Source organism: Cedecea sp. VD22, from assembly GCF_037150195.1.
Classification (GTDB): domain Bacteria; phylum Pseudomonadota; class Gammaproteobacteria; order Enterobacterales; family Enterobacteriaceae; genus Cedecea.
Genome location: NZ_JBBCPX010000005.1, coordinates 1 through 230686, shown reverse-complemented (window position 1 = coordinate 230686; position 230686 = coordinate 1). Strand labels below are relative to the sequence as shown.

Below are 230686 nucleotides of genomic sequence, written 5' to 3'. Positions count from 1 at the left end.
CCAGGTGGCAAATAATTTCGCATAAGCTTGTGCTTTCTGTAAACCGCTTATACTTATCTCATACCCGCCTTGTCAGAAATTTCTGGATCTCCTTCACAATCAATGAAACCGGTTGCAGTAACCGGTTGCAGTAATAAATTCCGCGAGGAATACTGAATCCTGTAACCCCCCCTGTACCTAATAATAAGAGTCGTCTATGAAACGTATCCTTTTATGCTGTGCCGCTGGTATGTCTACCAGTATGGTCGTGAACAGGATGAAACAGGCCGCCCAGGATCAACAGATTGAGGTTGAGATCAAGGCGGTGGGTATCGAAGAGTTCACGGATGTTATGCCTGAATTTGATTGCTGTTTACTCGGTCCGCAGATCAAATACCGTCTGGAAGATTTTAAGGCTCAGGCCGCGCCCAAACGGATCCCGGTCACGGTCATTAACTCTATGGATTACGGAATGATGCGCGGCGACAGAATTCTCGCCGACGCACTCGCGTTGATAGCCTGACAGGAGAGCCACTATGTCTTCCAACCATGCTGCTTTTAATTTAATTTTTCGGTTTGTTGAGAACTACGTTAGCCCGATAGCTGGCCGCATTTCTTCCCAGCGTCACGTGATGGCCATTCGCGACGGCTTTATTTCTGCGATGCCATTTATGATTGTCGGCTCGTTCCTGCTGGTTTTTGCTTATCCCCCGTTTTCGCCCACCACGACATGGGGCTTTGCTCGCGCCTGGCTCGACCTGGCGAAGCAGTTTGAAGGGCAGATTTTAACGCCGTTTGATATGACGATGGGCATCATGTCTATCTACATTTGTGCGGCGATCGCCTACAACCTGGGTAAACACTACGTTAAATCGCACGGGCTCGATCCTTTCATGTGCGCCATGCTGTCGCTGATGGCTTTCCTGGTGGTTGCGGCCCCGAAAACCAAAGGCACGCTGCCGGTGGACAGCCTTGGCGGCACCGGGATCTTCACCGCAATCCTGGTGGCGATTTACTGCGTAGAGATGATGCGTTTCCTGAAGGCGCATAACATCGGCATCAAGCTGCCGGACCAGGTGCCGCCGATGATCAAAAACTCCTTTGATCTGCTGATCCCGGTGCTGGTTGTGGTGCTGACGCTGTATCCGCTGAGCCTGTTTATTCAGTCCCAGTTCGATATGCTGATCCCTCAGGCCATTATGGCGCTGTTCAAACCGCTGGTGTCCGCGGCGGATTCTCTGCCGGCGATTCTCCTTGCCGTACTGATTGCTCACCTGTTGTGGTTTGCGGGTATCCACGGGGCGGCGATTGTCTCCGGGATGCTGCAGATGTTCTGGCTGACCAACCTGGGCCTTAACCAGGGCGCGCTGGCTGCCGGTGCGCCTCTGCCGCATATCTTTATGGAAGCGTTCTGGACCTTCTTCATCGTGGTCGGCGGTTCCGGGGCAACGATGGGATTGGTTATCTGCTACCTGCGCAGTAAATCTGCCCACCTGCGTTCCATTGGCCGCCTGAGCATCGTGCCAACCTGCTTTAACATTAACGAACCGGTGATCTTCGGGACGCCGATTGTGATGAACCCAGTATTCTTTATTCCTTTCCTGCTGGCGCCAATGGTCAACGCCGTGCTGGCCTGGGGCGCGATGAAGCTGGATCTGATTGGTCGCGTGATTTCCGTGGTACCGTGGACCGCGCCTGCGCCAATCGGTGCCGCCTGGGCGCTGGGCTGGGACTTCCGTGCCGCAATTCTGGTGATTCTGCTGGCCTGCGTGTCGTCCATCATCTACTTCCCGTTCTTCAAAGTGTACGAGAATCAGCTGCTGGAGCAGGAGAAAGAAGAAGCTCAGAGAGCGAGCGAGGAAGGGAGCCAACAGCTGGCTTAATGGTTTAGCGGAATGAAGAACGGCGGGGAAACCCGCCGTTTGCTATTTCCCCGCCTCTTGCTATTTCAGAGTGCAGTCGCCGCAGCGCTGGACGTCAGGCAGCTTATAGCGCTGGCAGCAGGTGCGTCTGACCAGAATGCCTTCACGCGAAATGACCGTGCGGTAGAGTGGATTCTCCCGGCCACATGAAAGCTGTTTTTCAAAGAAACAGGTCTGCACCAGCGCCGCCAGGCTCTGTTCATCCAGAAGTGGTTTTAGCTCGCCGAAGAACCAGTTCACCAGGTAGCCGGTGTTGCTCCAGATAAGTCGGGCGTTGATCTCTTCGCTGGCTTCCAGCGCCGCTACGACCGGCATCAAACCTTCAACGATAAACTGCTCTAGCCGCAGATGGAGCGGCAGCTCGCTTGCCCGGCAATCTTCAGTCACGTCAATCCAGAAGCATTTTGCCCGGCCCGTTTCGTGGAACTCGGCCCGCACATGCTGGGGGGCAATATTCAGCGCTTTAGGCTGAGTCAGCAGCGCCATCATCATCGGTGGCACCAGCAGGCCGATGTACCATTGCGCCCACAAAGACTTCAGCGGTTTGTGCTCGCGGGTAAGTTCAGGCTGGTGACGATAGATATGGTCGCCGTAGGCCGCCATTAGGGAGGTTAGCGTGGTGGGACGCTGCCACTCGCTTAGCGTCATTGCTGTGGCGGGAGCCTGTTCGTTTAATTTGATGATGTCGTTGAAGTACGGGCGGTGCGCGGCAAAATACTCCCGCAGCGAATCTGCCTGCGGGCCTGTCGCTGGGGACCAGGGAAGAACAAAGCAACCGCTGTCATCGCTGAGCTGGAGGGAGTGAAGCGCCATACTTTCGTCAGGGAGTAATCTAAATGATAATGATTAGCAATAATAACGGTGAGCGAAATCTCTGGCAAGGTGAATTCACCGCCACCGCTCAGTGATGGCTGTTTTTGCGATCTGGCGCGTCTCGCCGGGTTAATTCACGGCGAGCATTTCGTTGGTCAGGATGCTGTTTCTTCCTCGGTTTTTGGCCTGATAAAGCGCTTTATCCGCGAGGCTCAGGGCATCATCTATGCTGCCTTCAGTGAATGGCGCAAGCCCGATACTGACGGTAACGTTGGTCGCGACCTGGGTATTAAACATATGCGGGATGTCCAAATCGAAAACGCGCTGGCGGATCCTTTCCGCCGACTGCATCGCACGTTCCGCGTCGATGTTGGTGAGCATAATCATGAACTCTTCCCCGCCGTAGCGCGTGACAAGATCCCTTGAACGCACGGCATCGCGAATCGCTGCCGAGACCCGGATCAACGCCTGGTCGCCCATCGCATGGCCGTAGTGGTCGTTGTACGACTTGAAGTGGTCGATATCCAGCAGCAAAACGAAGTGGCTGCCGCTACCGGAGGCCTGAATGTGCTCGAGGCGGTTTTGAAAGCCGCGGCGGTTGTACAGGCCGGTTAAAGGATCGAGCATGCTGAGATCGGTCAGTGTCTCTTTTTCTTCAAGCAGTTTATTCATCAGCCGCTGGGTGAAACGGTCATTACGTTTCTGAATAATATGCTGAATAGCGATCCCGATAGCGGGCAGCGCAATGGAATAAATTACCCTCAGCCATTGGTCAACATTACCCAGCCAAAGTACGACCAGCGCCACGGGCAGGCTGTGCAGCAGGAAAGCCACAATATTATTAATAAATGCAATAGCGCCAATAAAAAGCACCGACATCAGGCTAATCATCAGAAATGAGGTGTCCAGGTCCGCGATGGCCGCGTTTTTAATGAAAATATGCACCGCCCATAATAACCCGAAAAATAACGAGATAATATTCAGGTTAATCAGCTGCTTATTATTCCACATCTGCCAGGCAAGCAAGGCCAGGCTCATCAGCAGAATGGCGACAACGGGCGGCGTTATGCGCACTGTCGAATAGAGCGGAAAGAGAATAGAAAAAGCGGCTGCCAGGGCGTTGAGCAGCAAAAATAAACGTAAAGAAAGCAGCTGCTTTGCTTTGAGTAAGGCTCGCCAGGTTTGGGCTGTCATAGAACGATTGTGTCTTGGGTAAGCGCGTCAGGTGTTGTGTGTGTCGTATTAATGAAAAGCGAGTTATCGACTTTTCTGGCAACTATTGGAATTTTTATAAGGCAAACTAAAGCCGGCGCTCAATCTATCACCTTACTGAAAATCTGTCATTAAATGACACGTCAACCCTGGCTATTTCAGCCATAGGTCGCGCACGTTTTTACGCTGACAGTTGAGAAAATTTATCATATGATATTGGTTATCATTATCATGATGGGGCGTGAAAATGCTGCAACGACGACTCGAAAGTGGCTGGAGTGTAATGGTGGCGGGGCTTGCCGTGGCGCTGCTTGCCTGCCTGGATCTCAGTTTCAGTCAGTGGCGCGTGCTGGTGGTTATCGGGCTGCTTGCCACGGCATTGATGCTCTATCATAAAACGTTAAGACACTTTGTTTTACTGCCATCGTGCGTAGCATTTGCCAGCGGATTGCTGTTGATTGTGATGAATTTGGGATCGATGAGATAAACAAGCTGGGGGAGATAAAGAGGGTCACTTCATAAGAAGTGGTGCGAAGAGAGGGACTTGAACCCTCACGTCCGTAAGGACACTAACACCTGAAGCTAGCGCGTCTACCAATTCCGCCACCTTCGCACAGTTTTCAGATTTGCATCTGAAGAGTTTTGATATCGCCTTCGCATTGGTGCGAAGAGAGGGACTTGAACCCTCACGTCCGTAAGAACACTAACACCTGAAGCTAGCGCGTCTACCAATTCCGCCACCTTCGCGCAGTGCGAACGATATCTTTCGTGGTTGTGTTGGTGCGAAGAGAGGGACTTGAACCCTCACGTCCGTAAGAACACTAACACCTGAAGCTAGCGCGTCTACCAATTCCGCCACCTTCGCATACCTGTAATACCGAAGTATCACAACCACGGAGGCGCATTCTAGATGTTTTCTGAGCTTCGTCAACACTTAATTTGATGCCGCTTTTCCGACTGATGCAAAAAGCGGCACCTTAACGCGTTTAGCGCTTTTTACCCGCCCGGGTCAGCACGGCGCGGTAAACTTTGAAGCGGCCGGTTTGAGCAATAACTTCATGACTACCAAATACTTCGTCCAGCACGTTCGGGTAGGCAAGGAAGGCGTTCGCCACGATGCGCAATTCGCCACCCATATTCAGATGGCGAGCTGCACCGCGAATAAGCTGGTGCGCTGCATCGAGGCTGGTTTGCATCCCGTCGTGGAATGGCGGGTTGGAGATGATCATGTCGAAACGGCCGTTGATTTCCGAGTAGACGTTACTGGCGATCACTTCCCCTTCAAAGCCGTTAGCGGCAAGCGTTGCGCGGCTGGCGGCGACCGCCGGTGCGCTAACGTCGCTAAGCGTGAGGCGAACTTTTGGCGAGTGGCTGGCGAGAGTAATCGCCAGGACGCCCGCGCCGCAGCCAACATCCAGCACTTTGCCTTTGGTGTGCGGCGTCAGCGTGGAAAGCAGCAGTTTGCTGCCGGTATCCAGACCGTCGCGGCTAAAGACGCCCGGCAGGGTTTTCACGGTCATCCCTTCATGAGGGTATTCACCCCACCAGCTGTTTTCATCAAACGCAGGTTGCTGCTCAAGGCGGCCATGATACAGACCGCAGCGGCGCGCGCTGTCGATTTTTGTCAGCGGGCAAATTTCAGCCAGCATTTGCTCTGCGCTACGCACGCCAGAGCGGTTTTCGCCGACGACAAAAACATCGGTGCCAGCCGGCATCAGCGACAGAATATTCATCAGCTGGAACTGAGCTTCTGGCTTGTTTTTCGGCCAGTAGTAGATAAGCGTATTGCTGTCGGCAATGTCATCCGCACTGACCACCAGGCCATATTGTGCGTTCTCACCCATCTGCGCGCTTAATACCTGCCAGTGGTGGAATTGCTGGGTGTGGGCGCGGCTGGCGGCGGTGTCGAAACGCGCCGGCAGGTCGTCTTGCATGTCACCGGCAAACAACACACGGCTCTCGGTAAAATCATCGCTGTGGCGCAGCAGTACTTCACTCGCCGGGGTAAACGCACTCATCAAATAGCTCCTGGAAAATCAGAGCGTGGATTATAGAGCTTTAATGGCGTGGATTCGATGAATTTGCTATATTTGCCGCCCGAATTACGCTCTCAACAGGTTTCGCTATGACTTCCCCTTCCCGACGCGACTGGCAGTTACAGCAACTGGGTATTACCCAGTGGGTGCTGCGCCGTCCGACGGCTTTACAGGGCGAAATTGCGGTTTCTTTGCCCGCGGGCGTGCGTTTAGTGATGGTGGCTGAGACGCTACCAGCCTTGAGCGATCCGCTGGTGAAGGACATTTTACGCAGCATAGCGTTAAGCCCCGACCAAGTAATGCAACTGACGCCGGAGCGCGCGGCAATGATGCCGCCTGACAGCCGCTGCAATAGCTGGCGCCTGGGCGTTGAGCAGCCGCTGACGCTCAGCGGCGCGCAGCTTGCGTCCCCTGCGCTTGACGAGCTTTATCACAATGGCAACGCGCGACAGGCGCTGTGGCAACAGATTTGCGAACATGAACACGATTTCTTCCCTGACGCCGAATGATTTGGCGGACGCGTATGCCATTGAGCTGCGCAGTCATGCTTTTCCCTGGAGTGAAAAAACCTTTGCCAGCAATCAGGGCGAACGCTATTTCAATTTGCGGCTGGACGTTGACGGCAAACTTGCCGCTTTTGCGGTGACGCAGGTCATTCTCGATGAAGCCACGCTGTTCAACATTGCGGTTGATCCAGCGTATCAGCGGCAAGGGCTTGGGAAAGCGCTGCTTGAGCATCTTATTGCCGAGCTTGAAAAACGGGATGTCTTTACGCTGTGGCTGGAGGTGCGTGCCTCTAACGTTGCGGCGAGAACCTTGTACGAAAGCCTGGGCTTTAACGAAGCGACGGTGCGTCGCAATTATTATCCTGCAAAAGAAGGTCGGGAAGACGCGATCGTGATGGCGCTCCCCCTTGGTTAATTTTTAAAAGGTGTGTGGATGAACTGGGACTGGATTTTATTCGATGCGGACGAAACGCTGTTTACCTTTGACGCGTTCGGCGGTTTGCAGCGCATGTTTCTCGATTACAGCGTGACCTTTACCGCAGATGATTTCCAGGAGTACCAGGCGGTAAACAAGCCGCTGTGGGTCGACTACCAGAACGGGGCGATTACCGCGCTGCAGCTGCAGCTCAGGCGTTTTGAGGACTGGGCAGGGCGGCTGAATGTGCCGTCAGCAGAGCTGAACGATGCGTTTTTATCCGCCATGGCTGAAATTTGCGCCCCGCTGCCCGGTGCGATTTCTCTCCTGAATGCGCTGAAGGGCAAGGCTAAACTTGGCATTATTACCAACGGCTTTACCGCGCTGCAGCAGACTCGCCTCGAGCGCACCGGCCTGCGTGACTATTTCGACCTGCTGGTGATTTCCGAGCAGGTAGGGGTAGCCAAACCCGATCGCCGTATTTTCGACTATACCTTCGAGCAGATGAACCAGCCGCCGCGCGACCGCGTTTTGATGGTCGGCGACACGGCAGAATCTGACATTCTGGGCGGTATCAACGCCGGGATAGCAACCTGCTGGCTTAACGCCCACGGGCGCACCGCGCCGCAAGGGATTGAACCGACCTGGCAGGTCACCTCGCTAAGTGAACTGGAGCAACTGCTGTGTAAGCCATGATTGTTGATTGTTAAACCCGCAATGATGGGTAAAATAGCCGCCAAATAACGTTCACTCGCCGCGTGGCTCAAGGCCGCGCGCACTTACAGAAGATGTAATTATGACTTTGTCTCCTTATCTGCAAGAGGTGGCTAAACGCCGCACTTTTGCCATTATTTCTCACCCGGATGCCGGTAAAACGACCATCACCGAAAAGGTGCTGCTGTTCGGACAGGCTATCCAGACCGCCGGGACGGTAAAAGGCCGTGGCTCAAGCCAGCACGCCAAATCCGACTGGATGGAGATGGAAAAACAGCGTGGGATCTCGATCACCACCTCGGTGATGCAGTTCCCGTATCGCGACAGCCTGGTCAACCTGCTGGATACTCCGGGGCACGAAGACTTCTCCGAAGATACCTACCGTACCCTGACCGCGGTTGACTGCTGCCTGATGGTTATCGATGCCGCAAAAGGCGTAGAAGATCGTACCCGTAAGCTGATGGAAGTTACCCGTCTGCGCGATACGCCGATCATCACCTTCATGAACAAACTGGATCGTGACATTCGCGATCCAATGGAAGTGCTGGATGAAGTTGAGCGCGAGCTGAAGATTGGCTGCGCGCCAATCACCTGGCCAATCGGCTGCGGCAAGCTGTTCAAAGGGGTTTACCATCTTTATAAAGATGAAACCTACCTCTACCAGACCGGTAAAGGCCACACGATCCAGGAAGTGCGTATCGTGAAAGGGTTGAGCAACCCAGAACTCGACGCAGCCGTCGGGGAAGATCTTGCTCTGCAACTGCGTGAGGAGCTGGAGCTGGTGCAGGGGGCTTCCAACGAATTCGACCATGAACTGTTCCTGGCCGGTGAAATCACCCCGGTATTCTTCGGCACCGCGCTGGGCAACTTCGGCGTCGACCACATGCTGGATGGTCTGGTTGAGTGGGCGCCGGCTCCGATGCCGCGTAAAACCGACACGCGTCTGGTGGATGCGGCGGACGAGAAGTTCACCGGTTTTGTCTTTAAGATCCAGGCCAACATGGACCCGAAACACCGTGACCGCGTCGCCTTTATGCGCGTGGTGTCCGGTAAGTATGAAAAAGGCATGAAGCTGCGCCAGGTGCGTATCGGGAAAGACGTGATTATTTCTGACGCGCTGACCTTTATGGCCGGGGATCGTTCTCACGTGGAAGAAGCCTATCCGGGCGATATTATCGGCCTGCACAACCACGGCACGATTCAGATCGGCGACACCTTTACCCAGGGCGAAATGATGAAGTTCACCGGTATCCCGAACTTCGCCCCGGAACTGTTCCGCCGTATTCGCCTGCGCGATCCGCTTAAGCAGAAGCAGTTGCTTAAAGGCCTGGTGCAGCTGTCTGAAGAAGGCGCGGTACAGGTGTTCCGTCCTATTGCCAACAACGACCTTATTGTTGGTGCGGTTGGGGTTCTGCAGTTCGATGTGGTCGTTGCTCGCCTGAAAAGCGAGTACAACGTGGAAGCGATTTACGAATCGGTCAACGTGGCGACGGCGCGTTGGGTTGAAGGGAATGACGTTAAGAAGTTTGAAGAATTCAAACGTAAAAACGAAGTTCAGTTAGCGCTGGATGGCGGCGACAACCTGACCTATATTGCCCCAACGATGGTAAATCTGAACATTACCCAGGAACGTTACCCTGACGTGACCTTCCGTAAAACGCGCGAGCACTAATTATCAGCCAGAGCGCGGCGTTCGCCGCGCTCTTCACACTTTCCCTGTCTTTTTAATCCCTTGCAGAATCCTCTTAATTTCCCGCGAATCCTGCGTCATTGCTGATTTTTCCATCAACACGTCATGCACTTTTATGATTGTGATCTATATTTAACAAAGTGATGACAATTTTATTGGATGAAAGCTCCGGGAATTAATCATTTTCTGGTGTCTTGTTGGCGTTTCTCATGTCATCTCAATATTAATAGCTGATTTTTTTCAGCTTACGGGAAGCGAGAAAGCTCAAATGATGAGCAAACCTACAGGAATTAATCGATGACTACGACTAAGATTTCAAAAACTCTGCTGGCGGTTGTGTTGGGTTCTGTACTGGCAAGCACCAGCGCCTTTGCGGAAGACACTCTGCTTAATAAAACGGAATCTACCGCCGATAGTGCAGGGAAAAAAATCGATAGCTCCATGACGAAAGTCGGTAATTTCATGGACGACAGCGGCATCACAGCGAAAGTCAAAGCAGCCCTGGTTGACGATAAAAATATCAAAAGTACCGATATTTCGGTCAAAACCGACAATAAAGTGGTCACCCTGAGCGGTTTTGTTGAGAGCCAGGCTCAGGCCGAGCAGGCCGTCGCCACGGCGAAAAAAGTGGAAGGCGTAACCTCGGTGAGCGACAAACTTCACGTTCGCGATGTGAAAACACAGTCGGTGAAAGGCTATGCCGGTGATGCGGCCACGACCAGTGAGATCAAAGCGAAATTGTTGGCCGACAGCATTGTGCCGTCGCGCCATATCAAAGTAGAAACCACTGACGGCGTGGTTCAGCTGTCCGGCGAGGTGAAATCCGCCGCTCAGTCTGAGAAGGCTGAAAGTATTGCCAAAGCTGTTGAAGGCGTGAAAAGCGTTAAAAACGATCTGAAAGTGAAGTAAAGCAGCACCCGAAATGGCTTTCTGGACGCGTGCCGGGAAGCCATAAGCACCACCCTTACACATTATCGCCTGCGGGTTAGCCATTCGGCGCCCGTGAAGAAGCGATAAGATTCACTATGGTTAAGGAGAGTCTATGTTTCGTTGGGGCATTATTTTTCTGGTAATAGCGTTGATCGCTGCGGCCCTGGGCTTCGGTGGTCTGGCGGGTACCGCAGCAGGTGCTGCAAAAATTGTCTTTATCGTCGGGATCATTCTGTTCCTGGTCAGCCTGTTTATGGGGCGCAGACGTCCTTAGCAACGCTCATTGAGTAACATGCCGATACAAAAGAAAAGCCAGTCCTCGTGACTGGCTTTATAGTGTCGACAAACCGCTGTCGACAGAAAAGAACGACCAGACGGCTCGTTAAAAAAAACAGGAAAATCAATTCATTGATTTTCGGCTGCTCACCACAAAGAGGGAAAAACCACGCCTTTTCCCGCTTTGTCAGCAACCTTAAGCCAGTCCTCGTGACTGGCTTTCGCCGTTTTACTTAGCGCGCTATGGGTATAGGGTAGAAATTCACAACAACAGCAATTCAGGAAAGCAGGTGGGAAATCGTATACCCGTAACGCTCGGCAATATTGCGCCGCTGGCGACTAAACCTTTTCGTCCTGGAAAACTCGCTCTGATTTGTGAAGGGGGCGGGCAGCGCGGGATCTTTACGGCTGGGGTTCTGGACGAGTTTATGCGCGCGGAATTCAACCCTTTTGATCTGTTCCTTGGTACTTCTGCCGGGGCGCAGAATCTTTCCGCTTACGTTTGTAACCAGCCGGGATACGCGCGTCGCGTCATCACGCGCTTTACGACGACGAGGGATTTCTTCAATCCGCTCCGCTTTGCGCGCGGAGGGCATCTGATCGATCTCGACTGGCTGATTGAGTCGACCGCCGCCAGACTGCCGCTGTCGATGTCCAGTGCCGACCCGCTGTTTGAACAGGGAAAAGAGTTCTTTATGTGCGCCTGCCGCAGTGATGACTATGCGGCGAATTACTTTTCGCCGACCACGGATACCTGGCTAAATTTGCTGAAAGCCTCCAGCGCCATTCCCGGTTTTTACCGCTCAGGCGTGGATATTGACGGCGTCAGCTATCAGGACGGCGGCATCAGCGATGCGGTGCCGGTGCGGGAAGCGGTTAATCGCGGGGCAGATACGCTGGTGGTCATTCGCACCGTACCTTCACAGATGTACTACACGCCGCAGTGGTTCAAACATATGGAACGCTGGTTGGGCGACAGCAGCCTGCAGCCGCTGTTGAATCTGGTGCAGCACCACGAGGAAAGCTACCGTGAAATCCAAAGCTTCATTGAGAAGCCGCCCGGTAAACTGCGAATCTTTGAGATTTACCCCCCGAAAGCGCTATTAAGCAGCGCGCTCGGCAGCCGCCTGCCTTCATTGACGGCGGATTATCAAACGGGGCGCTTGTGCGGGCGCTATTTCCTGGCCACCATTGGCAAACTGCTGGTGGCTAAACCGCCGTTAAGGCGTCATTTGCCGCGCATTAATACGCCCGGCCCGTTGGTCATTCCTCCTGCTGCGGCGGCAAACGAATCGCTGGTCAAGCCGATTAGCTCTGGCCTGCAGGCGAATGATGCGGCGTTTGATAATGAGGATCTTGCGTGAGTTTTACGTTCTACGACACCCATTGCCACTTTGATTTTCCCCCCTTCACCGGGGATGAAGAGCACAGCCTCGCGCTGGCCGCTGAGGCCGGGGTTCGTAAAATCATTGTGCCAGCAATAGAAGCGGGGCGTTTCAATCGCGTGCTCGCGCTGGCGCAGAATTATCCGGCGCTTTATGCCGCCCTGGGTATGCATCCGATTGTGATTGAAAAGCATGATGATACGGGGCTGGCCGCGCTGGAGGATCTTTTGCGGCAAAGGCCGGAGAAGCTGATCGCCATCGGCGAGATTGGGCTGGATCTTTATCGCGAAGATCCGCAGCTCGACAGGCAGGAGTTTATCCTCAGCGAGCAGCTGAAGCTGGCAAAGCGTTACGATCTGCCGGTGCTGCTTCACTCCCGCCGTACCCACGACAAGCTGGCGCTGCACCTGAAGCGCCACAGCCTGCCCAGAACCGGCGTGGTGCATGGTTTTGCCGGCAGCTTACAGCAGGCGGAACGGTTTATTGCAATGGGCTATCGCATTGGCGTCGGTGGCACCATCACCTATCCGCGAGCCAGCAAAACCCGGGATGTGATGGCCCGTTTGCCGCTTTCATCGCTGTTGCTGGAAACCGATGCGCCGGATATGCCGCTGAACGGCTGGCAGGGGCAGCCCAACCGGCCGGAACGTGCCGCCAGGGTCTTCGATGCGCTGTGTGAATTACGCCCGGAGCCCGCAGAAATCATTGCTAATGCCTTGAAAAAAAACGCAGACGAATTATTCGCCTTCTAATGAGTCGCCCTCAAAGTGTGATATTCATCACCTTGCTATGTAAATGTTTCTATACATTTCGCCCTACACGTGATTGCTCCGGCACTTTTCTCGCCCCTGTGGTTATAATCCGCGCGCTAAAAAGGGGCTGCTAAAGCCCGAATCTTTCCAGTTGATACACAGGGATACTGTATGCAAATACTCATGGGATTGATCGGCATGGTGGCATTGCTGCTGATCGCCGTTTTACTTTCCAGCAACCGCAAAGCGATCAACCTGCGCACCGTCATTGGCGCGTGGCTTATCCAGATCGGTATCGGGGCGCTGATCCTTTACGTTCCGGTCGGGCGTAAAGTCCTGCTCGCGATGTCTGAAGGGGTGGCTAATGTCATCGCCTACGGCAATTCAGGGATTTCTTTCCTGTTTGGCGGGCTGGTATCTGACAAAATGTTTGAAGTCTTTGGCGGCGGCGGCTTTATCTTTGCGCTGCGCGTCCTGCCGATCATCGTCTTCTTCTCCTCGCTTATTGCCGTGCTTTACTACCTCGGCGTGATGCAGTTAGTGATCCGTATTCTCGGCGGCGGCCTGCGTAAGGTATTGAAAACCTCGCGCACTGAATCCTTGTCGGCGACGGCGAATATTTTCGTTGGCCAAACCGAAGCGCCGCTTGTGGTTCGCCCTTACATCTCGACCATGACTCGCTCTGAGCTGTTTGCCGTGATGTGCGGTGGTCTTGCCTCCGTGGCGGGCTCCGTGCTGGCGGGCTACGCGCAGATGGGCGTGCCGCTGGAATACCTGATTGCCGCATCCTTTATGGCCGCACCGGGCGGGCTGCTGTTTGCCAAGATAATGCTGCCTGAAACGGAAACCCCGAACGACACGCCGGAGCTGGAGTCGATGAAAAACGACCCAGATCGCCCGGCTAACGTGCTGGATGCGGCGGCCTCGGGCGCAGCCTCCGGGATGCAGCTGGCGCTGAACGTCGGGGCGATGCTGCTGGCGTTTGTGGCGCTGATTGCCCTGCTGAACGGGATGCTTTCCGGTATCGGCGGCTGGTTCAACTATCCGCAGCTTTCGCTGGAGCTGATGCTGGGCTGGGTGTTCTCCCCGGTAGCCTGGCTGATTGGCGTGCCGTGGAGCGAGGCGATGGTGGCCGGATCGTTTATCGGCCAGAAGCTGATCATCAACGAGTTCGTTGCTTACCTGAACTTCGGCGCTTACCTGAAGGATGATGCCGAAGTGGCTGCGGCGGGCCTGCAGGTGCTGTCCGGCCATACCAAAGCAATTATCTCCTTCGCGCTGTGCGGATTTGCTAACCTTTCTTCTATCGCCATTCTGATCGGTGGCCTGGGCAGCATGGCGCCAAACCGTCGGCACGATGTGGCTCAGCTGGGCATGAAGGCCGTGGCGGCGGGGACGCTATCTAACCTGATGAGCGCCACCATCGCCGGGCTTTTCCTGGCGCTGTAGCCTGCAATATAAATGTTATAATAATAACATTAAGCGGTAACCGATGGCTGGTGCCCTGCCAGCCATTTTCTTGTGTCCTGGCGCAATTTAGCGCGTTATTTTGTTCCTTTAATCACATATACTCTATGAAAGCTTGCAATTCACGCTTTGGCTTTTGTGAGGCGAGACACAAAATTGCATCGGTGGTGGGTGTTAGAATTCTAACATTGCAACCGGCAATGTGCGGTGAGAAGGATCTCAACGTGAGGGTGACTCAGGTGACCACTCTTCTTCAAGGAACCAAGTCCGCTCCAACGTGTTGAGTTTCCAGGCCGGAGACTTATTTCCCTTTTGTTGGAGAGCGTTATGACCGATTTAACCCAAAGCAGCCTGCGTGCGCTGAAACTGATGGATCTGACTACCCTGAACGACGATGACACTAACGAGAAAGTCATCGCTCTGTGCCATCAGGCAAAAACCCCAGTCGGCAACACCGCTGCGATTTGTATCTATCCGCGTTTCATCCCAATCGCCCGTAAAACCCTGAAAGAGCAGGGCACCCCGGACATCCGCATTGCGACCGTGACCAACTTCCCACACGGTAACGACGATATCGACATCGCGCTGGCAGAAACCCGCGCCGCTATCGCTTACGGTGCAGACGAAGTGGACGTGGTGTTCCCATACCGGGCGCTGATTGCCGGTAACGAGCAGGTAGGCTTCGACCTGGTGAAAGCGTGTAAAGACGCCTGCGCCAGCGCTAACGTACTGCTGAAAGTGATCATCGAAACCGGCGAGCTGAAGACCGAAGAGCTGATTCGCAAAGCGTCTACTATCGCGATTAAAGCCGGTGCCGACTTTATCAAAACCTCGACCGGTAAAGTGCCGGTTAACGCCACGCCGGAAAGCGCTCGCATCATGATGGAAGTGATCCGCGATATGGGCGTGGAAAAAACTGTAGGCTTCAAACCAGCCGGTGGCGTTCGCTCCGCTGAAGATGCTGCGCAGTTCCTGGCTATCGCGGACGATCTGTTCGGCGCCGACTGGGCCGACTCCCGTCATTACCGCTTCGGGGCGTCCAGCCTGTTAGCCAGCCTGCTGAAAGCGCTGGGCCATGGGGACGGTAAAAGCGCCAGCAGCTACTAATTACTCGTCATACTTCAAGCCGCAGGGGCGTTAGCTGCACTCCCTCACCGCAGTCACTTACTTCAGTAAGCTCCTGGGGATGAGCTCTTTTGCCTTCTGCCTGCGACTCGAATTATCCAGAGTAATCTTTAATTGCGGCGGGTTTTCCGCCGCTCTTTACCCGCATTTCCCAGGGGGTTGCCGTGTTTCTCGCACAAGAAATTATTCGTAAAAAACGTGATGGCCTGGTACTGAGCGACGAAGAGATTCGCTTCTTTATCAACGGTATTCGCGACAACACCGTCTCTGAAGGGCAAATTGCTGCTCTGGCGATGACCATTTTCTTCCACGACATGACAATGCCGGAAAGGGTGTCGCTGACAATGGCGATGCGGGATTCCGGCACCGTGCTGGACTGGAAAAGCCTTAACCTCAACGGCCCGATTGTGGATAAACATTCCACCGGCGGCGTGGGGGATGTCACTTCGCTGATGCTTGGCCCAATGGTGGCGGCCTGCGGTGGCTATGTGCCGATGATTTCAGGCCGTGGCCTGGGGCACACCGGCGGGACGCTGGACAAGCTCGAGGCGATTCCGGGCTTCGATATCTTCCCGGACGATAACCGCTTCCGCGACATTATTAAGGACGTCGGCGTGGCCATCATCGGCCAGACCAGCTCGCTGGCACCGGCGGACAAACGTTTTTATGCCACCCGCGACATTACCGCGACGGTGGATTCTATCCCGCTTATCACCGCTTCCATTCTGGCGAAAAAACTGGCCGAAGGGCTGGACGCGCTGGTGATGGACGTGAAAGTAGGCAGCGGCGCATTTATGCCGACTTACGAGCTGTCAGCCCAGTTGGCAGAGGCTATCGTTGGCGTTTCCAACGGCGCAGGCGTGAAGACCACCGCGCTGCTGACGGACATGAACCAGGTGCTGGCTTCCAGCGCGGGTAACGCCGTGGAAGTCCGTGAAGCGGTACAGTTCCTCACGGGGGAATACCGCAACCCGCGTCTGTTCGATGTGACAATGGCGCTGTGCGTGGAAATGCTGATTTCCGGCAAGCTTGCCAAAGACGAAATTGAAGCACGCGCGAAGCTTCAGGCGGTGCTGGACAACGGCAAAGCAGCCGAAGTGTTTGGCCGCATGGTTGCTGCGCAGAAAGGCCCGAGTGACTTCGTTGAAAATTATGCGAAGTACCTGCCGACCGCAATGCTGAGCAAGGCAGTATATGCCGAAGCGTCCGGGTTTGTTTCGGCGATGGACACTCGCGCGCTGGGCATGGCGGTGGTGTCGATGGGCGGCGGTCGCCGTCAGGCTTCCGACACCATTGATTACAGCGTCGGTTTTACCGACATGGCGCGTCTGGGAGAATCTATCGACGGCGAACGTCCGCTGGCGGTGATCCACGCCAAAGACGAAGCCAGCTGGCAGGAGGCCGCGAAGGCGGTGAAAGCGGCAATCAGCATTGACGAAAAAGCACCGCAGGAAACACCAACGGTCTATCGCCGAATCACCGAATAACGGTATACTGATCTGATCCCTATTTTATAGAGCACAAGGTACGGAGAATAATATGAAACGTGCGTTTATTATGGTGCTGGACTCGTTCGGCATCGGTGCTACCGAAGACGCAGAGCGCTTCGGAGATGTCGGCTCTGATACCCTCGGTCACATCGCGGAGGCTTGCGCTAAAGGCGAAGCTGACAAAGGCCGTAAAGGCCCCCTGAACCTGCCTAACCTGACTCGTCTTGGGCTGGTAAAAGCTCATGAAGGCTCCACCGGCAAAGTGGCAGCAGGCATGGACGGTAACGTAGAAGTTATCGGCGCTTACGGCTGGGCACACGAGCTTTCTTCCGGCAAAGACACCCCGTCTGGCCACTGGGAAATCGCCGGCGTGCCGGTTCTGTTTGACTGGGGCTATTTCAGCGACCACGACAACAGTTTCCCGCAGGAGCTGCTGGACAAACTGGTCAAGCGTGCCAACCTGCCGGGCTACCTCGGCAACTGCCACTCTTCCGGGACCGTGATCCTGGACGAGCTGGGTGAAGAGCACATGAAAACCGGGAAACCGATTTTCTATACCTCCGCTGACTCCGTGTTCCAGATTGCCTGCCATGAAGAAACCTACGGCCTGGATAAGCTTTATGAGCTGTGTGAAATCGCGCGCGAAGAGCTGACCGAAGGCGGCTACAACATTGGCCGCGTTATCGCGCGTCCGTTTGTTGGCGATAAAGCGGGTAACTTCCAGCGTACCGGCAACCGTCACGACTTAGCGGTCGAGCCACCTGCCGCCACCGTGCTGCAGAAGCTGGTTGATGAGAAGCAGGGCCAGGTTGTTTCCGTGGGTAAAATTGCGGACATCTACGCCAACTGCGGCATCACTAAAAAAGTGAAGGCAACCGGTCTGGATGCGCTGTTCGACGCCACCATCAAAGAGATGAAAGAAGCCGGCGACGACACCATCGTGTTCACCAACTTCGTCGACTTTGACTCCTCCTGGGGCCACCGTCGCGACGTAGCCGGCTACGCGGGCGGCCTTGAACTGTTCGACCGTCGCCTGCCAGAGCTGATGGCGCTGCTGAAAGAGGACGATATTCTGATCCTTACCGCGGACCACGGCTGTGACCCAACCTGGCAGGGTACCGACCATACTCGCGAGCACATTCCGGTGCTGATCTACGGCCCGAAAGTGAAAGCCGGTTCTCTTGGCCACCGCGAAACCTTCGCGGATATCGGCCAGACGGTAGCGAAGTACTTCGGTCTTTCCGACATGGACTACGGCAAAAACATGCTGTGATCCCTTTGGGCGGGCGGTTGCCCGCCTGATTGCTAACTTTTAAAATCAAGGAATACACAATGGCTACGCCACACATTAACGCAGAAATGGGCGATTTCGCTGACGTAGTACTGATGCCGGGTGACCCGCTGCGCGCCAAGCACATCGCGGAAACCTTCCTGGAAGACGTGCGTGAAGTGAACAACGTGCGCGGCATGCTCGGATTCACCGGGACTTACAAAGGCCGTAAGATCTCCGTTATGGGCCATGGTATGGGCATCCCATCCTGCTCCATCTACGCGAAAGAGCTAATCACCGACTTCGGCGTGAAGAAAATCATTCGCGTGGGTTCCTGCGGCGCGGTTCGTGCAGACGTTAAGCTACGCGACGTGGTGATCGGTATGGGCGCGTGTACTGACTCTAAAGTTAACCGCCTGCGCTTCAAGGATCACGACTTCGCGGCTATCGCGGACTTCGATATGGTTCGTAACGCGGTTGATGCGGCAAAAGCGCTGGGCGTTGACGCTCGCGTGGGCAACATCTTCTCTGCCGACCTGTTCTACACGCCGGATCCGTCCATGTTCGACGTGATGGAAAAATACGGCATTCTGGGTGTGGAAATGGAAGCGGCCGGGATCTACGGCGTAGCGGCTGAGTTCGGTGCAAAAGCGCTGACCATCTGCACCGTGTCTGACCACATCCGTACTCACGAGCAGACCACCGCCGCTGAGCGTCAGACTACCTTCAACGACATGATCAAAATTGCTCTGGAATCCGTCCTGCTGGGCGACAAAGAGTAAGTTTTTTTCTCGTTTAAAGGGCGCCTTAGGGCGCCTTTTTTATGCCATTTATCTATTCATTTTATTTCTTATTTTGGGTTAATCCTCTTTATCTATCTGGCATTCAAGACTATAAATCAATTCAAGTATCTATTCATTAATCTATTCACATGAGCGAACTAGCGGACCTTCTTCTTACCGGGCCTCTTCCAGCCAGAACGCTGGCCCAACGGCTGGGTATCAGCCAGGCGACTTTCTCTCGCCGGGTAGCGCTTGAGCCTGACGTTATCAAATTCGGTTCAGCTCGTGCGACGCTGTACGGATTAAAACACCCGGTAAGGCAGCACCGCGAATTTCAGCTCTGGCAGATTGACGACGTCGGTAAAGCGTGGGTATTTGGTGTGCTTTATCCCGTGTGGCCGAAAGGCAGTTGCCTCGTTGTGCATCACAACGGCGACAGCCGCTGGTTTGACGGGTTGCCCTGGTACCTGACCGATCTCCGGCCTCAGGGGTTTTTGGGGCGGGCCTGGGGGCGTGAGTTAGCTAAAGACAGCGATTTGCCGGAAGATATTCGGCTATGGCGAGAAGAGGATGTGCTCCTGGCGCTCTCTGTGCAGCGGCAGGAAAATCTGGGTGGCTGGCTGGTGGGCGAAGAGAGTTATCGCCTGTGGACAGAGAAAGACGTTCCCGAAGCCATTCCTCATAATGAACGCCTGAAGGTTTACGCTGAGCTTGCTCACAGGGCGATAGACGGTGAAATTGTCAGCTCATCCGCCGGAGGCGAGCAGCTTAAATTCACCTGCTACAGTGAAACGCTTCGCGGGCCACGACATGCTCTTGTGAAGTTCACCCCGGCTATGCGGAACGATAACCAGCGTCGATGGGCGGATCTACTGGCCGCTGAGGCCAGTGCTTTAACGCTGCTAAATGATGTAGGGATTGCTGCCGCACGGTGTGATCTACTTTCGACGGTTAGCGGGCAGGTCTTTCTCGAAGTTGAGCGCTTTGACTGCGTGGGCGTTTTCGGGCGGCGCAGTATTGTCTCTCTTGAAAGCGTGCAAAGTGAATATGCGGCGGGCGTGCTTAGCTGGCCTAAAGCCGTGATGCGTCTAAAAGAAGAGGGGATGGTTGAGGCCGCCACGCTTCGGCAGGTGCAGCGCATTTGGGCATTTGGCCGACTGATTGGTAACAGCGATATGCATGCCGGGAACCTCTCTTTCTTTCTCTCTGACCGTCCGCTTGAGCTCACACCGGTCTACGATATGCTGCCTATGGCCTGGGCTCCCGGCAGTTCAGGCAATATGCGAACAGGCTGCATTGAGATTAATATTGATGCCGACGTCCCCGGCGAAGTGTGGCTCGAGATGCAGCCTTGGGCGCAGCGCTACTGGCAGGAGCTTAGCCTGAATGTGATGCTGAGCGAGCCATTCCGGCAAATTGCGGCGGGAATGGCTGAGCAAGTCGAGCGGTTAAGCGAGCGGCTTCGGCGGCTCGCTTAACGAACCGCCTGAGCAATCCAGGCTGAAAGTTCTCTCAGTTCGGCTTCCTGTTTCGGGAAGCTGTAAATCAGCGTTTCGCACTCCTGCTGCAGCAAAATACTGCGGTACAGGCAGCCTTTTAACCGGGTGGCCAGCGCTTCAAGCGGGGCAGGGTTCAGGCTATCGGTGAACACCTGGGCGCGGGTGATATGCCCTTTTTCGACGTCAAAATGTAGCTCAACGCCCCCCCAGGTAAAGCGGTTGTCCAGCAGGTGCGTAAAGGCCGGAGCCTGGCCAAAATTCCACTCCCAGCTGCTCTGGCGGGCAAAAGTCTCGGCAAACCCTGGCAGATTGGGGAGCGCTTCCGGGGAGATATGCTCGGCTTCCACACGCTCGCCGTAGTGGGCGAAAAACGCAGCCGTAATCGCGTCGGCTATCTGCTCGTGGGTCAGGCCTGGCTTGATGTCGCTGAGGTTGGCGACCCGGCTTCTTACGGATGTAATGCCTTTGGCCTGGAGCTTTTTCGGATCGGGATTGAGGTAGTTTGCCAGGCGGCTCAGATCGGCATTCAGCAGCAAAGTGCCGTGATGAAACCCACGATCCAGAGTTTCCCGGTAGGCGGAACCTGAAATCTTGCGCGTACCTTCGGCGGTTTCGACCTCAAGGTCGTTGCGCCCGGATGCGGTGGCTTCCAGCCCAAGGCTCGCCAGGGCGTTCAGTACGATAGCCGTGGAAATACTCTTGTCGTATTCGGGTTTGCCGGCCATAAAAGTGAAGCAGGTGTTGCCCAGGTCGTGGAACACCGCGCCACCGCCGCTGCTGCGCCTTGCCAGCCGAACGTTATCTTGTTCCATGCGCCCGGTATTGCACTCTTTCCAGGGGTTCTGGGCGCGGCCAATCACCACCGTATCTGCATTACGCCATAGAAACAGAACCCGCTGAGTGGCGGGCATCTGCCGAAAAATAGTCTCTTCAACGGCCAGGTTAAACCACGGGTCGTAAGAGTCAGAGATTAGCAAACGCAAAGTCGACATAACAAAGATCCTTTTCCCAGAAGAATGGCGTCATCTTAGCATGACGCTATCTCGGCGAATTTACTGAGGGAGCTTTACTTAGGCTCGTCTTCCTCTTTTACTTTCGTATTGGCGGTAAGCAGGAACGGTGATTGCTGCCAGCGGGTGCGCTTGCCGTGCAGCAGCGTGCGGGTCAGCACAATACCGATCGCGACGGCGAGCAGCAGCATCAGGCGCAGAATATTGGTGGTGTTGTCCACTTGCTTAGCTTCGGTGGCAAGCGTGTGGGTATCCAGGGTAATGCGCAGGTAGCCGATAGGCCCGCTTTTATCGGTGATAGGTTCGACGATTTGCTGGTTGAAGTAGCTGCCAGCTTTTTGGCCGTCCAGCGCCAGGCGATCGCGAACCTCAATGTTTTCCCCCGCGCGCGCAATTTGGTCACCTTCGCTGTCGTACACGGCGGCATCCAGAATACGGCTATCCTTAGTCAAAAGGTTAAGCACGGTGGAGATGCGTTTTTCATCCGGATTCTCAGTTTTCATGACGGGAACCAGATTAAACGCGACCTGACGGGAGAGGGTACGGGCCAGCTCTTCTAACTGAACGTTTCGCGCCTGCTGGCTGCCCCGGCTGAACCAGGACGCGCCCTGCATTAGCGCCACCAAAAGTGCGAGGCAGGACAGCACAATCACTGCGCGGTGGAGCCGAAATTTAAATTTTACCCGAACCATGATGCACCTTTGGAAAATTGCTTACTTTAATGTTGCCAGAAGCAAGGCGGACAAGGTAGCCTCATGCGTTGTTTTTACCCGGATACCCTGCATTCTTCAAAGGGCAGAAGCTCAGGCTTTACGCCAGCGCGAGGAGAAAAATCCCTTGCCATCAGCCCGCAATCCGACTGCAAAAGGGTATGTTTACTTGATTCTGGAGCCGCAATGCCAAACAGTTTGACCTGGTGCGATTTGCCTAACGATGTTTCACTTTGGCCTGGGTTGCCGCTTTCCCTGAGCGGCGACGAAGTGATGCCGCTGGACTACCGCGCTGGCCGCAGTGGCTGGCTCCTGTACGGGCGTAATCTGGACAAGCAGTGTCTGACCAAATACCAGCGCAAGCTGGGGGCGGCGATGGTGATTGTGACCGCCTGGTGCGTGGAAGATTATCAGGTTATTCGCCTGGCCGGCTCTTTAACGCCGCGCGCGACCAAGCTTGCGCATGAAGCCGGGCTGGACGTGGCGCCGCTGGGCAAAATCCCACATTTGAAAACGCCTGGTCTGCTGGTCATGGACATGGACTCCACCGCCATTCAGATCGAGTGTATCGACGAGATCGCCAAACTGGCGGGAACGGGTGAAATGGTGGCTGAAGTCACCGAACGCGCAATGCGCGGCGAGCTGGACTTTACCGCCAGCCTTCGCCAGCGTGTGGCGACCCTGAAGGGCGCGGATGCTAATATTTTACGCCAGGTTCGCGACGAGCTACCGCTGATGCCGGGGCTAAAATCTCTGGTACAAAATCTCGATACGCTGGGTTGGAAAGTGGCGATTGCCTCTGGCGGGTTTACCTTCTTCGCCGAATACCTGCGCGACACATTAAACCTGACGGCGGTGGTCGCCAACGAACTTGAAATTTGCGACGGCAAGCTGACCGGCGAAGTGCTGGGGCAGATTGTGGACGCGAAGTTCAAAGCGGTCACTTTGAAGCGCCTGGCCGAAAAATATGAAATCCCCGCCGCGCAAACCGTTGCGATTGGCGACGGGGCCAATGATTTACCGATGATCCACGCCGCTGGCCTGGGGATTGCCTATCACGCTAAGCCGAAGGTGAACGAGAAGAGCGAAGTCAGTATCCGTCATGCGGATCTGATGGGCGTGTTCTGCATCCTTTCCGGCAGCCTGATTCAGGAAGAACGTTAACAAGAGGTATAAAGGTGGCGAAAGCTCCAAAACGCGCATTTGTTTGTAACGAGTGTGGTGCGGATTACCCGCGCTGGCAGGGGCAGTGCAGCGCCTGTCACGCGTGGAATACCATTACCGAAGTGCGCATCGCCGCTTCTCCGCAGGTTGCCCGCAACGAGCGCCTCTCCGGCTATGCCGGGAGCGCGGGCGTCAGCCGCGTACAAAAGCTTTCGGACATCAGCCTGGAAGAACTGCCGCGCTTCTCCACCGGTTTTAAAGAATTTGACCGGGTGCTGGGCGGCGGCGTAGTGCCGGGCAGCGCCATTCTGATCGGCGGTAACCCTGGCGCAGGGAAGTCAACGCTGCTGCTGCAAACGCTCTGCAAGCTGAGCGAGCAAATGAAAACCCTGTACGTCACTGGCGAAGAGTCGCTTCAGCAGGTGGCGATGCGCGCGCATCGGTTAGGCCTGCCGACGCAAAACCTCAATATGCTGTCGGAAACCAGCATCGAACAGATCTGTATGATCGCTGAGGAAGAGCAGCCGAAGCTGATGGTGATCGACTCGATCCAGGTCATGCACATGGCGGACGTGCAGTCTTCGCCGGGCAGCGTGGCCCAGGTGCGTGAAACTGCGGCCTACCTGACGCGTTTTGCGAAGACGAAAGGCGTGGCGATCGTGATGGTCGGGCATGTCACGAAAGACGGTTCTCTTGCGGGGCCAAAAGTCCTCGAACACTGTATAGACTGTTCAGTCATGTTAGATGGCGACGCCGATTCCCGCTTTCGAACCCTGCGCAGCCATAAAAACCGCTTTGGGGCGGTGAACGAGCTGGGCGTGTTCGCGATGACCGAGCAGGGACTGCGTGAAGTCAGCAACCCGTCGGCCATTTTCCTTAGCCGGGGCGATGAAGTGACGCCGGGCAGTTCGGTGATGGTGGTTTGGGAAGGAACTCGTCCGCTGCTGGTTGAGATTCAGGCGCTGGTGGATCAGTCGATGATGTCCAACCCTCGCCGCGTAGCCGTTGGCCTGGAGCAAAACCGCCTGGCGATTCTGCTGGCCGTACTCCACCGTCACGGCGGCCTGCAAATGGCCGATCAGGACGTGTTTGTGAACGTGGTGGGCGGCGTAAAGGTTACCGAAACCAGCGCCGACCTGGCGCTGCTGCTGGCGATGGTTTCCAGCCTGCGTGACAGAGCCTTGCCGCAGGATTTAGTCGTGTTTGGGGAAGTCGGGCTGGCGGGTGAAATCCGCCCGGTACCCAGCGGCCAGGAGCGTATTTCCGAAGCGGCGAAACACGGCTTTAAGCGCGCAATTGTGCCCCAGGCCAACGTACCGAAAAAAATTCCTGAAGGGATGCAGGTCTTCGGCGTGAAAAAACTTGCTGATGCGCTTTCTGTATTCGACGACTTATAATTGAGTAACTTGCGGGAACCGTTCCCGCTCCGGCAGGAGGCAGCGCGTGTCGTCATTCGACTATATTAAAACGGCTATTCGTCAGCAGGGCTGTACTTTACAGCAGGTGGCGGATGCCAGCGGCATGACTAAAGGCTACCTGAGCCAGTTACTGAACGCGAAAATCAAAAGCCCCAGCGCGCAAAAACTGGAGGCGTTGCACCGCTTCCTTGGGCTGGAATTCCCGCGTCGCGAAAAGAAAGTCGGCGTGGTGTTCGGTAAGTTTTATCCGCTACATACCGGGCATATCTACTTGATCCAGCGCGCCTGTAGCCAGGTGGACGAGCTGCATATCATCATGGGCTATGATGAGCCCCGCGACCGAGCGCTGTTTGACGATAGCGCGATGTCCCAGCAGCCAACCACCGGTGACCGCCTGCGCTGGCTGCTGCAAACTTTTAAATATCAGAAGAATATCCGCATTCACTCCTTTAACGAGGAGGGGATGGAGCCTTATCCCCACGGCTGGGACGTCTGGAGCCGGGGGATTAAAGCGTTTATGGACAGCAAAGGTATTTCGCCAGACCGGATCTATACCTCGGAAGAAGGGGACGCCGCGAAGTTTACCGAACACCTCGGGATCGAAACGGTGGTGGTCGATCCAAAGCGAACCTTTATGAACATCAGCGGCACACAAATCCGTGAAAACCCGTTCCGCTACTGGGAATACATTCCTACTGAAGTAAAACCGTTCTTTGTGCGCACGGTGGCGATACTTGGCGGCGAGTCGAGCGGGAAGTCGTGGATGGTGAACAAGCTTGCCAACATCTTCAATACCACCAGCGCCTGGGAATACGGGCGGGATTACGTTTTCTCGCACCTGGGCGGTGACGAAATGGCGCTGCAATATTCCGACTACGACAAAATTGCCATCGGCCATGCGCAGTACGTCGATTTTGCGGTGAAGTACGCCAATAAAGTGGCGTTTATCGACACCGACTTTGTGACCACTCAGGCCTTCTGCAAGAAGTATGAAGGCCGCGAGCACCCGTTTGTACAGGCGCTGATCGATGAGTACCGCTTTGATCTGGTTATTCTGCTGGAAAACAATACGCCGTGGGTGGCTGACGGTTTACGCAGCCTCGGCAGCGATGTGGACAGAAAATCGTTCCAGAACCTGCTGGTGGAGATGCTCAAAGAGAACAACATCGAGTTTATTCACGTCGAAGAGTCCGACTATGACTCGCGCTTCCTGCGCTGCGTGGATCTGGTGAAAGAGATGATGGGCGAGCAGCGGGAATAATATTTCCAAAGGTTTCTTATTTAATTCATGATAATTGCGAGAGAGTTTTCTCGCAATTATTAAGTGATTAATGATGTAGTTTTTATTTAAAATTAAATCAATTATTTCTTGTTGTTTCTTATTGTTTTTTTAAGCTCATTTTTATTCGCATGCGTGGGTTAACGTTTTATATTCCCTATATAGAGTAATGTTCTCTTTCATCCATAGTCGTTCAATGTTTATATGAAGGAGAAAATATGTCTGGACGTCGTGCTCAAGAGTTGGATTTAGCTTGTATTAAAACATTGTCAAAGAGCGAGCTCGTTGATCAGAAAGAATTTAATGGTGTTATTGCATTAAAGAATATTTTCGGAGCTGATAAAAGAGAACTAACGGCTTGTTTTTCAATCAGAGGCAGCGATGTTAAGGCTGATGTTGATGTGACGTGGTATGAAGCACGCGCAAGTAATGAATCTCGCTCTGAGTTTCGTTTCTACTACGAGCCCAATCACATAATGAATAATGCACAACCTGGAGATAACATTGTTATAGGTTTTAATCGTTCAGGGAAGTTACAGTGCATTTTATTTAAAAATGGAAGTGAGGAGCATCAGGGAGAATATTTGTCCTGGGCAACCTATTAAACTTAGGGCCGCAATTGCGGCCCTATATTTTTACTTGGTTACGCGCTTGTACTTGATGCGTTTTGGCTCCAGGGCATCTGAGCCGAGGGTACGCTTCTTGTACTCTTCGTATTCGGTGAAGTTCCCTTCGAAGAATTCGACTTTACCTTCATCCTGGTAATCCAGAATGTGGGTAGCGATGCGGTCCAGGAACCAGCGGTCGTGCGAGATAACCATCGCGCAGCCCGGGAACTCCAGCAGGGCGTTTTCCAGCGCTCGCAGGGTTTCGATATCCAGGTCGTTGGTTGGTTCATCGAGCAGCAGAACGTTACCGCCAACCTGAAGCAGCTTCGCCAGGTGCAGACGACCGCGCTCACCGCCGGACAGCTCGCCCACGCGTTTGCCCTGGTCGACGCCTTTGAAGTTAAAGCGGCCAACGTAGGCGCGGCTTGGCATCTCGGTGTTGCCGATACGCATAATATCCTGGCCGCCGGAGACTTCTTCCCAGACGGTTTTGCTGTTGTCCATGGCGTCACGGAACTGGTCAACGGAAGCCAGTTTCACGGTCTCACCGAGGGTGATAGAGCCGCTGTCAGGCTGTTCCTGACCGGACATCATGCGGAACAGGGTAGATTTACCCGCGCCGTTCGGACCGATGATGCCGACGATGGCGCCTTTCGGTACGGAGAAGCTCAGATCGTCAATCAGCAGGCGGTCGCCGTAAGATTTACGCAGGTTGTTAACTTCCACCACTTTATCCCCCAGACGTGCGCCAGGTGGAATAAACAGTTCGTTGGTTTCGTTACGTTTCTGGTATTCGGTGTTGTTCAGCTCTTCGAAGCGTGCCAGACGGGCTTTGCCCTTAGACTGACGGCCTTTAGCGCCCTGACGAACCCACTCCAGCTCTTTCTCAATGGATTTACGGCGAGCCGCTTCCGTTGAGGCTTCCTGCGCCAGGCGCTGATCTTTCTGCTCCAGCCAGGAGGAGTAGTTACCTTCCCATGGAATACCTTCCCCACGGTCAAGCTCGAGGATCCAGCCGGCGACGTTGTCGAGGAAGTAACGGTCGTGGGTGATCGCCACCACGGTGCCCTCGAAGTCGTGCAGGAAGCGTTCCAGCCATGCCACGGATTCTGCATCCAGGTGGTTGGTTGGTTCGTCGAGCAACAGCATGTCTGGTTTTTCCAGCAGCAGGCGGCAAAGCGCAACGCGGCGGCGCTCACCCCCGGACAGCTTCTCGATTTTTGCATCCCAGTCCGGCAGGCGCAGGGCATCGGCGGCGCGCTCCAGCTGCACGTTCAGGTTATGACCGTCGTGCGCCTGGATGATTTCTTCATACTTGCCTTGCTGCGCGGCCAGCTTATCGAAGTCCGCGTCCGGCTCGGCGTATTTGGCGTAGACTTCGTCCAGGCCTTTCAGCGCGTTAACCACTTCGGAAACCGCTTCTTCTACGGACTCACGTACGGTGTGTTCCGGGTTCAGCTTTGGTTCCTGCGGCAGGTAGCCGATCTTGATGCCTGGCTGTGGACGGGCTTCGCCTTCGATATCGGTATCGATGCCGGCCATGATGCGCAGCAGGGTGGATTTACCGGCACCGTTCAGACCCAGTACGCCGATTTTGGCGCCAGGAAAGAAGCTGAGCGAAATATTTTTCAGAATATGTCGTTTCGGCGGGACAACTTTGCCGACACGATGCATGGTATAAACGAATTGAGCCACAGTGCGACTTTGCCTCTTTTATCGTGATGTAAGATGGTACTTAACAAAGGCGAAGTGTAGCCGTTTTCACGGTCTAATCCCAGCGGGGTATCGTGCTTCTGCCGCGCAGGACGCCTTTATACGCTTCATGACCAAAATATCCCTTCCGGACGTGGCGTATTGCGTCTCCCCTGGTTAGCATGAATGCATTCGCTTATTGCAGCGCAGGCATGATGCCGTCAGGAAAATAATGAGGAGAAGGTGTGGTAAAAGCCAAACAAGTCGTATGGCAGTTGCTTGCCGCGGGCGTTAGCCTGGTGATGTTAAACGGTGCGGTACGTGCAGATTCTCTCGATGAGCAGCGCAACCGCTACGCGCAAATTAAACAGGCCTGGGATAACAAGCAAATGGACGTGGTGCAGCAGCTCATGCCCACGCTGCAGACCTATCCCCTTTATCCTTATCTTGAATACCGCCAGCTCACCGATGACCTGATGAATGAGCCGACCGTGGCGGTGGCCCAATTTATCCAGGCGAACCCAACTTTGCCTCCGGCGCGAACCTTAAGCTCCCGCTTTGTTAACGAGCTGGCAAGGCGGCAGGACTGGCAAGGTTTGCTGGCCTTTAGCCCCGAGCCGCCTGCCACTAACGAAGCAAAATGTAATTACTACTTTGCCAAATGGAATACCGGGCAAGCGGATGCCGCCTGGGCCGGTGCGAAAGAACTTTGGCTGACGGGAAAGAGCCAGCCATCAAGCTGTGATGCGCTGTTTTCGGCGTGGCGAGCTTCCGGCACGCAGGATCCGCTGGCTTACCTTGAGCGAATTCGTCTGGCGATGAAAGAGGGGAATACCTCGCTGGTGAACGCGCTGGCGAACCAGATGCCAGCGGAATATCAGACCATCTCCAGCGCCCTGGTTAGCCTGCAAAATAATCCTGGCACGGTGCTGACCTTCGCTAATACGGTGGGGGCGACGGATTTCACTCGTCAGGCGGCCGCTATCGCCTTTGCAAGCGTTGCCCGTCAGGATGTAGAGAATGCTCGCCTGATGATCCCGTCCCTGGCTCAGGCACAGAAATTGACCGAGGAGCAGGTGCAGGAATTGCGTGACGTTGTGGCCTGGCGATTGATGGGCAGCGACGTAACGGATGAACAGGCTCGCTGGCGGGATGACGCCATTATGCGTTCCCAGTCCACCTCGTTGATTGAGCGGCGCGTGCGCATGGCGCTGGGTGCGGGCGATCGCACAGGCCTGAATACCTGGCTGGCGCGTTTGCCAATGGAAGCCAAAGAGAAAGACGAATGGCGCTACTGGCAGGCTGATTTACTGCTGGAGCGGGGACGTGAAGACGAAGCGAAAGGTATTCTTCGTGCCCTGATGCAGCAGCGTGGTTTCTACCCGATGGTTGCCGCCCAGCGGCTTGGGGAGGAATACCCCCTGCGCGTGGATAAAGCCGAGCCTGTTAATCCTGCGCTGGTGCAGGGGCCTGAAATGGCCCGCGTCCGCGAGCTGATGTACTGGAATATGGACAACACCGCGCGGAGCGAATGGGCAAATCTGGTCACCAGCCGCAGCAAGCAGGAGCAGGCCGGGCTGGCGCGCTATGCTTTTGAGCAGGACTGGTGGGATCTCAGCGTGCAGGCAACCATTGCCGGCAAGCTATGGGACAACCTCGAAGAGCGCTTCCCGCTGGCTTATAAAGACACCTTTGCCCGCTACGTTAGCGGCAAAACTGTGCCACAAAGTTATGCCATGGCGATTGCCCGCCAGGAAAGTGCCTGGAACCCGAAAGTGCGTTCCCCGGTGGGGGCAAGCGGCCTGATGCAGATCATGCCGGGCACCGCCACCCATACGGTGAAGATGTTCAGTATTCCAGGCTACAGCAGCCCGGTGCAGCTTCTGGATCCTGACACCAACATCAATATTGGCACTAGCTACCTGCAGTATGTGTTCCAGCAGTTTGAGAACAACCGTATCTTTGCTTCCGCCGCCTATAACGCAGGGCCGGGGCGCGTGCGGACCTGGCTGGGTAACAGCGCAGGGCGGATTGACGCCATCGCATTCGTGGAAAGCATTCCGTTCTCTGAGACGCGTGGCTATGTGAAAAACGTGCTGGCCTACGATGCCTATTACCGCCATTTCATGGGGCAGCCGGACAAGATTCTGTCTGACAGCGAGTGGCAGCGACGTTACTGATTGCGCAGAGAGTATGTTATGCTGCCGTACTAGTTAAAGAGTATGGTGGCCTGACATGACTCAGCTCTCTCAGTATTCGGCGGAACAGGCCGAGCAAAGTAATAAAGAGTGGCTCCGCTTTGTGGGGCTGTTACAGCAAGCTTTTGGGCAGGAGCTTCACATGCCTCTGCTGACGCTGCTGTTGACGCCGGATGAGCGTACGGCGTTAGGCACGCGAGTACGCATCATCGAAGAGTTGTTGCGCGGTGAGCTTAGCCAGCGTGAGCTGAAGAATGAACTGGGCGCGGGGATTGCAACCATCACCCGCGGCTCTAACAGCCTGAAAGCTGCGCCGACGGAGCTACGGGCGTGGCTGGAAAAAGAGCTGCTGCAGGGTGGCAGCTCAAACCGCTAAATATTTTCCCGGCAGTAAATTTCGTTATGAAATGGACTTAGCGCCAGAATCACCGCCTGATGGTAAACGCTACTACGCGTGAGCTTTCCGGCGGTGAACACCCCAATCGCTCCCTCTTTACGCCCAATCTCATTGATACCCGTATAGTCGGACATCACCGGCCCCAGAGCGTGGCCTGCGCTGACTTTTTTCAGAATGATGTCTGGCAGCGGCAGGGTCGCCGAACGGGCTTCGCCGCGCTGCTGCCGATTCTCGATCACCACCCAACTGAAGGTACTCCCTTCGTCGATACCGGCCTCAATAGCGACCCAAAAGTCGGCATCTGGTCTGATCTCCCGGGCATTCGCTGCTCTGCATCGTGCGCCAGTTCGCGTTTCCTGACTACCAAAGGGCTGCTCCGGCACGCCACTATCGACGACCACGGGCTCAATATGGCAGGATCCTTCGCCATAAATCTCGCTAAACGCCTGCAGAATCGCCTGAATTTTGGCGGGATTGGTTGTTGCAGCTACGACATGGTTCATAATAAGTCAGAACTCTCGATATTTCGTGACCGGAGTATAACGGAAAAAACGCATGTTACAGGTATACCTTGTTCGTCATGGCGAAACGCAGTGGAATGCTGAGCGCCGCATTCAGGGGCAGTCAGACAGCGCGCTGACTGAAAACGGAGAACGTCAGGCCTGGCAAGTGGCCGAACGAGCCAGAGCCCTTGGCATCACCCACATTATCAGCAGCGATTTAGGCCGTACTCGCCGCACCGCAGAGATCATCGCCGAAGCCTGCGGCTGCGAGATTATCCTGGATTCCCGCCTGCGTGAGCTCAATATGGGCGTGCTTGAACGCCGCAAAATGGACTCGCTAACCGAAGAGGAAGAGGGCTGGCGGCGGCGCTTAGTTGACGGCACGCCGGACGGGCGTATTCCCGAAGGCGAAAGCATGCTGGAACTGAGTAACCGCATGCACGAAGCCCTGAACGCCTGCCGGGAGCTGCCGGCCGGAAGCCGGCCGCTGCTGGTGAGTCACGGTATGGCGCTGGGCGGACTGGTGAGTACGATTCTTGGCTTACCGGCATGGGCGGAACGTCGACTGCGTCTGCGCAACTGCTCGATTTCCCGCGTGGATTATCAGCACAGCCCGTGGCTGGCGTCTGGATGGGTGGTTGAAACAGCAGGAGACATCTCGCACCTTGATGCCCCTGCTCTGGATGAAATCCAGCGTTAACGGCGAACCGGGATCAGGTATTCACAGCGGATATGCATCGGCACATCCTGATCCCGCGTTTCATCCTGAGGATAGAAACGTTCGATGTCCTGACCTTTACGGCGCGTCAGGTTGAGTGATGGCATGCAGGTGCCATAAACCGTCAGGATAAAGTCCTGCAGCCCGGTGCCCAGCCCTTCGTAGTTAAATTGAACATAATCCCCCCCTTCCAGCACCACCGGATGTGAATCCGGCAGGAAACCATTCGCCAGCTCAGGCGTGAGCGCCGTGGTGTAGAAGACTTCCTGCTCGTCGTCTTTTTCCGAGCTTGGGCGAGGCTCATGCAGGCCGTATAACACCCGCGGGATGGTCGGTGAGTTGCCGAGGAACTGCGTCCAGAACTGGATGCGCATCTCATTACGGAAGTCGGAGATTTGCTCCAGCGTGCAGCTGTAGCTTTGCGTGACCCCAACCAGATGCGTTTCCGGCATCGTGATGAAGTGGGCCTGCGGCGGCGTAAACTCGCCGAGACGCAGCGGCGGGCGCATACCGAAGGCGCTCCAGTCAGGAGAACGACGGTAGAGTGCCGGCGTTTGAGCAAACTGCTTTTTAAAGGCACGAGTAAACGTCTGCTGCGAGTCAAAGCGGTACTGAAGCGCAATATCGAGAATAGGGCGCGCAGTCAGGCGCAGAGCAACGGCGGATTTGGAGAGTCGGCGGGCGCGAATATAGGCACCAATAGCGTGCCCGGTAACCTCTTTAAACATCCGTTGTAAATGCCACTTGGAATAACCTGCTTTTGCCGCCACATTATCAAGGGCGAGAGGCTGGTCGAGGTGGCCCTCCAGCCAGCTAAGAAGATCGCGAATGATCCCAGCCTGATCCATAAAATATCCTCATCCATACAAGCGAATGCCTGTTTACTAAGGTAGCGGATAATAGCATTTTTGTAGTTTATGCATTCACCGTTTTTATTTAACAAGTTGTGCCAAATTTGCCGATTATGGAGGCAGGTTTTGCTAATAATGTGATATTCAACGGTTTTTTGTCCAATTGTTGAATAGTCCCGTAGGGTAATTTTTATACAATGGTAACAATATGAAATATAAAGCTTTAGCACTTTGCAGTGCGCTTCTGGCCGTAAGCTACGGTGCGAGCGCGGAGCAGATCGGATCGGTGGACACCGTGTTTAAAGTCTTTGGTCCCGACCACAAGATTGTCGTCGAGGCGTTTGACGATCCTGATGTGAAGAATGTGACCTGTTATATCAGCCGCGCAAAAACCGGGGGTATCAAGGGCGGCCTCGGATTAGCTGAAGACACGTCTGATGCGGCCATTTCCTGCCAGCAGGTAGGCCCGGTTGAGCTCAGCGATAAGATAAAAGCGGGTAAAGCGCAGGGCGATGTAGTGTTCCAGAAGCGAACTTCGCTGGTGTTTAAAAAGCTGCAGGTGGTGCGTTTCTATGATGCGAAGCGCAATGCGCTGGCCTACCTTGCCTACTCTGATCGGGTCGTAGAAGGCTCTCCTAAGAACGCCATCAGCGCGGTACCGATTATTCCGTGGAGTAAATAATCTGTGCACTGGCGCTGAGCGGATGCATTCACGCATGGCCGCATGAGAAGCCTGATGTATTTCTAATGCATCAGGCTTGTCAGTTCTTACCTTCCTTATTAGTGTGTTATGACCGTGCCGTTGCCTTCTAAGGCTTCTTTGATGCAGATCGAGCCTCTACCGCCCCTGAATACCCTTATCGCCTTCGAATGCGTGGCCCGCTATGGCAACATTTCTCGTGCGGCGGAGGAGTTAAACCTGACGCAAAGCGCGACCAGCCGGCAAATTCTGCAGCTGGAAGAGATGCTCGGCTGCAAGCTCTTTACCCGAACCCAGCGGCGAGTGCTGCTCACGCCACGCGGTGAAGCTTATGCCGAGCGGGTCAGGCAGCAGCTGGCGGCGCTGTCGCATGCCACGGCAGAAGTGATGGGCTGGACCGGGTTGCCACAGGTCACTATCGCCTGTACCAGCGCTATGAGTTCGCTGTGGCTGTCATCCCGGCTTTCTGCCCTGCATCGTGAGCTGCCAGATTTGCAGATTCGCATGAAAATTACCGACAACTTCTCGGAGCTGCGCTCATCGGAATTTGATTTGGCTATTTTTTACCTGCGAAGCGTGCCCGTCGGTTTTCACGCCACGCCGCTCTTCGATGAAGTCTGTTACCCCATGTGCTCCCCGGCTTTTCTGTCCCGCATTGGTTCAGACGCACCGGCGGAAGCGCTGCTGCAGCACACGCTGCTGATTCAGGACGATCCCCAGCGGGAGTGGACCGGGTGGAGCGACTGGTTTGCTTCGCAAAATGTTTTGAGCTTTGTGCCAGGGCAAACCTGGCGAGCCAATAACTATCCGTTTTTGGTGGAGACGGCGGTGCGCGGCGACGGGATATTACTCGGCTGGGAAGGGCTGGTGCAGGATTATCTTAACCGGGGCGAGCTTGTCGCGGCGCACCCTGGCAAGCTGGCCGCCGCCAGTAAATGTTTCCTGCTTATCCCCCAGGATCGCTACATGAAGCCGATTGTTCGCCATGTGATGAGCTGGCTGCAGCGCCAACCTTTGGCGGAATAAGCAGAAAATAGATGTAAATCACAAAAGACGATTATTTTAATATTTTGGTCATCAATAAATTATCTGCTTATTTTATTAGCCATAACGTTTTCTTATACAATACGACGGGAAATAAGTGATGAATCACATTTAATCCTTTGGTTTATTTATCGTCTCTAAATCCAAAGGCACTATTTTATTTTTCATCTCTGCGCGTCGACGATAAGAAGTATGCATACCTACAAGTGTGAAAACCAGCCACATCGACTGCGATATTACCGACGCTAAATTAAAATCATGGCTAAGAGAATACAGCCCGCCCACGCAGCCTGCGATGTTGAGTACAGCATAACCATTTGAATCTATTGATAGTCTTCGTATTTGGACCAGGGCGTATGCCAGCAGGTAACAAAACACGCCAATTAAACCTACAAGGGTATGCAGTTCCACTTTTTCTTTCCTGATGTGACTCCGTGAACGGGAAATTATCTTTTTTGCCGTGGTTCTGCCGTGCATTTTTTTCATAGTCTGATACGAAAAACTCATGCCTCAGTGTTTAGCTGTTTTGATATAAATCATAAATAGATGTGCTATGGCATCTGGCCGGTGGTCAGACAAACAAATAATAACGGAGAAAAATAAATGAAAGACGATCGTTCAGACGAAAAAAAATACCTGCAAGGCGTGAGCATGAGCCGCCGTTCATTTATCAATACGGCGGCGCTGATTGGTATGGGCAGTGCGTTATCGCTGTCGCCGCTGGCGGGTTTTGCTGCCGAAGCGACGCCTAAAAAAGGGGGCGTGCTGAAGCTGGGCATGTCGGGCGGCAATACCAGCGATTCTCTGGATCCCACGCTCTTTAGCGACTGGGTGCCGCTTAACCAGGCATACATGCTGATGAACGGTCTGGTGGAAATTGATGAGAATAACCAGGCCACGCCGGAGCTACTGGAAAGCTGGGAAGCGAAGCCGGGCGCGCAGGAGTGGACCTTTAAAGTGCGTCAGGGCGTGACCTTCCACAACGGCAAGGCGCTTACCGTGGAAGACATCCTTTACTCGATTAACCTCCACCGTGGCGATCAGTCTCGCAGCGCCATTAAAACGCAGCTGGCGGCCATCAAAGATCTGAAGAAGAGCGGTGAGAACGAAATTACCCTGACGCTGGACAGCGGCAACGCCGACTTGCCGTTCCTGCTGGCGGACTACCACCTCGTTGTGGTGCCGGACGGTTTTACCGACTGGAAACACCCGATTGGCACCGGCGGCTTCGTCTTTGATCAGTACCAGCCGGGCGTGCGTTCCTATTTCAAACGTAATCCCAATTACTGGAAGCCAAACCGCGCGTTTGTGGACGCCGTTGAAGTGCTGGTGATCAACGATGCGACCGCGCGTACCAACGCCCTTATTTCCGGCCAGGTCCACGCCATCAACCGCGTGGACTTTAAGACCGTCGATTTCCTGAAGCGCAGCCCGGCGCTGAACATCGTGCGGGCGGCCGGCGGGCAGCATTTCACCTTCCTGATGGACTGCCGCGTAGCACCGTTCAACAACAATGACGTTCGGACGGCGATTAAATACGGCATCGATCGCGAGAAATTACTGGCCACCGTGCTGCGGGGTTACGGCACGCTGGGCAACGATCATCCGATCCCGAAAACCGATCGCTTCTTCAATAAAAGCCTGGAACAGCGCGCCTACGATCCTGACAAGGCTAAGTTCTTCCTGAAAAAAGCCGGGCTAAGCGCGCTGCCGCTTGAGCTGTCGTCCTCTGATGCTGCCTTTGCCGGGGCATTGGATGCCGCCGCATTGTTCCAGGGGGAAGCCGCTGCAGCGGGGATTCAGGTCAGCATCAAACGCCAGCCGGCAGACAGCTACTGGGATGACGTCTGGATGAAAGCGCCGTTTAGCATGGGCTACTGGGGCGGGCGTCCAACGGCGGATCAGATGTTCTCCACCGCCTGGCAATCCACCGCCAAATGGAACGATACCCACTGGAAGAATGACAAGTTCGACAGCCTGCTGATTCAGGCGCGATCGCTGCTTGATGACCAAAAGCGGGCAGAGATCTACGGGGAGCTGCAAAGCATTGCCCGGGATGACGGCGGCGCGATGATCCCGCTGTTTGGCGACTATCTGGACGCCACCAGCAAAAAAGTCGGCGGTGTGAAACCTCATCCGCTCTTCAACTTTATGGGTGGCCGCCTGGCTGAACGCGTCTGGCTGGAGTCGTAATGAAAAAACAGATCCTTCATCGTTTATTGCTGGGCGTGCTGACGCTGTGGCTGGTTTCGGTTCTGATCTTCGTCGGCACCGAGCTGTTGCCCGGCGACGTGGCGAGCGCCATCCTCGGCCAAAACGGCACGCCGGAAACCATCGCCGCGCTGCGTCTCCAGCTTGGGCTGGATCAGCCGGCGGTTTATCGCTATCTGCATTGGCTGTCCGGCGTCTTGCACGGTGATTTAGGCACTTCGCTTGCCAACAACCAGCCTATTGGCGCCGAGCTGCTGCCTCGCCTGGCGAACACGCTGTTTCTTGCGCTATATGCCGCGCTGATCGCGATTCCGTTGGCGGTCGTATTGGGGATTGCTTCTGCGGTGTGGCGCGGTTCCTGGTTTGACCGCCTGGCGAACACGCTGACGCTGATGAGCATTTCGGTGCCGGAGTTTTTTGTCGGCTACGTGCTGGTGATCTTCTTTGCGATTCGCCTGGCCTGGTTCCCCAGCCTCGCGCTGGTCGACCCGGATGCCAGCCTGCTCGACAGGCTCTATGCCTGTACGTTGCCGATGCTGACGCTGGTGCTGGTGGTGCTGGCGCACATGCTGCGCATGACGCGGGCTTCCGTCGGCGCGGTGATGTCCAGCAGCTATATCGAAACGGCGCTGCTAAAAGGACTTTCTCGCTGGCGCATTGTGCTCAGCCACGCGCTGCCCAACGCGCTCGCGCCAATTATCAACGTGATTGCTTTTAACCTGGCCTATCTGGTGGTGGGCGTCATCCTGGTTGAGGTGGTCTTTGTTTATCCGGGCATCGGGCAACTGATGGTGGATGCGGTGACAAAACGAGATTTGCCGGTGGTGCAGGCCTGCGGGCTGCTTTTTGGCGGGACTTATATCCTGCTGAATACGGCGCCAGATCTGCTGGCCATTTGGTGTAACCCACGACTGCGGCATGCGAGGTAGGCCATGAAAAATATCAAAATTCGCACGGTGCCGCTGTCGGCAATATTGGGGTTGACCATCATCGCCGTCAATTTGATTGCCGCGCTTTTTGCGCCCTGGCTGGCGCCGCACAGCGAAACGGCTCAGGTGGGTGACATCTGGATGCTGCCGTCGAGTTCGATGCCGTTCGGCACCGACAGTCTGGGGCGTGACATGCTGTCGCGTATTCTGTTTGGCGCCCGAACCACCATTGCGATTGCGCTGGCGATCACCGCTATTTCGTTTGTGGTGGGCATTATTACCGGTTTTACCGCCGCGATTTACGGGCGCTGGGTGGACGTCGTGCTCACCCGCATCGTCGATACGCTGATGTCGATCCCGGTGCTGATCCTGGCGCTGATCGTCCTGTCCGTGCTGGGGACCTCTATTCCGGTGCTGGTCGGAACCATTGCGCTGTTAGACGCGACTCGCGTTTTCCGTCTTGCTCGTCTGGTGGCGCAGGGGATCGTCTGCCTTGAATATGTTGAGGCGGCACGCTTGCGTGGGGAAGGGCTGTGGTGGATCGTCCGTAAAGAGTTTCTGCCTAACGCAATGCCGCCGCTGCTGGCGGAATTCGGCATGCGCTTCTGCTTTACCTTCCTGTTTATTGCCGGGCTGAGTTTCCTTGGGCTGGGCATTCAGCCACCGTGGGCGGACTGGGGCAGCATGGTGCGTGACAACGCGCAGGCCATCAATTTTGGCCAGTTTGCTCCGCTGTACCCCGCTGCGGCGATTGCCCTGCTGACGATCGGCGTCAACCTGGTGGTCGACTGGCTGCTGGTGCGTAACAACCTTTCGCTGGGAGAAGAGGGATGACACAACCGATTTTACAGATGCGTGATTTACGCATTGAAACCGAGCAGGGGCTGCCGCTGGTGAAAGGCGTCTCTCTCAGCCTGATGCCTGGCGAAGTTCTGGGGCTGATTGGCGAGTCCGGCGCGGGGAAATCAACTATCGGTCTTGCGGCCCTGGGCTATGCCCGACCTGGCTGCCGGATTGCGGGCGGTGAAGTGCTGGTGGGCGGGCAAAATATTGTGGCGCTATCCAGCAAAGAGAAACGTGAGTTTCGCGGTAAGCGCGTGGCCTATGTGGCGCAGAGCGCCGCCGCCGCGTTCAACCCGGCGCTGACCATCGGCAAGCAGGTTTGTGAAGGGCCGCTTCGCCATGGCCTGATGAGTCCGGAAGAAGCCCAGGCCTGGGCCGTGACGCTGTTTAAAGCGCTTGATCTCCCGGAGCCTGAAGCTATCGGCCAGCGCTATCCACATCAGCTCTCGGGCGGGCAACTGCAGCGGGCGATGGCGGCGATGGCGATGTCCTGCAAGCCTGATGTCCTGGTCCTTGATGAACCAACCACCGCGCTGGATGTGACGACGCAAATCGAAGTGCTGGTGATGCTGCGCAAACTGGTCAGAGAGTTTAATACCGCCGCGCTGTATATCACTCACGATCTGGCGGTTGTCGCACAGATTGCCGACCGCATTATGGTGCTGCGACAGGGGAGCGAAGTGGAGTGCGGCAGCACCGTCGATATTCTGCAGAATCCAACAGAAAGCTACACGCAGCGGCTGGTGTCCGAACGCGCCCACGCTTTAACGCCGGTGCATGCCGGAAGTAAACCTGAAGGGCAACTACTGGCGTTGAATAATCTCTCTACGGGCTACAACGGTAAAACGGTCGTCCACAACGTTTCCCTCAGCATTGCCAAAGGAGAAACGATGGCCATTATCGGCGAGTCCGGGAGCGGGAAGAGTACGCTGGCCCGGGCGCTCTGCGGCCTGCTGACTGACACGAAAGGCAGCGTTACCTTTGTTGGCAAGGTGCTGGCCAACCGTTACCCGCAGCGTGATAAAGAGACGCTGCGCCGTATCCAGATGATCTATCAGTTGCCCGATGTGGCGCTTAACCCAAGGCAAACCGTGCTGGAGGCGATTGGCCGCCCGGTAGCGTTCTATTTTGGCCTTGATAAACAGCAGGTTCGCGCGCGGGTTCTGGAACTCCTGAAACTGACTGAACTCCCTGATTATCTGATTGATCGCTATCCTGGCTCGCTTTCCGGGGGGCAGAAGCAGCGCGTGTGTATTGCACGAGCGCTGGCCGCGAAGCCCGATCTTATCATCTGCGATGAAGCAACCTCCGCCCTTGACCCGCTGGTGGCGGAAGAAGTGTTGAAATTGCTGAGAAACCTGCAGGAACAGCTGGGGCTGTCTTATCTGTTTATCACCCACGACCTGAGCACGGTAAAACGCATTGCTCAGCAGGTTGCCGTGATGTATCAGGGCAACGTCGTCGCACAGGGCCCAACCGCGCAGGTATTCAGCGCACCAATGCACAGTTACACCGAAAAACTGCTGACTTCCGTGCCGGAAATGCGCCCTTCCTGGCTGGATGAGGTGCTGGGTCAGCGTCAGTTAAACGCGATGGCAGGAGCTTCATGAAAACTCTTATTACGCAATTCCCTCACAGCGTGAGCGTGACGGAACATTTGTGGATTGTTTTGAAAGACGGAACTCGGCTGGCGGCGCGTATGTGGCTACCTTTATCGGCTTCGCAGCAGCCGGTGCCCGCCATTCTGGAGTACATTCCCTACCGCAAGCGCGACGGAACGCGTACCCGGGATGAGCCGATGCACGGCTATTTTGCCGGGAATGGCTATGCAGTGCTGCGGGTAGACATGCGCGGCAGCGGGGATTCTGATGGGCTGATGGCCGATGAATATCTTTTGCAGGAGCAAGAAGATGCGCTGGAGGTGATCGACTGGATCAGCCGCCAGGGCTGGTGCAACGGCGCCGTGGGCATGATGGGTAAATCCTGGGGCGGCTTTAACTGCCTGCAGCTGGCGGCTCGCCGCCCTCCGGCACTGAAAGCCATTATCACCGTTTGCTCGACGGACGATCGTTACAACGACGATATCCACTATAAAGGCGGCTGCCTGCTGAATGACAATTTGTGGTGGGGCGGCATTATGCTGGCCTACCAAAGCCGCCCGCAGGATCCGGAGCTGGTCGGGGAGGGCTGGTATCAGGCCTGGCTGAATCGCCTTGAAAATATGCCTTTCTTCCCGGCGCTGTGGATGGAGCATCCGCTGAAAGATGATTACTGGAAGCACGGCTCCGTGGGGGAAGACTGGCAGGCCATTACCTGCCCGGTGATGGCGGTGGGCGGCTGGGCGGATTCCTACAGCAACGCGGTCTTCCGCCTGATGGATAATCTTAACGTCCCGCGCAAGGCGATCCTCGGCCCGTGGGCGCATATTTATCCTCAGGATGGCTCGCCTACGCCGGCCATCGGTTTTCTGCAGGAGGCTGTGAGCTGGTGGGACCGCTGGTTGAAACAGATCGATAACGACGTGCTGGATGGCCCGCGCGTCCAGGCCTGGCTCAACGACAGCCAGCGACCTGATTCGCAGCGGCCGCAGGCCTTTGGGGAGTGGATTGCCATTGAGAACGATACCGACGCTGAAACCTTCCCTCAGCGCTGGCATCTGCAGCCTGGCCGGCTGGTGACATCGCCTTTAGTCGATGAATACCGGCAGGACATCCGTAGCGTGCAGAATCACGGGTTGTTCGCCGGAGAGTGGATGGGCGCGGGTGTGCTGGGGGAAAGCCCAAGCGATCAGCGAATGGATGACGGACTGGCCGAAAGTTTCGACAGCGCCCCGCTGAGCGAAAGCCTGGCGATTTACGGTTTCCCGCAGTTTAACGTCACGCTTTCCAGCGATAAACCTGCGACCATGCTGTATGTCCGCCTGTCAGACATTGCACCTGACGGAGCATCAACCCGCGTCAGCCACGGCTGGGTGAATCTGAGTCACTTGCAGGGGCAGGAGCAGAACGTGGCGCTGGTGCCGGGCGAAAGGGTCAATGTTACCGTGCAGCTGGACGGCATCGCCTGGCGCTTTGCTGCCGGGCACCGGCTGCGGGTTTCTCTCGCGACTACCTTCTGGCCGATGATCTGGCCGATGGCTGAAAATGCGACGCTTAGTGTTGATCTGGCCAGCGCTCAACTGCAATTGCCGGTTTGCCGGGAAGTGAAGCCGATTGCTGGCCCGAATCCGCATCCTGAAACGGCAGCCAATACGCCGCTGACAATCCTCTCTCCAGGGCGGGTCGATCGCGAACTGCGCTATGACGTGGTGAAAGACAGCTGGCAGAGCATCACTCAGGGCGTGGGCGGTGTTTTTGGCGAGGGCGTGTATCGGTTTGATGATATCAATACCACCGTCGATCATAGCCTTAGGCGCCAGTTGACTGTGCAAAACAGCGATCCTCTCTCGGCGCATTACCTGCTGACTCAGAACATGAAAATCGGCCGGGAAGGCTGGTGGACGGACACAGATATTGTGCTGGAGATGCGCAGTGACCTGACGCATTTTATCGTCAGTGGAAAGATGACGGTTCAACACAATGGGGACGTGGTCTTTACCCGGGACTGGAATGAACGCATTTCCCGCTGAAAGACAGGCATAAAAAAGGGCTGACAGAAGTCAGCCCTTTTCGTTATTTCTCGCCGCTTATTCCTGCAGATCGCCGCAGAAACGGTAGCCTTCGCCGTGGATGGTGGCGATAATTTCAGGCGTATCCGGCGTGGATTCGAAATGTTTACGAATGCGGCGAATGGTCACATCGACGGTACGGTCATGCGGCTTCAGCTCGCGACCGGTCATTTTTTTCAGCAGCTCGGCACGAGACTGAATTTTGCCCGGGTTTTCACAGAAGTGCAGCATCGCACGGAATTCACTGCGCGGCAGCTTATACTGTTCACCGTTCGGGCTAACCAGAGAGCGGCTGTTGATGTCCAGCTCCCAGCCGTTGAATTTGTAACTTTCAACGGAACGACGTTCTTCGCTGATGGCCCCTAAATTCATGGTGCGGGAGAGCAGGTTACGTGCACGAATAGTCAATTCACGCGGGTTGAAAGGTTTGGTGATGTAGTCATCCGCACCGATTTCAAGACCGAGAATCTTGTCTACTTCGTTGTCACGACCCGTCAGGAACATCAGCGCCACGTTAGCCTGCTCGCGCAATTCACGCGCCAGCAGCAGGCCGTTTTTACCCGGCAGGTTGATGTCCATAATGACGAGGTTAATGTCATTATCGGCAAGGATTTGATGCATCTCTGCGCCATCGGTCGCTTCAAAAACATCATAGCCTTCCGCTTCAAAAATGCTTTTAAGCGTGTTGCGTGTTACTAATTCGTCTTCGACGATAAGAATGTGCGGGGTCTGCATGTTTGCTACCTAAAATTGCCAACTAAATCGAAACAGGAAGTACAAAAGTCCCTGACCTGCCTGTTACATGCCATAAATTAACATGCCGGGCTTAACATGACTAAAGTACGTAATTGCGTTCTTGATGCACTTTCCATCAACGTCAACAACATCATTAGCTTGGTCGTGGGTGCATTCCCTTTGGACCCGACGGTGTCAAAAACGGCTGTTATCCTAACCATTTTAACAGCAACATAACAGGCTGACGCGCTTTAGACACCTGATAAAACTACGCTTCGTTGACATATATCAATTTCAATTGTAGCACGTTAACAGTTTCAATAAATCATCGTAGCTCAATGCTAGCTTTTGTCACAACTTTTTAATAATCAAGATCGTAAAGCGTCAAATAAAGTACGCTGAATCTGGCCTGCAGCTGTGTTTCTCTTGTGGGGAAATAAACCATGATAAACAAGTGGATATAACCCGTGTTTCCCCCATTTTCATGGTATATAATCACGTAAAAGCATAAGCTTAAGTTATAAGTCCATCAGAAGTTATAGCCACAATATATGTTGCAACAAAGTAAATTTGCGATGCGTATTATCCAAATTTGTGCATCACTTCGCACGTTTTAACGAATTTTAGAAGAGAGTTCCAATGCGTTTGCCAATTATCCTGGTTTCACCGGCCAGAGCAGAGAACGTCGGGGCCGCTGCCCGGGCGATGAAGACCATGGGGTTTACGGAGATGAGGATCGTAGCCAGTGATGCGCATCTCCAGCCCGCTGCGCGCTGGGTAGCGCACGGCGCGGGCGATATTCTTGATGGAATTCGCCACTTTGATACGCTCGCGGATGCCCTGAGTGACGTGGATTTTTCCATCGCCACAACGGCCCGCAGCCGGGCGAAATTTCATTACTACGCGACACCGCAACAGCTGGTGCCAATGCTTGAAGAGAAACGCCAGTGGGTAGGATGCACGGGGCTGGTTTTTGGCCGTGAAGATTCCGGGCTGACCAACGAAGAGCTGGAGTTGGCGGATGTGCTAACCGGCGTGCCGATGGTCGCGGATTATCCGTCGCTTAACCTGGGGCAGGCCGTGATGGTTTATTGCTACCAGCTTTCCGCTTTGATGCAGCAACCGCCTGTGGAAAACGTGGCCGGTGACGGGCAGCAGTTGAATGCGCTGCGTCTGCGAATGGAAGCGCTTTTGCATCGCCTTGAGGTTGCGGGCGACCAAAAAATGGTCGATTGGGTCCAGCAGCGTTTGGGGCTACTGGAGCAGAGAGACACGGCAATGCTTCACCGTTTGCTTCATGACATCGAAAAAAAATTACCAGAATGAAATGTTTTTGAATGACTCTTTTTGAGACGTTAATCTAACTTATTGCGCTATTTACGCGCTTTTACTCCCATTTTTGGTGGGTTTTTCAGCTCGACCGGGCAAGGCGATTTTTTGTGACAGAACTAAAAAAAATTGACTTGGTAAAGGGATTGCTTTAACCAATAGAGCTATTACAAATTTAGAGCACACAACATCCATGTTTCGCTTCAGCCTGATTACCACAATTATCACAACCACCATTACCACAGGTAACGGTGCGGGCTGACGCATACAGGTAAAAATGAAAAAAGCCCGCACCTAAACAGTGCGGGCTTTTTTTTCGGGAAAAAATCAAGGGGTCACAACAATGCGAGTGTTGAAATTCGGTGGTACTTCGGTGGCAAATGCGGAGCGTTTCCTTCGCGTTGCCGATATCCTGGAAAGTAATGCCAAACAGGGGCAGGTGGCGACCGTGTTGTCTGCTCCGGCAAAAATTACTAACCACCTTGTGGCGATGATTGAGAAAACCATCGGGGGCCAGGACGCTGTGCCGAATATCAGCGACGCAGAGCGTATTTTTGCTGAACTGCTGAATGGTCTGGCAGAGGCGCAGCCGGGCTTTCCGCTGGCTGAACTGAAAGGGTTAGTGAATCAGGAGTTTGCTCAGCTTAAACATGTTCTGCACGGGATCAGCCTGCTGGGCCAGTGCCCGGACAGCATCAATGCGGCGATCATTTGCCGGGGCGAGAAGCTGTCTATCGCTATTATGTCGGGCGTGCTGCAGGCTCGTGGCTACCAGGTGACCGTGATCGATCCGGTCGAGAAGCTGCTGGCGGTGGGGCATTACCTGGATTCCAGCGTGGATATCGCAGAGTCAACTCGCCGCATTGCCGCCAGCCGCATTCCTGACGATCACATGATTCTGATGGCTGGGTTTACCGCCGGGAACGACAAAGGCGAGCTGGTTGTTCTGGGCCGCAACGGTTCCGACTATTCTGCCGCCGTGCTGGCTGCCTGTCTGCGAGCCGACTGTTGTGAAATCTGGACTGACGTCGACGGCGTTTATACCTGCGACCCACGCCAGGTGCCTGATGCCCGACTGCTGAAGTCGATGTCTTACCAGGAAGCGATGGAGCTTTCCTACTTCGGCGCCAAAGTACTTCACCCTCGCACCATCACCCCGATTGCCCAGTTCCAGATCCCCTGCCTGATTAAAAATACCGGAAACCCGCAGGCGCCAGGTACGCTCATTGGCGACAAGAGCGATGACGAAGGGCTGCCGGTGAAAGGCATCACTAACCTGAATAACATGGCGATGTTTAGCGTTTCAGGCCCGGGCATGAAAGGCATGGTCGGCATGGCTGCACGCGTGTTTGCCGCGATGTCCCGTGCCGGGATCTCCGTGGTGCTGATCACCCAGTCCTCCTCCGAGTACAGCATCAGCTTCTGCGTTCCACAGGCCGATTGCGGCCGCGCTCGCAAGGCGATGGAAGACGAATTCTATCTCGAACTGAAAGAGGAGCTGCTGGAGCCGCTGGCGGTCACCGAACGCCTGGCGGTTATCTCCGTCGTGGGCGACGGCATGAAAACGCTGCGTGGTATCTCCGCCAAGTTCTTTGCTGCCCTGGCCCGCGCGAATATCAACATTATCGCTATCGCACAGGGTTCTTCCGAGCGCTCTATCTCCGTTGTGGTCAATAACGACGATGCCGTGACCGGCGTACGTGTGACTCACCAGATGCTGTTTAACACCGATCAGGTTATTGAGCTGTTCCTGGTGGGCGTTGGCGGCGTGGGCGCGGCTCTGCTGGAGCAGGTTAAACGCCAGCAGGCGTGGTTGAAGGAGAAGCATATCGACCTGCGCGTTTGCGGCGTGGCGAATTCTAAAGCCCTGCTGACTAACGTGCATGGCCTGGATCTCGAAAACTGGCAGCAGGCGCTGGAGCAGGCCAAAGAGCCGTTCAATCTTGGCCGCCTGATCCGCCTGGTGAAAGAGTATCATCTGCTGAATCCGGTGATTGTGGACTGTACTTCCAGCCAGGCCGTGGCGGATCAGTACGCTGATTTCCTGAGCGAAGGTTTCCACGTGGTGACGCCAAACAAAAAGGCCAACACCTCGAGCATGAATTATTACCACCAGTTGCGTAATGCCGCGGAGAGTTCTCGCCGGAAGTTCCTCTACGACACCAACGTGGGGGCAGGCTTGCCGGTTATCGAAAACCTGCAAAACCTGCTGAATGCGGGCGATGAGCTGCAGCGTTTCTCGGGCATTCTTTCCGGATCGCTTTCTTACATCTTCGGGAAGCTGGATGAGGGAATGAGCTTCTCGCTGGCGACCAGCACTGCGCGTGAAATGGGATATACCGAACCGGATCCGCGTGACGATCTTTCCGGTATGGACGTGGCGCGTAAGCTGTTGATCCTGGCACGTGAGACCGGGAGCAGTCTGGAACTTTCGGATATCGAGATCGAATCCGTACTTCCGGAAAATTTTGATGCAAGCGGAGACGTCGAGTCTTTTATGGCACGCCTTCCTCAGTTGGATGATGAGTTTACGGCTCGTGTGAGGAAGGCGCGTGACGATGGGAAAGTGCTACGTTACGTCGGCATTATTGAAGAAGACGGCAGCTGCAAAGTGAAAATCGACGCCGTAGACGGCAACGATCCGCTGTATAAGGTGAAGAACGGCGAAAATGCCCTGGCCTTCTACAGCCACTATTATCAACCGCTGCCGCTGGTACTGCGTGGCTACGGGGCAGGTAACGACGTTACCGCCGCCGGTGTCTTCGCGGATCTGCTTCGCACCCTGTCATGGAAGTTAGGAGTTTAAGATGGTTAAAGTATATGCCCCGGCTTCCAGCGCCAATATGAGCGTCGGTTTTGATGTGCTGGGTGCGGCGGTGTCGCCGGTTGATGGCTCACATTTGGGTGATTACGTCACGGTTGAAGCGGCAGACAGCTTCAGCCTGACCAACCTTGGGCGGTTCGCCAGCAAGCTGCCGGATGAACCGCGCGAGAACATTGTTTATCAGTGCTGGGAGCGTTTCTGCCAGGAAATTGGCAAGACTATTCCCGTGGCGATGACGCTTGAGAAAAACATGCCCATCGGCTCCGGGCTGGGATCCAGCGCCTGTTCAGTGGTGGCTGGCCTGATGGCGATGAATGAATTTTGCGGTAAGCCTTTGAGCGACACACGCTTGCTGGCGCTGATGGGCGAGCTGGAAGGGCGTATTTCAGGCAGCATTCATTACGATAACGTCGCGCCTTGTTTCCTCGGCGGCATGCAGCTAATGATCGAAGAAAACGGCATCATCAGCCAGCAGGTGCCAGGCTTTGATGAGTGGCTTTGGGTGCTGGCGTACCCTGGGATTAAGGTTTCAACCGCCGAAGCACGTGCGATTTTACCCGCCCAGTATCGCCGTCAGGACTGCATCAGCCACGGTCGCCATCTGGCCGGTTTTATTCATGCCTGTCATACCCGCCAGCCTGCACTCGCGGCGAAGCTGATGAAGGATGTGATTGCTGAACCTTACCGCGCCAAACTGCTGCCGAAGTTTGATGAGTCCCGTAAAGCCGTGGCGGATATCGGCGCCCTGGCGAGCGGGATTTCGGGTTCTGGCCCGACCTTATTTGCACTGTGCGATAACACCGATACCGCGCAGCGCGTGGCTGACTGGCTCAGCCAACATTATTTGCAGAACCAGGAAGGTTTTGTACATATTTGCCGTCTGGATACGGCTGGCGCACGAGTTTTGGGATAAGACATGAAACTGTACAACCTTAAAGATCACAACGAGCAGGTCTCCTTTGCACAGGCGGTTACTCAGGGCCTGGGCAAACAGCAGGGGCTGTTTTTCCCGCATGACCTGCCTGAGTTTGAACTGACTGAAATCGACGCCATGCTGGAGATGGATTTTGTCAGCCGTAGCAGCAAAATTTTGTCCGCATTTATCGGGGATGAGATCCCGCAGGAGATTCTGGAAGAGCGCGTGCGTGCGGCCTTCGCGTTTCCTGCACCGGTGAATATGGTTGAGCCGGACGTGGGCTGCCTGGAACTGTTCCACGGCCCGACGCTGGCGTTTAAAGACTTTGGCGGGCGCTTTATGGCGCAGATGCTGACCCACATCAGCGGCGACAAGCCTGTAACCATTCTGACCGCAACATCCGGCGATACCGGTGCGGCGGTGGCCCATGCGTTCTACGGCCTTAAGAATGTGCGCGTCGTTATTCTTTATCCGCGTGGGAAAATCAGCCCGCTGCAGGAAAAACTGTTCTGTACCCTCGGTGGAAATATCGAAACCGTGGCGATTGACGGCGATTTTGATGCCTGCCAGGCGCTGGTGAAACAGGCATTTGATGATGAAGAATTGAAGGTGGCGCTGGGGTTAAACTCGGCAAACTCCATCAACATTAGCCGCCTGCTGGCGCAGATCTGCTATTACTTCGAAGCGGTAGCCCAGCTGCCGCAGGAAGCCCGTAATCAGCTTGTGGTCTCCGTGCCGAGCGGTAACTTTGGCGATCTGACGGCTGGCCTGTTGGCAAAATCCCTCGGCCTGCCGATTAAGCGCTTTATTGCGGCGACTAATGCCAACGACACCGTTCCGCGTTTCCTGGCTGAAGGCCAGTGGGCGCCTAAAGCGACCGTGGCCACGCTGTCCAACGCCATGGATGTTAGCCAGCCGAACAACTGGCCGCGTGTGGAAGAGCTTTTCCGTCGCAAAATTTGGCGTCTGACCGACCTTGGGTATGCTGCCGTGACCGACGCAACCACCAAAGACACGATGCGCGAGCTGAAGGCGATTGGCTACGTTTCTGAACCACACGCGGCGATTGCTTACCGTGCTCTGCGCGACCAGCTGCAGCCAGGTGAGTTTGGGCTGTTCCTGGGGACCGCGCATCCGGCGAAGTTTAAAGAGAGCGTAGAAGAGATTCTGGGCGAAGCGCTGCCGCTGCCGGAGGAGCTGGCCTCCCGCGCCGATCTGCCGCTGCTGTCCCACAACCTCCCAGCTGATTTTGCCGAACTGCGTAACTTTATGATGGTTAAAGCGTAATTCTGAAGCCCCATTTTGCTTGTCAGACTGGGGCGTTTCTCCCTGTAAATCAGGGAGAAAATAAGCAGGCATTTAGCAGGAAAAAAGGAGAAATTCCCATAAAATGCGGATGCTTAGAGATTAGGATTGCGGAGAATAACGCGGGTGTGATTTCCGACATAAGCTCATCTTAACGGGCCCACTGGGCCGGCTTAAGAAGTAAGGAGCAAATTATGTTGAAATCCATTTTTCTGGCGTTGTCCCTGCTGGTGGTGACGCCGCTGGCGGTACAGGCGGGAGAAATCACGCTGGTGCCTGCCGTGACGCTGCACTTCGGCGATCAGGATAACCACGGGCGCTACTGGGACGGCCATTACTGGCGAGACCACGACTGGTGGGTAAGACACTATGAGTGGCGTGAACATCGTTGGCAGCGCCACGCAAGGTTTGATGGCCCGCCACGGGAACATCATGATAATCGCTGGGACAGGTAACCGGCGCGAGTTCAAAGTAAAACGCCAGCTTAACGCTGGCGTTTTTTTATTGCTCGTGGCGCTTAAACACCAGTTCGTTTTTCTGGGACGCTTCTTCATCAAAGAAATAGCCGTCGGTATTAAACGCTTTGAGTTGTTCTGGCTTCGTCAGGCGATTCTCAATGATGTAGCGGCTCATCAGCCCGCGCGCTTTTTTCGCGTAGAAGCTGATGACTTTAAACTTGCCGTTCTTCTCATCGAGGAAGACGGGCTTGACGATCTCCGCGTTCAGCTTCTTCGGCTTCACCGCTTTAAAGTATTCATCAGACGCCAGATTGACGACGATATTGTCGCCCTGGGTGGCCAGCACCTGATTGAGCTTCTCGGTGATCGTATCGCCCCAGAAGTGATACAGATCTTTGCCTTTTGGGTTTTCCAGGTGAATGCCCATTTCCAGCCGGTAAGGCTGCATTAAATCCAGCGGGCGCAGCACGCCGTACAGCCCGGAAAGCATACGCAGATGCTGTTGGGCGAAATCAAAGTCGGCTTCACTAAACTCTTCGGCCTGCAGGCCGGTATACACATCGCCTTTAAAGGCGAGAATAGCCGGGCGCGCGTTTTGTGGCGTAAATGCCGGATGCCACTCGTGGAAACGGGTTTCGTTAAGAGAAGCCAGCTTATCGCTGATGCTCATCAGGGAGGCAATTTGCGGTGCGCTAAGCTTGCGGGCAACGCTGATTAACTGCTGTGAATATTCCAACAGTTCCGGCTGTGTATAGCGGTCCGTCGGCAGCTCGCTTTGGTAATCCAGCGTTTTGGCAGGTGAGATAAGAATTAGCATGTCCACTCCTTGCATAGTTAGGCCGTTACTTTAGCAAATTTCCTGCCTGTCGCGGCCTATGGCTGCAATCAGCTAAGGTTTTTTTTCCACGTCTCTGTCCCAAACGCCGGGGGCAAGCTGGGTCTTAATCTCCGGGAAACGGTTGGGGTTAAAAATAGGCGATATGCCCAGCTTTTGCTGGCGCAGATAATCTGCCGCTATTGTTTTCACCACCGGAGAAAGCAGCAGGATCGCCGTGATATTGGTTAACGCCATAATAGCCATCGCCACGTCTGCCAACTGCCAGACCAGTGGCAGCGCAGCCTGCGTACCGAACATCACCATAGTGAGCACCATAAAGCGCAGTAAAAATTTCAGTGCGCGGCTGTCCTGGTTCAGGAACAGCAAATTGTTCTCTGCGTAGGTGTAATTCGCCATGATAGACGTGAAGGCGAACAGGAAAACGATAACCACGATAAAACCGCTGCCCCAACTGCCTACGGCTGAGCTGAGCGCTTGCTGAACCAGAATAATGCCGCTGCGTGACGTTTCTGTGCCATCCATCATGCCGGACATCAGCACAATGGCGGCAGTCGCGGTGCAAATGATCACCGTATCAATTAATACCCCAAACATTTGCACCACGCCCTGAGTGGCCGGGTGTGGGGGCCATGCGGCCGCCGCTGCGGCTGCGTTAGGCGTGGAGCCCATGCCAGCTTCGTTAGAAAACATCCCGCGCTGGAAGCCATTGGTGATGGCCTGGCTGACGGTATAACCCAGCGCGCCCGAAGCGGCTTCGTGCCAGCCGAAGGCGTGGCTGAAAATCAGCCGGATGACTTCGGGGAAACGTTCAATGTGCAGCCCCACAACATACAGGCTCATGCATACCCAGAGTAATGCCATTAGCGGCACCAGCCACTGGGAGAGGCGAGCAATGGTCCGCATTCCTCGCCAGATGACCAGCGCGGTAACCGTAACCAGGAATAGGCCTACCCAGATTTTTGGCACGTCAAACGCGTAGTGAGTGGCAATCGCGATGGAGTTGGCCTGTACGGCGTTGAACACCATGCCGAAGGCAACGATCAAAAAGACGGAAAACAGCACCCCCATCCAGCGCATGCCAAGCCCACGCTCCATATACCAGGCCGGGCCGCCGCGGTAGTTTCCTTCTTTATCGCGAGTTTTATAGAGTTGGGCGAGGGAGCACTCTGCGAAGGCAGTGGCCATGCTGAGCACGGCGGCAACCCACATCCAGAACACCGAACCGGGGCCTCCTGCTGAGATGGCCAGCGCAATGCCCGCAAGGTTACCGCTGCCGACGCGCGCGGCAAGGCTGGTGCAAAGTGCCTGGAATGAGGATATTCCGGAAGGATCCGGCGAGTCGCTGTTGCGCAGGAAAAGGCGCAGCCGGGTAAAGTAACGGAACTGGACGAAGCCGCTGCGGAAGGTGAACCAGATGCCCGCGCCAATAAGCAGCCAAAGTAGGACCGAACCCCAAAGTACCTCATTGATAAAAAATAAAAAATCTGTCATTAACGTCCCTCTTGTTAATGCGTGATGGCGGCGAGGTTGACGGGCCCGGGCCATGCAATCCATTACGTTACAGATAAAATGGCGGTCGAGTTTAGCATATTCTCGTCCACTGGACGGACAGCACTTGTCGCGGTTGCACCTGATGGGCGGCGTGATATCATCAAGCCAGACCGGTTACATCTCCCTAACAAGCTACACCTGAAGAGAAATACTCATTATGACGGATAAATTGACTTCTTTGCGTCAACTGACCACCGTGGTTGCTGACACCGGAGATATCGCGGCGATGAAGCTGTACCAGCCGCAAGATGCTACTACCAACCCTTCTCTGATCCTTAACGCTGCGCAGATCCCTGAGTACCGTAAACTGATCGACGAAGCGATTACCTGGGCTCGTAGCCAGAGCAACGATCGCGCTCAGCAGGTGGTTGACGCTTCCGACAAGCTGGCGGTAAACATCGGCCTGGAAATTCTGAAGCTGATCCCTGGCCGTATCTCGACCGAAGTGGATGCTCGCCTTTCCTATGACACCGAAGCCAGCATCGCGAAAGCCAAACACCTGATCAAGCTCTACAACGACGCGGGCATCAGCAACGATCGCATCCTGATTAAACTGGCTTCTACCTGGCAGGGCATCCGCGCTGCAGAGCAGCTGGAAAAAGAAGGCATCAACTGTAACCTGACCCTGCTGTTCTCCTTCGCTCAGGCTCGTGCCTGTGCTGAAGCTGGCGTGTTCCTGATTTCTCCGTTCGTTGGCCGTATCCTTGACTGGTACAAAGCTAACACCGACAAGAAAGAGTACGCGCCGCAGGAAGATCCAGGTGTGGTTTCCGTGACCGAAATCTACCAGTACTACAAGCAGCACGGTTACGAAACCGTGGTGATGGGTGCAAGCTTCCGTAACGTCGGTGAAATCGTCGAGCTGGCTGGCTGTGACCGCCTGACCATCGCACCTGCCCTGCTGAAAGAGCTGGCAGAAAGCGAAGGCACAATCGAGCGTAAGCTGAGCTACACCGGGGAAGTGAAAGCGCGTCCTGAGCGTATCACCGAGTCCCAGTTCCTGTGGCAGCACAACCAGGATCCAATGGCCGTAGACAAACTGGCGGACGGTATCCGTAAGTTTGCTATCGACCAGGAAAAATTGGAAAAAATGATCGGCGACCTGCTGTAATCATTCTCGTGGCCGGCTTCCGTCGGCCACGCTTTTCACCGCTTTCCCTGTCTGCAACGCCTTTCCCCGTGTATCATTCCTCTCAGACTTGCTGATTTCCGGGATTGATATGAATACCTTACGCATTGGACTCGTGTCCATTTCAGACCGCGCTTCTAGCGGCGTTTATCAGGATAAAGGCATCCCTGCGCTGCAAGAGTGGCTTGAGCAGACGTTGACGACGCCGTTTAAAATAGAAACCCGTCTGATCCCTGACGAGCAATCCCTCATTGAACAAGCACTTTGCGAGCTGGTGGATGAGATGGCCTGCCATTTGGTGCTGACCACCGGCGGAACCGGGCCGGCGCGTCGTGACGTAACGCCGGACGCTACGCTCGCCGTCGCCGATCGGTTAATGCCCGGCTTTGGCGAACAGATGCGTCAGATCAGCCTGCATTTTGTCCCGACAGCGATCCTCTCGCGTCAGGTGGGCGTCATTCGCAAACAGGCCTTGATCCTCAACCTTCCGGGGCAGCCAAAATCTATTCAGGAAACGCTGGAAGGCGTGAAAGATGAAACCGGCAAGGTTGTGGTGCCGGGAATTTTTGCGAGTGTACCGTATTGTATACAGCTGCTGGATGGGCCTTATGTTGAAACGCATGACCATGTGGTAGCAGCTTTCCGCCCTAAAAGCGCTCGGCGCGAGACAAAACCCTGAATAATTAGCTTTTGTGACATAAGATCGAATTGGTATGGAGTGTGAACATTTTATCGTTATAGTAACTCTGGCTTTACAGCTAAACGGAAAAAATAATTAACACTCCTCTTTACAAGCGGTCCCCTATGTCAAAACAGCACGCCAGACCTCTTAACCGGCAGGATTACAAAACCCTGACGCTTGCAGCCCTCGGTGGCGCCCTCGAATTCTACGACTTCATTATCTTCGTCTTCTTTGCGGCGGTGCTGGGAGAGCTCTTCTTCCCAGCCGATATCCCGGAGTGGCTGCGCCAGGTGCAGACATTCGCTATTTTCGCGGCCGGTTATCTTGTGCGCCCGCTGGGCGGGGTTGTGATGGCGCACTTTGGCGATCTGGTCGGCCGCAAAAAGATGTTTACCCTCAGTATTCTGCTGATGGCGGTACCGACACTGGCCATAGGTTTGTTGCCAACGTACGCTTCATTAGGCATTGCGGCTCCGCTGTTGCTGCTGCTGATGCGTATTTTGCAGGGGGCGGCCATCGGCGGCGAAGTGCCGGGCGCCTGGGTGTTTGTCTCTGAGCATGTGCCGGATAAGCGGATTGGTATTGCCTGCGGCATTTTGACGATGGGGCTGACCGTCGGGATTCTGTTGGGCTCCGTGGTGGCAACCATTATTAATACTTCCATGACCCAGCAGGCGATTCATGACGGCGGCTGGCGCATTCCTTTCTTCCTTGGCGGGATTTTTGGTCTGGTGGCGATGTACCTTCGCCGCTGGCTGCGTGAAACGCCGATCTTCCTCGAAATGCAGCAGCGTAAAGCGCTGGCCGAGGAGATGCCGCTTAAGTCAGTCGTGGTTGGGCATAAAAAAGCGGTGGTGGTTTCTATGCTGCTGACCTGGCTGCTCTCCGCCTGCATCGTGGTGGTGATATTGATGTCGCCGATCTGGCTGCAAAAACAGCATGGGATCGCGCCTGCCTTAACGTTGCAGGCAAACAGTATCGCCACGATTATGCTGTGCGTGGGCTGCCTGCTGGCAGGGCTGTCGGCTGACCGCTATGGCTCAGGGAAAACCTTTGCCGTCGGCAGCATCTTGCTCGCCATCTGTAGCTGGATGTTTTATCACCTGAGTGGGACGCATCCAGAACATCTCTTCTTGCTGTATGGCCTGGTCGGGCTGAGCGTGGGCGTGGTTGGCGCGGTGCCATTTGTTATGGTGCGAGCCTTCCCGGCGCAGGTACGATTCACCGGCATTTCTTTTTCTTACAATCTTTCCTATGCCATTTTTGGCGGCCTGACGCCGATTGCGGTCACCATGTTAATGGGCGTTTCGCCGATGGCTCCGGCCTGGTACGTGCTGGCGCTTGCCATTGTGGGTTTGGTGATGGGGATTTGGCTAAGAAAGGATATTCATCATCAGGACAAGATAGAGGAAAGGGCGCTGACGCCTTCCTGAATAAAAAAACGCGGAGCAGGGCTCCGCGTTTTGTTTTCCGCTAAAGGAAGATTAGTGCTTTTCGCCGATCGGCAGCACGGTGCGGCCAAACTGCTCGTTCAGCACTTCACCCATCGCCAGGTAGATAGCGCTGGCGCCACACACCAGGCCAATCCAGCCCGCGATTTTCACCATACCTTCGTTATCTGCCAGGTGGCCAATCGCCAGCAGGGCAAACAGCACGGTCAGGCTGGCAAACACGAACTGCAGCATACGTGGGGACTTCAGGGTGCCGAAGAACATGAACAGGGTGAAGACACCCCACAGACCCAGGTACGCGCCAAGGAAGTGGCCGTTGGCCGCATCGCTGAGGCCCATTTTAGGCATCAGCAGAATCGCCACCAGCGTCAGCCAGAAAGAGCCGTAGGAGGTGAAGGCGGTTAAACCGAAAGTGTTCCCTTTTTTAAACTCCAGCAGGCCCGCGAAGATTTGCGCGATACCGCCGTAGAAAATCCCCATCGCGAGGATAGTAACGTCAAAACCAAAAATACCTGCGTTATGCAGGTTGAGCAAAATGGTGGTCATGCCGAAGCCCATTAAGCCCAGGGGAGCTGGATTAGCCAACTTAGTGTTGCCCATAGTTCCTCTGAAAAATTCATCTGAAATGTAGTGTTAATTAAGGCCCCGCAGCCGGGAGTCCGGTTGCGGGCGCGGCATAATAATCAGGCAGCACGTCGGCGTCTATGATCTGAGCGGGGGGAAAGCAGAAAATTTTTTTTCACCTGCCCCTTGATGGCAAGCGTTGCGACCCCATCTTGTATGCAACCGCAGTTGGCGGACCTGAAAAAAAACGCTTCGGGCAGTTGAAACAGACGCTTTTGCCCGCATAACAGGTTCACAACCACATGATGACGAATTTTTAGTGGAGACGTTTAGATGGGTAAAATTATTGGTATCGACCTGGGGACTACTAACTCTTGTGTCGCGATTATGGATGGTACAACTGCTCGTGTGCTGGAGAACGCCGAGGGCGACCGCACCACGCCTTCTATCATTGCTTACACGCAGGACGGCGAAATCCTGGTAGGTCAGCCGGCTAAACGTCAGGCAGTGACTAACCCGCAAAACACTCTGTTTGCGATTAAACGCCTGATTGGCCGTCGCTTCCAGGACGAAGAAGTGCAGCGTGATGAAGCCATCATGCCTTACAAAATCATCGGCGCTGACAACGGCGACGCATGGATTGACGTAAAAGGTCAGAAAATGGCACCGCCGCAGATCTCTGCTGAAGTGCTGAAGAAAATGAAGAAAACCGCTGAAGATTACCTGGGTGAGCCGGTAACCGAAGCTGTTATCACCGTACCTGCATACTTTAACGATGCTCAGCGTCAGGCAACCAAAGACGCTGGCCGTATCGCAGGTCTGGAAGTGAAACGTATCATCAACGAACCAACCGCTGCCGCTCTGGCTTACGGCCTGGATAAAGAAGTCGGCAACCGTACTATCGCGGTTTACGACCTCGGTGGTGGTACTTTCGATATCTCTATTATCGAAATCGACGAAGTTGACGGCGAGAAAACCTTCGAAGTTCTGGCAACCAATGGTGATACCCATCTGGGTGGTGAAGACTTCGACAGCCGCATGATCAACTACCTCGTTGACGAGTTTAAGAAAGATCAGGGCATTGACCTGCGTAACGATCCGCTGGCAATGCAGCGCCTGAAAGAAGCGGCAGAAAAAGCCAAAATCGAGCTTTCTTCTGCACAGCAGACCGACGTAAACCTGCCGTACATCACTGCAGACGCGACCGGTCCAAAGCATATGAACATCAAAGTGACTCGTGCGAAACTGGAATCCCTGGTCGAAGACCTGGTCAACCGTTCTATCGAGCCGCTGAAAGTTGCCCTGCAGGATGCTGGCCTGTCCGTTTCCGATATCCAGGACGTTATCCTGGTCGGCGGTCAGACTCGTATGCCAATGGTGCAGAAAAAAGTTGCTGAGTTCTTCGGTAAAGAGCCGCGTAAAGACGTTAACCCGGACGAAGCTGTTGCTATCGGTGCAGCGGTTCAGGGCGGCGTGCTGACCGGTGATGTAAAAGACGTGCTGTTGCTGGACGTTACCCCACTGTCTCTGGGTATCGAAACTATGGGTGGCGTGATGACTGCGCTCATCAGCAAAAACACCACCATCCCAACCAAGCACAGCCAGGTGTTCTCTACTGCGGAAGACAACCAGTCTGCGGTAACCATCCACGTGATTCAGGGTGAGCGTAAACGCGCATCCGATAACAAATCACTGGGTCAGTTCAACCTGGATGGTATCAGCCCGGCACCGCGCGGTATGCCACAGATCGAAGTCACCTTCGACATCGATGCTGACGGTATTCTGCACGTCTCCGCGAAAGACAAAAACAGCGGCAAAGAGCAGAAGATCACCATCAAAGCATCTTCTGGCCTGAACGAAGACGAAATCCAGAAAATGGTTCGTGATGCAGAAGCTAACGCCGAAGCTGACCGTAAGTTCGAAGAGCTGGTTCAGACCCGTAACCAGGGTGACCATCTGCTGCACAGCACCCGTAAGCAGGTTGAAGAAGCAGGCGACAAACTGCCGGCTAACGACAAAACTGCTATCGAGTCTGCGCTGACCGCGCTGGAAGCGTCCCTGAAGGGCGAAGACAAAGCGGACATCGAAGCTAAAATCCAGGCTCTGGCTGAAGTTTCCCAGAAGCTGATGGAACTGGCTCAGCAGCAGCACGCTGAGCAGCAGGCTGGCAATGCCGCAGATGCAGGCCACGCCAACGCCGGCAAAGACGACGATGTTGTTGATGCCGAGTTCGAAGAAGTTAAAGATAAAAAATAATCGCCCTGATGCAGGGTAATTAACCGGCACGGGCGCGGAGTTTACTCCACGCCCGTGCTCGTATGTTAAGGGCAGAAAAAAGAGATGGCGAAGAGAGACTATTACGAGGTTTTAGGCGTTCCGAAGTCAGCGGAAGAGCGTGAAATCAAAAAGGCTTACAAGCGCCTGGCGATGAAGTTCCATCCGGACCGTAACCAGGGCGATAAAGAGGCCGAGGCGAAGTTCAAAGAGATCAAAGAAGCCTACGAAATCCTGACCGATGACCAAAAACGTGCGGCCTACGATCAGTACGGTCACGCTGCGTTTGAACAAGGTGGTATGGGCGGCGGCGGCGGCTTTGGTGGCGGCGGTGCCGACTTCAGCGATATCTTTGGCGACGTATTCGGCGACATTTTTGGTGGCGGACGCCGCCAGCGTGCGTCCCGCGGTGCAGACCTGCGCTACAACATGGACTTAACGCTTGAGGAAGCGGTTCGTGGCGTCACCAAAGAGATCCGTATCCCGACGCTCGAAGAGTGCGAAGTTTGCCACGGCAGCGGCGCGAAGAAAGGATCTTCCCCGCAGACCTGTCCAACCTGTCACGGCCAGGGCCAGGTGCAGATGCGCCAGGGCTTCTTTACCGTACAGCAAAGCTGCCCGCACTGTCAGGGCCGCGGCACTATCATTAAAGATCCGTGCAACAGCTGCCACGGTCACGGCCGCGTAGAGAAAACCAAAACGCTGTCGGTGAAAATCCCGGCAGGCGTGGATACCGGAGACCGTATTCGTCTGTCTGGCGAAGGCGAAGCGGGCGAACACGGCGCGCCATCAGGCGATCTGTACGTTCAGGTTCAGGTGAAACAGCACCCAATCTTCGAACGCGAAGGCAATAACCTCTACTGCGAAGTGCCGATCAACTTTGCGATGGCTGCGCTGGGTGGAGAAATTGAAGTTCCAACCCTGGACGGTCGAGTTAACCTGAAGGTTCCGGGTGAGACGCAAACCGGCAAGCTGTTCAGAATGCGCGGTAAAGGCGTGAAGTCCGTACGCGGCGGTGCGCAGGGCGATCTGCTGTGCCGTGTCGTTGTAGAGACGCCAGTTAGTCTGAACGAAAAACAGAAAAAGCTGCTGCGTGATTTAGAAGAGAGCTTCGGCGGCCCTACCGGGGCGAATAACAGCCCGCGTTCGAAGAGCTTCTTCGACGGGGTGAAGAAATTCTTTGATGATTTAACTCGGTAATTTCTTCCTGTTGGTATGCTTCAAAAAACCTGAACTGCTTCATTCGGTTCAGGTTTTTTTATGCTTTTTGATATGGGGCGGTTTTTCCGATCTTTTTTTGCCATATAAGCTGTTTTTAACGATGTGTCATTGTCGCTATTCTGGCTACCCTATTAGTGTTCAGGATGAATACGCTACTTAGAGAGTTGGGTGAAATAATGACTAAAAATCTGCAACGTTTCTTTCAGAATGATGCCGCTGGCGGTATTTTTTTGATTGTTGCTGCGGCACTGGCAATGCTACTGGCAAATATGGGATCGACCAGCGCTGGCTATGAGGCTTTTCTTGCCACACCTGTTGAATTGAGAATTGGGCCGCTGGATATCAGTAAAAATCTGCTGCTGTGGGTGAATGATGCCTTGATGGCGATTTTCTTCCTGATGATTGGCCTTGAGGTAAAGAGGGAAATGGTTATCGGGTCACTGGCCGATCGCCGTCAGGCTTCATTCCCGGTCATTGCCGCCCTGGGTGGGATGGTGGTACCGGCTCTGCTTTATCTGGTTTTTAACTATGCTGATCCTGTAACCCGTGAAGGCTGGGCGATACCTGCGGCAACCGACATTGCCTTTGCTTTAGGGATCCTTGCGCTTCTAGGCAACCGTGTCCCGCTGGCGCTGAAGGTTTTCCTGATGGCGCTGGCAATTATTGATGATCTTGGCGCAATTGTGATTATCGCGCTGTTTTATACCAGCGATCTTTCGGTGATGTCGCTAGGTGTCGCTGCCGTGGCCATTGTGGCACTGGCATTGCTGAACCTGTTTAACGTGCGTCGTACCGGAGTCTACATTCTGGTGGGCGTAATATTGTGGACTGCGGTACTGAAATCAGGCGTGCATGCCACGCTTGCAGGCGTGATTATTGGCTTCTTCATTCCACTGAAAGAAGAAAAGGGACGCTCGCCAGCTCAGGACCTGGAGCATGTGCTGCATCCGTGGGTCGCCTTCCTGATCCTGCCGCTGTTTGCTTTTGCTAATGCAGGGGTTTCCCTCAGCGGAGTGACCATGCAGGGGCTAACGTCGCTTCTGCCGCTGGGTATTATGGCCGGGTTGTTCATCGGTAAGCCGCTGGGTATCAGCCTGTTTTGCTGGCTGGCGCTGAAGTTTAAGCTTGCCTCACTGCCAGAGGGAACAAGCTTCAGGGATATTATGGCGGTAGGCGTGCTGTGTGGCATAGGGTTTACGATGTCCATCTTCATCGCTTCACTGGCCTTTGGCGACGTTGACGCGGAGCTGATTACCTGGGCAAAACTGGGCATTTTGCTGGGGTCGTTACTCTCTGCTGTCGTCGGCTTCATGATGCTAAAAGTACGATTGCCTAAGGCGACTTCATGACGTTACTGGCTGCCGGGTCATCGCCAGATGACCCGATAATGGATTAATTCTCAGGGAGTGAAGGGTATGTCCCATATCAATTACAATCATCTTTATTATTTCTGGCACGTTTGCAAAGAAGGGTCGGTTGTCGGTGCGGCTGAGGCATTGTTCCTGACCCCACAAACGATCACCGGGCAAATCAAAGCGCTTGAAGAGCGCCTGCAGGGCAAACTATTCCGCCGTCAGGGCAGGGGACTTGTCCCTTCGGAGCTGGGGCAACTGGTGTTCCGCTACGCCGACAGAATGTTTACCCTGAGCCAGGAAATGCTGGATATCGTTAACTACCGTAAAGAAGCTAACATTTTATTTGATGTTGGCGTGGCGGATGCGTTATCCAAGCGTCTGGTTAGCGGCGTGCTGGATGCGGCCGTGGTCGAGGATGAGCAGATCCACCTGCGCTGTTTTGAATCAACCCATGAAATGCTGCTGGAGCAGCTTAGCCAGCATAAGCTGGATATGATCATCTCGGACTGCCCGATTGATTCTACTCAGCAGGAAGGGCTGTTCTCGGTGAAGCTCGGTGAATGCGGTATCAGTTTCTGGTGCCAGGGACCGAAGCCTGAACTGCCTTTCCCCGCCTGTCTGGAAACCAGACGTCTGCTTATTCCCGGGCGTCGCTCAATGCTGGGCCGCAAACTGCTTAACTGGATTAACATCCAGGGACTGAAGATTGAGATTCTGGGCGAGTTTGATGATGCCGCGCTGATGAAGGCGTTTGGCGCCGCACATAACGCTATCTTTGTGGCACCGACGCTGTATGCGCAGGATATCTATAGCGATGACGATATCGTCGAGATAGGCAGAATGGATAACGTGCTGGAGGAGTACCATGCCATTTTTGCCGAACGCATGATTCAGCATCCTGCGGTGCAGCGCATCTGCAGCAAGGATTACTCCGCGCTGTTTAAAGTTGACTGAATGACAGGCATAAAAAAACCGGCGTTAGCCGGTTTTTTTATCAAAGCTCACAGCAAAAAGGCGATTAAGCCAGTTTGTTGATTTGCGCAGTCAGGTTTGCTTTATGACGCGCAGCTTTGTTTTTGTGGATCAGACCTTTAGCAGCCTGACGGTCCACGATTGGTTGCATTTCGTTAAATGCTTTCTGTGCAGCAGCTTTATCGCCAGTTTCAATCGCTGCGTATACTTTCTTGATGAAAGTACGCATCATAGAGCGACGGCTTGCGTTGTGCTTACGAGCCTTTTCAGACTGTACGGCACGTTTCTTAGCTGATTTGATATTAGCCAAGGTCCAACTCCCAAATATGATCTATGTGGACAATTCAAAGGCCGAGGAATATGCCCCGTTAGCCTTCTTTTGTCAATGGATTTGTGCAAATAAGCGTCGTTAAATTTCCGACACCTCTTACGTGTGATGGCGCGGATTCTACCAGCATCAGGCTTCGGAATACAGTCTTTCGCATCAAAATTCGTCAAGACAAATGCGAAGTCTGCGCAAAGCCCTTCCCAGTACAATGAATTCATTCAAGCTTTACGTTAAAGGCGCTAATCGCCGGTTAACCTTAATCGCGGTAGTTGGTATAATCCGCCAATTTCCACTGTTTTGAGCCAGCCATGAAGCTGATACGCGGTATACATAATCTGCGCCGGGAGCACCACGGGTGTGTACTCACCATTGGTAATTTCGACGGCGTGCATCGTGGCCACCAGGCGCTATTAAAGGGTCTGTGCGAAGAGGGGCGTGCGCGCAACCTTCCGGTAATGGTCATGATTTTTGAGCCTCAACCGCTCGAATTGTTTGCACCGGAAAAAGCCCCTGCCCGGTTGACTCGCCTGCGAGAAAAGCTGCGCTACCTGGCCGAGTGTGGCGTGGACTTCGTGCTGTGCGTGCGCTTTGATCGCCGCTTCGCCGCGCTGAGCGCACAAAACTTTGTGAGCGACCTTCTGGTTGACCGGCTCGGGGTGCAATTCCTCGCGGTGGGGGATGATTTCCGCTTTGGCGCTGGTCGCCAGGGGGATTTCTTGTTATTACAGAAGGCTGGCCGCGAATACGGGTTTGATATCACCAGCACCCAAACGTTTTGTGACGATGGGGTGCGTATCAGCAGTACCGCGGTGCGCCAGGCGCTGGCCGATGATGACCTGCAGCAGGCAGAAAACCTGTTAGGGCATCCGTTTATGATCTCCGGCCGCGTTGTGCATGGGGATGAACTGGGCCGTACTATTGGCTTCCCGACGGCAAACCTGCCGCTGCGTCGCCACGTTTCCCCGGTAAAAGGGGTTTATGCGGTGGAAGTCTCAGGCCTTGGTGAAAAGCCGATTGCCGGCGTGGCAAACATCGGTACTCGCCCTACGGTGGCGGGAATACGCCAGCAGCTTGAAGTCCATTTACTGGACGTTGTAATGGACCTTTATGGTCGCCATATAGAAGTAGTGCTGCGTAAAAAGATACGTAATGAGCAGCGATTTGCTTCACTCGATGAGCTGAAGGCGCAAATCGCCAGAGATGTGGTGTCAGCCCGAGAATTTTTTGAGTCAAATGCCTGAAAGGCTAACCGAAATACGGAACCGAGAATCTAATGAGTGACTTTAAATCTACCCTAAATTTGCCTGAAACAGGGTTCCCGATGCGCGGCGACTTAGCCAAGCGCGAACCGGGTATGCTGGCGCGTTGGAATGATGACGATCTGTACGGCATCATCCGTAATGCGAAAAAAGGCAAAAAAACCTTTATTTTGCATGATGGCCCTCCTTATGCGAACGGTAGCATTCACATTGGTCACTCAGTTAACAAGATTCTGAAAGATATTATTATCAAATCTAAAGGGCTTTCCGGCTTCGACTCGCCGTACGTGCCGGGCTGGGACTGTCACGGTCTGCCAATCGAGCTTAAGGTTGAGCAGGAATTTGGCAAGCCGGGCGAGAAATTCACCGCAGCAGAATTCCGTGCAAAATGCCGCGAATACGCCGCTAATCAGGTTAACGGTCAGCGCGAAGACTTCATCCGTCTGGGCGTGCTGGGCGACTGGTCGCGTCCTTATCTGACCATGGACTTCAATACTGAAGCCAACATCATTCGTGCGCTGGGCAAAATCATCGGCAATGGCCACCTGCACAAAGGTGCTAAGCCGGTTCACTGGTGCGTGGACTGCCGTTCTGCGCTGGCGGAGGCCGAAGTTGAGTATTACGACAAAACATCCCCGTCCATTGACGTAACGTTCAATGCCGTGGATGCCGATGCGGTGAAAGCTAAGTTTGGTGCTTCTGCCGTTAATGGCCCGGTCTCTCTGCTTATCTGGACCACAACGCCGTGGACGCTGCCAGCTAACCGCGCTATCTCTCTGGGCGCCGAGTTCGATTACGTGCTGGTGCAGATTGAAGGCCAGGCGCTGATCGTGGCGAAAGACCTGCTGGAAAACGTGCTGAAGCGTGCTGGCGTAACTGATTACCAGGTTCTCGGTACCGTGAAAGGCGCTGAGCTTGAGCTGCTGCGCTTTAAGCACCCGTTCATGGGCTTTGACGTCCCGGCTATTCTGGGCGATCACGTTACCCTGGACGCGGGTACCGGTGCGGTTCACACCGCCGGTGGTCACGGCCCGGACGACTACACCATCAGCCAGAAATACGGCCTGGAAATCGCGAACCCGGTTGGCCCGGACGGGAGCTATCTGCCAGGGACCTATGAAGGTCTGGACGGTGTTCAGGTGTTCAAAGCGAACGACCTGATCGTTAACATCCTGCGTGACAAAGGCGCTCTGCTGCACGTTGAAAAACTGCTGCACAGCTACCCACACTGCTGGCGCCACAAAACGCCGATCATCTTCCGTGCAACGCCACAGTGGTTTATCAGCATGGATCAGAAAGGCCTGCGCGCGCAGTCCCTGAAAGAGATCAAAGGCGTGCAGTGGATCCCTGACTGGGGCCAGGCGCGTATCGAATCCATGGTGGCAAATCGCCCTGACTGGTGTATCTCGCGTCAGCGTACCTGGGGCGTGCCGATGTCACTGTTCGTGCACAAAGATACCGAAGAACTGCACCCACGTTCGCTCGAGCTGATGGAAGAAGTCGCTAAGCGCGTTGAGCAAGATGGCATCCAGGCGTGGTGGGATCTCGATCCGCGCGACATCATGGGGGATGACGCAGACAACTACGTTAAAGTGCCGGATACCCTGGACGTTTGGTTCGATTCAGGATCTACTCACTCTTCCGTTGTTGACGTGCGTCCAGAATTCCACGGCCACGCGGCGGATATGTACCTGGAAGGCTCGGATCAGCATCGCGGCTGGTTCATGTCCTCCCTGATGATTTCCACGGCGATGAAAGGCAAAGCGCCTTACCGTCAGGTACTGACCCACGGCTTTACCGTGGATGGTCAGGGCCGCAAGATGTCCAAATCTATCGGCAACACCGTTAGCCCACAGGACGTGATGAACAAACTCGGCGCGGACATTCTGCGTCTGTGGGTGGCATCTACCGATTACACTGGCGAAATGGCCGTTTCCGACGAGATCCTGAAACGCTCCGCTGACGCTTACCGCCGTATCCGTAACACCGCCCGCTTCCTGTTGGCCAACCTGAACGGCTTCAATCCGGAAACCGATATGGTGAAACCGGAAGAAATGGTGGTGCTGGATCGCTGGGCCGTTGGCTGTGCGCAAGAAGCTCAGGCGGATATCATCGCCTCTTACGAAAACTACGATTTCCACGAAGTTGTGCAGCGCCTGATGCGCTTCTGCTCCGTGGAGATGGGCTCGTTCTACCTCGACATCATCAAAGACCGCCAGTACACCGCGAAAGCGGACAGCGTGGCGCGTCGCAGCTGCCAGACCGCGCTGTACCACATTGCTGAAGCGCTGGTCCGCTGGATGGCGCCGATCATGTCCTTCACCGCCGATGAAATCTGGGGCTACCTGCCAGGTTCTCGCGAGAAGTATGTGTTCACCGGTGAATGGTACGAAGGTCTGTTTGGCCTGGCGGAAAGCGAAGCGATGAACGGTGAGTTCTGGGACACGCTGCTGACCGTTCGTGGTGAAGTGAACAAGGTTATCGAGCAGGCTCGTGCTGATAAGCGCATCGGTGGTTCTCTGGAAGCGGCAGTGACGCTGTACGCTGACGCAGAGCTGGCGGCCAGGCTGAACAGCCTGAGCGACGAATTACGATTTGTCCTGTTGACCTCCGGGGCTGCGGTTGCCGATTATGCGCAGGCGAGTGAAGACGCTCAGCAGAGCGAAATCCTCAAAGGGCTGAAAGTGGCTCTGCGTAAAGCCGACGGTGAGAAGTGCCCGCGCTGCTGGCATTACACCACCGATATCGGTCAGGTAGCGGAACACGCAGAAATCTGCGGCCGCTGTGTCAGCAACGTAGCCGGTGACGGCGAACAACGTAAGTTTGCTTGATGAAACCCATTTTCTCTACCGGATTGCGCTGGCTGTGGCTGGTGGTGGTAGTGCTGATTGTGGACCTGGGCAGTAAATATCTGATCCTCCAGCATTTCATGCTGGGGGATACGGTATCCCTGTTCCCGTCCCTGAATTTGCACTATGCGCGTAACTATGGCGCGGCGTTTAGCTTCCTGGCCGACAAAGGCGGCTGGCAGCGCTGGTTCTTCGCGGGTATCGCTATCGGTATCTGTGTGGCATTGGTGTGGATGATGTATCGCGCTAAAGCCAGCCAGAAACTGAATAACATCGCCTATGCGTTAATCATTGGCGGTGCGCTCGGGAATCTGTTCGATCGCCTGTGGCACGGTTTTGTCGTCGACATGATCGATTTCTACGTTGGCGACTGGCATTTTGCCACCTTCAATCTGGCCGATACCGCAATTTGTATCGGTGCGGCGCTGATTGTGCTGGAGGGATTCTTTGTTTCCTCCGACAAGCCCGCGAAGCAAAAAGGGTAATCCATGGCTGAGTCCGTACAAACCAACAGCGCGGTGCTGGTGCACTTTACGCTTAAGCTTGAGGATGGCTCCACCGCGGAGTCAACCCGCGCTAACGGTAAGCCTGCGCTATTTCGCCTTGGGGATGAAACATTGTCGCCGGGCCTGGAAGACCAACTGGTTGGCCTGAAAGCTGGCGACAAAAAAGCGTTCTCGCTGGCGCCAGAAGCAGCTTTTGGCATTCCAAGCCCGGATATGATCCAGTACTTCTCGCGCCGTGAGTTTGTCGAAGCGGGCGAACCGGAGCCGGGCGCTATCATGCTCTTTACCGCAATGGATGGCAGCGAAATGCCGGGCGTGGTGCGTGAAGTTAACGGTGATTCTATCACCGTAGACTTTAACCATCCGCTGGCCGGGCAGACTATCCATTTTGATATTGAAGTGCTGGAAGTTGATCCGGTCCTGGAGGCGTTGAATGCAGATCCTGTTGGCTAATCCCAGAGGCTTTTGCGCTGGGGTCGACCGCGCTATCAGCATTGTGGAAAATGCGCTGCAGATTTACGGCGCGCCTATCTACGTTCGTCATGAAGTGGTGCATAACCGCTATGTGGTGGACAGCCTGCGCGAGCGCGGAGCGATTTTTATCGAGCAAATTAGCGAAGTGCCGGACGGCGCTATCCTGATTTTCTCCGCGCACGGTGTTTCTCAGGCGGTGCGTAACGAAGCGAAGAGCCGTGAGCTGACAGTTTTCGATGCCACCTGTCCGTTAGTGACTAAAGTGCATATGGAAGTGGCTCGTGCCAGCCGCCGTGGTGAAGAGTCTATTCTGATTGGCCATGCTGGCCACCCGGAAGTGGAAGGTACCATGGGCCAGTACAGCAACCCGAAAGGGGGCATGTACCTGGTGGAGTCACCGGACGATGTCTGGACGCTTGAAGTCAAAGACGAAAGCAATCTGTCGTTTATGACCCAAACTACGCTTTCCGTCGACGATACCTCGGATGTGATTGACGCCCTGCGTCAGCGTTTCCCGAAAATTATCGGCCCGCGTAAAGACGACATTTGTTATGCCACGACCAACCGTCAGGAAGCGGTTCGGGCGCTGGCCACGGAAGCTGATGTTGTGCTGGTGGTAGGCTCCAAAAACTCCTCGAACTCCAACCGTCTTGCCGAACTGGCGCAGCGGATGGGGAAAGCCGCCTGGCTTATTGATGATGCTTCTGATATTCAGGAGTCCTGGCTAAAAGACGTGAATTGCGTCGGTGTTACCGCCGGGGCCTCTGCGCCTGATGTATTGGTGCAAAACGTCATTGCTCGCCTGCGCGAACTTGGCGGGAGCGAAGCTAAGGAGCTGACAGGGCGCGAAGAGAATATCGTCTTTGAAGTGCCGCGTGAACTGCGCGTGGACATCCGTGAAGTGGATTAACGTCGCAGGTTTCCGTTTATGAGAAGATGCCAGCTGGTGTATGCCCGCTGGCATTTTTTATGGAGAACAGCATGACCAGAACCCCGATTATTCTTGATACTGACCCCGGTATCGACGATGCGGTTGCCCTTGCCGCGGCTTTATTTGCACCCCAGCTAGATTTGAAACTCATCACCACCGTGGCTGGAAATGTCTCGGTGGACAAAACCACGCGTAATGCCCTTCAACTGCTGGAGTTTTGGCAGAAAGAGACGCCCGTGGCGAAAGGGGCTTCTGTCCCGCTGCTGCGCCCGCTGCGGGATGCAGCTTACGTGCACGGCGAGTCGGGGATGGAAGGGTATGTCTTCACCGAAACATCTCGTCGTGAACTGCCAATTCCCGCATTCCAGGCCATGTACGATTGTCTGAAAAGCAGCGATGAGCCGGTGACTCTGGTTACCATTGGTCCACTGACTAACGTTGCCATGCTGCTGACGCAGTACCCTGAATGTAAGACGCGTATTAAACGCGTGGTCATGATGGGGGGCTCTGCGGGGCGGGGCAACTTTACGCCGACGGCTGAATTTAATATGGCCATTGATCCCGAGGCGGCAGCACGCGTCTTTGACAGCGGGCTGGATATCGTCATGTGTGGGCTGGATGTGACAAATCGTGCAATGCTTGCGCCTGAATTTCTGGCTCAGCTGCCAGCCTTAAATCGCACCGGGAAGATGCTGCATGCGCTATTCAGTCATTACCGCAGCGGCAGCATGGATACCGGGCTGCGAATGCATGATTTGACCGCCATTGCGTGGCTGGTGAAGCCCGAGCTGTTCCACACATTCCCCTGCTTTGTCGCGGTAGAAACGCACGGTACTTATACCAGCGGAACGACAGTGGTGGATCTCGAACATCGTCTCGAACGTCCGGCCAATGCACAGGTTGCGCTGGATATTGATATCCCAGGTTTTCAGGCGTGGGTTGCTGAAGTTCTGGCGTTGGCACCGTGAATAATTATCCCATTAAAAGCAGGGGAATTATCTGCGTTATTGATAACTGCCGGGCCATGACAGTAAATTCTAATTATGGGTGTTTTCGGCTGGCGGCCTGCTAGAGGGCTGGTTAACCTGATAACGTTTTTACGAATTATTTAACCAAAGAGTAATGATATGCATGATGCACAGATTCGCGTAGCCATCGCGGGCGCGGGCGGCCGTATGGGGCGCCAGTTAATTCAGGCGGCTTTACAACTGGATGGCGTTCAGCTCGGGGCGGCGCTTGAGCGTCCGGGTTCTTCCCTGGTCGGTAGCGATGCGGGTGAGCTGGCCGGCGTGGCAAAAACAGGGGTACTGGTAAGCGATAACCTGGATGCTGTCGCTAACGATTTCGACGTTTTTATTGATTTTACTCGCCCTGAGGGAACGCTGGCTCACCTGGCATTTTGCCTCAAGCATGGCAAAGGCATGGTCATCGGCACGACGGGTTTTGATGAGGCCGGCAAGCAGGCCATTAACGATGCGGCGCGTGAGATCCCGATTGTTTTCGCGGCAAACTTTAGCGTGGGCGTGAATGTCATGCTGAAGCTGCTGGAGAAAGCGGCAAAAGTCATGGGCGATTACACCGATATCGAAATCATCGAAGCGCACCACCGCTACAAGGTGGATGCCCCGTCAGGCACCGCGTTGGCGATGGGTGAAGCGATTGCTCAGGCGATGGACAAAGATCTTAAAGATTGTGCAGTTTATACCCGCGAAGGCCATACCGGTGAACGTGTGCCTGGCACTATCGGTTTTGCCACCGTGCGTGCGGGCGATATCGTCGGGGAGCATACCGCGATGTTTGCAGATATTGGCGAGCGGGTTGAGATTACCCACAAGGCTTCCAGCCGTATGACGTTTGCTAATGGGGCAGTTCGTTCAGCTTCATGGCTTAAAGGTAAAAAGAACGGTATTTTTGATATGCGAGATGTGCTAGATCTCAATAATTTGTAGTTAAGTGTATCCTTATAAATGTGGTTTTATGTTTTCAATTGATTGATTTTAGGGTGATTAATTTCACCCTTTTGTTTTTTTTAAATGTTTGATATTAATTTATCTATGTAATCCATTAAATTGGTTCCTATCCTCTGTTTTTGTGTTGTTGTAATGTTAATTTTGACCACTTGGTCCACTTTTTCACTGCTCTCTCTCCACTTTCCCAGTATTCATGGTCAGCAACCGATTACTTTCCCCAGGTTAGTTGGCTATTTTGACCTTCAAATCAGATATTTTTACTCTGAGCGGCAAAAGAGACATAAAAACTTCGCCTTGAGGTAGACTTTTACCCGGCTTGTCTCTAGAATGCCGCCGTTTGCCAAAAATCCGTAGGGCAGACGCTTTTTGCATTTGATTCAGGCGTTAGTTTTGAATTAATATGCGAATAAATTGAATGTTTATTCCCTGGAGGACGTTTTGATTAAGTCAGCGCTGTTGGTTCTGGAAGACGGAACCCAATTCCACGGTCGGGCCATTGGGGCATCGGGTACGGCAGTGGGTGAAGTCGTTTTCAATACCTCATTGACCGGTTATCAAGAAATCCTCACTGATCCTTCCTACTCCCGCCAGATCGTCACTCTTACTTATCCTCATATCGGTAATGTCGGCACCAATGAAGCCGACGAAGAATCCTCCCAGGTTCATGCGCAAGGCCTCGTCATTCGTGACCTGCCGCTGATTGCCAGCAACTTCAGAAGTCAGGAAGACCTTTCTTCTTACCTTAAGCGCCATAACATCGTGGCGATTGCCGATATTGATACCCGTAAGCTGACCCGCCTGCTGCGTGAAAAAGGTGCCCAGAACGGCTGCATCATCGCGGGCGATAACGTAGACGCGGCCCTGGCGCTGGAAAAAGCGAAAGCATTCCCTGGCCTGAACGGCATGGATCTCGCTAAAGAAGTCACCACGAAAGAAGCTTACACCTGGCAGCAGGGGAGCTGGACGCTGGAAGGCGACCTGCCAGAAGCGGCAAAAACCGAAGAGTTACCTTTCCACGTAGTGGCTTATGACTACGGCGCGAAACGCAACATTCTGCGTATGTTGGTGGACAGAGGCTGCCGCCTGACGGTGGTGCCTGCTCAAACGCCAGCGGAAGAGGTGCTGAAGATGAACCCGGATGGCATCTTCCTTTCTAACGGCCCTGGCGACCCGGCACCTTGCGACTACGCCATCAGCGCAATCAAATCCTTCCTGGAGACAGACATTCCTGTCTTTGGCATCTGCCTTGGTCACCAGCTGTTGGCGCTGGCCAGCGGTGCCAACACCGTAAAAATGAAGTTTGGTCACCACGGCGGCAACCACCCGGTAAAAGACCTGGATAAAGACTGCGTGATGATCACCGCGCAGAACCACGGTTTCGCGGTTGATGAGGCCACGCTGCCTGCTAACCTGCGCGTAACCCATAAATCACTGTTCGATGGCACCCTGCAGGGGATTCATCGTACCGATAAAGCCGCGTTCAGCTTCCAGGGGCACCCTGAGGCGAGCCCGGGGCCGCACGACGCTGCACCGCTGTTTGACCACTTTATCGATTTGATTAAGCAATACCGTTCTACCGCTAAATAATCAGGAGCCGAGAAGACCATGCCAAAACGTACAGATATAAAAAGCATCCTGATCCTCGGTGCGGGCCCGATTGTTATCGGCCAGGCCTGTGAGTTTGACTACTCTGGCGCGCAGGCTTGTAAAGCGCTGCGTGAAGAGGGTTACCGCGTTATTCTGGTGAACTCCAACCCGGCCACCATCATGACCGACCCGGAAATGGCGGATGCAACCTACATCGAACCAATTCACTGGGAAGTGGTACGCAAAATCATCGAAAAAGAGCGTCCGGATGCGGTGCTGCCAACCATGGGCGGCCAGACCGCGCTGAACTGCGCGCTGGAGCTTGAGCGTCAGGGCGTACTGGAAGAGTTCGGCGTCACCATGATCGGCGCTACCGCCGATGCTATCGACAAGGCTGAAGACCGTCGTCGCTTCGACATTGCGATGAAAAAAATCGGTCTCGACACCGCTCGTTCCGGTATCGCGCACAATATGGAAGAAGCGCTGGCGGTTGCGGCAGACGTGGGTTATCCGTGCATCATTCGTCCATCCTTTACCATGGGCGGCACCGGCGGCGGCATCGCCTATAACCGCGAAGAGTTTGAAGAGATTTGCGAGCGCGGCCTGGATCTTTCCCCAACCAAAGAGCTGCTGATTGATGAGTCGCTGATTGGCTGGAAAGAGTACGAGATGGAAGTGGTGCGTGATAAGAACGACAACTGCATCATCGTCTGCTCTATCGAAAACTTCGACCCGATGGGGATTCATACCGGGGACTCCATCACCGTGGCACCAGCGCAAACGCTGACCGATAAAGAATACCAAATCATGCGTAACGCCTCGATGGCGGTACTGCGTGAAATCGGCGTGGAAACCGGCGGCTCAAACGTTCAGTTCTCCGTGAACCCAAAAACGGGCCGCCTGATTATTATCGAGATGAACCCGCGTGTGTCCCGTTCTTCAGCGCTGGCGTCTAAAGCTACGGGCTTCCCGATTGCTAAAGTTGCCGCGAAGCTGGCAGTCGGTTACACCCTTGATGAGCTGATGAACGACATCACAGGTGGCCGTACTCCGGCATCCTTCGAACCGTCCATCGACTATGTTGTGACGAAAATTCCTCGCTTTAACTTCGAGAAATTTGCTGGCGCAAATGACCGTCTGACCACCCAGATGAAATCCGTGGGTGAAGTCATGGCTATCGGTCGTACTCAGCAGGAATCACTGCAGAAAGCGCTGCGTGGCCTGGAAGTGGGCGCTACCGGCTTTGACCCGAAAGTCAGCCTGGATGACCCGGAAGCGCTGACCAAAATCCGCCGCGAGCTGAAAGACGCTGGCGCAGAGCGTATTTGGTATGTGGCTGACGCATTCCGCGCGGGCCTGTCCGTAGATGGCGTGTTCAATCTGACCAACATCGACCGCTGGTTCCTGGTGCAGATTGAAGAGCTGGTGCGTCTGGAAGAGCAGGTGGCTGAAGTGGGCATCACCGGCCTGAACCATGACTTCCTGCGTATGCTGAAGCGCAAAGGTTTTGCGGATGCACGCCTGGCTAAACTGGCTGGCGTGCGTGAAGCTGAAATTCGCAAACTGCGCGAGCAATATAACCTGCACCCTGTCTACAAACGCGTAGACACCTGTGCGGCAGAATTCGCTACCGACACCGCTTATATGTACTCCACGTATGAAGAAGAGTGTGAAGCGAACCCGAACCATGACCGTGACAAAATCATGGTGCTGGGCGGCGGACCAAACCGTATCGGTCAGGGCATCGAGTTCGACTATTGCTGCGTACACGCCTCGCTGGCGCTGCGTGAAGATGGTTACGAAACCATTATGGTTAACTGTAACCCGGAAACCGTGTCTACCGACTACGACACCTCCGACCGCCTCTACTTTGAGCCTGTCACCTTTGAAGACGTGCTGGAAATCGTCCGCGTTGAGAAACCAAAAGGTGTCATCGTACAGTACGGCGGCCAGACTCCGCTGAAACTGGCTCGTGCGCTGGAAGCGGCTGGTGTGCCGGTTATCGGTACCAGCCCGGATGCTATCGACCGTGCAGAAGACCGTGAGCGTTTCCAGCACGCCGTTGAGCGCCTGAAGCTGAAACAGCCTGCTAACGCCACCGTAACGGCTATCGAGCAGGCGGTAGAGAAAGCCGTCCAGATTGGTTATCCGCTGGTGGTTCGCCCTTCCTATGTGCTGGGCGGCCGCGCGATGGAAATCGTCTACGACGAAGCAGACCTTCGCCGTTACTTCCAGACCGCGGTTAGCGTTTCCAACGACGCGCCGGTGCTGCTTGACCGCTTCCTTGACGATGCGGTCGAAGTGGACGTGGATGCCATTTGCGACGGTGAAACCGTGCTGATTGGCGGCATCATGGAACACATCGAGCAGGCGGGCGTTCACTCCGGTGACTCGGCATGTTCTCTGCCGGCTTACACTTTGAGCCAGGAAATTCAGGATGTGATGCGCCAGCAGGTGCAGAAACTGGCCTTTGAGCTCCAGGTGCGTGGCCTGATGAACGTGCAGTTTGCGGTGAAGGACAACGAAGTTTACCTGATTGAAGTGAACCCACGTGCCGCGCGTACCGTGCCGTTCGTTTCTAAAGCGACGGGCGTGCCGCTGGCAAAAGTTGCCGCTCGCGTTATGGCAGGCAAAACGCTGGTTGAGCAGGGCGTCACCAAAGAAATCATCCCGCCTTATTACTCGGTGAAAGAAGTGGTGCTGCCGTTCAACAAATTCCCGGGCGTTGACCCGCTGTTAGGGCCAGAAATGCGCTCTACCGGGGAAGTGATGGGCGTGGGGCGTACTTTCGCAGAAGCTTTCTCTAAAGCGATGCTGGGCAGCCAGTCCACCATGCGTAAGCCAGGCCGCGCGCTTCTCTCCGTGCGTGAAGGTGACAAAGAGCGCGTAGTTGACCTGGCCGCGAAGCTGCTGAAACAGGGCTTCGAGCTGGATGCGACCCACGGTACAGCGATTGTGCTGGGCGAAGCGGGTATTAACCCACGCCTGGTGAACAAGGTGCATGAAGGGCGTCCGCACATTCAGGACCGTATCAAGAATGGCGAATACACCTACATTATCAACACCACCGCGGGCCGCCAGGCGATTGAAGACTCCAAGCTGATTCGCCGCAGCGCACTGCAGTACAAAGTGCATTATGACACCACGCTGAACGGGGGTTTCGCCACGGCGATGGCGCTGAATGCCGATGCTACCGAGAAGGTGATTTCGGTGCAGGAAATGCATGCCCAAATTAAGGGTTAAGCTTTCTTGTCCTGAAAGAATGTTCCGAAAATAACGGCAACGGCCTCTGAAAAGAGGCCGTTTTACTTTATACCCAGCGAGATAGTCTACAGTTAACCAGCACACAACTGAAAATGACTAAACACGCTGGGAGAACACCATGCAGAAACGAACTTTACTTGCTTCCCTCTTCACTGCCGCAGCGCTGCTGATCGTGGCGGGCTGCTCGTCCAATCAGGCAGTTAAAACCAGTGATGGCAAAACGATCGTGACCGACGGCAAACCGCAGGTTGATAAAGACACGGGCCTGGTGTCATACAAAAATGCCGAAACGGGTAAAACCGAGCAGATCAACCGCGATCAGGTGAAAGAGATGAGCGAGCTGGATAACTAGTTAAGAAATATCCAACAACACGCTCAGCAATATTGACTGTTAGCCTGTCGATTAACTGACTAAACTCACTGTCATTACAGACAGTAGTGAAGACAGGCTTAACAATGATTCTTATAATCTATGCGCATCCCTATCCCCAGCATTCCCATGCCAACCGGCAAATGCTCGAGCGAGCCAAAGCGCTTCCGGGGGTAGAGATTCGCTCCCTCTATGAACTTTATCCCGACTTTAATATCGACATTGCCGCTGAGCAGCAGGCGTTAAGCCGCGCTGATTTGGTTATCTGGCAGCATCCCATGCAGTGGTACAGCGTGCCGCCGCTGATGAAATTGTGGATAGACAAAGTGCTTTCGCACGGCTGGGCATACGGCAAAGGTGGGAATGCCCTGCACGGCAAAGAGGTGATGTGGGCCGTGACAACCGGCGGCAGCGAAAAACATTTTGAACTGGGCGATCACCCTGGATTTGACGTTCTCGCCCAGCCTCTGCAGGCCACGGCGCTCTACTGCGGAATGCAGTGGCTTCCGGCCTTCGCGATTCATTTCACCTTTGTTTGCGATGAATTGACGCTTGCCCGCCAGGCGGATGACTATAAGCAACGCTTGATTGACTGGCAGGAGGCTCATCGTGGATAGCCACAGCTTAATTCAGGCATTAATTTACCTCGGTTCTGCCGCGCTGATCGTGCCTATCGCCGTGCGGCTCGGATTAGGTTCCGTGCTGGGCTACCTGATTGCCGGCTGCATTATTGGGCCATGGGGGCTGGGGCTGGTTACCGACGCCGAAACTATTCTGCACTTTGCTGAAATTGGCGTGGTGCTGATGCTCTTTGTTATCGGGCTTGAGCTTGATCCTCAGCGGCTATGGACGCTTCGCGCCTCGGTGTTTGGCGGCGGTTTTCTGCAAATGGCGGCCTGCGGGCTGGCGCTCGGCGCATTTTGTATCGTGATGGGGCTCAACTGGAAGATCGCCTTGCTTATTGGCCTGACGCTGGCGCTCTCATCCACCGCGATTGCTATGCAGGCGATGAACGAACGCAACCTGACCGTCACGCCGATGGGGCGAGGCGCGTTTGCCGTACTGTTGTTCCAGGATATCGCGGCGATCCCTCTGGTGGCAATGATCCCGCTGCTGGCGAGCAGCGGCGGGACGATGACCTTTGCGACGTTTTTAATTTCCGCGCTTAAGGTAGCGGCGGCGCTGGCTCTGGTTGTACTGCTTGGGCGCTATGTCACCCGGCCAGTGCTGCGATTTGTGGCGCGCTCGGGGTTACGTGAAGTGTTCAGCGCCGTGGCGCTATTCCTGGTGTTTGGCTTTGGCCTGCTGCTTGAAGAGGCCGGGCTTTCGATGGCGATGGGGGCGTTTCTTGCCGGGGTGCTGTTAGCCAGCTCCGAATATCGTCACGCGCTGGAAAGCGATATTGAGCCGTTCAAGGGCCTGCTGCTGGGGCTGTTCTTTATCGGGGTTGGGATGTCTATCGACTTCGGGACTTTGCTCGACAACCCGCTGCGTATTCTCGTCCTGCTGGTCGGTTTCCTGGTCATCAAAACGCTGGTGCTCTGGCTGGTCGCTAAGCCTTTAAAAGTGCCGCGTAAGCAGCGACGCTGGTTTGCCGTTTTGCTGGGGCAGGGAAGTGAATTTGCTTTTGTTATCTTCGGCGCGGCTCATATGGCTCAGGTGCTGGACGACGACTGGTCGAAGTCGCTGACGCTTGCCGTGGCGCTATCCATGGCGGCCACGCCTCTGTTGCTGGTGCTGCTGAACAGGCTCGAGAAAACGGGCAGCGAGCAGGCCGGAGAGGCCGACGAAATTGATGAAGAGCAGCCCCGGGTTATCATCGCGGGCTTCGGACGCTTTGGGCAGATTGCCGGTCGTCTGTTACTGAGCAGCGGAGTGAACGTGGTTATTCTGGATCACGATCCTGACCATATAGAGACGCTGCGAAAATTTGGCACCAAGGTCTTTTATGGGGACGCCACCCGCGTTGACCTGCTTGAGTCAGCCGGGGCCGCAGGCGCTGAAGTGCTGATTAACGCCATTGACGATCCTGAAGCCAGCATGCAGCTCACTGAACTGGCGAAGGAGCACTTCCCGCATCTGCAGATCCTTGCCCGCGCGCGCGATATTAATCACTACATCCGCCTGCGTCAGGCGGGGGTCGAGATGCCGGAACGTGAAACGTTCGAAAGCTCGCTGAAGATTGGCCGTCGTGCGCTGGAGGGATTGGGCGTCGGCAAATACGAAGCGCGCGAGCGGGCCGACCACTTCCGCCGTTTTAACCTGCAAATGCTTGAAGAAATGGTGCCGACTGATGATAAGACCGCCGAGCGCGCGGATGTCTTTAAGCGCAACAGCGCGATGTTGACAGAGGTTATTAACGAGGATCGTGCGCACCTGCACGTTATCCAACGTGATGGCTGGCAGGGAACAAAAGAGGGTCTTCACAGCGGTAAACTTTCCGATGAACCCCCGGTCAGGCCAGCAGAGTGAACTTGCTGAAAAATATTTACTTTTCCTTATAGTGAGCGGGGGTTAACGCTAACCCCTTGTTCCATATCCCGCAGTTGAAAATCAGGGCGCGATGGCCGCAGCAGAATAAAAAAAATTCTCGTTACGCCCATCGCCTGCTGTCGACGAAAGATTGCGCTTTCCGTATAGTGGCGGCAATTTTTTTCATCATCCTTAGGTTATATAAATGATCAGTCTGATTGCTGCTTTGGCGGTGGATCGCGTTATCGGCATGGAAAACGCCATGCCATGGGATTTGCCTGCCGACCTGGCCTGGTTCAAGCGCAATACGCTCAATAAACCTGTTGTTATGGGGCGTCTGACCTGGGAGTCTATTGGCCGCCCGCTGCCGGGACGTAAAAACATCGTTATTAGCAGCCAGGCCGGAAATGACGATCGCGTTGAGTGGGTGAAATCGGTGGAAGAGGCTATTAAAGCCTGCGGTGATGCCGAAGAAATCATGGTGATTGGCGGGGGACGCGTATACGAGCAGTTCCTGCCCAAGGCGCAGCGTCTTTACCTGACCCATATTGATGCGGAAGTGGAAGGGGACACGCATTTCCCGGATTACGATCCGGATGAGTGGCAGTCAACCTTCAGTGAATTCCACGATGCCGACGAGAATAACTCCCACGGTTATTGCTTCGAAATTCTGGAGCGTCGTTAAGTTTTACCTCTCTCTCGACAGAGAGAGGGGTAACTTCTAAGAGGCGGCAGCGGTTTGATCTTCGCCGCTATCCTGCTGACGATTTGAAGGCTGTACGAACCAGGCTTTATCTTCCCAGCGCAGGCAGGTTAGTTCTCCCCCCCAGCAGCAACCCGTATCCAGCGCATAGATCCCTTCCGGCGTGCCTTTCCCTTCCAGCGATGCCCAGTGACCAAAAGCCACAGAATATTCGGCGGTAACGGGGCCAGGAATCGCAAACCAGGGCTTCAGCGGCGAAGGCGCTTTTTCCGGCGTGTCTTTGCAGTACATATCCAACTGGCCGTTAGGGAAGCAATAGCGCATGCGGGTGAGCGAGTTAGTGATGAAACGCAGGCGTGCCAGCCCGGAGAGATCGCTGGACCAGTTGTTGGGCATATCGCCATACATTGCATCCAGGAAAAGCGGGTAGCTGTCGCTGGAGAGAACGGCTTCGACATCACGCGCGCAGGCCAGCGCGGTATTGATATCCCACTGAGGCGTGATCCCCGCATGAGACATAACAAGCTTTTTCTCTTCATCCACCTGAATGAGCGGCTGACGACGAAGCCAATTGAGAAGCTCGTCGGCATCAGGCGCTTCCAGCAGTGGCGTAACGCGGTCTTTAGGTTTGTTGCGGCTGATGCCCGCAAAGACGGCTAAAAGATGCAGGTCATGGTTACCGAGTACCACTCGTACGCTGTCACCGAGACTGCGAACATAGCGCAGCACCTCCAGAGAAGCTGGCCCACGAGCCACCAGATCGCCCGTCAGCCACAGTGTATCTTCTTCAGGGTTGAAATTAACCTGCTGCAGCAACGCGATCAGTTCATCGTAGCAGCCGTGAACATCGCCAATCAGATATGTAGACATGGTATCAGTGAATAAAAGTTGGAATGGCCAGACGGAAAACGGGGATCTCGACCCTGAAGGCCTCTCCCTGCGCATCGACCATTTCATAATGGCCCTGCATGGTGCCGAGCGGCGTTTCGATAACCGCTCCGCTGGTGTACTGGTAGTCGTTGCCCGGTTCAATATGCGGCTGTTCGCCGACGACACCTTCGCCCTGAACCTCGGTTTCGCGGCCGTTGCCGTTGGTAATTAGCCAGTAACGGCCAAGTAGCTGAACTGCTGTTCGCCCCAGATTGCGAATAGTGACTGTGTACGCAAATACGAAACGCTCATCCTCAGGCGAGGACTGCGACTCAATATAAAAGCTTTGTACCTGCACGCATACGCGGGGCGAATCAAGCATAGTTTAGCTCTCCGACGGCTGTTGTGGGTTGTCAGCCAGATAGTTTGCAAGCTTACAGTACTGCTCAACGGAAATGTTTTCCGCACGCAGCGTCGCATCGACGCCCAGCTCCGCCAGCACGTCGGCACTGAACAGATGACCAAGGCTGTTACGGATAGTTTTACGACGCTTGTTAAAGGCTTCCGTGGTGATACGGCTCAGCACGCGCAGATCTTTCACCGGGTGCGGTAAAGTCGCGTGTGGTACCAGACGCACAACGGCAGAGTCCACTTTTGGTGCAGGCGTAAACGCCGTTGGCGGGACTTCAAGCACAGGAATAACGTTACAGTAGTACTGCGCCATCACCGACAGGCGGCCATAGGCTTTACTGTTTGGCCCGGCGACTAAGCGGTTAACCACCTCTTTTTGCAGCATGAAGTGCATGTCTGCAATGGCATCAGTATAGCTAAAGAGATGGAACATCAGCGGCGTAGAGATGTTATACGGCAGGTTACCGAAGACGCGCAACGGCTGGCCGATTTTCTGCGAAAGATCGCCGAAATCCATGGTCATGGCATCCTGCTGATAAATTGTCAGCTTGGGGGCCAGGAACGGGTGCGTTTGCAAACGTGCGGCAAGATCGCGGTCCAGTTCGATAACGGTCATTTTATCCATACGTTCACCCACAGGCTCGGTCAGTGCACCAAGGCCTGGACCAATTTCGACCATTGCCTGGCCTGGCTGTGGGTTAATTGCGGAGACAATACTGTCGATAACGAACTGGTCATTAAGGAAGTTTTGTCCAAAACGTTTGCGGGCAAGGTGGCCCTGGTGGACTCGAGTATTCATTGACTATTTACAATCATTTTAATGGCGAGATTAAGCGCCGTAATAAAACTGCCGACGTCGGCTTTTCCCTGGCCTGCCAGCTCAAGAGCCGTGCCGTGGTCAACCGAGGTACGGATAAAAGGTAACCCCAACGTGATATTTACCGCGCGGCCGAAGCCCTGATATTTCAACACGGGCAGACCCTGATCGTGATACATCGCCAGTACGGCGTCAGCACTATCGAGGTATTTAGGCTGGAATAGCGTATCTGCCGGTAACGGGCCAGAAAGGTGCATCCCCAGAGCGCGCATCTCATTTAACACCGGGATAATAGTGTCTATCTCTTCGGTGCCCATATGGCCACCTTCCCCGGCGTGTGGATTGAGACCGCAAACCAGTACATGCGGCTGCGGGATACCAAATTTGGTTTGCAGGTCATGATACAGGATGGTGACAATCTGGCGTAGTAAATCCGGCGTAATGGCGTCAGAAATTGCTTTCAGCGGCAGATGCGTTGTGGCCAGCGCAACGCGCAGCTCTTCCGTGGCCAGCATCATCACCACTTTTTCGCTGTGTGAGCGCTCTTCGAAGAACTCGGTGTGACCAATAAACGGAATCCCGGCATCGTTGATAATGCCTTTGTGTACCGGCCCGGTAATCAGCGCGGCGAATTCTCCGTTCAGGCAGCCATCGCATGCCCGAGCGAGCGTCTCGACGACGTAAGCACTGTTACGCACATCCAGTTGCCCTGGAATGACCGGCGCACGTAGCTCAACGGGCAGCACGGTTAACGTACCTGCAGCCTGTGGTTTTGCCGGTTGATTTGCCTCGAAAGGCTGGAGCGTCAGGGGGAGACCGAGCAGAGAGGCTCTGGCAAGTAGCAATTCTGGAGAAGCGCAGACGACCAGTTCAACGGGCCAGTCGCGTTGCGCTAACGCGACGACCAGGTCGGGACCAATCCCGGCGGGTTCGCCGGGAGTGATGGTCACACGAAAAATGTTAGCCATTGCTGCCTATGATTTTCACGTAAGCGCTGGCGCGCTGTTCCTGCATCCAGGTTTGCGCTTCTTCGGAGAACTTGCGGTTGAACAGCATGCGGTAGGCACGGTCTTTTTGCGCCGCATCGGTTCTGTCGACTTTACGCGTGTCCAGCAGTTCGATCAGGTGCCAGCCGAAGGAAGAGTGCACCGGGGCGCTCATCTGGCCTTTGTTCAGCTTCTGCAGTGCATCGCGGAAAGCAGGATCATAAATATCCGTTGCCGCCCAGCCCAGATCGCCACCCTGGTTCGCTGAACCTGGATCGTCCGAGAAGGATTTCGCTGCTGCGGCAAAGGTGGTTTTCCCGCTCTTAATGTCAGCGGCAATTTGCTCCAGTTTCTGGCGCGCCTGAGTATCGTTCATGATAGGCGACGTTTTCAGCAGAATGTGGCGGGCGTGAACTTCGGTCACAGAAATATTCTGGTTCTGACCGCGCATATCGTTAACTTTCAGGATGTGGAAACCAACGCCTGAACGAATAGGCCCGATAATGTCGCCCTTCTTCGCCGTGCTCAATGCCTGGGCAAAAATAGAAGGCAGTTCCTGGATGCGACCCCAACCCATTTGGCCGCCTTTCAGCGCCTGCTGGTCGGCAGAATAGCTGATCGCGAGCTTGCCGAAGTCTGCCCCGTTGCGTGCCTGATCGACAACGTTACGTGCCTGTTTTTCTGCGTCATCAACCTGAGCAGAGCTTGGGTTTTCTGGCAGGGCAATCAGGATGTGGCTCAGGTTCAGTTCGGTACTGCTGTCGTTCTGATTGCCTACCTGTTGTGCAAGGGCATCAACTTCCTGCGGCAGGATTGAGACGCGACGACGAACTTCATTGTTACGCACTTCCGAAATCGTCATCTCTTTACGGATCTGACTGCGGTAGGTGTTGTAGTTCACGCCATCATAGGCCAGACGGCTGCGCATCTGATCCATGGTCATGTTGTTCTGTTTTGCAATGTTGGCGATGGCCTGATCGAGTTCATCGTCGGTGATCTTCACGCCCATCTTCTGGCCCATCTGCAGGATGATTTGATCCATGATCAGACGTTCAATGATTTGATGGCGAAGCGTCGCGTCGTCAGGAAGCTGTTGCCCCGCGTCGCGTGAGTTCATTTTGACGGACTGCATTAAGCCGTCAACATCGCTTTCAAGGACTACGCCGTTATTGACTACGGCAGCTACTTTGTCGACAACCTGCGGGGCTGCAAAAGTTGTGTTCGCTACAAGTGCGACACCAAGAAGCAGCGTTCTCCAGTTCTTCATACTTTTTCCATTTTACTTAGCCGCAAAGCGGATTATTTAGAGAATTCGTCAAAGTGAATTACATCGAACTTTGGTATGGCAGAATGTTAGTACGCAGCATCTGCGGAATACCCAGGCCATAGTTGGAACTCAGGCCACGTAACTCGATGTTAAAGCCGATTACGTTATCGTATTTACTCATGTTATTTTCCCACCCGTTGATCTTACGCTCGACGCCAACACGAATGGCATAACAGCAAGAGCTGTACTGCACGGCGAACATAGAGTCAGCGGACTGTCGGGCATTGGTATCGTAGTAGTAGGCCCCGACAACGGACCAGCGATCCACGATTGGCCAACTGGCGACCATACCGACCTGCGAGATCCCTTCTCTATACTGATCGGCGGTAGAGTAAACTGTCGGCAGCGTAGCCTGAATATACTCCGGGCTGGCATAACGATAGGTCAACTGTGCCATACGATCGGCATCGCGACGGTACTCAATGGCGCCGCTGCCGTTCGCTACGCTACCCAGGCGAGCATCATACTGTACCCCGCCGCGCAGGCCCCAGCGATCTGTCATACGCCAGTAGGTGTCACCGGCCCAGACCATGGAGCCCGTTTTCTTATCTTTCTCCCAGTTAATGTTGTCATCCCCGGTACGGGACTGGGTGAAATAGTAGATTTGACCCGCGGATACGTTAAAACGTTCAACCGATGCGTCATCATAAACCCGGGAAGTTAAGCCCGTCGTGACCTGGTTTGCGGAAGCAATGCGGTCCAGGCCACCATAGGTGCGGTCGCGGAACAGGCCGCTGTAGTCGGACTGCAGCAGCGATGAGTCGTAGTTGTTGATAGCACTTTGGTTGCGATACGGCACGTACAGGTACTGAGCGCGTGGCTCAAGCGTCTGTGTCCAGCCGGCAACGGAGTCCATATCACGGTCAAAGATCAGCTTGCCGTCCATTTTAAACTGCGGCAGCGTGCGGTTGACGGTGTTTTCTAATGTGCTGTTGGCGTTAATCTTCTGCTTATATTCATCAAGATTACCTTGCTGATAATGGGTCATCATCAGCTTGGCTTCGGTGTTCAGGCTTGCCCAGCCGTTGGAGACAGGCAGGTTGATCACCGGTTCAAGGTGCAGACGCGTTGCATCAGGCATGTTGTCATTCACGTTAGTGAATTTCACCGCCTGGCCATAAATTCGGGTATCAAACGGGCCCACGTCATTCTGGTAGAAGTTGACGTCCAGCTGCGGCTCTGCACGGTAAGAGCTGGTGAATGTACCCAGCTGGTTGGCAAAGACCTGGAATTGTTTAGCGGACAGCGTCGCGTCAAAGTTCTGATTAGCGTAGCCGACGCTAAATTTTTGCGTGGCGTAGCCGTCGGTACTGTTACCATAGGGTGAGCTGAAGTCGTTGAAGTAGCGCGAGTCGCTGACCTTGGTGTAATCGACGTTGAAACGCCACACCTGGTCCATGACCCCGCTGTGGTTCCAGTAGAACAGCCAGCGGCGATCTTTTTCGCCCGGCGCAACGCCCTGCTCGTTTTTGTATTCGTCATCCGACGGGAGATAGTCAAACTCCATCAAGCCTGAACCTGCCTGGGTCAGGTAGCGGAATTCGTTCTGCCACTGGATACCGCCACGCTTATCAATATAGTGAGGCGTGATAGTGGCATCGAAGTTTGGCGCAATGTTCCAGTAATAGGGCAGCGCGAACTCAATGCCGCTGTTGGTGCTGTATTTAGCGCTGGGGATCAGGAAGCCCGAACGGCGTTTATCGCCAATAGGCAGCTGCAGGTAAGGGCTGTAGAACACCGGTACCGGGCCCAGTTTAAAGCGGGCGTTCCAAATCTCCGCCACTTCTTCCTGCCTGTCCTGAATCACTTCAGTACCAACCACGCTCCAGGTGTTGGAACCCGGCAGGCAGGAGGTGAACGTCCCGTTTTCGAGAATCGTGTAGCGGTTGTCGCCGCGCTGTTTCATGAGGTCTGCGGTACCGCGACCCTGGCGGCCAACCATCTGGTAATTACCGTCCCAGACGTTAGTATCTTTGGTGTTTAAATTTGACCAGGCTTTAGGACCTTTCAGGATGACCTGATTGTCGTCGTAATGCACATTACCTAAGGCATCTACGGTGCGGACGGGATCCGTTTGACCTTCGACCAGCTTCTGGTGAAGCTGAACTTCGTCTGACTGCAGGCGGCTGTTACCCTGCTGAACGTCAACATTCCCGGTAAAAACGGCATTATCCGGGTAGTCACCTTTGGCGTGATCGGCCTGGATTGTTACCGGCTGGCTATTGCCGTCGTCCTTAACCAATGGACGATTGTAGCTTGGGATACCCAGCATACACTGCGAGGCAAGGTCGGCAGCCATACCTTGTTGGCTATAAAGGGCTGAACCAATCAGTGTGGCCAGCAAGGTGGGAATACGTTTTTTCATACGTGTTATTTGTTGTTCCGTCATCAGGGTATAGCGAAGGCAAACGGTCAGAGACTAACGTACTCATCACCACAGCGCTAGTGTTAATCCAGCCCATTAGCAGTATGCCGTTAGGCAGCGCTATCAATGGCGGGTATGATAAAGCAAATTCTAGACGACAGCATGATGATTTGGGGAGTATATGCAGTATTGGGGAAAAGTACTCGGTGTTGCTTTGGGGTTAATCTCAGGCGGCGGCTTTTGGGGTGTGGTGATAGGTTTTCTTATCGGCCATATGTTTGATAAGGCACGCAGCCGTCGCGGGGCCTGGTTTGCTAACCAACAGCAGCGTCAGGCGATCTTTTTTTCTACCACTTTTGAAGTGATGGGGCACCTCACCAAATCGAAAGGTCGGGTAACGGAAGCTGATATTCAAATAGCGTCTTTATTGATGGACCGAATGCAGCTTCATGGTGAGGCGCGCGCCGCCGCTCAGCGAGCATTTCGCGCGGGGAAAGAAAATAACTATCCGCTCAGAGAAAAGATGGGGCAGATGCGAAGCGTCTGTTTTGGCCGTTCTGACTTAATTCGGATGTTTCTGGAAATACAAATCCAGGCTGCGTTTGCGGATGGCTCGCTGCACCCAAATGAGCGTCAGGTGCTGTATGTGATTGCCGAAGAACTGGGGATCTCACGTGCCCAGTTCGACCAGTTCTTGCGCATGATGGAAGGCGGCCAGCAGTTCGGTGGTGGCCAGTACCAATACCAGCAATCGCAAGGCGGCTTCGCGCAGCAGCAAAGAGGCCCGACGCTGGAAGATGCCTGCAAGGTGCTTGGGGTAAAAAGCAGCGATGAGCCAACGGTTATCAAGCGCGCGTACCGTAAGTTAATGAGTGAGCACCATCCTGACAAGCTGGTGGCAAAAGGCCTGCCGCCGGAAATGATGCAGATGGCGAAGCAAAAGGCCCAGGAGATTCAGGGCGCTTACGATCTGATTAAAACCGCAAAAGGGTTTAAGTAGAAAAAGGCCTCTCAGTTGAGAGGCCTTTTTTAGAAGTCCGCCGGCGCTTTAAACGTCATTGGCGTACCGTAGCTCGGGTGCGTGATGGTGAGCATCTCGGCATGGAGCTGAAGACGCGGCGCCATGGCAAGCGCTTCTGGCGTCGCGTAGAAGCGGTCCCCGAGAATCGGGTGCCCCAGCGCCTGCATATGCACGCGAAGCTGGTGCGAACGCCCGGTAATCGGCATGAGCTGTACACGAGCGGTATTGTCCGCCGCGTATTCCAGCACCTGATATCCAGTCTGCGCAGATTTCCCTGTCTCGTAGCATACCTTCTGCTTTGGTCTGTTAGGCCAGTCGCAAATCAGCGGTAGATCCACCAAACCTTCTTCCGGCTGTGGATGGCCCCAAACGCGAGCCACATACTGCTTTTTCGGCTCGCGTTCACGGAACTGGCGCTTTAGCTCGCGCTCTGCCGCTTTGGTCAGCGCCACCACGATCACGCCGCTGGTTGCCATATCAAGTCGATGGACCGATTCCGCCAGCGGAAAGTCGCGCTGAATGCGCGTCATCACGCTGTCTTTGTGCTCGTCAAGACGTCCCGGAACGGACAGCAGGCCGCTGGGCTTGTTAACCACCATGATGTGCTCATCCTGGTACAGGATAACCAGCCAGGGATCGAGAGGCGGATTGTAGGGTTCCATCAGCATTTACTCTGCATCCTTCAAGCTGCAGCCGCGTTGGCTGCTCTCACTTATCCCAGTCACTGACTTTAGTCAGCTCCTGGGAATTCTCTCTTTTGCCGCCTTGCTGCAACTCGAATGATTTGAGTAAAGCGACGCATATTTACTGGTGCGTCACAACGATCAAACGCAGGGCATCAAGACGCCAGTTAGCCTGGCTCAACGCTTCCATCACCTGCTGGCGATTGGTTTCGATAGCTGCAAGCTCGTCGTCACGAATGTTTGGGTTAACGGCTTTCAATGCTTCCAGACGGGACAGCTCAGCGCTCAGCTTCTCATCGGCTTCTTCACGAGCTGCGTCGATCAGCGCCTGTGCCGCATCGGCAACTTTTTCTTCCGCCACCTGCAGAATAGCGTGCACGTCGGACTGCACCGCATTCACCAGTTTGCTGCCGGTATGGCGGTTAACCGCGCTGAGCTGGCGGTTGAAGCTTTCAAACTCCACCTGCGCCGCGAGGTTGGTGCCGTTCTTATCCACCAGCATGCGCACCGGCGTCGGCGGCAGGAAGCGGTTGAGCTGCAGCTGTTTAGGCGCTTTGGCCTCAACAACGTAAACCAGCTCCAGCAGCAGCGTGCCCACCGGCAGCGCTTTATTTTTCAGCAGAGACAGGGCACAGCTACCGGTATCGCCTGACAGGATCAAATCCAGGCCGTTGCGGATGATCGGGTGTTCCCAGGTCACAAACTGCGCGTCTTCGCGGGACAAGGCGACGTCACGCTCGAAGGTGATTGTGCAGCCGTCTTCCGGCAGGCCCGGGAAGTCAGGGACCAGCATATGGTCGGACGGAGTAATGACGACCATGTTGTCGCCGCGATCGTCCTGGTTAATGCCGACGATATCAAACAGGTTCATGGCAAAGCTAACGAGGTTAGTGTCGTTATCTTGCTCGGAAATGGCTTCTGCCAGCGCCTGCGCTTTTTCACCGCCGTTGGAATGAATTTCCAGCAGACGGTCGCGGCCCTGCTCAAGCTGCTGCTTCAGGGCATCGTGCTGCTCGCGGCACTGCTTGATCAGCGCGTCAAAGCCTTCGGTATTTTCCGGTGCCGCGAGATATTCGATCAACTGCGGGTAGACGCTGTCATAAATGGTGCGGCCGGTCGGGCAGGTGTGTTCGAAGGCATCCAGGCCAGCATGGTACCAGTCCACCAGGACCGACTGAGCGGTTTTTTCCAGGTACGGAACGTGGATCTGGATGTCGTGCGCCTGGCCAATACGGTCGAGACGGCCAATACGCTGCTCCAGCAGGTCCGGGTTAAACGGCAGGTCAAACATCACCAGCTGACTGGCGAACTGGAAGTTACGGCCTTCTGAGCCAATCTCTGAGCACAGCAGGACCTGAGCGCCGGTATCTTCTTCCGCAAACCAGGCTGCAGCGCGGTCTCGTTCGATGATGGACATGCCTTCATGGAAGACGGCTGCGCGGATGCCTTCGCGCTCACGCAGAACCTGCTCAAGCTGGAGTGCCGTCGCGGCCTTGGCGCAGATCACCAGCACTTTCTGCGAACGGTGACTGGTCAGGTAGCCCATCAGCCATTCAACGCGTGGGTCGAAGTTCCACCAGGTGCCGGTGTCGCCTTCGAACTCCTGATAAATCTGCTCCGGATACAGCATATCCCGGGCGCGATCCTCCACGGACTTACGCGCGGCCATAATACCGGAGACTTTAATCGCCGTCTGGTACTGGGTTGGCAGCGGCAGGCGAATGGTGTGCAGTTCGCGTTTCGGGAAACCTTTCACGCCGTTACGGGTGTTACGGAACAGCACGCGGCTGGTGCCGTGTCTGTCCATCAGCATGGAAACCAACTCCTGGCGCGCGGCTTCACTGCCTTCGCGATCGCTGTTGGCGGTTTGCAGCAGTGGCTCGATATCCTGCTCGCCAATCAGCTCACCCATGGTATTCAGCTGCTCATCGGTCAAGCGATCTCCTGCCAGCAGCAAGGCGACGGCGTCTGCAACCGGGCGGTAATTCTGCTGCTCGTCGACGAACATGGCGAAATCATGGAAGCGATTTGGGTCCAGCAGGCGTAAGCGCGCGAAGTGGCTTTCCATGCCCAGCTGTTCAGGCGTGGCGGTCAGCAACAGGACGCCAGGAACATGTTCGGCCAGCTGTTCAATGGCCTGGTATTCACGGCTGGGCGCATCTTCGCTCCACACCAGATGGTGAGCTTCATCGACAACCAGCAGATCCCACTCCGCTTCGCAGAGGTTTTCCAGGCGCTGTTTATTGCGGCGCACGAAGTCCAGCGAGCAAATGACCAATTGTTCGGTGTCAAACGGGTTGCTGCTGTCGTGCTGGGCTTCCGCGTAACGTTCATCGTCAAACAGCGCGAAGCGCAGGTTAAAGCGGCGCAGCATTTCGACCAGCCACTGATGCTGCAGTGTTTCCGGCACCACAATCAGCACGCGCTCGGCGCTACCGGCCAGCAGCTGCTGGTGGATGATCATCCCGGCTTCAATGGTTTTACCCAGGCCAACCTCATCCGCGAGCAATACGCGCGGAGCATGGCGGTGGCCAACATCATGAGCGATGTTTAGCTGGTGAGGGATCAGGCTGGTGCGCATCCCGCGCAGGCCGCTCCAAATCTGGCGCGACTGTTCGCTCTGATATTTGCGGGCGCGGAAACGCAGCGCAAAGCGGTCCATACGGTCGATTTGCCCGGCGAACAGGCGATCCTGTGGTTTGCTGAAGACCAATTTGCTGTCGAGAAACACTTCGCGCAGCAGGACGTCAGACTCTTCGGTATCGAGACGGGTGCCGAGGTAGGCGAGTAAACCCTTTTCTTCCTTAACTTCATCAACTTTCAGCTGCCAGCCTTCATGGCTGGTAATCACATCGCCTGGGTTAAACATCACGCGGGTGATCGGGGAGTCATTTCTGGCGTACAGACGATTTTCACCCGTTGCCGGGAAGAGCAGGGTAACCATACGCGCATCCAGCGCCACCACGGTTCCCAGTCCCAGTTCGCTTTCGGTATCGCTGATCCAACGTTGACCAAGTGTAAAAGGCATAAGTTTTCGGCTCTATTTCAGTGACTTAAATTTGCAGGCAATAGCATGGCAACCGCGCACAGGCGGCGCAGTTGTTTAAAATTGGGTCTAAGGATTCGAAGAAAGGGCGCTATGGTACTGGATGGCAACGGATTCGTCACGCACTCGTCATGCTTCAAATTACGGCGGCGCTGGCTGCGTGCTCTTAGCGCCTTGCCGTAAGCTGAGTTATGTTGAGGGTTTTTAAAATAGCCCCATCTGCCCCGTCATCAGTGTAGCAAAGTCGTCCTCAAGGAAGGGCAAAATCCCCTCGGCGACGGGCTGCAACTGGCGAGTCAGGTAGTGGTCATAATCCAGCGGAGATTGCTGATAATCAACCGGCTCCGGGCCGCTCAGGGTCATGACATATTTTATCGTGCCACGATTCTGGTATTGCGCCGGCCTGCCCAGACGTTGGTTATATTCATCGGCAAGCCTGGCCGCACGAACGTGAGGCGGCACGTTTTTCTGGTACTCGCTTAACGGGCGACGCAGGCGTTTGCGATAGATCAGCTGTGAATCCAGCTCACCCGACATCAGGCTGGCAATGGTCTCACGGATGTAGTCCTGATAGGGCTCGCCGCGGAAAATTCGCCAATAGAGCGTTTGCTGGAACTGTTGGGCGAGGGGCGTCCAGTCGGTGCGCACTGTTTCAAGCCCTTTAAATACCATGCGCTGTTCGTCGCCCTCCTGAATAAGCCCGGCGTAGCGCTTTTTGCTGCCCTGGTCCGTCCCCCGAATGGTAGGCATCAGGAAGCGGCAGAAGTGCGTTTCGTACTCCAGCTCCAGGGCGCATTCCAGGTTCTGCGTCGTTTTCAGGTGTTCGCGCCACCAGCCGTTTACGTGTTCAACCAGCTTCCTGCCAATTTGTGCGGCGTCCTTTTCGCTGTGGGCCTGTTTCAGCCAGACAAAGGTTGAATCCGTATCGCCGTAGATAACGTCATAGCCCTGGGATTCAATCAGCGCTTTTGTCTGGCGCATGATCTCGTGACCGCGCATGGTGATCGACGAAGCAAGGCGGGGATCGAAAAAGCGACAGGCACTGGTACCCAGTACGCCGTAAAACGCATTCATGATGATCTTGAGCGCCTGGGAGAGCGGCTTGTTGCCGTGGCGTTTTGCCTCGTCCCGGCCATGCCAGATCTGGCTCACGATCTCGGGCAGGCAGTGTTTGTCGCGGGAGAACCAGCCGCCAATAAACCCTTCAACGGAGTGCGTCACGTCCGGCTGGGCTGTACCTTCGACGAGGCCGACCGGATCGATTAAGAAGGTACGGATAATTGACGGATACAGGCTTTTATAATCGAGCACCAGCACCGAGTCATAGAGTCCAGGACTGGAATCCATCACATAGCCGCCGGGGCTTGCCTGCGGCGGAACCTCGCCCAGATTGGGGGCGACATAGCCTGCACGATGCATACGCGGGAAATAAAGGTGGCTGAAAGCCGCTACCGAGCCGCCGTGTTTATCCAGCGGGAGCCCGTTGACCGTCGCCCGCTCCAGCAGGAAAGGCATCAGCTCAGTCTTGTGGAAAATACGCGTGACCAGCTCGCAGTCTTTGAGGTTATAGGTAGCCAGCGCGGGTTTGTCTTCGGCAAAGCGGCGGTCGATCTCATCCATACGATCCCAGGGATTATCAATCGACTTCCCTTCACCCAGAAGTTCACGGGAGACCGTTTCCAGCGAAAACGAAGAGAAATTCCAGAACGCCGATTTTAGCGCTTCGATGCCGTCGATAATCACCCGGCCCGCAAGTTGGGCAAAGAAAACGCCCTGCTTAAAGCCGTGCTCACGCCATTCTAGCGTGCTGTTGCCGCGGCCCAGACGGAGCGGAACCTGGTAGCGTTCGGCCATTTTTTGCAGCACGCGCAGGTCAAACTGCACGACGTTCCAGCCGATCAGGACGTCGGGATCGTGCTCGGCAAACCAGCTATTCAGCTTCTCCAGCAGCAAAGGGCGGCTGGCGACATATTCCAGCGTAAAGTCCAGGCCCGCAGCATCGCCGTTTTCAGGCCCCAGCATATAGACGTGACGCTGCCCGCAGCCTTCAAGGCCGATGCAGTACAGCTCCCCGTGTCGATTCGTTTCGATATCCAGCGAGACCCATTTCAACGGCGGGCGGTATTCCGGGGCGGGCTTCAGGCGGGTATCCAGCAGCACTTCGCCCTGAGGATGGCCGCTAAACCAGACCGGCGCGGTAATAAAGCGTTCCATCAGGAAGCGCTCCGGAGGACGAATATCCGCCTCATAGACCATCACGCCGCCGTCGCGGAGCAGTTTCTCCAGCCGCATTAACTGGCGGTGCTGCTGGCAATACAGGCCCGCTACCGGCTGGTGATGAAAGTCTTTGAGTTCAAGCGGCGTAAGGCGGAATTGGTTTTCACCGGCTAGCAAACGCTGCGCCTGGGCTAACTGCGCCTGGGGAATAAAAGCGACGGATTCCTGCGGCGGCAGGCGCACCTTAAGCGGGCCATCGTCCGTGGCCAGCCAGAAATCGACTTCGGTACCGCGCGGGGTGTCTCGCCAGTGCCTGGTCAGCAGAAACCCCTGACGAGCTTGAGACACGCTGCATTCTCTCTCAGGAAAAGTGTTTCGATTATAGCGCAAACAACCGTTACTTACTGCATTTATATACAGTATTGTTGGCCGGGTGTGCGAATTGTCCGGAACTTTACCGTCTATTCTTTATTCATAGAAATGAGACCTTGACGCCTGTCACGTTAATTCTGGAGAATCGCCCGCTCGCTCATCGACGGAAAGCTTATGGAAGCCTTACTGGAACACTTTATTACACAGTCAGTTGCATATTCGCTTATCGCGGTGATGCTGGTGGCCTTTTTTGAGTCGCTGGCGCTGGTGGGACTGATCCTGCCGGGCACGGTAATGATGGCCGGACTGGGGGCGCTGATCGGCAGTGGCCAGGTGAATTTCTATTATGCCTGGGGCGCCGGGATCGTCGGCTGTCTGCTGGGGGACTGGATCTCGTTCTGGCTTGGGCAGCGTTTCAAAGGGCCGCTGCACCGCTGGTCATTTATGAAGAAGAATAAAGCTCTGCTGGATAAAACCGAACACGCGCTGCATCAGCACAGCATGTTTACGATCCTGGTGGGGCGCTTTGTTGGCCCTACGCGCCCGCTGGTGCCGATGGTTGCTGGGATGCTGGATTTACCGCTGGCGAAGTTTTTGCTGCCGAATATCATCGGCTGCCTGCTCTGGCCGCCGCTCTATTTTCTGCCGGGGATCCTTGCCGGAGCGGCCATAGATATTCCTGCGGACATGAAAAGCGCCAGCTTCAAGTGGCTGCTTTTGGCGGTGGCTTTACTGCTTTGGCTGGCTGCCTGGCTGTGCTGGCGTTGGTATCGCAGCGGTAAGCGTGGCTCAGAACGCCTGGCCAGCTATCTACCGCAGGCCCGGCTCAACTGGCTGGCTCCGTTGATGCTGGTGGCGGGCATTGGCAGTTTTGCCGCCTTGCTGCAGCATCCCTTGATGCCGGTTTACTGGGATATCCTGCGGAAGGTGCTGTCGCACTAAGTGCAGATTCCCAACAGCGCGGAGGCGCTTGCCTCGCCGCTGAGCAACCTGCCCGTTTCGCCGTCCCATGCAATGCGCCCGTCTTTTATCACGATGCTACGGCTGGCGATGCGGGCGGCATCTTCAATACTGTGAGAGACCATCAGCAGCGCCAGCCGTTGCTCCCGGCACAGCTCGTCGAGCAGCTGTAGCATCTCTTTGCGCAGCGCCGGATCAAGCGCCGAGAAAGGTTCGTCCAGCAGTAAAACGGGCTGCTGACGAACCAGGCAGCGGGCCAGGGCGACGCGCTGCCGCTGGCCGCCGGAAAGCTGAGACGGCAGACGGTCCAGCATGTCAGTTAACCCCACGCGTTCCGTTATTTCCTGCAACCGCAGCTTCTGGGCTTCATTAAGTTTCATTCCCGGATGCATGCCCAGGGCGATATTTTGCCGGACGGTCAAATGGCTAAACAGATTATTTTCCTGGAAAAGCATGGAAACCGGGCGAGCTGAAGGCGGTGTCCGGGTGTGATCCACGCCGTCGATGACGATGTTGCCGCTGGCAGGCTGCAGGAACCCGGCGACCAGGCTCAGTAACGTACTTTTCCCCGCCCCGCTTGGCCCCAGGATGGCGATTCGTTCCCCCGCCGCAACCTTCAGGGAAAAGCGCATGGGTAAGTGCTGATACAGCCAGGTTACATCAGTCAGAGTTAGCATCTTGCCCCGGAAGTTTTTCAATCAAGGTAAACAGCATAAAACAAAGCAGCAGTAGAAGTAGCGCTGTGACAGCGCCTTCCTGGCTGCGGTAAGAGCCGATCTGCTGATACAGCCAGAAGGGCAGCGTGCGGAAATCTTCATTGCCGAACAGCGCCACCACGCCGAAATCGCCAATCGACAGGACGCAGGCAAAGGCCAGTGCCTGGGCTATCGGGCGTTTCAGCGCTTTTAGCTCAATAAATCGCAGGCGATTAAAGCCGCTGATATTCAGCGACTGGCAAAGCTGAGTGTAGCGTTCTGCCACGTCTCGCATGGGGTTTTCGAGCACCTTTAAGGCGTAAGGAATCGCCATCAGCGCATTGGTAAAAATAACAATAGCGTCGGCGGATTGCGGCAGGCCCACGGTATTGTTTAGCAGCAAGAAGAAGCCGGTGGCGAGGACGATGCCCGGCATCGCCAGAATCAACATGCCGCTAAGTTCAATGGCCTGCCCGGCGAAGCGTTGGTTACGCAGCCGAAGTTCACGCGAACTCCAGAGCAGCATCAGCGTCAGCGTCACGCTGACAAGCCCGGCGGCAATGGCAATTCTCAGTGAAGTGCAGAGCGCGTTCCAGAGCGCTGGCTGCCGCAGCACGCTGCCCATGCTGCCGTTAATCCCATCGACCATCACCGCTAGCAGCGGTGGGAGAAGCAGCAGCAGGGCGAGCACAATAAGCAGGCCATCACTAAGTTTTCGGCGCAGAGAATCCTGTGGATCGCGCCAGCCCTGAAGCTGGCTGACGCCGACGGGAATCGCCTTGCTTAACTTCTGACTCAATAACACCAGGCCAAGGCAGCACGCCATTTGCAGCAGAGCCAGCAATGCCGCTTTGGCGGGATCGTAGTCGTAGCTTAATGCCTGAAAAATGGCCAGCTCGATGGTGGTTGCCTGCGGGCCGCCGCCCAGAGAAAGCACGGTGGCGAAGCTGGCGAAGCAAAGCATAAAAATCAGGGCGCCAACCGGGAGTAGCTGGCGGCGCAGCCAGGGCCACTCGACGAAACGGAAGAAATGCCAGCCCTGCATCCCCAGCTGTGCCGCCAGCTGACGCTGTTCCGAAGGGATATTGTTCAGCGCCTGCAGCAGAAGACGGGTCGCCATCGGCATATTAAAGAAGACGTGCGCCAGCAGAATGCCCTGCAGGCCATAAGGGGAAAAGTGCCATTCAACGCCCAGCCAGCCGCAGAGCGTGGCCAGCCAGCCTTCTCGCCCATAAACGGAAAGAATACCGAAAACGGCGACCAGCACCGGCAGCACCAGCGTCATGGCGCACAGCCTCAGCAGCGCCAGTCGGCCAGGAAAGCGGCGGCGGTAGAGCGCGCGGGCTAAAAAGATGGCCGGGAAAACGGAAAGTGCGGCGGAAAGAAAGGCCTGCCAGAAGGAAAAGCGCAGGACGTGCCAAAGATAGTCGTCCCGCAATATGGCAAAGACATCCGTCTGCGGAGCGTTAAGCCACAGCGCCAGAAAAGCCGCCAGGGCTACCGCCACGACCAGCGTTGCGGCAAAGAGCCCTGGATACAGCCAGCCTGGTATTAGCGGCTGACGGCGCGTTGCCATTCATTGATCCATTCTGCGCGCTGGGTGGCCACCTGCTGAGGGAGAAATTCCAGTGTGGTTTGCGGCTTCACCAGGCTGTCGAAGCCCGCAGGTAATGCCACGTTGGTCACCGGATACATCCAGTTGCCGGTAGCAATGGTGTTCTGGAAACCTGGCGTGGTGATGAATTTGATAAATTTCTCGGCGAGTTCAGGCTGCTTGCTGTTCGCCAGTCGGCCCGCAACTTCAACCTGCAGGTAATGCCCTTCGCTAAAGTTCGCGGCGGCGTAGTTGTCTTTCTTCTCTTCGATGATGTGGTAGGCCGGGGAGGTGGTGTAGCTCAGTACCAGGTCGGCTTCCCCTTTCAGGAACAAGCCGTAAGCTTCGCTCCAGCCTTTGGTGACGGTGACGGTTTTTTTCGCCAGCTTTTGCCAGGCTTCCGGGGCTTTATTGCCGTACACTTTTTGCATCCACAGCAGCAGGCCAAGCCCTGGAGTGCTGGTGCGCGGATCTTCGTAAATGACCTTCCATTTTTGATCGCTTTCAACCAGCTCTTTCAGGCTTTTTGGCGGGTTTTTTAGCTTGTTCTTGTCGTATACGAAAGCAAAGTAGCCGTAATCGTAAGGCACGAAGGTGCTGTTCTTCCAGCCGCCTGGCACCTGAAGGACGCCGCTTTCTATATTAGAAGGCGCAAACAGTTTGGTTTGCGTGGCGGCCTCTACCAGGTTGTTGTCCAGCCCCAGCACGACATCCGCTTTGCTGTTCTTGCCTTCCATGCGCACGCGGTTCAGCAGAGAAACGCCGTCTTCCAGCGCCACAAATTTCAGCTCGCAGTTACAGTCGGCCTCAAAGGCTTTTTTCACCGCCGGGCCAGGGCCCCAGTCGGCGGCGAACGAGTCGTAGGTGTAAACGGTTAATACAGGTTTAGCGAAAACGGGCATGGCGGCCAGCGCCAGCAGCGGCAGAAATTTTTTGAACACTTTGCACCTCAGTAAAAGGGGGCAAAGGAATTGAGTTGAGTGTCTCAAATCCCTTCGCCGGCGTTATCCGGATCAGGTTCGACGGGTATTATCTCAGCGCGGACAAACTGTCCTGGCACCCCGTTGAGCAGGGAGGATTCTACTGATTTCCTTTGGGTTACGGAAGTCATGTTACGAAAGCGTTATGGGCCCGGTGGGGCAAACCAGGCAGATTTGAAATCAAACCAGCCTAGCGTGTTCATCCTCACCCCGCGCATACTGCGCTGGCCTTCAATGCGCAACCAGTGGTGAATCAATGGGATAACGTCATTGCGCTCCAGCATTTGCTTGCACCACTCAGGCAGGGCCAGCGTTTTGCTGTGCCAGCGACGGGCATCGCCCTGCCAGTCGCCAGGGATGCATTTTTGAATCAGCGGGACTTCGTAAAGCTGGGCAAACAGAGAGTATTCCAGCGGCATGGTGAAGTTCACGCTGTTCAGCCAGATGTCGCTTTCGGCCTCGCCCTGATGCCACTCAGCATAGTCTATCTCCTGCACAACCAGCTTCACGCCCTGCTCTGCCAGTAATTCGGTCATGATGCTACTGATCACCCGGTGCTCTACGTGGTCGCGGTAGTAGGTGAGCGTTATGCTCTCCAGGCCGGCAGGTTTAGGGAGCAACGGCCCGGGCCTCGAATGGTGCCAGCGGGGGAGCAAACCATAAGCCGGGAACCAGTACTGCTGATACTGCTCTGTAGCGCGGTAGATAAGGTTAACCGGGGAGAGAATATGCCCAATCCACTGGCGCACGCTTTCGTCAACGCCAAGGCTGGATCGGCTGTCGAACAGCAGATAGTAGCAACCTTCTTCCGGGCGGCTTTCCACGGCTTTTTCGCTGTCCGGCATGCCCTGGAGCTGCACGCCGCAGCTGGACTCCTCGCCAACTTCCGGCAGTACCCAAAAGTTGACCTCGTCAATGAGCGCCCGGAAGCCAAAGTAATCATCAAAGGCGTGGATCTTCAGCTGGTTGCGGTTGTTCCGAGCCACGGAATAGGGGCCCGTGCCGATGGGCTGGCTGGCGAAATTTGTCATCGTTGTCCATTCGCGCGGCAGGATCATGGCGTTCACGCTGCCCAACAGCCACGGCAGCCAGTCATCAGGCTGACTAAGGTGGATATCCAGTGTCCAGATAGTCGGCGAGGTGATTTGCGTGATATGGGCAAAAAGCGGCAGAGCGTTGATGCGCTGCAGGGAAGAGATGATATCGAGCATGTCCAGCTCGCGACCGTGATGGAAATGGATGCCTGGGCGCAGGAAGAAGCGCCAGCGTAAAGGGGAAATTTGCTGCCAGTGGTGAGCAATGTCCGCTTCGAGTTCCCCATTTTCCTCATTTATTCGCGTCAGGCCGCTAAAAATCTGGCGGGCGATGTGGGTTTCTGAGCGACGCAGCGCCGAGCCGGGCAGCAGATTTAGCAGCGGGCGATAGTAAAGGACACGCAGAATATGTCGACCCTGGCGAAAGCTGCGGCCAAGATGAGAAATCAGCATCTGGCGGACAGCGGCTTTGTCGCCGACGATTTGAACCAGCTGATCGATGCGATCCTGCTCCAGCAGATCTTCCGCCCGCTGCTGCTGAAGGGCCAGCCCGGTATAGAGGAAAGTGAGCTGCGAACGCTTGCCTCGTCCGGCTTCCGCCTGCCAGCTAAGCCAGCCTTTTTCCTGCATCGCATTAAGCAGCGTACGCATATGGCGGCGGGAACAGCTCAGCAAATCTGCTAAATCATTGAGCGTGGTTTCCTGAGGTTTGCCTTCGCAGCATTGCCACAGGCGGATGAATTGTTGTTGCAGGCGTGACGAAGACATAAAAGAGGAACTCCTGGCGGAAACTCATCAATTTAACTCTCCCTATATTACGTCAATAATGATTCCCGATGAAGCGAGGAGGTGTTTATGAAGCGGTCATCACCTGCGAAGTTTTTCCAACAGTACTTTGCCGCAACACAGTTTGTTTGCTCTGGATGGCTGGCTCGCCTGACGGTGGAGCAAAGACTAAGGATGCTCGAAGACTTGATGCAGTGGGAGGTTACAACCCCGATGCCCGAGAACGCCAACGCGCCGACTCATGTGTGACTGAGTATTGGTGCTTTTCACCGGCCAGCAGCTGTTTACTGCTGGCTTTTTTCGTTTAATCTTTATGCATTTAACAAATACCTCTGACGACATCTCCTTTTAAGGACATTCCATGCTCTGGTTTTTGACCCGCGCACGCCGTTTTAACCCTGTTTACGCTGCCTTCATGGCCGTCTCTTTTATGATTGGCGTGGCCGGGGCGTTGCAGGCACCGACGCTTAGCCTGTTTTTAACTCGAGAAGTCGAAGTGAGGCCGTTTTGGGTCGGCCTGTTTTACACCGTTAACGCGATTGCCGGGATTGGCGTCAGTTTGCTGTTGGCCAAAAGGTCGGACAGTCGGGGCGACCGGCGAAAACTGATTATGGTTTGCTGCGCGATGGCGGTGGCAAACTGCGTTCTGTTTGCCTTTAATCGTCATTATCTGACGCTGATTACGCTTGGCGTGATGTTTGCCTCAATAGCCAATACCGCCATGCCGCAGATTTTTGCCCTGGCGCGTGAGTACGCCGACCGTTCTGCCCGCGAAGTGGTGATGTTCAGCTCGATCATGCGGGCGCAGCTTTCTCTGGCGTGGGTTATCGGGCCGCCACTCTCTTTTATGCTGGCGCTGAAATATGGCTTTACCACGATGTTTCTTATCGCTGCCGGGATATTCGTTATTTCACTGGCGCTGATTATTTTCGCGCTGCCGTCCGTGCCGAGAGTTGAGCAGCCCGCAGAGGTGGCAATAACGCAGGTCAGCGGCTGGAAAGACAGTAACGTGCGGATGCTCTTTATCGCTTCGATGCTGATGTGGACTTGCAACACCATGTACATCATCGATATGCCGCTGTGGATAAGCCAGGATCTTGGGCTGCCGGATGAGCTGGCGGGGTTATTAATGGGCACGGCTGCAGGGATTGAGATCCCCGCGATGATCCTCGCCGGCTACTACGTGAAACGCTTTGGAAAACGTAACATGATGGTGGCGGCGGTTGTTGCTGGCATCCTGTTTTATGTTGGGCTGATTCTGTTCCACTCTAAAACGGCATTGGTGATCTTACAGTTGTTTAATGCGGTGTTTATCGGGATTATTGCGGGGATAGGCATGCTGTGGTTCCAGGATTTGATGCCGGGAAGGCCGGGATCTGCAACGACGCTATTCACCAACAGTATTTCAACGGGCGTGATTCTGGCTGGGATACTGCAGGGCGCGTTGGCGGAAGGTTTTGGTCACTATTCTGTTTACTGGCTGATGGCGGCGCTGGCGGTGGTCGCGCTGTTCCTGACTAGCCGGGTTAAGAACGTTTGATTTGAGCCGCTATTGAAGCGGCTTATCAAGTAAAAGCAAAAAGGAAAACGATATTGCATTGTTTAAGCCGTGCAAAATTATTGGCACAATCAGGCTGCCGGAGTAAACACGGGCCAGGCAAAGAATCACCGAAAAGATAAACAGGCTAATAAAAGTCGTTGCGTTCTGATATTGCGAGTGGCTGAAGGCAAAAAGAACGGATGCCATCAACATAGCGGCGTTTTTACCCACCTTGCCATACCCTTCACCTGCATTTAATAAAAAACCTCTAAAAATAACTTCTTCTACAATGGGAGCCAGTAAAGTGCCTGTGAGTGCTACCAGCACTAAACTGCGCGCAGGTAGCTGCTCTATGCTTTGCATCCAGGGTTCAGGGGAGCCGGTAAATTGTTGAATAATAACCAACATAAATAATGCAATTGCCGGAAGTATCAGTCCAGAGGGGGTGACTTTCCCTAAAGGCAACGTCCCATAATGATTTTGATAGCGTCGCCAGATAATCAGGGTATACGGTAACCAAAAACAGATGATCAGCGCGGGTATCGCCATACCTGACCGGAATAGACCTGTAAATCCAGGCAGCATTGTGGCGAAAATGGATAATGCATACCAGCCAATCCAGGCTCCGATACAGATGAGTAAGTGAAGTAGCCTGTCCTGATTTTTAAGCATAAATCCGTCATTGTGGCTGTAAGTGATAAAGAGAACAGACAGCATTTCTTGCTGGCCCATCCGTGGCTTATTAAAGACGTGTCGTTATAAATAACGCTTTAGCATTATGCATTTAGTGCGGGGAAAGTGAATATCTGGCGGGTGTTAATACTGAAATAAAAGGGGCGCTGAGAAGACGCCCCTTTTTGTATTACCGCATAAACGCTGGCAGTTTTTGCTCGTAGCCAGAAATAGCGGCTTCGTGCTGCAGCGTCAGGCCGATGCTGTCCAGGCCGTTCAACATGCAGTGGCGGCGGAAGCTATCCAGCTCGAACGAATAGCTTTTCTCACCCGCCTGAACCGTCTGTGCTTCAAGGTCGACGACAAACTTAATGCCGGGCTGGGCATCGACCAGCTTGAACAGCTCATCAACCTGCTCATCGCTCAAGATAACCGGCAACAGCTGGTTGTTAAACGAGTTGCCATAGAAGATGTCCGCGAAGCTTGGCGCAATGACCACTTTGAAACCGTAGTCGGTTAATGCCCACGGGGCGTGCTCGCGCGAAGAGCCGCAGCCGAAGTTTTCACGCGCCAGCAAAATAGAGGCGCCTTTAAATTCCGGGTAGTTCAGCACGAACTCCGGGTTAGGCACTTGCCCGGCATCGTCCAGAAAACGCCAGTCGTTAAACAGGTGGGCGCCAAAACCGGTGCGGGTGACCTTCTGCAAAAACTGCTTCGGGATAATGGCATCGGTATCGACGTTCGCCGCGTCCAGCGGAACGACCAGGCCGGTATGTTGGATAAATTTCTCTGCCATGGTAGTTCCCCTTATTTCAGTGTACGAATATCGGCAAAATGACCGGAAACAGCGGCGGCGGCTGCCATCGCCGGGCTGACCAGATGAGTACGCCCGCCACGGCCCTGACGACCTTCGAAGTTACGGTTGCTGGTGGAGGCGCAACGCTCGCCTGGATTCAGGCGGTCATTGTTCATGGCCAGGCACATGGAACACCCAGGCAAACGCCACTCGAAACCGGCTTCAATGAAGATCTTATCCAGCCCTTCAGACTCGGCCTGAGCTTTAACCGGACCTGAGCCTGGCACAACCATGGCCAAAACGCCTGGTGCGACTTTGCGACCTTTGGCGACTTCAGCTGCTGCGCGCAGGTCTTCGATACGCGAGTTGGTGCAGGAACCGATAAAGACTTTATCGATAGCCACTTCGGTCAGGGGAATACCCGGTTGCAGGCCCATATAGGCCAGCGCTTTTTCTGCCGAGGCACGTTCTACCGGATCGCTGAAAGACTCCGGAGCAGGAATATTATCTGTGACGGAAATCACCTGGCCTGGGTTGGTTCCCCAGGTCACTTGCGGAGCAATGTCGGCGGCGTCTAAGGTGACGATGGTGTCAAATTTAGCGCCATCGTCGGTGCTGAAGGTTTTCCAGTACTCGACGGCTTCATCCCAGTCCGCACCTTTAGGGGCGTGCAGACGACCTTTCACATAGCTGAAGGTGGTTTCATCCGGCGCAACAATCCCGGCTTTGGCCCCCATTTCGATAGCCATGTTGCACAGCGTCATGCGGCCTTCCATGCTCAGGGCACGAATAGCGTCGCCGCAGAATTCAACCACGTGACCGGTGCCGCCGGCGCTGCCGGTTTTGCCGATGATAGCCAGCACGATATCTTTGGCCGTGATCCCCGGAGCCGCTTTGCCCTGGACTTCAATTTTCATGGTTTTCGCACGACCCTGTTTCAGAGTCTGCGTTGCCAGGACATGCTCAACTTCGGAAGTCCCAATCCCAAAAGCCAGTGCGCCGAATGCGCCGTGAGTGGCAGTATGGGAGTCGCCGCACACGATGGTCATGCCCGGCAGGGTGATCCCTTGTTCTGGCCCCATAACGTGAACGATGCCCTGATAAGGGTGGTTCAGATCGTACAGCTCAACGCCAAACTCTTTGCAGTTCTTCATCAGTTCCTGCATCTGAATACGGGCCATCTCGCCGGAGGCATTGATGTCCTTAGTTTGGGTCGACACGTTGTGGTCCATTGTGGCGAAGGTTTTCCCCGGCTGACGAACCGGGCGGCTATGGGCGCGCAATCCGTCAAAGGCCTGCGGGGAAGTCACTTCATGCACCAGGTGGCGATCGATATACAGCAGCGGTGTCTCTTCCGGGGCTTCATACACGACGTGGGCGTCGTACAACTTCTGATATAAGGTCCTGGCCATGATTATTTCCCCTGAGCGATGTAGCGGGCAATGATATCGCCCATTTCGTCGGTGCTGACTGCGTGACCATCGCGGGCTAAATCCCCGGTACGGTGGCCTTCTTCTAACGCGCGATTAATGGCGCTTTCGATAGCCTGCGCGGCTTCCTCAGCATCCAGGCTATAGCGCAACAGCAGCGCCAGCGACAGGATCTGCGCGATAGGGTTGGCAATGTTCTTCCCGGCGATATCCGGTGCTGAACCACCCGCAGGTTCGTATAAGCCAAAGCCTTGTTCGTTGAGGCTGGCAGAAGGCAGCATGCCCATAGATCCGGTGATCATGGCGCACTCGTCGGACAGGATGTCTCCGAACAAGTTGGAGCACAGCAGAACGTCGAACTGCGATGGATCTTTAATTAACTGCATGGTGGCGTTGTCGATATACATGTGGGACAGCGACACATCCGGGTATTCTTTAGCGATTTCGTTGACGATTTCACGCCACAACAGTGAGGTTTGCAGCACGTTTGCTTTATCAATAGAGGTCACTTTGCTGCGGCGTTTGCGGGCAGATTCAAAGGCGATGCGTGCAATGCGCTCGATCTCAAAGCGGTGGTAAACCTCGGTATCGAAGGCTTTCTCGTGCATACCGCTACCTTCACGGCCTTTCGGCTGGCCGAAGTAAATCCCGCCGGTCAGTTCGCGAACGCACAGAATGTCGAAGCCGTTAGCTGCGATGTCGGCGCGCAGCGGGCAAAACTCTTCCAGCCCCTGATACAGACGCGCAGGACGCAGGTTGCTGAAGAGTTTAAAATGTTTACGCAACGGCAGCAGGGCACCGCGTTCAGGCTGTTCTGCTGGCGGCAGATGTTCCCATTTCGGGCCACCTACAGAGCCGAACAGAATCGCATCGGCCTGCTCACAACCTTCGACTGTGGCCTGCGGCAGCGGGCTGCCGTGGCGATCAATCGCGGCACCACCGACGTCATAGGAGCTGGTGCTAATGCGGATATCAAAGCGATTGCGAACTGCATCCAGTACTTTCAGGGCCTGAGCCATCACTTCCGGGCCAATACCGTCACCCGGCAAAACTGCAATATGGTAATTTTTCGACATTACACGGTTTCCTGATTTTGTTCTTTATTCTGATGTTGAGCTTTGCGTTGCAATTCTTTTTCGACTTCACCGGCACGCCAGATGTTGTTCAGCACGTGGACCATGGCTTTGGCTGATGATTCGACGATGTCGGTTGTCAGCCCTACGCCGTGGAAGCGGCGGCCGTTGTAATCCACCACGATATCTACCTGGCCCAGGGCGTCTTTGCCTTGCCCTTTGGCGGTTAAGCTGTATTTCACCAGCTCAATGTTGTAATCGGTGATGCGGTTAATTGCCTGATAGACCGCATCCACCGGGCCGTTACCGTTTGCTGCTTCAGCTTTGACCTCTTCGCCGCAAACCAGCTTCACGGATGCCGTCGCGATACCGTTAGAACCCGACTGCACGCTGAAATAATCCAGGCTGAAGTGCTCAGGCTCTTCCTGCTGCTTGTTGATGAAGGCCAATGCTTCCAGGTCGTAGTCAAATACCTGGCCTTTTTTATCTGCCAGTTTCAGGAAGGCGTCGTACAGGTTATCCAGATTGTAATCAGCCTCTTTGTAACCCATCTCGTCCATGCGGTGCTTCACCGCGGCCCGGCCGGAGCGTGAGGTCAGGTTCAGCTGTACCTGATTCAGGCCGATGGATTCTGGCGTCATGATTTCGTAGTTTTCGCGATTTTTCAGCACGCCGTCCTGGTGAATACCGGAGGAGTGGGCGAAGGCGCCGGTGCCAACGATAGCTTTGTTGGCCGGAATTGGCATGTTGCAGATTTGGCTAACCATCTGGCTGGTGCGCCAGATTTCCTGATGATTGATATTGGTGTGCAGGTTCATGATGTCCTTGCGCACCTTGATAGCCATGATGACTTCTTCCAGTGAGCAGTTACCCGCGCGTTCACCGATACCGTTCATTGCGCCTTCCACCTGGCGAGCACCCGCGTGAACTGCCGCCATGGCATTACCTACGGCCAGCCCCAAATCGTCGTGGGTGTGCACGGAAATAATCGCTTTATCAATGTTCGGCACGCGCTCATACAAACCGGTGATGATGTTGGAGAACTCAAACGGCATGGTGTAGCCGACGGTATCCGGGATGTTAATGGTGGTTGCGCCTGCGTTGATCGCGGCTTCGACTACGCGAGCCAGGTCGGCAATCGGCGTGCGGCCAGCATCTTCACAGGAAAATTCTACGTCATCGGTGTAGTTACGGGCGCGTTTCACCATATAAATAGCACGTTCAATAACTTCATCCAGCGTACTGCGCAGCTTGGTGGCGATGTGCATTGGAGAGGTGGCGATGAAAGTATGAATACGGAAGGCTTCAGCGACTTTTAAGGATTCAGCGGCAACATCTATGTCTTTTTCAACGCAGCGAGCGAGGCCACAAACGCGGCTGTTTTTGATATTGCGGGCAATAGTCTGTACGGATTCGAAATCACCGGGGGAAGAGACAGGGAAGCCGACTTCCATGACGTCGACGCCCATACGTTCCAGCGCCATAGCGATCTGCAATTTCTCTTTTACGCTCAGGCTTGCCTGTAAAGCCTGTTCGCCGTCGCGCAATGTGGTATCAAAAATAATGACTTGCTGGCTCATGGTTCGGTCCTTTATCTCTTTGGGTGCCTTCGCGACGAGCATAAAAAAACCCGCGCATTGGCGCGGGTTTTTTCTGTCTGAAGGCTTGAATCAACGCTGATTGTCGCCCACCAGTCTACCGCGCAAATAAGATGCGTTTAGTAGTAGACCAAGTAGGCGGACGGTGCGATTCATGTTTCAAGCCCTGTGCAATTTCGTGATGTATTTATTGGTACTTGATCTCAACGCAGGTGTCAACCTTTAGGCCGGTTGTGGGATCGCTGGGCCGATGCGTTCGTCGTGTTTGCTCAGTGAAAGATACCGAGAAAATGTCTTTTCTTAATATATTAATTAAGATTAAAAGGCGTAATATCGTCTGAGAACAGACTGAATTTAAATAATTCATCTTATGAATATGATAGAACTGATGTATTGTTCACGGGCTGACAGATTTCTTATTACCCATCCGGTGATTTACTGGTTTTTATTGAGTGGTTTTATTGCTTCAGTAATAACTGTTCTGGTTAATTGAGTCGTTATAAATTCTTGTCAGAAAGATATTAAAATGAAATTTCCAACTTATGCATTGTGGAATGGCACTCTATTTATTACTGGAGTAAAAATGGATTCTAAAATACATAAGAGTCGGGAGACTCTGGATGCAATAAGACCTCTGTTACGTAATGTAGACTTAAACCTGCTGACTGTTTTTGACACGGTAATGAGGGCACAAAGTATTACCGGTGCAGCCAGGCTGTTGGGGATGTCTCAGCCAGCCGTCAGCAACGCCGTGTCCCGGTTGAAAACCACCTTCAAGGATGAGTTATTTGTTCGCAATGGGCGGACGATACAAGCAACAGCCAGAGCTTTTCAGCTTTATGACGTGATTCGTGACGCCTTACAGATGGTCCAGAATGAGCTACCGGAAGGGGACTTTGATCCTCTAAGGAGCAAGCGGCAGTTTACGCTTTGCGTTGCCAGTCCTTTAGACAGTAAAATAATGTCACGTATTTTAGATACGATGAAATATAAGGCACCAAACGTTCAATTAATTTTTAAATCTTCTTTTAATGAAGATATTGAGCGGCAGCTACGCTATCAGGAAGTTGATTTTTTGATTTGTTATGATCAAATCTCTCGGCCTGAGTTTAAAAGAATCCCACTGTTTGAGGATGAAATCGTTTTAGTCACTGGCCAGGAGCACCCTGGTTTTTGTTCTCCGCTAACGACGCGTGATTTCTATAATCAGCAGCATGCGGTGGCTTCTCCAGAATGTTATGGCTCCTTCAGTTCACCGTGGTATGACACGTTGAATAAGCAAAATGCGATTGCCTATCAGGGAATGGCAATGACCTGTGTATTAAATGTGGTTTCACAAACACGGCTTGTGGCACTTGCACCACGCTGGTTGGTTGATAGTGTTCCTAATGAATTGAATCTAAGAGTGTTTCCTGTGCCTTTTATCAAAAGAAAGCGTACTTGTTATTTATCCTGGTATGGCTCAGTCGGGCAAGACAAGGGGCATTTGTGGATGAAAAATCAGATAGCAAAAAGCTTATGTCAATAACGTTACCAGTATTATGGATGCTCGGGCCTGAACAGCCCGTTTCCACTTTTTTATGTTAGAAAGGCAGTATTTTGTACTTTAGCATTTTCTGGTGGCCTCTTCCTCACAGCTTAATAATGCTAAATTAATACATAACGCACTGTGATTCCCCGCATCTTTGGCATATTCGTCATTAGTCACCCTCTCTATTTAGTCGATCGCTCCGCTATGCCTGATTTTTATAGAGGTGAGTGCAATTTCTTCTCTTCAGGTTGCTCTGGCGGGTAATTGCCTGACGGATCTTGAGCGGTTATGTTAATGGGCTAAACCTATAAAAATGATACAGGCAGAGACACAACCTGTCGCAGCGACGGTGCGGAAATGACTTCTGCATGCCGTCAAAAACGTGAGCCTGGAGGCAAAACCATGGAGATGTTGTCAGGAGCCGAGATGGTCGTCCGGTCGTTAATCGATCAGGGCGTAAAACAAGTATTCGGCTATCCGGGAGGCGCAGTACTCGATATTTACGATGCGCTTCATACTATGGGTGGGATCGATCATGTGCTGGTACGCCATGAACAGGCTGCAGTGCATATGGCCGACGGCCTGGCGCGTGCTACGGGAGAAACCGGCGTTGTGCTGGTGACTTCAGGGCCTGGCGCTACAAATGCTATTACCGGCATTGCAACCGCCTACATGGACTCCATTCCGATGGTTGTGTTGTCCGGGCAGGTCGCAACTTCATTGATTGGTTACGACGCCTTTCAGGAATGTGACATGGTCGGTATCTCCCGACCAGTCGTTAAACATAGCTTCCTGGTAAAACAGGTCGAGGACATACCTGGGATCATCAAAAAGGCATTCTGGCTTGCGTCCAGCGGCCGCCCAGGGACGGTGGTCGTTGATTTACCCAAAGACATCATGAGTCCGCTGAATAAGCTGCCGTATGCCTGGCCAGACGCCGTTAGTATGCGCTCTTACAACCCAACGACGCAGGGCCACAAAGGGCAGATCAAGCGCGCCCTGCAGACGCTGATTGCGGCTAAAAAACCGGTGATGTACGTAGGCGGTGGGGCGATCAATTCAGCCTGCGAGGCAGAATTGTTGACGATTGCCGAAAAGCTCAATATTCCGGTTGTCTCATCGCTGATGGGGCTAGGTGCATTCCCGGCTACACATCGCCAGTCGCTGGGTATGCTGGGCATGCACGGCACCTACGAAGCCAACATGACGATGCATCATTCGGACGTTATCTTTGCCGTTGGCGTTCGCTTTGATGACCGAACCACTAACAATCTCGCTAAATACTGCCCGAATGCGACAGTGCTGCATATTGATATCGACCCTACGTCTATCTCCAAAACAGTTGCGGCGGATATCCCAATTGTGGGGGACGCGCGTCAAGCTCTGACGCAAATGCTGGACTTGCTTGCTCAGGAAGACGTTCAGCAATCCGGGGATGATATTCGGGACTGGTGGCAACAGATTGAACAGTGGCGCGCTCGTCACTGCCTTGAGTTCGATCGCCATAGCCAGGCTATCAAGCCGCAGGCTGTTATTGAAACCGCTTATCGCCTGACGAACGGTGATGCTTATGTCACCTCCGATGTGGGCCAGCACCAAATGTTTGCCGCGCTCTATTATCCGTTCGATAAGCCACGTCGTTGGATAAATTCCGGTGGTTTAGGCACGATGGGCTTTGGTCTTCCTGCCGCGCTTGGCGTGAAGATGGCGTTGCCGGATGAAACGGTCATTTGCGTCACCGGCGATGGCAGTATCCAGATGAATATCCAGGAGCTTTCTACCGCGCTGCAGTACGGCTTGTCGGTTCTGGTTTTGAACCTTAACAACCGTTACCTCGGCATGGTGAAACAGTGGCAGGACATGATTTATTCAGGCCGCCACTCTCAGTCTTATATGGAGTCGCTCCCGGACTTTGTTCGCCTGGCTGAAGCTTATGGCCATGTGGGGATTAGTATCACTAAGCCAGAAGAACTGGAAAGCAAACTTGCCGAAGCGCTGGAAACCGTGCGCGGCGGGCGACTTGTGTTTGTCGATGTCACAGTTGACGGTACTGAACACGTTTATCCGATGCAGATTCGCGGTGGCGGTATGGATGAAATGTGGCTAAGCAAAACGGAGAGAACCTGATTATGCGCCGGATATTATCTGTATTACTGGAAAATGAATCAGGTGCGCTGTCCCGGGTCATTGGTCTGTTTTCCCAGCGTGGTTACAACATTGAAAGCCTTACCGTAGCGCCTACGGACGATCCCACGCTTTCCCGTATGACAATCCAAACCGTGGGTGACGAGAAGGTACTTGAACAGATTGAGAAACAGCTGCACAAGCTAGTGGATGTGTTACGCGTCAGTGAGCTGGGGCAGGGGGCCTACGTTGAGCGTGAAATCATGCTGGTGAAGGTACAGGCCAGCGGATACGGGCGGGAAGAGGTGAAGCGCAGCACGGAAATTTTCCGTGGGCAAATCATTGATGTGACGCCAACGCTTTACACCGTCCAGCTTGCCGGGACCAGCGATAAACTCAATGCGTTCCTTGATACGATCCGTGATGTTGCGAAAATCGTCGAAGTGGCCCGTTCGGGTATTGTTGGCGTTTCGCGTGGCGATAAGATCATGCGTTAGTCCCGAATGTGATCTAATTCACATGCCCGGTAATCACTGCCGGGCTTTTTTTTGCAAATAAGAAAACAAGCGCCTGCAAAAGCGGTTGCCGGAGTTATTATTCTGCGCTTAGATGTGAATGTCGTTAACCATAACCAGTGCATGGGTATGGATCACCTGGAGAGTAAGGGGCTACAGTGAAATTGGATGAAATCGCGCGTCTGGCTGGCGTGTCGCGCACCACGGCAAGCTATGTTATCAACGGAAAAGCAAAACAGTATCGCGTCAGCGATAAAACCGTTGAGAAAGTCATGGCGGTGGTACGCGAGCATAATTACCACCCTAATGCGGTAGCCGCTGGGCTACGTGCAGGACGCACGCGTTCTATTGGGCTGGTGATCCCAGACCTGGAAAACACCAGCTACACCCGTATAGCAAATTACCTTGAGCGTCAGGCTCGCCAGCGCGGCTATCAGTTGCTGATCGCTTGCTCTGAGGATCAACCCGACAACGAAATGCGCTGTATTGAACATCTTCTGCAGCGGCAGGTTGATGCCATTATAGTGTCTACCTCGTTGCCGCCGGAGCATCCTTTTTATCAGCGTTGGGCAAACGATTCGTTCCCGATTATTGCGCTCGACCGTGCGTTAGACCGTGAACACTTCACCAGCGTTGTCGGTGCCGATCAGGACGATGCAGAAATGCTGGCTGAAGAGCTGCGGAAATTCCCTGGTGAAAATATCCTTTACCTTGGTGCATTACCTGAACTGTCCGTGAGTTTCCTGCGTGAGCAAGGGTTCCGTACTGCCTGGAAAGACGATCCTCGTACTGTCAATTATCTCTACGCTAACAGCTATGAGCGTGAGGCTGCCGCTCAGCTTTTTGAAAAGTGGCTGGAAACTCACGAGATGCCTGATGCGCTGTACACAACGTCCTTCGCACTGCTGCAGGGCGTGATGGATGTCACGCTGCGCCGTCAGGGGCGGCTGCCTTCGGAGTTGGCGATCGCCACCTTCGGCGATCATGAGCTGCTGGATTTCCTGCAGTGTCCGGTATTGGCGGTCGCACAGCGTCACCGCGATGTTGCCGAACGCGTACTGGAACTGGTGCTGGCAAGCCTTGATGAGCCACGTAAGCCGAAGCCTGGGTTGACCCGAATTCGCCGCAATCTTTATCGTCGGGGTAGCTTAAGTCGTTACTGATAAAGAGATCATTATCAGCCACTTAAAGTTAATTAAGATTTTTCCCGTATATTTACCCTTATTTTTTAGGGCAATTAATTAGGCGGGAAAAATCGGGTAAAAAAATCTCCATCGAGAAATAAATCTCTTCTTTGTATTATTTTGTTACACACCAGCAGCTAAGAAATGTTGGATTATTAATCATTAGCAACCTCTCTTTACTTCTGTCTCGCGCCGAGCCAGCGCCAGACGGGCATCTGGCGCTGTTCACTCGCTTTGAAATACCTTAAAATGCCGCCCGCGTCGCAAACTGAGTACTTAATATTTCTCCAGACAAGTATTCGGTCGTTTTAACGCTGTTGATGTTTATTGGTCTTTTTCTTTCAAATATTCATAACGTTAATTTTGCCTCGCTATTGCGGGCTTTTTCACGCCAGCCATTTATCAATCGCTTAGGCGCGGGAATTTATTCCCGTAAGCGGCCTGGCTGGCTTGACAAGGTTTTCCTCCCCTCCGTAAACTCCTTTGTGTGGGAATTTGTGGGTTAAAGTGGTGAAATGGGTCATTAAAGGGTGAGGCTGGCATGTTCCGTGGGGCAACGTTAGTCAATCTCGACAGCAAGGGGCGGCTCGCCGTGCCTACCCGTTATAGGGAAAAGCTGATCGAAACCTCAGAAGGTCAGATGGTTTGTACCATCGACATCCATCACCCCTGCCTGCTGCTTTATACCGTTCCTGAGTGGGAAATCATTGAACAAAAGCTTGCCCGTCTGTCGAGCATGAACCCCGCAGAACGCCGCGTACAGCGTCTGTTATTGGGGCATGCCAGTGAATGTCAGATGGATAACGCCGGGCGATTGCTGTTGGCGCCCGTTTTACGGCAGCACGCCGGGCTTACCAAAGAAGTCATGCTGGTCGGCCAGTTCAATAAGTTTGAGCTGTGGGATGAAGCGACCTGGCATCAACAGGTCAAGGAAGATATCGACGCTGAGCAGGGTTCGACAAACACCTTGTCGGATCGTCTGCAGGACTTGTCACTTTAGAAATGATGGAAAATTTTAAACACACTACGGTGCTGCTGGACGAGGCCGTGAACGGCCTGAATATTCGTCCCGACGGCATCTACATTGATGGCACTTTTGGTCGCGGTGGCCATTCACGCCTGATTCTGTCCCAGCTCGGTGAGCAAGGACGGCTGCTGGCGATCGACCGCGATCCGCAGGCGATTGCTGCGGCTGCCGCTATCGATGACCCACGCTTCTCCATCATTCATGGCCCATTCTCTGCGCTTGCAGATTACGCACGTGAGCGCGAACTGGACGGCAAGATCGACGGCATTTTGCTGGATCTCGGCGTCTCTTCTCCTCAACTGGATGATGCAGAACGCGGTTTCTCGTTTATGCGTGATGGGCCGCTGGATATGCGTATGGACCCAACGCGAGGTCAATCCGCTGCCCAATGGTTGATGACGGCGGAAGAGGCTGATATTGCCTGGGTTATTAAAACCTTTGGTGAAGAACGTTTTGGTAAGCGCATTGCACGCGCCATCGTTGAGCGTAACCGGGAAGAGCCGATGACGCGTACCAAAGAGCTGGCGGCCGTCGTCTCTGCCGCTATGCCGGTTAAAGATAAGTTTAAGCACCCGGCTACCCGAACATTTCAGGCTATCCGGATCTGGATCAACAGCGAGCTGGATGAAATTGAAAAAGCGCTGAATGGCTCGCTGGAGGCGTTATCTCCCGGTGGCCGTTTATCGATCATCAGCTTCCATTCTCTGGAAGATCGCATTGTTAAACGCTTCATGCGTGAAAACAGCCGTGGGCCACAGGTCCCAGCCGGTTTACCGATGACGGAAGCACAGCTGAATAAGCTGGGTGGCCGCCAGTTGAAAGCGCTAGGTAAGCTGATGCCAGGTGAAGAAGAGGTGGCGGAAAATCCACGCGCCCGTAGTTCTGTTTTGCGGATTGCGGAGAGGACTAACGCATGATCAATCGGGTGACAGAAACCCTCAGCAGAGTGACGCAGCTCGGCAGCAACGAGCGTCATGCGCTGCCTGCCGTGATTGGTGGCGATCTTCTGCGCCATGGGAAACTGGCACTTTGCTTGTTCGTTGCCATTATTGTGACCGCGGTTTCCGTGGTCACGACGGCGCACCATACTCGTCTGCTCACTGCACAGCGCGAGCAGATGGTACTCGAACGTGATGCGCTGGATATTGAATGGCGCAACCTGATTCTTGAAGAAAATGCGCTCGGCGATCATAGCCGGGTAGAACGGATCGCGACGGAAAAGCTGCAGCTGCAGCATGTCGATCCTTCACAGGAAAACATCGTAGTTCAGCAATAAGGAACAGTGCGGCAGATGAGAGCAGCGGCAAAAACGCTTAAACCAAAACGTCAGGAAGAACAGGCCAACTTTGTGAGTTGGCGTTTTGCGTTGCTCTGCGGTTGCATTCTGTTGGCGCTGGCTTTCCTTCTGGGCCGTGTTGCCTGGCTGCAGATAATCAACCCGGACATGCTGGTACGTCAGGGTGACATGCGTTCATTGCGCGTGCAGGAAGTGTCTACTTCCCGAGGGATGATAAGCGATCGCGCGGGACGCCCTCTTGCGGTTAGCGTACCGGTAAATGCCGTCTGGGCCGACCCGAAAGAATTGCATGACGCTGGCGGAGTCACGCTGGACAACCGCTGGAAAGCGCTAGCCGATGCACTAAAAATGCCTCTCGACCAGCTTTCATCTCGCGTGAACAGCAACCCCAATGGGCGGTTTATTTATCTTGCGCGTCAGGTTAACCCGGATATTGGCGACTACATCAAAAAGCTTAAGCTTCCGGGAATTCACCTTCGCCAGGAATCTCGTCGCTACTACCCATCCGGCGAAGTGACTGCTCACCTCATCGGCTTCACCAACGTGGACAGCGAAGGGATCGAGGGGGTGGAAAAAAGCTTTGATAAATGGCTCACCGGTCAGCCTGGCGAGCGCATTGTGCGTAAAGACCGCTACGGGCGCGTTATCGAAGACATTTCCTCTACCGACAGCCAGGCCGCCCATAACCTGGCTTTGAGCATTGATGAACGCCTACAGGCGCTGGTTTATCGTGAACTGAATAACGCCGTTGCCTTCAACAAAGCCGAATCGGGCAGTGCCGTTTTGGTTGATGTTAATACTGGTGAAGTTCTGGCGATGGCGAACAGCCCGTCCTACAACCCGAACAATCTAACCGGCACGGCAAAAGACGTAATGCGTAACCGCACCATCACCGACGTCTTCGAGCCGGGTTCCACCGTTAAGCCGATGGTGGTAATGACCGCGTTGCAGCGTGGTGTGGTGAATGAAAATAGCGTACTGAATACGATTCCGTACCGCATTAATGGTCATGAGATCAAAGATGTGGCGCGGTACAGCGAATTGACCCTTACCGGGGTATTACAGAAGTCGAGTAACGTCGGTGTTTCTAAGCTGGCGTTAGCGATGCCCTCCTCAGCGTTAGTAGATACTTACTCACGTTTTGGACTGGGAAAAGCGACCAATTTGGGGTTGGTCGGGGAACGCAGTGGCTTATATCCTCAAAAACAACGGTGGTCTGACATAGAGAGGGCCACCTTCTCTTTCGGCTATGGGCTAATGGTAACCCCGTTACAGTTAGCGCGAGTCTACGCAACGATTGGCAGCTACGGCATTTATCGCCCGCTGTCGATAACCAAAGTTGACCCGCCGGTTCCCGGCGAGCGTATCTTTGCTGAATCAACCGTCCGCACCGTGGTGCACATGATGGAAAGCGTGGCGCTTCCCGGCGGCGGCGGCGTGAAGGCGGCCATTAAGGGCTACCGTATTGCGATTAAAACCGGTACTGCGAAAAAAGTCGGGCCGGACGGTAAATACATAAACAAATACATTGCTTACACCGCAGGCGTTGCGCCAGCCAGCCAGCCGCGATTTGCGCTGGTGGTGGTTATCAATGACCCGCAGGGCGGTAAGTATTACGGCGGTGCCGTATCTGCACCTGTGTTCGGTGCCATCATGGGCGGCGTACTGCGCACCATGAACATCGAGCCGGATGCGCTGGCAACCGGTGAGAAAAGCGAATTTGTAATTAATCAGAAAGAGGCATCAGGTGGCAGATCGTAATTTGAGCGACCTTCTTGCTCCGTGGGTAGCCGGGCTACCTGCGAGAGCGCTGCGAGAGATGACACTCGACAGCCGCGTGGCGGCTGCGGGCGATCTTTTTGTGGCCGTGGTCGGTCATCAGGCGGACGGGCGTCGTTATATCCCGCAGGCGATAGCACAGGGTGTGGCTGCCGTGATCGCAGAAGCGGACGGTGAAGCGGCGGATGGCGAAGTTCGCGAGATGCACGGCGTACCGGTCATTTACCTGAGCCAGTTGCATCAGCGCCTGTCTGCATTGGCTGGCCGTTTCTATCATCAACCTTCTGAATCCTTACGTCTGGTTGGTGTCACCGGCACCAACGGCAAAACGACAACGACTCAACTGTTGGCGCAGTGGGCGCAGCTGCTGGGTGAAACCGGCGCAGTGATGGGGACCGTAGGCAATGGCCTGCTCGGGCAGGTTGTGCCGACAGAAAATACCACGGGTTCTGCGGTAGACGTGCAGCACGTGCTGGCGAGCCTGAAGGCTCAAGGTGCAACCTTTGGTGCCATGGAAGTTTCATCCCATGGTCTGGTTCAGCATCGCGTGGCGGCGCTGAAGTTTGCTGCGTCAGTGTTTACCAATTTAAGCCGCGATCACCTTGATTATCACGGTGATATGGCGAATTACGAAGCCGCTAAGTGGCTGTTGTTTTCCGAGCATGACTGCGGTCAGGCGATCATCAACGCCGATGACGAAGTGGGTCACCGCTGGTTGGCGCGCCTGCCGGATGCCGTGGCGGTCACAATGGAAAATAACCTTGAGCCGGGGGCGCATGGGCGCTGGCTGAAGGCGGATGAAGTGGTTTATCACGATGGTGGAGCGACGATTCACTTCAGTTCATCGTGGGGTAATGGCGAAATTGAAAGCCGCCTGATGGGCGCGTTTAACGTCAGTAACCTGCTGTTGGCTTTAGCCACGCTGCTGGCGCTGGGTTATCCGCTCGAAGCATTAATTGCCACAGGTCCGCGTCTGCAACCTGTTTGTGGGCGAATGGAAGTGTTCAGCACTACCGGCAAACCTACCGTGGTAGTGGATTATGCCCACACGCCGGATGCGTTGGAAAAAGCGCTACAGGCAGCTCGTCTGCACTGTTCCGGCAAACTGTGGTGTGTATTCGGCTGTGGTGGCGATCGCGATAAAGGTAAACGGCCAATTATGGGCTGTATTGCCGAACAATATGCCGATGTGGTGGTGGTGACCGATGACAACCCACGCACCGAAGAACCGAAGGCCATCGTCGACGATATTCTGACCGGTATGCTGGATGCAGGCCGTGCGCACGTAGTGCTGGGCCGCGCAGAAGCGGTGACTAACGCGATTATGCAGGCCAAAGAAAATGATGTGGTTCTGCTGGCGGGCAAAGGCCACGAGGACTATCAGATTGTTGGCAACCGTCGTCTGGATTACTCCGACCGCGTTACCGCAGCGCGCCTGCTGGGGGTTGTGGCATGATTCGCGTCTCCCTGAAGCAACTGGCATCCATTCTTAATGGGCAGCTACATGGCGCAGACGCCGACATTATTGATGTCACAACGGATACCCGTAAGCTGACAGCTGGCTGTCTGTTTGTTGCGCTGAAAGGCGAGCGTTTTGATGCCCATGACTTTGCCGCCGATGCGGTGAAAGGCGGGGCAGGCGCATTATTGGTTAACCGTAAGCTGGATATTGATGTTCCCCAACTGGTTGTGGCCGATACCCGCCTTGCATTTGGCGAACTAGGTGCGTGGGTTCGCCAGCAGGTGCCTACTCGCGTTGTGGCGCTAACCGGCTCTTCCGGCAAAACCTCCGTGAAGGAAATGGCGGCATCTATTCTGCGCCAGTGCGGCAACACGCTTTATACAGCTGGCAACCTGAATAACGATATTGGCGTGCCGATGACGCTGCTGCGCCTGACGCCGGAATACGATTATGCCGTTATTGAGCTGGGTGCAAACCACCAGGGGGAAATCGCCTGGACCGTAGGGTTAACCCGCCCGGAAGCGGCTCTGGTAAACAACCTGGCGGCTGCGCATCTTGAAGGGTTTGGTTCCCTGGCGGGCGTGGCAAAAGCCAAAGGCGAGATCTTTACCGGCCTCGCGGCAAACGGTACGGCGATCCTTAACGCAGATAACAACGACTGGCTGAACTGGCAGGCGATCATTGGCGATCGTAAAACCTGGCGCTTCTCACCGAACGCTGCCGGAAGCGATTTCACCGCAACGAATATCCATATCACCTCCCACGGTACCGAATTTACTCTGCATACGCCGCAGGGCGATGTTGATGTCATTCTGCCGCTGCCGGGTCGTCACAATATTTCTAACTCGCTGGCGGCTACCGCGCTGGCAATGGCCGTTGGCGCGACGCTCGAAGCAGTAAAAGCAGGGCTTGCTGAGCTTAAAGCCGTGCCGGGCCGCCTGTTCCCTATCCAGCTTGCAGAGAATCAACTGCTGCTGGACGACAGCTACAACGCTAACGTGGGTTCAATGACCGCGGCGGCACAGGTTCTGTCAGAAATGCCGGGTTACCGTGTGATGGTAGTTGGCGATATGGGCGAGCTGGGTGAGGAAGCCGAAGCTTGCCATCGTCAGGTTGGCGAAGCGACAAAAGCCGCAGGTATTGACCGTGTTTTGAGCGTTGGCGTGTTAAGTAAAACGCTGAGTGACGCATCAGAAGTTGGTGAACATTTTGCCGATAAACAGGCCGTGGTGGCGCGTTTGAAAGCGCTTATCGCGGAACATTCAATTTTAACCATTTTGGTGAAAGGTTCACGTAGTGCGGCCATGGAAGAGGTGGTTCGCGCATTACAGGAGAAACAAGCATGCTAGTTTGGCTGGCCGAACATTTGGTCAAATATTATTCCGGCTTTAACGTCTTTTCCTATCTGACGTTTCGCGCCATCGTCAGCCTGCTGACCGCTCTGTTTATCTCCCTGTGGATGGGACCGCGGATGATCGCGCGTTTACAGCAACTCTCCTTCGGGCAGGTTGTACGTAACGATGGTCCAGAGTCGCACTTTAGCAAGAAAGGAACGCCAACCATGGGCGGGATCATGATCCTGACCGCCATTGTGGTGTCCGTGCTGATGTGGGCTTATCCCTCGAACCCTTACGTCTGGTGCGTGCTGTTCGTACTGATCGGCTTCGGGATTGTTGGCTTTGTCGATGACTACCGCAAAGTGGTTCGTAAGGATACCAAAGGTCTGATTGCTCGCTGGAAATACTTCTGGATGTCGGTGATTGCACTGGTCGTTGCTTTCACAATGTATGCAGCCGGGAAAGGGACGCCAGCAACTGAACTTGTTGTGCCGTTCTTCAAAGACGTGATGCCGCAGCTTGGTTTGTTCTATGTACTGCTGGCGTATTTTGTAATTGTTGGTACCGGTAATGCGGTAAACCTGACGGATGGTCTTGATGGCCTGGCGATTATGCCTACCGTGTTTGTCGCTGCAGGTTTTGCGCTGGTGGCATGGGCTACGGGGAACATGAATTTTGCGGGCTACCTGCACATTCCTTACCTGCGCCATGCGGGTGAACTGGTTATCGTCTGTACGGCGATTGTCGGCGCAGGCCTGGGCTTCCTGTGGTTCAACACATACCCGGCTCAGGTCTTCATGGGCGATGTAGGCTCGTTGGCTCTTGGCGGGGCGCTGGGGACTATCGCGGTACTGCTGCGTCAGGAGTTCCTGCTGGTGATTATGGGTGGCGTGTTCGTCGTTGAAACGCTTTCGGTGATCCTGCAGGTGGGCTCGTTCAAGCTCCGAGGGCAGCGTATCTTCCGTATGGCGCCCATTCACCATCACTATGAATTGAAGGGCTGGCCGGAGCCACGCGTGATTGTGCGCTTCTGGATTATTTCGCTGATGCTGGTGCTTATTGGCCTGGCTACGCTGAAGGTTCGCTAAATATGGCAGATTACCAGGGTAAAAATGTTGTCATCATTGGATTGGGCCTTACGGGCCTGTCCTGCGTGGATTTCTTTATTGCGCGCGGCATTATGCCACGGGTAATGGATTCCCGTATCTCCCCTCCTGGTCTTGATAAGCTGCCTGAGAACGTTGATCGTCATACCGGTTCGCTGAATGAGGACTGGTTGCTGGCGGCGGATTTGATTATTGCCAGCCCTGGCGTGGCGCTGGCAACTCCAGCCTTGAGTGCGGCGGTGGATGCCGGGGTCGAGGTTATTGGTGATATAGAGCTGTTTTGCCGAGAGGCCCAGGCGCCGATTGTCGCGATTACCGGCTCCAACGGTAAAAGTACCGTCACCACCCTGGTGGGAGAGATGGCGAAAGCCGCGGGTGTGAACGTGGGCGTTGGCGGAAATATTGGTCTGCCGGCGTTGATGCTGCTGGACAAAGGCTGTGAGCTTTATGTTCTTGAGCTATCAAGCTTCCAGTTGGAAACCACCCATAGCCTGAAGGCTGCGGCGGCGACCGTTCTGAACGTGACGGAAGATCATATGGATCGCTATCCGTTCGGGATGCAGCAATATCGTGCGGCAAAACTGAGCATCTATGAAAATGCCAAAGTTTGCGTGGTCAACGCAGATGACGCATTAACGATGCCGGTACGCGGCGCGGACGAGCGCTGTATCAGCTTCGGTGTGGACGTCGGCGATTATCATCTTAATCGTCAGCAGGGTGACACCTGGCTGCGGGTGAAAGGGGAGAAAATCCTCAACACCAAAGAAATGAAACTGGTTGGGCAGCATAACTACACTAACGCGCTGGCAGCGCTGGCGCTGGCGGATGCGGTGAATCTGCCTCGTTCCAGTAGCCTGAAAGCGTTGACCACCTATACTGGCCTGGCTCATCGCTTCCAACTGGCCTGGGAACGGAATGGCGTTCGCTGGATTAATGACTCTAAAGCCACCAACGTCGGCAGTACTGAAGCCGCGTTAAACGGTCTGCACGTTGAAGGAACACTGCATCTTTTGTTAGGCGGTGACGGCAAGTCTGCCGACTTCTCACCTTTAGCTCGCTACCTGCAGGGTGATCGCGTACGCCTTTACTGCTTTGGTCGTGACGGTGCTGAACTGGCTGAGTTACGCCCGGATATTGCCGAGCGTACAGAAACCATGGAGCAGGCGATGAAGCTTGCCGCTGCCCGTGTGGAATCTGGCGATATGGTGCTGCTCTCTCCAGCCTGCGCGAGTCTCGATCAGTTTAAAAACTTTGAACAACGCGGCGACATGTTTACTCAATTAGCGAAGGAGCTAGGCTGATGCGTTTATCTCTCCCTCGCCTTCGCGTCCCCCGTATTCCAGGGTTTGGTATCCTGGCCTGGGTCGCTTCGGCGTTAAAAGGGTGGGTAATGGGCTCCCGTGAGGCCGACGCCAACAGCATGGTGCTGTATGACCGCACGCTGCTTTGGCTGACCTTAGGCCTTGCTGCGATCGGTTTTATTATGGTGACCTCGGCGTCGATGCCGGTAGGCCAGCGCCTGGCAAACGATCCATTCCTGTTTGCCAAACGCGACGGGCTCTACATCATCGTCGCGTTTGTGCTGGCGATGGTGACGCTGCGCTTGCCGATGGATTTCTGGCAGCGTCACAGCACGGCCATGCTGCTGGCTTCGATCGTGATGCTGCTAATTGTACTGGTCGTCGGTAGCTCGGTTAATGGGGCATCGCGCTGGATTGCTTTCGGCCCGCTGCGTATTCAGCCCGCAGAGTTTTCCAAGCTGTCACTGTTCTGTTATCTCGCCAACTATCTTGTGCGCAAGGTGGATGAAGTTCGAAATAACCTGCGCGGCTTCCTGAAGCCAATGGGCGTGATTCTGGTGATGGCCGTTCTGCTGCTAGCCCAGCCTGACCTTGGTACCGTAGTTGTGCTGTTTGTCACTACGCTGGCGATGTTGTTCCTCGCAGGAGCAAAGCTGTGGCAGTTTATCGCGATCATCGGGATGGGGATCTCGGCAGTTATCCTGCTGATCCTCGCCGAACCTTACCGTATTCGCCGCGTAACGTCGTTCTGGAACCCGTGGGAAGATCCATTCGGCAGCGGCTACCAGTTAACGCAATCACTGATGGCTTTTGGGCGCGGTGAATTGTGGGGACAAGGGCTTGGGAACTCGGTTCAGAAGCTGGAATATCTGCCTGAAGCGCACACTGACTTTATCTTCTCGATCATTGGCGAGGAGCTGGGATATATCGGTGTGGTGCTTGCACTTTTGATGGTATTCTTCGTCGCTTTTCGCGCGATGTCCATCGGCAAGCGCGCGCTGGAATTGGATCAGCGTTTCTCCGGTTTCCTGGCGTGTTCTATCGGGGTCTGGTTTAGCTTCCAGGCGCTGGTTAACGTTGGCGCTGCGGCGGGGATGTTGCCCACGAAAGGCCTGACGCTGCCGCTTATTAGTTACGGCGGTTCCAGCCTGTTGATTATGTCCACGGCAATCATGCTGTTGTTGAGAATAGATTATGAAACGCGTCTGGCTAAGGCTCAGGCGTTTACACGGAGTGCCAAATGACGGGCAAAGCGAAGCGATTGATGGTGATGGCGGGTGGTACAGGTGGGCATGTTTTCCCAGGCCTGGCCGTTGCCCATCACCTTCGGGCGGAAGGATGGGATATTCGCTGGCTTGGTACTGCAGACCGTATGGAAGCAGATCTGGTGCCGAAAAACCGGATTGAGATCGACTTTATTCGCATTTCTGGCCTGCGCGGCAAAGGCGTAAAGGCCTTGTTGATGGCTCCTGTACGTATTTTTAACGCGTGGCGCCAGGCTCGCGCCATCATGAAAGCTTGGAAGCCGGATGTTGTGCTGGGCATGGGCGGGTATGTTTCCGGACCCGGTGGTCTGGCTGCCTGGTCTCTTGGCATTCCGGTTGTCTTGCATGAACAGAACGGCATTGCCGGTCTGACGAATAAATGGTTGGCAAAGATCGCCACCAAGGTAATGCAGGCCTTTCCCGGTGCATTCCCTGAAGCGGACGTTGTTGGCAATCCGGTGCGGACAGATGTGCTTGCTTTACCGCTGCCGCAAGAGCGTTTTGCCGGAAGAGAAGGTCCGGTTCGCGTGCTGGTTGTCGGCGGTTCTCAGGGCGCTCGAGTGTTGAACCAAACCATGCCGCAGGTCGCGGGGCGTTTAGGTGAATCCGTGACTGTCTGGCACCAAACCGGAAAGGGTGGTCAGGCGGTTGTGCAGCAGGCTTACGCTGAAGCAGGGCAGCCTCAGCACAAGGTCACCGAGTTTATTGATGATATGGCAGCAGCCTACGAATGGGCTGATGTTGTGGTTTGTCGCTCCGGGGCGTTAACCGTGAGTGAAATCGCGGCTGCAGGGTTACCAGCCTTGTTCGTTCCTTTCCAGCACAAAGATCGACAGCAGTACTGGAATGCGCTGCCGCTGGAAAAAGCGGGCGCCGCGAAAATACTGGAGCAACCGCAGTTTACCGTGGATGCCGTTACCCGTACCCTGGCCGGATGGGACAGAGCAACGCTGCTGGCAATGGCCGAGCGCGCGCGCGCTGCCTCCATTCCTGATGCAACTGAACGTGTAGCAAACGAAGTCAGCGCCGCAGCGCGCGCGTAATACTTGTGGGTGGCAAATTGTCGCCCGTAAATTTGATGTAATGGCGGCATGCCGCTTGCAGGTTTAGAGAATGAATACACAACAACTGGCGAAACTGCGTTCAATTGTGCCTGAGATGCGTCGCGTCCGGCACATTCACTTTGTTGGCATCGGCGGCGCCGGTATGGGCGGTATTGCTGAAGTATTGGCTAACGAAGGTTACCAGATCAGCGGTTCCGATTTGGCGCCGAACCCGGTCACGCAGCAGTTGTCGGCACTGGGTGCCACGATTTATTTCAACCATCGCCCTGAAAATGTGCGCGAGGCAAGCGTGGTTGTTGTTTCTACGGCAATTTCTGCGGATAACCCAGAAATTGTTGCTGCCCACGAAGCGCGTATTCCGGTCATCCGTCGTGCTGAAATGCTGGCTGAACTGATGCGTTTCCGTCACGGCATTGCGATTGCGGGGACGCATGGCAAAACCACGACAACGGCGATGGTATCGAGCATTTATGCCGAAGCGGGCCTGGATCCAACGTTTGTAAATGGTGGTCTGGTGAAAGCCGCAGGTGTCCATGCCCGCCTGGGCAACAGTCGCTACCTGATTGCAGAGGCTGACGAAAGCGATGCTTCGTTCCTGCACCTGCAGCCGATGGTCTCTATTGTGACCAATATCGAAGCCGATCATATGGATACTTACCAGGGCGACTTCGAAAATTTAAAGCAGACGTTTATTAATTTCCTGCACAACTTGCCGTTTTATGGACGTGCGGTGATGTGCGTAGACGATCCGGTGATTCGTGAGCTTCTGCCGCGCGTGGGTCGTCAAATCACCACATATGGCTTTAGCGACGACGCGGATGTGCGCGTTGAAAATTATCAGCAAAAGGGCGCTCAGGGCTTTTTCACCATTGTGCGTCAGGACAAGCCTGAGATGCATGTGGTGCTGAATGCGCCAGGCCGGCATAACGCGCTGAATGCGGCTGCCGCGGTTGCCGTGGCGACGGAAGAGGGCATCGAAGACGACGCTATTTTGCGTGCGCTCGAAAGCTTCCAGGGGACGGGGCGCCGTTTCGATTTCCTGGGCGAATATCCGCTGGCACCGGTAAACGGCAAAGCGGGTACCGCTATGCTGGTGGACGACTATGGCCACCACCCGACGGAAGTGGATGCCACCATTAAGGCGGCGCGTGCAGGCTGGCCGGATAAAAATCTGGTGATGATTTTCCAGCCACACCGCTATACGCGTACGCGTGATTTGTATGATGACTTTGCTGGGGTGCTGTCCCAGGTTGACTCCCTGGTGATGCTGGAAGTTTATCCTGCAGGTGAAGCACCCATTCCTGGTGCGGATAGCCGTTCTTTATGCCGCACCATTCGCGGCCGTGGCAAAGTTGACCCTATTTTAGTTTCCGATCATGCGGAAGTGGCGGAAATTTTAGCTCCTGTGTTGACGGGAAATGATTTGATCCTCGTTCAAGGTGCCGGGAATATCGGCAAAATCGCCCGAAACCTGGCTGAAATCAAATTGCAGCCTCAAACTAAAGAGGAAGGGCGTCATGGCTGATAAGATCGCCGTTCTTCTGGGAGGAACCTCTGCCGAGCGCGAGGTCTCTCTGCAATCCGGCAGCGCGGTGCTGGCGGGATTAAAAGAAGCGGGTATTGATGCACATGCTTTTGATCCACAAAGCGAGTCTGTACTTGAGCTGAAGGCTCAGGGGTTTGACAAGGTTTTTATCGCGCTGCACGGTCGCGGTGGTGAAGACGGGACTTTGCAAGGGCTGTTGGAGTTCCTTCAACTGCCTTATACCGGCAGCGGCGTTATGGCTTCGGCGATAACGATGGATAAGCTGCGCAGCAAACTGCTGTGGCAGGGGGCAGGTTTACCCGTTGCACCATGGGTTGCCGTCAACCGTCAGGATTTTGCAGCAGGCCTGAGCGCAGCGCTGGTTGAGCGTGTTACTGCATTAGGTTTACCGGTTATCGTCAAGCCGAGCCGTGAAGGTTCCAGCGTAGGTATGTCTAAGGTGGACAGCGTAGATGTGCTGCCAGCCGCGCTTGAGCTGGCCTTCGAGCATGACGAAGAAGTGCTGATTGAAAAATGGTTGAGTGGCCCGGAATATACGGTTGCGATTTTAGGCGAGGAAATTTTACCGTCTATTCGCATCCAACCCGCTGGAACCTTCTATGATTATGAAGCGAAGTATCTCTCTGATGAAACTCAATATTTCTGCCCCGGTGGATTAATTGAACAAAGAGAGCAGGAATTGCAGGCATTAGTTCTGCAGGCCTGGCAGATTCTCGGCTGTAGCGGCTGGGGCCGGGTCGATGTGATGCTGGATAGCGATGGTCAGTTTTACCTGTTAGAAGTGAACACTTCTCCGGGGATGACCAGCCACAGCCTGGTGCCGATGGCGGCTCGCCAGGCGGGAATGAGCTTCTCACAATTGGTTGTACGTATTTTGGAACTGGCGGACTGATATGTCGCAGGCTGCACTGAATGCGCGTAATCGTGCCGAGGAAAATGCCAGCGCTCGGCGCAGCAACGGCTCCCGTCTGGCAGGGATGATTTTCCTGTGTGCGGTACTGTTGAGCGTGTTTATCGGCGGTTGGATTGTGGTGGGCTGGATGGAAGATGCCCAGCGTTTACCACTCTCCAGGCTGGTGGTAACCGGGGAGCGGCACTACACACGTAATGATGATATACGCCAGTCTATTCTGGCCCTGGGGCCTCCGGGTACTTTTATGACCCAGGATGTGAATATCATCCAACAGCAGATAGAACGCTTGCCCTGGATTAAGCAGGCAAGCGTTAGAAAGCAGTGGCCGGACGAATTGAAGATTCATCTGGTTGAATATGTGCCGATAGCACGTTGGAATGACCAGCATATGGTTGACGCAGAGGGAAATTCCTTCAGCGTACCAGCAGAACGCACCAGCAAGCAGACTTTGCCGATGCTTTCCGGCCCGGAAGGCAGCGAAAATGAAGTTCTGCAAGGTTACCGTGACATGGGCGTGGTGCTGGCAAAGGATAAATTTACGTTGAAACAAGCGGCTATGACCGCTCGTCGCTCCTGGCAGTTGACGCTGAATAACGGAATTAAGCTCAACCTTGGTCGGGGCGACACGATGAAACGTCTGGATCGTTTTGTAGAACTGTACCCGGTTCTGCAGCAGCAGGCGCAGGCTGATAACAAACGGATCAGTTATGTCGACCTGCGATACGATTCAGGCGCCGCGGTAGGTTGGGAGGCACTTCCTCCTCCGGTACCTAATCCGAATCAGCAACAGAATCAGGCACAGGCAGAACAACGATGATCAAGGCGACGGACAGAAAACTGGTAGTTGGACTGGAGATTGGCACCGCGAAGGTTGCCGCTTTAGTAGGGGAAGTTCTGCCCGACGGTATGGTCAATATTATTGGCGTGGGCAGCTGCCCTTCGCGTGGTATGGACAAAGGCGGAGTAAACGACCTTGAGTCGGTGGTTAAATGCGTTCAACGGGCGATTGACCAGGCTGAATTGATGGCAGACTGCCAGATATCTTCAGTTTACCTGGCGCTGTCCGGCAAGCATATCAGCTGCCAAAACGAGATAGGCATGGTGCCGATTTCGGAAGAGGAAGTGACGCAAGAAGATGTTGAAAATGTGGTGCATACGGCAAAATCAGTGCGTGTTCGCGATGAACACCGCGTTCTGCATGTGATTCCGCAGGAATACGCTATTGATTACCAGGAAGGGATCAAAAATCCGGTAGGCCTGTCCGGCGTCCGTATGCAGGCGAAAGTGCATCTGATTACCTGCCATAACGATATGGCAAAAAACATCGTTAAAGCGGTTGAACGTTGTGGTTTGAAAGTTGACCAATTAATTTTCGCCGGTCTGGCCGCAAGCTACGCGGTACTGACCGAAGATGAACGCGAGCTGGGTGTCTGTGTTGTGGACATCGGCGGTGGTACCATGGATATGGCGGTGTATACCGGCGGTGCGCTGCGTCACACCAAAGTTATCCCTTATGCAGGGAACGTGGTTACCAGTGATATCGCCTATGCGTTCGGAACGCCACCGAGCGATGCTGAGGCGATTAAAGTTCGCCATGGTTGTGCCCTGGGATCTATCGTCGGCAAAGACGAGAACGTTGAGGTTCCGAGCGTGGGTGGACGCCCACCACGCAGTCTTCAGCGTCAGACGCTGGCTGAAGTGATTGAGCCTCGTTACACCGAGCTGCTCAACCTGGTCAATGAAGAGATTTTGCAGTTACAGGAACAGCTTCGCCAGCAGGGTGTGAAACATCATCTGGCGGCGGGGATTGTGTTAACCGGCGGCGCGGCACAAATTGAAGGCCTGGCAGCCTGTGCTCAGCGTGTGTTCCATACGCAGGTGCGTATCGGTCAGCCGTTGAATATTACTGGCCTTACTGATTATGCCCAGGAGTCGTATTACTCGACCGCAGTAGGGTTGCTGCACTACGGGAAAGAGTCACATCTCAGTGGTGAAGCAGAAGTGGAAAAAAGGACCTCTGTTGGCTCATGGTTTAAGCGACTGAACAGCTGGCTGAGAAAAGAATTTTAATTTTTATAAGAGACCGGAGACAATTAGCGGTCTCAGGCGACAGGCACAAAACGGAGAGAAACTATGTTTGAACCTATGGAACTGACCAACGACGCGGTGATTAAAGTCATCGGCGTCGGTGGTGGCGGCGGTAACGCCGTTGAACACATGGTGCGTGAACGCATCGAAGGCGTTGAATTCTTTGCGGTGAACACTGACGCTCAGGCACTGCGTAAAACCGCTGTCGGCCAGACGATCCAGATCGGTAATGGGATCACTAAAGGTCTGGGCGCAGGCGCAAATCCAGAAGTGGGTCGTAACGCTGCGGAAGAAGACCGCGAAGCTTTACGCGCTGCGCTGGACGGGGCAGACATGGTGTTCATCGCTGCTGGTATGGGCGGTGGTACCGGTACGGGTGCTGCTCCTGTTGTTGCCGAAGTAGCTAAAGATTTGGGTATCCTGACTGTTGCCGTCGTGACTAAGCCTTTCAACTTTGAAGGCAAGAAGCGTATGGCTTTCGCGGAGCAGGGTATCGCCGAGCTGTCTAAGCACGTTGACTCCTTGATCACTATCCCGAATGACAAGCTGCTGAAAGTGCTGGGACGCGGCATTTCTCTGCTTGACGCATTTGGTGCGGCAAACGACGTACTGAAAGGCGCCGTGCAGGGTATTGCCGAGCTGATTACTCGTCCGGGCCTGATGAACGTTGACTTCGCGGACGTGCGTACGGTTATGTCCGAAATGGGCTACGCCATGATGGGCTCCGGCGTTGCCAGCGGCGAAGACCGCGCTGAAGAAGCAGCAGAAATGGCTATCTCCAGCCCACTGCTGGAAGATATCGACCTGTCTGGCGCTCGTGGCGTGTTGGTTAACATCACCGCTGGCTTCGACCTGCGTCTGGATGAGTTCGAAACCGTGGGTAACACCATTCGTGCGTTCGCATCTGACAACGCAACTGTGGTTATCGGTACTTCTCTGGATCCAGAGATGAACGACGAACTGCGCGTAACTGTTGTTGCTACTGGGATCGGCATGGACAAACGTCCTGAGATTACCCTGGTGACTAACAAGCAGGTACAGCAGCCAGTGATGGATCGCTACCAGCAGCACGGTATGGCTCCGCTGACGCAAGAGCAAAAGCCGGCCGCTAAAGTGGTGAACGACAACACACCGCAGACGGCGAAAGAGCCTGATTATCTGGATATTCCAGCGTTCCTGCGTAAGCAAGCTGATTAAGAATAAACCGGAAGTTGGGAATATTCGCTCTTTGTGCTAAACTGGCCTGCCGTTAGTGATATACACTCTCGGCTAGCTTAGTAATTTGGCGGGATTATACGATGATCAAACAAAGGACACTTAAACGTATCGTTCAGGCGACTGGCGTCGGTTTACATACCGGCAAGAAAGTCACACTGACGCTGCGCCCTGCGCCGGCAAATACCGGGGTCATCTATCGTCGCACCGACTTGAATCCTCCGGTAGATTTTCCGGCTGATGCCAAATCCGTGCGGGATACCATGCTCTGTACTTGTCTGGTCAACGAGCATGATGTACGGATTTCTACCGTAGAGCACCTCAACGCTGCCCTGGCAGGGCTGGGTATCGACAACATCATTGTTGAAGTCGATGCGCCAGAAATTCCTATTATGGACGGCAGTGCGGCGCCGTTTGTCTATCTGCTGCTTGATGCAGGGATTGACGAACTGAACTCGGCCAAGAAATTTATACGTCTGAAAGAGACGGTTCGCGTGGAAGATGGCGATAAATGGGCTGAAATGTCACCGTTTAATGGTTTCTCCTTGGACTTTACCATCGACTTCAACCATCCGGCGATTGATGCAAGCACCCAGCGCTACACCATGAACTTCTCTGCTGAAGCATTTATGCGTCAGATTAGCCGTGCGCGTACCTTCGGTTTTATGCGTGATATCGAATATCTGCAGTCCCGCGGCCTGTGCCTGGGCGGCAGCTTCGATTGTGCCATCGTTGTTGACGATTATCGCGTATTGAACGAAGACGGCCTGCGTTTTGAAGATGAATTCGTTCGTCACAAAATGCTGGATGCTATCGGCGATCTGTTCATGTGTGGCCACAACATTATCGGCGCGTTTACCGCCTATAAGTCTGGTCATGCCCTGAACAACAAACTGCTGCAGGCTGTTTTGGCTAAACAGGAAGCCTGGGAATGGGCGACCTTCGAAGACGAAGCCGAACTTCCGCTGGCGTTTAAAGCACCTAAACTGGTGCTGGCGTAACGCTTAAATTAGCGATTACGACTGGTTTTGCTGGTACCCTCTCCGGCCAGTGAAGCCAGTCGTTCTATTGTTGCTCTTAATTTCTCCGGGCTACGTTTAGCCACCTCTCTCAACGCTTCTGCACTCTGCTTACTCAGTTGACGATTCACTTCGTATTTCTCAGTCTCTGTCTGAGTGGTGTTTTCTTGAACAAATTCCTGCCCTTTTGCCGCCAGCGAAGGATTAATCCTGATGTCGATTGATGTCAATGATGGTAAGATTTGGGCGCGTAATGCACTCAGCAGCGTGGCTTGTTCATAGCGTAAGCGCATCAGCCAGCTGGCATTTGCGGTTTCAAGGACGAGAATGCCCTGACGGAAGTTGGCCACCCGGCACCAGGGATGCAGTGGAGCAGGCAAAATGCTTTTCACTGCCCGGTTAAGACGCAGCAGAGCGACGGCACGTTGCTGTACGTTCTGTAGCATGCTTTCCTGACCGGCTTCGTCAAACAGATTTTCTAAAGATTGCGGGCGACTGTCGCGCATACATTAAGCTCCGGCGGAAAAAGTGATTGGTATTCTAAATCGTTGGCGACAATTTGGCAGACGTTATTTCTGGCCGCATCTCCTGTTGGGGATGGTCGCGGCGAGTTTTGGCATGCCTGCGCTCAACGGTAACACAGAAACCGGCGTGCCCGCTGAAGCTTCCGCCAGCCGTCACGATTCGGCACGGCAGCTGCGTTTCGATAGCCTTGTTCAACTGCAAGAAAGCACTCGCCGTCCTTCCTTTGGTGTGGACTACTGGCACCAGCATGCAATCCGCACCGTTATCCGTCATCTTTCCTTTGCTATGGCACCTCAGGCTTTGCCTGTGGCACAGGAAAGCGTGCCGCTTCAGGCACAGCACCTTGCCCTGCTGGACACGCTTAGCGCGCTGTTAACGCAGGAAAGTAAACCTCCCGTTATTGTTCGCCAGACTGCGTTTAGGGCATCTCCTGTAGGAGACGTTTTCAGTACCGTGGCGTGGATCCGTCAGGTACAGGGCATCCGCGCAGGCCCGCTTTGCCTCAGCTAATTCATCTTCCAAACTAACAACAATTTATTGACCGTACTGACGGCAAGCGTTTGAGAATTTATTATGCTAATCAAATTATTAACTAAAGTTTTCGGTAGTCGTAACGATCGTACACTGCGCCGTATGCGCAAAGTGGTTTCCGTGATCAACAGCATGGAACCGCAGATGGAAAAGCTCACGGATGATGAGCTGAAGGCTAAAACCGGTGAGTTCCGCGCGCGTCTGGAAAAAGGTGAAGTGCTGGAAACGCTAATCCCGGAAGCTTTCGCCGTTGTTCGTGAAGCAAGTAAACGCGTCTTCGGTATGCGTCACTTCGACGTACAGCTGTTGGGCGGCATGGTCCTGAACGATCGCTGCATCGCGGAAATGCGTACCGGTGAAGGTAAAACCCTGACGGCAACGCTGCCAGCTTATCTAAACGCACTGAGTGGCAAAGGTGTACACGTTGTTACCGTGAACGACTACCTGGCTCAGCGTGACGCCGAAAACAACCGTCCTCTGTTTGAATATCTGGGGCTGAGCGTAGGTATCAACCTGCCAGGCATGCCAGCGCCGGCTAAGCGTGAAGCTTACGCAGCAGACATCACCTACGGTACCAACAACGAATACGGCTTCGACTACCTCCGCGACAATATGGCTTTCAGCCCTGAAGAGCGCGTGCAGCGCAAGCTTCACTATGCGCTGGTGGATGAAGTTGACTCCATCCTGATCGACGAAGCGCGTACGCCGCTGATCATCTCCGGCCCTGCGGAAGACAGCTCTGAGCTGTACAAACGCGTGAACAAAATCATTCCGCACCTGATGCGTCAGGAAAAAGAAGACTCTGACACCTTCCAGGGTGAAGGCCACTTCTCCGTGGATGAAAAATCTCGCCAGGTTAACCTGACCGAACGTGGTCTGGTGCTGATTGAAGAGCTGCTTGTGCAAGAAGGCATGATGGAAGAGGGCGAGTCGCTGTACTCACCAGCCAACATCATGCTGATGCATCATGTGACCGCGGCACTTCGCGCCCATGCGCTGTTCACCCGCGACGTTGACTACATCGTTAAAGATGGCGAAGTCATCATCGTTGATGAACACACGGGCCGTACTATGCAGGGGCGCCGTTGGTCAGATGGTCTTCACCAGGCCGTTGAGGCAAAAGAAGGCGTCGAAATTCAGAATGAAAACCAGACGTTGGCGTCCATCACCTTCCAGAACTACTTCCGTCTTTACGAGAAGTTGGCAGGGATGACCGGTACTGCAGACACCGAAGCGTTTGAATTTAGCTCTATTTATAAGCTCGACACCATCGTTGTGCCGACCAACCGCCCAATGATCCGTAAAGATATGCCGGATCTGGTCTACATGACCGAACTGGATAAAATTGGCGCGATTATCGAAGACATTAAAGAGCGTACCGCGAACGGCCAGCCTGTGCTGGTGGGGACCATTTCCATTGAGAAATCTGAAGTGGTTTCCAATGAGTTGACCAAGGCCGGTATCAAACACAATGTTCTGAACGCCAAGTTCCACGCCAACGAAGCGGCTATCGTTGCTCAGGCGGGTTACCCAGCCGCGGTAACTATCGCGACTAACATGGCGGGTCGTGGTACGGATATCGTGTTGGGCGGGAGCTGGCAGGAAGAGATTGCTGAGCTGGATGAGCCAACGCCAGAGCAAATTGCTCAGATCAAAGCGGACTGGAAAGTTCGCCACGATGCGGTACTGGCTTCAGGTGGTCTGCATATTATCGGCACCGAGCGTCATGAATCCCGCCGTATCGATAACCAGCTGCGTGGCCGTTCTGGCCGTCAGGGTGATGCCGGTTCTTCCCGCTTCTACCTGTCGATGGAAGATGCCCTGATGCGTATCTTCGCCTCGGATCGCGTATCCAATATGATGCGTAAACTGGGTATGAAGCCGGGCGAAGCCATTGAACACCCTTGGGTAACCAAGGCGATTGCCAACGCACAGCGTAAAGTCGAAAGCCGTAACTTTGATATTCGTAAGCAGCTGCTGGAATACGATGACGTCGCAAACGATCAGCGCCGCGCTATTTATACCCAGCGTAATGAGCTGCTCGACGTTACCGACGTGAGCGAAACCATCGCCAGCATTCGTGAAGACGTCTTCAAAGTCACCATCGATGCGCATATTCCGCCTCAGTCTCTGGAAGAAATGTGGGATGTAGAAGGTCTGGAAGAGCGTCTGAAAAACGACTTTGATCTCGAGATGCCAATCAAAGAGTGGCTGGATAAAGAACCTGAGCTGCACGAAGAAACGCTGCGTGAGCGTATTCTGCAGACGGCGATTGAGCTTTATCAACGTAAAGAAGAAGTCGTCGGTGCAGAAATGATGCGCCACTTCGAAAAAGGCGTGATGCTGCAAACGCTGGATTCCCTGTGGAAAGAGCATCTGGCCGCAATGGATTACCTGCGTCAGGGGATCCACCTGCGCGGTTATGCGCAGAAAGATCCGAAGCAGGAATACAAGCGTGAATCCTTCTCTATGTTTGCCGCGATGCTGGAGTCACTGAAATATGAAGTGATCAGCACCCTGAGCAAAGTCCAGGTCCGCCTGCCGGAAGAAGTTGAAGCGATGGAACAACAGCGTCGTGAAGAAGCCGAGCGTCTGGCACGTATGCAGCAGCTTAGTCATGTGGATGATGAAACTCAGGCCGCACAGGCGCTGGCAGCAGAAACTGGCGATCGTAAAGTGGGTCGGAACGATCCTTGCCCTTGCGGTTCCGGTAAGAAATACAAACAGTGCCATGGCCGTCTGAGCTAAGGTCTGACAAAATCGAAAAGGCGCAGCTTGCTGCGCCTTTTTTACGCATGGAGTTTGAGAATATGAAGCAACTGCAAATCGCTGTCGGCATTATCCGTAATCAACAGGGTGAAATTTTTATCACGCAGCGCGCAGCCGATGCGCACATGGCGAATAAATGGGAATTTCCCGGCGGGAAGATTGAGGCAGGTGAATCCCCGGAACAGGCCGTTATCCGGGAATTACAGGAAGAAACCGGTATTGTGGTGCAAAGTGCCAGCCTGTTTGAAACCCTGGAGTACCAGTTCCCGGATCGTCATATTTCCCTGTGGTTCTATCTGATAGAAAGTTGGGAAGGTGAACCCTGGGGCAAAGAAGGGCAACCCGGGCGTTGGGTTGCTCAAGGGGAACTCATCGCCGACGAGTTTCCGCCAGCCAATGAGCCCGTCATTTTAAAGCTGCTAAACGATTAGCGTTCCTGTTCTTCGCTCCAGCCTTCGCTTTCAGAGAGGTCGCCGCTGCTGGGAATACGTTTTTCCTCAGCGGCCCACTCGCCCAGGTCGATAAGCTGGCAGCGCTTGCTGCAAAATGGTCGGTATGGGCTGCTTTCGTTCCAGATAACCGCTTTGCCGCAGCCAGGACAATTAACGATGGTTTCTTCGTTCATGTTGTTTCCTTAGCAGCAGGCCAGCTCAAAGTCGAGGCGTTCAGGCACCAGGCCATTCTCTGAATCCAGCGGCATAAAACGAATCGCAAAGCGGCTTTTGTGGCCGGAAATCTGTGGATAAAGCTGATCGCCGAGAGTGAGATGAAGACGAAGCAGGTCGGCATCGTCGCCATTGTCCTGGTAGAATCCATTGAGGCTGGTTTGTTTCCGGAATGGCGCAGAATTGCGGATGATGTCCAGCAGAAGATCGAGCGACTGTTTCACTGCTTCGAGACTGTTTAGCCAAAAATGAACCTGAGCATCGCGTTGTTCCTGCGGCAGATAAAGCCAAATGTGCAGGGTAGGCAGGTCGAAGCTACAGCAGCCGCCTGGGATGCTAAGCCGCTGGCGTACCAGCGCAATAAGGCGATCTTCTCGCAGAATTTGCCCGATGCGCGGCGCGGCCATCAACACGCTGCCGCAGCTCTCCAACTGGCTTCGCAGCGAGTCGATGCGCTGCATATCAACCCCCGGGACTTCTGACCAGCTCAGCAGTTTACGCTGCTGACGGCTTATCTCTTTGAGAATATCGGTGCGAATTTCGCCCCTTTCAAACACATCCAGTAAGTCACCGACGTTACGAAAAAAATGCAGCGCCTTTGCGCTGTCATTGATAGGAAGTGCTGACTGCATCTGTTGGATCAAAAACTCAATACGCAGCCATGTGCGCATTTTCTCATTCAATGGGTGTTCGAAAAGAACCTGAGTGTTCATCATTCTGCTTCCTGTTGTGCGGCCAGACCAGCCAGTTTCAGGTACTGGCGATGCAGGCGGTCAACATGCACGACAACGTCCTGGGGACTGCCGTCATTATTAATTACATCATCTGCCACGGCGAGGCGAGCTTCCCGGGACGCCTGAGCGTCCAGAATCTGCTGGGCGTGTTCGCGGGAAACATTGTCCCGCAGCATAGTACGCGCAATCTGGGTCTCGGGGGAAACATCCACCACTAAAATCCGGTCCGCCTTTTGTTGCAGATTGTTTTCTACCAGCAGAGGGACTACCCACAACACGTAAGGTGAGGTAGCACGAGCAATCTCATCACGAGTTTGCTGCTGGATAATAGGATGTAGCAGGTTATTAACCCATTGCTTTTGCTGCGGGGAGCTGAAGATCGTTTCTCTCAACGCTCGACGGTTTAAAGAACCATCTTCCAGAAGGATCTTTGGGCCAAAATGTTGAGAAATGAGAGCTAACGCATGTTGGCCTGGCTCAACAACCTGACGGGCAATTACATCTGCATCTATGACGGTGACTCCAGCGCGGGAAAAGGCTTCGGCGATGGTACTTTTACCACTGCCAATGCCGCCCGTAAGTGCAACCGTGTAAACCATAAATAACCGATCCTGATGCTATATTTATCAATGAGATAAAAAGTCTTTGGTGGCGTGATTTTAGGTGATTTTGTATCACGTAAAAATCGGGTATTCGCCGTCTGCGGGCTTTTTACCGTTTACCAGGTAAATTTAAACGATTGTAGCGTAAAAAAGTCGGTTTTCGCAGTCTTGCGGAGTCATTATTACTGCGTATGATAGCGTCACTGGAGTTGGCTGTTGTTTGCTCGTTTTACTTTAAGCCACAGGTACGTTTTCCGTGCTTGCTCACCCCAGTGTCTAATTTCTGTATATCTGGGTTCCGGGCTTGCCGTTGTTCTCTGTCTTGAGTAATGAAGAGCCTACCGCCGATCGCGTTCATCGCCATTCGACCCAGAGATCTGCATCATGCGTATTGAAGAAGATTTGAAGTTAGGTTTTAAAGACGTTTTAATTCGCCCAAAACGCTCCACCCTCAAAAGCCGTTCAGACGTTGAGCTGGAACGTCAATTCACATTCAAGCATTCCGGTATCACCTGGTCTGGCGTCCCTATTATTGCTGCGAATATGGACACCGTAGGCACTTTCGCGATGGCGCAGGCGCTGGCCTCATTCGATATTCTTACCGCCGTGCACAAACACTACTCTGTAGAAGAGTGGAGCAACTTTATTCGTTCCGTGCCTGAAAACCTGTTGCGCCATATCATGGTCTCAACCGGCACTTCTGATGCAGATTTTGCCAAAACTAAGCAGATTCTGGCCCTGACTCCTGCACTGAAATTTATCTGCATCGACGTGGCGAACGGCTACTCTGAGCACTTCACCCAGTTCGTCAGCAAAGCCCGCGAAGCATGGCCTGATAAAGTTATCTGTGCGGGTAACGTGGTTACCGGTGAAATGTGTGAAGAGCTGATCCTGTCAGGGGCCGATATCGTGAAAGTTGGCATTGGCCCAGGCTCTGTATGCACCACGCGCGTTAAAACCGGCGTGGGCTACCCTCAGCTTTCCGCCGTCATTGAATGTGCTGATGCAGCTCACGGCTTAGGCGGCCAGATCGTCAGCGATGGTGGCTGTACTGTGCCGGGCGATGTGGCTAAAGCCTTTGGTGGGGGAGCTGACTTCGTTATGCTGGGCGGTATGCTGGCAGGGCATGAAGAAAGCGGTGGTACCGTTGTTGAGCAGGATGGCGAGAAGTTTATGTTGTTCTACGGCATGAGCTCCGAGTCTGCCATGACCCGCCACGTAGGCGGTGTTGCGCAGTACCGCGCTGCAGAAGGCAAAACCGTTAAGCTGCCTCTGCGCGGGCCGGTGGAAAATACCGCTCGCGATATCCTTGGCGGCCTGCGTTCTGCCTGTACCTATGTAGGTGCCTCTCGCCTTAAAGAGCTGACTAAACGCACAACTTTCATCCGCGTAGCGGAACAGGAAAACCGCGTTTTCAATAGCCTCTGATGAGCATCGATGACGCAGCTCAGGCTGCGTCATCCTCCTCCCATGGCATCCCCCATCTGGAAAATAGGTAGATACATGGCTATCACCAGCGTGCCAATGATCAAGCCAATGACCAGCATCATGACTGGCTCCAGCGTGGCGGCAAGATTTTCAGCCAGCTCCTGCGTTTTCTCATAATGCCAGCGCGCCAGGCGCTCAAGCATCAGATCCAGAGAACCGGATTCTTCACCAATTCGAACCAACTGTTGGCAAAGTGGTGTGAAATACCCCGACTGCTCCAACGCCTGCCAGAGGGGCTTTCCCTCGGAAACCCGATCGCGTACATCAGTAATTTGCCGTTGCCAGAACGTCTGGGTCAGCGTTTTTTCAACCGCTTCAAGACCCTGTAACAAGGGGACGCCAGAGTGCTGAGACAGCGTTAGTACGGTAAATATCTGGCTGAGTAGCTGGCCTCGCCTCAAGGGAGCAATGACCGGTACTTTTAACAGCAGTAATTGTTCTTTTTCTCGAATGACGGGTTGGGTGCGGCGAAGCCACAAACCTATAACGGCTAAGAGCATAGCGGTTAAAATCCACCATCCTCCTTGAGACGTTGCCCACTCTGAAAGACTCATAACGGCCTGGGTGATCGCGGGCAGAGGCGCGTTAAAAGAACGATAGATATTGGCAAACTCAGGCAGAACAAACCCAACCATGCCTGCGGTTACCAGCAGTGCAACAATCAAAATAAAGAGCGGATAACGCAGGGCTTTCACGACCTTTTTGCTGAGTTGGTAGTGTTGTTCTTGTTGTTCTGCCAGCCGCTGGCAGCACTCTGCAAGCCTTCCCGTCAGCTCTCCGGTATGCAGTAATGCAATAAACAGGGGCGGGAAGATATGGGGCCATTGCTTAAGCGCTTCGGAAAACGGTATGCCCTGCGCTACCTGTCGTTCTATGTGCTGTAATAATGCCGACCATGCAGGTTTGGGATGCTGTCGGGCTATGAGCAACAGCGCGTCAGTTAAGGCGATACCGGCATGGATCAGCGCTGCAAGTTGCCGGACAAAGTCAATTTTGTGCTGAATATGCCAACAGGATCTCCCTGACAGCGATGATTTTTTAACGGACAGGAGCTGAAGCTGCTGCTGAGCAAGCTCCTCCTCAAGAGAAGCGCGCTCGCCGGCAAGTGATTCACCATTTTTTAATTGGCCTTCGTGGTCTATGGCTTCCCATCGCCAAAGCAGAGGTTTAGGCATGTGGCATACCCAGCACGCGGTAAACCTCTTCCAGCGTCGTATGGCCTTGTGCTACGGCAACGCAGCCATTTTCGAAAAGCGTACTCATCCCTTGCTCTCTGGCGAGACTTTCAATGTTACTTGCGGATTTGCCTTGCGTGATGGCTTGTCTTAGAGCGGCGGATAGCGGCAGGATTTCAAATAACGCTGTTCGCCCATAATATCCTCCGTAGCAACGTTCACATCCTGTCGCATGCCAATTGGGCAGCGCGGAAGGCCAAATGTGTCCAGGTAATGTTATGGCTGATTCGTGGTGTGTTTTGCAGTGAGGGCAAAGCTTTCTCACCAGCCTTTGAGCCACGATGATATTCAAGGCAGATGCGATCATCCAGCGAGGAATGGCCATTTGCTCCAGGCGGACAAGCGTTTCAACGGTGGAGTTGGTGTGCAATGTCGATAAAACCAGGTGCCCGGTCTGGGCAGCTTTGATGGCAATTTCTGCTGTTTCACCATCCCTGATTTCACCGACCATAATGACGTCTGGATCCTGCCTCAGTAATGCGCGTAGGACGTGCTGAAAGGTGAGACCAGCCTTAGGGTTTATCTGCGTCTGGTTCAGCCCTTCCTGAGGAATTTCTATGGGATCTTCTACGCTGCAGACGTTGATACCCGGTTGGTTAAGCGCCGCCAGGGCGCTATACAGCGTAATGGTTTTTCCGCTCCCTGTAGGACCGGTTACCAGAATCATCCCCTGCGGGGCCTGGAGTGATTGCTGAAGTTGTTTTTTTTCATCCTCTGACATCCCCAGAGAATGAATGTCCATATGCTGTTTGCCCTGCTGAAGAAGCCGTAAAACGACCTTCTCGCCGTATCGACAAGGCAGCGTCGAGACGCGAAATGACGCTTTCACCTCCTCGGCGAGGTAGTCCATTTGTCCGTCCTGAGGCAGCCGCTTTTCTGCGATATCCAGGTTAGCCAGAATTTTGAGCCTTGCAGTGACGGGCGCGGCCATTGCCTGAGGCAGTAGCGGTTGACATTGCAGCACGCCATCAATGCGAAGCCGAATTCGATAGGCATTTTCGAAGGGCTCAAAATGGATATCGGATGCACGCTGCTGTACGGCGGTGGCAAGTGTTGTATTCAAAAGTGCGACCGCTGAACTGCTGCGGTCGTGCTCCGAAGGCTGAGAGGGCTCCAGCGTTTGCCATTTCTCGAGCCGTTCAATGGGCCAGATCTCTACATCAATGTGTTTATCGCAAAGAAAGCGGAGCGCCTCGTACATTTGCTCGTTTGGGGCTTCAACCGCAGCAATTCGTACCGCGTCAGGCGTTTCCTCTATCAGTATGGCGTTGTAGTGCTGGCATAGGGCGTTAAGCTGTTCTTTTGTACTCATTTACCCGTCCCCGCTTGCGTTTCGTTAAAGCGGAATACATCTTCACAGGCTTGTTTCAGCGGCGATCCGTTTTCAGCACTGCAGACCCTTGCCCAGCCGGTTACGCCGTTAGCGTCGCTCCACTGAGGGGTGAACGTAACCGCCAGCCCGTTCAGGGATTCCTGGCCGTTGAGCGTCACAATCCCGCTGGCAACGCTCATTGAACTGATGTAGCGCGTCGTTTTGGTTTCAGCGATGCCGTTACTGCCGGCATTGCAATCGGAGATCCCTCCACGCTCGATGGCACAAAGTTCGACGGCGGTACGATAGGGCAGGAAGGTTTGCAGCATATCGGTCAAAGCTGCTTTACGAAGGTAGTTTTGATATCCAGGAATGCCGATGGCGCTCAGAATGGCGATGATGCCTATCACCACCATAAGCTCAATTAGCGTAAATCCTTTTTGCTTGTTCATCTGTCGCTCCTTTTGGTTAGAGAGCAACACTGTGCTGAACAGGCTAAGCAATAGCGAACAGGGAAAAGGACATTCGGGAAATGCTTTCCGTGTTAGTTAACGCAGTTGTATGTATCGACAATAAAAATGGAAATCAGTACGCAAAAAAGCGGGCGCAGTAATGGCTGGCCCGCCGTGGTGTTGCATTAGCGGAAGCGCATAGACAAGTCGAGGGCGCGTATGTGCTTAGTCAGAGCACCTACGGAGATGTAGTCCACGCCGGTATCAGCGAATGTTCTCAGCGTCTCTTTGGTCACGTTGCCAGAGACTTCCAGGCGCGCTTTCCCTTGGGTAAGTGCCACGGCTTCACGCATTTGCTCAACGGTAAAGTTGTCCAGCATGATGATGTCAGCCCCAGCTTTGAGCGCTTGTTCCAATTCACCCAGTGACTCAACTTCCACTTCTACCGGCACGTCAGGGTGCATCCAGAATGCTTTCTCCACTGCCTGACGAATAGAGCCGGAAGCAATAATGTGATTTTCTTTGATCAGGAAAGCATCGGAAAGGCCGAGGCGATGGTTGCTGCCCCCGCCGCATAGCACGGCATATTTCAGCGCGGTGCGCAGGCCCGGAAGTGTTTTACGGGTATCCAGCAACTGCGTTTTAGTGCCCTCAAGCAGCGCCACGTAACTGTGAACTTCGCTGGCTACGCCTGAGAGCGTTTGCACGAAGTTCAGCGCCGTTCTTTCTCCGGTCAAGAGAATACGGGCCGGGCCATTAAGCTCAAAAAGTGGCTGATTGATGGTGACTTCAGCGCCATCTTCGACATGCCATGTCACCGTCACGTCGCCGCCAAGCTGAATAAAGACTTCCTCTACCCAGCGTTTACCGCAAAAAACGCCCTTTTCGCGGGTGATAACAACCGCATGCGACGTGTTTTCTGGGGGTAATAATTGTGCCGTGATGTCGTTGTTTGGGTCGACTTCGCCGCCCAGATCTTCCCGCAGCGCCTGGGCTACGGCGAGAGGGATATCGAGGGTAATTCGTTCGAGCAGCTCGTCACGTCGGCGGTCAGGATTATAACGGCGGGGCGGCATGATTAAACTCCAGAATGAATAAGTTAATATTGTTTCATGCTACTCTGAAGCGACTTCAAGTACCACTCTAAGGAGAACCTCTCATGCAGCTTAAAGACGGCTGGCTGGTGGGGGTAAAACATCTGCCATCCCCGCATTGTGACGGCCGACCGGAAGAGGAAAACCCCTCATTGCTGGTGGTGCACAATATTAGTTTGCCGCCGGGGGAGTTCGGTGGCCCCTGGATTGATGCGTTATTTGCCGGAACGCTCGATCCTGTAGCGCACCCTTACTTTGCCGGTATTTCGCATTTGCGCGTGTCTGCCCATTGTCTGATTCGCCGGGACGGCGAAATTGTTCAGTACGTCCCTTTCGATAAACGAGCCTGGCATGCGGGCGTCTCGAGCTATCAGGGAAGAGAAAAGTGCAACGACTTTTCTATCGGTATTGAGCTGGAAGGTACCGATACGCTGGCCTATACCGACGCTCAATATGAACAACTCACAGCCTTAGCTAACTTACTGATTCAACACTATCCTGATATGGCGAAAAACATCACGGGCCACAGCGATATAGCACCTGGTCGGAAGACCGATCCAGGCCCTTCGTTTGACTGGCCGCGCTTTTGGGGTGCGGTTGAAGAGGCAACTGACAAGGAGAGCACATGACCCTGTTTACCCTGCTGTTAGTCCTGATGGGCGAGCGATTGTTCAAAATGGGCGAACACTGGCAGTTAGATCATCGTCTTGAAGTCCTGTTTGGACGGGTTAAGCATTTTTCTCTGTTAAGAACGCTGTTAATGACCGCTGCATTTATGGCCGTGGTTTTCCTGATTCTCCGTGCTTTGCATGGGTTACTATTCAACGTCCCACTGCTGGTGTTCTGGATTGCGCTGGGTGTGCTTTGCATCGGGGCCGGGCAGGTCAGGCTGCATTATCATTCGTATCTTAAAGCCGCCAGCCATGATGATGAACATGCCCGTGATGCAATGGCTGCAGAGCTTACATTGATTCATGGTGTTCCGCCTGAGTGCAGCGAGCGTGAATACCTGCGCGAGCTACAAAACGCGCTGCTGTGGATTAACTTCCGTTTCTATCTCGCGCCGCTGTTTTGGTTTGTGGTGGGCGGAACATGGGGGCCGGTTACGCTCGCAGGGTATGCTTTCCTGCGCGCATGGCAGACATGGCTTGCCCGGCATCATACGGCACACGAGCGCTTGCTCTCGGGAATTGACGGCATTCTTCATATTCTTGACTGGGTGCCCGTGCGTTTGGTGGGTGTCGCTTATGCCCTGTTGGGCCACGGTGAGCGAGCGCTTCCAGCCTGGTTTGCATCCCTTGCCGACAGGCATACCTCTCAATACCAGGTTCTCACACAACTGGCACAGTACTCGCTGGCGAGAGAACCCCATCAGGATAAGATGAAAACACCGAAAGCTGCGGTATCGCTGGCGAAGAAAATTTCATTGGTGATTGTGGTCGTGGTGGCGTTACTGACGATTTACGGCACTTTGGTTTAGGGCCGGAAGGCTGTAAGAAAACGCCCCGCATTGCGGGGCGTTTTCTTTATCAGGCTTTCACTGTCTTCAGGTTTTTCTGCTTCAGGAAATAACCGACGCCCAGAATCGCAATCCACACTGGGATCAGGTAAACCGAGATGGCCATGCCTGGCGTTATCAGCATGATGACCAACACGCCAACCATAAACAGCAGGCAGACCCAGTTTCCTAACGGATAGAACAGGGCAGGGAAGCGGGTTTTCACCCCTTGTTGCTGCTTAGCACGGCGGAATTTCATGTGAGCCAGGCTGATCATCGCCCAGTTGATCACCAGGGCTGAGACAACCAGCGCCATCAGCAGGCCGAAAGCGGATTCCGGTGCCAGGTAGTTAATCAGCACGCAAAGGGCGGTGAAGCCTGCGGAAACCAGAATCGTGTTCACCGGTACACCGCGCTTATCGACGCTTTTCAACATCTTCGGCGCGTTCCCCTGCTGTGCCAGGCCGAACAGCATACGGCTGTTGCAGTAAACGCAGCTGTTGTAAACCGACAGGGCGGCGGTGAGCACCACGATATTCAGAGCGTTAGCCACGAAAGTGTCGCCCAGCTCATGGAAGATCAGCACGAACGGACTGGTGTCTGCGGTCACGCGCGTCCACGGCAGCAGGGACAGCAGAATCGCCAGCGAACCCACATAGAAAATCAGAATACGGTAGATAACCTGGTTGGTCGCTTTTGGAATGCTCACTTCCGGGTTGTCTGCCTCTGCGGCGGTAATACCGACCAGCTCAAGCCCGCCGAAGGAGAACATAATGATAGCCATCATCATGACCAGCCCGGTGATGCCGTGCGGCAGAAAGCCACCCTGATCCCAGAGGTTGCTGACGGACGCCTGTGGGCCACCGTTGCCGCTAAAGAGTAACCAGCCGCCGAACAGAATCATGGCGATAACCGCCACCACTTTAATAATGGCGAACCAAAACTCCATCTCACCAAAGACTTTAACGTTAGTTAAGTTGATGGCGTTGATAGCGATGAAGAATACCGCCGCCGTAGCCCAGGTTGGGATCTCCGGCCACCAGAACTGGATGTATTTGCCGACGGCCGTCAGTTCAGCCATGGCGACCAGAACGTAGAGTACCCAGTAGTTCCAGCCTGAAGCGAAGCCCGCGAAACCACCCCAGTACTTGTAAGCAAAATGGCTGAAGGACCCGGCTACCGGCTCCTCAACAACCATTTCACCCAGCTGGCGCATAATTAAAAATGCGATAAACCCGGCGATAGCATAGCCGAGAATAATTGCCGGACCTGCGGACTGGATGACGGATGCGCTGCCCAGAAACAGGCCCGTCCCGATAGCTCCACCCAGCGCGATAAGCTGAATGTGGCGGTTTTTAAGACCGCGCTTCAGCGTGTCGCCGTGCTGTTGACCTTCCATCATGTAACCTCGTAGTGGTTAATGTCTGCGCTACATTGACGCGGATGTAATTGTTGTATTCCGTAATGTGTAGTCTTTTTTTTACGGTTATCAATTATGAATTTTGCGGATAGGGCTACCGCATCGCAAAGAATAATGTTAAGCGCAGGCCTTTGCACCTGCTTTCTGCCACTGCTCTGACGAGTTGGGCAAAAAGAAACCATTTGTAAAAAAGAGGGGAGGACAAGGTGAGTCGGGAATACTTCTTGAGCGGCCGTTTTGCGTCACAAAAATGACATACATTCACCGCGTCTTTCGGTTGTTTTTGAAAAATATATCGTTTCATAAACGTTAACTTACCGCTTTGTGGGTAAATGCGAGTTAGTGCCCAAGTTATGGTTTTGAAAATCCCTTCTTTTGTTATTGTTAAAATGTGCCTGCTTTCATGATTTCAATCAAAACCAATATGGACAGAAGGTGAATACTTTGTTACTTTTAGCCTCACGAACGTGAAATTGGTCTTACCAATTGACTCCGGGCTAATGGCAGAGATAGGGAACGATGGCCTACAGCAAAATCCGCCAACCAAAATTATCCGATGTGATAGAGCAGCAGCTGGAGTTTCTCATCCTTGAGGGCACTCTACGCCCGGGCGAAAAACTTCCACCTGAACGCGAACTGGCGAAACAATTTGATGTTTCCCGTCCTTCGCTGCGCGAGGCCATCCAGCGTCTCGAAGCCAAGGGTTTGCTGCTTCGTCGCCAGGGCGGCGGTACTTTTGTCCAGAACAGCCTTTGGCAGAGCCTGAGCGACCCGCTGGTCGAACTGCTCTCAGACCATCCCGAATCCCAGTTTGATCTGCTTGAAACCCGCCATGCACTTGAAGGTATTGCTGCTTATTACGCGGCGCTGCGCGGAACCGAAGAAGATCTCTCGCGCATTGGTGATTGCCATATTGCCATCCAGCAGGCTCAGGAGTCCGGTGATTTAGACGCCGAAGCCGATGCCGTCATGCAGTATCAAATTGCCGTAACCGAAGCCGCGCATAATGTTGTGCTTCTTCATTTATTGCGCTGCATGGAGCCTATGCTCGAACAGAACGTTCGCCAGAATTTTGAATTGCTCTACGCGCGCCGCGAGATGTTGGCGCAAGTGAGCAGCCATCGCGCCAGCATTTTTGCGGCGATTATGGCTCGCCAGCCGGAGCAGGCGCGAGAAGCGTCGCACCGTCACCTGGCGTTTATTGAGGAAATATTGCTGGATCGCAGCCGTGAGCAGAGCCGTCGTGAGCGCTCTCTCCGTCTCCTTCAGCAACGTAAGGATTAAGCGCCAAACTTTTAGCGCGCGGCAACTAAACACAGAACCTGTCTTATTGCGTTCTTTTCTTCAGTTACCCGAATTCATTCGGGCAAGAGCGCAATGGGACAGGTTCCAGATAAATCAACGTATTAGACAGATAAGGAATACCCCCATGTCAGAACGTTCCCCAAATGACGTGGATCCGATTGAAACTCGCGACTGGCTACAGGCGATCGAATCGGTTATCCGTGAAGAAGGTGTTGAGCGTGCACAGTATCTGATCGATCAGCTGCTGTCCGAAGCCAGCAAAGGCGGTGTGAAAGTCGCTGCTTCTGCAGGTGCTCGCAACTATGTGAACACCATTGCCGTTGAAGACGAACCGGAATACCCGGGCAATCTGGATCTGGAACGCCGTATCCGTTCTGCTATCCGCTGGAACGCCATCATGACCGTTCTGCGCGCATCCAAGAAAGATCTGGAACTGGGTGGCCACATGGCATCCTTCCAGTCTTCTGCGACCGTTTACGAAGTGTGCTTCAACCACTTCTTCCGTGCAGCCAACGAGAAAGACGGCGGCGATCTGGTGTACTTCCAGGGCCACATCTCTCCGGGCATCTATGCACGTGCTTTCCTTGAAGGCCGCCTGACCGAAGAGCAGATGAACAATTTCCGTCAGGAAGTTCACGGTAAAGGTCTGTCTTCTTATCCGCACCCTAAACTGATGCCAGAATTCTGGCAGTTCCCGACCGTTTCCATGGGTCTGGGCCCAATCGGTGCGATCTACCAGGCTAAATTCCTGAAATATCTGGAACACCGTGGCCTGAAAGACACCTCTGAGCAAACCGTTTACGCCTTCCTGGGCGACGGTGAAATGGATGAGCCAGAATCTAAAGGCGCGATCACCATCGCGACCCGTGAGAAGCTGGACAACCTGTGCTTCATCATCAACTGTAACCTGCAGCGTCTGGATGGTCCGGTCACCGGTAACGGCAAGATCATCAACGAACTGGAAGGCATCTTCAGCGGTGCTGGCTGGAACGTTATCAAAGTGATGTGGGGCGGTCGTTGGGATGAGCTGCTGCGTAAAGATACCAGCGGTAAACTGATCCAACTGATGAACGAAACCGTTGACGGTGACTACCAGACCTTCAAATCCAAAGACGGTGCCTACGTTCGTGAGCACTTCTTCGGCAAATACCCTGAAACCGCAGCGCTGGTTGCAGACTGGACTGATGAGCAGATCTGGGCCTTGAACCGCGGTGGTCACGATCCGAAGAAAGTCTACGCTGCACTGAAAAAAGCGCAGGAAACCAAAGGTAAAGCGACCGTTATCCTGGCCCACACCATCAAAGGTTACGGCATGGGCGATACCGCAGAAGGTAAAAACATCGCTCACCAGGTGAAGAAAATGAACATGGACGGCGTGCGTTACATCCGCGACCGTTTCAACGTGCCAGTGACCGATGAGCAGGTAGAAAACCTGTCTTACATCACCTTCCCAGAAGGCACTGAAGAGCACAAGTACCTGCACGAACGTCGTCAGGCGCTGAAAGGCTACCTGCCTGCTCGTCAGCCTAACTTCTCCGAAAAACTGGAACTGCCTGCGCTGGAAGACTTCTCTCAGCTGCTGGAAGAGCAGAACAAAGAGATCTCCACCACCATCGCCTTCGTTCGTGCCCTGAACGTGATGCTGAAGAACCCGTCTATCAAAGACCGTCTGGTTCCAATCATCGCCGATGAAGCGCGTACCTTTGGTATGGAAGGTCTGTTCCGTCAGATCGGTATCTACAGCCCGAACGGCCAGCAGTACACCCCGCAGGACCGCGAGCAGGTTGCATACTACAAAGAAGACGAGAAAGGCCAGATTCTGCAGGAAGGGATCAACGAACTGGGTGCTGGCGCATCCTGGCTGGCGGCTGCGACGTCTTACAGCACCAACAACCTGCCGATGATTCCGTTCTACATCTACTACTCGATGTTCGGTTTCCAGCGTATCGGTGACCTGTGCTGGCAGGCTGGCGACCAACAGGCTCGCGGCTTCCTGGTCGGCGGGACTTCCGGTCGTACTACGCTGAACGGTGAAGGTCTGCAGCACGAAGATGGCCACAGCCACATTCAGTCTCTGACTATTCCTAACTGTATCTCTTACGATCCGTCTTACGCGTACGAAGTGGCTGTCATCATGCACGACGGTCTGACCCGTATGTACGGTGAAGCGCAAGAGAACATTTATTACTACATCACCACCCTGAACGAAAACTACCACATGCCGGCTATGCCAGCAGGCGCCGAGGAAGGTATCCGTAAAGGTATCTACAAACTCGAAACCGTTGCAGGTAGCAAAGGTAAAGTTCAGCTGCTGGGCTCCGGTTCTATCCTGCGTCACGTGCGTGAAGCAGCACAGATCCTGGCGAACGACTACGGCGTGGGCTCTGACGTGTACAGCGTAACCTCCTTCACCGAACTGGCTCGTGATGGCCAGGATTGTGAGCGCTGGAACATGCTGCACCCAATGGAAACTCCGCGCGTACCTTACATCGCTCAGGTGATGAACGATGCTCCGGCGGTTGCTTCTACTGACTATATGAAACTGTTCGCTGAGCAGGTTCGTACTTACGTACCTGCTGATGATTATCGCGTACTGGGCACCGACGGCTTCGGTCGTTCTGACAGCCGCGAAAACCTGCGTCACCACTTCGAAGTTGATGCTTCTTACGTGGTCGTAGCAGCCCTGGGCGAACTGGCTAAACGTGGCGAAATCGATAAGAAAGTGGTTGCTGACGCAATTACTAAATTCAACATCGATGCAGAAAAAGTTAACCCGCGTCTGGCGTAAGAGGTAAAGAGACAATGGCTATCGAAATCAAAGTACCAGACATCGGCGCTGATGAAGTTGAAATCACCGAGATTCTGGTCAAAGTTGGCGACAAAGTTGAAGCTGAACAGTCGCTGATCACTGTAGAAGGCGATAAAGCCTCTATGGAAGTTCCGTCTCCACAGGCTGGCGTCGTGAAAGAGATCAAAGTCTCTGTCGGCGACAAAACCGAGACCGGCAAACTGATCATGATTTTCGATTCCGCCGAAGGTGCAGCAGACGCTGCACCTGCTAAGGCAGAAGAGAAGAAAGAAGCCGCTCCGGCCGCAGCACCTGCTGCCGCGAGCGCAAAAGACGTTAACGTGCCAGACATCGGCGGTGACGAAGTAGAAGTTACCGAGATCATGGTGAAAGTGGGCGACACCGTTGCCGCTGAACAGTCTCTGATCACCGTAGAAGGCGACAAAGCTTCTATGGAAGTCCCTGCGCCGTTCGCGGGCGTGGTGAAAGAGATCAAAATCAGCACCGGCGACAAAGTGTCTACCGGCTCTCTGATCATGGTCTTCGAAGTGGCGGGTGCCGCACCTGCTGCCGCTCCAGCACAGGCTGCTGCTCCGGCTGCTGCCGCAGCACCTGCGGCTTCCGGCTCTAAAGAAGTTAACGTCCCGGACATCGGCGGTGATGAAGTTGAAGTCACTGAAGTGATGGTGAAAGTGGGCGACAAAGTTGCCGCTGAGCAGTCACTGATCACCGTAGAAGGCGACAAAGCTTCCATGGAAGTGCCTGCACCATTCGCCGGTACCGTGAAAGAAATCAAAATCAGCACCGGCGACAAAGTGTCCACCGGCTCCCTGATCATGGTCTTCGAAGTAGAAGGCGCTGCACCTGCTGCGGCTCCAACTGCTGCTGCACCAGCTCCAGCCGCTGCGGCACCAGCCCCGGCAGCCAAAGCCGCTGCACCTGCTGCTAAAGCAGAAGGTAAATCTGAATTCGCTGAAAACGACGCGTACGTTCATGCGACTCCGCTGATCCGCCGTCTGGCTCGCGAGTTCGGTGTTAACCTGGCGAAAGTGAAAGGCACCGGCCGTAAAGGTCGTATCCTGCGTGAAGACGTTCAGGCTTACGTGAAAGACGCTGTTAAACGCGCTGAAGCAGCTCCGGCTGCGACCGGCGGTGGTCTGCCTGGCATGCTGCCATGGCCGAAAGTTGACTTCAGCAAGTTCGGCGAAATCGAAGAAGTGGAAATGGGCCGCATCCAGAAAATCTCTGGTGCTAACCTGAGCCGTAACTGGGTGATGATCCCGCACGTTACCCACTTCGACAAAACCGATATTACCGATCTGGAAGCGTTCCGTAAGCAGCAGAACGACGAAGCCGCTAAGCGTAAGCTGGACGTGAAGTTCACTCCTGTAGTGTTCATCATGAAAGCCGTTGCGGCCGCGCTGGAGCAGATGCCTCGCTTCAACAGCTCCCTGTCCGAAGATGGCCAGAAGCTGACGCTGAAAAAATACATCAACATCGGTGTGGCGGTTGATACCCCGAATGGCCTGGTTGTTCCAGTCTTCAAAGACGTGAACAAGAAGAGCATCACTGAGCTGTCTCGCGAACTGATGGCTATCTCCAAGAAAGCTCGCGACGGCAAGCTGACCGCTGGCGAAATGCAGGGCGGCTGCTTCACCATCTCCAGCCTGGGCGGTATCGGGACTACTCACTTCGCGCCGATCGTTAACGCGCCAGAAGTGGCTATCCTGGGTGTCTCCAAGTCTGCTATGGAGCCAGTCTGGAACGGTAAAGAGTTCACGCCGCGTCTGATGATGCCGATGTCTCTTTCCTTCGACCACCGCGTAATCGACGGCGCTGATGGAGCTCGCTTCATCACCATCATCAACAACATGTTGTCTGATATTCGCCGCCTGGTGATGTAATTGAAAAGCCGGCCAATCGGCCGGCTTTTTTCTGGTAATCTCATGGTGTTTGTGAGGTTATTGGCGAAAGCGACAATTCGTGAGCCGTTTGTTGTTTCAAAATTGTTAACAATTTTGTAAACTGCGGGCGGATAGAACGACCCGGTGGACGACGGGTATAAATTAAGAGGTCATGATGAGCACAGAAATCAAAACTCAGGTCGTAGTACTTGGGGCAGGCCCGGCAGGTTACTCCGCAGCATTCCGCGCCGCGGATTTAGGTCTGGAAACCGTCATCGTAGAGCGTTACAGCACCCTTGGTGGTGTTTGTCTGAACGTCGGCTGTATCCCTTCTAAAGCGCTGCTGCACGTTGCTAAAGTTATCGAAGAAGCAAAAGCACTGGCCGAACACGGCATCGTTTTCGGTGAGCCGAAAACCGATATCGACAAAATTCGTACCTGGAAAGAGAAAGTTATCACTCAGCTGACCGGCGGCCTGGCGGGTATGGCCAAAGGCCGTAAAGTGAAAGTGGTAAACGGTCTGGGTAAATTCACCGGGGCTAACACCCTGGAAGTGGAAGGCGAAAACGGTAAAACCGTGATCAACTTCGACAACGCTATCATCGCGGCGGGTTCCCGTCCGATCGAGCTGCCGTTCATTCCTCATGAAGATCCACGTGTGTGGGATTCCACGGATGCGCTGGAGCTGAAATCCGTACCTAAACGCCTGCTGGTAATGGGCGGCGGTATCATCGGCCTGGAAATGGGCACCGTATACCATGCGCTGGGTTCAGACATTGACGTGGTTGAAATGTTCGACCAGGTTATCCCTGCCGCAGACAAAGACATCGTTAAAGTATTCACCAAGCGCATCAGCAAGAAATTCAACCTGATGCTGGAAACCAAAGTGACTGCCGTTGAAGCGAAAGAAGACGGCATCTATGTTTCCATGGAAGGCAAAAAAGCCCCTGCAGAACCACAGCGTTACGACGCGGTTCTGGTGGCTATCGGCCGCGTGCCGAACGGTAAAAACCTCGATGCAGGCAAAGCCGGCGTTGAAGTTGACGACCGTGGCTTTATCCGCGTTGACAAACAGCTGCGCACCAACGTGCCACACATCTTTGCTATCGGCGACATCGTCGGTCAGCCAATGCTGGCACACAAAGGTGTTCATGAAGGCCACGTTGCCGCAGAAGTTATCGCCGGGATGAAGCACTACTTCGATCCGAAAGTGATCCCATCTATCGCTTATACCGAGCCAGAAGTTGCATGGGTTGGTCTGACTGAGAAAGAAGCGAAAGAGAAAGGCATCAGCTACGAAACCGCCACCTTCCCGTGGGCTGCTTCTGGCCGTGCTATCGCTTCCGATTGCGCAGACGGTATGACCAAGCTTATTTTCGACAAAGAGACTCACCGCGTTATCGGTGGGGCGATTGTCGGGACCAACGGCGGCGAGCTGCTGGGCGAAATCGGTCTGGCTATCGAGATGGGTTGTGACGCAGAAGACATCGCGCTCACCATCCACGCTCACCCGACGCTGCACGAATCCGTTGGCCTGGCGGCTGAAGTCTTCGAAGGCAGCATCACCGACCTGCCAAACGCAAAAGCGAAGAAAAAGTAACTTTCAGCGTCTGATAAAGCGGCCCTTTGGGGCCGTTTTTTTTGCCCGTAAAAGGCCGCCCTTGCGAGCGGCCAGTAGCTTAATTGCCCAGGTTCAAAACGAACTGAACGGTAATGTCTGAAATATTCCAGCCACCCTGGCTCAGCGAAAGCAGTGAACCTAACAACAGAAGCAGCGCGTACAGCAAACGCATTTCCATTGCGTGTATACCCTTTGGGCTACGGCGATTCCTTCTTCACCGGGAAAGGCAGAATCAGGCAAGTGTACAGGACTTACCACGTAGAGCGGTTAAACTGCTCCCGAACCCGATGACTGGCTGCTACACCAGCGAAGCAGGCCATCGTCGAATGTAGGGTAAAAGAGGGGGATCGGATATGGAGATTTCAAGCTTGCAGTGGCTTACATCCTCTTTTAGATGTCAGCTCGCAAAATGAGCAATATGCCTTGCAACCATATACTGATAAGGGCATTATCGTCCTCGTACTGGACTTGCCACAAAACATTTCCTTTCATCGTGTGCTACCACTTTGTCAGGGCAAACGAACCGCCGAAAGGCGGTTTTTTTGTGTCTGAGGGTCATATCAAAAAGTAATCTATTCCCCCTTAACGATTCAGCAACGTTTTAATGTTGCTTTTTTGTAAACAGATTAACACCCCCTGAAAATCCTGCTATGCTGCCCGACGCGGTACCGGGCATTTACCCTACAAACTGCTGTCTCACAGGAGCGTGAAGAGAGAGATCCGGTGTCGCCAAATGACAATGAGAGCGAGGAGAACCGTCGTGCTAGAAGAATACCGTAAGCACGTAGCTGAACGTGCCGCAGAAGGGATTGTTCCAAAACCCTTAGATGCCACCCAAATGGCCGCACTGGTTGAGCTGCTGAAAACCCCACCAGCAGGTGAAGAAGCATTCCTGTTAGATCTGATTACTAACCGTGTACCGCCGGGCGTTGATGAAGCCGCCTACGTGAAAGCCGGTTTCCTTGCTGCCATTGCCAAAGGCGATGCCACTTCCCCGCTGATCTCCCCTGAAAAAGCCGTTGAACTGCTGGGCACCATGCAGGGTGGCTACAACATTCATCCGCTGATTGACGCGCTGGATAACGAAAAGCTGGCGCCGATTGCCGCCAAAGCGCTGTCCCATACGCTGCTGATGTTTGATAACTTCTACGATGTAGAAGAGAAAGCCAAAGCGGGCAACACCTACGCTCAGCAAGTGCTGAAGTCCTGGTCCGAAGCCGAGTGGTTCCTGTCTCGCCCTAAACTGGCCGAGAAAATCACCGTTACCGTCTTTAAAGTCACCGGTGAAACCAACACCGATGACCTGTCCCCGGCCCCGGACGCATGGTCCCGCCCGGACATCCCGCTGCACGCCCTGGCGATGCTGAAAAACGCCCGCGAAGGCATTGAGCCGGATCAGGCTGGCGTAATTGGCCCTATCAAACAGATCGAAGCGCTGCAGAAGAAAGGTTTCCCTCTGGCCTACGTGGGCGATGTTGTGGGCACCGGTTCTTCCCGTAAATCCGCTACCAACTCCGTGCTGTGGTTCATGGGTGACGATATTCCGAACGTGCCGAACAAGCGCGGCGGCGGCGTTGTGCTGGGCGGCAAAATCGCCCCCATCTTCTTCAACACCATGGAAGATGCTGGCGCACTGCCGATCGAAGTTGACGTTAACGATCTGAATATGGGCGATGTGATCGACATTTACCCGTACAAAGGTGAAGTGCGTAACCACGAAACCGACGCGGTGATCGCTAACTTTGAACTGAAAACTGACGTGCTGCTGGACGAAGTTCGCGCCGGCGGCCGTATTCCGCTGATCATCGGCCGTGGCCTGACCACCAAAGCGCGCGAAGCACTGAGCCTGCCGCATAGCGACGTATTTGTTCAGGCGAAAGATGTTGCCGCCAGCACACGCGGTTACTCGCTGGCGCAGAAAATGGTTGGCCGCGCCTGTGGCGTGGAAGGTATTCGCCCTGGCGCTTACTGCGAACCGAAGATGACTTCCGTAGGTTCCCAGGACACCACCGGGCCGATGACCCGTGATGAGCTGAAAGACCTTGCCTGCCTTGGTTTCTCTGCGGATCTGGTGATGCAGTCCTTCTGTCACACCGCGGCCTATCCTAAGCCGGTGGACGTGACAACGCACCACACGCTGCCTGACTTCATCATGAACCGTGGCGGCGTGTCTCTGCGCCCGGGCGATGGCGTTATTCACTCATGGCTGAACCGCATGCTGCTGCCGGATACCGTTGGCACCGGCGGTGATTCCCATACCCGTTTCCCAATCGGGATTTCCTTCCCGGCAGGTTCTGGTCTGGTGGCGTTTGCCGCGGCGACCGGCGTTATGCCGCTGGATATGCCTGAGTCCGTGCTGGTTCGCTTTAAAGGCGAAATGCAGCCTGGCATCACTCTGCGTGACCTGGTACATGCGATCCCGCTGTACGCGATCAAACAGGGCCTGCTGACCGTGGAGAAGAAAGGCAAGAAAAACATCTTCTCTGGCCGTATCCTGGAAATCGAAGGTCTGCCGACGCTGAAAGTTGAGCAGGCGTTTGAGCTGACCGATGCTTCCGCAGAGCGTTCTGCCGCAGGTTGCACCATTAAGCTGGATCGCGAGCCGATCGAAGAGTACCTGAATTCCAACATCGTGCTGCTGAAGTGGATGATTGCCGAAGGTTACGGCGACCGTCGTACGCTTGAGCGCCGTATTCAGGGCATGGAAAAATGGCTGGCAGATCCGCAGTTGATGGAAGCCGACGCTGATGCAGAATATGCGGCAGTGATCGACATCGATCTGAACGATATCAAAGAGCCAATCCTCTGTGCGCCAAACGACCCGGACGATGCTCGTCTGCTGTCCGACGTGGCCGGGGAGAAGATCGACGAAGTGTTTATCGGTTCCTGCATGACCAACATCGGTCACTTCCGTGCGGCGGGTAAACTGCTGGACAGCCACAAAGGTCAGCTGCCAACTCGCCTGTGGGTGGCGCCGCCAACTCGTATGGACGCGGCTCAGCTGACGGAAGAAGGCTATTACAGCGTGTTCGGTAAGAGCGGGGCCCGTATCGAAATTCCAGGCTGCTCCCTGTGCATGGGTAACCAGGCTCGTGTGGCAGATGGCGCGACGGTCGTGTCGACTTCAACCCGTAACTTCCCGAACCGTTTGGGAACCGGCGCAAATGTCTTCCTGGCGTCTGCTGAGCTGGCGGCCGTGGCTTCCCTGTTGGGTAAACTGCCAACTCCTGACGAATATCAGACCTTCATGACTCAGGTTGATAAAACGGCGGTAGACACTTACCGTTACCTGAACTTTGACCAGCTGTCTCAGTACACCGAGAAAGCGGACGGCGTCATCTTCCAGACCGCCGTTTAAAGGCTAAATACCCTCACTCTGTGCTCTCTCTCCCTGTGGGAGAGGGCCTGGGTGAGGGCGCCAGACCCTTCTGCGTTTCTCCTTTTTATTTCTCGTCCTTCTACTCGCCACGCTGTTTTCCCCTGACTTTGCTGCGATAATTAAGCCTATAGGCGTGGGTGAGGATTTCCCCCGCGATGTAGAGGAAACAGCGATGGACTATGAATTTCTGCGTGACATCACCGGTATGGTGAAGGTGCGTATGTCAATGGGGCACGAGGTTGTCGGCCACTGGTTTAATGAGGAAGTGAAGGGTAACCTGGCGCTTCTGGATGAAGTCGAGCAGGCCGTGCTTTCCGTGAAAGGCAGCGAGAGGCAGTGGCAGCGTGCCGGGCACGAATATACGCTGTGGCTGGACGAGGAAGAGGTCATCGTTCGCGCTAACCAGCTGGAAATCTCCGTGGATGAGATGGAAGAGGGAATGAGCTACTACGACGAAGAGAGCCTCTCTTTTTGCGGCGTAGAGGACTTCCTGCAGGTGGTACAGGCTTACCGGGAATTCCTGCAGCAGCGTTAACGCGCTGGGGCCGATACCGCCGCCACATTGTTTGGTCTTAGAGCCAATGACCGTGGTTTCACGGTCATTATTTCAGGCCAGGCGGGGAAAGCGTTATTTAACGTAGGCCAGCAGGCTTAAGGAATCGCGCGCCAGAGATTTACATTTTGTTGCCGTGGGGATGGCAATACCGCTCAAATCTTTGTAGCTGTCTTCACCTAATGCTTTCATGTTCCAGCTATCGTAGTTGCTGAGATCCCATTGATTTTGTTGGGCAAAAAAGACCAGCGCGCGTCGGATCTGGCCGTTAGGGAGGTTTTGGTAGCCACAATCATTTTTTAAGAACACAAATACCGCAGTCAGATCGGCCATATCTTCTGCTTCAGACTCACTCAGCGCCAGGCTGCTGGTAGAAAAAGCCAGCAAAATGCCCAGTAATAACGCCCTAACTCCCATCTTCATCACGTCTACCACTTTTTCTCAGATACGAAACGTTAACACAGTTAAATGGGCGTCGACGATATTTATTATGAGCTTAAAACTTGACCTTACCGTTAGGGAAAGGTTTATGCTCGCCGACAAGTATGCCAACTAAAGGAACTGACTATGCATCGCCGTAATTTTCTAAAATATACCGCGGCGCTCGGGGCTTTCAGCGCGCTGCCACTCTGGAGCCGTGCCGCGCTGGCGGCCAATCGTCCGGCGTTGCCTATCCCACCTTTGCTTGCCCCGGATGCCAAAAATAGCATTCGCCTCACCTTAAACGCAGGAAAGAGCGTTTTTGCCGGGAAATCTGCCACGACCTGGGGCTATAACGGTGCTTTGCTTGGCCCGGCGTTAAAGCTAACGCAAGGGGAAGCGGTCACGGTCGATATCCATAATAACCTGGCAGAAGAAACCACGCTGCACTGGCATGGGCTTGAGGTCGGCGGCGAAGTCGATGGCGGCCCGCAGGGCGTTATCGCCGCCGGTGCAAAACGCAGCGTCACCTTTACGCCGCAGCAGCGTGCGGCGACCTGTTGGTTCCACCCGCATCAGCATGGTAAAACCGGGCATCAGGTGGCCATGGGGCTTGGTGGCCTCGTATTGATTGAAGATAACGAAAGTGCCCAACTGATGCTGCCGAAGCAGTGGGGCATCGATGATATTCCGCTGATTATCCAGGATAAACGTTTCGGTAAGGACGGAGAAATTGACTACCAGCTGGACGTCATGAGCGCGGCCGTAGGCTGGTTTGGCGACATGCTGCTATGCAACGGCGCCGTTTATCCCCAGCACACCAATCCGCGCGGCTGGCTGCGCCTGCGTTTGCTTAACGGCTGTAATGCCCGCTCGTTGAACATTGCTGCCAGCGACAATCGCCCGCTCTATGTCATCGCCAGCGACGGCGGACTGCTGGCAGAGCCAGTCAAAGTCACGGAGCTGGAAATTCTGATGGGGGAACGGTTCGAGGTGCTGGTCGATACCCGTGACGGCAAGCCTTTTGATATTGTCACCCTGCCGGTGAAGCAAATGGGCATGACCGTGGTACCTTTCGACAAACCTGCTCCGGTGGTTCGCATTCAGCCGCTGATTATCGCAGCCTCTGGCACGTTGCCGGACAAACTGGTCAACGTGCCTGCGCTCCCGTCGCTGGAAGGCGCAACTGAACGCTGGCTGCAACTGATGATGGATCCGATGCTCGACATGATGGGCATGCAGGCGCTGATGGATAAATATGGCATGCAGGCGATGGCGGGCATGTCGATGGACGGCCACGGTGATATGGGCGGTATGAGCCATGGCAGCATGAAGAACATGGACCACGGCAACATGGGGAAGATGAATCACGGCGGCATGGGCCACGGCTTTGATTTCCACAATGCCAACAAAATCAACGGCAAAGCTTTCGATATGGCAACCCCGGCGTTTGCTGCACAAAAAGGGAAATACGAGAAGTGGACGATATCCGGGGAAGGCGACATGATGCTGCACCCGTTCCATATTCACGGTACTCAGTTCCGTATCCTGTCCGAAAACGGCAAACCGGTGGCGGCGCATCGTCAGGGCTGGAAAGACACGGTGAAGGTGGAAGGTGCGCGCAGCGAAGTGCTGGTGAAGTTCCATCATGCTGCACCAAAGGAAGCGGCCTATATGGCGCACTGCCATCTGCTGGAGCATGAAGATACCGGAATGATGCTTGGTTTTACTGTCGCATAAAAGAAAGAGCGGGTGGCCTGAGCCACCCGCAATGTTTTATTTTGCGTCGTCCGGCAGAGCGTACGCCACAATATAATCCCCCATCTTCGTGCCGAAGGAACCGTGGCCACCTGCGGAAATCACCACATACTGCTTACCGTTCACTTCATACGTCATCGGCGTAGCCTGTCCACCGGCTGGCAGACGCGCTTCCCACAGCTGTTTCCCGTCACGCATATCAAACGCGCGCAGGTAGTTATCTGCGGTAGCACCAATGAACATCACGTTACCGGCGGTGGAGATTGGGCCACCCAGCATTGGCATCCCCATGCGGAATTTCATTGGAATACCGGTTGGGAACGGCATGCTGTCTTCCACGGTACCAATACGTTTCTTCCACACGATTTCGTTGGTTTTCAGGTCAACGCCAGAGATGTAGCCCCAGGCCGGCTGTTTACACGGCAGGCCGAACGGCGACAGGAACGGGTTCAGCGTGACGCCATACGGCACGCCGTACTGCGGCTGAACGCCGGATTCAGTGCCTGAGCCTTTCGCATCTTTTGGTGGTTCCATTGGGTTACCCGGCCCGCGTGGAATCAGCTTAGACACGAACGGCAGCGCCATTGGGTTGGTCATCGCGACCTGATTATTTGGGTCAACGGAGATCCCGCCCCACTCGAACATGCCCAGGTTGCCCGGGAACACCAGCGTCCCCTTTTCGGAAGGCGGGGTAAAGATGCCTTCATAGCGCATGCTGTGGAACATCACGCGGCAGACCAACTGATCGAACATGGTCGCGCCCCACATATCCGCCCCGCTCAGATCTTTCTCCGGACGGAAGGTCAGCTCGGAGAATGGTTGGGTAGGGGAAACATGGTCGCCTTTGGCGGCACCCTGTGGAACAGGCTGTTCCGGGGCTGGTACCACTAATTTACCGTCGCGGCGGTCCAGAACAAAAATGTTGCCGGTTTTAGCCGGGGCGTACACCACCGGCACCTTGTTGCCGTTTTTGTCGGTGATATCCGCCAGCGTTGGCTGGGCAGGCATGTCCATATCCCACAGGTCGTGGTGGACGGTCTGATAGGACCAGGCCAGCTTACCGGTGGTGGCATTCAGCGCCACGATGCTGCTGGCGTAGCGTTCCTGCTCAGGCGTGCGGTTGCCGCCCCAGATATCCGGCGTGGTCACGCCCATCGGCAGGTAAACCAGATCCAGTTTTGCATCATATGCCGCCGGAGCCCACGAGTTCGGCGAGTTCAGCGTGTAATGATGCTCGTCATCCGGGATAGCGTTTGGATCTTTCGCGCCTGGGTCAAACGCCCACAGCAGTTTACCGGTATTAACGTCAAAACCACGGATAACGCCGGAAGGCTCACGGGTAGAGAAGTTGTCGGTCACTGCCCCGGCAATCACAATCACCTTGTCGGTCACGATAGGCGGTGAAGTCGGCTCGTACATACCTGGCGTAGTCACCGGCTGGTTGGTCTGCAGGTTCAGAATACCTTTGTTCGCAAAGCTCTCACACAGCTTGCCGGTATCGGCGTTGAGCGCGAACAGGCGGCCATCGTTCACCGGCAGAAGGATGCGGCGAGGACAGTCGGCCACTACATCCGCAGGGGCGTTATCCGCGGTGGCTTCGTGGTAAGAAACGCCACGGCAGGTCACGTGCTGGAACGAAGGGTCGGTATTTAACTGAGGGTCAAACTTCCACTTTTCTTTCCCGGTGGCGGCATCCAGTGCGAACAGCTGCTGGTGGGCGGTACACAGGTAAAGCATATCGCGGATTTTGATCGGGGTGACTTCGTTGGTGATTTCACCCGGGTCGGTAGCACGCTTCACGTCGCCGGTCTGGAAACGCCAGGCTTCCTTCAACTGGCCCACGTTCTGCGTGGTGATCTGCTTGAGCGGAGAGAAACGCTGCCCTTCCTGATTGCGGCCATAAGCTGGCCAGTCGGCATCAGGAATGGAAGACTCAGCGGTAGCTGCGGCATTATCCAGATTCAGCGTGCCGTTGATCTCTTGCGGGTCGTTAAAGCCCGCCCAGACCAGCACAACGGCGGTAATCAGCAGGGAAACCACCAGCGATGGTGCCGCGCCGCTTGCTGGAATCACCAGGCGGCGATACACAAACGGCAGCAGAAGCCAGACGCCGAAGAACACCAGCACGTCGCAGCGCGGCGTCAGCGCCCAGAAGTCGAAGCCGACTTCCCAGACGCCCCAGGCCATCGTACACAGCAGCAGGGCCGCGTAGAGCCAAAGCGCGGAGGCTTTGCTCTTCCACAGCAGCCAGGCGACACCGAGCATCACCAGGCCGGCGATCGGGTAATACCACGACCCGCCTATAGCCACTAACCATATCCCGCCAAAGAGTAAATAGAGCCCGCAAAGTACAGCAAAGAGGGCCGAGAGGGTCACAAATAGTTGCGATCCGGTTTTATTTGTTTTCACAATTATCACACTCATAAAGTTTTGATAGCATTTAATTATAGTTATTAACAAGTGTGATGGTTGTCACATTTATGGCTTTTTTTTCAAGTGGGGATGTGAAGGCGATTTGCTGGTATACTCCACGCCTCACTATTTTGTGTTGGCTGCAGGTGAACCAGCATTAAATGATTTGTTTTTAAATCATATGGTTAGAGATATGAAACATACTGTTGAAGTGATGATCCCGGAAGCGGAGATCAAAGCCCGTGTCGCTGAACTGGGTCGTCAAATCACCGAACACTATCGCGACAGCGGCAGTGACATGGTGCTGGTGGGTCTGCTGCGTGGTTCATTTATGTTTATGGCGGATCTGTGCCGTGAAGTTCAGGTTTCCCATGAAGTCGATTTTATGACCGCTTCAAGCTACGGCAGCGGCATGTCCACCACTCGCGACGTGAAGATCCTGAAAGATCTGGACGAAGATATCCGTGGGAAAGATGTGCTGATCGTGGAAGATATCATCGACTCCGGCAACACCCTGAGTAAAGTGCGCGAGATCCTGAGCCTGCGTGAACCAAAATCTCTGGCCATTTGTACGCTACTGGACAAACCGACTCGCCGCGAAGTGAATGTTAACGTTGAATACGTTGGCTTCTCTATCCCAGACGAATTCGTCGTTGGCTACGGCATCGACTATGCCCAGCGCTATCGCCACCTGCCGTTCGTTGGCAAAGTGGTGATGCTGGACGAGTAATCAATCGTCGTAAGCAAACAAAAAAGGGCCTTAAAAGGCCCTTTTTGCTATCCACATTTCACGGAATTATTGCGAAGCTGCGCGATTCCGGTGGCTATGGTGGGTATTCTTCAGGTTGGCTATGCCGCTGCGGTAGCCCTGCTCGAGTGACTCGCGGCTGGTGGCCGTCACTTCAAGGTCGCGCAGGCGCCCGTCGTGAATACCGTAGACCCAGCCGTGAACCGTGACTTTCTGGCCGCGTTTCCAGGCAGACTGCATGATGGTGGAATGGCCGATGTTGTATACCTGCTCCATGACGTTCAATTCGCAGAGCGTGTCCATCCGCTGTTCCGGTGCCAGTTCCCCTAAGAGCGAACTATGCTTGAACCACAGGTCGCGAATGTGCAGCAGCCAGTTGTTAATTAGGCCCAGCTCCGGGTTTTCTACCGCAGCCTGAACGCCGCCGCAGCCGTAGTGACCGCAGATAATAATGTGCTCAACTTCAAGGACGTCTACAGCGTACTGCACAACGGAAAGGCAATTCAGATCGGTATGAACAACGAGGTTTGCCACGTTACGGTGAACAAAGAGTTCGCCTGGCTCCAGGCCGGTAAGTCGTTCGGCGGGAACACGGCTGTCGGAGCAGCCAATCCAGAGAAAGCGAGGTTTTTGTGCCTGGGCAAGTCTTTCGAAGAAACCGGGGTCTTCCTCAACCAGCATTTTTGACCAAAGTTCATTATTGCTGATAAGGGAATCAATGTCTTTCATGTGAGGTTAACGCCTGTCACCCGAGAAGTGCGATGGGGTAATATAGGGTAACTCAACGAATTTTCAAACAAGTACCGAATAAGGTAAGCGAATATCCATGACAATTGCATTGGAACTGGAACAGTTAACGAAAACCTATCCCGGTGGCGTCCAGGCGCTACGTGGCATAGATCTTCGCGTTGAAGCGGGTGATTTCTATGCGCTGCTCGGCCCTAACGGTGCGGGAAAATCCACCACTATCGGCATTATCAGTTCGTTGGTGAATAAAACCTCCGGCCGCGTGCGGGTGTTTGGCTACGATCTGCAAAAAGACGTGGTCAACGCCAAACGCCAGCTTGGCCTGGTTCCCCAGGAATTCAACTTCAACCCGTTTGAAACGGTGCAGCAGATCGTCGTGCACCAGGCTGGCTACTACGGCGTTGAGCGCAGCGAAGCGATAGCGCGCAGCGAAAAGTATTTAAAACAGCTCGATCTGTGGGAAAAACGCAACGAACGTGCGCGGATGTTATCGGGAGGGATGAAGCGTCGCCTGATGATTGCCCGTGCGTTAATGCACGAACCTAAGCTGCTGATTCTGGACGAGCCTACTGCCGGCGTAGACATCGAGCTGCGCCGCTCTATGTGGGGCTTCCTGAAAGATCTCAACGACAAAGGCACTACCATTATTCTGACTACTCACTATCTGGAAGAAGCCGAAATGCTGTGCCGCAACATCGGCATTATCCAGCGTGGTGAATTGGTAGAGAACACCTCGATGAAATCGCTGCTTTCCAAGCTGAAATCAGAAACCTTCATCCTGGATCTGGCCCCTAAAAGTCCACTGCCTAAGCTCGACGGTTACCAGTATCGGCTGGTGGACACGTCCACGCTGGAAGTCGAAGTTTTGCGTGAACAGGGGATTAACAGCGTGTTCAGCCAGCTAAGCGCGCAGGGGATACAGGTACAGAGTATGCGTAACAAAGCTAACCGTCTCGAAGAGTTGTTCGTGACGCTGGTAAACGGTAAACAAGGGGATCAGGCATGATGCAGCTGTACTGGGTGGCGCTGAAAAGCATCTGGACCAAAGAAGTTCACCGCTTCGCCCGTATCTGGATCCAGACCCTGGTTCCGCCGGTCATCACCATGACCCTGTATTTCATTATCTTTGGTAACCTGATTGGCTCGCGTATCGGCGAAATGCACGGCTTCACCTATATGCAGTTCATCGTGCCGGGCCTGATCATGATGGCGGTGATCACCAACGCCTACGCCAACGTCGCTTCCTCATTCTTCAGCGCGAAGTTCCAGCGCAATATCGAAGAGCTGCTGGTGGCACCGGTACCCACGCACGTGATCATCGCGGGCTATGTTGGTGGCGGCGTCGCGCGCGGTCTGTGCGTGGGGATCCTGGTCACGGCGGTGTCGCTGTTCTTCGTCCCGTTCCAGGTGCATTCCTGGCTGTTCGTGGCGTTGACGCTTGTACTGACGGCTATTCTGTTCTCGCTGGCCGGTCTGCTGAACGCCGTCTTTGCCAAAACGTTCGATGATATCAGTCTGATCCCGACCTTCGTGCTGACGCCGCTGACCTATCTGGGCGGGGTGTTTTACTCCCTGACCCTGCTGCCTCCGTTCTGGCAGGCGCTCTCGCACCTGAACCCCATCGTCTACATGATTAGCGGCTTCCGTTTTGGTTTCCTGGGCATTACCGATGTGCCATTGGTGACCACCGTCGGTGTGCTGGCAATCTTTATCGTCGTGTTTTACTTGTTGTGCTGGTATCTCATCCAGCGCGGTCGCGGGCTCCGGACCTAATAGTTCCTGATTAAATCCCCCTCTTTAGGGGGATTTTTTTACGCCAAATTGATACGCATCAGGCTACTTATTCAGCGTTCTGGCACACTGTCGCTCCATAAACAGGAGAGACTTTATGCTTGGCTGGGTCATTGCCGGACACGACGACTACGCACAAAAGATACTGGATGCTCTCGAGCAGCGCTTTGGGCCGCAGCCTCAGTGCTGTGCGGTGAATTTCTGGCACGGGTTAAGCACCAATATGCTTAGCCGGATGATGTGCGATGCTCTTCACCACTGCGATTCGGGCGACGGCGTTATCTTTCTGACCGATCTCACCGGGGCGGAACCTTACCGGGCAGCGGCATTGATGAACCATAAGCATGAGCATTGCGAAGTTATCGCCGGGGTAACGCTGCCGCTGCTTTTAGCGATGCGTGAACAGCGGGAAAATATCTCCAGCGAAGCCTTTCGGCAGCTTATTGTGGAGCAGGGCGGGGAGGCGGTGACCAGCCTTTGGCATCAGCAGCAAAAGAACCCGCCGTTTGTATTGCTGCACAATTATTAAGGGTATGTATCTATTGAGGTTGGTATTCCTCTGTCTTTTGCTAAACTAATGACTTCCTTCCGTCTTTCCGACAAAAACTGACTAATTTGCCATGTTAACTCGCCTTGTTTATTGCGTCATGCTGGTCATCAGCATCGGAACTGCTCAGGCTAGCCTGCTCAGTAGCCATGACACTCCCGCCCAATATATGCAAACCACCGAAGATGCCGATATCTGGGCGCAGGTGGGTGATAATGTGATTTCCGTCGGCCGTATCGGCCAGGGGCAAATCCTGGCGGTGGTGCCGACGGCCGCAGATTACTACGAGTTTAATTTCGGCTTCGGTACCGGGTTTATCGACAAGGCGCATCTTGGCCCGGTAAAAGGCAAGCAGCGAGTGGAAGACCGGCTGGGGGATCTCAACAATCCGTTGAGTAACCAAAACTTGATCACCTTCCGCGACGTGGCTATCTATAGCGAGCCGGCCACCTCGTCAGCGGTGTTCGGCACGCTGGCAGATAACCTGCGTTACCCAATCATCGGCAAGCTCAAAGATCGCCTGAACCAGACCTGGTACCAAATTCGCATTGGCAATCGCCTGGGCTACATCAGCAGCCTGGACGCGCAGCCGGATAACGGCATTCCGGTTCTGACCTATCACCACATTCTGCGTGATGAGGAAAATACGCGTTTCCGCCATACGTCGACGACCACCTCGGTGGTTGCGTTCAGCAACCAGATGACCTGGCTGCGTGACATGGGCTACACCACGCTGACGATGTATCAGTTGGAAGGTTATCTGCGTAACCGTATGAATCTCCCGGCTCGCTCGGTGGTGATCACCTTTGATGACGGGTTGAAATCAGTCTACCGTTACGCGTTCCCGATTCTGAAACAGTACGGCTTTAAAGCGACGGCTTACATTATCTCGTCACGCATTAAGCGTCATCCACAGCCGTGGAATCCAAAGTCTCTGCAGTTTATGAGTATTTCTGAGCTGGAGGCGATTCAAAGCGTGTTCGATATTCAGTCGCACACGCATTTCCTGCATCGCGTGGATAACTACCGCCGCCCGATTCTTCTGAGCCGTAGTTACCACAATATCCTGTTTGATTTTGAGCACTCGCGCCGTGCGCTGTCGCAGTTCAATCCGCACGTGCTTTATCTCTCTTATCCGTTTGGCGGCTATAACGATATTGCGGTAAAAGCGGCGAACGATGCAGGATTCCATATGGCGGTAACCACGGTGCGTGGGAAGGTGAAACCGGGCGACAACCCGTTCTTGCTGAAGCGGCTTTATATTATGAGGACGGATTCTCTGGAGACGATGTCGAGGACGATTACCAATCAGCCTGAATCGTGAGTACGTGAGCTAAACTGGGGTTGTTCGATCCCCTCTCCCGCGTGGGGAGAGGGTTAGGCGAGGGCGGTTGTTACGCGACCTGAACCGGCACGGCTTTCGCGAGACGCTTCATCTCATTCTCACCGTCAAAGTAGGCCACTTTTGGCTGCCAGCTGCGCGCCTGCTCATCTGGCATAGTAACGTAGCTGGCGATAATCAGGATGTCACCGACGTCGGCGCAGTGTGCCGCCGCACCGTTAACGGAGATGATTTTAGAGCCACGTTCACCGGCGATAGCGTAGGTAGAAAAACGCTTCCCGTTGGTGACGTTGTAGATGTCGATGGCTTCATATTCCAGAATGCCTGCCGCCTCAAGGAAGTCCTGATCGATGGCGCAGGAGCCTTCGTAATGCAAGTCCGCCTGAGTCACTTTGACGCGGTGTAACTTGCCTTGCAGCATGGTGCGAATCATAAACTTGAACCTTTGTTACTGGGCTTAAAAAGCGCGGATATCACCCGCGCCGTGGATATTCGAGGCAGTATTGCCCTTTTTATTTAGGCTGTCTACTGCGCCAGATCGACGGTGACGTTATCAATCAGTCGGGCCTGACCGAGCCAGGCCGCCATCAGGATCACCGCACGTTTGCTTTCCGCTGACAGCTCCAGCAAAGTGTCCGCATCGCGGATTTGCAGGTCATCAGAACGGAAACCTTTTTCGTTCAATTCTGTTGCCGCGAGGATCAGCATCTCTTCGGTATCACGGTCGCCGCCGCGCAGTTTTTCCGCCAGGCCGTTCATGACCTTGCTCAATCCCGGGGCGATTTTACGCTGATCTGCTGTCAGGTAGCCATTACGTGAGCTGAGCGCCAGGCCGTCTTTAGCGCGCACGGTCGGCACGCCAATAATCTCAATGTCGTAGCCCATATCGGCGACCATTTTGCGGATCAGCGCTAGCTGCTGATAATCCTTTTGGCCAAAGCAGGCAACGTCGGGCTGAACGAGGTTGAACAGTTTGCTGACAATGGTGGAAACACCACGGAAATGCCCTGGGCGGCTGGCGCCTTCCAGCATGGTGGAGATGCCCGGCACATCCACAAATGTCTGTGTGTCGAGGCCCTGAGGGTAAACGTCAACCGGCGCCGGGGCAAAGACCATATCCACCTTGCGGCGGTTCAGCTTTTCGCAATCTTCCTGCAGGGTGCGCGGGTAGCGGGCTAAGTCGTCCGGTCTGTCAAACTGCATCGGGTTCACGAAAATACTGACCACGACCACATCAGCCACGGCTTTGGCTTCTTCCACCAGCGTCATGTGCCCATCGTGCAGGTTGCCCATGGTCGGCACCAGGGCGATGCGTTTTCCTTCCTGGCGCCAGCGGCGAATCTGCTGACGCAGCAGCGGTAACGTTTCGATAATCAGCACAACCTATCTCCTGTCAGTAAAAACTGTGTTCGTTGCCCGGATAACTGCCGGATTCGACTTCACTAATGTACTGGCGCACCGCGGTGCGAATATCGGCGGTCTCAGCAAGGAAATTCTTCGCAAACTTAGGAATATGGCCGCCGGTAATCCCAAAGGCATCATGCATCACCAGAATCTGCCCGTCCGTGACGTTGCCCGCGCCAATGCCAATCACCGGGATAGAAAGCGCTTCGGTTACGCGTTTAGCCAGCTCAACGGGAACGCACTCCAGCACCAGCAGCTGGGCGCCAGCGGCTTCCAGCGCCAGAGCGTCATCCAGCAGCGTTTGCGCGGCCTGTTCGTCGCGGCCCTGAACTTTATACCCGCCAAAAATATTGACCGACTGCGGCGTTAATCCCAAATGACCACATACAGGAACGGCGCGCTCCGTCAGCATTTTCACCGTGTCAGCCAGCCAGCGGCCGCCTTCGATTTTCACCATGTTAGCCCCGGCGCGCATGACCTCTGCGGAGTTGGCAAACGCCTGCTCCGGCGTGGCGTAGGCCATAAACGGCAGGTCAGCCAGCAGCAGGCAGTTTGGCGCACCGCGGCGAACCGCACGAGTGTGGTAGGCAATGTCTGCCACCGTGACCGGCAGCGTAGAGTCGTGGCCCTGAACCGTCATGCCCAGCGAATCGCCAACCAGCAAAACGCCGACGCCTTCGTCAGCAAACAGCTTAGCGAAGCTAAAGTCATAGGCGGTAAGGGTGGCGAATTTCTTGTTATCCTGCTTGAGCTTACGCAGGGTGGAGGTGGTAGTGGGTTTCATCATCATCCCCGGAGAAAGGTTAGAACAGGATACGGGCGCGCTGTTTACCAGCGGGTGATGCCCTCCTGGGAGAGGCTAGCCAGTATCGCGGCAACAGACTGCCCGTCGGGAAAGCGGCATTCCGGTGCTATTTCCAGCAGAGGAACCAGCATAAACGCGCGGTTCTTCATGTCATAATGAGGTACAGTCAGGCGTTCGGTGTGCATCACCTCATCGCCAAACAGCATAAGATCGAGATCTAACGTCCGCGGCCCCCAGCGCTCTGCTTTGCGCACGCGGCCATGCTCCAGTTCAATACGTTGGGTATGGTCCAGAAGGGCTTCGGCAGACAGGTCGGTGTCCAGCACCACGGCAGCATTCAGATAATCTGGCTGATCCTGCGGGCCGAGCGGGGGGGTGCGGTAAAACGAAGAAGTGGCCACCATTCGGCTTTGTGGAATGGCGGCCAGGGCGTCAAGAGCAGATGAAACCTGCTCCAGCGGCGACGCCTGGTTACTGCCCAGCGCGATATACGCGAGGGTCATGAATTACCTTCGCGACGTGGCGCGCGTTTGCGTGGGCGACGCGTGCGGCGGCGAGCTGCAGGCTCATCGCCAAGGTCGTTCAGCATATCTTTTTGCATTGGCGGCGCAGCGACCTGGAACTCGCCCCACCATTTGGTCAGACGCAGCAGTTCCTGGTTGTTCTCGACTTCCGCGCGCAGCGCCAGCAGGTCGTAAGACGCCCGGAATTTAGGATGCTCCATCAGCTTCCAGGCGCGTTTACCCTGGCGGCGGGACAGACGAAGCTGCAGGCCCCAGATATCGCGCACCAGCGTAGTAATGCGTTTTGGAATCGCCAGCGCACGGCAGGCTTCATCCAGCACTTCATTCATCGCCAGCGCAAAGGCGTCGTAGTAGGCGAGGCCGCTTTCCTGGGCAATCTTTTGCGCCATTTCCAGCTGTGGATACCAGAACATCGCCGCAAACAGGAACGCCGGATTTACGCGCATATTGTTATGAATGCGGGTATCGGTGTTCTTCAGCACCAGCGCAATAATGCGTTCCATCGGGCTGTCGCCCTGCTCGGTGAAATAGCGGGTGATGATCGGGAACAACGGCTGGAAGAGCTGATATTCACGCAGCAGTTGGTAGGTTTCAAACCCGTATCCGGCCTGCAGAAGTTTGAGCGATTCTTCAAAGAGACGCGCCGGGGGCACATCGTTCAGCAGCGTGGCAAGGCGAGGAATCGGCTCGCCGGTTTCCGGGCTGATGGTCATATTCAGCTTGGCGGCAAAGCGCACGGCGCGCAGCATTCGCACCGGATCTTCGCGGTAACGCGTTTCCGGGTCGCCAATCAGGCGAATAATGCCTTTATTCAGATCGTTCAGGCCGCCGACGTAATCCCGCACGGAGAAATCGGCCACGCTGTAGTAAAGACTGTTGATAGTGAAGTCGCGGCGTTGAGCATCTTCTTCGATAGAACCAAAGATGTTATCACGCAACAGCATGCCGTTCTGGCCACGCTGCGAGGTCTGACGGTCGGCAGACTGCTGCTCTTCATGATGGCCGCGGAAGGTGGCCACTTCGATGATTTCAGGCCCGAACATCACGTGAGCCAGGCGGAAACGGCGGCCAACCAGGCGGCAGTTACGGAACAGTTTGCGAACTTGTTCTGGCGTCGCGCTGGTGGTGACGTCGAAATCTTTCGGTTTTTTGCCCAGCAGCAGGTCGCGGACGCCGCCGCCGACGAGGTAAGCCTCGTAGCCTGCTTTGTTTAAACGGTAGAGTACCTTGAGGGCATTTTCACTGATATCTTTGCGGGAAATAGCGTGCTGATCGCGCGGGATAACAGTAATGTGCGGGAGAGTTTCGGTCTCCTCGACCACGACGTCATCGCGGTTAAGCACCTTGCGGCAAAAATTAGCGACTCGGGTAAAAATAGTCCACCTCGGCAGTGTCAATCATAGGGACAAAAAAAACAGCGGCTAATCATAGCTCAGTGTGGGGCATTTGAGAATGATGTATTCACCGGCACACTATTAAGCGACCAGTTCATTACGGCTTGCTCCAGCAGCCTTTCCTGCGTCAGATCTTGCCAGCCGTCCGCTACTTGTTGATTTAAAAAGCGCAACGCTTCCACCAGCAGCGGGCGAGGATCGCCCTGCGGCAGCGCGGGCGCGTGATTCTGCTTCGAAAGCTTAGAGCCCTGCTCGTTGAGCGCCAGTGGCAGATGAATATAGCCGGGAGCGGGCCAGCCAAACTGCTGATATAGCGAGATTTGCCGTACCGTCGGCTCTATCAAATCTGCACCGCGCACGATCTCCGTCACGCCCTGGAAGTGGTCATCCACCACGACAGCAAGATTATAGGCGAACAGACCATCACGACGGTGAATGATGAAATCTTCCCGCGCCAAAGACTCATCGGCATGCAATTGCCCGCGCAGGCCGTCCTGGAAGCTCAGCACCGGGTTGTTTTGCACCAGGCGCATTGCGGCGTTTTGTGGCCCGTTGCCAAGGGTTCTGCAATGCCCGTCGTAGAAACCGCCGATCTGCTGAATACGGCTGCGAGTGCAGGTGCAGTAATAGCTCAGCCCTTGCTGCCGGAGCCAGTTCAGCGCGGCGCGATAGGCCTCATGGCGGTGGGATTGCCATAGCACATCGCCATCCCAGTGCAGGCCGTAATGCTCAAGCTGTTTGAGGATGGTGTCGGCGGCGCCGGGAACTTCGCGAGGAGGATCGATATCTTCGATGCGTACCAGCCAGCGACCCTGTTGAGCGCGAGCCTGAAGGTAGCTGCCAAGAGCGGCGATGAGTGAGCCAAAATGCAGTTCCCCGGAAGGTGAGGGGGCAAAACGGCCAATGTAGAGTTGAGCTGACATTTTTTGGGGTGCAATAAAGTAATATGGCGGGAGAGTCTCCCGCCATAGAGGTTTGGCATTTCCGAGGGCCGTTAGCCGGCCATCTGTTTTTCGCGGATTTCTGCCAACGTTTTGCAGTCGATACACAAATCAGCGGTCGGACGTGCTTCAAGGCGACGAATACCGATTTCTACACCGCAGGATTCGCAGTAGCCGAAATCTTCGTCTTCCACTTTCTTGAGCGTTTTTTCGATCTTTTTGATCAGTTTGCGTTCACGATCGCGGTTACGCAGTTCGAGGCTGAACTCTTCTTCCTGGGCCGCACGGTCTACCGGGTCCGGGAAGTTAGCCGCTTCATCCTGCATGTGCGAAACGGTGCGATCTACCTCGTCCCTGAGCTGATTACGCCATGCTTCAAGAATAAGCTTGAAGTGCGACAGCTGGGCTTCGTTCATGTACTCTTCGCCCGTTTTCTCCTGGTATGGCTCCACCCCAGCGATGGCGAGAATACTCAGGGACGACGTTTTACGCTTTTGCCCTTCTTGCATGTTGCTTCTCCTTAACACGCACTTATCGGTCCCCTGTCGGGGTAAAATCAGGCCGCTATAAATAGCAGATGCTTTTCAGGTTGGCAATTATATAAACTCCTCTCTTGACAACCGTGTGAAGAAAAGCTTATTTGCGAAACGACCCGACTATAAAAAAGACAATACGTTATCTGTCCTTAACCAGATGCTGATTATAAATAGACAGGCAACGGCGTAGTTAGAGTGATCCTCTCGGCAGAAAGTTCTGCTTTCCAGGCGATAATTTCAACCCCACACTGCTGTGCCTCGGTTAACAGCCGCGCATATTTCTCATCAATGTGGCGGGCTGGCGAGACGCTATTTATAGCAGAATGTAAAACCGCAAACAGTAGCACCGCGCGCTCTCCTTGCTGAACCACATTCATCAACTCTCTTAAATGCTTCTGGCCCCGCAGGCTAACAGCATCGGGAAAATAGCCTTTATCCTGCTGGAGCAACGTGACTGATTTCACTTCAATATAGCAGTTAACCTTGTTACTCGCTTGTAACATAAAGTCAATTCTGCTGCGTTCTTCACCGTATTTTACTTCGGCCTGAAGGCTGTCATAGCCCGCCAGTTGTGTCGGAGGATATGTCGTCAGCATCTCTCTGACCAGAGTGTTTGCTCGTAACGTATTGACGCAAATTATCTCACCCTTTTGTGTTTGAGTAAGCTCCCATGTATGGGGGTATTTGCGCGTTGGGCTGGCCGATGTGGAATACCAAACCGTATCGCCCGGCGTGGCACAGCCTGTCATTGCTCCGGTATTGGGGCAATGCAGCGTCATGGTTTCGCCGTTGGCGGTTACAACGTCCGCCAGAAAGCGTTTATAGCGTTTAATTAGCGTGGCGGGCTGCAGCGCGGGTGAAAACTCCATCTACTCTTCCTTATTAGTGAGCGACCAGCGCTCCAGCGCCTGATAGCGGGTTCTACCCTGTTCAAAAACGGACTCGTACAGCGAAAATTCATTCACCTGAAATTGCCAGCTAAAACCCGGGGCGGGGATCGCCACGGAGCGTATGGCATTGCGATAAAGCGTCACGTTGGGATGAAACGGCTGCGGAGACTGATAGCAGCCGCTGCGAGCGGCCTGGGAGCGTAGCATATTGGCCAGTTGCAGCAGGCCGCGCGGAGCCTGGCGTGGCCCCAGCCAGACGACGCTTGAGCGAAGCCATTGCCCGGCATCGTCCAGGCGCAGCGTAAAGCCGGGCTGGTTAATTCTTCCGGCGAGGCGACACAGTGCCTGGCGTTTTTCTTCGGAGACATCCCCCAAAAACGCCAGCGTGAGGTGCAGATTGGCCGCGACTACCGGTCGGCCAGCATCCGCCGGGAACTGGGCGGCTCGCCAGTGAATGATTTGCTGCTGAACCTCGGACGGTAACGTCAGGGCAAAAAACAGGCGTCGATTTTCGGCCATGCTTGTCTCTCGGTTATGGTTTGGCGGGATGCTACAATGCGCGACTGCCGATGTTAACCCTTTGGAGCCGTTTGTGTCCTCATTACCGGTTGCGGCCGTACTGCCGGAAGTGCTGAAAGCGCTCGAGTACGCCCCGCAAGTATTGCTCAATGCCCCTACCGGCGCAGGTAAATCTACCTGGCTGCCGCTGCAAATCCTTCAGCAGAGTAATCTGGAAGGCCGCATTCTGCTGCTTGAACCTCGTCGCCTTGCCGCCCGCAATGTTGCTCAGCGGCTGGCCGAATTATTGGGTGAGAAACCGGGTGAAACTGTCGGCTACCGGATGCGAGCTGACAGCTGTGTGGGGCCAAACACCCGGCTTGAGGTGGTGACCGAAGGGATTCTAACGCGGCTTATCCAACAGGATCCCGAGCTCAACGGTATTGGGCTTGTGATCCTCGATGAATTTCACGAGCGCAGTTTACAGGCCGATCTCGCCCTGGCGCTGCTGCTGGACGTGCAGGCCGGGCTTCGCGATGACCTTAAAATTCTGATTATGTCGGCGACGCTGGACAACCAGCGTCTGCAGCAATGCCTGCCTGATGCACCGGTGATTACCTCTGAAGGTCGTGCTTTCCCGGTTGAGCGCCGCTACATGGCTTTGCCAGCGCATCAACGCTTTGATGACGCAGTTGCCGCCGCCGTGGCCGGGCTGCTGCGCGAGGAGTCAGGATCGCTGCTGCTGTTTTTACCCGGCGTGGGTGAAATTCAGCGCGTGCAGGAACAACTCAAAGAGCGAGTGGCGAGCGATGTCCAGCTTTGCCCGCTGTACGGCGCTTTACCTTTGAGCGAGCAGCGTAAAGCGATTCTGCCCGCCGCGGCGGGAACCCGGAAGGTCGTACTGGCGACTAACATTGCCGAGACCAGTTTGACCATTGAAGGCATTCGTCTGGTGATGGATGCGGCGCAGGAGCGCGTCGCTCGCTTTGACGCTCGTACCGGGCTGACCCGGCTGGTCACTCAGCGTGTGAGTCAAGCCTCAATGACCCAGCGGGCCGGACGCGCCGGGCGTCTGGAGCCGGGTATATGCCTGCATCTGATCGCCGCCGACCAGGCCGAACGTGCGGCGGCCCAGAGCGAACCGGAAATCTTACAAAGTGATTTATCCGGCCTGCTGCTGGAGCTGTTGCAATGGGGCTGCCAGGACGTGCGCCAGCTAACCTGGCTTGATGCGCCGCCGGAGGTCAACCTGGCGGCAGCTCAACGTCTGCTACGTCAGCTAGGGGCCGTTGACGAGCAGCAACGCCTGACGGCAGAAGGGCAAAAAATGGCGAAAATGGGTAACGATCCGCGTCTTGCCTCAATGCTGGTGACGGCCAAAACGCCGGATGAGCAGGCCACAGCCGCGTGGCTGGCGGCAATCCTGGAGGAACCGCCGCGTACTCAGGGTGGCGGCGATTTGCGGTCACTTTTCGACAGCAGGAACGGTAACTGGCGGCAGCGCGCCGCTCAGCTGCTGAAAAGAATAAATGCCCGAAGCGGGGAGCCGGATATCTCGCTAGCCATGCCGCTGTTGGCAAGCGGGTTTAGCGACCGTATCGCCCGGCGGCGCGGGGCAGAAGGTCGCTATCAGTTAGCCAACGGCATGGGTGCGATGCTGGAGCAGGATGACGCCATGACGCGGCATGAATGGCTGATAGCGCCGCTTTTGCTGCAGGGCAGCCAGTCGCCGGATGCCCGCATCCTGCTGGCGCTGCCGCTGGATGTTGAAGAGCTTGTCGTTCGTATCCCGTATCTGCTGACGGAAAGTGATTCGGTGGAGTGGGATGAAGAGCGGGGTGCGTTAAAAGCCTGGCGGCGGCGTCAGATCGGCAAATTAGTGGTGAAAACTCAGCTGTTAGCGAAGCCTTCCGAAGAGGAAATGCAGCAGGCGATTTTAAACGGCATTCGTGAACGCGGGCTGGGCCTGCTGGAGTGGTCCGTTCCAGCCCAGCAGCTGCGGTTGCGCCTGAGCTGCGCGGCTCGCTGGCTGCCGGAGCAGAAATGGCCTGCGGTGGACGATGACTCCCTGCTGGCAAAGCTCGAAGACTGGCTGCTGCCGGAAATGCGCGGCGTGCATTCGCTACGTGCGTTGAAAAATATCGACCTTAGCCGGGCGCTGGGCAACTTGCTTGACTGGCCAATGCGTCAACGGCTGGATAGTGCCCTGCCAACTCATTACACTGTGCCGACCGGAAGCCAGATTGCGATTCGCTATGACAGCGAAAATCCGCCGGTACTGGCGGTGCGTATTCAGGAAATGTTTGGTGAAGCACAGACGCCTTGCATCGCCGAGGGGCGCGTTCCGCTGGTGCTTGAGCTATTATCTCCGGCGCAGCGGCCGTTGCAGATCACCCGTGATTTAACGGCGTTCTGGAACGGGGCCTGGCGCGAAGTGCAAAAAGAGATGAAGGGACGTTATCCGAAGCACGTCTGGCCGGACGATCCGGCGAATACTGCCCCGACGCGCCGGACGAAAAAGTATTCCTGATGCCCTCCCCAATGGGAGAGCTAGCGAGCATGAAAAGGCATTCTTGAAAAGAATGTCCGGTTGTTTTTTTTGAGAGATTTCTTCTTTCGCATTGCGCGGAAGAACGGAGAATCGGGCCTTTGCGCCTGAACTTTTGTGGAGAAGATGCATGGCGGGGAATGACCGCGAGCCTATTGGACGTAAAGGAAAACCAACGCGTCCGGCGAAAGAGAAGGTGAGCCGTCGTCGACTCAAGGAAGAGGAGTATGACGACGAGTACGAAGACGATGATTACGAGGACGAAGAACCTATGCCGCCGCGTAAAGGAAAAGGTAAGGGGAAAGGCTCGGGCCGCCCGTCGAAAAAACGCCGTTTCTTCTGGCTGTTGGTGAAGCTGGCGATCATCTTCTTTGTGGTGCTGGTTATTTACGGTGTGTACCTCGATCAGCAGATCCGCAGCCGCATTGACGGCAAAGTCTGGCAGCTTCCGGCGGCGGTCTATGGCCGCATGGTAAACCTTGAGCCAGATATGCCTTACAGCAAAGCGGAGATGGTGAAGCTGCTGGAAGCGACGCAGTACCGGCAGGTGTCGAGCATGACGCGCCCGGGCGAGTTCACCGTGCAGGGGAACAACATCGAGCTGATTCGCCGCCCGTTTGACTTCCCGGACGGTAAAGAAGGGCAGATTCGCGCTCGCCTGGTGTTCGACGGTGGCCATCTGGAATCTATCCAGAACATGGATAATAACCGCAGCTTCGGTATCTTCCGCCTCGACCCGCGGCTGATCACCATGCTTTCTTCGCCAAACGGTGAGCAGCGCCTGTTCGTGCCGCGTTCCGGCTTCCCGGATCTGCTGGTGGACACGCTGATTGCTACCGAAGACCGCCATTTCTATGAGCACGACGGGATCAGCATTTACTCTATTGGCCGCGCCGTTGTCGCTAACCTGACGGCCGGGCGAGCGGTGCAGGGCGGCAGTACGCTGACTCAGCAGCTGGTGAAAAACCTCTTCCTGAGCAACCAGCGTACGCTGTGGCGTAAAGCCAACGAAGCCTACATGGCGCTGATCATGGATGCTCGCTACGACAAAGATCGCATTCTTGAGCTGTATCTGAACGAGGTGTACCTCGGCCAGAGCGGCGACGATCAGATTCGTGGCTTCCCGCTGGCCAGCCTGTATTACTTCGGCCGCCCGGTGGAAGAGCTTAGCCTCGACCAGCAGGCGCTGTTGGTAGGTATGGTGAAAGGGGCATCGCTGTATAACCCATGGCGAAATCCGAAGCTGGCGCTTGAACGTCGTAACCTGGTCCTGCGCCTGCTGCAGGAACAGAAAGTTATCGATCAGGAGCTGTACGACATGTTGAGCGCGCGTCCTCTGGGCGTGCAGCCTCGCGGCGGCGTGATTTCGCCACAGCCAGCCTTTATGCAGATGGTGCGTCAGGAGCTTCAGGATAAGCTGGGCGACAAGGTGAAAGACCTGTCCGGCGTGAAGATCTTCACCACCTTTGACTCCGTGTCTCAGGATGCGGCAGAAAAAGCAGTGACCGAAGGCGTTCCGGTGCTGCGTGCTTCCCGTAAGCTGAACGACCTGGAAGCGGCGATGGTCATTGTTGACCGCTTTACCGGTGAAGTTCGCGCGGTCGTCGGCGGCGCGGAACCGCAGTTTGCGGGCTTTAACCGTGCGCTGCAGGCTCGTCGCTCCATTGGCTCGCTGGCAAAACCGGCCACTTATCTGACGGCGTTGAGCCAGCCGGATAAGTTCCGCCTGAACACCTGGCTTGCCGATGCCCCGATTGGCATCAAACTGTCGAATGGCCAGGTCTGGTCGCCGCAGAACGATAACCACCAGTACAGCGGGCAAGTGATGCTGGTGGATGCGCTGACGCGTTCGATGAACGTGCCAACCGTAAACCTGGGTATGACGCTGGGCCTGCCGGCCATTACCGATACCTGGACCAAGCTTGGGGTACCCAAAGACCAGCTTAATCCGGTGCCGGCGATGATTCTGGGGGCGCTGAACCTGACGCCTATTCAGGTTGCGCAGGCGTTCCAGACGATTGCCAGTGGCGGGAACCGCGCCACGCTTTCCGCGCTGCGATCGGTGATTGCTGAAGACGGCACCGTGCTGTATCAGAGCTTCCCACAGGCGGAGCAGGCGGTGCCTGCGCAGGCTGCTTATCTGACGCTGTTTGGTATGCAGCAGGTGGTGGCTCGCGGTACAGGCCGTGCGCTGGGCGGGAAATACCCGAACCTGCATCTGGCCGGGAAAACGGGGACCACCAACAACAACGTGGATACCTGGTTTGCCGGCGTTGATGGCCGTGAAGTGACCATTACCTGGGTAGGACGTGATAACAACCAGCCAACCAAGCTGTATGGTGCCAGCGGCGCAATGTCGCTGTATCAGCGTTATCTGTCAAACCAGTCGCCGATCCCGCTGGATCTGACCCAGCCGGAAGATATCGTGGACATGGGCGTCAACGGCGCGGGTTACTTCATGTGTAGCGGCGGTGGTGACCGTGTGCTGCCTGTCTGGACGACGAACCCGAGCGCGCTTTGCCAGCAAAGTCAGCAGGAAGAGCAGTCGGCTAATCCATTCAGCCAGGCGCCAGCAGGCCAGCAGCCGCAGCAACAACCGCAGCAGCAGCCTCAGCAGCAACAGCCCGCTCAGGAACAGAAGAGCGACGGCGTTGCCGGCTGGATTAAGGACATGTTCGGCAGCAATTAAGCCTCGCTTCACTTACAAACCTCTCCCTAACCGGGGGAGGTTTTTTTTGCTTTTTTGTCCGCCATAACGCGTTTCTTATCTTAAATTTCACGCCCAATTAACACCACATAAACCATCTGGTTATTTCTTATTCCCTTAATAAGCCTGAGGGTGTGAGGTGCTTGCTATGCAGCCAGCGTTTCGTCTATTATCCTGCGGGCATAATAATAATTATCGTTTACGTTATCATTTACCACTTCACCAGAGAAAATATCATGGCGCGTTCACTCCCAGGTCAGCCAGCCAAAAACCCTGTCCGTAAGCTTGCCCTGTTTGTGGCGGCGGCGGTGGGCACCGTCAGCGTTAACAGCTTCGCGGCGGACACCGGCACGACCAAAAAAGAAGACACCATCACCGTTTCAGCCGCCGCAGTGCCTGCCGAAAGCGCATGGGGGCCATCGCCAACCATCGCCGCTAAACGCAGCGCCACGGCGACCAAAACCGATACCCCCATTGAAAAGACCCCGCAGTCTATTTCGGTGGTGACCAGCGAAGAGATGCAGATGCATCAATTCCAGTCTGTGAAAGAAGCGCTGGGCTATACGCCGGGCGTAACGGTTAGCAGCCGTGGTGCTTCCAATACCTACGACTTTGTCATTATCCGTGGTTTTTCATCCGTGGGCCTGAATCAGAATAACTATCTGGATGGCCTGAAAATGCAGGGTGATTTCTATAACGACGCGGTCATTGACCCTTATATGCTGGAGCGCGTGGAGCTGATGCGCGGTCCAACTTCCGTGCTGTACGGCAAAAGCAGCCCGGGCGGTATTGTGAATATGGTCAGCAAGCGTCCGACTACCGAGCCGCTGCATGAAATTCAGTTCAAAATGGGCACGGACAACCTGTATCAGACAGGCTTTGACTTCAGCGATGCCCTGGATGATGCGGGTGTTTATTCTTATCGCTTGACCGGCGTTGCGCGCTCTAATAACGAGCAGCAGGATAATGCCAAACAGAAACGTTATGCCATTGCACCCTCTTTCTCATGGCGTCCTGACGACAAGACAAACTTCACCTTCCTGTCTTACTTCCAGAATGAGCCTGATACAGGCTATTACGGCTGGCTGCCGAAAGAAGGTACCGTTCAACCGTTGCCAAACGGTGGGCGTCTGTCTACCAGCTTCAACGAAGCGGCAACTAACAATAGCTATTCCCGTAACCAGAAAATGGTGGGCTATAGCTTTGAACATGGTTTCGACGACACCTTTACCGTGCGTCAAAACCTGCGTTTCTCTGAAATGAAAGTTGCTCAACAAAGCGCTTATGGTACCGGGTTGTGCAACAACAGCATGAATGCTTTCAATGTCTACTGTCAGGCACTGACTGCAGAGCAAAAAGCTCACTATTTAGGGCGTGGTACCGTTGTTGATAATGAACGTCTGCAAAACTTTAGCGTAGATACTCAGCTACAGAGTAAATTTGCAACCGGGGCTATCGATCACACGCTGTTAACCGGTGTGGATTATATGCGCATGCGTAATGACATTAGCGCTCTGTTTGGTAATGCACCTCCCCTCGATCTAAACAATCTGCCCTCAATGAGCGATGTCGATTTTGGCAGCGCTGTGCCTTACCAGATGAACGAAAGTAAGCAAACGGGTCTTTACGTGCAGGATCAGGCGGAGTGGAACAAGTGGGTGATGACGCTGGGTGGACGCTATGACTGGTCTAAACAGGCAACCACAGTTCGCAGTGATAACGGTTATATAGATCGTAATGATCACCAGTTTACCTGGCGCGGTGGAGTTAACTACCTGTTCGACAACGGAATCTCTCCGTACTTCAGCTACAGCCAATCCTTTGAGCCGAACGCGTTCAGTCTCTACAGCACACCTCGTGTGGCCTATCAGCCATCCAAAGGTGAGCAGTATGAAGCTGGTGTGAAATATGTGCCTAAGGATATGCCGATCGTTGTGACGGGTGCAGTTTATCAGTTGACGAAAACCGATACCCTGATGACTGATCCGACGAACGCTCTGAATCAGGTTCCGGCGGGCGAAGTCCGTGCGCGTGGCGTAGAGCTGGAAGCGAAGGCGGCGTTGAACGCCAACATTAACGTGACGGCTTCCTACACATACACCGATGCGCAGTACACTAAAGACACGACCCTTCAGGGCAATAGCCCGGTTCAGGTTCCTAAACATATGGCTTCCCTGTGGGGGGATTACACCTTCAACAGCGGCATCCTGAGTGGCCTGACGCTGGGGACTGGTGGACGCTTTATCGGCTCCAGCTACGGTGACCCGGCTAACACCTTCAAGGTGGGCAGCGCTGCGGTTATGGATGCGGTCGTGAAGTATGACCTCGGTCGCTTCGGCCTGAACGGCTCCAGCATTGCGGTCAACGTGAATAACCTGCTTGACCGTGAATACGTTGCCAGTTGCTTCGACACCTACGGTTGCTTCTGGGGCGCTGAGCGTCAGGTGGTTGCTACCGCGACCTTCCGCTTCTAACTTGTCTCCCGGGCACGGTTCGCCGTGCCCTTCACTAAGATGGCTACCATGCAGGATAAACAGCTTCATCCCGACACGACTTTTAGCCTCACTGATGTCACGTTTCGCGTGCCTGGCCGCACGCTACTCCATCCGCTGTCTATCACCTTCCCGGTGGGTAAAGTCACTGGCCTGATTGGCCATAACGGCTCCGGTAAATCGACGCTGCTGAAAATGCTGGGTCGCCACCAGAAACCTTCTGAAGGTGAAATTCTGCTGAACTCGCAGCCGCTGGATAGCTGGGGCAGCAAAGCTTTTGCCCGGCAGGTGGCCTATCTTCCCCAGCAGCTTCCTGCCGCTGAGGGCATGACGGTGCGTGAGCTGGTTGCGATTGGTCGTTATCCGTGGCATGGGGCTTTAGGGCGTTTTGGGGTGGCTGACCGTGAGCTGGTGGATGAGGCAATCAGTCTGGTAGGGCTGAAGCCGTTCGCGCATCGTCTGGTGGACAGCCTGTCCGGCGGCGAGCGCCAGCGGGCATGGATCGCCATGCTGGTGGCGCAGGATAGCCGCTGCCTGCTGCTGGATGAGCCGACCTCTGCGCTGGATATCGCTCATCAGGTGGACGTGCTGGCGCTGATCCATCGCCTTAGCCAGGAGCGCGGCCTGACGGTGGTTGCCGTTCTGCACGACATTAATATGGCTGCGCGGTACTGCGACAATCTGGTGGCGCTACGCGGTGGCGAAATGATCGCGCAAGGGACGCCGGAAGCCTTAATGCAAAGTGATACGCTGGAGCATATCTACGGTATTCCGATGGGCATCCTGCCGCACCCGGCGGGGGCTGCGCCGGTGAGTTTTGTTTATTGATGAGCCGTATGAATGACTTTATTTTAACCCGTCGCCGCCTTTTGGCGGCGATGGCGCTTTCACCGCTGCTGCTAAAATTACCTGCCGCGCAGGCGGCGGTGCCGGATGCAAAACGCATCATCGCCCTGGAATGGCTGCCCGTTGAGCTGATGATGGCGCTCGGCGTCACGCCGATGGCCGTCGCCGACATCCCTAATTACCAAATCTGGGTGAACGAACCTAAGCTGCCGGAAGGCGTGATTGATGTTGGCCTGCGCACCGAACCTAACCTCGAGCTGATGGCGCAGCTAAAACCATCGCTGATTCTCTATTCTGCGGGCTACGGCCCTTCGCCGGAAAAAATCACCCGTATCGCCCCTGGGCTTGGGTTCAATTTTAACGATGGCTCCGGCAAGCCGCTGGATATTGCGCGTAAATCGCTCATTCAACTGGGGGATACGCTGGGTATGCAGCAGGCCGCCAGTCGGCATCTGGCCGAATTTGATGCGTTTATTGCCAGCATGAAGCCTCGCTTTGCCGCGCGCGGCAATCGTCCAGTGCTGCTGATGTCATTTTTGGATAATCGCCATGCGCTGGTGGTGGGCAAACATAGTTTGTTCCAGCAGGTGATGGATTTGCTGGGGGTGACGAATGCCTGGCAAGAAGAAACGAACTTCTGGGGGACGGCGGTTGTTGGGATTGAACGCCTTGCGTCGATCAAAGACGCCGATGTGCTGTGCTTCGACCATAGAAACGAAGCGGTAGCCCGCCAGGTAACGGCCACGCCGCTGTGGAAAGCGATGCCGTTTATCCGCCAGAACCGTTTTCAGCAAGTTCCCGCCGTCTGGCTTTATGGCACGACGATGTCGGCTATGCACTTCGCCCGCGTGCTGGACGATGGCCTGAGGAGCCTGACCTGATGAAACGTCACGTTATTTTCTCCTCCAGCCTGCTGCTGGTGCTGTTTGTCTGCGCGCTATGGCTGACGCTGCATAACATGCATGGCGTTTTACCCTCTTCGCAGTGGCGCAGCGCTTTTGTCGCGCCGGACATCGACAATGTTCAACAGATGCTGTTTCACTTCAGCTTGCTGCCGCGTCTCGCAATATCGCTGTTGGTTGGTGCCGGGCTGGGTCTCGTCGGCGTGCTGTTCCAGCAGGTGCTGCGCAATCCTCTGGCGGAGCCGACAACGCTTGGCGTAGCCAGCGGGGCTCAGCTTGGCGTCACGGTTGCTACGCTTTGGGTGCTGCCGCTGGCTGCCCAGCCCTTTGCGGCGCTGATTGGTGCGGCAGTCGTTGGCCTGCTTGTCTTTGGCGTCGCCTGGGGCAAGCGGATGTCGCCGGTCACGCTGATTCTTGCGGGCCTGGTGCTGAGTCTTTATTGCGGGGCGGTCAACCAACTGCTGGCAATCTTCCACCATGACCAGCTGCAGAATATGTTCCTGTGGAGCACTGGATCGCTCAATCAACAGGACTGGAGCAGCGTTGAGAGTCTGTGGCCACGCCTGCTGGGCGGCCTGCTGCTAACGCTGCTGTTGCTGCGTCCGTTGACGCTGATGGGACTGGATGATGGCGTGGCGCGTAATCTGGGCCTCGCGCTTTCGCTGGTCAGGCTGGTGACGCTGGCGCTGGCGATTGTGATCAGTGCTCAGCTGGTTAATGCGGTCGGGATCGTTGGTTTTATCGGGCTGTTTGCGCCGCTGCTGGCAAAAATGCTGGGGGCTCGGCGCCTGGTTGCTCGTTTGTGCCTGGCTCCGCTTATTGGGGCGCTGATTCTCTGGCTGTCTGACCAGGTGGTAGTTTGGCTTTCCAGCGTGTGGGGTGAAGTCTCTACCGGGACGGTCACTGCGCTGATTGGCGCACCTATCCTGCTGTGGCTGCTGCCTCGTCTGCGTACCAGCGGTGCGCCGTCCATGAGCGCCGGAGATCATGTTCAGGCTGAACGCCAGCGTGTGCTGCTTTGGGTGGCCACGGGACTTGGCATTCTGCTGCTGGTGATTGCCGCCGCGCTGGCACTGGGGCGTGACGCACACGGCTGGCGATGGTTAAGTGGTGCGCTCTTTGACGATGTGCTGCCGTGGCGCTGGCCGCGCGTTATGGCGGCTTTGACCGCAGGCGTGATGCTGGCAGTTGCGGGCTGCCTTATCCAGCGGTTAACCGGCAACGCGATGGCAAGTCCGGAAGTCTTGGGTATTAGCTCCGGCGCGGCCTTCGGCGTGGTGTTGATGCTGTTTATTGTGCCGGGGAACGCGTTTGTCTGGCTGTTGCCGGCGGGCAGTCTTGGGGCGGCGGTAACGCTGCTGATCATCATGATGGCTGCCGGACGAGGCGGGTTTTCTCCTCAGCGTATGCTGTTGGCCGGGATGGCGCTCAGCACCGCCTTTACCATGCTATTGATGATGCTGATGGCAAGCGGCGATCCGCGTATGGCGACGCTGCTGACCTGGATTTCTGGCTCGACGTATAACGTTACAGGCGAGCAGGCAGTCAGAACGTTGGGTGTCATGGTTGGGCTGTTAGCCATCACGCCGCTACTGCGCCGCTGGCTGGTAATTTTACCGCTGGGCGGTGCCACCGCACGGGCGGTGGGAATGGCGTTAACACCATCGCGCTTTGCGCTGCTGTTGCTGGCGGCAACGCTTACCGCCACGGCGACGTTAATCGTCGGCCCGCTGAGTTTTGTCGGGCTGATGGCGCCACATATTGCTCGCATGCTTGGCTTCCGCAGGGCAATGCCGCAGATAGCGATGGCCGGGATTTTTGGCGGGATGTTAATGATTCTGGCGGACTGGTGCGGCAGGATGATTCTTTTCCCGAATCAGGTGCCGGCGGGGCTGCTGGCAACATTTATCGGTGCGCCTTATTTCGTTTATTTGCTGAGAAAGCAGGGGCGGTAACCCCTCACCCTAACCCTCTCCCCAAAGGGGAGAGGGAACTGAAAAGAGCATAAATCTGCTGTTTTCCCCCTCGCCCTTCCAGGGAGAGGGCCGGGGTGAGGGTAAAATTACAGCTTCGCAAACACGCGGCGTGCCGCGTCGATGGTCCGCTGAATATCTTCTTTGCTATGCGCCACGGACATAAAGCCCGCCTCAAACGCGGACGGCGCAAGGTATACACCTTCTTCCAGCATCAGGTGGAAGAAGCGCTTGAAGCGCTCTACATCGCAGGCAACCACGTCTTTATAGCTGGTGACGGTTTCGGCATCGGTGAAGAACAGGCCGAACATGCCGCCGACGTTATTCACCACCAGTGGGAGGTTTTCTGCTTTAGCCGCATTCAACAGGCCGTTAGCCAGCATCTCCGTCAGCTCGGTCAGGGTCTGGTGAACGCCGGGCTGCGACACTTCTGTCAGGCAAGCGAAGCCCGCCGCCATGGCGATAGGGTTCCCGGAGAGCGTGCCCGCCTGGTAAACCGGGCCCGTTGGTGCCAGCGCGTCCATGATTTCGCGACGGCCACCGAAGGCGCCGACTGGCATCCCGCCGCCGATGATTTTGCCGAGGCAGGTCAGGTCTGGTTCGACATCGTAGTAAGACTGAGCGCCCGCCAGCGCCACGCGGAAGCCGGTCATCACTTCATCAATAATCAGCAGTGCACCAAATTCGTCGCACAGCGCTCGCAGGCCCGGCAGGAAGTCCGCATGCGGAGGAATACAGTTCATGTTGCCCGCGACGGGTTCAACGATGATACAGGCCACGTCCTGAGGATATTGCTCAAAGGCTTCGCGCACGGAGGCCAGATCGTTATAGGTGCAGGTCAGGGTGTGCTTCGCAAAGTCAGCCGGCACGCCCGGAGAGTTTGGTTGGCCGAGCGTCAGAGCGCCGGAACCGGCTTTCACCAACAGGCAATCCGCGTGGCCGTGGTAGCAGCCTTCGAATTTGATGATTTTATCCCGGCCAGTGTAACCGCGAGCGAGGCGGATAGCGCTCATGGTGGCTTCGGTGCCGGAGTTCACCATACGAACCATGTCCATGGTCGGCACCAGCTCACAAACCAGCTCCGCCATTTTCACTTCCATTTCGGTTGGCGCCCCAAAGCTCAGGCCGCGCTCAACGGCTTCAATGACCGCGTTGCGGATCGCCGGGTGGTTGTGGCCGAGTACCATTGGGCCCCATGAACCAACGTAATCGATATAGGCTTTACCGTCTGCGTCATACAGGTAAGCCCCGTCCGCACGCTCGATAAACAGAGGCACTCCGCCTACGCCAGTAAAGGCGCGTACCGGAGAGTTAACGCCGCCGGGAATGACCTGGCGGGCTGCGGCGTACAGGTTTTCAGACTTACTCATGAATCGGCTCCTGATTCGTGGAAATGGTGACAGCGGGCTATTCTATGTGAAACCTGCCTCGCGTTGAAATATTTGCCCAAATCAAACGTTACGGTTTATTAGCTAATTTAATAAGACGAAGGTCTTTTCTGTGGGTAAAATGCCCGCCTTATTTGTATGACTAACCGGTTCGGAACCATGAATTTAGCCCATAACTCTCTCGATCAGGCGCAAAGCGTCCAACAGCGTCGCGGAGCGATTCTGCGTCGTCTGATTGGCCAGGATAAAATGCCGCTAATGATTTTGCTGATGGCCGCGGTGGTTGGCACGCTGGCGGGCCTGGTCGGCGTGGCGTTTGAGAAGTCGGTTAACTGGGTGCTTCAGCACCGTATCGGTATGCTGGCGCAGGTCGCGGACAGCGCCTGGCTGGTATGGCCGCTGGCGTTTATCAGCTCGGCGCTGCTGGCGATGGTCGGCTATTTTCTGGTGCGTCGTTTCGCGCCTGAAGCCGGTGGGTCGGGCATTCCTGAAATCGAAGGGGCACTGGAGGATTTGCGGCCGGTGCGCTGGTGGCGCGTGATCCCGGTGAAATTCATCGGCGGGATGGGCACGCTCGGCGCGGGAATGGTGCTGGGGCGTGAAGGGCCGACCGTACAGCTTGGCGGTAACATCGGGCGTATGGTGACGGACATTTTCCGCATGAAAAGTGCGGAAGCTCGTCATTCGCTGCTGGCAACTGGCGCTGCTGCCGGGCTGTCTGCGGCATTTAATGCGCCGCTGGCCGGGATCCTGTTTATCATCGAAGAGATGCGTACCCAGTTCCGCTATAACCTGGTTTCGATAAAAGCGGTGTTTATCGGCGTGATTATGTCGAGCATCGTGTTCCGGATCTTTAATACCGAAACCACGGTGATTCAGGTGGGTAAGCTGGCGGATGCGCCGGTCAACACGCTCTGGCTGTATCTCATCCTCGGCATGATTTTTGGCATTGTCGGCGTGGTGTTTAACCGGCTGGTGATCGGCGCTCAAGATATGTTCCAGCGCATTCACGGCGGCAACATTAAGAAGTGGGTGCTGATCGGCGGGCTTATTGGCGGGCTTTGCGGTGTGCTGGGGCTTATTCAGCAGGCGGCGTCCGGCGGCGGGTTTAGCCTTATCCCGATTGCGGCCGTGGGGAATTACACCATCGGCATGCTGCTGTTCCTTTTCATCGCTCGGGTCATCACCACTTTACTCTGTTTCTCCTCCGGTGCACCGGGCGGTATTTTTGCCCCGATGCTGGCGCTGGGCACGCTGCTTGGCACCGCGTTTGGCACGGCTTGTGCCGCCTGGTTCCCCGCGTATCATCTTGATATGGGCACCTTTGCGATTGCCGGAATGGGAGCGTTACTCGCCGCCTCACTGCGTGCACCGCTCACCGCTATCGTGCTGGTGCTTGAGATGACGGATAATTACCAGCTCATTCTGCCAATGATTATCACCTGTCTTGGGGCGACACTGTTGGCACAATTTTTGGGCGGGAAACCGCTATACTCGGTGATTCTGGCAAGAACTCTGGCAAAACAAGAAGCTGAGAAAGCGCGAGCAGGCGAGCAGGCTTCCGCCGGGCAGAATACTTGAACGAATTACTCGGGTATTAGATAATGCCGCAAAAGTGCGGGTTGTTTTCTGCCCGACTTGTTAATTGTTGGGAGCAAAAAATGAGTGATGACGTAGTAGCGCTGCCGCTGCAGTTTACCGAAGCCGCAGCCAATAAAGTGAAAAGTCTGATTGCAGACGAAGAGAACCCGAATCTGAAACTTCGCGTCTATATCACCGGTGGTGGTTGCAGCGGCTTCCAGTATGGCTTTACCTTTGACGACCAGATCAACGACGGCGATATGACCATCGAGAAGCAGGGCGTTGCCCTGGTTGTGGATCCAATGAGCCTGCAATACCTGGTCGGTGGCGCGGTGGATTACAGCGAAGGCCTGGAAGGCTCCCGCTTCGTGGTGACTAACCCGAACGCGAAAAGCACCTGCGGGTGTGGTTCCTCCTTCAGCATCTGATAAGTTGCTGAAATAAAAAAGTCGCGTATCAAACGCGGCTTTTTTTATCGCTATTGTCGGTCATTTAGCGCAAAGGTCGGCAGTTTAAGGTGCCAGTAGATGGCCGCCAGGCGAATCGCCAGCGTGACCACCATACCAATCATACTGGCCTGCTCCAGCGGGACGTTAAAGGTGTGGTAAGCCGTGGCGTGGACGATACCGCCAATAATACAGGCGGTGGCATAAATCTCGGTGCGCAGAATCATCGGGACTTCACGAGCCAATACGTCGCGGATGATCCCGCCGCCTACGCCAGTGATTACGCCCATGCAGATTGCAACCAGCGGGCTGGCATGGGCCAGAAACGCTTTATTGACGCCGATGCCAACAAACACCGCCAGGCCGACGGCATCCAGCACGGGAAGTACCCACTTAGGCAGGCGTCGCGGCTGGCGAACCAGGACGATCGTCAGCATACAGGTCACCATGGCGACGACAAGGTCCGTGGGATCTTTCACCCAGAATACCGGGCCGTTGGCTAACGCCATATCGCGGATAGTTCCCCCGCCTACCGCGGTAACCACCCCAAGCACCAGCACGCCAAAGGGATCCATCCGCAGCTTTCCGGCCAACAAAACGCCGGAAATAGCGAACACGGCGGTACCGACAATATCCAGCCAATAGACCAGCATTTATGACCCTCAGAGCATGACGTTAAGCTTTCGCCAGCTCTTCGCAGAGCTGTTTTGCGGCGAGGATAATACGCGGGCCCGAGCGAGTAAACCAGTCATCATTCACGGCAATAACCGGAACTTTCAACTGATTACTCCAGAACTGCTGCACCGACGGAATATTGCTCGCATCGCCCGAGATAATAATAGCCTGCGGCTGACGCGTCAGAACCTGCTCGCGACTGACCTGCGGCCAGGGAACCCGGCTGTCAGCGAAAATATTGCGCCCACCGCAAAGCTCAACGACTTCGTTCTGAATGGAATCTTTGCTGGTGGTAAACAGCGGCTGCTGGCTGAACTGCAGGAACACTTTTTTGCTTTGGGTATGGCTGTAGCGAGTTTTTAGCTCTGCAAACTGCCGGGATAGCGTCTCTGCGGCTTTGATTGCCTTTTCTGGTGTTGGACTGAGCGGGGCTAGCTGACGCAGCGCGGCCTCAACGTCGGCAACGCTTTTAGGATCCAGCCAGATGACCTTAATGCCCAGCGAAACCAGTTGGTTTACCTGCCTGTCCGGGTTACCACCTCGCCAGGCGAGGACTGCGTCCGGTTTCAGGGCAACGATGCGCTCGAAGTTCACGCCCTGCCAGTTGGCTAACTGTTCAATCTGCTTTGCCTGCGGCGGGTAATCAGAGTAAGCGCTCACCGCAATAGGGGTGATACCGGCGGCGAAGGCCAGTTCTGTATTAGCGGGAGAGAGGGAGATGACCCGAGGCGCCGCAAACAGCAGCGCCGGGAGGCAAAGGAGCAGGGCGGTCGCCCCGCGCCAAAGGATGAGCTTAGCCACGAGCCAGGTGCTGAACCAGTTTTTCCACCATCAGGGTGGATTGCCTGGCGGCGACGGCCAGGAATTCTTCGAAGCTCAGGTGGGACTGCTGATCGGCCACGTCGGAGATGGCGCGTACAACCACAAACGGCGTGTTGAAGTTATGGCAAACGTGGCCGATGGCCGTCGCTTCCATTTCTACCGCCACGGCCTGCGGGAAGTTGTGGCGAATTTTTGCCAGCGCCACTGAGCCGTTAATAAACGCATCGCCGCTGACGATCAGGCCGCGAACCGCGTGCAGATCCAGCTCTTTAATGCAGGTTTCTGCTGCCTCAATAAGCTTTTTATCGGCAATGAAAGCTGCCGGGCAGCCCGCCATCTGGCCATATTCGTAACCGAAAGCAGTGACGTCAGCATCGTGATAGCGCACTTCTTCAGATACCACGATATCACCCACTTTCAGCGTCGGCGCCAGGCCACCTGCGGAACCGGTGTTGATGATCACGTCTGGCTTGCAGTGTTCCAGCAGCAGCGTAGCACCCATGGCCGCAGAAACTTTGCCGATGCCGGACTTCAGCAGCGCGACTTCAACGCCGTTCAGCGTCCCGGTATAAATTTCGCAACCGGCGATGCTCAGAGTGTGGCGGTTTTCGATTTTGTCACGCAGCAGCGTAACTTCTTCTTCCATTGCACCAATAATGCCTGCTTTCATAGAGATACTCGCTAATGTGGTGGAACATGACTCAATTTTCGGGGCATAGTCTATCATGGCATACAGTCTCCTTATCAACGGAACAGGAGTGGGCATGAGCGAAATAGACTTCCGCAAAAAAATTAACTGGCACCGACGCTTCCGCTCGCCCGAAGGAGAGAAGAGCGAACTTGAGATCCTGCGTATCTTCGAAAGCGATCGCGGCAGGATCATTAATTCTCCCGCAATTCGCCGCCTGCAGCAGAAAACGCAGGTCTTCCCGCTGGAGCGTAATGCTGCCGTGCGCACCCGTCTTACCCATTCGCTGGAGGTGCAGCAGGTCGGGCGCTACATTGCCAAAGAGATCCTTAGCCGCCTGAAAGAGCAGAAGGCGCTGGAGAAATATGGGCTGGATGAGCTAACTGGCCCGTTTGAAAGCATAGTGGAAATGGCCTGCCTGATGCATGACATCGGCAATCCGCCGTTCGGGCATTTTGGCGAGTCGGCGATTAACGACTGGTTCCGCCAGCGTCTGCAGCCGAAAGACAGCGGCGGACAGCCACGCAGTGACGATTGCTGCAAGGTGGATGTGCTCCGGCTGCGCGAAGGCGAAGAGGGATTAAATACGTTACGCAGCAAAGTTCGCCAGGACTTGTGCCATTTTGAAGGGAATGCGCAAGGCATCCGGCTGGTGCACAGCCTGCTGCGGATGAACCTGACCTGGGCGCAGGTCGGCTGCATTCTCAAATACACCCGCCCGGCCTTCTTTGCCCAAAAGCCGCCAGCAAGCCACGCTTATTTGATGAAGAAGCCGGGCTTTTATTTGTCGGAAGAAGGATACATCGAGCGCCTGCGCAAAGAGTTGAACCTGGGCGAGTACAGCCGTTTTCCGCTAACCTGGATCATGGAGGCAGCGGACGATATTTCTTACTGCGTGGCGGATCTCGAAGATGCCGTTGAGAAACGTATTTTCAGCGTCGAGCAGCTTTATCAGCATCTGAGCGAGTCCTGGGGCGAGCAGAAGAAAGGCGATCTCTTTGAGCTGGTAGTCAAAGATGCCTGGGAGAAATCCCGCACCAACCAAATGCGCCGCAGTGCGGAAGATCAGTTCTTTATGTACCTGCGCGTCAATACGCTAAACAAACTGGCGCCGTATGCAGCCCAGCGTTTTATCGACAATTTGCCTGAGATTTATTCCGGCGAGTTCAATCATGCGCTGCTGGAGGACGACAGCCCGTATGCCCGACTGCTGGAGCTGTACAAGCAGGTGGCCGTGCGGCAGGTCTTCAGCCACCCGGATATTGAGCAACTGGAGCTGCAGGGTTATCGGGTTATCAGCGGTTTACTGGATATTTACAGTCCCTTACTCGAGCTTTCAACGGAGGACTTCACGGAGCTGGTGAGCAAGGAAAGCCTGCGTCGTCTGCCTATTGAATCAAGACTTTTCCACAAACTTTCAACTAAACATAGGCTTGCCTATGTAGAAGCGGTGAGCGCTTTGCACCCGGCAAGCCTTGATTTTTCCGTGTGGGAATACTATTTCCGTGCAAGGCTTATTCAGGATTACATCAGTGGAATGACCGATTTATATGCCTGGGATGAGTATCGACGCCTGATGGCGGTGGAGTGAGTTTTCTCGGGAGTTTTGTAAAGATAGAGAATAAATTTTTACTTTTTCCATGCACTTAAGCGCTGAACTTAGCGCGTAAACTTCACTCTGAATGGTGTACCAACACAGCAATTTTGCGTTATTTGAAAGTTGAGATGATTCCATGAAAAAAACCACGTTAGCAATGAGTGCGCTGGCTCTTAGTCTGGGTTTGGCGCTGAGTCCGATGTCTGCCTCCGCCGCTGAGACGGCCTCTTCCGCATCTGCTGCGCAGCCGCTGCCAAGCCTTGCGCCGATGCTGGAGCAGGTGATGCCTTCAGTGGTGAGTATCAACGTTGAAGGGAGCACAACGGTAAATACTCCGCGTATGGGGCGTAATTTCCAGCAATTCTTCGGCGACAATTCCCCGTTCTGCCAGGACGGTTCGCCGTTCCAAAGCTCACCTTTCTGCCAGGGCGGTGGCGCTCAGGGCGGTGGTGGTGACGGAGGCAGCCAGCAGCAGAAATTTATGGCCCTGGGCTCTGGGGTAATTATTGATGCGGCGAAAGGCTATGTCGTGACCAACAACCACGTGGTGGATAACGCCACCGTGATTAAAGTTCAGCTAAGCGATGGCCGTAAGTTTGACGCCAAAGTGGTGGGTAAAGACCCACGCTCCGATATCGCGCTGATTCAGCTGCAGGATCCTAAAAATCTGACGGCGATTAAAATTGCCGACTCCGACGCGCTGCGCGTAGGTGATTACACCGTAGCCATCGGTAACCCATATGGCCTGGGCGAAACCGTGACCTCCGGTATCGTTTCTGCGCTGGGCCGTAGCGGCCTGAACGTGGAAAACTACGAAAACTTTATCCAGACCGATGCGGCGATCAACCGCGGTAACTCCGGCGGGGCGCTGGTTAACCTGAACGGCGAGCTTATCGGTATCAACACGGCGATTCTGGCCCCGGACGGCGGCAACATCGGTATCGGCTTTGCTATCCCGAGTAACATGGTGAAAAACCTGACCGCTCAGATGGTGCAGTACGGTCAGGTTCGTCGCGGCGAGCTGGGGATTATGGGCACTGAGCTGAACTCCGAGCTGGCGAAAGCGATGAAAGTCGACGCTCAGCGTGGCGCGTTTGTCAGCCAGGTCATGCCGAACTCTTCCGCGGCTAAAGCAGGGATCAAAGCAGGGGATGTGATCACCACGCTGAACGGCAAGGCGATCAGTAGTTTTGCCGCACTGCGCGCAGAAGTGGGTTCTATGCCAGTGGGCAGCAAAATCTCGCTGGGTCTGCTGCGTGATGGCAAGCCAGTGACGGTGAGTCTGGAGCTGCAGCAAAGCACTCAGAATCAGGTTGATGCCGCCACTATCTTCACCGGTATTGAAGGTGCGGAGATGAGCAACCGCGGCGGTAAAGACCAGAAAGGCGTGCAGGTCACCAGCGTGAAGCCAAATACCCCGGCCGCGCGTATTGGCCTGAAAAAAGGTGACATTATCGTCGGCGTGAACCAGCAGGCGGTGAACAATATCGCTGAGCTGCGTAAAGTGATGGACAGCAAGCCGTCGGTGATGGCGCTGAGCATCCAGCGCGGTGATGCGCAGATTTACCTTCTGATGCAGTAATCTTCGTGTAGAGCTGAAAAGGGCCGCGTTTGCGGCCCTTTTTTTATTGAGTTCTGCACTACTTATTGCGAGTCAGTTTTTCCAGATCGGATTCAATTTCGCTGATCTTGTTGGTCACCACGGACTCGAGGTGGCGCAAATCGTCGAGGATCTTACGCTTAAGATCGACTTCGGTGCGGTCACGCTGGCAAAGCTGATCGAGTTCATCGATGACATAGCGCAGGTTGGGGCTGATCTCCTGCACTTCTTTGTAGCCCTGGCCTACGCCATCGGCCACCACGGTTTTGCGCTGGCGTGGGTATTTAAACTTCACGCTTTTGGCAAAAAACTCGCCCTTATCCTTCTGGAAATAGACTTTCAGGATATCGTTGTTGGCTTCCTGCCGGAGGCTGTAACGATCGATTTCATCAGGATTGGTAATACCCAGACTTTTTAAATTATCGTACATAAGCGGTACCCTTCAATATCAATAACCATTAGAGAGTTAACGGAAAATTCCTTTTCCGCTAGTGCCAGATGCAAAAAAGGCGGGATAACCCGCCTTTTGATGCAAAAAACTTAGTCGATGGTACGCAGCAGTTCGTTGATGCCCACTTTACCGCGGGTTTTGGCGTCTACTTTCTTCACGATCACCGCACAGTACAGGCTGTAAGAGCCGTCTTTAGAAGGCAGGTTGCCGGAAACGACAACGGAGCCTGCTGGCACGCGGCCGTAGTGGACTTCACCTGTTTCGCGATCATAGATGCGGGTGCTTTGGCCGATGTAAACGCCCATGGAGATCACGGAACCTTCTTCAACGATCACGCCTTCAACCACTTCGGAACGCGCGCCGATGAAGCAGTTGTCTTCGATGATGGTTGGGTTAGCCTGCAGTGGTTCCAGTACGCCACCGATGCCGACACCGCCGGACAGGTGAACGTTTTTACCGATCTGCGCGCAAGAGCCCACGGTTGCCCAGGTGTCGACCATGGTGCCTTCATCAACATAAGCACCGATATTGACGTAGGAAGGCATCAGCACGGTGTTACGTGCGATGAACGCGCCCTGGCGTACTGCCGCCGGTGGCACAACGCGGAAACCTTCTTTCTGGAAGCGCGCTTCGTCGTAGTCGGCGAATTTCATCGGGACTTTATCGAAATAGCGGCTTTCTGCACCTTCGATAACTTTGTTGTCGTTAATGCGGAAAGAAAGCAGTACCGCCTTCTTCAGCCACTGGTGAGTGACCCACTGGCCATCAATTTTTTCAGCAACGCGCAGCGCACCGCTGTCGAGCAGGGCAATCACCTGATTTACCGCTTCGCGGGTCACGGTATCAACATTTGCCGGGGTGATCCCGGCGCGACGCTCGAAAGCGGTTTCGATTACATTTTGTAGCTGCTGCATGATGAACATTTCCTGATTGTGACTTACCTTTCAACTTTTGGGCGACAATCAACTTGACTGTCGCTTTCGGGCTAAAAAGGTAAAAAATAAAAGACCGTTATTTATCGTTTGGATTAAGGGCCGCTGTCAACCGTTGCTGCACTTCCTGCTGGAGCACATTATTAAGTGCACGCCGGTCTGCGGTGGCGATTATAAATAAATCTTCTACTCGCTCACCAATTGTCGTAATTCTCGCCCCGTAGAGCGAAATACCGAGGTCGGCGAACACTTCACCCACCCTGGCCAAAAGACCCGGCTGATCGAGCGCAATCAGCTCAAGGAACGTACGCCGGTCGGTGTGCGTTGGCAGGAAATTGACTTCGGTATCGACGGTAAAGTGACGCAGTTTTGCCGACTGACGGCGTGGCTGCGGTGGCTGCCAGGTCGTCTGGGTGATCGCCTGTTCGAGGCTGTGGCGAATAATATTGTGTCGGTCAATGGACAGCGGGCTGCCATCGGGCTCGAGCACGATAAAGGTGTCCATCGCCATACCGTCGCGGGTCGTGAAGATCTGCGCGTCGTGAACACTGAGATTACGACGGTCGAGTTCGGCGCAGACGGCGGCAAACAGATAAGGCCTGTCCGGGCTCCAGATAAAGATCTCCGTGCCGCCGCGCGTTGCCTGCGGGCTCAGCAGGATCATTGGCTGACTAAGATCGTGCTTCAGCAAATGCCGGGCATGCCACGCGATCTGGTTTGGCGTATGGCGAACAAAGTAGTTTGCCCGGCAGCGCGCCCAGATGTGATGCAGCGCTTCCTCATTAATGTTGTCCATCCGCAGCAGGGCAAGCGCCTGAAGCTGGTGGTGACGAACACGTTCGCGCATATCCGGGCTGTTCTGCATCCCGCGGCGCAGCTGTTTCTCGGTGGCGAAGTACAGCTCACGCAGCAGGCTTTGCTTCCAGCTGTTCCACAGCGTTTCATTGGTTGCGCAGATATCCGCCACCGTCAGGCAGACCAGATAGCGCAGGCGGTTTTCGGTCTGCACCTCTTCGGCAAACTGTTTAATGACTTCAGGATCCTGAATATCACGGCGCTGAGCGGTGACGGACATCAGTAGATGCTGACGGACCAGCCACGCAACCAACTGAGTTTCCCGGGAGTTAAGGCCATGAAGCTCGGCAAATTTCAGCACGTCCTGCGCGCCCAGCACGGAATGATCGCCGCCTCGCCCTTTGGCGATATCGTGGAAGAGAGCGGCGATTAAAATCAGCTCAGGATGGGAAAGGCGCGGCCAAAGATCGACGCACAGCGGGTGCTTAGAGCGAATTTCTTCTTTCGCGAAGCTTTCCAGCTTTTGCAGGACGCGAATGGTGTGTTCATCCACGGTGTAGGCGTGGAACAGGTCGAACTGCATCTGACCGACAATATGCGACCACTGCGGCATATAGGCCCACAACACGCTATGGCGATGCATTGGCACCAGCGCACGGCTTACCGCGCCAGGATGACGCAGCATCACCAGAAACAGCTCGCGCGCTTCCGGGATGTAGCAGAGCGGTTGGGTAAGATGACGGCGGGCGTGACGAAGGTGGCGCAGCGTCGTGGAGTAAATGCCGGTGATGTCGCGGTTACGCACCATCATGTAAAACATGCGCAGAATAGCCTGCGGCTCGCGCATAAACAGGGTTTCATCCCGCAGATCGATAAGCGTGCCGCGAAGCTGGAAGTCATCATCCAGCGGGCGCGGTTTTTCGCTGGCATCGAGCGCCAGAATGGCTTCATCGAACAGTTGCAAAAGCATCTGGTTCAATTCGCCCACGCGGCGAGTGACGCGGTAGAAGTCCTTCATCATGTGTTCGACCGGCTCGTTGCCTTCGCCGCTGTAGTGCAGGCGCTGGGCCACGCTAAGCTGGCGGTCAAACAGCAGCCGGTTGTCGTAGCGATTGACTTCCAGATGCAGGGCAAAGCGAATGCGCCACAGCAAATGCTGGCATTCATCCAGCTCTTTACGCTCTGCTTCAGTCAGGAAACCAAAGTCCACCATTTCGCCCATGGAGGTGGCGCCGAAGTGACGGCGGGCAACCCACTGCAGCGTGTGAATGTCACGCAGGCCGCCAGGACTGCTTTTGATGTCGGGCTCAAGGTTGTAGCTGGTGCCGTGATAGCGCTGGTGACGCTCGTTTTGCTCTTCGACTTTGGCGGCAAAGAATTTTGCCGACGGCCAGAAACCTTCGCTGAAAATGTGTTTCTGAAGCTCAAGGAACAGGGCGACATCGCCAATTAACAAGCGAGATTCGATGAGGTTAGTGGCGACCGTCAGATCGGACAAGCCTTCCAGCAGGCACTCTTCCAGCGTACGTACGCTGTGGCCCACTTCCAGCTTCACGTCCCAAAGCAGGGTCAGCAACTCGCCGATACTCTGCGCCTGGGCGTCCGTTAGCCGTTTTCTACTCAGAATCAGGAGATCGATATCCGACAGCGGGTGAAGCTCGGCGCGGCCATAGCCGCCCACGGCAACCAGCGCGGCTTCGGGAACATCGGCAAAGCCGTAGGCAATCCACAGCCGCTGCAGCAGCTGATCGATAAATTCGGTGCGGGCATCTATAAGCCGTTCAGCGGAAACGCCGCTATCGAAGGCTTTACCCAGCCATTTCTGGAAAGTGTCTAAGTGCGACTTGATGTCTGCGCAGTTAAGTTCGGCTTCCTGCCAGCTGTTTGGATAGTCCGGCTGGCCGGCGATCTCGGGTTCGGTGGTGTTGGCAAACTGCTCTGGCAAAGCTGGACTCATTGTGCGCTACCCATAAAAAAAGCCGGCTCAGGGCCGGCTTAGATTGCTGACTGACGCCAGGGCATCATTCGTTATGCGAAATCACTGCCGGGATGGTGTCATCTTTACGCAGGGTCATAATCTCGCAGCCGTTCTCCGTCACCACAATAGTATGCTCGTATTGAGCAGACAAGCTGCGATCTTTGGTTTTCACCGTCCAGCCGTCTTTCATAGTACGAATGCGGTAATCACCGGCGTTAACCATCGGTTCAATGGTGAAGGTCATGCCCGGCTGAAGCACTACGCCGCCGTCATCTGCGTCATAGTGAAGTACCTGAGGTTCCTCATGGAATACGCGACCAATGCCGTGGCCACAGTACTCACGTACGACGGAGAAACCTTCTGCTTCAACAAACTTCTGGATTGCCGCGCCGAGCGTGCGCAGGCGGATGCCCGGTTTCACCATGCGTAGCGCGAGATACAGGCTTTCCTGGGTGATGCGGCACAGGCGTTCGCCGAGAATCGTCGGCTTGCCTACGATGAACATCTTAGAGGTGTCGCCGTGGTATTCGTCTTTGATAACGGTCACGTCGATATTGACGATATCACCGTCTTTCAGCACTTTTTCATCATCTGGAATGCCGTGGCAAACCACTTCGTTGATAGAAATACAGACGGATTTTGGGAAGCCGTGATAGCCCAGACAAGCGGAAATAGCCTGCTGTTCATTCACGATGTAATCATTACAGATGCGATCCAGCTCGCCGGTGGTAATGCCCGGTTTAACGTGGGATTCGATCATTTCCAGTACTTCGGCAGCCAGGCGGCCAGCGACGCGCATTTTTTCGATTTCTTCAGGTGTCTTAATTGAGATAGCCATATCAGATCCGCAGATGTCGATAACGTCGACATGAAATGAGCAGGGAAGTTGCTGTAATGTTATCAGGGGGGGCGTCTCCCTGCAAAATTGAGAATCATCAAGTGCGTATCACGGCAACAACTATTGGAGTCTGGGCGCCATTTATGGTATAAAGCGCGCCGGACTTGTATTCCGATTTTTCGGGTACAGCCAAATACGCTCACTTTGTGTAAATAACACACACGTATCGACACATATTCCGGGGTGCCCTTTGGGGTCGGCAATATGGGATACGTGGAGGCATAACCCCATACTTTATATAGAGGTTTTAAAACATGGCTACTGTTTCCATGCGCGACATGCTCAAGGCTGGTGTTCACTTCGGTCACCAGACCCGTTACTGGAACCCGAAAATGAAGCCTTTCATCTTCGGCGCACGTAACAAAGTTCACATCATCAACCTTGAGAAAACTGTACCAATGTTCAACGAAGCTCTGGCTGAACTGAACAAGATTTCTTCTCGCAAAGGCAAAATCCTTTTCGTTGGTACTAAACGCGCTGCAAGCGAAGCGGTGAAAGACGCTGCTAACAGCTGCGATCAGTTCTTCGTGAACCATCGCTGGTTGGGCGGCATGCTGACTAACTGGAAAACCGTTCGTCAGTCCATCAAACGTCTGAAAGACCTGGAAACTCAGGCTCAAGACGGTACTTTCGACAAGCTGACTAAGAAAGAAGCGCTGATGCGCACTCGTGAGCTGGACAAGCTGGAAAACAGCCTGGGCGGTATCAAAGACATGGGCGGCCTGCCGGACGCACTGTTTGTTATCGATGCCGATCACGAGCACATCGCTATCAAAGAAGCAAACAACCTGGGTATCCCAGTATTTGCTATCGTTGATACCAACTCTGATCCGGACGGTGTTGATTTCGTTATCCCTGGTAACGACGATGCTATCCGTGCTGTTAGCCTGTACCTGGGCGCTGTAGCTGCAACCGTTCGTGAAGGCCGTTCTCAGGATCTGGCTTCCCAGGCGGAAGAAAGCTTCGTAGAAGCAGAATAATAAGGCACGCTCGCTAGAGCCCTTATTTAACCAGGTAGTATCTAGTTTGGTTAGGGGCCTTTTTATGGCCCCTTTTTCACTTTTAAGCCCGTCTGGCCAATGCGCCGGGCAGGCAACATCTCCGAGGATTTTAGAATGGCTGAAATTACCGCATCCCTGGTAAAAGAGCTGCGTGAGCGTACTGGCGCTGGCATGATGGATTGTAAAAAAGCGCTGACCGAAGCCAACGGCGACATCGAGCTGGCAATCGAGAACATGCGTAAATCCGGTGCGATCAAAGCGGCTAAAAAAGCAGGCAACGTTGCTGCTGACGGCGTGATCATCACTAAGATCGACGGCAACTACGGCGTGATTCTGGAAGTTAACTGCCAGACTGACTTCGTTGCTAAAGACGGCGGTTTCCAGGCATTTGCTAACAAAGTTCTGGATGCAGCAGTCGCGGGTAAAATCACCGACGTTGAAGTTCTGAAAGCGCAGTTTGAAGAAGAGCGCGTTGCACTGGTTGCTAAAATCGGTGAGAACATCAACATCCGTCGCGTTTCTTCCCTGGAAGGCGAAGTTCTGGGTTCTTACCAGCACGGCGCACGTATCGGTGTTCTGGTTGCCGCTAAAGGTGCTGATGAAGAGCTGGTTAAACAGCTGGCCATGCACATCGCTGCAAGCAAGCCTGAGTTCGTTAAGCCTGAAGACGTTTCTGCAGAAGTTGTAGAGAAAGAGTACCAGGTTCAGCTGGACATCGCGATGCAGTCCGGTAAACCAAAAGAAATCGCAGAGAAAATGGTTGAAGGCCGCATGAAGAAATTCACCGGTGAAGTTTCTCTGACTGGTCAGCCGTTCGTTATGGACCCAAGCAAAACTGTTGCTCAGCTGCTGAAAGAGCACAATGCTGACGTAACTAACTTCATCCGCTTCGAAGTGGGTGAAGGTATCGAGAAAGTTGAGACTGACTTTGCAGCAGAAGTTGCTGCCATGTCCAAGCAGTCTTAATGGTTTAAAAGGAACCGCCAACCGGCGGTTCCTTTTTATCCAGCCTTACAATTTCAGAGCGCTCCGTTAGGCGAGCAGACTGAAATGCGACAGAATGTCGCCAGAATTAACCATCCCCCATTCGTTGACTGTTCTCAGGAAAGAAACATGGCTACCAATGCAAAACCCGTCTACAAACGTATTCTGCTCAAACTGAGCGGCGAAGCTCTGCAAGGCACAGAAGGCTTTGGTATTGACGCGAGTATTCTGGACCGTATGGCTCAGGAAATTAAAGAGCTGGTGGAACTTGGCATTCAGGTCGGGGTGGTAATCGGCGGTGGCAATTTATTCCGTGGTGCGGGCCTGGCTAAAGCCGGCATGAACCGCGTCGTGGGCGACCACATGGGCATGCTGGCGACCGTAATGAATGGCCTGGCGATGCGCGATGCGCTCCACCGCGCCTATGTGAACGCCCGCCTGATGTCCGCTATTCCATTGAATGGCGTTTGTGATAACTACAGCTGGGCTGAAGCGATCAGCCTGCTGCGCGCTAACCGCGTAGTTATCCTGTCTGCCGGTACCGGTAACCCGTTCTTTACCACTGACTCTGCGGCCTGCCTGCGTGGAATCGAAATCGAAGCAGACGTGGTACTGAAAGCCACTAAAGTGGATGGCGTGTTTACCGCCGATCCGGCAAAAGATCCTGCTGCAACCATGTACGATCAGCTGACCTACAGTGAAGTGCTGGATAAAGAGCTGAAAGTGATGGATCTTGCCGCATTCACCCTTGCTCGTGACCACAAATTGCCGATCCGCGTGTTCAACATGAACAAGCCGGGTGCGCTGCGTCGTGTGGTAATGGGTGAGAAAGAAGGCACTTTAATTACTGAATAATTTCAGTTGCCCGGTAATCAGGGTAAGATTTGGCTTTATCTACAGCCAGGAATAAACAGGGCTATACTTAGCCTGCGGCGTTGCAGCTGCAGAGAATAAGCGTGGTCTGCCTTAAACCAGTTTTCAAGGATTCGTAACGTGATTAGCGATATCAGAAAAGATGCTGAAGTGCGTATGGATAAATGCGTCGAAGCGTTTAAAAACCAAATCAGCAAAATCCGTACCGGCCGCGCTTCTCCAAGCCTGCTGGACGGCATCGTCGTAGAATACTACGGCACACCAACGCCGCTGCGCCAGTTGGCCAGCGTCACCGTTGAAGATACCCGTACTCTGAAGATCAACGTCTTCGATCGTTCTATGGGCCCGGCGGTAGAGAAAGCGATCATGGCCTCTGACCTTGGTCTGAACCCAAGCTCTGCGGGCACCGATATCCGTGTTCCACTGCCTCCGCTGACCGAAGAGCGTCGTAAAGACCTGATCAAAGTGGTACGTGGCGAAGCCGAAGGCGCACGCGTGGCTGTTCGTAACGTTCGCCGCGACGCTAACGATAAAGTTAAAGCGCTGTTGAAAGACAAAGAGATCAGTGAAGATGACGATCGCCGTTCTCAGGACGACGTGCAGAAGCTGACTGATGCTGCTATCAAGAAAGTGGATGCGGCTCTGTCTGAAAAAGAAACCGAGCTGATGCAGTTCTAATCCACAATTTCTGTGGAAAATTCGCCGCCCAGTAAGCCCTCGCGCACCGCGAAGCGTTTACGGGCGGCGTTTTGCTTTATAAAAACGTCAAGTAAAGGCGTAGACAATGGGCGTCCCGCGCCGCAAACTATTGCGCCATTAATCCTTCATTTTACGACCCCGAGTACCTCATGAAGCAGCTCACTATTCTTGGTTCCACCGGCTCTATTGGCGTCAGCACGCTTAGCGTCGTTCGTCATAATCCTGAAAAATTTGCCGTTACGGCTCTGGTTGCGGGCACTAATGTCGGGAAAATGGTGGAGCAGTGCCTGGCGTTCTCGCCGAAGTATGCGGTCATGGCCAGTGAGTCTGCGGCGGCGGAAGTCCGTCGTACCCTGAAAGAGCAGGGGAGTAAAACTGAAGTCTTGGCCGGTAAGCAGGCCGCTTGCGAAGTTGCTACGCTTGACGAAGTGGATCAGGTGATGGCTGCTATTGTGGGCGTGGCAGGGCTGTCTTCAACGCTTGCCGCTATCTCCGCCGGTAAGCAGGTTCTGCTGGCGAACAAAGAGTCGCTGATTACCTGCGGGCGTTTGTTTATGGAAGCGGTTGCTCGTAGCAAAGCGCAGTTGTTGCCTATCGATAGCGAACATAACGCCATTTTTCAGAGTATGCCGGAAACAATCCAGCGTAACCTGGGATACGCTAGCCTCGAAGATAATGGCGTGTCGTCTATTATCCTCACCGGATCGGGTGGCCCGTTCCGGGAAACGGCTTATGCAGACCTGACGGCGATGACGCCGGATCAGGCATGCAGCCACCCGAACTGGTCGATGGGGCGTAAGATTTCCGTCGACTCTGCCACTATGATGAACAAAGGTCTCGAATACATTGAAGCTCGCTGGTTGTTCAACGCTTCAGCTGCACAAATGGAAGTGCTGATTCACCCTCAGTCTGTCATTCATTCTATGGTTCGTTACCGCGATGGCAGCGTGCTGGCTCAGCTTGGTGAGCCCGACATGCGTACGCCTATTGCCCATGCGATGGCTTACCCCGCGCGCGTAGAATCTGGTGTTACACCACTCGATTTCTGCAAAATCGGTTCGCTGACTTTCATGGAACCTGATTTTGAGCGCTATCCATGCCTTAAGTTAGCCATTGATGCCAGCGCGCAGGGGCAGGCGGCGACAACCGCGCTAAATGCGGCAAACGAAGTGGTTGTTGAGGCGTTCCTGAATCAGCAGGTCAGATTTACGGATATCGCAGTGCTGAACCGCAGCGTGCTGGATCAAATGAATTTAACTGATCCACAAAGTGTGGATGAAGTGCTTAGTGTGGACGCTGTTGCTCGTGAAATCGCCAGGAAACAAGTGATGCACCTCTCAAGCCGGTGATAATTCATCCGGCTGAAGTGCCGCCATTTGTTCGCTTTGTGCTTCAGTGATATAGTCTGCGCCACTTAATCGCCAGATGTGACTGAGCGTTGAGTGGGAAGCCGTGTCACAACACGGCTTTTTTATGCACCAGGCTTCAATATTCCTGAGTACCGCTTAATTTTTTTCAGGGAATCATTACGCGTTATGTTGTCTGCTAATCAACAATTAAGCGAATCCTTAACTACGCATGGCGCCCGCCATGTTGCCATCATCATGGATGGCAACGGCCGATGGGCTAAGCGTCAGGGTAAAATGAGGGTTTTCGGTCATAAAGCTGGCGCGAAATCGGTACGCCGCGCTGTGACTTTTGCAGCGAATAACGGTATCGATGCGCTGACGCTTTACGCTTTTAGCAGCGAGAACTGGAACCGCCCCGCTCAGGAAGTGACCGCGTTGATGGAGCTGTTCGTCTGGGCATTAGACAGTGAGGTGAAAAGCCTGCACCGTCATAATGTTCGCTTGCGTATTATCGGCGATACCAGCCGATTTAATCTCCGCCTGCAGGAAAGAATCAAAAAAGCTGAAGCATTAACCAGTGAGAACACTGGGCTGACGCTCAATATCGCTGCGAATTATGGCGGGCGTTGGGATATCATTCAGGGAGTGCGACAGCTTGCGTCGCAGGTGCAGGAAGGCTTATTGCGCCCGGATCAGATAGATGAAGAACTGCTCGGTCAGCAGATCTGCATGCATGAACTGGCTCCCGTAGATTTAGTAATTAGGACAGGAGGAGAGCATCGCATCAGTAACTTCCTCATCTGGCAAATTGCCTATGCGGAACTTTATTTTACCGATGTTCTTTGGCCTGATTTCGATGAACAAGACTTTGAAGGTGCGCTAAATGCTTTTGCAAACCGAGAGCGTCGTTTTGGTGGCACAGCACCTGGTGGTGAATAAGCCTGTTGGGGGTCACTTTTGCTGAAGTATCGCCTGATTTCCGCGTTTATTATGATTCCCGTTGTCATCGCGGCGCTGTTTTGGCTTCCGCCAGTAGGATTTGCGATTGCTACGCTGGTGATTTGTATGCTGGCCGCATGGGAATGGGGGCAACTCGCCGGTTTTGTTGCGCGTTCGCAACGTGTCTGGTTGGCGGTGCTATGTGGTCTGTTGCTTGCCGTCATGCTGATTTCGTTGCCGGAGTATCGGCATTCGGTGCATTTGCCGATAATCGAATTCTCACTCTGGGCATCGCTAGTGTGGTGGGTAGCGGCGCTGTTGCTGGTTCTGTTCTATCCGGCTTCTGCGGCGCTATGGCGTAATTCCAAACCGCTTCGCCTGGTCTTTGGCCTGCTGACCATTGTTCCCTTCTTCTGGGGCATGGTAGCGTTGCGCAGCTGGCATTATGATATTAACCACTACAGCGGCTCTGTTTGGTTACTGTATGTGATGTTCCTGGTCTGGGGCGCAGACTCTGGCGCTTATGTCTTCGGGAAGATGTTTGGCAAGCATAAACTTGCGCCAAAGGTTTCTCCTGGCAAGACCTGGCAAGGGTTTATTGGTGGCCTTGCGACTTCTGCCGTCATCTCGTTGTTGTTCGGCATGTGGGCGAATTTGAACGTGGCACCTGTTGTTCTGCTAACCTGTTCCATTGTTGCCGCGCTGGCTTCCGTTTTAGGTGATTTGACCGAAAGTATGTTCAAACGCGAAGCAGGGATTAAAGATAGTGGTCACCTTATCCCGGGACATGGTGGTATTCTTGACCGCATTGACAGCCTGACAGCGGCAGTGCCGGTGTTTGCCTGTCTGCTGCTTCTGGTATTCAGGACGATTTAACGGAAGGTTTTATGTTGAGCATACTCTGGAATTTGGCTGCGTTTATCGTTGCACTGGGTGTTTTAATTACCGTGCACGAGTTCGGCCATTTTTGGGTTGCTCGCCGCTGTGGCGTTCGTGTGGAACGCTTCTCCATCGGGTTTGGTAAGGCGCTTTGGCGTCGTACTGACCGTCAGGGAACCGAATTTGTTATCGCGCTGATCCCGCTGGGTGGCTACGTTAAAATGCTGGATGAACGCGTTGAGCCGGTGCTGCCGGAGATGCGTCATGCTGCTTTTAACAATAAAACGGTTTCTCAGCGAGCGGCGATTATCGCCGCTGGCCCAATCGCTAACTTCATCTTCGCTATCTTTGCCTATTGGCTGGTGTTTATCATTGGCATTCCCAGCCTGCGTCCAGTGATCGGTGAAATAACCCCCAACTCTATCGCGGCGGAAGCACAAATTAGCGCTGGCATGGAACTAAAAGCGATAGATGGTATCGAAACGCCTGATTGGGATGCTGTTCGTTTAGCTTTAATCGGTAAGATTGGCGATGCGAGCGCGAGAGTGTCTTATGCGCCGTTTGGGACAAATCAAACGCGTGATGTCACCCTTGATCTAAGCCATTGGCAGTTTGAGCCTGATAAGCAGGATCCGGTCGTATCACTTGGATTCAGGCCCCGTGGTCCGCAAATTGAAAACGTGCTGGACGAAGTTCAGCCGCAGTCCGCGGCCAATAAGGCAGGTTTGCAAGCGGGGGACAGGATCGTTAAAGTCAACGGTCAGCCACTCCTTCAATGGAGTGAGTTTGTTAACCTGGTGCGTGACAATCCAGGTCAGCCGCTAGCCTTAGAGATTGAAAGACAGGGGAGCCCCTTGTCTTTGACGCTGATACCGGATACAAAACCGGGTAAAGCGAAGGCAGAAGGGTTTGCAGGGGTAGTACCTAAAATTATCCCGCTGCCCGACGAGTACAAAACAGTGCGTCAGTATGGGCCGTTTACCGCTGTAGCAGAAGCCACGGATAAAACCTGGCAACTGATGAAGCTGACGGTCAACATGCTGGGGAAATTAATAACCGGTGATGTAAAACTGAACAACCTCAGTGGGCCAATCTCCATAGCTCAAGGGGCAGGTATGTCGGCGGAATATGGGTTAATTTACTTCCTGATGTTCCTGGCGCTTATCAGCGTCAACTTAGGGATCATTAACCTGTTTCCTCTTCCCGTCCTTGACGGCGGGCACCTGCTCTTTTTGGCGGTTGAGAAACTGAAAGGCACTCCGGTTTCCGAGCGAGTTCAGGACTTCAGTTATCGCATTGGCTCTATTTTGCTGGTGCTATTAATGGGGCTTGCACTTTTCAATGATTTCTCTCGTTTATAGAGAGAATTAGGTTAGGAAGAACGCATAACAACGATGGCGATGAAAAAGCTCCTCATAGCGACGCTGCTGTTTAGCAGCGCCACCGTATACGGTGCAGACGGGTTCGTGGTGAAAGACATTCATTTCGAAGGCCTGCAGCGAGTCGCCGTCGGTGCGGCCCTCCTCAGTATGCCGGTTCGCGTAGGCGACACCGTCTCTGACGAGGATATCAGTAATACAATCCGCTCACTGTTTGCCACCGGCAACTTTGAAGATGTGCGAGTGCTGCGTGATGGTAATACGCTGCTTGTGCAGGTCAAAGAGCGTCCAACCATTGCCAGCATCACCTTCTCCGGCAACAAGTCGGTGAAAGATGACATGCTGAAGCAGAACCTTGAAGCTTCCGGCGTACGCGTGGGGGAATCCCTCGACCGCACGACCCTGGGCGACATCGAGAAAGGGCTGGAAGATTTCTACTACAGCGTCGGGAAATACAGCGCCAGCGTCAAAGCTGTCGTCACGCCGCTGCCGCGTAACCGTGTTGACCTGAAACTGGTGTTCCAGGAAGGCGTCTCCGCAAAAATCCAGCAGATCAACATCGTCGGTAACCACGCGTTTACCACAGATGAGCTGATCTCCCGATTCCAACTGCGTGATGAAGTGCCGTGGTGGAACGTCGTCGGCGATCGTAAATACCAGAAGCAAAAGCTGGCGGGTGACCTTGAAACCCTGCGTAGCTACTATCTGGATCGCGGCTATGCGCGTTTCAATATTGACTCCACGCAGGTTAGCCTGACGCCGGATAAGAAAAGCATTTATGTGACCATCAACATCACCGAAGGCGAGCAGTACAAGATCGCCGGCGTGGATGTGAAAGGCAATCTGGCCGGGCATTCTGCGGAAATTGAAAGCCTGACTAAGATGCAGCCGGGTGAGCTGTATAACGGCACCAAAGTCACCAAAATGGAAGACGACATTAAGAAACTGCTGGGTCGCTATGGTTACGCCTATCCGCGCGTACAGACTCAGCCTGAAATTAATGACGCTGACAAAACCGTGAAGCTGCACGTTAACGTCGATTCCGGTAACCGTTACTACGTGCGTAAGATCCGCTTTGAAGGCAACGACACCAGTAAAGATGCCGTTCTGCGCCGTGAAATGCGCCAGATGGAAGGGGCGTGGCTGGGCAGCAACCTTGTTGATGCCGGTAAAGAACGTCTGAACCGCTTGGGTTACTTCGAGACCGTCGATGTGGACACCCAGCGCGTATCCGGCAGCCCGGATCAGGTTGACGTTGTCTATAAAGTGAAAGAGCGTAACACCGGTAGTTTCAACTTCGGTGTTGGCTACGGTACTGAAAGCGGTGTGAGCTTCCAGGTCGGTGTTCAGCAGGATAACTGGTTGGGTACAGGCTACTCGGTTGGGATCAGCGGCACCAAAAACGATTACCAGACCTACGCGGAACTGTCAGCGACCGATCCATACTTTACGGTGGATGGTGTTAGCCTTGGTGGTCGTATCTTCTTCAACGACTTTAAAGCTGATGACGCGGACCTGTCTGACTACACCAACAAGAGCTACGGGCTGGATACAACACTGGGCTTCCCGGTGAATGAATACAACACGCTGCGCCTTGGTTTGGGTTACGTGCATAACGATCTGTCGAACATGCAGCCGCAGATAGCTATGTGGCGCTACCTGGATTCTGTGGGTCAGCACCCAACTATGAATGCCAACGACAACAGTTTCTCGGCAGATGACTTCACTCTGAACTATGGTTGGACATACAGCAACCTTGACCGCGGTTACTTCCCGACGGATGGTTCTCGCGTCAACCTGAATGGTAAAGTCACCATTCCGGGTTCCGATAACGAGTTCTACAAAGTGACGTTAGATACGGCGAGTTATTTCCCGATCAATGACAATCATACGTGGGTTGTGCTGGGTCGTACCCGTTGGGGTTACGGCGATGGTCTGGGTGGTAAAGAACTGCCGTTCTACGAGAACTTCTATGCCGGTGGTTCCAGCACCGTGCGTGGTTTCCAGTCAAACAACATTGGTCCAAAAGCCGCTTATTACGGCCCGAACCAGCGTAACTGTGGCACTGGTACTGTGTGTAACTCTAACGATGCGGTGGGCGGTAACGCCATGGGTGTGGCCAGCCTTGAGCTGATTACCCCGACGCCGTTCCTGAGTGAGAAGTACGCAAACTCTGTTCGTACTTCCCTGTTTGTCGATGCAGGTACCGTTTGGGATACCAAATGGGAGAACACCGACGCGACCAGAGCGGCAGGTATACCTGATTACAGCACGCCAAGTAACATCCGTATGTCTGCAGGTATTGCGCTGCAGTGGATGTCGCCTCTGGGGCCGCTGGTCTTCTCTTATGCTCAGCCGTATAAGAAATATGATGGAGACAAGGCAGAACAGTTCCAGTTTAACATTGGTAAAACCTGGTAATTTGTTCTGCGCGATGGAACGCAACAGCAGTGAGGCGCTGCACCTGTTAGCCGTTTAGTCGGTTGGCAGGTGCTCGCAAAAAAACAGTGTCTTCGGACGCCTATGGGATGGTAAGGAGTTTATAGTGAAAAAGTGGTTAGTTGCCGCAGGTCTCGGGATTGCTATGGTTGCTTCAGCCGGCGCTCAGGCTGCCTCCAGCATCGCAGTAGTTAACATGGGCAACCTGTTCCAACAGGTCGCACAAAACACCGGTGTTTCTAAAACCCTGGAAAATGAGTTCAAAGGCCGCGCCAGCGAACTGCAGGGAATGGAAAACGATCTGCAATCCAAAATGCAGCGCCTGCAGCGCGATGGTTCAACCATGAAAGCTTCAGATCGCAGCAAAATGGAAAAAGACGTCATGGCTCAGCGCCAGTCGTTCTCCGAAAAAGCACAGGCTTTTGAGCAGGATCGTAACCGTCGTTCCAACGAAGAGCGTAGCAAACTGGTTACTCGTATCCAGGCCGCTGTGAAGAAAGTTGCAGACGATAAAGGCTATGATGTTGTTCTGGATGCAAACACCGTTGCTTACGCAGGTAACGACGTTAAAGACATCACTGCAGACGTACTGAAACAGGTTAAATAAGTAATGTCTTCAATTCGACTGGCTGAATTAGCCCAGCAGTTGGATGCAGAATTGCACGGTGATGGCGATATCGTCATCACCGGCGTTGCATCTATGCAAACTGCCCAGTCTGGCCACATTACGTTCATGGTTAACCCTCGCTATCGTGAACAGCTGGCTGTCTGCCAGGCTTCTGCCGTCGTGATGACCGAAGCCGACCTTCCATACGCTAAGAGCGCGGCGCTGGTAGTGAAGAATCCCTACCTGACCTATGCCCGTATGGCCCAAATTCTTGATACCACGCCTCAGCCTGCAAGCAATATTGCGCCAAGCGCAGCTGTTGATGCGACCGCGAGGCTTGGTCAAAATGTTTCTATCGGCGCAAATGCCGTTATCGAATCAGGCGTTGAGCTGGGCGATAACGTGGTGATCGGCGCTGGCTGCTTTGTAGGAAAAAATACCAAAATCGGCGCGGGTAGCCGTTTATGGGCCAATGTCTCCATCTATCACAACATCGAAATCGGTGCTCAGTGCTTGATTCAGTCCAGCACGGTGATTGGGTCAGATGGTTTTGGCTACGCTAACGATCGCGGTAACTGGGTGAAAATTCCTCAGCTAGGCCGGGTCATTATTGGCGATCGCGTTGAAATTGGTGCCTGTACGACAATCGATCGCGGCGCCCTGGATGACACGATCATCGGCAATGGTGTTATCATTGATAACCAGTGCCAGATTGCACATAACGTTGTGATTGGCGACAATACTGCGGTTGCGGGTGGCGTTATCATGGCGGGCAGCCTTAAAATTGGCCGTTACTGCATGATTGGTGGTGCCAGCGTAATCAACGGCCATATGGAAATCTGTGACAAGGTGACCGTGACAGGAATGGGAATGGTGATGCGTCCAATCACTGAACCGGGAGTTTACTCTTCGGGGATCCCGCTCCAACCGAACAAAGCGTGGCGTAAAACCGCCGCCCTGGTGATGAACATCGATGAGATGAGCAAACGCTTAAAAGCCATCGAACGTAAGGTCAATCAACAAGACTGATCGTCGCCTGCTCCCTGCGCTGCCGTGTTTCCGGCCATTAGGGCTGGAGCGTAAGCCGCGCTTTTTGATTTGCGGCCTGCTGGCATTCTTTGATTGCCGCAGGCCGTGTTATTATTGTCATTTAGAATATTTAGACAGGAAGAGTATTTTGACAACTGACACTCATACTCTGCACATTGAAGAGATTTTAGAGCTTCTGCCGCACCGTTATCCGTTCTTGCTGGTTGATCGCGTGCTGGATTTTGAAGAAGGTCGTTTTCTGCGCGCAGTAAAAAATGTCTCTGTAAATGAGCCGTTTTTCCAGGGGCACTTCCCTGGTAAGCCGATTTTCCCGGGCGTATTGATCCTGGAAGCGATGGCACAGGCTACCGGTATTCTTGCATTCAAAAGCGTGGGTAAACTTGAGCCGGGTGAACTGTATTACTTTGCTGGCATCGATGAAGCGCGCTTTAAGCGCCCTGTTGTGCCTGGCGATCAGATGATTATGGAAGTGACCTTTGAGAAAACTCGTCGTGGTTTGACGCGTTTCAAAGGCGTCGCAATTGTTGACGGCAAGATTGTCTGCGAAGCGACCATGATGTGTGCACGCAGCCGGGAGGCATAATACGTGATTGATAAGTCCGCCTTTATTCATCCAACCGCTATTGTGGAAGAAGGTGCCGTCATTGGCGCTAACGTTCACATTGGCCCGTTTTGTCTCGTAGGTCCAAACGTTGAAATCGGCGAAGGCACGGTTCTGAAATCTCATGTTGTCGTCAATGGTCACACCAAAATTGGCCGTGACAATGAGATCTACCAGTTCGCGTCTATCGGTGAAGTTAACCAGGATCTGAAATATGCGGGTGAGCCAACTCGCGTGGAAATTGGCGACCGCAACCGCATTCGCGAAAGCGTCACCATCCATCGCGGCACGGTGCAAGATGCTGGATTAACGAAGGTGGGAAGCGACAACCTGCTGATGATCAATGCGCACGTTGCGCATGATTGCCAGATTGGCGATCGCGTTATCCTCGCGAACAACGCAACGCTTGCGGGTCACGTACAAATCGGGGATCACGCCATCATCGGTGGAATGACTGCGGTGCATCAGTTCTGCATCATCGGTGCCCACGTGATGGTTGGCGGCTGTTCCGGCGTTGCTCAGGATGTACCACCTTACGTTATCGCACAGGGCAACCATGCGACGCCGTTTGGTGTGAACATTGAAGGCCTGAAGCGTCGCGGTTTCAGCAAAGAAGCGCTGCACGCTATTCGCAACGCCTACAAGATCCTCTATCGCAGCGGCAAGACGCTTGAAGAGGCGAAGCCGGAAATTGCTGAAATTGCAGCTCAGCATCCGGAAGTGAATGCATTTATTGAATTCTTTGCCCGCTCCACGCGCGGTTTGATTCGTTAATGAAGCCTGGTCGTCCCCTTACGATTGCCTTGGTCGCCGGAGAAACCTCCGGCGATATTCTTGGTGCTGGGCTTATTCGCGAACTGAAAGCTCGCGTGCCTGATGCTCGCTTTGTTGGCGTGGCCGGGCCGCTTATGCAGGCTGAAGGTTGTGAAGCCTGGTATGAAATGGAAGAGCTTGCGGTTATGGGCATCGTTGAAGTGCTTGGCCGTTTACGTCGCCTGCTGCAGATCCGCAGCGATCTCACGAAGCGCTTCACCGAGCTGCAGCCCGACGTCTTTGTCGGCATTGATGCGCCGGATTTCAATATCACGCTTGAAGGCAACCTCAAAAAACAAGGGATCCGTACGATCCACTACGTCAGTCCGTCCGTTTGGGCATGGCGACAAAAACGCGTTTTCAAAATTGGCAGAGCGACCGATCTGGTATTGGCTTTTCTGCCTTTCGAAAAAGCGTTTTACGACCGGTTTAATGTACCGTGTCGCTTCATCGGGCATACCATGGCGGATGCCATGCCGCTCGATCCGGATAAAAACGCTGCGCGTGCGACGTTAGGCATTGCGGCAGATGCAAAATGCCTGGCGTTGTTGCCCGGCAGTCGCGGCGCTGAAGTCGAAATGCTTAGCGCAGACTTCCTCAGAACAGCGCAATTGCTTCGTAAGCGTTGGCCTGCACTGGAAGTCGTGGTGCCACTGGTGAATGCAAAGCGTCGTGAGCAGTTCGAAAAGATTAAAGCTGAGATTGCCCCCGAACTGCATGTACATCTGCTGGACGGAAAAGCACGTGAAGCGATGATTGCCAGTGACGCGGCGCTTCTGGCCTCCGGCACGGCTGCGCTTGAATGTATGTTGGCCAAATGCCCGATGGTGGTTGGCTATCGCATGAAGCCGTTCACGTTCTGGCTGGCGAAGCGGCTGGTGAAAACCGATTACGTTTCCCTGCCAAATTTACTGGCAGGCCGCGAGCTGGTTAAAGAGCTGCTGCAAAACGAATGTGAGCCTATCGGGCTTGCCTGTGCGCTTGAGCCGTTGCTGGAAGACGGTGCCGTCAGCCATCAGATGCATGATACCTTCCGGGATTTGCATCAGCAGATCCGTTGTAATGCGGACAAGCAGGCGGCGGACGCCGTGCTGGAGCTGGCTCAATGATCGAATTTGTTTACCCGCATACGCACCTTGTCGCCGGCGTGGATGAAGTAGGGCGCGGGCCTTTGGTCGGCGCCGTTGTTACTGCAGCTGTGATCCTCGATCCGGCAAAGCCGATTATCGGGCTGGCGGACTCGAAAAAATTATCTGAAAAACGCCGTCTGGCGCTGTATGACGAAATTGTCGAAAAGGCATTAAGCTGGAGTCTGGGCCGTGCCGAGCCGCACGAGATCGACAATATCAACATTTTGCATGCCACGATGCTGGCCATGCAGCGTGCGGTTGCGGGCCTGAATGTTGTGCCTGAATATGTGTTGATTGACGGCAACCGTTGCCCTGTGTTGCCTATGCCGTCGCTGGCGGTTGTTAAAGGCGACAGCCGGGTGGCAGAAATCAGTGCGGCGTCAATACTTGCCAAAGTCACGCGCGATCGTGAAATGGCCGAACTGGATCTCAGCTTCCCGCAGTACGGTTTTGCTCAGCACAAGGGCTACCCAACCGCTTTTCATCTCGAAAAGCTGGCCGAGCATGGTGCCACCGAGCACCATCGCCGCAGCTTTGGCCCCGTCAAACGCGCGCTTGGGCTCGTCTCCTGAGCCTTAGTAGCTGATACAGAGTAATTGGTGAGAGATGGCTGAACCACGTTTCATTCACCTTCGGGTGCACAGCGACTATTCCATGATTGATGGGCTGGCGAAGACCGGGCCGCTGGTAAAAAAAGCCGCGGCGCTGGGAATGCCTGCTCTCGCTATCACCGATTTCACCAACCTCTGTGGGTTGGTCAAATTCTATGGTTCCGGCCATGGCGCCGGTATTAAGCCGATCATCGGTGCGGACTTTAACGTTGCCAACGAGCTGTTAGGCGATGAGCTTAGTCACTTGACGGTGCTGGCTGCAAACAATGAAGGCTACCAAAACCTTACCTTACTGATCTCTCGTGCCTACCAGCGTGGCTACGGCGCAGCGGGCCCGATTATTGACCGAGAGTGGCTGGTAGAGTTAAACGAAGGGCTAATTCTGCTCTCCGGTGGGCGCATGGGAGATATTGGCAAAAGCCTGCTTCGTGGAAACCAGCCGCTGGTCGATCAGTGCCTGGAATTCTGGCAGCAGCATTTTGCCGATCGCTTCTATCTGGAACTGATTCGCACTGGTCGGGTGGATGAAGAAAACTATCTTCACGCCGCCGTGGCGCTGGCTGACGAACGCGGCTTGCCGGTGGTTGCCACCAACGATGTCCGCTTTATTGATGCCGGCGACTTTGATGCCCACGAGATCCGAGTGGCGATCCACGATGGCTTCACGTTGGACGATCCTAAGCGCCCGCGTAACTACTCCGCCCAGCAATATATGCGTAGCGAAGAAGAGATGTGCGAGCTGTTTTCGGACATCCCGGAAGCGCTGGAAAACAGCGTTGAGATTGCCAAGCGCTGTAACGTGACCGTGCGCCTGGGTGAGTACTTCCTGCCGCAATTCCCGACGGGAGAGATGACCACCGAAGACTTCCTGGTCATGAAATCCAAAGAGGGGCTGGAAGAACGTCTTGAGTTCCTATTCCCGGACCCGGAAGTGCGTGCGCAGAAACGCCCTGAATACGACGAGCGCCTGGATATCGAGCTGCAGGTTATCAACCAGATGGGCTTTCCCGGCTACTTCCTAATCGTGATGGAGTTTATCCAGTGGTCGAAGGATAACGGCGTGCCGGTCGGGCCTGGGCGTGGTTCAGGTGCGGGGTCGCTGGTGGCCTATGCGCTGAAGATCACCGACCTCGACCCGCTTGAGTTTGACCTGCTGTTCGAACGTTTCCTTAACCCGGAACGTGTTTCGATGCCTGACTTCGACGTTGATTTCTGTATGGAAAAACGCGACCAGGTGATCGACCACGTTTCCGAGATGTATGGGCGTGAAGCCGTTTCGCAGATCATTACCTTTGGTACGATGGCGGCGAAGGCGGTTATTCGCGACGTAGGTCGCGTACTCGGTCACCCTTACGGTTTTGTCGATCGCATTTCCAAACTGGTGCCACCGGATCCCGGCATGACGCTGGCGAAAGCCTTTGAGGCGGAGCCGCAGCTGCCGGAGATCTACGAAGCTGACGAAGAAGTTAAAGCCCTGATCGACATGGCGCGCAAGCTGGAAGGCGTCACGCGTAACGCCGGTAAGCATGCCGGGGGCGTGGTTATCGCCCCAACCAAAATTACCGATTTTGCGCCGCTTTATTGTGACGACCAGGGGCAGCATCCGGTTACCCAGTTCGACAAGAACGACGTTGAATATGCGGGCCTGGTGAAGTTTGACTTCCTGGGGCTGCGTACGCTGACGATCATCGACTGGGCGCTGAAAATGATCAACCCGCGTCGGGCAAAACAGGGGCTGGAGCCGATTGATATCGCCGCCATTCCGCTCGACGATAAGAAAAGCTTCGACATGCTGCAGCGCTCGGAAACCACCGCGGTCTTCCAGCTTGAATCCCGCGGCATGAAAGACCTGATTAAGCGTCTGCAGCCTGACTGCTTCGAAGACATGATCGCCCTTGTGGCACTTTTCCGTCCGGGCCCGCTGCAGTCGGGGATGGTAGATAACTTCATCGACCGTAAACATGGCCGCGAAGCGATTTCTTATCCGGACGTGGAATGGCAGCACGAAAGCCTGAAGCCGGTACTGGAGCCTACCTACGGCATCATCCTGTATCAGGAACAGGTTATGCAGATTGCCCAGGTGCTTTCCGGTTATACCCTCGGCGGCGCGGATATGCTGCGTCGAGCGATGGGTAAAAAGAAACCGGAAGAGATGGCCAAGCAGCGCGGCACTTTTGAAGAGGGCGCAATCAAAAACGGCGTCGACGGCGAGCTGTCGATGAAAATCTTTGACCTGGTAGAGAAATTTGCCGGGTACGGATTTAACAAATCTCACTCTGCCGCCTATGCTTTGGTTTCGTATCAGACGCTGTGGCTGAAGGCGCACTACCCGGCAGAGTTTATGGCGGCCGTAATGACCGCCGATATGGATAACACCGAGAAAGTGGTGGGCCTGGTGGATGAGTGCTGGCGAATGGGGCTGAAAGTCCTGTCGCCGGACATTAACTCTGGCCTTTACCATTTCCACGTTAACGATGACGGGGAAATTGTTTACGGCATCGGCGCGATAAAAGGCGTGGGTGAAGGCCCGATTGAAGCCATTATCGAAGCGCGTAATCAAGGCGGGCATTTCCTCGATCTCTTTGATTTGTGCGCGCGTTCCGATATCAAAAAGCTTAACCGCAGGGTGCTGGAAAAACTCATTATGTCCGGGGCTTTTGACCGCCTTGGGCCTCACCGCGCGGCGCTGATGAATGCGCTGGGTGATGCGTTAAAAGCAGCTGATCAGCACGCGAAAGCGGAAGCTATTGGCCAGGCAGATATGTTCGGCGTTCTTGCCGAAGAGCCTGAGCAGGTCGAAAAGTCCTACGCCAGCGTGATTCCCTGGCCTGAACAAGTGGTGCTGGAAGGGGAGCGTGAGACGCTCGGACTGTATCTTACCGGTCACCCGATCAACCAGTACCTGAAAGAAATCGAGCGCTATGTCGGTGGCATGCGCCTGAAAGAGATGCACCCGACGGAACGTGGTAAAATGACCACGGCTGCGGGTCTGGTGATTGCTTCGCGGGTTATGGTCACCAAGCGAGGTAATCGCATCGGCATCTGTACGCTGGATGACCGCTCTGGTCGTCTGGAAGTGATGTTATTCACAGATGCGCTAGAAAAATACCAGCATCTGCTGGAAAAAGACCGTATCCTGATCGTTAGCGGACAGGTCAGCTTTGATGACTTCAGCGGAGGGCTTAAAATGACGGCCCGCGAGCTGATGGACATCGACGAAGCCCGTGAAAAGTACGCGCGTGGGCTTGCTATCTCGCTGACGGACAGGCAAATTGATGACCAGCTTTTAAACCGTCTCCGTCAGTCTCTGGAACCCCATCGTTCGGGGACAATTCCAGTACATCTCTACTATCAGAGGGTGGATGCACGAGCCCGGTTGCGCTTCGGTGCGACATGGCGTGTTTCCCCTAGCGATCGTTTACTTAACGATCTGCGAACGCTGATTGGTTCGGAGCAGGTGGAACTGGAGTTTGACTAAAACAGGAATATTATGAGTCTGAATTTCCTTGATTTCGAACAGCCGATTGCAGAGCTGGAAGCGAAAATCGATTCCCTGACGGCCGTTAGCCGCCAGGATGAAAAACTGGATATTAATCTGGACGAAGAAGTGCAGCGTCTGCGCGAGAAAAGCGTTGAGCTGACCCGCAAGATCTTCGCTGATTTAGGTGCATGGCAGATTGCGCAGCTGGCGCGCCATCCGCAGCGTCCGTACACCCTGGATTACGTTCGTCTGGCTTTTGATGAGTTCGACGAACTGGCCGGCGATCGTGCCTATGCCGACGATAAAGCTATCGTGGGCGGTATTGCTCGTCTGGAAGGTCGTCCGGTGATGATCATTGGTCATCAGAAAGGGCGCGAAACCAAAGAGAAAATCCGTCGTAACTTCGGTATGCCGGCACCAGAAGGCTACCGTAAAGCGCTGCGTCTGATGGAAATGGCTGAACGTTTTAACATGCCGATCATTACCTTCATCGACACGCCGGGTGCTTATCCGGGCGTTGGCGCCGAAGAACGTGGTCAGTCTGAAGCGATCGCCCGCAACCTGCGTGAAATGTCCCGTCTGAAAGTACCGGTCATTTGTACCGTTATCGGTGAAGGTGGTTCCGGTGGTGCGCTGGCCATTGGCGTGGGTGACAAAGTAAACATGCTGCAGTACAGCACTTACTCCGTTATTTCCCCGGAAGGCTGTGCGTCAATCCTGTGGAAGAGCGCGGATAAAGCCCCGCTGGCCGCAGAAGCGATGGGGATCATTGCTCCTCGCCTGAAAGAGCTGAAGCTGATCGATACCGTGATCCCTGAGCCGTTGGGTGGTGCGCATCGCAATCCAGAAGTGATGGCCGCTTCCCTGCGTGCACAGCTGCTGGCCGATCTGGCGGATCTCGACGTGTTGAACAAAGACGAATTGTTAAACCGTCGTTATCAGCGTCTGATGAGCTACGGCTACGCCTGATTTTAAGTTGTAAAATAGCGATAAGGGTCGGATTTTCCGGCCCTTTTTGCATTTATTGCTTCATGGAAAATCCCATTGCGCTATGCTTAGCCAGGTGATTTCCAGGAGGTGAACATTGAATACCATTGCGATTATGGGGCCGCACGGCGTTTTCTACAAAGACGAACCTATTAAAGAACTGCATCGCGCGCTGGAGCTGCAGGGCTTTCAGCTCATCTACCCCACCAACAGCACTGACCTGCTTAAGCTGATTGAGCACAACCCTCGTATCTGCGGCGTGGTCTTTGACTGGGACGAATACAGCCTCGACTTGTGCAGCGAAATTAACCTGCTGAATGAAGATCTGCCGCTGTATGCATTCATCAATACACATTCCTCTCTAAACGTTAGCGTGAATGAAATGCGCATGGCGCTGTGGTTCTTCGAGTATGCGCTGAGCGCGGCCGACGACATCGCCCTGCGTATTCGCCAGTACACCGACGAGTACCTGGATACGATTACGCCGCCGCTGACCAAAGCGCTGTTCACCTATGTGAAAGAGGGAAAATACACTTTCTGTACGCCAGGGCATATGGCCGGTACCGCCTACCAGAAAAGCCCGGTCGGCTGCTTGTTTTACGACTTTTTTGGCGGCAACACGCTGAAGGCCGACGTGTCGATTTCGGTTACGGAGCTGGGTTCGCTGCTAGATCATACCGGCCCTCATCTGGAGGCGGAGGAGTACATTGCCCGCACCTTCGGCGCCGAACAAAGCTATATGGTGACTAACGGGACTTCGACGTCGAACAAGATAGTCGGCATGTATGCCGCGCCATCCGGCAGCACAATTCTGGTCGATCGTAACTGCCATAAATCGCTGACCCATTTGCTGATGATGACCAATCTGGTGCCAATCTGGCTGAAGCCAACGCGTAACGCGCTGGGGATCCTGGGCGGTATTCCTCAGCGTGAATTTACTCGTGAAAATATCGAGAAAAAGGTCGCTGAAATCCCGAATGCGCAGTGGCCGGTGCACGCGGTTATCACCAACTCGACCTACGACGGGCTGCTGTACAACACCGATTTCATCAAGAAAACGCTAGATGTGCCGTCGATTCACTTTGACTCCGCCTGGGTGCCCTATACCAACTTCCACCCGATTTATCAGGGTAAAAGCGGCATGAGTGGTGACCGGGTGCCGGAGAAAATTATCTATGAAACCCAGTCGACCCATAAGCTGCTGGCGGCGTTCTCTCAGGCTTCGCTGATTCACATTAAAGGTGATTACGATGAAGATACCTTTAACGAAGCCTACATGATGCATACCACCACTTCCCCGAGCTATCCGCTGGTGGCCTCGATTGAAACGGCCGCGGCGATGCTGCGCGGTAATACGGGGAAACGGCTGATCAACCGTTCCGTTGAGCGTGCCCTGCATTTCCGCCGTGAAGTGCAGCGCCTGCGCGAAGAGTCAGAAGACTGGTTCTTCGATATCTGGCAACCCGATCATGTTGATGAGGCCGAGTGCTGGCCCATTGCCCCCGGAGAGGAAGACTGGCATGGCTTCAGGGATGCCGATGCCGAACACATGTATCTCGACCCTATCAAAGTCACTATTCTGACGCCGGGCATGAGCGAGTTGGGTGAAATGGCAGAAGAGGGGATCCCGGCGGCGCTGGTGGCCAAGTTTCTCGACGAGCGGGGCGTTGTTGTTGAGAAGACCGGTCCGTACAACCTGCTGTTCCTGTTCAGTATCGGTATTGATAAGACAAAAGCGCTAAGCCTGCTGCGCGGGCTGACGGAGTTTAAGCGGTCTTACGATCTTAATTTGCGTGTGAAGAACATGCTGCCGGATCTTTTTGCGGAAGATCCGGACTTTTATCGCAACATGCGCATTCAGACGCTGGCGCAGGGGATCCACAAACTGATTAAGCAACATAACCTGCCCGATCTAATGTTGCGCGCTTTTGATGTCCTGCCAGAAATGCGTATGACGCCGCATGAGGCTTATCAGCAGCAGGTGAAAGGCAACGTAGAAACGGTAGAAATAGAGGAACTGTTGGGCAGAGTTTCAGCCAATATGATCCTGCCTTATCCGCCAGGCGTGCCTGTGGTGATGCCGGGAGAAGTGATCACCAAAGAGAGTCGGGCGGTGCTCGACTTCCTGCTGATGCTGTGCTCTGTGGGGGAACATTATCCGGGCTTTGAAACGGATATTCACGGGGCTAAACTCGGTGAGGACGGCGTCTACAGAGTACGAGTCTTAAAAGAGGCTTGAGCGCTTGCTTTGCAGGGAAGCGATGATTACCTTGCCTGAAGTGACTAAGGAGATTTTATGCTGGGTTTAAAGCAAATTCATCACGTCGCGATTATCGCGTCGGACTACGAACGCAGTAAGCAATTCTATTGCGATGTGCTGGAGTTTACGCTGGAAGCGGAAGTTTACCGCAAAGAGCGGGACTCCTGGAAAGGCGATCTGGCGCTGAACGGCCAGTACGTTATTGAGCTATTCTCTTTTCCGTTTCCGCCTGTACGCCCAAGTCGCCCGGAGGCCTGCGGGCTTCGTCACCTGGCATTCAGCGTGGAAAACATTGACCAGGCGATTACGCACCTGGAAAGCCACGGCGTGAAATGCGAACCCATCCGCATCGATCCCTATACCAACAAACGTTTCACCTTCTTCAGCGATCCCGACGGCCTGCCGCTGGAACTTTATCAGCAGTAAACCTTGCCAGCGCCGCGAATGCCCGGTAATTTGCCGGGCAAACCCCTCGTAACGACGAACTATGACTAGCCGCGAACTTCAGTCTTTTCTGCATCCTCACCGCCAACTGCTGGTGGCGTTTAGCGGTGGGCTGGATTCGACGGTTCTGCTGCATCAAGTCGTTACCCTGCGAAATACTCTGCAACCTGAGTTGAATATCAGGGCGATGCATATCCACCATGGGCTCAGCCCGAGAGCAGACAGCTGGGTGGAACATTGCCGGGCAATTTGTGAGAAGTGGAACGTGCCCTTCGAAGTGGCTTATGTTCAGCTTCCCTCCGGCGGCCAGGGGATTGAAGGGGAAGCGAGGGCGGCCCGCTACCAGGCGCTTTCTGACTCGCTTTTGGCAGGTGAAGTGCTGCTGACGGCACAGCATTTGGACGACCAGTGTGAGACCTTCCTGTTGGCGCTTAAACGCGGCAGCGGCCCGGCCGGGCTGGCGTCGATGCCTGCGATTTTGCCTTTTAGCGACACATTATTATTGCGCCCGTTGCTGGCAACTTCGCGCGCACAGCTTGAGGAATGGGCTGGCGTTCACCGGCTAAGCTGGATTGAGGACGAAAGTAATCAGGACGATAAGTATGACCGGAATTTCCTGCGTCTGAGAGTCGTTCCTCTGCTGCAGCAAAGATGGCCCCATTTTTCCCGCAGCGTTGCCCGCAGCGCTGCGTTATGCGGCGAGCAGGAACAGCTGCTTGATGAACTGCTTGCCGAGCAGCTGGATAACTTGATGTCACCCGAGGGCGCGCTGCATATTGAGTCGATGCTGGCGATGAGCGAGGCACGGCGATTTGCCCTGCTGCGGCGCTGGCTCTCCTGGCATCGGGCTGCGATGCCGTCCCGGCCTTCTCTTCAACGTTTATGGCAGGAAGTCGCTTTAAGTCGGGAAGATGCCAATCCTCGCCTTCGCCTGGGCGAACATGAAATCAGGCGTTTTCAGGGGGAACTGTATTGGGTTCCGCTGCTGACCATCGATCGGGAAAAAAGCTATTTATGGCCCGCACCTTATCACCCCTTGAATCTCCCTGGGCTGGGAATGATTTTACTCAGCGAGAAGGGAATGCCGGTGCGTGCGCCAGCAGAGGACGAAATTGTTAGCCTGCGTTTTAAGGCTTCGGGTTTGCTGCATATTGTCGGCCGTGATAAAAGGCGAACGCTGAAAAAAATCTGGCAGGAATTGCGCATTCCGCCATGGGAACGTGACGCCACGCCGCTGCTGTTTTATGGCGAGCAACTTATCGCTGCGCCGGGTATTTTTGTCACTCGTGAAGGACAAGCTACGGAACATTCATGCTGGCACATAGACTGGCAAAAGGGAGTTGAGCAATGAAAAAAGTCGTATTACTGCTTGGGCTGATAGCCTGCAGTTTACCTGCTCTGGCGAAAGGCGATCCCCAGGCCGGGGAAGCGAAGGCCATGACCTGCGTTGCCTGCCATGGCATGAGTGGGAAAGCTTCTGCGCCGCTGTACCCAAACATTGGCGGGCAGAGCGAAGCTTATCTGGAGCATTCGCTTCAGGCCTATAAAAAAGGGGAGCGCAGCGGTGGGCAGGCAGAAATCATGAAGGCTTACGTCAGCGGGCTTTCAGACGAGGATATCTCTGATTTGGCGGCCTACTACGCCTCAATGAAGCCGTAAACAAAACGGGCAGCCTCGATAGCTGCCCGTTTTGTTTGAGATGGGGTGATCAGATTTATTCGACGCTCACCACGATAGTGCCGATTTCGGGGTGGCTAAAGCTGTTAATTTTATCGAGGCGTAGCTCACGCGTAGCGCCAGCGTTATCGACAACCAGGTATTCGACGTTTTTACGAGAAACCAGATCGCTCGCTTTGGCTTTCAAAACCTCCCCGTCTTTTAACTCCAGCGTCAGTAACAAATGATGCTGGCAGGCGAGCTCGAGATTGTCATAATCATCACAGTTGATGGGTTGATACGCATCATTCATTGACATAATCGCTCACCAGTAAGTTCGCGGCAGCATAAGCCGCCTGTTCCCTGACCGACTCCGATACGGCCTCGCTGGAGGCAACTTCGTTCAGAGCCTTCAATACGCATCCTAAGGCATCAGGAATATAGCCTAAATCGCCGCTGGCAATTTCCGCATAGCGTTGCCGAACTAATTCACAATACTTTTCCACATACCCTCCTCTCAGAGTCCCGACTTCAGACCTACTCGTGGGGTCAAGTCTAAGCCTACGAAGATAAACTCTGTTTAGCAAGGTGACTATACCACAGCAATGTAACCGATATCAGCCACGCAAATATACCCGTCATACTCAGAGCCGAAGGGGTGTTATTTCGCTACAATAGCGCGCAATTGTGTATGGAGAAGTGTGATGGCGTTAAAAGCGACAATTTATAAGGCGACGGTAAATGTGGCCGATCTCGATCGTAATCGGTTTCTGGACAGCAGCCTGACGCTGGCGCGTCATCCATCGGAAACGCAGGAGCGCATGATGCTGCGCCTGCTGGCATGGATTAAATATGCGGATGAGCGTCTGGAATTTACCCGTGGCCTCAGCGCAGAAGACGAGCCGGAAATCTGGCGTAAAAACGATCACCTTGGCATTGATTTGTGGGTAGAACTAGGGTTACCGGAAGAACGTCGGGTCAAAAAAGCCTGCAGCCAGTCGGCTGAGGTGGCATTGTTTACCTATAATAGTCGGGCGGCGGAAATTTGGTGGCAGCAAAACCAGACCCGCCTGAGCCAGTTTAAAAACCTGTCCATCTGGTATCTGGATGACGCACAGCTGGCGAAGCTAAGTGAGTTTGGTACGCGCACCATGAACCTGCAGGCGACGATTCAGGATGGCGCAATCTGGCTGTCCGACAGCGAGAATAATCTGGAAATTCACTTTACGGCCTGGCTGCAACAATGATTTCCGTGTCGCGAACGGTCGTTATCCCGGACAATGAAGTCACGATTACCGCGATTCGCGCCCAGGGGGCGGGTGGGCAGCATGTGAATAAAACCTCAACGGCGATTCATTTGCGCTTTGATATTCCTGCCTCTAGCCTGCCGGAGTCGTATAAGATACGTCTGCTGGCGGTAAGTCACCATTTGATCACGCCTGAGGGCGTGGTGGTGATTAAAGCCCAGGAATACCGAAGCCAGGAGATGAACCGCGAAGCGGCGGTGGCTCGCCTGGTTTCATTGATACAAGAACTCACCGTAGTGCAGAAGAGCCGCCGTGCCACAAAGCCGACGCGGGCTTCTAAAGAGCGGCGTCTGGCCTCAAAGGCGCAGAAATCGACAACCAAAGCACTACGCGGCAAAGTTCGTCGTCATCCGGAGTAGCGACGAACATTGGGACAACGGCATAAGGAATGAAGCATGAAGAAGAGTCTTCTGGCTGCGCTGGCAGCGCTCAGCCTGTTCACGCTATTTGGCTGTAATAATCGTACGGAAACGCAAACTTTGATCCCGGCTCAGGCGGCGGAATTGAAACCGATGCAGCAGAGCTATCGCGGCGTAGTGCCGTGTGCGGATTGTGAAGGGATTGAAACCTCGCTGTTCCTGGAAAAGGACGGCACCTGGGTGATGAACCAGACTTACCAGGGTAAAGGAGCCTCATTTGCCAGCTACGGTAAATGGGCGCGGACTGCAGATAAACTGGTCTTAACCGACAGCGAAGGCGAGAAGCAGTATTACCACCCTAAAGGCGACAGCCTGGTGATGCTGGATCGTGAAGGCAATCCGATTGATTCGCAGTTCAACTACACGCTAAAAGCGGTGGATGCGAAGCTGCCGTCAACGCCAATGCCGATGAAAGGCAAGTATAAATACATGGCTGACGCGGCGGTATTCCAGGACTGTGCGACCGGTAAAACCTTTGCCGTTGCGGATAATGCCGAGCTCGAAAGAGCTTATGCGGCAGCGCGCGGCAAGAACAGCGCGCCAATCCTGCTGGTGGTAGAAGGGCACTTTACGCTGCAGGCTTCTCCAGACAGTGGGGAGTTACAAAAAGCGCTGGTCGCGGATAAGGGTGCGAAGTTTAAGCCCGGCAAAGAGTGTAACGACTAAAACGAAAAAGCCCGTCCAGATGGACGGGCTTTTTTATGCTCAGCGGTTAATTAGCCTTTGATCTGCTTCACCAGGAAATCAACGATCTCGTTGGTTTTGATCATCTGCTTCTCACCGGCACGGCGATGTTTGTATTCGATCTCTTCGTTGTCGAGATTGCGGTCGCCGATAACGATAGTGTGAGGAATACCAATCAGCTCCATGTCGGCAAACATCACGCCTGGACGCTCTTTACGATCGTCCAGCAGCACGTCGATGCCCTGCGCGCGCAGCGTGGTATACAGCTCTTCAGCCAGCTGCTGCACGCGGAATGACTTGTGCATGTTCATTGGCAGAATCGCAACGTGGAACGGGGCGATAGCGTCCGGCCACAGAATACCGCGATCGTCAAAGTTCTGTTCAATCGCAGCCGCGACCACGCGGGTAACACCGATGCCATAGCAACCCATGGTCAGGGTCTGGTTACGGCCATCTTCACCCTGAACCGCGGCTTTCAGCGCTTCAGAGTACTTGGTACCCAACTGGAAGATGTGACCCACTTCGATGCCGCGCTTGATCATCAAGGTGCCTTTGCCGTCCGGGCTTGGATCGCCAGCCACAACGTTACGGATATCCGCAACTTCTGGCAGCGCAACATCACGTTCCCAGTTAATGCCGATAAAGTGTTTGCCGTCGATGTTTGCGCCAGCGGCGAAATCACTCATTGCCGCAACGCTGCGGTCAATCACAACTGGAACAGGCAGATTGATTGGACCCAGGGAACCAGGACCGGCTTTCACGATGTCGCGAATTTCTTGTTCGGTGGCGAATGTTAGCGGACTTGCTACCTGCGGCAGTTTCTCAGCCTTCACTTCGTTCAGCTCGTGATCGCCACGAACCAGCAAAGCAACCAGCGGATAAGCGCTGCCTTCGGTGGCTTTCACCAGCAGAGTCTTAACCGTTTTCTCGATTGGCAGGTTGAACTGCTCAACCAGCTCGGCGATAGTTTTTGCGTTCGGGGTGTCGATTTGGCTCATTTCAGCGGTTGGCGCTGCGCGGCCTGCTGCCGGCGCTAAAGCTTCAGCGAATTCGATGTTTGCCGCATAGTCTGAGCTGTCAGAGAAGATTACATCGTCTTCACCGCTTTGGGCCAGTACCTGGAACTCATGGGAAGCGCTGCCGCCAATAGAGCCGGTATCTGCCTGAACGGCACGGAAATCCAGACCCATACGGGAGAAAATCTTGCTGTAAGCCTCATACATCTTGTCGTAGGTTTCCTGCAGGGATTCCTGAGACGTATGGAACGAGTAGGCGTCTTTCATCAGGAATTCGCGAGAACGCATTACGCCAAAGCGTGGGCGCACTTCGTCACGGAATTTAGTCTGGATCTGGAACAGATTCAGCGGCAGCTGCTTGTAGGAGCTCAGTTCGTTGCGAATCAGGTCGGTGATCACTTCTTCGTGGGTTGGACCCAGCACGAAAGGACGTTCGCCACGGTCAACAAAGCGCAGCAGCTCCGGGCCGTATTGTTCCCAACGTCCACTCTCCTGCCACAGGTCGGCGGGTTGAACCACCGGCATGCACATTTCGATAGCACCTGCGTTGTTCATTTCTTCACGCACGATGTTTTCGACTTTCTTCAGGACGCGCAAACCGGTTGGCAGCCAGGTGTATAAACCGGAGGCCAGCTTGCGGATCATCCCGGCGCGCAGCATCAGCTGGTGGCTGACTACTTCAGCGTCGGCAGGTGTCTCCTTCAGAGTGGAGAGCAGATATTGGCTAGTACGCATGTTGTTACGGTTCCATTTGAACGGCAGAGCGCAGGCCAGCGGCGGCCTGCTTCAAAAAAAGTGGTTTAGTTTACCAGTGTGGCAGAGATGTCAAAAGAGAGAGGGCTAAATTAACTCGTTTCGAGAGCGAACACTTCAAAACCGTGTTCTGTGACGCGCCAGCGAACGTTAAAGTCCAGCAGCAGAACGGCGTAAGTTTTCCCGACATCTTCACCTTTACGATAGGCAGGACGAGGGTCCTGAGCAAGCACCTGACTGATAAAACGCGCAAGATGCGGATAGCGTTTTTCCAGCCCGGTCAACTGATGCTGCACTTCTGGTGTAAACATCACAGGCATGTCCGCCTGCGGAGCCTGCTGTGCATAGCCAGCACGTGCGTCCGGCACGGCTTCTGCAAATGGCAGGTACGGTTTGATATCTACAATGGGCGTGCCATCCACCAAATCCAGACTGCCGAGCTGTAAGATCACTTCATCTTTTTGGCAACGAATACCTTTAAGCTCAACCAGCGACATGCCGATTGGATTCGGGCGAAACGTGGAGCGCGTAGCAAACACGCCCATTCGCGCGTTGCCGCCAAGCCGGGGAGGACGTACGGTTGGGCGCCAGCCGCCTTCCATCGTTTGGTGAAAGACAAACAATAGCCACAGGTGGCTAAACTCTTCCAGCCCACGAACGGCATCGGCCTGGTTGTAAGGCGCAAGCAGACGCAGTTCACCGCCGCCGTCTTTGACCAGACCGGGCTGACGCGGGACGGCGAACTTTTCTTTATAAGGGGAGCGAATAACGCCTATTTGTGCAAATTGAAATGGGGTCATTGCGCCGAAACTTGCAGCGCGGAGCCAACGCAAACAGCCTGACGGTAGCACCCTGGCGTGCCGGTGGTGATGTCGCAGCTGTGCTGCAGGACCGCATTGGCTTTCATTTTGGAGGCATTAATCTGCATGCGTTTACGTGCTGTCGGGATATTCGGGGGAGAATCCTGATTGCTTGCCTGGCAAGACTCGCCGCTGACTTCGCCTAAATCACGGAACGGTTTACCCACCAAGTCTTCTGCGTTGGTGTAGATTCTGACCGGAACAGGGCGAGGCGCTTTCGGTTTCTCTGTTTCTGTCTTCGGCGCAGCTGCCGTGCTTTGAACGGGTTCTACTGGGGATCTGCTTAGCATTGAACAGCCGCTCAGCGCGAAGGCTAATAAACAGATCGGTAAAGCACGCATAATATTTCCTCAATGAATGTAAAACGGGGAACATTGAAGCAAGCTCGAACCAAAATAACAAGGCGGGCTTGCGCCCGCCTTTAATTATTTACGTAAAACTGAAGAATGGAAACTTACCAGCCTTTAACCGCGCCGCCGTTAAAGACTTTGTTAGCCGCTTCGTTCACTTCGTCAGACTGATAGGCCTGAACGAACTTCTTCACGTTTTCTGCATCTTTGTTGTCTTCACGAGAAACGATCAGGTTCACGTAAGGCGAGTTTTTGTCTTCAACGAAGATACCGTCTTTCGCTGGTGTCAGGCCAATCTGGCTAGCGTAAGTGGTGTTGATGATGGCCAGAGCAATCTGCGCATCGTCAAGAGAGCGCGGCAGTTGCGGTGCTTCCAGCTCAACCAGTTTCAGATTTTTTGGGTTCTCGGTGACATCCAGCACGGTTGGCAACAGACCAACGCCGTCTTTCAGTTTGATCAGACCTTCTTTCTGCAGCAGCAGCAGAGAACGGCCGAGGTTAGTCGGGTCGTTTGGCAGTGCTACCTGAGAACCCGGCTGCAGTTCAGCCAGTGATTTGATTTTTTTGGAGTAGCCGGCAATTGGATAAACAAAGGTATTGCCTACGGAAACCAGCTTATAACCACGATCTTTGATCTGCTGATCCAGGTAAGGTTTGTGCTGGAAGGCGTTAACGTCGATATCGCCTTTGCTGAGTGCTTCGTTTGGCAGGACATAGTCGGTAAAGGTCACCAGCTCAACATCGAGGCCATACTTCTCTTTAGCCACTTTCTGAGCCACTTCCGCAACCTGCTGCTCAGCGCCAGCAATCACGCCGACTTTAATGTGGTTTGGATCTTTCTCTTCCTGACCGCAACCCACCAGGGCCAGAGAGCCAATCAGAGCGCCGACCGCGGCGAACGTTTTAAAGTTAAAAGCCATGTCCTTTTCCTTGTATGAATGCAGTTGTGTTTATTTGTGTGTAACAGCCCGGACGATACGATCGCCAGAGAATTGAATTAAGTAAACCAGCACGACCAGCAGAACCAGTACGGTATTCATTACGGTAGCGTTGTAGCCGATGTACCCGTACTGATAGCCAATCTGCCCCAGACCACCGGCACCGACGGCACCACCCATAGCAGAATAGCCCACTAAAGTGATAAGGGTAATCGTCGCGGCGTTGACCAGGCCTGGAAGTGCTTCTGGAAGCAGTACTTTACGAATGATTTGCAGCGGCGTAGCGCCCATCGCGCGTGAAGCTTCAATCAGGCCGGTTGGAATTTCCAGCAGGGCATTTTCAACCATACGCGCAATAAACGGCGCGGCACCAACGGTCAACGGAACGATAGCAGCTTGCAGGCCGATAGACGTTCCTACGATGACGCGAGTAAAAGGGATCATCCAGACAAGCAGGATAATGAATGGAATAGAACGGAAAATGTTAACGATCGCCGAGAGGCTGCGGTAAAGCTTCGCATTGGCGCTGATTTGCCCAGGACGAGTGATGTAAAGCAGCACGCCGACTGGCAGACCGAGCACAAATCCGAAGAAACCGGAAACAAAGGTCATGGCCAACGTTTCATATACGCCGCGAGCCAGTAACCAAATCATTGCTTCAGACATAACCCAGCACCTCTACTTTCACGTGTTGCTCCTGCAGCCAGGCAATAGCCGCTTGCGTATCTTTTGGCTCGCCGTGCATTTCACACAGCATGATGCCGAACTTCACGCCACCGGCATAATCCATCTGCGCGCTAATAATGTTGCTGTTCACGTTGAAGGTACGTGCTGTTTCTGAGAGCAGTGGGGCATCGACCGACTGGCCAGTGAACTCCAGGCGTAATAAAGGTACCGCATTTTCTTTATGCTCTGCGTCCAGACGCTGCGCGTAATCTTCCGGCACGTCGAGGTGCAGTGTGGACTGAATAAACTGCTGCGCCAGAGGCGTTTTCGGATGGGAGAACACTTCGCTCACCGTATCCTGCTCAATAAGCTCGCCGTTGCTGATCACGGCCACGCAGTCACAAATACGTTTGACCACATCCATCTCGTGGGTGATAAGCAGAATGGTCAGGCCCAGGCGGCGGTTAATGTCTTTCAACAGCTCCAGAATAGAGCGGGTTGTGGCTGGGTCCAACGCGCTGGTAGCTTCGTCACACAGCAGGACCTTTGGGTTGCTGGCAAGCGCACGAGCAATCGCGACGCGCTGCTTCTGACCGCCGGAAAGGTTTGCAGGCCAGGCATCGTGCTTTTCACCTAAACCTACTAAGTCCAGTAGCTCGGTAACGCGACGTTTAATCTCTTCTTTTGGCGTGTTATCCAGCTCGAGCGGCAGAGCGACGTTACCAAAAACGGTACGCGAAGAAAGCAGATTAAAGTGCTGGAAGATCATACCGATCTGGCGGCGGGCTTTGGTTAACTGGGTTTCAGAAAGCGTTGTCAGGTCCTGACCGTCAACCAGAACTGAACCTTCGGTTGGACGTTCAAGCAGGTTTACACAGCGGATAAGGGTGCTTTTCCCCGCACCGGACGCGCCAATCACGCCATAAATTTGCCCGGCAGGTACGTGCAGACTGACATTGTTCAATGCCTGTATGCTGCGGTTTCCCTGCTGGAACACCTTGGTGATATTTGAAAGTTTAATCATTGAGTTATTTATTATCGTATCTGTATTAGCCGTGGAATTTTCTGCTACCAGTAACCAAAGTTACCGTAATCGATATGGATGTTAAGGCATCCAGACGTCTAAATCAATCAGCGAGTGAAGGACTGTTCTCTCCTTATTACTAAATCATGCGATACTAAACGTCATTAACCCGTTTCAGGAGTTCTCAAGTGGCACAGTCCGTACCCGCTATTTTTCTCGACCGCGATGGCACCATTAATGTCGATCATGGCTATGTATATGAAGTTGACCGATTCGAGTTTATTGATGGTGTTATAGAAGCAATGCGCGAATTAAAAGAGATGGGCTTTGCTCTGGTGCTGGTGACTAACCAGTCCGGCATTGCGCGCGGGATGTTCACCGAGGCTGACTTTGAAAACCTGACCGAATGGATGGACTGGTCGCTGGCGGACCGCGGCGTCGATCTCGATGGCATCTATTATTGCCCTCATCATCCAGATGGGAGCGTGAAAGAGTTTAGCCAGACTTGTGACTGTCGTAAGCCGCAGCCTGGCATGCTGATTTCTGCCCGTGACTTCCTGCACATTGATATGGCTTCTTCTTATATGGTCGGCGATAAAATTGAAGATATGCAGGCTGGTGCTGCCGCAATGGTGGGGACTAAAGTGCTGGTTCGCACTGGAAAACCAGTGACAGAAGCAGGCGAGGCGGCCGCAGATGTGGTTATTAATAGCCTCGCAGACCTGCCAAAACTTATCAAAAAGCGCTAAAAATAAGCGTTTCGCCTAAAAAATAGGCTGTCAGAAAGTTTTTTCAAATTAGGGGTTGTCAGGCTCTGAGAACTCCCTATAATGCGCCTCCGCTGACACGGCGAAGCGGCTTCGAAAGCGGCTTCACAACCCGGTAGTCAGTCAGACGAAAGCAAAAATAAACGCTTGACTCTGAAAGAGGAAAGCGTAATATACGCCACCTCGAGTTAGCAAGCGAAA

General features: G+C 54.4%; 205 protein-coding genes, 3 tRNA genes, 1 riboswitch and 1 other annotated feature. Of the genes, 135 read left to right on the top strand and 73 right to left on the bottom strand.

The features are described 5' to 3' along the window. The first annotated feature begins 196 nt into the window (after positions 1 to 196). Positions 197 to 502, top strand: a complete 306-nt coding sequence (locus WFK85_RS12605) for a PTS sugar transporter subunit IIB (RefSeq protein ID WP_039290026.1) — start codon at positions 197 to 199, stop codon at positions 500 to 502. 13 nt (positions 503 to 515) lie between these two features. Next, positions 516 to 1862: a PTS sugar transporter subunit IIC gene (locus WFK85_RS12600; RefSeq protein WP_336707711.1), complete on the top strand. Its 1347-nt coding sequence runs from the start codon at positions 516 to 518 to the stop codon at positions 1860 to 1862. A 60-nt stretch (positions 1863 to 1922) separates the two neighbouring features. Here WFK85_RS12600 and fhuF read toward each other — a convergent pair whose 3' ends face one another. After that, positions 1923 to 2714, bottom strand: a complete 792-nt coding sequence (fhuF, locus tag WFK85_RS12595; RefSeq protein ID WP_166993451.1) for a siderophore-iron reductase FhuF — start codon at positions 2712 to 2714, stop codon at positions 1923 to 1925. Between the two features lie 129 nt (positions 2715 to 2843). Then, positions 2844 to 3908 (bottom strand): diguanylate cyclase domain-containing protein, encoded by a 1065-nt coding sequence (locus WFK85_RS12590; RefSeq protein ID WP_166993453.1) that lies wholly within the window; start codon positions 3906 to 3908, stop codon positions 2844 to 2846. A gap of 265 nt (positions 3909 to 4173) precedes the next feature. On the opposite strand from WFK85_RS12590, the gene WFK85_RS12585 reads away from it, so the two are divergent. Continuing rightward, complete coding sequence (locus tag WFK85_RS12585; RefSeq protein WP_008460074.1) at positions 4174 to 4413, top strand: DUF1435 domain-containing protein; 240 nt, start codon at positions 4174 to 4176, stop codon at positions 4411 to 4413. A gap of 39 nt (positions 4414 to 4452) precedes the next feature. Here the strand turns inward: WFK85_RS12585 and WFK85_RS12580 are convergent. The 4 genes from WFK85_RS12580 to rsmC form a co-directional block, all read right to left on the bottom strand. Beyond that, positions 4453 to 4539 (bottom strand) — tRNA-Leu (locus WFK85_RS12580). A gap of 47 nt (positions 4540 to 4586) precedes the next feature. Then, positions 4587 to 4673: transfer RNA gene (locus WFK85_RS12575), tRNA-Leu, on the bottom strand. A gap of 31 nt (positions 4674 to 4704) precedes the next feature. After that, a tRNA-Leu gene (locus WFK85_RS12570) sits at positions 4705 to 4791 on the bottom strand. A 121-nt stretch (positions 4792 to 4912) separates the two neighbouring features. Next, positions 4913 to 5944: a 16S rRNA (guanine(1207)-N(2))-methyltransferase RsmC gene (gene rsmC / locus WFK85_RS12565; RefSeq protein WP_166993455.1), complete on the bottom strand. Its 1032-nt coding sequence runs from the start codon at positions 5942 to 5944 to the stop codon at positions 4913 to 4915. Between the two features lie 107 nt (positions 5945 to 6051). Between rsmC and WFK85_RS12560 the strand changes: the two genes are divergently transcribed. From WFK85_RS12560 to yjjJ, 14 genes are all read left to right on the top strand, one after another. Further along, entirely contained in the window at positions 6052 to 6471 is a 420-nt protein-coding gene (locus WFK85_RS12560; protein WP_008460076.1) for a DNA polymerase III subunit psi, read from the top strand. Next, positions 6440 to 6883 carry a ribosomal protein S18-alanine N-acetyltransferase gene (rimI, locus tag WFK85_RS12555; RefSeq protein ID WP_008460078.1) on the top strand — a complete coding sequence of 148 codons (444 nt, stop codon included), beginning with the start codon at positions 6440 to 6442 and terminating at the stop codon, positions 6881 to 6883. The genes WFK85_RS12560 and rimI overlap by 32 nt, the downstream gene beginning before the upstream one ends. An 18-nt stretch (positions 6884 to 6901) precedes the next feature. Beyond that, the gene (gene yjjG, locus WFK85_RS12550; protein WP_166993457.1) at positions 6902 to 7579 is read left to right on the top strand and encodes a pyrimidine 5'-nucleotidase; all 678 of its coding nucleotides are present in this window, start codon (positions 6902 to 6904) and stop codon (positions 7577 to 7579) included. A 100-nt stretch (positions 7580 to 7679) separates the two neighbouring features. Further along, positions 7680 to 9269: a peptide chain release factor 3 gene (gene prfC, locus WFK85_RS12545; protein WP_008460083.1), complete on the top strand. Its 1590-nt coding sequence runs from the start codon at positions 7680 to 7682 to the stop codon at positions 9267 to 9269. Positions 9270 to 9584: 315 nt separating this feature from the next. Next, positions 9585 to 10196 (top strand): molecular chaperone OsmY, encoded by a 612-nt coding sequence (osmY, locus tag WFK85_RS12540; protein ID WP_008460085.1) that lies wholly within the window; start codon positions 9585 to 9587, stop codon positions 10194 to 10196. A 133-nt stretch (positions 10197 to 10329) separates the two neighbouring features. Beyond that, positions 10330 to 10491, top strand: coding sequence for a DUF1328 domain-containing protein (locus WFK85_RS12535; protein WP_007373037.1), 162 nt, complete (start codon positions 10330 to 10332; stop codon positions 10489 to 10491). A 292-nt stretch (positions 10492 to 10783) separates the two neighbouring features. After that, on the top strand, positions 10784 to 11857 hold the full coding sequence (locus WFK85_RS12530; RefSeq protein WP_008460089.1) for a patatin-like phospholipase family protein: 1074 nt from the start codon (positions 10784 to 10786) through the stop codon (positions 11855 to 11857). Beyond that, positions 11854 to 12630 (top strand): TatD family hydrolase, encoded by a 777-nt coding sequence (locus tag WFK85_RS12525; protein WP_336707716.1) that lies wholly within the window; start codon positions 11854 to 11856, stop codon positions 12628 to 12630. The genes WFK85_RS12530 and WFK85_RS12525 overlap by 4 nt, the downstream gene beginning before the upstream one ends. Positions 12631 to 12801: 171 nt before the next feature. Next, a complete protein-coding gene (locus WFK85_RS12520; RefSeq protein WP_008460091.1) occupies positions 12802 to 14079 on the top strand; it encodes a NupC/NupG family nucleoside CNT transporter in 1278 nt (425 codons plus the stop codon). A 345-nt stretch (positions 14080 to 14424) separates the two neighbouring features. Then, the gene (deoC, locus tag WFK85_RS12515; protein ID WP_008460093.1) at positions 14425 to 15204 is read left to right on the top strand and encodes a deoxyribose-phosphate aldolase; all 780 of its coding nucleotides are present in this window, start codon (positions 14425 to 14427) and stop codon (positions 15202 to 15204) included. 182 nt (positions 15205 to 15386) lie between these two features. Further along, on the top strand, positions 15387 to 16709 hold the full coding sequence (deoA, locus tag WFK85_RS12510; protein WP_336707718.1) for a thymidine phosphorylase: 1323 nt from the start codon (positions 15387 to 15389) through the stop codon (positions 16707 to 16709). Between the two features lie 52 nt (positions 16710 to 16761). Beyond that, positions 16762 to 17985: a phosphopentomutase gene (gene deoB, locus WFK85_RS12505; protein ID WP_336707720.1), complete on the top strand. Its 1224-nt coding sequence runs from the start codon at positions 16762 to 16764 to the stop codon at positions 17983 to 17985. Between the two features lie 59 nt (positions 17986 to 18044). Continuing rightward, the gene (deoD, locus tag WFK85_RS12500; protein ID WP_008460099.1) at positions 18045 to 18764 is read left to right on the top strand and encodes a purine-nucleoside phosphorylase; all 720 of its coding nucleotides are present in this window, start codon (positions 18045 to 18047) and stop codon (positions 18762 to 18764) included. Between the two features lie 149 nt (positions 18765 to 18913). Continuing rightward, positions 18914 to 20242, top strand: coding sequence for a type II toxin-antitoxin system HipA family toxin YjjJ (gene yjjJ, locus WFK85_RS12495; protein WP_336707721.1), 1329 nt, complete (start codon positions 18914 to 18916; stop codon positions 20240 to 20242). Here yjjJ and lplA read toward each other — a convergent pair. Further along, positions 20239 to 21255: a lipoate--protein ligase LplA gene (gene lplA, locus WFK85_RS12490; protein WP_336707723.1), complete on the bottom strand. Its 1017-nt coding sequence runs from the start codon at positions 21253 to 21255 to the stop codon at positions 20239 to 20241. The genes yjjJ and lplA overlap by 4 nt on opposite strands. Positions 21256 to 21329: 74 nt before the next feature. Further along, entirely contained in the window at positions 21330 to 21965 is a 636-nt protein-coding gene (locus WFK85_RS12485; protein WP_166993471.1) for a YtjB family periplasmic protein, read from the bottom strand. Positions 21966 to 22169: 204 nt separating this feature from the next. Between WFK85_RS12485 and serB the strand changes: the two genes are divergently transcribed. From serB to WFK85_RS12465, 4 genes are all read left to right on the top strand, one after another. Next, positions 22170 to 23147, top strand: coding sequence for a phosphoserine phosphatase (gene serB, locus WFK85_RS12480; protein ID WP_166876931.1), 978 nt, complete (start codon positions 22170 to 22172; stop codon positions 23145 to 23147). Positions 23148 to 23161: 14 nt separating this feature from the next. After that, entirely contained in the window at positions 23162 to 24544 is a 1383-nt protein-coding gene (gene radA / locus WFK85_RS12475; RefSeq protein WP_008460107.1) for a DNA repair protein RadA, read from the top strand. A 46-nt stretch (positions 24545 to 24590) separates the two neighbouring features. After that, positions 24591 to 25826, top strand: a complete 1236-nt coding sequence (gene nadR / locus WFK85_RS12470; protein WP_336707725.1) for a multifunctional transcriptional regulator/nicotinamide-nucleotide adenylyltransferase/ribosylnicotinamide kinase NadR — start codon at positions 24591 to 24593, stop codon at positions 25824 to 25826. Positions 25827 to 26062: 236 nt separating this feature from the next. Continuing rightward, positions 26063 to 26449, top strand: a complete 387-nt coding sequence (locus tag WFK85_RS12465) for a type II restriction endonuclease (RefSeq protein WP_336707727.1) — start codon at positions 26063 to 26065, stop codon at positions 26447 to 26449. 30 nt (positions 26450 to 26479) lie between these two features. On the opposite strand, the gene ettA is transcribed toward WFK85_RS12465, so the two are convergent. Beyond that, positions 26480 to 28147 (bottom strand): energy-dependent translational throttle protein EttA, encoded by a 1668-nt coding sequence (ettA, locus tag WFK85_RS12460; protein WP_008460109.1) that lies wholly within the window; start codon positions 28145 to 28147, stop codon positions 26480 to 26482. 242 nt (positions 28148 to 28389) lie between these two features. On the opposite strand from ettA, the gene sltY reads away from it, so the two are divergent. Beyond that, positions 28390 to 30324, top strand: coding sequence for a murein transglycosylase (gene sltY, locus WFK85_RS12455; RefSeq protein WP_336707729.1), 1935 nt, complete (start codon positions 28390 to 28392; stop codon positions 30322 to 30324). A 55-nt stretch (positions 30325 to 30379) separates the two neighbouring features. Further along, positions 30380 to 30718: a trp operon repressor gene (gene trpR, locus WFK85_RS12450; RefSeq protein ID WP_008460111.1), complete on the top strand. Its 339-nt coding sequence runs from the start codon at positions 30380 to 30382 to the stop codon at positions 30716 to 30718. Here the strand turns inward: trpR and yjjX are convergent. Continuing rightward, on the bottom strand, positions 30715 to 31242 hold the full coding sequence (gene yjjX, locus WFK85_RS12445) for an inosine/xanthosine triphosphatase (RefSeq protein ID WP_336707730.1): 528 nt from the start codon (positions 31240 to 31242) through the stop codon (positions 30715 to 30717). The genes trpR and yjjX overlap by 4 nt on opposite strands. 52 nt (positions 31243 to 31294) lie before the next feature. Between yjjX and gpmB the strand changes: the two genes are divergently transcribed. Then, complete coding sequence (gene gpmB / locus WFK85_RS12440; RefSeq protein WP_008460113.1) at positions 31295 to 31942, top strand: 2,3-diphosphoglycerate-dependent phosphoglycerate mutase GpmB; 648 nt, start codon at positions 31295 to 31297, stop codon at positions 31940 to 31942. Here the strand turns inward: gpmB and robA are convergent. Further along, positions 31939 to 32808, bottom strand: a complete 870-nt coding sequence (gene robA / locus WFK85_RS12435; protein ID WP_008460114.1) for an MDR efflux pump AcrAB transcriptional activator RobA — start codon at positions 32806 to 32808, stop codon at positions 31939 to 31941. The two genes, gpmB and robA, sit on opposite strands and share 4 nt — an antisense overlap. A 211-nt stretch (positions 32809 to 33019) precedes the next feature. Between robA and creA the strand changes: the two genes are divergently transcribed. Both creA and WFK85_RS12425 read left to right on the top strand, forming a co-directional pair. Further along, positions 33020 to 33493, top strand: a complete 474-nt coding sequence (gene creA, locus WFK85_RS12430; protein ID WP_008460116.1) for a protein CreA — start codon at positions 33020 to 33022, stop codon at positions 33491 to 33493. A 141-nt stretch (positions 33494 to 33634) separates the two neighbouring features. Beyond that, positions 33635 to 34537, top strand: coding sequence for a LysR substrate-binding domain-containing protein (locus WFK85_RS12425; protein ID WP_166993480.1), 903 nt, complete (start codon positions 33635 to 33637; stop codon positions 34535 to 34537). A 129-nt stretch (positions 34538 to 34666) separates the two neighbouring features. Here the strand turns inward: WFK85_RS12425 and WFK85_RS12420 are convergent, their stop codons facing one another. Beyond that, a complete protein-coding gene (locus tag WFK85_RS12420) occupies positions 34667 to 34966 on the bottom strand; it encodes a CBU_0592 family membrane protein (RefSeq protein ID WP_336707731.1) in 300 nt (99 codons plus the stop codon). Positions 34967 to 35158: 192 nt separating this feature from the next. On the opposite strand from WFK85_RS12420, the gene WFK85_RS12415 reads away from it, so the two are divergent. The 5 genes from WFK85_RS12415 to WFK85_RS12395 are packed head-to-tail and all read left to right on the top strand — an operon-like array spanning position 35159 to position 42166. Further along, the gene (locus WFK85_RS12415; protein WP_166876911.1) at positions 35159 to 36748 is read left to right on the top strand and encodes an ABC transporter substrate-binding protein; all 1590 of its coding nucleotides are present in this window, start codon (positions 35159 to 35161) and stop codon (positions 36746 to 36748) included. Then, positions 36748 to 37695 (top strand): ABC transporter permease, encoded by a 948-nt coding sequence (locus WFK85_RS12410; RefSeq protein WP_336707733.1) that lies wholly within the window; start codon positions 36748 to 36750, stop codon positions 37693 to 37695. Before WFK85_RS12415 ends, WFK85_RS12410 begins: the two co-directional genes overlap by 1 nt. Positions 37696 to 37698: 3 nt before the next feature. Continuing rightward, positions 37699 to 38529, top strand: a complete 831-nt coding sequence (locus tag WFK85_RS12405; protein ID WP_008460123.1) for an ABC transporter permease — start codon at positions 37699 to 37701, stop codon at positions 38527 to 38529. Continuing rightward, the gene (locus WFK85_RS12400; RefSeq protein ID WP_336707735.1) at positions 38526 to 40148 is read left to right on the top strand and encodes an ABC transporter ATP-binding protein; all 1623 of its coding nucleotides are present in this window, start codon (positions 38526 to 38528) and stop codon (positions 40146 to 40148) included. Before WFK85_RS12405 ends, WFK85_RS12400 begins: the two co-directional genes overlap by 4 nt. After that, complete coding sequence (locus WFK85_RS12395) at positions 40145 to 42166, top strand: CocE/NonD family hydrolase (RefSeq protein WP_336707736.1); 2022 nt, start codon at positions 40145 to 40147, stop codon at positions 42164 to 42166. The genes WFK85_RS12400 and WFK85_RS12395 overlap by 4 nt, the downstream gene beginning before the upstream one ends. A gap of 57 nt (positions 42167 to 42223) precedes the next feature. Here the strand turns inward: WFK85_RS12395 and arcA are convergent, their stop codons facing one another. Beyond that, positions 42224 to 42940, bottom strand: a complete 717-nt coding sequence (arcA, locus tag WFK85_RS12390; RefSeq protein WP_008461663.1) for a two-component system response regulator ArcA — start codon at positions 42938 to 42940, stop codon at positions 42224 to 42226. A gap of 96 nt (positions 42941 to 43036) precedes the next feature. Between arcA and yjjY the strand changes: the two genes are divergently transcribed. The 7 genes from yjjY to WFK85_RS12355 all read left to right on the top strand — a co-directional run bounded on the left by yjjY (position 43037) and on the right by WFK85_RS12355 (position 49769). Next, a complete protein-coding gene (gene yjjY, locus WFK85_RS12385) occupies positions 43037 to 43177 on the top strand; it encodes a protein YjjY (RefSeq protein ID WP_085938930.1) in 141 nt (46 codons plus the stop codon). 402 nt (positions 43178 to 43579) lie between these two features. Continuing rightward, positions 43580 to 44266 carry a tRNA/rRNA methyltransferase gene (locus WFK85_RS12380; RefSeq protein ID WP_336707739.1) on the top strand — a complete coding sequence of 229 codons (687 nt, stop codon included), beginning with the start codon at positions 43580 to 43582 and terminating at the stop codon, positions 44264 to 44266. Positions 44267 to 44462: 196 nt separating this feature from the next. Then, positions 44463 to 44531, top strand: a complete 69-nt coding sequence (gene thrL / locus WFK85_RS12375; protein ID WP_071530522.1) for a thr operon leader peptide — start codon at positions 44463 to 44465, stop codon at positions 44529 to 44531. After that, positions 44470 to 44587 (top strand) — a sequence feature (Thr leader region). It overlaps the preceding gene by 62 nt. A gap of 25 nt (positions 44588 to 44612) precedes the next feature. Beyond that, complete coding sequence (gene thrA / locus WFK85_RS12370) at positions 44613 to 47075, top strand: bifunctional aspartate kinase/homoserine dehydrogenase I (RefSeq protein WP_008461666.1); 2463 nt, start codon at positions 44613 to 44615, stop codon at positions 47073 to 47075. A 1-nt stretch (position 47076) separates the two neighbouring features. Then, positions 47077 to 48006, top strand: a complete 930-nt coding sequence (thrB, locus tag WFK85_RS12365; RefSeq protein WP_008461668.1) for a homoserine kinase — start codon at positions 47077 to 47079, stop codon at positions 48004 to 48006. 3 nt (positions 48007 to 48009) lie between these two features. Then, positions 48010 to 49296 carry a threonine synthase gene (gene thrC, locus WFK85_RS12360; RefSeq protein ID WP_336707741.1) on the top strand — a complete coding sequence of 429 codons (1287 nt, stop codon included), beginning with the start codon at positions 48010 to 48012 and terminating at the stop codon, positions 49294 to 49296. 212 nt (positions 49297 to 49508) lie between these two features. Then, complete coding sequence (locus WFK85_RS12355; RefSeq protein WP_008461673.1) at positions 49509 to 49769, top strand: DUF2502 domain-containing protein; 261 nt, start codon at positions 49509 to 49511, stop codon at positions 49767 to 49769. Between the two features lie 46 nt (positions 49770 to 49815). On the opposite strand, the gene yaaA is transcribed toward WFK85_RS12355, so the two are convergent. Together yaaA and WFK85_RS12345 are read right to left on the bottom strand one after the other, a co-directional pair. Beyond that, complete coding sequence (gene yaaA, locus WFK85_RS12350) at positions 49816 to 50589, bottom strand: peroxide stress protein YaaA (protein WP_166993489.1); 774 nt, start codon at positions 50587 to 50589, stop codon at positions 49816 to 49818. Positions 50590 to 50661: 72 nt separating this feature from the next. Beyond that, on the bottom strand, positions 50662 to 52101 hold the full coding sequence (locus WFK85_RS12345) for an alanine/glycine:cation symporter family protein (protein ID WP_336707743.1): 1440 nt from the start codon (positions 52099 to 52101) through the stop codon (positions 50662 to 50664). A gap of 217 nt (positions 52102 to 52318) precedes the next feature. Between WFK85_RS12345 and tal the strand changes: the two genes are divergently transcribed. From tal to WFK85_RS12330, 3 genes are all read left to right on the top strand, one after another. Further along, positions 52319 to 53272 (top strand): transaldolase, encoded by a 954-nt coding sequence (gene tal, locus WFK85_RS12340; protein ID WP_336707745.1) that lies wholly within the window; start codon positions 52319 to 52321, stop codon positions 53270 to 53272. A gap of 109 nt (positions 53273 to 53381) precedes the next feature. After that, complete coding sequence (gene mog / locus WFK85_RS12335; protein WP_008461683.1) at positions 53382 to 53969, top strand: molybdopterin adenylyltransferase; 588 nt, start codon at positions 53382 to 53384, stop codon at positions 53967 to 53969. A 125-nt stretch (positions 53970 to 54094) separates the two neighbouring features. Beyond that, positions 54095 to 55405, top strand: a complete 1311-nt coding sequence (locus WFK85_RS12330) for an MFS transporter (RefSeq protein ID WP_336707747.1) — start codon at positions 54095 to 54097, stop codon at positions 55403 to 55405. Positions 55406 to 55456: 51 nt separating this feature from the next. Here WFK85_RS12330 and satP read toward each other — a convergent pair whose 3' ends face one another. Beyond that, positions 55457 to 56023, bottom strand: coding sequence for an acetate uptake transporter (satP, locus tag WFK85_RS12325; RefSeq protein ID WP_166993495.1), 567 nt, complete (start codon positions 56021 to 56023; stop codon positions 55457 to 55459). Between the two features lie 297 nt (positions 56024 to 56320). Here satP and dnaK point away from each other — a divergent pair, with 297 nt between their 5' ends. From dnaK to nhaR, 4 genes are all read left to right on the top strand, one after another. Continuing rightward, a complete protein-coding gene (dnaK, locus tag WFK85_RS12320) occupies positions 56321 to 58243 on the top strand; it encodes a molecular chaperone DnaK (protein ID WP_336707748.1) in 1923 nt (640 codons plus the stop codon). An 84-nt stretch (positions 58244 to 58327) separates the two neighbouring features. Further along, a complete protein-coding gene (gene dnaJ, locus WFK85_RS12315) occupies positions 58328 to 59461 on the top strand; it encodes a molecular chaperone DnaJ (RefSeq protein ID WP_008461691.1) in 1134 nt (377 codons plus the stop codon). A gap of 197 nt (positions 59462 to 59658) precedes the next feature. After that, positions 59659 to 60831 (top strand): Na+/H+ antiporter NhaA, encoded by a 1173-nt coding sequence (gene nhaA / locus WFK85_RS12310; RefSeq protein WP_336707750.1) that lies wholly within the window; start codon positions 59659 to 59661, stop codon positions 60829 to 60831. A gap of 66 nt (positions 60832 to 60897) precedes the next feature. Then, positions 60898 to 61791, top strand: coding sequence for a transcriptional activator NhaR (nhaR, locus tag WFK85_RS12305; RefSeq protein ID WP_008461693.1), 894 nt, complete (start codon positions 60898 to 60900; stop codon positions 61789 to 61791). Positions 61792 to 61855: 64 nt separating this feature from the next. Here nhaR and rpsT read toward each other — a convergent pair whose 3' ends face one another. Beyond that, entirely contained in the window at positions 61856 to 62119 is a 264-nt protein-coding gene (rpsT, locus tag WFK85_RS12300) for a 30S ribosomal protein S20 (protein WP_008461694.1), read from the bottom strand. 326 nt (positions 62120 to 62445) lie between these two features. Here rpsT and ribF point away from each other — a divergent pair, with 326 nt between their 5' ends. From ribF to folA, 13 genes are all read left to right on the top strand, one after another. After that, complete coding sequence (gene ribF, locus WFK85_RS12295) at positions 62446 to 63378, top strand: bifunctional riboflavin kinase/FAD synthetase (protein ID WP_336707754.1); 933 nt, start codon at positions 62446 to 62448, stop codon at positions 63376 to 63378. 32 nt (positions 63379 to 63410) lie between these two features. Then, positions 63411 to 66227 carry an isoleucine--tRNA ligase gene (gene ileS, locus WFK85_RS12290; RefSeq protein WP_336707756.1) on the top strand — a complete coding sequence of 939 codons (2817 nt, stop codon included), beginning with the start codon at positions 63411 to 63413 and terminating at the stop codon, positions 66225 to 66227. Next, entirely contained in the window at positions 66224 to 66730 is a 507-nt protein-coding gene (lspA, locus tag WFK85_RS12285; RefSeq protein ID WP_039290186.1) for a signal peptidase II, read from the top strand. The genes ileS and lspA overlap by 4 nt, the downstream gene beginning before the upstream one ends. Before the next feature lie 3 nt (positions 66731 to 66733). Further along, complete coding sequence (gene fkpB / locus WFK85_RS12280) at positions 66734 to 67204, top strand: FKBP-type peptidyl-prolyl cis-trans isomerase (protein ID WP_039300323.1); 471 nt, start codon at positions 66734 to 66736, stop codon at positions 67202 to 67204. Further along, the gene (gene ispH, locus WFK85_RS12275; RefSeq protein WP_008461701.1) at positions 67185 to 68135 is read left to right on the top strand and encodes a 4-hydroxy-3-methylbut-2-enyl diphosphate reductase; all 951 of its coding nucleotides are present in this window, start codon (positions 67185 to 67187) and stop codon (positions 68133 to 68135) included. The genes fkpB and ispH overlap by 20 nt, the downstream gene beginning before the upstream one ends. A gap of 71 nt (positions 68136 to 68206) precedes the next feature. Beyond that, positions 68207 to 69124 (top strand): ribonucleoside hydrolase RihC, encoded by a 918-nt coding sequence (gene rihC / locus WFK85_RS12270; protein WP_166993499.1) that lies wholly within the window; start codon positions 68207 to 68209, stop codon positions 69122 to 69124. Between the two features lie 159 nt (positions 69125 to 69283). Beyond that, positions 69284 to 70105, top strand: coding sequence for a 4-hydroxy-tetrahydrodipicolinate reductase (gene dapB, locus WFK85_RS12265; RefSeq protein ID WP_166993501.1), 822 nt, complete (start codon positions 69284 to 69286; stop codon positions 70103 to 70105). Between the two features lie 459 nt (positions 70106 to 70564). Further along, positions 70565 to 71713 carry a glutamine-hydrolyzing carbamoyl-phosphate synthase small subunit gene (gene carA, locus WFK85_RS12260; RefSeq protein WP_166993503.1) on the top strand — a complete coding sequence of 383 codons (1149 nt, stop codon included), beginning with the start codon at positions 70565 to 70567 and terminating at the stop codon, positions 71711 to 71713. Positions 71714 to 71731: 18 nt separating this feature from the next. After that, a complete protein-coding gene (gene carB / locus WFK85_RS12255; RefSeq protein WP_008461705.1) occupies positions 71732 to 74956 on the top strand; it encodes a carbamoyl-phosphate synthase large subunit in 3225 nt (1074 codons plus the stop codon). A 139-nt stretch (positions 74957 to 75095) separates the two neighbouring features. Continuing rightward, complete coding sequence (locus WFK85_RS12250) at positions 75096 to 75329, top strand: YgdI/YgdR family lipoprotein (protein ID WP_166993505.1); 234 nt, start codon at positions 75096 to 75098, stop codon at positions 75327 to 75329. A 104-nt stretch (positions 75330 to 75433) separates the two neighbouring features. Then, positions 75434 to 75964, top strand: coding sequence for a glutathione-regulated potassium-efflux system oxidoreductase KefF (kefF, locus tag WFK85_RS12245; RefSeq protein WP_166866883.1), 531 nt, complete (start codon positions 75434 to 75436; stop codon positions 75962 to 75964). Further along, positions 75957 to 77819: a glutathione-regulated potassium-efflux system protein KefC gene (gene kefC, locus WFK85_RS12240; RefSeq protein WP_008461711.1), complete on the top strand. Its 1863-nt coding sequence runs from the start codon at positions 75957 to 75959 to the stop codon at positions 77817 to 77819. The genes kefF and kefC overlap by 8 nt, the downstream gene beginning before the upstream one ends. A gap of 205 nt (positions 77820 to 78024) precedes the next feature. Continuing rightward, complete coding sequence (gene folA, locus WFK85_RS12235) at positions 78025 to 78504, top strand: type 3 dihydrofolate reductase (protein ID WP_008461713.1); 480 nt, start codon at positions 78025 to 78027, stop codon at positions 78502 to 78504. A gap of 36 nt (positions 78505 to 78540) precedes the next feature. On the opposite strand, the gene apaH is transcribed toward folA, so the two are convergent. From apaH to lptD, 6 genes are read right to left on the bottom strand one after another with little or no spacing between them, the layout of a single operon-like run. After that, entirely contained in the window at positions 78541 to 79392 is an 852-nt protein-coding gene (gene apaH / locus WFK85_RS12230; RefSeq protein WP_166993511.1) for a bis(5'-nucleosyl)-tetraphosphatase (symmetrical) ApaH, read from the bottom strand. A 4-nt stretch (positions 79393 to 79396) separates the two neighbouring features. Then, the gene (gene apaG, locus WFK85_RS12225) at positions 79397 to 79774 is read right to left on the bottom strand and encodes a Co2+/Mg2+ efflux protein ApaG (RefSeq protein ID WP_008461718.1); all 378 of its coding nucleotides are present in this window, start codon (positions 79772 to 79774) and stop codon (positions 79397 to 79399) included. A 3-nt stretch (positions 79775 to 79777) separates the two neighbouring features. Beyond that, positions 79778 to 80602: a 16S rRNA (adenine(1518)-N(6)/adenine(1519)-N(6))-dimethyltransferase RsmA gene (gene rsmA, locus WFK85_RS12220; protein WP_039300352.1), complete on the bottom strand. Its 825-nt coding sequence runs from the start codon at positions 80600 to 80602 to the stop codon at positions 79778 to 79780. Next, a complete protein-coding gene (pdxA, locus tag WFK85_RS12215) occupies positions 80599 to 81588 on the bottom strand; it encodes a 4-hydroxythreonine-4-phosphate dehydrogenase PdxA (protein WP_008461723.1) in 990 nt (329 codons plus the stop codon). The genes rsmA and pdxA overlap by 4 nt, the downstream gene beginning before the upstream one ends. Beyond that, on the bottom strand, positions 81581 to 82873 hold the full coding sequence (gene surA, locus WFK85_RS12210; protein WP_008461725.1) for a peptidylprolyl isomerase SurA: 1293 nt from the start codon (positions 82871 to 82873) through the stop codon (positions 81581 to 81583). The genes pdxA and surA overlap by 8 nt, the downstream gene beginning before the upstream one ends. Positions 82874 to 82931: 58 nt before the next feature. Further along, positions 82932 to 85298 (bottom strand): LPS assembly protein LptD, encoded by a 2367-nt coding sequence (gene lptD / locus WFK85_RS12205; RefSeq protein WP_166993513.1) that lies wholly within the window; start codon positions 85296 to 85298, stop codon positions 82932 to 82934. Between the two features lie 181 nt (positions 85299 to 85479). Here lptD and djlA point away from each other — a divergent pair, with 181 nt between their 5' ends. Then, a complete protein-coding gene (djlA, locus tag WFK85_RS12200) occupies positions 85480 to 86298 on the top strand; it encodes a co-chaperone DjlA (protein WP_008461730.1) in 819 nt (272 codons plus the stop codon). Positions 86299 to 86327: 29 nt separating this feature from the next. Here djlA and rluA read toward each other — a convergent pair whose 3' ends face one another. The 3 genes from rluA to polB all read right to left on the bottom strand — a co-directional run bounded on the left by rluA (position 86328) and on the right by polB (position 92613). Beyond that, positions 86328 to 86987, bottom strand: a complete 660-nt coding sequence (gene rluA, locus WFK85_RS12195; protein WP_008461732.1) for a bifunctional tRNA pseudouridine(32) synthase/23S rRNA pseudouridine(746) synthase RluA — start codon at positions 86985 to 86987, stop codon at positions 86328 to 86330. A 136-nt stretch (positions 86988 to 87123) separates the two neighbouring features. Beyond that, a complete protein-coding gene (gene rapA / locus WFK85_RS12190; RefSeq protein ID WP_336707765.1) occupies positions 87124 to 90030 on the bottom strand; it encodes an RNA polymerase-associated protein RapA in 2907 nt (968 codons plus the stop codon). Positions 90031 to 90252: 222 nt separating this feature from the next. Next, the gene (polB, locus tag WFK85_RS12185; RefSeq protein ID WP_336707767.1) at positions 90253 to 92613 is read right to left on the bottom strand and encodes a DNA polymerase II; all 2361 of its coding nucleotides are present in this window, start codon (positions 92611 to 92613) and stop codon (positions 90253 to 90255) included. Positions 92614 to 92811: 198 nt separating this feature from the next. Between polB and WFK85_RS12180 the strand changes: the two genes are divergently transcribed. Continuing rightward, on the top strand, positions 92812 to 93579 hold the full coding sequence (locus tag WFK85_RS12180; RefSeq protein WP_336707769.1) for a DedA family protein: 768 nt from the start codon (positions 92812 to 92814) through the stop codon (positions 93577 to 93579). Here WFK85_RS12180 and thiQ read toward each other — a convergent pair. The 4 genes from thiQ to sgrR all read right to left on the bottom strand — a co-directional run bounded on the left by thiQ (position 93576) and on the right by sgrR (position 98668). Beyond that, positions 93576 to 94274, bottom strand: a complete 699-nt coding sequence (thiQ, locus tag WFK85_RS12175) for a thiamine ABC transporter ATP-binding protein ThiQ (protein ID WP_336707770.1) — start codon at positions 94272 to 94274, stop codon at positions 93576 to 93578. The genes WFK85_RS12180 and thiQ overlap by 4 nt on opposite strands. Next, a complete protein-coding gene (thiP, locus tag WFK85_RS12170; RefSeq protein WP_336707772.1) occupies positions 94258 to 95868 on the bottom strand; it encodes a thiamine/thiamine pyrophosphate ABC transporter permease ThiP in 1611 nt (536 codons plus the stop codon). Before thiP ends, thiQ begins: the two co-directional genes overlap by 17 nt. Continuing rightward, a complete protein-coding gene (gene thiB, locus WFK85_RS12165) occupies positions 95844 to 96827 on the bottom strand; it encodes a thiamine ABC transporter substrate binding subunit (protein ID WP_166993527.1) in 984 nt (327 codons plus the stop codon). Before thiB ends, thiP begins: the two co-directional genes overlap by 25 nt. Before the next feature lie 31 nt (positions 96828 to 96858). Then, positions 96859 to 96960: riboswitch (TPP riboswitch) on the bottom strand. Positions 96961 to 97009: 49 nt separating this feature from the next. Continuing rightward, the gene (gene sgrR, locus WFK85_RS12160; protein ID WP_008461747.1) at positions 97010 to 98668 is read right to left on the bottom strand and encodes an HTH-type transcriptional regulator SgrR; all 1659 of its coding nucleotides are present in this window, start codon (positions 98666 to 98668) and stop codon (positions 97010 to 97012) included. 87 nt (positions 98669 to 98755) lie between these two features. Between sgrR and sgrT the strand changes: the two genes are divergently transcribed. Continuing rightward, complete coding sequence (sgrT, locus tag WFK85_RS12155) at positions 98756 to 98935, top strand: glucose uptake inhibitor SgrT (RefSeq protein ID WP_008461749.1); 180 nt, start codon at positions 98756 to 98758, stop codon at positions 98933 to 98935. A gap of 112 nt (positions 98936 to 99047) precedes the next feature. Continuing rightward, entirely contained in the window at positions 99048 to 100226 is a 1179-nt protein-coding gene (locus WFK85_RS12150; RefSeq protein ID WP_166993529.1) for a sugar efflux transporter, read from the top strand. A 9-nt stretch (positions 100227 to 100235) separates the two neighbouring features. On the opposite strand, the gene WFK85_RS12145 is transcribed toward WFK85_RS12150, so the two are convergent. The 6 genes from WFK85_RS12145 to leuL form a co-directional block, all read right to left on the bottom strand. Further along, complete coding sequence (locus WFK85_RS12145) at positions 100236 to 100958, bottom strand: CPBP family intramembrane glutamic endopeptidase (RefSeq protein ID WP_336707775.1); 723 nt, start codon at positions 100956 to 100958, stop codon at positions 100236 to 100238. Positions 100959 to 101088: 130 nt separating this feature from the next. Continuing rightward, positions 101089 to 101694 (bottom strand): 3-isopropylmalate dehydratase small subunit, encoded by a 606-nt coding sequence (gene leuD, locus WFK85_RS12140; RefSeq protein WP_008461753.1) that lies wholly within the window; start codon positions 101692 to 101694, stop codon positions 101089 to 101091. An 11-nt stretch (positions 101695 to 101705) separates the two neighbouring features. Then, positions 101706 to 103106 (bottom strand): 3-isopropylmalate dehydratase large subunit, encoded by a 1401-nt coding sequence (gene leuC, locus WFK85_RS12135; protein WP_336707776.1) that lies wholly within the window; start codon positions 103104 to 103106, stop codon positions 101706 to 101708. 2 nt (positions 103107 to 103108) lie between these two features. Then, the gene (gene leuB / locus WFK85_RS12130; RefSeq protein ID WP_166993533.1) at positions 103109 to 104200 is read right to left on the bottom strand and encodes a 3-isopropylmalate dehydrogenase; all 1092 of its coding nucleotides are present in this window, start codon (positions 104198 to 104200) and stop codon (positions 103109 to 103111) included. Continuing rightward, on the bottom strand, positions 104200 to 105777 hold the full coding sequence (leuA, locus tag WFK85_RS12125) for a 2-isopropylmalate synthase (RefSeq protein ID WP_008461762.1): 1578 nt from the start codon (positions 105775 to 105777) through the stop codon (positions 104200 to 104202). Before leuA ends, leuB begins: the two co-directional genes overlap by 1 nt. Before the next feature lie 90 nt (positions 105778 to 105867). Continuing rightward, positions 105868 to 105951, bottom strand: a complete 84-nt coding sequence (gene leuL, locus WFK85_RS23635; protein WP_139827388.1) for a leu operon leader peptide — start codon at positions 105949 to 105951, stop codon at positions 105868 to 105870. Positions 105952 to 106378: 427 nt separating this feature from the next. Here leuL and leuO point away from each other — a divergent pair, with 427 nt between their 5' ends. The 20 genes from leuO (at position 106379) to lpxC (ending at position 129550) form a co-directional block, all read left to right on the top strand. After that, complete coding sequence (gene leuO, locus WFK85_RS12120; protein ID WP_166993635.1) at positions 106379 to 107323, top strand: transcriptional regulator LeuO; 945 nt, start codon at positions 106379 to 106381, stop codon at positions 107321 to 107323. Between the two features lie 405 nt (positions 107324 to 107728). Next, on the top strand, positions 107729 to 109453 hold the full coding sequence (gene ilvI, locus WFK85_RS12115; protein ID WP_336707779.1) for an acetolactate synthase 3 large subunit: 1725 nt from the start codon (positions 107729 to 107731) through the stop codon (positions 109451 to 109453). 2 nt (positions 109454 to 109455) lie between these two features. After that, on the top strand, positions 109456 to 109947 hold the full coding sequence (gene ilvN / locus WFK85_RS12110) for an acetolactate synthase small subunit (protein WP_008461768.1): 492 nt from the start codon (positions 109456 to 109458) through the stop codon (positions 109945 to 109947). Positions 109948 to 110123: 176 nt separating this feature from the next. Beyond that, complete coding sequence (gene cra / locus WFK85_RS12105) at positions 110124 to 111128, top strand: catabolite repressor/activator (protein WP_008461770.1); 1005 nt, start codon at positions 110124 to 110126, stop codon at positions 111126 to 111128. A gap of 562 nt (positions 111129 to 111690) precedes the next feature. Continuing rightward, positions 111691 to 112149: a division/cell wall cluster transcriptional repressor MraZ gene (mraZ, locus tag WFK85_RS12100; protein WP_008461772.1), complete on the top strand. Its 459-nt coding sequence runs from the start codon at positions 111691 to 111693 to the stop codon at positions 112147 to 112149. A gap of 2 nt (positions 112150 to 112151) precedes the next feature. Continuing rightward, the gene (gene rsmH / locus WFK85_RS12095; RefSeq protein WP_039300407.1) at positions 112152 to 113093 is read left to right on the top strand and encodes a 16S rRNA (cytosine(1402)-N(4))-methyltransferase RsmH; all 942 of its coding nucleotides are present in this window, start codon (positions 112152 to 112154) and stop codon (positions 113091 to 113093) included. Beyond that, positions 113090 to 113452: a cell division protein FtsL gene (gene ftsL, locus WFK85_RS12090; RefSeq protein WP_008461776.1), complete on the top strand. Its 363-nt coding sequence runs from the start codon at positions 113090 to 113092 to the stop codon at positions 113450 to 113452. The genes rsmH and ftsL overlap by 4 nt, the downstream gene beginning before the upstream one ends. Before the next feature lie 15 nt (positions 113453 to 113467). Further along, complete coding sequence (locus tag WFK85_RS12085; protein WP_008461778.1) at positions 113468 to 115234, top strand: peptidoglycan glycosyltransferase FtsI; 1767 nt, start codon at positions 113468 to 113470, stop codon at positions 115232 to 115234. Next, positions 115221 to 116708: a UDP-N-acetylmuramoyl-L-alanyl-D-glutamate--2,6-diaminopimelate ligase gene (gene murE, locus WFK85_RS12080; protein ID WP_336707782.1), complete on the top strand. Its 1488-nt coding sequence runs from the start codon at positions 115221 to 115223 to the stop codon at positions 116706 to 116708. Before WFK85_RS12085 ends, murE begins: the two co-directional genes overlap by 14 nt. After that, complete coding sequence (gene murF, locus WFK85_RS12075) at positions 116705 to 118063, top strand: UDP-N-acetylmuramoyl-tripeptide--D-alanyl-D-alanine ligase (RefSeq protein ID WP_336707783.1); 1359 nt, start codon at positions 116705 to 116707, stop codon at positions 118061 to 118063. The genes murE and murF overlap by 4 nt, the downstream gene beginning before the upstream one ends. Continuing rightward, entirely contained in the window at positions 118057 to 119139 is a 1083-nt protein-coding gene (mraY, locus tag WFK85_RS12070; RefSeq protein ID WP_039290277.1) for a phospho-N-acetylmuramoyl-pentapeptide-transferase, read from the top strand. The genes murF and mraY overlap by 7 nt, the downstream gene beginning before the upstream one ends. Positions 119140 to 119141: 2 nt before the next feature. Further along, positions 119142 to 120458, top strand: a complete 1317-nt coding sequence (murD, locus tag WFK85_RS12065) for a UDP-N-acetylmuramoyl-L-alanine--D-glutamate ligase (protein WP_336707785.1) — start codon at positions 119142 to 119144, stop codon at positions 120456 to 120458. Beyond that, complete coding sequence (gene ftsW, locus WFK85_RS12060; RefSeq protein WP_336707787.1) at positions 120458 to 121702, top strand: cell division protein FtsW; 1245 nt, start codon at positions 120458 to 120460, stop codon at positions 121700 to 121702. The genes murD and ftsW overlap by 1 nt, the downstream gene beginning before the upstream one ends. Further along, positions 121699 to 122766: an undecaprenyldiphospho-muramoylpentapeptide beta-N-acetylglucosaminyltransferase gene (gene murG, locus WFK85_RS12055; protein ID WP_336707789.1), complete on the top strand. Its 1068-nt coding sequence runs from the start codon at positions 121699 to 121701 to the stop codon at positions 122764 to 122766. Before ftsW ends, murG begins: the two co-directional genes overlap by 4 nt. Positions 122767 to 122836: 70 nt before the next feature. Then, positions 122837 to 124312, top strand: a complete 1476-nt coding sequence (murC, locus tag WFK85_RS12050; RefSeq protein WP_008461793.1) for a UDP-N-acetylmuramate--L-alanine ligase — start codon at positions 122837 to 122839, stop codon at positions 124310 to 124312. Then, complete coding sequence (locus WFK85_RS12045; protein WP_008461794.1) at positions 124305 to 125225, top strand: D-alanine--D-alanine ligase; 921 nt, start codon at positions 124305 to 124307, stop codon at positions 125223 to 125225. Before murC ends, WFK85_RS12045 begins: the two co-directional genes overlap by 8 nt. A gap of 1 nt (position 125226) precedes the next feature. Further along, entirely contained in the window at positions 125227 to 126063 is an 837-nt protein-coding gene (gene ftsQ / locus WFK85_RS12040) for a cell division protein FtsQ (protein ID WP_166993545.1), read from the top strand. Continuing rightward, positions 126060 to 127316, top strand: a complete 1257-nt coding sequence (gene ftsA / locus WFK85_RS12035) for a cell division protein FtsA (RefSeq protein WP_008461798.1) — start codon at positions 126060 to 126062, stop codon at positions 127314 to 127316. Before ftsQ ends, ftsA begins: the two co-directional genes overlap by 4 nt. Positions 127317 to 127379: 63 nt before the next feature. Next, the gene (gene ftsZ / locus WFK85_RS12030) at positions 127380 to 128531 is read left to right on the top strand and encodes a cell division protein FtsZ (protein ID WP_008461800.1); all 1152 of its coding nucleotides are present in this window, start codon (positions 127380 to 127382) and stop codon (positions 128529 to 128531) included. 101 nt (positions 128532 to 128632) lie between these two features. Beyond that, positions 128633 to 129550, top strand: coding sequence for a UDP-3-O-acyl-N-acetylglucosamine deacetylase (gene lpxC, locus WFK85_RS12025; RefSeq protein ID WP_085541415.1), 918 nt, complete (start codon positions 128633 to 128635; stop codon positions 129548 to 129550). A gap of 8 nt (positions 129551 to 129558) precedes the next feature. On the opposite strand, the gene WFK85_RS12020 is transcribed toward lpxC, so the two are convergent. Next, positions 129559 to 130074 (bottom strand): DUF721 domain-containing protein, encoded by a 516-nt coding sequence (locus tag WFK85_RS12020; RefSeq protein WP_008461805.1) that lies wholly within the window; start codon positions 130072 to 130074, stop codon positions 129559 to 129561. 22 nt (positions 130075 to 130096) lie between these two features. Between WFK85_RS12020 and secM the strand changes: the two genes are divergently transcribed. From secM to mutT, 3 genes are all read left to right on the top strand, one after another. Continuing rightward, the gene (gene secM, locus WFK85_RS12015) at positions 130097 to 130603 is read left to right on the top strand and encodes a secA translation cis-regulator SecM (protein ID WP_166993551.1); all 507 of its coding nucleotides are present in this window, start codon (positions 130097 to 130099) and stop codon (positions 130601 to 130603) included. Between the two features lie 63 nt (positions 130604 to 130666). After that, positions 130667 to 133372, top strand: a complete 2706-nt coding sequence (gene secA, locus WFK85_RS12010) for a preprotein translocase subunit SecA (protein WP_008461809.1) — start codon at positions 130667 to 130669, stop codon at positions 133370 to 133372. Positions 133373 to 133434: 62 nt separating this feature from the next. Beyond that, positions 133435 to 133824, top strand: a complete 390-nt coding sequence (gene mutT / locus WFK85_RS12005; protein ID WP_008461811.1) for an 8-oxo-dGTP diphosphatase MutT — start codon at positions 133435 to 133437, stop codon at positions 133822 to 133824. Here mutT and yacG read toward each other — a convergent pair. From yacG to coaE, 3 genes are read right to left on the bottom strand one after another with little or no spacing between them, the layout of a single operon-like run. Next, a complete protein-coding gene (gene yacG / locus WFK85_RS12000) occupies positions 133821 to 134018 on the bottom strand; it encodes a DNA gyrase inhibitor YacG (RefSeq protein WP_008461812.1) in 198 nt (65 codons plus the stop codon). The two genes, mutT and yacG, sit on opposite strands and share 4 nt — an antisense overlap. Positions 134019 to 134027: 9 nt before the next feature. Further along, the gene (gene zapD / locus WFK85_RS11995) at positions 134028 to 134771 is read right to left on the bottom strand and encodes a cell division protein ZapD (RefSeq protein ID WP_336707854.1); all 744 of its coding nucleotides are present in this window, start codon (positions 134769 to 134771) and stop codon (positions 134028 to 134030) included. Beyond that, a complete protein-coding gene (gene coaE / locus WFK85_RS11990) occupies positions 134771 to 135391 on the bottom strand; it encodes a dephospho-CoA kinase (RefSeq protein WP_166993553.1) in 621 nt (206 codons plus the stop codon). Before coaE ends, zapD begins: the two co-directional genes overlap by 1 nt. A gap of 387 nt (positions 135392 to 135778) precedes the next feature. Between coaE and WFK85_RS11985 the strand changes: the two genes are divergently transcribed. Further along, a complete protein-coding gene (locus WFK85_RS11985) occupies positions 135779 to 136822 on the top strand; it encodes a GMP reductase (RefSeq protein ID WP_008461816.1) in 1044 nt (347 codons plus the stop codon). A 29-nt stretch (positions 136823 to 136851) separates the two neighbouring features. On the opposite strand, the gene hofC is transcribed toward WFK85_RS11985, so the two are convergent. From hofC to nadC, 4 genes are all read right to left on the bottom strand, one after another. Continuing rightward, positions 136852 to 138057 carry a protein transport protein HofC gene (gene hofC, locus WFK85_RS11980; protein ID WP_336707800.1) on the bottom strand — a complete coding sequence of 402 codons (1206 nt, stop codon included), beginning with the start codon at positions 138055 to 138057 and terminating at the stop codon, positions 136852 to 136854. Beyond that, positions 138050 to 139429: a type II secretion system protein GspE gene (gspE, locus tag WFK85_RS11975; protein ID WP_336707802.1), complete on the bottom strand. Its 1380-nt coding sequence runs from the start codon at positions 139427 to 139429 to the stop codon at positions 138050 to 138052. Before gspE ends, hofC begins: the two co-directional genes overlap by 8 nt. Beyond that, the gene (gene ppdD / locus WFK85_RS11970; RefSeq protein WP_166993559.1) at positions 139426 to 139881 is read right to left on the bottom strand and encodes a prepilin peptidase-dependent pilin; all 456 of its coding nucleotides are present in this window, start codon (positions 139879 to 139881) and stop codon (positions 139426 to 139428) included. Before ppdD ends, gspE begins: the two co-directional genes overlap by 4 nt. Before the next feature lie 185 nt (positions 139882 to 140066). Continuing rightward, complete coding sequence (nadC, locus tag WFK85_RS11965) at positions 140067 to 140957, bottom strand: carboxylating nicotinate-nucleotide diphosphorylase (protein ID WP_336707805.1); 891 nt, start codon at positions 140955 to 140957, stop codon at positions 140067 to 140069. Positions 140958 to 141040: 83 nt separating this feature from the next. Between nadC and ampD the strand changes: the two genes are divergently transcribed. Continuing rightward, positions 141041 to 141604, top strand: a complete 564-nt coding sequence (ampD, locus tag WFK85_RS11960) for a 1,6-anhydro-N-acetylmuramyl-L-alanine amidase AmpD (protein WP_336707806.1) — start codon at positions 141041 to 141043, stop codon at positions 141602 to 141604. Next, positions 141601 to 142455: a beta-lactamase regulator AmpE gene (gene ampE, locus WFK85_RS11955; protein WP_166876761.1), complete on the top strand. Its 855-nt coding sequence runs from the start codon at positions 141601 to 141603 to the stop codon at positions 142453 to 142455. Before ampD ends, ampE begins: the two co-directional genes overlap by 4 nt. A gap of 49 nt (positions 142456 to 142504) precedes the next feature. On the opposite strand, the gene aroP is transcribed toward ampE, so the two are convergent. Then, positions 142505 to 143872, bottom strand: coding sequence for an aromatic amino acid transporter AroP (gene aroP, locus WFK85_RS11950; RefSeq protein ID WP_166993637.1), 1368 nt, complete (start codon positions 143870 to 143872; stop codon positions 142505 to 142507). A 540-nt stretch (positions 143873 to 144412) separates the two neighbouring features. Here aroP and pdhR point away from each other — a divergent pair. The 6 genes from pdhR (at position 144413) to yacL (ending at position 155425) form a co-directional block, all read left to right on the top strand. Then, complete coding sequence (gene pdhR, locus WFK85_RS11945; RefSeq protein WP_039290334.1) at positions 144413 to 145177, top strand: pyruvate dehydrogenase complex transcriptional repressor PdhR; 765 nt, start codon at positions 144413 to 144415, stop codon at positions 145175 to 145177. Between the two features lie 145 nt (positions 145178 to 145322). Continuing rightward, entirely contained in the window at positions 145323 to 147986 is a 2664-nt protein-coding gene (gene aceE, locus WFK85_RS11940) for a pyruvate dehydrogenase (acetyl-transferring), homodimeric type (RefSeq protein WP_336707810.1), read from the top strand. Positions 147987 to 148000: 14 nt separating this feature from the next. Beyond that, positions 148001 to 149890, top strand: coding sequence for a pyruvate dehydrogenase complex dihydrolipoyllysine-residue acetyltransferase (gene aceF, locus WFK85_RS11935; protein WP_336707812.1), 1890 nt, complete (start codon positions 148001 to 148003; stop codon positions 149888 to 149890). A gap of 175 nt (positions 149891 to 150065) precedes the next feature. Then, positions 150066 to 151490, top strand: a complete 1425-nt coding sequence (gene lpdA, locus WFK85_RS11930) for a dihydrolipoyl dehydrogenase (RefSeq protein ID WP_008461828.1) — start codon at positions 150066 to 150068, stop codon at positions 151488 to 151490. A 781-nt stretch (positions 151491 to 152271) separates the two neighbouring features. Beyond that, positions 152272 to 154869, top strand: coding sequence for a bifunctional aconitate hydratase 2/2-methylisocitrate dehydratase (acnB, locus tag WFK85_RS11925; protein ID WP_166993565.1), 2598 nt, complete (start codon positions 152272 to 152274; stop codon positions 154867 to 154869). 193 nt (positions 154870 to 155062) lie between these two features. Then, the gene (gene yacL, locus WFK85_RS11920) at positions 155063 to 155425 is read left to right on the top strand and encodes a protein YacL (RefSeq protein WP_336707814.1); all 363 of its coding nucleotides are present in this window, start codon (positions 155063 to 155065) and stop codon (positions 155423 to 155425) included. Positions 155426 to 155518: 93 nt separating this feature from the next. Here the strand turns inward: yacL and WFK85_RS11915 are convergent, their stop codons facing one another. Further along, positions 155519 to 155866: a YacC family pilotin-like protein gene (locus WFK85_RS11915; RefSeq protein ID WP_008461833.1), complete on the bottom strand. Its 348-nt coding sequence runs from the start codon at positions 155864 to 155866 to the stop codon at positions 155519 to 155521. Between the two features lie 144 nt (positions 155867 to 156010). Between WFK85_RS11915 and cueO the strand changes: the two genes are divergently transcribed. Next, on the top strand, positions 156011 to 157603 hold the full coding sequence (gene cueO, locus WFK85_RS11910) for a multicopper oxidase CueO (protein WP_336707816.1): 1593 nt from the start codon (positions 156011 to 156013) through the stop codon (positions 157601 to 157603). Positions 157604 to 157639: 36 nt separating this feature from the next. Here cueO and WFK85_RS11905 read toward each other — a convergent pair whose 3' ends face one another. Further along, positions 157640 to 160045, bottom strand: a complete 2406-nt coding sequence (locus tag WFK85_RS11905) for a glucose/quinate/shikimate family membrane-bound PQQ-dependent dehydrogenase (protein ID WP_336707818.1) — start codon at positions 160043 to 160045, stop codon at positions 157640 to 157642. A 181-nt stretch (positions 160046 to 160226) separates the two neighbouring features. Between WFK85_RS11905 and hpt the strand changes: the two genes are divergently transcribed. Then, positions 160227 to 160763, top strand: a complete 537-nt coding sequence (gene hpt, locus WFK85_RS11900; protein ID WP_008461837.1) for a hypoxanthine phosphoribosyltransferase — start codon at positions 160227 to 160229, stop codon at positions 160761 to 160763. Between the two features lie 66 nt (positions 160764 to 160829). Here the strand turns inward: hpt and can are convergent, their stop codons facing one another. Then, on the bottom strand, positions 160830 to 161510 hold the full coding sequence (gene can, locus WFK85_RS11895) for a carbonate dehydratase (protein WP_008461838.1): 681 nt from the start codon (positions 161508 to 161510) through the stop codon (positions 160830 to 160832). 97 nt (positions 161511 to 161607) lie between these two features. On the opposite strand from can, the gene WFK85_RS11890 reads away from it, so the two are divergent. The 4 genes from WFK85_RS11890 (at position 161608) to WFK85_RS11875 (ending at position 165190) form a co-directional block, all read left to right on the top strand. Further along, complete coding sequence (locus WFK85_RS11890; protein WP_008461839.1) at positions 161608 to 162534, top strand: ABC transporter ATP-binding protein; 927 nt, start codon at positions 161608 to 161610, stop codon at positions 162532 to 162534. After that, the gene (locus WFK85_RS11885) at positions 162531 to 163301 is read left to right on the top strand and encodes an ABC transporter permease (RefSeq protein WP_008461840.1); all 771 of its coding nucleotides are present in this window, start codon (positions 162531 to 162533) and stop codon (positions 163299 to 163301) included. The genes WFK85_RS11890 and WFK85_RS11885 overlap by 4 nt, the downstream gene beginning before the upstream one ends. A 115-nt stretch (positions 163302 to 163416) precedes the next feature. Next, positions 163417 to 163848: a PTS sugar transporter subunit IIA gene (locus tag WFK85_RS11880; protein WP_008461841.1), complete on the top strand. Its 432-nt coding sequence runs from the start codon at positions 163417 to 163419 to the stop codon at positions 163846 to 163848. 91 nt (positions 163849 to 163939) lie between these two features. Next, complete coding sequence (locus WFK85_RS11875; RefSeq protein WP_008461844.1) at positions 163940 to 165190, top strand: polysaccharide deacetylase family protein; 1251 nt, start codon at positions 163940 to 163942, stop codon at positions 165188 to 165190. A 70-nt stretch (positions 165191 to 165260) separates the two neighbouring features. Here the strand turns inward: WFK85_RS11875 and panD are convergent, their stop codons facing one another. From panD to thpR, 9 genes are all read right to left on the bottom strand, one after another. Beyond that, positions 165261 to 165641 (bottom strand): aspartate 1-decarboxylase, encoded by a 381-nt coding sequence (panD, locus tag WFK85_RS11870; protein WP_008461846.1) that lies wholly within the window; start codon positions 165639 to 165641, stop codon positions 165261 to 165263. A gap of 92 nt (positions 165642 to 165733) precedes the next feature. Beyond that, positions 165734 to 166588 (bottom strand): pantoate--beta-alanine ligase, encoded by an 855-nt coding sequence (panC, locus tag WFK85_RS11865; RefSeq protein WP_166993577.1) that lies wholly within the window; start codon positions 166586 to 166588, stop codon positions 165734 to 165736. 13 nt (positions 166589 to 166601) lie between these two features. Beyond that, entirely contained in the window at positions 166602 to 167396 is a 795-nt protein-coding gene (gene panB / locus WFK85_RS11860) for a 3-methyl-2-oxobutanoate hydroxymethyltransferase (RefSeq protein WP_166876740.1), read from the bottom strand. Positions 167397 to 167440: 44 nt separating this feature from the next. Then, positions 167441 to 167920: a 2-amino-4-hydroxy-6-hydroxymethyldihydropteridine diphosphokinase gene (gene folK / locus WFK85_RS11855; protein WP_008461854.1), complete on the bottom strand. Its 480-nt coding sequence runs from the start codon at positions 167918 to 167920 to the stop codon at positions 167441 to 167443. After that, positions 167917 to 169317 (bottom strand): polynucleotide adenylyltransferase PcnB, encoded by a 1401-nt coding sequence (gene pcnB, locus WFK85_RS11850; RefSeq protein ID WP_336707856.1) that lies wholly within the window; start codon positions 169315 to 169317, stop codon positions 167917 to 167919. Before pcnB ends, folK begins: the two co-directional genes overlap by 4 nt. Positions 169318 to 169373: 56 nt before the next feature. Then, the gene (gene gluQRS, locus WFK85_RS11845; protein WP_166876732.1) at positions 169374 to 170258 is read right to left on the bottom strand and encodes a tRNA glutamyl-Q(34) synthetase GluQRS; all 885 of its coding nucleotides are present in this window, start codon (positions 170256 to 170258) and stop codon (positions 169374 to 169376) included. Positions 170259 to 170329: 71 nt separating this feature from the next. Continuing rightward, positions 170330 to 170785 carry an RNA polymerase-binding protein DksA gene (gene dksA, locus WFK85_RS11840; RefSeq protein ID WP_008460361.1) on the bottom strand — a complete coding sequence of 152 codons (456 nt, stop codon included), beginning with the start codon at positions 170783 to 170785 and terminating at the stop codon, positions 170330 to 170332. A gap of 191 nt (positions 170786 to 170976) precedes the next feature. Further along, positions 170977 to 171681 (bottom strand): DNA/RNA nuclease SfsA, encoded by a 705-nt coding sequence (sfsA, locus tag WFK85_RS11835; protein ID WP_166993583.1) that lies wholly within the window; start codon positions 171679 to 171681, stop codon positions 170977 to 170979. Beyond that, the gene (thpR, locus tag WFK85_RS11830) at positions 171682 to 172221 is read right to left on the bottom strand and encodes an RNA 2',3'-cyclic phosphodiesterase (RefSeq protein WP_336707826.1); all 540 of its coding nucleotides are present in this window, start codon (positions 172219 to 172221) and stop codon (positions 171682 to 171684) included. A gap of 73 nt (positions 172222 to 172294) precedes the next feature. Here thpR and hrpB point away from each other — a divergent pair, with 73 nt between their 5' ends. The 6 genes from hrpB (at position 172295) to fhuB (ending at position 183650) form a co-directional block, all read left to right on the top strand. Further along, complete coding sequence (gene hrpB, locus WFK85_RS11825; RefSeq protein ID WP_336707828.1) at positions 172295 to 174730, top strand: ATP-dependent helicase HrpB; 2436 nt, start codon at positions 172295 to 172297, stop codon at positions 174728 to 174730. Between the two features lie 148 nt (positions 174731 to 174878). After that, the gene (mrcB, locus tag WFK85_RS11820; protein ID WP_008460368.1) at positions 174879 to 177437 is read left to right on the top strand and encodes a bifunctional glycosyl transferase/transpeptidase; all 2559 of its coding nucleotides are present in this window, start codon (positions 174879 to 174881) and stop codon (positions 177435 to 177437) included. Positions 177438 to 177691: 254 nt separating this feature from the next. Beyond that, positions 177692 to 179929 carry a ferrichrome porin FhuA gene (gene fhuA / locus WFK85_RS11815; RefSeq protein ID WP_336707830.1) on the top strand — a complete coding sequence of 746 codons (2238 nt, stop codon included), beginning with the start codon at positions 177692 to 177694 and terminating at the stop codon, positions 179927 to 179929. A 48-nt stretch (positions 179930 to 179977) separates the two neighbouring features. Continuing rightward, positions 179978 to 180775 (top strand): Fe3+-hydroxamate ABC transporter ATP-binding protein FhuC, encoded by a 798-nt coding sequence (gene fhuC, locus WFK85_RS11810; RefSeq protein WP_008460370.1) that lies wholly within the window; start codon positions 179978 to 179980, stop codon positions 180773 to 180775. Beyond that, positions 180775 to 181674, top strand: a complete 900-nt coding sequence (fhuD, locus tag WFK85_RS11805; RefSeq protein ID WP_166993591.1) for a Fe(3+)-hydroxamate ABC transporter substrate-binding protein FhuD — start codon at positions 180775 to 180777, stop codon at positions 181672 to 181674. The genes fhuC and fhuD overlap by 1 nt, the downstream gene beginning before the upstream one ends. Next, a complete protein-coding gene (gene fhuB / locus WFK85_RS11800) occupies positions 181671 to 183650 on the top strand; it encodes a Fe(3+)-hydroxamate ABC transporter permease FhuB (protein ID WP_336707858.1) in 1980 nt (659 codons plus the stop codon). The genes fhuD and fhuB overlap by 4 nt, the downstream gene beginning before the upstream one ends. A 107-nt stretch (positions 183651 to 183757) precedes the next feature. Here fhuB and hemL read toward each other — a convergent pair whose 3' ends face one another. Next, positions 183758 to 185038 (bottom strand): glutamate-1-semialdehyde 2,1-aminomutase, encoded by a 1281-nt coding sequence (gene hemL / locus WFK85_RS11795; protein WP_008456900.1) that lies wholly within the window; start codon positions 185036 to 185038, stop codon positions 183758 to 183760. Between the two features lie 177 nt (positions 185039 to 185215). Here hemL and clcA point away from each other — a divergent pair, with 177 nt between their 5' ends. Together clcA and erpA are read left to right on the top strand one after the other, a co-directional pair. Further along, complete coding sequence (gene clcA / locus WFK85_RS11790) at positions 185216 to 186637, top strand: H(+)/Cl(-) exchange transporter ClcA (RefSeq protein WP_166993595.1); 1422 nt, start codon at positions 185216 to 185218, stop codon at positions 186635 to 186637. An 80-nt stretch (positions 186638 to 186717) separates the two neighbouring features. Next, positions 186718 to 187065 (top strand): iron-sulfur cluster insertion protein ErpA, encoded by a 348-nt coding sequence (erpA, locus tag WFK85_RS11785; protein WP_008456903.1) that lies wholly within the window; start codon positions 186718 to 186720, stop codon positions 187063 to 187065. A gap of 50 nt (positions 187066 to 187115) precedes the next feature. Here the strand turns inward: erpA and WFK85_RS11780 are convergent, their stop codons facing one another. From WFK85_RS11780 to mtnN, 3 genes are read right to left on the bottom strand one after another with little or no spacing between them, the layout of a single operon-like run. Then, positions 187116 to 187736 (bottom strand): TRIC cation channel family protein, encoded by a 621-nt coding sequence (locus WFK85_RS11780; protein ID WP_008456904.1) that lies wholly within the window; start codon positions 187734 to 187736, stop codon positions 187116 to 187118. Positions 187737 to 187758: 22 nt separating this feature from the next. Then, positions 187759 to 188559, bottom strand: coding sequence for a vitamin B12 ABC transporter substrate-binding protein BtuF (gene btuF, locus WFK85_RS11775; protein ID WP_008456905.1), 801 nt, complete (start codon positions 188557 to 188559; stop codon positions 187759 to 187761). After that, positions 188552 to 189250: a 5'-methylthioadenosine/S-adenosylhomocysteine nucleosidase gene (gene mtnN / locus WFK85_RS11770; RefSeq protein ID WP_166993601.1), complete on the bottom strand. Its 699-nt coding sequence runs from the start codon at positions 189248 to 189250 to the stop codon at positions 188552 to 188554. The genes btuF and mtnN overlap by 8 nt, the downstream gene beginning before the upstream one ends. Before the next feature lie 94 nt (positions 189251 to 189344). Here mtnN and dgt point away from each other — a divergent pair, with 94 nt between their 5' ends. Together dgt and degP are read left to right on the top strand one after the other, a co-directional pair. Next, on the top strand, positions 189345 to 190859 hold the full coding sequence (gene dgt, locus WFK85_RS11765; protein ID WP_336707834.1) for a dGTPase: 1515 nt from the start codon (positions 189345 to 189347) through the stop codon (positions 190857 to 190859). A 142-nt stretch (positions 190860 to 191001) separates the two neighbouring features. Next, positions 191002 to 192447, top strand: coding sequence for a serine endoprotease DegP (gene degP, locus WFK85_RS11760; protein WP_008456911.1), 1446 nt, complete (start codon positions 191002 to 191004; stop codon positions 192445 to 192447). A gap of 58 nt (positions 192448 to 192505) precedes the next feature. On the opposite strand, the gene WFK85_RS11755 is transcribed toward degP, so the two are convergent. From WFK85_RS11755 to map, 4 genes are all read right to left on the bottom strand, one after another. Further along, positions 192506 to 192895 (bottom strand): DUF3461 family protein, encoded by a 390-nt coding sequence (locus WFK85_RS11755; RefSeq protein WP_008456913.1) that lies wholly within the window; start codon positions 192893 to 192895, stop codon positions 192506 to 192508. A gap of 110 nt (positions 192896 to 193005) precedes the next feature. Continuing rightward, the gene (gene dapD, locus WFK85_RS11750; RefSeq protein WP_336707836.1) at positions 193006 to 193830 is read right to left on the bottom strand and encodes a 2,3,4,5-tetrahydropyridine-2,6-dicarboxylate N-succinyltransferase; all 825 of its coding nucleotides are present in this window, start codon (positions 193828 to 193830) and stop codon (positions 193006 to 193008) included. Positions 193831 to 193927: 97 nt separating this feature from the next. Then, complete coding sequence (glnD, locus tag WFK85_RS11745) at positions 193928 to 196600, bottom strand: bifunctional uridylyltransferase/uridylyl-removing protein GlnD (protein WP_336707837.1); 2673 nt, start codon at positions 196598 to 196600, stop codon at positions 193928 to 193930. Between the two features lie 64 nt (positions 196601 to 196664). Further along, positions 196665 to 197459: a type I methionyl aminopeptidase gene (gene map / locus WFK85_RS11740; protein WP_039300527.1), complete on the bottom strand. Its 795-nt coding sequence runs from the start codon at positions 197457 to 197459 to the stop codon at positions 196665 to 196667. Positions 197460 to 197773: 314 nt separating this feature from the next. On the opposite strand from map, the gene rpsB reads away from it, so the two are divergent. The 21 genes from rpsB to WFK85_RS11635 all read left to right on the top strand — a co-directional run bounded on the left by rpsB (position 197774) and on the right by WFK85_RS11635 (position 221704). Continuing rightward, positions 197774 to 198499, top strand: a complete 726-nt coding sequence (gene rpsB, locus WFK85_RS11735; RefSeq protein WP_008456923.1) for a 30S ribosomal protein S2 — start codon at positions 197774 to 197776, stop codon at positions 198497 to 198499. A gap of 135 nt (positions 198500 to 198634) precedes the next feature. Next, positions 198635 to 199486, top strand: a complete 852-nt coding sequence (tsf, locus tag WFK85_RS11730; RefSeq protein ID WP_008456925.1) for a translation elongation factor Ts — start codon at positions 198635 to 198637, stop codon at positions 199484 to 199486. A gap of 147 nt (positions 199487 to 199633) precedes the next feature. Next, positions 199634 to 200359, top strand: a complete 726-nt coding sequence (gene pyrH, locus WFK85_RS11725; protein WP_008456928.1) for a UMP kinase — start codon at positions 199634 to 199636, stop codon at positions 200357 to 200359. Between the two features lie 138 nt (positions 200360 to 200497). Beyond that, a complete protein-coding gene (gene frr / locus WFK85_RS11720; protein ID WP_008456929.1) occupies positions 200498 to 201055 on the top strand; it encodes a ribosome recycling factor in 558 nt (185 codons plus the stop codon). Positions 201056 to 201225: 170 nt separating this feature from the next. Beyond that, positions 201226 to 202425 carry a 1-deoxy-D-xylulose-5-phosphate reductoisomerase gene (ispC, locus tag WFK85_RS11715; RefSeq protein ID WP_336707839.1) on the top strand — a complete coding sequence of 400 codons (1200 nt, stop codon included), beginning with the start codon at positions 201226 to 201228 and terminating at the stop codon, positions 202423 to 202425. A gap of 186 nt (positions 202426 to 202611) precedes the next feature. Beyond that, positions 202612 to 203364, top strand: a complete 753-nt coding sequence (gene ispU / locus WFK85_RS11710) for a (2E,6E)-farnesyl-diphosphate-specific ditrans,polycis-undecaprenyl-diphosphate synthase (protein ID WP_008456932.1) — start codon at positions 202612 to 202614, stop codon at positions 203362 to 203364. 18 nt (positions 203365 to 203382) lie between these two features. Next, the gene (gene cdsA / locus WFK85_RS11705) at positions 203383 to 204240 is read left to right on the top strand and encodes a phosphatidate cytidylyltransferase (RefSeq protein WP_008456935.1); all 858 of its coding nucleotides are present in this window, start codon (positions 203383 to 203385) and stop codon (positions 204238 to 204240) included. Between the two features lie 11 nt (positions 204241 to 204251). Then, positions 204252 to 205604, top strand: a complete 1353-nt coding sequence (rseP, locus tag WFK85_RS11700) for a sigma E protease regulator RseP (RefSeq protein ID WP_008456937.1) — start codon at positions 204252 to 204254, stop codon at positions 205602 to 205604. Positions 205605 to 205637: 33 nt separating this feature from the next. Then, positions 205638 to 208043: an outer membrane protein assembly factor BamA gene (gene bamA, locus WFK85_RS11695; RefSeq protein ID WP_008456939.1), complete on the top strand. Its 2406-nt coding sequence runs from the start codon at positions 205638 to 205640 to the stop codon at positions 208041 to 208043. A gap of 124 nt (positions 208044 to 208167) precedes the next feature. Further along, positions 208168 to 208668: a molecular chaperone Skp gene (gene skp / locus WFK85_RS11690; RefSeq protein WP_008456940.1), complete on the top strand. Its 501-nt coding sequence runs from the start codon at positions 208168 to 208170 to the stop codon at positions 208666 to 208668. Between the two features lie 3 nt (positions 208669 to 208671). After that, a complete protein-coding gene (gene lpxD, locus WFK85_RS11685; RefSeq protein ID WP_008456942.1) occupies positions 208672 to 209697 on the top strand; it encodes a UDP-3-O-(3-hydroxymyristoyl)glucosamine N-acyltransferase in 1026 nt (341 codons plus the stop codon). Between the two features lie 148 nt (positions 209698 to 209845). Beyond that, complete coding sequence (gene fabZ / locus WFK85_RS11680) at positions 209846 to 210301, top strand: 3-hydroxyacyl-ACP dehydratase FabZ (RefSeq protein WP_039290428.1); 456 nt, start codon at positions 209846 to 209848, stop codon at positions 210299 to 210301. 3 nt (positions 210302 to 210304) lie between these two features. Beyond that, positions 210305 to 211093, top strand: coding sequence for an acyl-ACP--UDP-N-acetylglucosamine O-acyltransferase (lpxA, locus tag WFK85_RS11675; protein WP_008456945.1), 789 nt, complete (start codon positions 210305 to 210307; stop codon positions 211091 to 211093). Next, positions 211093 to 212241, top strand: coding sequence for a lipid-A-disaccharide synthase (gene lpxB / locus WFK85_RS11670; RefSeq protein WP_008456946.1), 1149 nt, complete (start codon positions 211093 to 211095; stop codon positions 212239 to 212241). The genes lpxA and lpxB overlap by 1 nt, the downstream gene beginning before the upstream one ends. Then, positions 212238 to 212834, top strand: coding sequence for a ribonuclease HII (rnhB, locus tag WFK85_RS11665; protein WP_008456948.1), 597 nt, complete (start codon positions 212238 to 212240; stop codon positions 212832 to 212834). The genes lpxB and rnhB overlap by 4 nt, the downstream gene beginning before the upstream one ends. A 34-nt stretch (positions 212835 to 212868) precedes the next feature. Beyond that, entirely contained in the window at positions 212869 to 216351 is a 3483-nt protein-coding gene (gene dnaE / locus WFK85_RS11660) for a DNA polymerase III subunit alpha (protein ID WP_166876682.1), read from the top strand. A gap of 12 nt (positions 216352 to 216363) precedes the next feature. Beyond that, positions 216364 to 217323 carry an acetyl-CoA carboxylase carboxyl transferase subunit alpha gene (gene accA / locus WFK85_RS11655; RefSeq protein ID WP_008456951.1) on the top strand — a complete coding sequence of 320 codons (960 nt, stop codon included), beginning with the start codon at positions 216364 to 216366 and terminating at the stop codon, positions 217321 to 217323. A gap of 115 nt (positions 217324 to 217438) precedes the next feature. Beyond that, complete coding sequence (locus WFK85_RS11650) at positions 217439 to 219580, top strand: lysine decarboxylase LdcC (protein ID WP_336707845.1); 2142 nt, start codon at positions 217439 to 217441, stop codon at positions 219578 to 219580. A gap of 57 nt (positions 219581 to 219637) precedes the next feature. Next, positions 219638 to 220027 (top strand): VOC family protein, encoded by a 390-nt coding sequence (locus WFK85_RS11645; RefSeq protein ID WP_008456956.1) that lies wholly within the window; start codon positions 219638 to 219640, stop codon positions 220025 to 220027. A 61-nt stretch (positions 220028 to 220088) separates the two neighbouring features. After that, complete coding sequence (tilS, locus tag WFK85_RS11640) at positions 220089 to 221396, top strand: tRNA lysidine(34) synthetase TilS (RefSeq protein ID WP_336707847.1); 1308 nt, start codon at positions 220089 to 220091, stop codon at positions 221394 to 221396. Continuing rightward, entirely contained in the window at positions 221393 to 221704 is a 312-nt protein-coding gene (locus WFK85_RS11635) for a c-type cytochrome (protein WP_166993615.1), read from the top strand. The genes tilS and WFK85_RS11635 overlap by 4 nt, the downstream gene beginning before the upstream one ends. A 55-nt stretch (positions 221705 to 221759) precedes the next feature. On the opposite strand, the gene rof is transcribed toward WFK85_RS11635, so the two are convergent. Both rof and WFK85_RS11625 read right to left on the bottom strand, forming a co-directional pair. Further along, positions 221760 to 222020, bottom strand: a complete 261-nt coding sequence (gene rof, locus WFK85_RS11630; RefSeq protein WP_008456962.1) for a Rho-binding antiterminator — start codon at positions 222018 to 222020, stop codon at positions 221760 to 221762. Beyond that, positions 222007 to 222207, bottom strand: a complete 201-nt coding sequence (locus tag WFK85_RS11625) for a YaeP family protein (protein ID WP_008456963.1) — start codon at positions 222205 to 222207, stop codon at positions 222007 to 222009. The genes rof and WFK85_RS11625 overlap by 14 nt, the downstream gene beginning before the upstream one ends. Positions 222208 to 222405: 198 nt before the next feature. Between WFK85_RS11625 and WFK85_RS11620 the strand changes: the two genes are divergently transcribed. The 3 genes from WFK85_RS11620 to nlpE are packed head-to-tail and all read left to right on the top strand — an operon-like array spanning position 222406 to position 224093. Then, positions 222406 to 222948: a YaeQ family protein gene (locus tag WFK85_RS11620; protein WP_008456965.1), complete on the top strand. Its 543-nt coding sequence runs from the start codon at positions 222406 to 222408 to the stop codon at positions 222946 to 222948. Next, positions 222945 to 223367, top strand: a complete 423-nt coding sequence (arfB, locus tag WFK85_RS11615) for an alternative ribosome rescue aminoacyl-tRNA hydrolase ArfB (RefSeq protein WP_008456967.1) — start codon at positions 222945 to 222947, stop codon at positions 223365 to 223367. Before WFK85_RS11620 ends, arfB begins: the two co-directional genes overlap by 4 nt. Positions 223368 to 223403: 36 nt before the next feature. Beyond that, positions 223404 to 224093, top strand: coding sequence for an envelope stress response activation lipoprotein NlpE (gene nlpE, locus WFK85_RS11610; protein WP_008456969.1), 690 nt, complete (start codon positions 223404 to 223406; stop codon positions 224091 to 224093). Between the two features lie 50 nt (positions 224094 to 224143). Here the strand turns inward: nlpE and proS are convergent, their stop codons facing one another. From proS to metN, 6 genes are all read right to left on the bottom strand, one after another. Continuing rightward, positions 224144 to 225862: a proline--tRNA ligase gene (gene proS / locus WFK85_RS11605; protein ID WP_008456972.1), complete on the bottom strand. Its 1719-nt coding sequence runs from the start codon at positions 225860 to 225862 to the stop codon at positions 224144 to 224146. Positions 225863 to 225972: 110 nt separating this feature from the next. Next, a complete protein-coding gene (gene tsaA, locus WFK85_RS11600) occupies positions 225973 to 226680 on the bottom strand; it encodes a tRNA (N6-threonylcarbamoyladenosine(37)-N6)-methyltransferase TrmO (RefSeq protein WP_166876662.1) in 708 nt (235 codons plus the stop codon). After that, complete coding sequence (gene rcsF / locus WFK85_RS11595) at positions 226677 to 227081, bottom strand: Rcs stress response system protein RcsF (protein ID WP_008456976.1); 405 nt, start codon at positions 227079 to 227081, stop codon at positions 226677 to 226679. Before rcsF ends, tsaA begins: the two co-directional genes overlap by 4 nt. Before the next feature lie 113 nt (positions 227082 to 227194). Beyond that, entirely contained in the window at positions 227195 to 228010 is an 816-nt protein-coding gene (locus WFK85_RS11590) for a MetQ/NlpA family lipoprotein (RefSeq protein ID WP_008456978.1), read from the bottom strand. Between the two features lie 30 nt (positions 228011 to 228040). Then, positions 228041 to 228694, bottom strand: a complete 654-nt coding sequence (locus WFK85_RS11585) for a methionine ABC transporter permease MetI (RefSeq protein WP_008456980.1) — start codon at positions 228692 to 228694, stop codon at positions 228041 to 228043. After that, positions 228687 to 229718 carry a methionine ABC transporter ATP-binding protein MetN gene (metN, locus tag WFK85_RS11580; protein WP_166993617.1) on the bottom strand — a complete coding sequence of 344 codons (1032 nt, stop codon included), beginning with the start codon at positions 229716 to 229718 and terminating at the stop codon, positions 228687 to 228689. Before metN ends, WFK85_RS11585 begins: the two co-directional genes overlap by 8 nt. A 188-nt stretch (positions 229719 to 229906) precedes the next feature. Here metN and gmhB point away from each other — a divergent pair, with 188 nt between their 5' ends. Beyond that, a complete protein-coding gene (gmhB, locus tag WFK85_RS11575) occupies positions 229907 to 230467 on the top strand; it encodes a D-glycero-beta-D-manno-heptose 1,7-bisphosphate 7-phosphatase (RefSeq protein WP_008456984.1) in 561 nt (186 codons plus the stop codon). The last annotated feature ends 219 nt before the right edge of the window (positions 230468 to 230686 follow it).

Excerpts from the sequence above, each read along its gene's own strand:
- gpmB (WP_008460113.1), top strand. The coding sequence starts at position 31,295 with ATGTTACAGGTATACCTTGTTCGTCATGGCGAAACGCAGTGGAATGCT.
- apaH (WP_166993511.1), bottom strand. The coding sequence starts at position 79,392 with ATGTCTACATATCTGATTGGCGATGTTCACGGCTGCTACGATGAACTG.
- leuL (WP_139827388.1), bottom strand. The coding sequence starts at position 105,951 with ATGAATCGCACCGTCCGCCTACTTGGTCTACTACTAAACGCATCTTAT.
- hofC (WP_336707800.1), bottom strand. The coding sequence starts at position 138,057 with ATGCCTAAACCTCTGCTTTGGCGATGGGAAGCCATAGACCACGAAGGC.
- murD (WP_336707785.1), top strand. The coding sequence starts at position 119,142 with ATGGCAGATTACCAGGGTAAAAATGTTGTCATCATTGGATTGGGCCTT.
- lplA (WP_336707723.1), bottom strand. The coding sequence starts at position 21,255 with ATGTCGACTTTGCGTTTGCTAATCTCTGACTCTTACGACCCGTGGTTT.
- mraZ (WP_008461772.1), top strand. The coding sequence starts at position 111,691 with ATGTTCCGTGGGGCAACGTTAGTCAATCTCGACAGCAAGGGGCGGCTC.
- zapD (WP_336707854.1), bottom strand. The coding sequence starts at position 134,771 with ATGAACACTCAGGTTCTTTTCGAACACCCATTGAATGAGAAAATGCGC.
- mrcB (WP_008460368.1), top strand. The coding sequence starts at position 174,879 with ATGGCGGGGAATGACCGCGAGCCTATTGGACGTAAAGGAAAACCAACG.
- ileS (WP_336707756.1), top strand. The coding sequence starts at position 63,411 with ATGAGTGACTTTAAATCTACCCTAAATTTGCCTGAAACAGGGTTCCCG.
- gluQRS (WP_166876732.1), bottom strand. The coding sequence starts at position 170,258 with ATGTCAGCTCAACTCTACATTGGCCGTTTTGCCCCCTCACCTTCCGGG.
- nhaA (WP_336707750.1), top strand. The coding sequence starts at position 59,659 with ATGACTAAAAATCTGCAACGTTTCTTTCAGAATGATGCCGCTGGCGGT.
- ribF (WP_336707754.1), top strand. The coding sequence starts at position 62,446 with ATGAAGCTGATACGCGGTATACATAATCTGCGCCGGGAGCACCACGGG.
- dnaJ (WP_008461691.1), top strand. The coding sequence starts at position 58,328 with ATGGCGAAGAGAGACTATTACGAGGTTTTAGGCGTTCCGAAGTCAGCG.
- leuA (WP_008461762.1), bottom strand. The coding sequence starts at position 105,777 with ATGAGCCAGCAAGTCATTATTTTTGATACCACATTGCGCGACGGCGAA.
- aceE (WP_336707810.1), top strand. The coding sequence starts at position 145,323 with ATGTCAGAACGTTCCCCAAATGACGTGGATCCGATTGAAACTCGCGAC.
- yjjG (WP_166993457.1), top strand. The coding sequence starts at position 6,902 with ATGAACTGGGACTGGATTTTATTCGATGCGGACGAAACGCTGTTTACC.
- WFK85_RS12085 (WP_008461778.1), top strand. The coding sequence starts at position 113,468 with ATGAGAGCAGCGGCAAAAACGCTTAAACCAAAACGTCAGGAAGAACAG.
- bamA (WP_008456939.1), top strand. The coding sequence starts at position 205,638 with ATGGCGATGAAAAAGCTCCTCATAGCGACGCTGCTGTTTAGCAGCGCC.
- dapD (WP_336707836.1), bottom strand. The coding sequence starts at position 193,830 with ATGCAGCAGCTACAAAATGTAATCGAAACCGCTTTCGAGCGTCGCGCC.
- tal (WP_336707745.1), top strand. The coding sequence starts at position 52,319 with ATGACGGATAAATTGACTTCTTTGCGTCAACTGACCACCGTGGTTGCT.
- arcA (WP_008461663.1), bottom strand. The coding sequence starts at position 42,940 with ATGCAGACCCCGCACATTCTTATCGTCGAAGACGAATTAGTAACACGC.
- WFK85_RS11585 (WP_008456980.1), bottom strand. The coding sequence starts at position 228,694 with ATGTCTGAAGCAATGATTTGGTTACTGGCTCGCGGCGTATATGAAACG.
- WFK85_RS11645 (WP_008456956.1), top strand. The coding sequence starts at position 219,638 with ATGCTGGGTTTAAAGCAAATTCATCACGTCGCGATTATCGCGTCGGAC.
- ftsL (WP_008461776.1), top strand. The coding sequence starts at position 113,090 with ATGATCAATCGGGTGACAGAAACCCTCAGCAGAGTGACGCAGCTCGGC.
- kefF (WP_166866883.1), top strand. The coding sequence starts at position 75,434 with ATGATTCTTATAATCTATGCGCATCCCTATCCCCAGCATTCCCATGCC.
- ampD (WP_336707806.1), top strand. The coding sequence starts at position 141,041 with ATGCAGCTTAAAGACGGCTGGCTGGTGGGGGTAAAACATCTGCCATCC.
- clcA (WP_166993595.1), top strand. The coding sequence starts at position 185,216 with ATGAATTTAGCCCATAACTCTCTCGATCAGGCGCAAAGCGTCCAACAG.
- ftsZ (WP_008461800.1), top strand. The coding sequence starts at position 127,380 with ATGTTTGAACCTATGGAACTGACCAACGACGCGGTGATTAAAGTCATC.
- fhuF (WP_166993451.1), bottom strand. The coding sequence starts at position 2,714 with ATGGCGCTTCACTCCCTCCAGCTCAGCGATGACAGCGGTTGCTTTGTT.
- mog (WP_008461683.1), top strand. The coding sequence starts at position 53,382 with ATGAATACCTTACGCATTGGACTCGTGTCCATTTCAGACCGCGCTTCT.
- dksA (WP_008460361.1), bottom strand. The coding sequence starts at position 170,785 with ATGCAAGAAGGGCAAAAGCGTAAAACGTCGTCCCTGAGTATTCTCGCC.
- WFK85_RS12355 (WP_008461673.1), top strand. The coding sequence starts at position 49,509 with ATGTTGAAATCCATTTTTCTGGCGTTGTCCCTGCTGGTGGTGACGCCG.
- djlA (WP_008461730.1), top strand. The coding sequence starts at position 85,480 with ATGCAGTATTGGGGAAAAGTACTCGGTGTTGCTTTGGGGTTAATCTCA.
- WFK85_RS11905 (WP_336707818.1), bottom strand. The coding sequence starts at position 160,045 with ATGAGTGTGATAATTGTGAAAACAAATAAAACCGGATCGCAACTATTT.
- WFK85_RS12410 (WP_336707733.1), top strand. The coding sequence starts at position 36,748 with ATGAAAAAACAGATCCTTCATCGTTTATTGCTGGGCGTGCTGACGCTG.
- accA (WP_008456951.1), top strand. The coding sequence starts at position 216,364 with ATGAGTCTGAATTTCCTTGATTTCGAACAGCCGATTGCAGAGCTGGAA.
- ftsW (WP_336707787.1), top strand. The coding sequence starts at position 120,458 with ATGCGTTTATCTCTCCCTCGCCTTCGCGTCCCCCGTATTCCAGGGTTT.
- proS (WP_008456972.1), bottom strand. The coding sequence starts at position 225,862 with ATGCGTACTAGCCAATATCTGCTCTCCACTCTGAAGGAGACACCTGCC.
- rseP (WP_008456937.1), top strand. The coding sequence starts at position 204,252 with ATGTTGAGCATACTCTGGAATTTGGCTGCGTTTATCGTTGCACTGGGT.
- WFK85_RS11755 (WP_008456913.1), bottom strand. The coding sequence starts at position 192,895 with ATGTACGATAATTTAAAAAGTCTGGGTATTACCAATCCTGATGAAATC.
- murF (WP_336707783.1), top strand. The coding sequence starts at position 116,705 with ATGATTCGCGTCTCCCTGAAGCAACTGGCATCCATTCTTAATGGGCAG.
- ilvI (WP_336707779.1), top strand. The coding sequence starts at position 107,729 with ATGGAGATGTTGTCAGGAGCCGAGATGGTCGTCCGGTCGTTAATCGAT.
- WFK85_RS12485 (WP_166993471.1), bottom strand. The coding sequence starts at position 21,965 with ATGGTTCGGGTAAAATTTAAATTTCGGCTCCACCGCGCAGTGATTGTG.
- rof (WP_008456962.1), bottom strand. The coding sequence starts at position 222,020 with ATGTCAATGAATGATGCGTATCAACCCATCAACTGTGATGATTATGAC.
- lpxC (WP_085541415.1), top strand. The coding sequence starts at position 128,633 with ATGATCAAACAAAGGACACTTAAACGTATCGTTCAGGCGACTGGCGTC.
- rcsF (WP_008456976.1), bottom strand. The coding sequence starts at position 227,081 with ATGCGTGCTTTACCGATCTGTTTATTAGCCTTCGCGCTGAGCGGCTGT.
- fhuC (WP_008460370.1), top strand. The coding sequence starts at position 179,978 with ATGCAGGATAAACAGCTTCATCCCGACACGACTTTTAGCCTCACTGAT.
- dapB (WP_166993501.1), top strand. The coding sequence starts at position 69,284 with ATGCATGATGCACAGATTCGCGTAGCCATCGCGGGCGCGGGCGGCCGT.
- fkpB (WP_039300323.1), top strand. The coding sequence starts at position 66,734 with ATGGCTGAGTCCGTACAAACCAACAGCGCGGTGCTGGTGCACTTTACG.
- panD (WP_008461846.1), bottom strand. The coding sequence starts at position 165,641 with ATGATTCGCACCATGCTGCAAGGCAAGTTACACCGCGTCAAAGTGACT.
- WFK85_RS12465 (WP_336707727.1), top strand. The coding sequence starts at position 26,063 with ATGTCTGGACGTCGTGCTCAAGAGTTGGATTTAGCTTGTATTAAAACA.
- sgrR (WP_008461747.1), bottom strand. The coding sequence starts at position 98,668 with ATGTCTTCGTCACGCCTGCAACAACAATTCATCCGCCTGTGGCAATGC.
- osmY (WP_008460085.1), top strand. The coding sequence starts at position 9,585 with ATGACTACGACTAAGATTTCAAAAACTCTGCTGGCGGTTGTGTTGGGT.
- leuC (WP_336707776.1), bottom strand. The coding sequence starts at position 103,106 with ATGGCCAGGACCTTATATCAGAAGTTGTACGACGCCCACGTCGTGTAT.
- surA (WP_008461725.1), bottom strand. The coding sequence starts at position 82,873 with ATGAAGAACTGGAGAACGCTGCTTCTTGGTGTCGCACTTGTAGCGAAC.
- robA (WP_008460114.1), bottom strand. The coding sequence starts at position 32,808 with ATGGATCAGGCTGGGATCATTCGCGATCTTCTTAGCTGGCTGGAGGGC.
- gspE (WP_336707802.1), bottom strand. The coding sequence starts at position 139,429 with ATGAGTACAAAAGAACAGCTTAACGCCCTATGCCAGCACTACAACGCC.
- rihC (WP_166993499.1), top strand. The coding sequence starts at position 68,207 with ATGACCAGAACCCCGATTATTCTTGATACTGACCCCGGTATCGACGAT.
- aroP (WP_166993637.1), bottom strand. The coding sequence starts at position 143,872 with ATGGAAGGTCAACAGCACGGCGACACGCTGAAGCGCGGTCTTAAAAAC.
- rpsB (WP_008456923.1), top strand. The coding sequence starts at position 197,774 with ATGGCTACTGTTTCCATGCGCGACATGCTCAAGGCTGGTGTTCACTTC.
- yjjJ (WP_336707721.1), top strand. The coding sequence starts at position 18,914 with ATGAGCGAACTAGCGGACCTTCTTCTTACCGGGCCTCTTCCAGCCAGA.
- WFK85_RS11885 (WP_008461840.1), top strand. The coding sequence starts at position 162,531 with ATGATGCAGCTGTACTGGGTGGCGCTGAAAAGCATCTGGACCAAAGAA.
- apaG (WP_008461718.1), bottom strand. The coding sequence starts at position 79,774 with ATGCTTGATTCGCCCCGCGTATGCGTGCAGGTACAAAGCTTTTATATT.
- map (WP_039300527.1), bottom strand. The coding sequence starts at position 197,459 with ATGGCTATCTCAATTAAGACACCTGAAGAAATCGAAAAAATGCGCGTC.
- lptD (WP_166993513.1), bottom strand. The coding sequence starts at position 85,298 with ATGAAAAAACGTATTCCCACCTTGCTGGCCACACTGATTGGTTCAGCC.
- mraY (WP_039290277.1), top strand. The coding sequence starts at position 118,057 with ATGCTAGTTTGGCTGGCCGAACATTTGGTCAAATATTATTCCGGCTTT.
- deoD (WP_008460099.1), top strand. The coding sequence starts at position 18,045 with ATGGCTACGCCACACATTAACGCAGAAATGGGCGATTTCGCTGACGTA.
- aceF (WP_336707812.1), top strand. The coding sequence starts at position 148,001 with ATGGCTATCGAAATCAAAGTACCAGACATCGGCGCTGATGAAGTTGAA.
- WFK85_RS12520 (WP_008460091.1), top strand. The coding sequence starts at position 12,802 with ATGCAAATACTCATGGGATTGATCGGCATGGTGGCATTGCTGCTGATC.
- WFK85_RS12045 (WP_008461794.1), top strand. The coding sequence starts at position 124,305 with ATGGCTGATAAGATCGCCGTTCTTCTGGGAGGAACCTCTGCCGAGCGC.
- WFK85_RS12330 (WP_336707747.1), top strand. The coding sequence starts at position 54,095 with ATGTCAAAACAGCACGCCAGACCTCTTAACCGGCAGGATTACAAAACC.
- trpR (WP_008460111.1), top strand. The coding sequence starts at position 30,380 with ATGACTCAGCTCTCTCAGTATTCGGCGGAACAGGCCGAGCAAAGTAAT.
- pyrH (WP_008456928.1), top strand. The coding sequence starts at position 199,634 with ATGGCTACCAATGCAAAACCCGTCTACAAACGTATTCTGCTCAAACTG.
- deoB (WP_336707720.1), top strand. The coding sequence starts at position 16,762 with ATGAAACGTGCGTTTATTATGGTGCTGGACTCGTTCGGCATCGGTGCT.
- mtnN (WP_166993601.1), bottom strand. The coding sequence starts at position 189,250 with ATGAAAGCAGGCATTATTGGTGCAATGGAAGAAGAAGTTACGCTGCTG.
- ispU (WP_008456932.1), top strand. The coding sequence starts at position 202,612 with ATGTTGTCTGCTAATCAACAATTAAGCGAATCCTTAACTACGCATGGC.
- leuB (WP_166993533.1), bottom strand. The coding sequence starts at position 104,200 with ATGTCGAAAAATTACCATATTGCAGTTTTGCCGGGTGACGGTATTGGC.
- thrB (WP_008461668.1), top strand. The coding sequence starts at position 47,077 with ATGGTTAAAGTATATGCCCCGGCTTCCAGCGCCAATATGAGCGTCGGT.
- tsf (WP_008456925.1), top strand. The coding sequence starts at position 198,635 with ATGGCTGAAATTACCGCATCCCTGGTAAAAGAGCTGCGTGAGCGTACT.
- leuO (WP_166993635.1), top strand. The coding sequence starts at position 106,379 with ATGGATTCTAAAATACATAAGAGTCGGGAGACTCTGGATGCAATAAGA.
- rsmA (WP_039300352.1), bottom strand. The coding sequence starts at position 80,602 with ATGAATACTCGAGTCCACCAGGGCCACCTTGCCCGCAAACGTTTTGGA.
- WFK85_RS12180 (WP_336707769.1), top strand. The coding sequence starts at position 92,812 with ATGGAAGCCTTACTGGAACACTTTATTACACAGTCAGTTGCATATTCG.
- WFK85_RS12395 (WP_336707736.1), top strand. The coding sequence starts at position 40,145 with ATGAAAACTCTTATTACGCAATTCCCTCACAGCGTGAGCGTGACGGAA.
- rapA (WP_336707765.1), bottom strand. The coding sequence starts at position 90,030 with ATGCCTTTTACACTTGGTCAACGTTGGATCAGCGATACCGAAAGCGAA.
- folK (WP_008461854.1), bottom strand. The coding sequence starts at position 167,920 with ATGACCCTCGCGTATATCGCGCTGGGCAGTAACCAGGCGTCGCCGCTG.
- leuD (WP_008461753.1), bottom strand. The coding sequence starts at position 101,694 with ATGGCAGAGAAATTTATCCAACATACCGGCCTGGTCGTTCCGCTGGAC.
- WFK85_RS12250 (WP_166993505.1), top strand. The coding sequence starts at position 75,096 with ATGCAGAAACGAACTTTACTTGCTTCCCTCTTCACTGCCGCAGCGCTG.
- creA (WP_008460116.1), top strand. The coding sequence starts at position 33,020 with ATGAAATATAAAGCTTTAGCACTTTGCAGTGCGCTTCTGGCCGTAAGC.
- ispC (WP_336707839.1), top strand. The coding sequence starts at position 201,226 with ATGAAGCAGCTCACTATTCTTGGTTCCACCGGCTCTATTGGCGTCAGC.
- coaE (WP_166993553.1), bottom strand. The coding sequence starts at position 135,391 with ATGGTTTACACGGTTGCACTTACGGGCGGCATTGGCAGTGGTAAAAGT.
- ftsA (WP_008461798.1), top strand. The coding sequence starts at position 126,060 with ATGATCAAGGCGACGGACAGAAAACTGGTAGTTGGACTGGAGATTGGC.
- yacG (WP_008461812.1), bottom strand. The coding sequence starts at position 134,018 with ATGAACGAAGAAACCATCGTTAATTGTCCTGGCTGCGGCAAAGCGGTT.
- WFK85_RS12345 (WP_336707743.1), bottom strand. The coding sequence starts at position 52,101 with ATGACAGATTTTTTATTTTTTATCAATGAGGTACTTTGGGGTTCGGTC.
- WFK85_RS12400 (WP_336707735.1), top strand. The coding sequence starts at position 38,526 with ATGACACAACCGATTTTACAGATGCGTGATTTACGCATTGAAACCGAG.
- ispH (WP_008461701.1), top strand. The coding sequence starts at position 67,185 with ATGCAGATCCTGTTGGCTAATCCCAGAGGCTTTTGCGCTGGGGTCGAC.
- dnaK (WP_336707748.1), top strand. The coding sequence starts at position 56,321 with ATGGGTAAAATTATTGGTATCGACCTGGGGACTACTAACTCTTGTGTC.
- tilS (WP_336707847.1), top strand. The coding sequence starts at position 220,089 with ATGACTAGCCGCGAACTTCAGTCTTTTCTGCATCCTCACCGCCAACTG.
- WFK85_RS12535 (WP_007373037.1), top strand. The coding sequence starts at position 10,330 with ATGTTTCGTTGGGGCATTATTTTTCTGGTAATAGCGTTGATCGCTGCG.
- degP (WP_008456911.1), top strand. The coding sequence starts at position 191,002 with ATGAAAAAAACCACGTTAGCAATGAGTGCGCTGGCTCTTAGTCTGGGT.
- thrC (WP_336707741.1), top strand. The coding sequence starts at position 48,010 with ATGAAACTGTACAACCTTAAAGATCACAACGAGCAGGTCTCCTTTGCA.
- sgrT (WP_008461749.1), top strand. The coding sequence starts at position 98,756 with ATGAAGCGGTCATCACCTGCGAAGTTTTTCCAACAGTACTTTGCCGCA.
- WFK85_RS12020 (WP_008461805.1), bottom strand. The coding sequence starts at position 130,074 with ATGCGCGACAGTCGCCCGCAATCTTTAGAAAATCTGTTTGACGAAGCC.
- ppdD (WP_166993559.1), bottom strand. The coding sequence starts at position 139,881 with ATGAACAAGCAAAAAGGATTTACGCTAATTGAGCTTATGGTGGTGATA.
- yjjY (WP_085938930.1), top strand. The coding sequence starts at position 43,037 with ATGACTAAAGTACGTAATTGCGTTCTTGATGCACTTTCCATCAACGTC.
- WFK85_RS12150 (WP_166993529.1), top strand. The coding sequence starts at position 99,048 with ATGCTCTGGTTTTTGACCCGCGCACGCCGTTTTAACCCTGTTTACGCT.
- thiQ (WP_336707770.1), bottom strand. The coding sequence starts at position 94,274 with ATGCTAACTCTGACTGATGTAACCTGGCTGTATCAGCACTTACCCATG.
- murG (WP_336707789.1), top strand. The coding sequence starts at position 121,699 with ATGACGGGCAAAGCGAAGCGATTGATGGTGATGGCGGGTGGTACAGGT.
- yaaA (WP_166993489.1), bottom strand. The coding sequence starts at position 50,589 with ATGCTAATTCTTATCTCACCTGCCAAAACGCTGGATTACCAAAGCGAG.
- WFK85_RS12585 (WP_008460074.1), top strand. The coding sequence starts at position 4,174 with ATGCTGCAACGACGACTCGAAAGTGGCTGGAGTGTAATGGTGGCGGGG.
- WFK85_RS11780 (WP_008456904.1), bottom strand. The coding sequence starts at position 187,736 with ATGCTGGTCTATTGGCTGGATATTGTCGGTACCGCCGTGTTCGCTATT.
- ilvN (WP_008461768.1), top strand. The coding sequence starts at position 109,456 with ATGCGCCGGATATTATCTGTATTACTGGAAAATGAATCAGGTGCGCTG.
- ampE (WP_166876761.1), top strand. The coding sequence starts at position 141,601 with ATGACCCTGTTTACCCTGCTGTTAGTCCTGATGGGCGAGCGATTGTTC.
- pdxA (WP_008461723.1), bottom strand. The coding sequence starts at position 81,588 with ATGGCTAACATTTTTCGTGTGACCATCACTCCCGGCGAACCCGCCGGG.
- carB (WP_008461705.1), top strand. The coding sequence starts at position 71,732 with ATGCCAAAACGTACAGATATAAAAAGCATCCTGATCCTCGGTGCGGGC.
- WFK85_RS12560 (WP_008460076.1), top strand. The coding sequence starts at position 6,052 with ATGACTTCCCCTTCCCGACGCGACTGGCAGTTACAGCAACTGGGTATT.
- thpR (WP_336707826.1), bottom strand. The coding sequence starts at position 172,221 with ATGGCCGAAAATCGACGCCTGTTTTTTGCCCTGACGTTACCGTCCGAG.
- thiP (WP_336707772.1), bottom strand. The coding sequence starts at position 95,868 with ATGGCAACGCGCCGTCAGCCGCTAATACCAGGCTGGCTGTATCCAGGG.
- fhuD (WP_166993591.1), top strand. The coding sequence starts at position 180,775 with ATGAGCCGTATGAATGACTTTATTTTAACCCGTCGCCGCCTTTTGGCG.
- can (WP_008461838.1), bottom strand. The coding sequence starts at position 161,510 with ATGAAAGACATTGATTCCCTTATCAGCAATAATGAACTTTGGTCAAAA.
- WFK85_RS11890 (WP_008461839.1), top strand. The coding sequence starts at position 161,608 with ATGACAATTGCATTGGAACTGGAACAGTTAACGAAAACCTATCCCGGT.
- hpt (WP_008461837.1), top strand. The coding sequence starts at position 160,227 with ATGAAACATACTGTTGAAGTGATGATCCCGGAAGCGGAGATCAAAGCC.
- WFK85_RS12405 (WP_008460123.1), top strand. The coding sequence starts at position 37,699 with ATGAAAAATATCAAAATTCGCACGGTGCCGCTGTCGGCAATATTGGGG.
- fhuA (WP_336707830.1), top strand. The coding sequence starts at position 177,692 with ATGGCGCGTTCACTCCCAGGTCAGCCAGCCAAAAACCCTGTCCGTAAG.
- lpdA (WP_008461828.1), top strand. The coding sequence starts at position 150,066 with ATGAGCACAGAAATCAAAACTCAGGTCGTAGTACTTGGGGCAGGCCCG.
- WFK85_RS12590 (WP_166993453.1), bottom strand. The coding sequence starts at position 3,908 with ATGACAGCCCAAACCTGGCGAGCCTTACTCAAAGCAAAGCAGCTGCTT.
- WFK85_RS11915 (WP_008461833.1), bottom strand. The coding sequence starts at position 155,866 with ATGAAGATGGGAGTTAGGGCGTTATTACTGGGCATTTTGCTGGCTTTT.
- WFK85_RS12145 (WP_336707775.1), bottom strand. The coding sequence starts at position 100,958 with ATGGGCCAGCAAGAAATGCTGTCTGTTCTCTTTATCACTTACAGCCAC.
- murC (WP_008461793.1), top strand. The coding sequence starts at position 122,837 with ATGAATACACAACAACTGGCGAAACTGCGTTCAATTGTGCCTGAGATG.
- lpxB (WP_008456946.1), top strand. The coding sequence starts at position 211,093 with ATGAAGCCTGGTCGTCCCCTTACGATTGCCTTGGTCGCCGGAGAAACC.
- rsmH (WP_039300407.1), top strand. The coding sequence starts at position 112,152 with ATGATGGAAAATTTTAAACACACTACGGTGCTGCTGGACGAGGCCGTG.
- WFK85_RS11590 (WP_008456978.1), bottom strand. The coding sequence starts at position 228,010 with ATGGCTTTTAACTTTAAAACGTTCGCCGCGGTCGGCGCTCTGATTGGC.
- secA (WP_008461809.1), top strand. The coding sequence starts at position 130,667 with ATGCTAATCAAATTATTAACTAAAGTTTTCGGTAGTCGTAACGATCGT.
- prfC (WP_008460083.1), top strand. The coding sequence starts at position 7,680 with ATGACTTTGTCTCCTTATCTGCAAGAGGTGGCTAAACGCCGCACTTTT.
- glnD (WP_336707837.1), bottom strand. The coding sequence starts at position 196,600 with ATGAGTCCAGCTTTGCCAGAGCAGTTTGCCAACACCACCGAACCCGAG.
- rnhB (WP_008456948.1), top strand. The coding sequence starts at position 212,238 with ATGATCGAATTTGTTTACCCGCATACGCACCTTGTCGCCGGCGTGGAT.
- yacL (WP_336707814.1), top strand. The coding sequence starts at position 155,063 with ATGGACTATGAATTTCTGCGTGACATCACCGGTATGGTGAAGGTGCGT.
- WFK85_RS12600 (WP_336707711.1), top strand. The coding sequence starts at position 516 with ATGTCTTCCAACCATGCTGCTTTTAATTTAATTTTTCGGTTTGTTGAG.
- deoC (WP_008460093.1), top strand. The coding sequence starts at position 14,425 with ATGACCGATTTAACCCAAAGCAGCCTGCGTGCGCTGAAACTGATGGAT.
- WFK85_RS12380 (WP_336707739.1), top strand. The coding sequence starts at position 43,580 with ATGCGTTTGCCAATTATCCTGGTTTCACCGGCCAGAGCAGAGAACGTC.
- sfsA (WP_166993583.1), bottom strand. The coding sequence starts at position 171,681 with ATGGAGTTTTCACCCGCGCTGCAGCCCGCCACGCTAATTAAACGCTAT.
- WFK85_RS11985 (WP_008461816.1), top strand. The coding sequence starts at position 135,779 with ATGCGTATTGAAGAAGATTTGAAGTTAGGTTTTAAAGACGTTTTAATT.
- WFK85_RS11875 (WP_008461844.1), top strand. The coding sequence starts at position 163,940 with ATGTTAACTCGCCTTGTTTATTGCGTCATGCTGGTCATCAGCATCGGA.
- thrA (WP_008461666.1), top strand. The coding sequence starts at position 44,613 with ATGCGAGTGTTGAAATTCGGTGGTACTTCGGTGGCAAATGCGGAGCGT.
- rsmC (WP_166993455.1), bottom strand. The coding sequence starts at position 5,944 with ATGAGTGCGTTTACCCCGGCGAGTGAAGTACTGCTGCGCCACAGCGAT.
- WFK85_RS11880 (WP_008461841.1), top strand. The coding sequence starts at position 163,417 with ATGCTTGGCTGGGTCATTGCCGGACACGACGACTACGCACAAAAGATA.
- folA (WP_008461713.1), top strand. The coding sequence starts at position 78,025 with ATGATCAGTCTGATTGCTGCTTTGGCGGTGGATCGCGTTATCGGCATG.
- cueO (WP_336707816.1), top strand. The coding sequence starts at position 156,011 with ATGCATCGCCGTAATTTTCTAAAATATACCGCGGCGCTCGGGGCTTTC.
- metN (WP_166993617.1), bottom strand. The coding sequence starts at position 229,718 with ATGATTAAACTTTCAAATATCACCAAGGTGTTCCAGCAGGGAAACCGC.
- erpA (WP_008456903.1), top strand. The coding sequence starts at position 186,718 with ATGAGTGATGACGTAGTAGCGCTGCCGCTGCAGTTTACCGAAGCCGCA.
- WFK85_RS12415 (WP_166876911.1), top strand. The coding sequence starts at position 35,159 with ATGAAAGACGATCGTTCAGACGAAAAAAAATACCTGCAAGGCGTGAGC.
- ftsQ (WP_166993545.1), top strand. The coding sequence starts at position 125,227 with ATGTCGCAGGCTGCACTGAATGCGCGTAATCGTGCCGAGGAAAATGCC.
- nhaR (WP_008461693.1), top strand. The coding sequence starts at position 60,898 with ATGTCCCATATCAATTACAATCATCTTTATTATTTCTGGCACGTTTGC.
- hemL (WP_008456900.1), bottom strand. The coding sequence starts at position 185,038 with ATGAGTAAGTCTGAAAACCTGTACGCCGCAGCCCGCCAGGTCATTCCC.
- WFK85_RS11620 (WP_008456965.1), top strand. The coding sequence starts at position 222,406 with ATGGCGTTAAAAGCGACAATTTATAAGGCGACGGTAAATGTGGCCGAT.
- mutT (WP_008461811.1), top strand. The coding sequence starts at position 133,435 with ATGAAGCAACTGCAAATCGCTGTCGGCATTATCCGTAATCAACAGGGT.
- panB (WP_166876740.1), bottom strand. The coding sequence starts at position 167,396 with ATGAAACCCACTACCACCTCCACCCTGCGTAAGCTCAAGCAGGATAAC.
- WFK85_RS11635 (WP_166993615.1), top strand. The coding sequence starts at position 221,393 with ATGAAAAAAGTCGTATTACTGCTTGGGCTGATAGCCTGCAGTTTACCT.
- nadC (WP_336707805.1), bottom strand. The coding sequence starts at position 140,957 with ATGCCGCCCCGCCGTTATAATCCTGACCGCCGACGTGACGAGCTGCTC.
- arfB (WP_008456967.1), top strand. The coding sequence starts at position 222,945 with ATGATTTCCGTGTCGCGAACGGTCGTTATCCCGGACAATGAAGTCACG.
- lpxD (WP_008456942.1), top strand. The coding sequence starts at position 208,672 with ATGTCTTCAATTCGACTGGCTGAATTAGCCCAGCAGTTGGATGCAGAA.
- rimI (WP_008460078.1), top strand. The coding sequence starts at position 6,440 with ATGAACACGATTTCTTCCCTGACGCCGAATGATTTGGCGGACGCGTAT.
- dgt (WP_336707834.1), top strand. The coding sequence starts at position 189,345 with ATGAGCGAAATAGACTTCCGCAAAAAAATTAACTGGCACCGACGCTTC.
- WFK85_RS12605 (WP_039290026.1), top strand. The coding sequence starts at position 197 with ATGAAACGTATCCTTTTATGCTGTGCCGCTGGTATGTCTACCAGTATG.
- tsaA (WP_166876662.1), bottom strand. The coding sequence starts at position 226,680 with ATGACCCCATTTCAATTTGCACAAATAGGCGTTATTCGCTCCCCTTAT.
- dnaE (WP_166876682.1), top strand. The coding sequence starts at position 212,869 with ATGGCTGAACCACGTTTCATTCACCTTCGGGTGCACAGCGACTATTCC.
- pdhR (WP_039290334.1), top strand. The coding sequence starts at position 144,413 with ATGGCCTACAGCAAAATCCGCCAACCAAAATTATCCGATGTGATAGAG.
- rluA (WP_008461732.1), bottom strand. The coding sequence starts at position 86,987 with ATGCTGATGGAACCCTACAATCCGCCTCTCGATCCCTGGCTGGTTATC.
- satP (WP_166993495.1), bottom strand. The coding sequence starts at position 56,023 with ATGGGCAACACTAAGTTGGCTAATCCAGCTCCCCTGGGCTTAATGGGC.
- serB (WP_166876931.1), top strand. The coding sequence starts at position 22,170 with ATGCCAAACAGTTTGACCTGGTGCGATTTGCCTAACGATGTTTCACTT.
- WFK85_RS12425 (WP_166993480.1), top strand. The coding sequence starts at position 33,635 with ATGCAGATCGAGCCTCTACCGCCCCTGAATACCCTTATCGCCTTCGAA.
- yjjX (WP_336707730.1), bottom strand. The coding sequence starts at position 31,242 with ATGAACCATGTCGTAGCTGCAACAACCAATCCCGCCAAAATTCAGGCG.
- nlpE (WP_008456969.1), top strand. The coding sequence starts at position 223,404 with ATGAAGAAGAGTCTTCTGGCTGCGCTGGCAGCGCTCAGCCTGTTCACG.